Source organism: Rhizobium terricola (assembly GCF_012927355.1).
Lineage (GTDB): Bacteria > Pseudomonadota > Alphaproteobacteria > Rhizobiales > Rhizobiaceae > Allorhizobium > Allorhizobium terricola.
Genome location: NZ_JABBGK010000001.1, coordinates 1033491 through 1258394, shown reverse-complemented (window position 1 = coordinate 1258394; position 224904 = coordinate 1033491). Strand labels below are relative to the sequence as shown.

The 224904-nt window shown below is 62.9% G+C and carries 225 protein-coding genes and 3 tRNA genes (2 of these 228 running past the window's edge); 99 read left to right on the top strand and 129 right to left on the bottom strand.

Going from position 1 to position 224904, the window contains the following annotated elements:
- From HHL25_RS05965 to HHL25_RS05945, 5 genes are all read left to right on the top strand, one after another.
- Positions 1 to 69, top strand: partial view of a beta-mannosidase gene (locus HHL25_RS05965; protein ID WP_169588179.1) — the final stretch only. The gene continues 2394 nt to the left of window position 1, outside the view; only the last 69 of its 2463 coding nucleotides appear in the window; the start codon falls outside the window, past its left edge; it ends in the stop codon at positions 67 to 69.
- Positions 70 to 146: 77 nt separating this feature from the next.
- Positions 147 to 908: a sugar phosphate isomerase/epimerase family protein gene (locus tag HHL25_RS05960; RefSeq protein WP_169588177.1), complete on the top strand. Its 762-nt coding sequence runs from the start codon at positions 147 to 149 to the stop codon at positions 906 to 908.
- Between the two features lie 32 nt (positions 909 to 940).
- Positions 941 to 2074 carry a Gfo/Idh/MocA family protein gene (locus HHL25_RS05955; protein WP_169588175.1) on the top strand — a complete coding sequence of 378 codons (1134 nt, stop codon included), beginning with the start codon at positions 941 to 943 and terminating at the stop codon, positions 2072 to 2074.
- Between the two features lie 174 nt (positions 2075 to 2248).
- Entirely contained in the window at positions 2249 to 3301 is a 1053-nt protein-coding gene (mgrA, locus tag HHL25_RS05950; RefSeq protein ID WP_169588173.1) for an L-glyceraldehyde 3-phosphate reductase, read from the top strand.
- Positions 3302 to 3445: 144 nt separating this feature from the next.
- Positions 3446 to 5080, top strand: a complete 1635-nt coding sequence (locus HHL25_RS05945; RefSeq protein WP_169588171.1) for a glycoside hydrolase family 43 protein — start codon at positions 3446 to 3448, stop codon at positions 5078 to 5080.
- Positions 5081 to 5209: 129 nt separating this feature from the next.
- Here HHL25_RS05945 and fghA read toward each other — a convergent pair whose 3' ends face one another.
- From fghA to HHL25_RS05895, 10 genes are all read right to left on the bottom strand, one after another.
- A complete protein-coding gene (gene fghA / locus HHL25_RS05940) occupies positions 5210 to 6043 on the bottom strand; it encodes an S-formylglutathione hydrolase (protein WP_169588169.1) in 834 nt (277 codons plus the stop codon).
- A gap of 20 nt (positions 6044 to 6063) precedes the next feature.
- Positions 6064 to 6723 carry a DUF1345 domain-containing protein gene (locus tag HHL25_RS05935; RefSeq protein WP_169588167.1) on the bottom strand — a complete coding sequence of 220 codons (660 nt, stop codon included), beginning with the start codon at positions 6721 to 6723 and terminating at the stop codon, positions 6064 to 6066.
- Positions 6724 to 6763: 40 nt separating this feature from the next.
- Positions 6764 to 7213 carry a YaiI/YqxD family protein gene (locus HHL25_RS05930; RefSeq protein WP_169588165.1) on the bottom strand — a complete coding sequence of 150 codons (450 nt, stop codon included), beginning with the start codon at positions 7211 to 7213 and terminating at the stop codon, positions 6764 to 6766.
- A gap of 15 nt (positions 7214 to 7228) precedes the next feature.
- Complete coding sequence (locus HHL25_RS05925; protein WP_169588163.1) at positions 7229 to 7486, bottom strand: BrnA antitoxin family protein; 258 nt, start codon at positions 7484 to 7486, stop codon at positions 7229 to 7231.
- Positions 7452 to 7856, bottom strand: coding sequence for a BrnT family toxin (locus HHL25_RS05920; protein WP_315853031.1), 405 nt, complete (start codon positions 7854 to 7856; stop codon positions 7452 to 7454). The genes HHL25_RS05925 and HHL25_RS05920 overlap by 35 nt, the downstream gene beginning before the upstream one ends.
- On the bottom strand, positions 7825 to 8952 hold the full coding sequence (locus HHL25_RS05915) for an S-(hydroxymethyl)glutathione dehydrogenase/class III alcohol dehydrogenase (RefSeq protein WP_169588161.1): 1128 nt from the start codon (positions 8950 to 8952) through the stop codon (positions 7825 to 7827). The genes HHL25_RS05920 and HHL25_RS05915 overlap by 32 nt, the downstream gene beginning before the upstream one ends.
- Positions 8953 to 9077: 125 nt before the next feature.
- Positions 9078 to 9698, bottom strand: a complete 621-nt coding sequence (locus HHL25_RS05910; protein ID WP_169588159.1) for a GNAT family N-acetyltransferase — start codon at positions 9696 to 9698, stop codon at positions 9078 to 9080.
- A 50-nt stretch (positions 9699 to 9748) separates the two neighbouring features.
- Positions 9749 to 11026 (bottom strand): hypothetical protein, encoded by a 1278-nt coding sequence (locus tag HHL25_RS05905; protein ID WP_169588157.1) that lies wholly within the window; start codon positions 11024 to 11026, stop codon positions 9749 to 9751.
- A gap of 44 nt (positions 11027 to 11070) precedes the next feature.
- Positions 11071 to 11706 carry a hypothetical protein gene (locus HHL25_RS05900; RefSeq protein ID WP_169588155.1) on the bottom strand — a complete coding sequence of 212 codons (636 nt, stop codon included), beginning with the start codon at positions 11704 to 11706 and terminating at the stop codon, positions 11071 to 11073.
- Between the two features lie 185 nt (positions 11707 to 11891).
- Positions 11892 to 12815 carry a DMT family transporter gene (locus HHL25_RS05895; RefSeq protein ID WP_169588154.1) on the bottom strand — a complete coding sequence of 308 codons (924 nt, stop codon included), beginning with the start codon at positions 12813 to 12815 and terminating at the stop codon, positions 11892 to 11894.
- Between the two features lie 300 nt (positions 12816 to 13115).
- Between HHL25_RS05895 and HHL25_RS05890 the strand changes: the two genes are divergently transcribed.
- A complete protein-coding gene (locus HHL25_RS05890; protein ID WP_390624496.1) occupies positions 13116 to 13538 on the top strand; it encodes a helix-turn-helix domain-containing protein in 423 nt (140 codons plus the stop codon).
- Positions 13539 to 13554: 16 nt separating this feature from the next.
- Here HHL25_RS05890 and lipB read toward each other — a convergent pair whose 3' ends face one another.
- Positions 13555 to 14298, bottom strand: a complete 744-nt coding sequence (lipB, locus tag HHL25_RS05885; RefSeq protein WP_169588152.1) for a lipoyl(octanoyl) transferase LipB — start codon at positions 14296 to 14298, stop codon at positions 13555 to 13557.
- Between the two features lie 190 nt (positions 14299 to 14488).
- Between lipB and HHL25_RS05880 the strand changes: the two genes are divergently transcribed.
- Positions 14489 to 14573 (top strand) — tRNA-Leu (locus HHL25_RS05880).
- An 84-nt stretch (positions 14574 to 14657) separates the two neighbouring features.
- Here the strand turns inward: HHL25_RS05880 and HHL25_RS05875 are convergent.
- On the bottom strand, positions 14658 to 15164 hold the full coding sequence (locus HHL25_RS05875) for a BON domain-containing protein (protein ID WP_246701696.1): 507 nt from the start codon (positions 15162 to 15164) through the stop codon (positions 14658 to 14660).
- A gap of 76 nt (positions 15165 to 15240) precedes the next feature.
- Complete coding sequence (locus tag HHL25_RS05870; protein WP_169588150.1) at positions 15241 to 15735, bottom strand: peptide deformylase; 495 nt, start codon at positions 15733 to 15735, stop codon at positions 15241 to 15243.
- 212 nt (positions 15736 to 15947) lie between these two features.
- On the opposite strand from HHL25_RS05870, the gene mgtE reads away from it, so the two are divergent.
- Together mgtE and HHL25_RS05860 are read left to right on the top strand one after the other, a co-directional pair.
- Complete coding sequence (mgtE, locus tag HHL25_RS05865; protein WP_169588148.1) at positions 15948 to 17366, top strand: magnesium transporter; 1419 nt, start codon at positions 15948 to 15950, stop codon at positions 17364 to 17366.
- A gap of 67 nt (positions 17367 to 17433) precedes the next feature.
- The gene (locus tag HHL25_RS05860) at positions 17434 to 17820 is read left to right on the top strand and encodes a MerR family transcriptional regulator (protein WP_169588146.1); all 387 of its coding nucleotides are present in this window, start codon (positions 17434 to 17436) and stop codon (positions 17818 to 17820) included.
- 12 nt (positions 17821 to 17832) lie between these two features.
- On the opposite strand, the gene HHL25_RS05855 is transcribed toward HHL25_RS05860, so the two are convergent.
- From HHL25_RS05855 to HHL25_RS05845, 3 genes are all read right to left on the bottom strand, one after another.
- Positions 17833 to 18309 (bottom strand): methyltransferase family protein, encoded by a 477-nt coding sequence (locus HHL25_RS05855; protein WP_169588145.1) that lies wholly within the window; start codon positions 18307 to 18309, stop codon positions 17833 to 17835.
- Positions 18310 to 18321: 12 nt separating this feature from the next.
- Positions 18322 to 19290: a heparan-alpha-glucosaminide N-acetyltransferase gene (locus HHL25_RS05850; RefSeq protein ID WP_169588143.1), complete on the bottom strand. Its 969-nt coding sequence runs from the start codon at positions 19288 to 19290 to the stop codon at positions 18322 to 18324.
- A gap of 76 nt (positions 19291 to 19366) precedes the next feature.
- Positions 19367 to 20065 (bottom strand): DUF599 domain-containing protein, encoded by a 699-nt coding sequence (locus tag HHL25_RS05845; protein ID WP_169588141.1) that lies wholly within the window; start codon positions 20063 to 20065, stop codon positions 19367 to 19369.
- Between the two features lie 579 nt (positions 20066 to 20644).
- On the opposite strand from HHL25_RS05845, the gene HHL25_RS05840 reads away from it, so the two are divergent.
- From HHL25_RS05840 to dusA, 6 genes are all read left to right on the top strand, one after another.
- Positions 20645 to 22045: an L-serine ammonia-lyase gene (locus tag HHL25_RS05840; RefSeq protein WP_169588139.1), complete on the top strand. Its 1401-nt coding sequence runs from the start codon at positions 20645 to 20647 to the stop codon at positions 22043 to 22045.
- A gap of 63 nt (positions 22046 to 22108) precedes the next feature.
- Positions 22109 to 22546 carry a DUF1489 family protein gene (locus HHL25_RS05835; protein WP_169588137.1) on the top strand — a complete coding sequence of 146 codons (438 nt, stop codon included), beginning with the start codon at positions 22109 to 22111 and terminating at the stop codon, positions 22544 to 22546.
- Positions 22547 to 22838: 292 nt separating this feature from the next.
- Positions 22839 to 23498 carry a hypothetical protein gene (locus HHL25_RS05830; protein WP_169588135.1) on the top strand — a complete coding sequence of 220 codons (660 nt, stop codon included), beginning with the start codon at positions 22839 to 22841 and terminating at the stop codon, positions 23496 to 23498.
- 130 nt (positions 23499 to 23628) lie between these two features.
- Positions 23629 to 24321: a hypothetical protein gene (locus tag HHL25_RS05825; protein WP_169588133.1), complete on the top strand. Its 693-nt coding sequence runs from the start codon at positions 23629 to 23631 to the stop codon at positions 24319 to 24321.
- 105 nt (positions 24322 to 24426) lie between these two features.
- Entirely contained in the window at positions 24427 to 24837 is a 411-nt protein-coding gene (locus HHL25_RS05820; protein WP_169588131.1) for a hypothetical protein, read from the top strand.
- 169 nt (positions 24838 to 25006) lie between these two features.
- Positions 25007 to 26038: a tRNA dihydrouridine(20/20a) synthase DusA gene (dusA, locus tag HHL25_RS05815; protein ID WP_169589612.1), complete on the top strand. Its 1032-nt coding sequence runs from the start codon at positions 25007 to 25009 to the stop codon at positions 26036 to 26038.
- 217 nt (positions 26039 to 26255) lie between these two features.
- On the opposite strand, the gene HHL25_RS05810 is transcribed toward dusA, so the two are convergent.
- A complete protein-coding gene (locus HHL25_RS05810; RefSeq protein ID WP_028735154.1) occupies positions 26256 to 26468 on the bottom strand; it encodes a cold-shock protein in 213 nt (70 codons plus the stop codon).
- A gap of 468 nt (positions 26469 to 26936) precedes the next feature.
- On the opposite strand from HHL25_RS05810, the gene HHL25_RS05805 reads away from it, so the two are divergent.
- A complete protein-coding gene (locus HHL25_RS05805) occupies positions 26937 to 27554 on the top strand; it encodes a DnaJ domain-containing protein (protein WP_205927724.1) in 618 nt (205 codons plus the stop codon).
- Between the two features lie 666 nt (positions 27555 to 28220).
- On the opposite strand, the gene HHL25_RS05800 is transcribed toward HHL25_RS05805, so the two are convergent.
- The 6 genes from HHL25_RS05800 to HHL25_RS05775 form a co-directional block, all read right to left on the bottom strand.
- The gene (locus tag HHL25_RS05800) at positions 28221 to 28778 is read right to left on the bottom strand and encodes a hypothetical protein (RefSeq protein ID WP_169588129.1); all 558 of its coding nucleotides are present in this window, start codon (positions 28776 to 28778) and stop codon (positions 28221 to 28223) included.
- Entirely contained in the window at positions 28768 to 29664 is an 897-nt protein-coding gene (locus HHL25_RS05795) for a hypothetical protein (RefSeq protein ID WP_169588127.1), read from the bottom strand. Before HHL25_RS05795 ends, HHL25_RS05800 begins: the two co-directional genes overlap by 11 nt.
- 795 nt (positions 29665 to 30459) lie before the next feature.
- Complete coding sequence (locus tag HHL25_RS05790; protein WP_169588125.1) at positions 30460 to 30951, bottom strand: histidine kinase; 492 nt, start codon at positions 30949 to 30951, stop codon at positions 30460 to 30462.
- A gap of 440 nt (positions 30952 to 31391) precedes the next feature.
- The gene (locus tag HHL25_RS05785) at positions 31392 to 31592 is read right to left on the bottom strand and encodes a hypothetical protein (RefSeq protein WP_169588123.1); all 201 of its coding nucleotides are present in this window, start codon (positions 31590 to 31592) and stop codon (positions 31392 to 31394) included.
- On the bottom strand, positions 31592 to 34678 hold the full coding sequence (gene uvrB, locus HHL25_RS05780) for an excinuclease ABC subunit UvrB (RefSeq protein ID WP_169588121.1): 3087 nt from the start codon (positions 34676 to 34678) through the stop codon (positions 31592 to 31594). The genes HHL25_RS05785 and uvrB overlap by 1 nt, the downstream gene beginning before the upstream one ends.
- A 134-nt stretch (positions 34679 to 34812) precedes the next feature.
- Entirely contained in the window at positions 34813 to 36807 is a 1995-nt protein-coding gene (locus HHL25_RS05775) for a putative bifunctional diguanylate cyclase/phosphodiesterase (protein ID WP_246701695.1), read from the bottom strand.
- 302 nt (positions 36808 to 37109) lie between these two features.
- On the opposite strand from HHL25_RS05775, the gene HHL25_RS05770 reads away from it, so the two are divergent.
- A complete protein-coding gene (locus tag HHL25_RS05770) occupies positions 37110 to 37460 on the top strand; it encodes a DMT family protein (RefSeq protein WP_169588119.1) in 351 nt (116 codons plus the stop codon).
- A gap of 31 nt (positions 37461 to 37491) precedes the next feature.
- On the opposite strand, the gene HHL25_RS23680 is transcribed toward HHL25_RS05770, so the two are convergent.
- Positions 37492 to 38787, bottom strand: coding sequence for a putative bifunctional diguanylate cyclase/phosphodiesterase (locus HHL25_RS23680; protein WP_169588117.1), 1296 nt, complete (start codon positions 38785 to 38787; stop codon positions 37492 to 37494).
- A 210-nt stretch (positions 38788 to 38997) separates the two neighbouring features.
- Entirely contained in the window at positions 38998 to 39384 is a 387-nt protein-coding gene (locus HHL25_RS05760; RefSeq protein WP_169588115.1) for an acyl-CoA thioesterase, read from the bottom strand.
- A gap of 193 nt (positions 39385 to 39577) precedes the next feature.
- On the opposite strand from HHL25_RS05760, the gene HHL25_RS05755 reads away from it, so the two are divergent.
- On the top strand, positions 39578 to 41392 hold the full coding sequence (locus HHL25_RS05755) for a methyl-accepting chemotaxis protein (protein ID WP_169588113.1): 1815 nt from the start codon (positions 39578 to 39580) through the stop codon (positions 41390 to 41392).
- 92 nt (positions 41393 to 41484) lie between these two features.
- Here the strand turns inward: HHL25_RS05755 and HHL25_RS05750 are convergent, their stop codons facing one another.
- On the bottom strand, positions 41485 to 41979 hold the full coding sequence (locus HHL25_RS05750) for a hypothetical protein (protein ID WP_169588111.1): 495 nt from the start codon (positions 41977 to 41979) through the stop codon (positions 41485 to 41487).
- A 121-nt stretch (positions 41980 to 42100) separates the two neighbouring features.
- On the opposite strand from HHL25_RS05750, the gene HHL25_RS05745 reads away from it, so the two are divergent.
- The 4 genes from HHL25_RS05745 to HHL25_RS05730 all read left to right on the top strand — a co-directional run bounded on the left by HHL25_RS05745 (position 42101) and on the right by HHL25_RS05730 (position 45226).
- Positions 42101 to 42682 (top strand): NAD(P)H-dependent oxidoreductase, encoded by a 582-nt coding sequence (locus tag HHL25_RS05745; RefSeq protein WP_205927722.1) that lies wholly within the window; start codon positions 42101 to 42103, stop codon positions 42680 to 42682.
- 102 nt (positions 42683 to 42784) lie between these two features.
- Positions 42785 to 43423, top strand: coding sequence for a hypothetical protein (locus HHL25_RS05740; protein WP_169588107.1), 639 nt, complete (start codon positions 42785 to 42787; stop codon positions 43421 to 43423).
- Between the two features lie 304 nt (positions 43424 to 43727).
- Positions 43728 to 44549: a sulfite exporter TauE/SafE family protein gene (locus HHL25_RS05735; RefSeq protein ID WP_169588105.1), complete on the top strand. Its 822-nt coding sequence runs from the start codon at positions 43728 to 43730 to the stop codon at positions 44547 to 44549.
- A 248-nt stretch (positions 44550 to 44797) separates the two neighbouring features.
- Positions 44798 to 45226 (top strand): VOC family protein, encoded by a 429-nt coding sequence (locus tag HHL25_RS05730; protein WP_169588103.1) that lies wholly within the window; start codon positions 44798 to 44800, stop codon positions 45224 to 45226.
- A 211-nt stretch (positions 45227 to 45437) separates the two neighbouring features.
- On the opposite strand, the gene HHL25_RS05725 is transcribed toward HHL25_RS05730, so the two are convergent.
- The 3 genes from HHL25_RS05725 to HHL25_RS05715 form a co-directional block, all read right to left on the bottom strand.
- Positions 45438 to 46457 carry a GlxA family transcriptional regulator gene (locus tag HHL25_RS05725; RefSeq protein WP_169588101.1) on the bottom strand — a complete coding sequence of 340 codons (1020 nt, stop codon included), beginning with the start codon at positions 46455 to 46457 and terminating at the stop codon, positions 45438 to 45440.
- Positions 46458 to 46752: 295 nt separating this feature from the next.
- Positions 46753 to 46965, bottom strand: a complete 213-nt coding sequence (locus HHL25_RS05720; RefSeq protein ID WP_169588099.1) for a hypothetical protein — start codon at positions 46963 to 46965, stop codon at positions 46753 to 46755.
- An 82-nt stretch (positions 46966 to 47047) separates the two neighbouring features.
- A complete protein-coding gene (locus HHL25_RS05715; RefSeq protein WP_169588097.1) occupies positions 47048 to 47248 on the bottom strand; it encodes a hypothetical protein in 201 nt (66 codons plus the stop codon).
- 112 nt (positions 47249 to 47360) lie between these two features.
- Between HHL25_RS05715 and HHL25_RS05710 the strand changes: the two genes are divergently transcribed.
- Positions 47361 to 48257, top strand: a complete 897-nt coding sequence (locus HHL25_RS05710) for a LysR family transcriptional regulator (RefSeq protein ID WP_169588095.1) — start codon at positions 47361 to 47363, stop codon at positions 48255 to 48257.
- A 114-nt stretch (positions 48258 to 48371) separates the two neighbouring features.
- Entirely contained in the window at positions 48372 to 48803 is a 432-nt protein-coding gene (locus HHL25_RS05705; protein ID WP_205927721.1) for a DsrE family protein, read from the top strand.
- Positions 48804 to 48873: 70 nt separating this feature from the next.
- Here HHL25_RS05705 and HHL25_RS05700 read toward each other — a convergent pair whose 3' ends face one another.
- Complete coding sequence (locus tag HHL25_RS05700) at positions 48874 to 49617, bottom strand: pyridoxamine 5'-phosphate oxidase family protein (protein ID WP_169588093.1); 744 nt, start codon at positions 49615 to 49617, stop codon at positions 48874 to 48876.
- A gap of 67 nt (positions 49618 to 49684) precedes the next feature.
- Between HHL25_RS05700 and pdxR the strand changes: the two genes are divergently transcribed.
- Positions 49685 to 51091, top strand: a complete 1407-nt coding sequence (pdxR, locus tag HHL25_RS05695) for a MocR-like pyridoxine biosynthesis transcription factor PdxR (protein WP_315853030.1) — start codon at positions 49685 to 49687, stop codon at positions 51089 to 51091.
- Between the two features lie 15 nt (positions 51092 to 51106).
- Here pdxR and HHL25_RS05690 read toward each other — a convergent pair whose 3' ends face one another.
- The 7 genes from HHL25_RS05690 to HHL25_RS05660 form a co-directional block, all read right to left on the bottom strand.
- Positions 51107 to 53149 (bottom strand): ASKHA domain-containing protein, encoded by a 2043-nt coding sequence (locus HHL25_RS05690; RefSeq protein WP_169588090.1) that lies wholly within the window; start codon positions 53147 to 53149, stop codon positions 51107 to 51109.
- A 180-nt stretch (positions 53150 to 53329) separates the two neighbouring features.
- Positions 53330 to 54298, bottom strand: coding sequence for a methyltetrahydrofolate cobalamin methyltransferase (locus tag HHL25_RS05685; RefSeq protein WP_169588088.1), 969 nt, complete (start codon positions 54296 to 54298; stop codon positions 53330 to 53332).
- Between the two features lie 118 nt (positions 54299 to 54416).
- Positions 54417 to 55508 carry a methylenetetrahydrofolate reductase gene (locus tag HHL25_RS05680; protein WP_169588086.1) on the bottom strand — a complete coding sequence of 364 codons (1092 nt, stop codon included), beginning with the start codon at positions 55506 to 55508 and terminating at the stop codon, positions 54417 to 54419.
- A complete protein-coding gene (locus tag HHL25_RS05675; RefSeq protein WP_169588084.1) occupies positions 55505 to 56089 on the bottom strand; it encodes a methylenetetrahydrofolate reductase C-terminal domain-containing protein in 585 nt (194 codons plus the stop codon). The genes HHL25_RS05680 and HHL25_RS05675 overlap by 4 nt, the downstream gene beginning before the upstream one ends.
- Complete coding sequence (locus HHL25_RS05670; RefSeq protein ID WP_169588082.1) at positions 56082 to 56384, bottom strand: virulence factor; 303 nt, start codon at positions 56382 to 56384, stop codon at positions 56082 to 56084. The genes HHL25_RS05675 and HHL25_RS05670 overlap by 8 nt, the downstream gene beginning before the upstream one ends.
- A gap of 98 nt (positions 56385 to 56482) precedes the next feature.
- Entirely contained in the window at positions 56483 to 57265 is a 783-nt protein-coding gene (locus HHL25_RS05665) for a formyl transferase (protein ID WP_246701694.1), read from the bottom strand.
- Between the two features lie 30 nt (positions 57266 to 57295).
- A complete protein-coding gene (locus HHL25_RS05660; RefSeq protein ID WP_169588078.1) occupies positions 57296 to 57943 on the bottom strand; it encodes an exopolysaccharide biosynthesis protein in 648 nt (215 codons plus the stop codon).
- A 294-nt stretch (positions 57944 to 58237) separates the two neighbouring features.
- Between HHL25_RS05660 and HHL25_RS05655 the strand changes: the two genes are divergently transcribed.
- Positions 58238 to 58363, top strand: a complete 126-nt coding sequence (locus tag HHL25_RS05655) for an entericidin domain-containing protein (RefSeq protein ID WP_169589604.1) — start codon at positions 58238 to 58240, stop codon at positions 58361 to 58363.
- 35 nt (positions 58364 to 58398) lie between these two features.
- On the opposite strand, the gene HHL25_RS05650 is transcribed toward HHL25_RS05655, so the two are convergent.
- Entirely contained in the window at positions 58399 to 59001 is a 603-nt protein-coding gene (locus HHL25_RS05650) for a DUF1638 domain-containing protein (protein WP_169588076.1), read from the bottom strand.
- 54 nt (positions 59002 to 59055) lie between these two features.
- On the opposite strand from HHL25_RS05650, the gene HHL25_RS05645 reads away from it, so the two are divergent.
- Entirely contained in the window at positions 59056 to 59214 is a 159-nt protein-coding gene (locus HHL25_RS05645; RefSeq protein ID WP_169588074.1) for an entericidin domain-containing protein, read from the top strand.
- A 135-nt stretch (positions 59215 to 59349) separates the two neighbouring features.
- Here the strand turns inward: HHL25_RS05645 and HHL25_RS05640 are convergent, their stop codons facing one another.
- On the bottom strand, positions 59350 to 60051 hold the full coding sequence (locus HHL25_RS05640) for a corrinoid protein (RefSeq protein ID WP_169588072.1): 702 nt from the start codon (positions 60049 to 60051) through the stop codon (positions 59350 to 59352).
- A 266-nt stretch (positions 60052 to 60317) separates the two neighbouring features.
- Between HHL25_RS05640 and HHL25_RS05635 the strand changes: the two genes are divergently transcribed.
- Positions 60318 to 61889, top strand: coding sequence for a trimethylamine methyltransferase family protein (locus HHL25_RS05635; RefSeq protein ID WP_169588070.1), 1572 nt, complete (start codon positions 60318 to 60320; stop codon positions 61887 to 61889).
- A 101-nt stretch (positions 61890 to 61990) separates the two neighbouring features.
- Positions 61991 to 62695 (top strand): 4Fe-4S dicluster domain-containing protein, encoded by a 705-nt coding sequence (locus HHL25_RS05630; protein WP_169588068.1) that lies wholly within the window; start codon positions 61991 to 61993, stop codon positions 62693 to 62695.
- Between the two features lie 6 nt (positions 62696 to 62701).
- On the opposite strand, the gene HHL25_RS05625 is transcribed toward HHL25_RS05630, so the two are convergent.
- Positions 62702 to 63412: a ParA family protein gene (locus tag HHL25_RS05625; protein ID WP_169588066.1), complete on the bottom strand. Its 711-nt coding sequence runs from the start codon at positions 63410 to 63412 to the stop codon at positions 62702 to 62704.
- Positions 63413 to 63627: 215 nt separating this feature from the next.
- Here HHL25_RS05625 and HHL25_RS05620 point away from each other — a divergent pair, with 215 nt between their 5' ends.
- Positions 63628 to 64371, top strand: a complete 744-nt coding sequence (locus HHL25_RS05620) for a phosphodiester glycosidase family protein (protein WP_169588064.1) — start codon at positions 63628 to 63630, stop codon at positions 64369 to 64371.
- Positions 64372 to 64378: 7 nt separating this feature from the next.
- Here HHL25_RS05620 and HHL25_RS05615 read toward each other — a convergent pair whose 3' ends face one another.
- The 6 genes from HHL25_RS05615 to HHL25_RS05590 all read right to left on the bottom strand — a co-directional run bounded on the left by HHL25_RS05615 (position 64379) and on the right by HHL25_RS05590 (position 69929).
- Entirely contained in the window at positions 64379 to 64732 is a 354-nt protein-coding gene (locus HHL25_RS05615) for a hypothetical protein (protein WP_169588062.1), read from the bottom strand.
- 141 nt (positions 64733 to 64873) lie between these two features.
- Positions 64874 to 65890 carry a betaine--homocysteine S-methyltransferase gene (bmt, locus tag HHL25_RS05610; RefSeq protein WP_169588060.1) on the bottom strand — a complete coding sequence of 339 codons (1017 nt, stop codon included), beginning with the start codon at positions 65888 to 65890 and terminating at the stop codon, positions 64874 to 64876.
- 129 nt (positions 65891 to 66019) lie between these two features.
- A complete protein-coding gene (locus HHL25_RS05605) occupies positions 66020 to 67069 on the bottom strand; it encodes a quaternary amine ABC transporter ATP-binding protein (protein ID WP_169588058.1) in 1050 nt (349 codons plus the stop codon).
- A complete protein-coding gene (locus HHL25_RS05600; protein ID WP_169588056.1) occupies positions 67062 to 67976 on the bottom strand; it encodes an ABC transporter permease in 915 nt (304 codons plus the stop codon). Before HHL25_RS05600 ends, HHL25_RS05605 begins: the two co-directional genes overlap by 8 nt.
- A gap of 132 nt (positions 67977 to 68108) precedes the next feature.
- Positions 68109 to 69107 carry an ABC transporter substrate-binding protein gene (locus HHL25_RS05595; RefSeq protein ID WP_169588054.1) on the bottom strand — a complete coding sequence of 333 codons (999 nt, stop codon included), beginning with the start codon at positions 69105 to 69107 and terminating at the stop codon, positions 68109 to 68111.
- Positions 69108 to 69782: 675 nt separating this feature from the next.
- Complete coding sequence (locus HHL25_RS05590; RefSeq protein ID WP_169588052.1) at positions 69783 to 69929, bottom strand: hypothetical protein; 147 nt, start codon at positions 69927 to 69929, stop codon at positions 69783 to 69785.
- A 232-nt stretch (positions 69930 to 70161) separates the two neighbouring features.
- Between HHL25_RS05590 and HHL25_RS05585 the strand changes: the two genes are divergently transcribed.
- The gene (locus HHL25_RS05585; protein ID WP_169588050.1) at positions 70162 to 71616 is read left to right on the top strand and encodes a cobyric acid synthase; all 1455 of its coding nucleotides are present in this window, start codon (positions 70162 to 70164) and stop codon (positions 71614 to 71616) included.
- Between the two features lie 52 nt (positions 71617 to 71668).
- Here the strand turns inward: HHL25_RS05585 and HHL25_RS23615 are convergent, their stop codons facing one another.
- From HHL25_RS23615 to HHL25_RS05560, 6 genes are all read right to left on the bottom strand, one after another.
- Positions 71669 to 71794, bottom strand: coding sequence for a hypothetical protein (locus tag HHL25_RS23615; protein ID WP_261345108.1), 126 nt, complete (start codon positions 71792 to 71794; stop codon positions 71669 to 71671).
- Positions 71795 to 72120: 326 nt separating this feature from the next.
- Positions 72121 to 73104, bottom strand: coding sequence for an FAD:protein FMN transferase (locus HHL25_RS05580; RefSeq protein ID WP_169588048.1), 984 nt, complete (start codon positions 73102 to 73104; stop codon positions 72121 to 72123).
- Entirely contained in the window at positions 73085 to 75283 is a 2199-nt protein-coding gene (locus tag HHL25_RS05575; protein ID WP_169588046.1) for a PepSY domain-containing protein, read from the bottom strand. Before HHL25_RS05575 ends, HHL25_RS05580 begins: the two co-directional genes overlap by 20 nt.
- A gap of 19 nt (positions 75284 to 75302) precedes the next feature.
- On the bottom strand, positions 75303 to 75773 hold the full coding sequence (locus tag HHL25_RS05570) for a DUF2271 domain-containing protein (protein ID WP_169588044.1): 471 nt from the start codon (positions 75771 to 75773) through the stop codon (positions 75303 to 75305).
- Positions 75774 to 75803: 30 nt separating this feature from the next.
- Positions 75804 to 76157: a hypothetical protein gene (locus HHL25_RS05565; RefSeq protein WP_169588042.1), complete on the bottom strand. Its 354-nt coding sequence runs from the start codon at positions 76155 to 76157 to the stop codon at positions 75804 to 75806.
- Between the two features lie 112 nt (positions 76158 to 76269).
- A complete protein-coding gene (locus HHL25_RS05560) occupies positions 76270 to 76554 on the bottom strand; it encodes a PepSY domain-containing protein (RefSeq protein ID WP_246701693.1) in 285 nt (94 codons plus the stop codon).
- A gap of 138 nt (positions 76555 to 76692) precedes the next feature.
- On the opposite strand from HHL25_RS05560, the gene HHL25_RS05555 reads away from it, so the two are divergent.
- Both HHL25_RS05555 and HHL25_RS05550 read left to right on the top strand, forming a co-directional pair.
- Positions 76693 to 77352, top strand: a complete 660-nt coding sequence (locus tag HHL25_RS05555) for a response regulator transcription factor (protein ID WP_169589600.1) — start codon at positions 76693 to 76695, stop codon at positions 77350 to 77352.
- Entirely contained in the window at positions 77349 to 78746 is a 1398-nt protein-coding gene (locus tag HHL25_RS05550; RefSeq protein WP_169588040.1) for a sensor histidine kinase, read from the top strand. The genes HHL25_RS05555 and HHL25_RS05550 overlap by 4 nt, the downstream gene beginning before the upstream one ends.
- 13 nt (positions 78747 to 78759) lie before the next feature.
- On the opposite strand, the gene HHL25_RS05545 is transcribed toward HHL25_RS05550, so the two are convergent.
- On the bottom strand, positions 78760 to 79782 hold the full coding sequence (locus HHL25_RS05545) for a LacI family DNA-binding transcriptional regulator (protein ID WP_169588038.1): 1023 nt from the start codon (positions 79780 to 79782) through the stop codon (positions 78760 to 78762).
- A gap of 286 nt (positions 79783 to 80068) precedes the next feature.
- On the opposite strand from HHL25_RS05545, the gene HHL25_RS05540 reads away from it, so the two are divergent.
- The 5 genes from HHL25_RS05540 to HHL25_RS05520 all read left to right on the top strand — a co-directional run bounded on the left by HHL25_RS05540 (position 80069) and on the right by HHL25_RS05520 (position 85701).
- Positions 80069 to 81115 carry an ABC transporter substrate-binding protein gene (locus tag HHL25_RS05540; RefSeq protein WP_169588036.1) on the top strand — a complete coding sequence of 349 codons (1047 nt, stop codon included), beginning with the start codon at positions 80069 to 80071 and terminating at the stop codon, positions 81113 to 81115.
- A gap of 72 nt (positions 81116 to 81187) precedes the next feature.
- Positions 81188 to 82009 (top strand): ATP-binding cassette domain-containing protein, encoded by an 822-nt coding sequence (locus tag HHL25_RS05535; protein WP_169588034.1) that lies wholly within the window; start codon positions 81188 to 81190, stop codon positions 82007 to 82009.
- Positions 82006 to 83265 carry a sugar ABC transporter permease gene (locus HHL25_RS05530; RefSeq protein WP_205927719.1) on the top strand — a complete coding sequence of 420 codons (1260 nt, stop codon included), beginning with the start codon at positions 82006 to 82008 and terminating at the stop codon, positions 83263 to 83265. Before HHL25_RS05535 ends, HHL25_RS05530 begins: the two co-directional genes overlap by 4 nt.
- A 21-nt stretch (positions 83266 to 83286) precedes the next feature.
- Positions 83287 to 84015: an SDR family oxidoreductase gene (locus tag HHL25_RS05525; RefSeq protein ID WP_169588032.1), complete on the top strand. Its 729-nt coding sequence runs from the start codon at positions 83287 to 83289 to the stop codon at positions 84013 to 84015.
- 57 nt (positions 84016 to 84072) lie between these two features.
- On the top strand, positions 84073 to 85701 hold the full coding sequence (locus HHL25_RS05520) for an FGGY-family carbohydrate kinase (protein ID WP_246701692.1): 1629 nt from the start codon (positions 84073 to 84075) through the stop codon (positions 85699 to 85701).
- 182 nt (positions 85702 to 85883) lie between these two features.
- Here the strand turns inward: HHL25_RS05520 and HHL25_RS05515 are convergent.
- The 3 genes from HHL25_RS05515 to HHL25_RS05505 form a co-directional block, all read right to left on the bottom strand.
- A tRNA-Ser gene (locus tag HHL25_RS05515) sits at positions 85884 to 85973 on the bottom strand.
- A gap of 77 nt (positions 85974 to 86050) precedes the next feature.
- The gene (locus HHL25_RS05510) at positions 86051 to 87205 is read right to left on the bottom strand and encodes a tyrosine-type recombinase/integrase (protein ID WP_169588031.1); all 1155 of its coding nucleotides are present in this window, start codon (positions 87203 to 87205) and stop codon (positions 86051 to 86053) included.
- A complete protein-coding gene (locus HHL25_RS05505; protein ID WP_169586023.1) occupies positions 87202 to 87762 on the bottom strand; it encodes a hypothetical protein in 561 nt (186 codons plus the stop codon). Before HHL25_RS05505 ends, HHL25_RS05510 begins: the two co-directional genes overlap by 4 nt.
- A gap of 108 nt (positions 87763 to 87870) precedes the next feature.
- Between HHL25_RS05505 and HHL25_RS05500 the strand changes: the two genes are divergently transcribed.
- From HHL25_RS05500 to HHL25_RS05470, 7 genes are all read left to right on the top strand, one after another.
- A complete protein-coding gene (locus tag HHL25_RS05500; protein WP_169588028.1) occupies positions 87871 to 88077 on the top strand; it encodes a DNA-binding protein in 207 nt (68 codons plus the stop codon).
- Positions 88078 to 88395: 318 nt separating this feature from the next.
- On the top strand, positions 88396 to 89085 hold the full coding sequence (locus HHL25_RS05495) for a hypothetical protein (protein ID WP_169588026.1): 690 nt from the start codon (positions 88396 to 88398) through the stop codon (positions 89083 to 89085).
- Positions 89082 to 89351 carry a hypothetical protein gene (locus tag HHL25_RS05490; RefSeq protein WP_169588024.1) on the top strand — a complete coding sequence of 90 codons (270 nt, stop codon included), beginning with the start codon at positions 89082 to 89084 and terminating at the stop codon, positions 89349 to 89351. Before HHL25_RS05495 ends, HHL25_RS05490 begins: the two co-directional genes overlap by 4 nt.
- Positions 89348 to 89566 (top strand): hypothetical protein, encoded by a 219-nt coding sequence (locus tag HHL25_RS05485; RefSeq protein ID WP_205927718.1) that lies wholly within the window; start codon positions 89348 to 89350, stop codon positions 89564 to 89566. Before HHL25_RS05490 ends, HHL25_RS05485 begins: the two co-directional genes overlap by 4 nt.
- Positions 89563 to 90312 carry a hypothetical protein gene (locus HHL25_RS05480; RefSeq protein WP_169588022.1) on the top strand — a complete coding sequence of 250 codons (750 nt, stop codon included), beginning with the start codon at positions 89563 to 89565 and terminating at the stop codon, positions 90310 to 90312. The genes HHL25_RS05485 and HHL25_RS05480 overlap by 4 nt, the downstream gene beginning before the upstream one ends.
- The gene (locus tag HHL25_RS05475) at positions 90309 to 90476 is read left to right on the top strand and encodes a hypothetical protein (protein WP_169588020.1); all 168 of its coding nucleotides are present in this window, start codon (positions 90309 to 90311) and stop codon (positions 90474 to 90476) included. Before HHL25_RS05480 ends, HHL25_RS05475 begins: the two co-directional genes overlap by 4 nt.
- Complete coding sequence (locus HHL25_RS05470; protein WP_169588018.1) at positions 90473 to 90721, top strand: hypothetical protein; 249 nt, start codon at positions 90473 to 90475, stop codon at positions 90719 to 90721. Before HHL25_RS05475 ends, HHL25_RS05470 begins: the two co-directional genes overlap by 4 nt.
- A 207-nt stretch (positions 90722 to 90928) precedes the next feature.
- Here the strand turns inward: HHL25_RS05470 and HHL25_RS05465 are convergent, their stop codons facing one another.
- Complete coding sequence (locus tag HHL25_RS05465; protein ID WP_169586022.1) at positions 90929 to 91612, bottom strand: hypothetical protein; 684 nt, start codon at positions 91610 to 91612, stop codon at positions 90929 to 90931.
- Between the two features lie 175 nt (positions 91613 to 91787).
- On the opposite strand from HHL25_RS05465, the gene HHL25_RS05460 reads away from it, so the two are divergent.
- The 13 genes from HHL25_RS05460 (at position 91788) to HHL25_RS05400 (ending at position 100304) form a co-directional block, all read left to right on the top strand.
- Complete coding sequence (locus HHL25_RS05460) at positions 91788 to 92060, top strand: DUF4236 domain-containing protein (RefSeq protein WP_169588016.1); 273 nt, start codon at positions 91788 to 91790, stop codon at positions 92058 to 92060.
- Positions 92061 to 92067: 7 nt separating this feature from the next.
- A complete protein-coding gene (locus tag HHL25_RS05455) occupies positions 92068 to 92535 on the top strand; it encodes a thermonuclease family protein (protein WP_449314259.1) in 468 nt (155 codons plus the stop codon).
- A 289-nt stretch (positions 92536 to 92824) separates the two neighbouring features.
- The gene (locus tag HHL25_RS05450) at positions 92825 to 93328 is read left to right on the top strand and encodes a hypothetical protein (RefSeq protein WP_169588012.1); all 504 of its coding nucleotides are present in this window, start codon (positions 92825 to 92827) and stop codon (positions 93326 to 93328) included.
- Between the two features lie 153 nt (positions 93329 to 93481).
- Positions 93482 to 94141 (top strand): recombinase family protein, encoded by a 660-nt coding sequence (locus HHL25_RS05445; protein ID WP_169588010.1) that lies wholly within the window; start codon positions 93482 to 93484, stop codon positions 94139 to 94141.
- A 116-nt stretch (positions 94142 to 94257) separates the two neighbouring features.
- Positions 94258 to 94638, top strand: coding sequence for a hypothetical protein (locus HHL25_RS05440; RefSeq protein WP_169588008.1), 381 nt, complete (start codon positions 94258 to 94260; stop codon positions 94636 to 94638).
- A 110-nt stretch (positions 94639 to 94748) separates the two neighbouring features.
- Positions 94749 to 96044 (top strand): hypothetical protein, encoded by a 1296-nt coding sequence (locus HHL25_RS05435; protein WP_315853028.1) that lies wholly within the window; start codon positions 94749 to 94751, stop codon positions 96042 to 96044.
- 14 nt (positions 96045 to 96058) lie between these two features.
- Positions 96059 to 96361, top strand: coding sequence for a hypothetical protein (locus tag HHL25_RS05430; protein ID WP_169588006.1), 303 nt, complete (start codon positions 96059 to 96061; stop codon positions 96359 to 96361).
- 11 nt (positions 96362 to 96372) lie between these two features.
- Positions 96373 to 97032 (top strand): hypothetical protein, encoded by a 660-nt coding sequence (locus HHL25_RS05425; protein ID WP_169588004.1) that lies wholly within the window; start codon positions 96373 to 96375, stop codon positions 97030 to 97032.
- Positions 97032 to 97358, top strand: a complete 327-nt coding sequence (locus HHL25_RS05420; protein ID WP_169588002.1) for a hypothetical protein — start codon at positions 97032 to 97034, stop codon at positions 97356 to 97358. The genes HHL25_RS05425 and HHL25_RS05420 overlap by 1 nt, the downstream gene beginning before the upstream one ends.
- Positions 97355 to 99034 (top strand): tape measure protein, encoded by a 1680-nt coding sequence (locus HHL25_RS05415; protein WP_169588001.1) that lies wholly within the window; start codon positions 97355 to 97357, stop codon positions 99032 to 99034. Before HHL25_RS05420 ends, HHL25_RS05415 begins: the two co-directional genes overlap by 4 nt.
- Positions 99034 to 99396: a phage baseplate plug family protein gene (locus HHL25_RS05410; RefSeq protein WP_205927717.1), complete on the top strand. Its 363-nt coding sequence runs from the start codon at positions 99034 to 99036 to the stop codon at positions 99394 to 99396. The genes HHL25_RS05415 and HHL25_RS05410 overlap by 1 nt, the downstream gene beginning before the upstream one ends.
- A gap of 12 nt (positions 99397 to 99408) precedes the next feature.
- Positions 99409 to 99873 carry a hypothetical protein gene (locus HHL25_RS05405; RefSeq protein WP_169587999.1) on the top strand — a complete coding sequence of 155 codons (465 nt, stop codon included), beginning with the start codon at positions 99409 to 99411 and terminating at the stop codon, positions 99871 to 99873.
- Between the two features lie 2 nt (positions 99874 to 99875).
- On the top strand, positions 99876 to 100304 hold the full coding sequence (locus HHL25_RS05400; protein ID WP_246701690.1) for a DUF3102 domain-containing protein: 429 nt from the start codon (positions 99876 to 99878) through the stop codon (positions 100302 to 100304).
- 42 nt (positions 100305 to 100346) lie between these two features.
- Here the strand turns inward: HHL25_RS05400 and HHL25_RS05395 are convergent, their stop codons facing one another.
- Positions 100347 to 100943, bottom strand: a complete 597-nt coding sequence (locus tag HHL25_RS05395) for a hypothetical protein (protein WP_169587997.1) — start codon at positions 100941 to 100943, stop codon at positions 100347 to 100349.
- A gap of 641 nt (positions 100944 to 101584) precedes the next feature.
- Here HHL25_RS05395 and HHL25_RS05390 point away from each other — a divergent pair.
- The 8 genes from HHL25_RS05390 (at position 101585) to HHL25_RS05355 (ending at position 109278) form a co-directional block, all read left to right on the top strand.
- Positions 101585 to 102634, top strand: coding sequence for a septal ring lytic transglycosylase RlpA family protein (locus HHL25_RS05390; RefSeq protein WP_169587995.1), 1050 nt, complete (start codon positions 101585 to 101587; stop codon positions 102632 to 102634).
- Positions 102635 to 102698: 64 nt separating this feature from the next.
- Positions 102699 to 103862, top strand: a complete 1164-nt coding sequence (locus tag HHL25_RS05385) for a D-alanyl-D-alanine carboxypeptidase family protein (protein ID WP_169587993.1) — start codon at positions 102699 to 102701, stop codon at positions 103860 to 103862.
- Between the two features lie 87 nt (positions 103863 to 103949).
- On the top strand, positions 103950 to 104645 hold the full coding sequence (tmk, locus tag HHL25_RS05380) for a dTMP kinase (protein WP_169587991.1): 696 nt from the start codon (positions 103950 to 103952) through the stop codon (positions 104643 to 104645).
- On the top strand, positions 104642 to 105667 hold the full coding sequence (locus tag HHL25_RS05375; RefSeq protein ID WP_169587989.1) for a DNA polymerase III subunit delta': 1026 nt from the start codon (positions 104642 to 104644) through the stop codon (positions 105665 to 105667). The genes tmk and HHL25_RS05375 overlap by 4 nt, the downstream gene beginning before the upstream one ends.
- Positions 105668 to 105810: 143 nt before the next feature.
- The gene (gene metG, locus HHL25_RS05370) at positions 105811 to 107364 is read left to right on the top strand and encodes a methionine--tRNA ligase (RefSeq protein ID WP_169587987.1); all 1554 of its coding nucleotides are present in this window, start codon (positions 105811 to 105813) and stop codon (positions 107362 to 107364) included.
- A gap of 5 nt (positions 107365 to 107369) precedes the next feature.
- The gene (locus HHL25_RS05365) at positions 107370 to 108158 is read left to right on the top strand and encodes a TatD family hydrolase (protein ID WP_169587985.1); all 789 of its coding nucleotides are present in this window, start codon (positions 107370 to 107372) and stop codon (positions 108156 to 108158) included.
- Positions 108155 to 108976, top strand: coding sequence for an MBL fold metallo-hydrolase (locus HHL25_RS05360; RefSeq protein ID WP_169587983.1), 822 nt, complete (start codon positions 108155 to 108157; stop codon positions 108974 to 108976). The genes HHL25_RS05365 and HHL25_RS05360 overlap by 4 nt, the downstream gene beginning before the upstream one ends.
- Before the next feature lie 65 nt (positions 108977 to 109041).
- A complete protein-coding gene (locus HHL25_RS05355) occupies positions 109042 to 109278 on the top strand; it encodes an Lrp/AsnC ligand binding domain-containing protein (protein ID WP_169587981.1) in 237 nt (78 codons plus the stop codon).
- Positions 109279 to 109520: 242 nt separating this feature from the next.
- Here the strand turns inward: HHL25_RS05355 and recX are convergent, their stop codons facing one another.
- Positions 109521 to 110126, bottom strand: coding sequence for a recombination regulator RecX (gene recX / locus HHL25_RS05350; protein WP_169587979.1), 606 nt, complete (start codon positions 110124 to 110126; stop codon positions 109521 to 109523).
- Positions 110127 to 110317: 191 nt separating this feature from the next.
- Between recX and HHL25_RS05345 the strand changes: the two genes are divergently transcribed.
- Positions 110318 to 110557 carry a hypothetical protein gene (locus tag HHL25_RS05345; protein WP_169587977.1) on the top strand — a complete coding sequence of 80 codons (240 nt, stop codon included), beginning with the start codon at positions 110318 to 110320 and terminating at the stop codon, positions 110555 to 110557.
- Between the two features lie 15 nt (positions 110558 to 110572).
- Here the strand turns inward: HHL25_RS05345 and HHL25_RS05340 are convergent, their stop codons facing one another.
- The gene (locus tag HHL25_RS05340; RefSeq protein ID WP_169587975.1) at positions 110573 to 111730 is read right to left on the bottom strand and encodes an MFS transporter; all 1158 of its coding nucleotides are present in this window, start codon (positions 111728 to 111730) and stop codon (positions 110573 to 110575) included.
- Between the two features lie 248 nt (positions 111731 to 111978).
- On the opposite strand from HHL25_RS05340, the gene HHL25_RS05335 reads away from it, so the two are divergent.
- Positions 111979 to 112956, top strand: coding sequence for a glutathione S-transferase family protein (locus tag HHL25_RS05335; RefSeq protein ID WP_169587973.1), 978 nt, complete (start codon positions 111979 to 111981; stop codon positions 112954 to 112956).
- A 2-nt stretch (positions 112957 to 112958) separates the two neighbouring features.
- Positions 112959 to 113567, top strand: a complete 609-nt coding sequence (locus tag HHL25_RS05330) for an alpha/beta hydrolase (protein WP_169587971.1) — start codon at positions 112959 to 112961, stop codon at positions 113565 to 113567.
- Between the two features lie 28 nt (positions 113568 to 113595).
- Here HHL25_RS05330 and tgt read toward each other — a convergent pair whose 3' ends face one another.
- The 6 genes from tgt to coaD all read right to left on the bottom strand — a co-directional run bounded on the left by tgt (position 113596) and on the right by coaD (position 117993).
- Positions 113596 to 114726, bottom strand: a complete 1131-nt coding sequence (gene tgt / locus HHL25_RS05325; protein WP_169587969.1) for a tRNA guanosine(34) transglycosylase Tgt — start codon at positions 114724 to 114726, stop codon at positions 113596 to 113598.
- A gap of 4 nt (positions 114727 to 114730) precedes the next feature.
- Positions 114731 to 115816, bottom strand: coding sequence for a tRNA preQ1(34) S-adenosylmethionine ribosyltransferase-isomerase QueA (queA, locus tag HHL25_RS05320; protein WP_169587967.1), 1086 nt, complete (start codon positions 115814 to 115816; stop codon positions 114731 to 114733).
- Positions 115817 to 115820: 4 nt separating this feature from the next.
- The gene (locus HHL25_RS05315) at positions 115821 to 116270 is read right to left on the bottom strand and encodes a DMT family transporter (RefSeq protein ID WP_169587965.1); all 450 of its coding nucleotides are present in this window, start codon (positions 116268 to 116270) and stop codon (positions 115821 to 115823) included.
- Positions 116271 to 116357: 87 nt separating this feature from the next.
- Positions 116358 to 116867 (bottom strand): peptidylprolyl isomerase, encoded by a 510-nt coding sequence (locus HHL25_RS05310; RefSeq protein ID WP_169587963.1) that lies wholly within the window; start codon positions 116865 to 116867, stop codon positions 116358 to 116360.
- Between the two features lie 35 nt (positions 116868 to 116902).
- A complete protein-coding gene (locus tag HHL25_RS05305; RefSeq protein ID WP_169587962.1) occupies positions 116903 to 117472 on the bottom strand; it encodes a peptidylprolyl isomerase in 570 nt (189 codons plus the stop codon).
- A gap of 26 nt (positions 117473 to 117498) precedes the next feature.
- Positions 117499 to 117993: a pantetheine-phosphate adenylyltransferase gene (gene coaD / locus HHL25_RS05300; protein ID WP_169587961.1), complete on the bottom strand. Its 495-nt coding sequence runs from the start codon at positions 117991 to 117993 to the stop codon at positions 117499 to 117501.
- Positions 117994 to 118189: 196 nt separating this feature from the next.
- Here coaD and HHL25_RS05295 point away from each other — a divergent pair, with 196 nt between their 5' ends.
- The 3 genes from HHL25_RS05295 (at position 118190) to HHL25_RS23610 (ending at position 118782) form a co-directional block, all read left to right on the top strand.
- Entirely contained in the window at positions 118190 to 118351 is a 162-nt protein-coding gene (locus tag HHL25_RS05295) for a hypothetical protein (protein ID WP_169587960.1), read from the top strand.
- 83 nt (positions 118352 to 118434) lie between these two features.
- The gene (locus HHL25_RS05290) at positions 118435 to 118587 is read left to right on the top strand and encodes a hypothetical protein (RefSeq protein ID WP_169587958.1); all 153 of its coding nucleotides are present in this window, start codon (positions 118435 to 118437) and stop codon (positions 118585 to 118587) included.
- A 60-nt stretch (positions 118588 to 118647) separates the two neighbouring features.
- Entirely contained in the window at positions 118648 to 118782 is a 135-nt protein-coding gene (locus tag HHL25_RS23610; RefSeq protein ID WP_261345107.1) for a hypothetical protein, read from the top strand.
- Between the two features lie 164 nt (positions 118783 to 118946).
- On the opposite strand, the gene gyrA is transcribed toward HHL25_RS23610, so the two are convergent.
- Positions 118947 to 121730, bottom strand: a complete 2784-nt coding sequence (gyrA, locus tag HHL25_RS05285; protein WP_169587956.1) for a DNA gyrase subunit A — start codon at positions 121728 to 121730, stop codon at positions 118947 to 118949.
- 190 nt (positions 121731 to 121920) lie between these two features.
- Between gyrA and HHL25_RS05280 the strand changes: the two genes are divergently transcribed.
- On the top strand, positions 121921 to 122550 hold the full coding sequence (locus tag HHL25_RS05280) for a MarC family protein (RefSeq protein ID WP_169587954.1): 630 nt from the start codon (positions 121921 to 121923) through the stop codon (positions 122548 to 122550).
- 33 nt (positions 122551 to 122583) lie between these two features.
- Here the strand turns inward: HHL25_RS05280 and HHL25_RS05275 are convergent, their stop codons facing one another.
- From HHL25_RS05275 to HHL25_RS05265, 3 genes are all read right to left on the bottom strand, one after another.
- Positions 122584 to 124089 carry a multicopper oxidase family protein gene (locus HHL25_RS05275; protein ID WP_169587952.1) on the bottom strand — a complete coding sequence of 502 codons (1506 nt, stop codon included), beginning with the start codon at positions 124087 to 124089 and terminating at the stop codon, positions 122584 to 122586.
- 77 nt (positions 124090 to 124166) lie between these two features.
- Complete coding sequence (locus tag HHL25_RS05270) at positions 124167 to 124505, bottom strand: hypothetical protein (protein ID WP_169587950.1); 339 nt, start codon at positions 124503 to 124505, stop codon at positions 124167 to 124169.
- 159 nt (positions 124506 to 124664) lie between these two features.
- Positions 124665 to 125183: a single-stranded DNA-binding protein gene (locus HHL25_RS05265; protein WP_169587948.1), complete on the bottom strand. Its 519-nt coding sequence runs from the start codon at positions 125181 to 125183 to the stop codon at positions 124665 to 124667.
- A gap of 277 nt (positions 125184 to 125460) precedes the next feature.
- Between HHL25_RS05265 and uvrA the strand changes: the two genes are divergently transcribed.
- The 3 genes from uvrA (at position 125461) to HHL25_RS05250 (ending at position 131014) form a co-directional block, all read left to right on the top strand.
- Entirely contained in the window at positions 125461 to 128382 is a 2922-nt protein-coding gene (gene uvrA, locus HHL25_RS05260) for an excinuclease ABC subunit UvrA (RefSeq protein WP_169587946.1), read from the top strand.
- Between the two features lie 20 nt (positions 128383 to 128402).
- Positions 128403 to 129206 (top strand): DUF72 domain-containing protein, encoded by an 804-nt coding sequence (locus HHL25_RS05255; protein WP_169587944.1) that lies wholly within the window; start codon positions 128403 to 128405, stop codon positions 129204 to 129206.
- 161 nt (positions 129207 to 129367) lie between these two features.
- A complete protein-coding gene (locus HHL25_RS05250; protein ID WP_169587942.1) occupies positions 129368 to 131014 on the top strand; it encodes a Na/Pi cotransporter family protein in 1647 nt (548 codons plus the stop codon).
- 7 nt (positions 131015 to 131021) lie between these two features.
- Here HHL25_RS05250 and HHL25_RS05245 read toward each other — a convergent pair whose 3' ends face one another.
- Positions 131022 to 131903: an EamA family transporter gene (locus HHL25_RS05245; RefSeq protein WP_315853027.1), complete on the bottom strand. Its 882-nt coding sequence runs from the start codon at positions 131901 to 131903 to the stop codon at positions 131022 to 131024.
- A 73-nt stretch (positions 131904 to 131976) separates the two neighbouring features.
- Positions 131977 to 133446 carry an NAD(P)H-hydrate dehydratase gene (locus HHL25_RS05240; RefSeq protein WP_169587940.1) on the bottom strand — a complete coding sequence of 490 codons (1470 nt, stop codon included), beginning with the start codon at positions 133444 to 133446 and terminating at the stop codon, positions 131977 to 131979.
- A 343-nt stretch (positions 133447 to 133789) separates the two neighbouring features.
- Here HHL25_RS05240 and HHL25_RS05235 point away from each other — a divergent pair, with 343 nt between their 5' ends.
- On the top strand, positions 133790 to 134128 hold the full coding sequence (locus HHL25_RS05235) for a P-II family nitrogen regulator (protein WP_015916113.1): 339 nt from the start codon (positions 133790 to 133792) through the stop codon (positions 134126 to 134128).
- 61 nt (positions 134129 to 134189) lie between these two features.
- Entirely contained in the window at positions 134190 to 135599 is a 1410-nt protein-coding gene (glnA, locus tag HHL25_RS05230; protein ID WP_169587938.1) for a type I glutamate--ammonia ligase, read from the top strand.
- A 133-nt stretch (positions 135600 to 135732) separates the two neighbouring features.
- Here the strand turns inward: glnA and HHL25_RS05225 are convergent, their stop codons facing one another.
- Both HHL25_RS05225 and HHL25_RS05220 read right to left on the bottom strand, forming a co-directional pair.
- Complete coding sequence (locus tag HHL25_RS05225; protein ID WP_169587936.1) at positions 135733 to 136770, bottom strand: TAXI family TRAP transporter solute-binding subunit; 1038 nt, start codon at positions 136768 to 136770, stop codon at positions 135733 to 135735.
- 17 nt (positions 136771 to 136787) lie between these two features.
- Complete coding sequence (locus HHL25_RS05220; RefSeq protein ID WP_169587934.1) at positions 136788 to 137810, bottom strand: hypothetical protein; 1023 nt, start codon at positions 137808 to 137810, stop codon at positions 136788 to 136790.
- Positions 137811 to 138003: 193 nt separating this feature from the next.
- On the opposite strand from HHL25_RS05220, the gene HHL25_RS05215 reads away from it, so the two are divergent.
- Together HHL25_RS05215 and hspQ are read left to right on the top strand one after the other, a co-directional pair.
- The gene (locus HHL25_RS05215; protein ID WP_169587932.1) at positions 138004 to 138939 is read left to right on the top strand and encodes a DMT family transporter; all 936 of its coding nucleotides are present in this window, start codon (positions 138004 to 138006) and stop codon (positions 138937 to 138939) included.
- A 63-nt stretch (positions 138940 to 139002) separates the two neighbouring features.
- Positions 139003 to 139332, top strand: a complete 330-nt coding sequence (hspQ, locus tag HHL25_RS05210; protein WP_169587930.1) for a heat shock protein HspQ — start codon at positions 139003 to 139005, stop codon at positions 139330 to 139332.
- A gap of 86 nt (positions 139333 to 139418) precedes the next feature.
- Here the strand turns inward: hspQ and HHL25_RS05205 are convergent, their stop codons facing one another.
- Complete coding sequence (locus HHL25_RS05205; RefSeq protein WP_169587928.1) at positions 139419 to 140063, bottom strand: invasion associated locus B family protein; 645 nt, start codon at positions 140061 to 140063, stop codon at positions 139419 to 139421.
- Positions 140064 to 140332: 269 nt separating this feature from the next.
- Between HHL25_RS05205 and HHL25_RS05200 the strand changes: the two genes are divergently transcribed.
- The 3 genes from HHL25_RS05200 to HHL25_RS05190 all read left to right on the top strand — a co-directional run bounded on the left by HHL25_RS05200 (position 140333) and on the right by HHL25_RS05190 (position 143918).
- Positions 140333 to 142135: an extracellular solute-binding protein gene (locus HHL25_RS05200; RefSeq protein WP_315853026.1), complete on the top strand. Its 1803-nt coding sequence runs from the start codon at positions 140333 to 140335 to the stop codon at positions 142133 to 142135.
- A 124-nt stretch (positions 142136 to 142259) separates the two neighbouring features.
- A complete protein-coding gene (locus HHL25_RS05195) occupies positions 142260 to 142931 on the top strand; it encodes a DsbA family oxidoreductase (RefSeq protein ID WP_169587926.1) in 672 nt (223 codons plus the stop codon).
- A 57-nt stretch (positions 142932 to 142988) separates the two neighbouring features.
- Positions 142989 to 143918: a DMT family transporter gene (locus HHL25_RS05190; protein ID WP_169587924.1), complete on the top strand. Its 930-nt coding sequence runs from the start codon at positions 142989 to 142991 to the stop codon at positions 143916 to 143918.
- 10 nt (positions 143919 to 143928) lie between these two features.
- On the opposite strand, the gene mfd is transcribed toward HHL25_RS05190, so the two are convergent.
- A complete protein-coding gene (gene mfd / locus HHL25_RS05185; RefSeq protein WP_169587922.1) occupies positions 143929 to 147432 on the bottom strand; it encodes a transcription-repair coupling factor in 3504 nt (1167 codons plus the stop codon).
- Positions 147429 to 147746, bottom strand: coding sequence for a succinate dehydrogenase assembly factor 2 (locus HHL25_RS05180; protein ID WP_169587921.1), 318 nt, complete (start codon positions 147744 to 147746; stop codon positions 147429 to 147431). The genes mfd and HHL25_RS05180 overlap by 4 nt, the downstream gene beginning before the upstream one ends.
- A 98-nt stretch (positions 147747 to 147844) precedes the next feature.
- On the opposite strand from HHL25_RS05180, the gene recG reads away from it, so the two are divergent.
- Positions 147845 to 149950, top strand: coding sequence for an ATP-dependent DNA helicase RecG (recG, locus tag HHL25_RS05175; RefSeq protein WP_169587919.1), 2106 nt, complete (start codon positions 147845 to 147847; stop codon positions 149948 to 149950).
- Here the strand turns inward: recG and HHL25_RS05170 are convergent.
- From HHL25_RS05170 to pcsA, 14 genes are all read right to left on the bottom strand, one after another.
- On the bottom strand, positions 149928 to 150626 hold the full coding sequence (locus HHL25_RS05170; RefSeq protein ID WP_169587917.1) for a DUF502 domain-containing protein: 699 nt from the start codon (positions 150624 to 150626) through the stop codon (positions 149928 to 149930). The genes recG and HHL25_RS05170 overlap by 23 nt on opposite strands.
- Positions 150627 to 150636: 10 nt before the next feature.
- On the bottom strand, positions 150637 to 151140 hold the full coding sequence (locus HHL25_RS05165) for a GNAT family N-acetyltransferase (protein WP_169587915.1): 504 nt from the start codon (positions 151138 to 151140) through the stop codon (positions 150637 to 150639).
- A complete protein-coding gene (glmS, locus tag HHL25_RS05160; protein ID WP_169587913.1) occupies positions 151137 to 152963 on the bottom strand; it encodes a glutamine--fructose-6-phosphate transaminase (isomerizing) in 1827 nt (608 codons plus the stop codon). Before glmS ends, HHL25_RS05165 begins: the two co-directional genes overlap by 4 nt.
- Positions 152964 to 153077: 114 nt before the next feature.
- On the bottom strand, positions 153078 to 154436 hold the full coding sequence (glmU, locus tag HHL25_RS05155; protein ID WP_169587911.1) for a bifunctional UDP-N-acetylglucosamine diphosphorylase/glucosamine-1-phosphate N-acetyltransferase GlmU: 1359 nt from the start codon (positions 154434 to 154436) through the stop codon (positions 153078 to 153080).
- 187 nt (positions 154437 to 154623) lie between these two features.
- Positions 154624 to 155367, bottom strand: coding sequence for a FadR/GntR family transcriptional regulator (locus tag HHL25_RS05150; RefSeq protein WP_246701689.1), 744 nt, complete (start codon positions 155365 to 155367; stop codon positions 154624 to 154626).
- Positions 155368 to 155388: 21 nt separating this feature from the next.
- Entirely contained in the window at positions 155389 to 156357 is a 969-nt protein-coding gene (gene yjfF, locus HHL25_RS05145; RefSeq protein WP_169587909.1) for a galactofuranose ABC transporter, permease protein YjfF, read from the bottom strand.
- A gap of 3 nt (positions 156358 to 156360) precedes the next feature.
- Positions 156361 to 157368, bottom strand: coding sequence for an ABC transporter permease (locus HHL25_RS05140; protein ID WP_169587907.1), 1008 nt, complete (start codon positions 157366 to 157368; stop codon positions 156361 to 156363).
- Complete coding sequence (gene ytfR, locus HHL25_RS05135) at positions 157365 to 158888, bottom strand: galactofuranose ABC transporter, ATP-binding protein YtfR (protein ID WP_169587905.1); 1524 nt, start codon at positions 158886 to 158888, stop codon at positions 157365 to 157367. Before ytfR ends, HHL25_RS05140 begins: the two co-directional genes overlap by 4 nt.
- A 122-nt stretch (positions 158889 to 159010) precedes the next feature.
- Complete coding sequence (ytfQ, locus tag HHL25_RS05130; protein WP_169587903.1) at positions 159011 to 159973, bottom strand: galactofuranose ABC transporter, galactofuranose-binding protein YtfQ; 963 nt, start codon at positions 159971 to 159973, stop codon at positions 159011 to 159013.
- A gap of 159 nt (positions 159974 to 160132) precedes the next feature.
- Positions 160133 to 161206: a BMP family ABC transporter substrate-binding protein gene (locus HHL25_RS05125; RefSeq protein WP_169587901.1), complete on the bottom strand. Its 1074-nt coding sequence runs from the start codon at positions 161204 to 161206 to the stop codon at positions 160133 to 160135.
- A 38-nt stretch (positions 161207 to 161244) separates the two neighbouring features.
- Complete coding sequence (locus HHL25_RS05120; protein WP_169587899.1) at positions 161245 to 162162, bottom strand: ABC transporter permease; 918 nt, start codon at positions 162160 to 162162, stop codon at positions 161245 to 161247.
- Positions 162159 to 163253: an ABC transporter permease gene (locus HHL25_RS05115; protein WP_169587897.1), complete on the bottom strand. Its 1095-nt coding sequence runs from the start codon at positions 163251 to 163253 to the stop codon at positions 162159 to 162161. Before HHL25_RS05115 ends, HHL25_RS05120 begins: the two co-directional genes overlap by 4 nt.
- A complete protein-coding gene (locus HHL25_RS05110) occupies positions 163243 to 164805 on the bottom strand; it encodes an ABC transporter ATP-binding protein (RefSeq protein WP_169587895.1) in 1563 nt (520 codons plus the stop codon). The genes HHL25_RS05115 and HHL25_RS05110 overlap by 11 nt, the downstream gene beginning before the upstream one ends.
- Before the next feature lie 135 nt (positions 164806 to 164940).
- Positions 164941 to 165669, bottom strand: coding sequence for a phosphatidylcholine synthase (gene pcsA, locus HHL25_RS05105; protein ID WP_169587893.1), 729 nt, complete (start codon positions 165667 to 165669; stop codon positions 164941 to 164943).
- A 197-nt stretch (positions 165670 to 165866) separates the two neighbouring features.
- Between pcsA and HHL25_RS05100 the strand changes: the two genes are divergently transcribed.
- On the top strand, positions 165867 to 167069 hold the full coding sequence (locus tag HHL25_RS05100; RefSeq protein ID WP_169587891.1) for a UbiH/UbiF family hydroxylase: 1203 nt from the start codon (positions 165867 to 165869) through the stop codon (positions 167067 to 167069).
- On the opposite strand, the gene HHL25_RS05095 is transcribed toward HHL25_RS05100, so the two are convergent.
- Both HHL25_RS05095 and HHL25_RS05090 read right to left on the bottom strand, forming a co-directional pair.
- Entirely contained in the window at positions 167046 to 168008 is a 963-nt protein-coding gene (locus tag HHL25_RS05095) for an AEC family transporter (RefSeq protein ID WP_169587889.1), read from the bottom strand. The genes HHL25_RS05100 and HHL25_RS05095 overlap by 24 nt on opposite strands.
- Positions 168009 to 168062: 54 nt before the next feature.
- Positions 168063 to 168815 carry a cytochrome c biogenesis CcdA family protein gene (locus HHL25_RS05090; protein ID WP_169587887.1) on the bottom strand — a complete coding sequence of 251 codons (753 nt, stop codon included), beginning with the start codon at positions 168813 to 168815 and terminating at the stop codon, positions 168063 to 168065.
- 188 nt (positions 168816 to 169003) lie between these two features.
- On the opposite strand from HHL25_RS05090, the gene HHL25_RS05085 reads away from it, so the two are divergent.
- Positions 169004 to 169079, top strand: a tRNA-Lys gene (locus HHL25_RS05085).
- 10 nt (positions 169080 to 169089) lie between these two features.
- Here the strand turns inward: HHL25_RS05085 and HHL25_RS05080 are convergent.
- The 4 genes from HHL25_RS05080 to HHL25_RS05065 form a co-directional block, all read right to left on the bottom strand.
- Entirely contained in the window at positions 169090 to 170673 is a 1584-nt protein-coding gene (locus HHL25_RS05080; protein WP_169589587.1) for a phospholipase D family protein, read from the bottom strand.
- Positions 170674 to 170736: 63 nt separating this feature from the next.
- Complete coding sequence (locus tag HHL25_RS05075) at positions 170737 to 171855, bottom strand: ABC transporter permease (protein WP_169587885.1); 1119 nt, start codon at positions 171853 to 171855, stop codon at positions 170737 to 170739.
- Positions 171852 to 172550, bottom strand: a complete 699-nt coding sequence (locus HHL25_RS05070; RefSeq protein WP_169587884.1) for an ABC transporter ATP-binding protein — start codon at positions 172548 to 172550, stop codon at positions 171852 to 171854. Before HHL25_RS05070 ends, HHL25_RS05075 begins: the two co-directional genes overlap by 4 nt.
- Positions 172551 to 172560: 10 nt before the next feature.
- Positions 172561 to 173187, bottom strand: a complete 627-nt coding sequence (locus HHL25_RS05065) for a Tgt2/MlaC family protein (protein WP_169587882.1) — start codon at positions 173185 to 173187, stop codon at positions 172561 to 172563.
- A 225-nt stretch (positions 173188 to 173412) separates the two neighbouring features.
- On the opposite strand from HHL25_RS05065, the gene HHL25_RS05060 reads away from it, so the two are divergent.
- From HHL25_RS05060 to HHL25_RS05040, 5 genes are all read left to right on the top strand, one after another.
- Positions 173413 to 174132, top strand: coding sequence for a ceramidase domain-containing protein (locus tag HHL25_RS05060; RefSeq protein ID WP_169587880.1), 720 nt, complete (start codon positions 173413 to 173415; stop codon positions 174130 to 174132).
- 173 nt (positions 174133 to 174305) lie between these two features.
- Positions 174306 to 175607, top strand: a complete 1302-nt coding sequence (locus HHL25_RS05055; protein WP_246701687.1) for an efflux RND transporter periplasmic adaptor subunit — start codon at positions 174306 to 174308, stop codon at positions 175605 to 175607.
- A 5-nt stretch (positions 175608 to 175612) separates the two neighbouring features.
- A complete protein-coding gene (locus tag HHL25_RS05050) occupies positions 175613 to 176329 on the top strand; it encodes an ABC transporter ATP-binding protein (RefSeq protein ID WP_169587878.1) in 717 nt (238 codons plus the stop codon).
- Positions 176319 to 177524, top strand: a complete 1206-nt coding sequence (locus tag HHL25_RS05045) for an ABC transporter permease (RefSeq protein ID WP_169587876.1) — start codon at positions 176319 to 176321, stop codon at positions 177522 to 177524. The genes HHL25_RS05050 and HHL25_RS05045 overlap by 11 nt, the downstream gene beginning before the upstream one ends.
- 153 nt (positions 177525 to 177677) lie before the next feature.
- Positions 177678 to 178292: a GntR family transcriptional regulator gene (locus tag HHL25_RS05040; RefSeq protein WP_169589583.1), complete on the top strand. Its 615-nt coding sequence runs from the start codon at positions 177678 to 177680 to the stop codon at positions 178290 to 178292.
- Between the two features lie 82 nt (positions 178293 to 178374).
- Here the strand turns inward: HHL25_RS05040 and HHL25_RS05035 are convergent, their stop codons facing one another.
- From HHL25_RS05035 to cysG, 5 genes are all read right to left on the bottom strand, one after another.
- Complete coding sequence (locus tag HHL25_RS05035) at positions 178375 to 179187, bottom strand: ferredoxin--NADP reductase (RefSeq protein WP_169587874.1); 813 nt, start codon at positions 179185 to 179187, stop codon at positions 178375 to 178377.
- Positions 179188 to 179375: 188 nt separating this feature from the next.
- The gene (locus HHL25_RS05030; RefSeq protein ID WP_169587872.1) at positions 179376 to 179888 is read right to left on the bottom strand and encodes a DUF934 domain-containing protein; all 513 of its coding nucleotides are present in this window, start codon (positions 179886 to 179888) and stop codon (positions 179376 to 179378) included.
- Positions 179889 to 179900: 12 nt separating this feature from the next.
- Positions 179901 to 181571: a nitrite/sulfite reductase gene (locus tag HHL25_RS05025; RefSeq protein ID WP_169587870.1), complete on the bottom strand. Its 1671-nt coding sequence runs from the start codon at positions 181569 to 181571 to the stop codon at positions 179901 to 179903.
- Positions 181572 to 181579: 8 nt separating this feature from the next.
- Positions 181580 to 181894 carry a DUF2849 domain-containing protein gene (locus HHL25_RS05020; RefSeq protein ID WP_169587868.1) on the bottom strand — a complete coding sequence of 105 codons (315 nt, stop codon included), beginning with the start codon at positions 181892 to 181894 and terminating at the stop codon, positions 181580 to 181582.
- A 1-nt stretch (position 181895) separates the two neighbouring features.
- The gene (gene cysG / locus HHL25_RS05015) at positions 181896 to 183338 is read right to left on the bottom strand and encodes a siroheme synthase CysG (RefSeq protein WP_169587866.1); all 1443 of its coding nucleotides are present in this window, start codon (positions 183336 to 183338) and stop codon (positions 181896 to 181898) included.
- A gap of 261 nt (positions 183339 to 183599) precedes the next feature.
- On the opposite strand from cysG, the gene HHL25_RS05010 reads away from it, so the two are divergent.
- Positions 183600 to 184181: a deaminase gene (locus HHL25_RS05010; RefSeq protein ID WP_169587864.1), complete on the top strand. Its 582-nt coding sequence runs from the start codon at positions 183600 to 183602 to the stop codon at positions 184179 to 184181.
- Positions 184182 to 184203: 22 nt separating this feature from the next.
- A complete protein-coding gene (mazG, locus tag HHL25_RS05005) occupies positions 184204 to 185046 on the top strand; it encodes a nucleoside triphosphate pyrophosphohydrolase (RefSeq protein WP_169587862.1) in 843 nt (280 codons plus the stop codon).
- Positions 185047 to 185050: 4 nt separating this feature from the next.
- Here the strand turns inward: mazG and HHL25_RS05000 are convergent, their stop codons facing one another.
- The 10 genes from HHL25_RS05000 to dusB form a co-directional block, all read right to left on the bottom strand.
- A complete protein-coding gene (locus tag HHL25_RS05000) occupies positions 185051 to 186292 on the bottom strand; it encodes a sensor domain-containing phosphodiesterase (protein ID WP_169587860.1) in 1242 nt (413 codons plus the stop codon).
- A gap of 335 nt (positions 186293 to 186627) precedes the next feature.
- Positions 186628 to 188040 (bottom strand): GTPase HflX, encoded by a 1413-nt coding sequence (gene hflX / locus HHL25_RS04995; protein ID WP_315853049.1) that lies wholly within the window; start codon positions 188038 to 188040, stop codon positions 186628 to 186630.
- A complete protein-coding gene (hfq, locus tag HHL25_RS04990; protein ID WP_169587849.1) occupies positions 188036 to 188287 on the bottom strand; it encodes an RNA chaperone Hfq in 252 nt (83 codons plus the stop codon). The genes hflX and hfq overlap by 5 nt, the downstream gene beginning before the upstream one ends.
- A gap of 110 nt (positions 188288 to 188397) precedes the next feature.
- Positions 188398 to 189261, bottom strand: a complete 864-nt coding sequence (locus HHL25_RS04985) for a D-amino-acid transaminase (protein ID WP_169587847.1) — start codon at positions 189259 to 189261, stop codon at positions 188398 to 188400.
- Between the two features lie 22 nt (positions 189262 to 189283).
- The gene (trkA, locus tag HHL25_RS04980) at positions 189284 to 190660 is read right to left on the bottom strand and encodes a Trk system potassium transporter TrkA (RefSeq protein ID WP_169587845.1); all 1377 of its coding nucleotides are present in this window, start codon (positions 190658 to 190660) and stop codon (positions 189284 to 189286) included.
- 59 nt (positions 190661 to 190719) lie between these two features.
- On the bottom strand, positions 190720 to 192084 hold the full coding sequence (gene ntrX / locus HHL25_RS04975) for a nitrogen assimilation response regulator NtrX (RefSeq protein WP_169587843.1): 1365 nt from the start codon (positions 192082 to 192084) through the stop codon (positions 190720 to 190722).
- Positions 192074 to 194344, bottom strand: coding sequence for a sensor histidine kinase NtrY-like (locus HHL25_RS04970; RefSeq protein ID WP_169587841.1), 2271 nt, complete (start codon positions 194342 to 194344; stop codon positions 192074 to 192076). Before HHL25_RS04970 ends, ntrX begins: the two co-directional genes overlap by 11 nt.
- Positions 194345 to 194475: 131 nt before the next feature.
- On the bottom strand, positions 194476 to 195927 hold the full coding sequence (gene ntrC, locus HHL25_RS04965; protein WP_169587839.1) for a nitrogen regulation protein NR(I): 1452 nt from the start codon (positions 195925 to 195927) through the stop codon (positions 194476 to 194478).
- On the bottom strand, positions 195924 to 197060 hold the full coding sequence (locus HHL25_RS04960; protein ID WP_205927714.1) for a two-component system sensor histidine kinase NtrB: 1137 nt from the start codon (positions 197058 to 197060) through the stop codon (positions 195924 to 195926). Before HHL25_RS04960 ends, ntrC begins: the two co-directional genes overlap by 4 nt.
- Complete coding sequence (gene dusB, locus HHL25_RS04955) at positions 197057 to 198061, bottom strand: tRNA dihydrouridine synthase DusB (protein WP_169587837.1); 1005 nt, start codon at positions 198059 to 198061, stop codon at positions 197057 to 197059. The genes HHL25_RS04960 and dusB overlap by 4 nt, the downstream gene beginning before the upstream one ends.
- A gap of 173 nt (positions 198062 to 198234) precedes the next feature.
- Here dusB and HHL25_RS04950 point away from each other — a divergent pair, with 173 nt between their 5' ends.
- Positions 198235 to 199443: a bifunctional 2-C-methyl-D-erythritol 4-phosphate cytidylyltransferase/2-C-methyl-D-erythritol 2,4-cyclodiphosphate synthase gene (locus HHL25_RS04950; RefSeq protein ID WP_169587835.1), complete on the top strand. Its 1209-nt coding sequence runs from the start codon at positions 198235 to 198237 to the stop codon at positions 199441 to 199443.
- A complete protein-coding gene (locus HHL25_RS04945) occupies positions 199440 to 199937 on the top strand; it encodes a CinA family protein (protein ID WP_169587833.1) in 498 nt (165 codons plus the stop codon). The genes HHL25_RS04950 and HHL25_RS04945 overlap by 4 nt, the downstream gene beginning before the upstream one ends.
- Positions 199938 to 199941: 4 nt before the next feature.
- Here HHL25_RS04945 and HHL25_RS04940 read toward each other — a convergent pair whose 3' ends face one another.
- The 12 genes from HHL25_RS04940 to eno form a co-directional block, all read right to left on the bottom strand.
- Positions 199942 to 200394, bottom strand: a complete 453-nt coding sequence (locus HHL25_RS04940) for a type II toxin-antitoxin system RatA family toxin (protein WP_169587831.1) — start codon at positions 200392 to 200394, stop codon at positions 199942 to 199944.
- 9 nt (positions 200395 to 200403) lie between these two features.
- Positions 200404 to 200973 (bottom strand): AAA family ATPase, encoded by a 570-nt coding sequence (locus HHL25_RS04935; protein ID WP_169587829.1) that lies wholly within the window; start codon positions 200971 to 200973, stop codon positions 200404 to 200406.
- Positions 200974 to 201026: 53 nt separating this feature from the next.
- Positions 201027 to 201995, bottom strand: a complete 969-nt coding sequence (lipA, locus tag HHL25_RS04930) for a lipoyl synthase (RefSeq protein ID WP_169587827.1) — start codon at positions 201993 to 201995, stop codon at positions 201027 to 201029.
- Positions 201996 to 202038: 43 nt separating this feature from the next.
- Positions 202039 to 202290, bottom strand: coding sequence for a GlsB/YeaQ/YmgE family stress response membrane protein (locus HHL25_RS04925; protein WP_169587825.1), 252 nt, complete (start codon positions 202288 to 202290; stop codon positions 202039 to 202041).
- A 69-nt stretch (positions 202291 to 202359) separates the two neighbouring features.
- A complete protein-coding gene (lpdA, locus tag HHL25_RS04920; protein WP_169587823.1) occupies positions 202360 to 203805 on the bottom strand; it encodes a dihydrolipoyl dehydrogenase in 1446 nt (481 codons plus the stop codon).
- A gap of 79 nt (positions 203806 to 203884) precedes the next feature.
- The gene (locus HHL25_RS04915) at positions 203885 to 204124 is read right to left on the bottom strand and encodes a YdcH family protein (RefSeq protein ID WP_169587821.1); all 240 of its coding nucleotides are present in this window, start codon (positions 204122 to 204124) and stop codon (positions 203885 to 203887) included.
- A gap of 93 nt (positions 204125 to 204217) precedes the next feature.
- On the bottom strand, positions 204218 to 204856 hold the full coding sequence (locus tag HHL25_RS04910; protein WP_169587819.1) for an SGNH/GDSL hydrolase family protein: 639 nt from the start codon (positions 204854 to 204856) through the stop codon (positions 204218 to 204220).
- Between the two features lie 16 nt (positions 204857 to 204872).
- Positions 204873 to 206207: a pyruvate dehydrogenase complex dihydrolipoamide acetyltransferase gene (locus HHL25_RS04905; RefSeq protein WP_169587817.1), complete on the bottom strand. Its 1335-nt coding sequence runs from the start codon at positions 206205 to 206207 to the stop codon at positions 204873 to 204875.
- A gap of 15 nt (positions 206208 to 206222) precedes the next feature.
- Positions 206223 to 207599 (bottom strand): pyruvate dehydrogenase complex E1 component subunit beta, encoded by a 1377-nt coding sequence (locus HHL25_RS04900; protein ID WP_169587815.1) that lies wholly within the window; start codon positions 207597 to 207599, stop codon positions 206223 to 206225.
- Between the two features lie 15 nt (positions 207600 to 207614).
- Positions 207615 to 208661 (bottom strand): pyruvate dehydrogenase (acetyl-transferring) E1 component subunit alpha, encoded by a 1047-nt coding sequence (gene pdhA / locus HHL25_RS04895; protein WP_169587813.1) that lies wholly within the window; start codon positions 208659 to 208661, stop codon positions 207615 to 207617.
- A gap of 149 nt (positions 208662 to 208810) precedes the next feature.
- Positions 208811 to 209128 (bottom strand): FtsB family cell division protein, encoded by a 318-nt coding sequence (locus HHL25_RS04890; RefSeq protein WP_169587811.1) that lies wholly within the window; start codon positions 209126 to 209128, stop codon positions 208811 to 208813.
- A 142-nt stretch (positions 209129 to 209270) separates the two neighbouring features.
- Entirely contained in the window at positions 209271 to 210545 is a 1275-nt protein-coding gene (gene eno, locus HHL25_RS04885; RefSeq protein ID WP_169587809.1) for a phosphopyruvate hydratase, read from the bottom strand.
- 346 nt (positions 210546 to 210891) lie between these two features.
- Between eno and HHL25_RS04880 the strand changes: the two genes are divergently transcribed.
- Positions 210892 to 212865, top strand: coding sequence for a methyl-accepting chemotaxis protein (locus HHL25_RS04880; RefSeq protein WP_169587807.1), 1974 nt, complete (start codon positions 210892 to 210894; stop codon positions 212863 to 212865).
- A 97-nt stretch (positions 212866 to 212962) separates the two neighbouring features.
- On the opposite strand, the gene kdsA is transcribed toward HHL25_RS04880, so the two are convergent.
- From kdsA to HHL25_RS04865, 3 genes are read right to left on the bottom strand one after another with little or no spacing between them, the layout of a single operon-like run.
- On the bottom strand, positions 212963 to 213811 hold the full coding sequence (gene kdsA / locus HHL25_RS04875) for a 3-deoxy-8-phosphooctulonate synthase (protein WP_169587805.1): 849 nt from the start codon (positions 213809 to 213811) through the stop codon (positions 212963 to 212965).
- On the bottom strand, positions 213808 to 214704 hold the full coding sequence (locus tag HHL25_RS04870; RefSeq protein WP_169587803.1) for a VOC family protein: 897 nt from the start codon (positions 214702 to 214704) through the stop codon (positions 213808 to 213810). The genes kdsA and HHL25_RS04870 overlap by 4 nt, the downstream gene beginning before the upstream one ends.
- Positions 214705 to 214748: 44 nt before the next feature.
- Entirely contained in the window at positions 214749 to 215291 is a 543-nt protein-coding gene (locus HHL25_RS04865) for a DUF1003 domain-containing protein (RefSeq protein ID WP_169587801.1), read from the bottom strand.
- A 235-nt stretch (positions 215292 to 215526) separates the two neighbouring features.
- Here HHL25_RS04865 and lexA point away from each other — a divergent pair, with 235 nt between their 5' ends.
- A complete protein-coding gene (lexA, locus tag HHL25_RS04860; RefSeq protein ID WP_169587799.1) occupies positions 215527 to 216240 on the top strand; it encodes a transcriptional repressor LexA in 714 nt (237 codons plus the stop codon).
- Here the strand turns inward: lexA and HHL25_RS04855 are convergent.
- Positions 216231 to 218768, bottom strand: a complete 2538-nt coding sequence (locus HHL25_RS04855) for a ComEC/Rec2 family competence protein (protein WP_315853048.1) — start codon at positions 218766 to 218768, stop codon at positions 216231 to 216233. The two genes, lexA and HHL25_RS04855, sit on opposite strands and share 10 nt — an antisense overlap.
- Positions 218769 to 219053: 285 nt before the next feature.
- On the opposite strand from HHL25_RS04855, the gene gltA reads away from it, so the two are divergent.
- Positions 219054 to 220343, top strand: a complete 1290-nt coding sequence (gltA, locus tag HHL25_RS04850) for a citrate synthase (protein ID WP_169587798.1) — start codon at positions 219054 to 219056, stop codon at positions 220341 to 220343.
- An 87-nt stretch (positions 220344 to 220430) separates the two neighbouring features.
- Here the strand turns inward: gltA and HHL25_RS04845 are convergent, their stop codons facing one another.
- Positions 220431 to 223070 carry a cation-translocating P-type ATPase gene (locus HHL25_RS04845; protein WP_169587796.1) on the bottom strand — a complete coding sequence of 880 codons (2640 nt, stop codon included), beginning with the start codon at positions 223068 to 223070 and terminating at the stop codon, positions 220431 to 220433.
- A gap of 254 nt (positions 223071 to 223324) precedes the next feature.
- Between HHL25_RS04845 and HHL25_RS04840 the strand changes: the two genes are divergently transcribed.
- Positions 223325 to 224904 carry the 5' portion of a peptidylprolyl isomerase gene (locus HHL25_RS04840; protein WP_169587794.1) on the top strand. Its footprint extends 310 nt past the window's final position, so only the first 1580 of its 1890 coding nucleotides appear in the window; the start codon lies at positions 223325 to 223327; its stop codon lies beyond the right edge, outside the window.

Genomic DNA, 224904 nt, shown 5'->3' with positions numbered 1-224904 from the left:
GGCGCCGGCTCCGGCGCCGTTCCGCAATTTCGCACCTACGACCTCTTCAGCTGCCAGCAGGTCGGCTGAGGATCGTCTTCACCGCATGAGAACAAGCGCCGCGGCGGTCCCGTGCCGGGCGCCCACAGGAAGAGGAGGAAAACACCATGACGAAATTCGGTTTCCAGCTTTACAGCGCCCGCAATTTCCAGCCCTTCACCAACGTCTATCCGCTGCTTGCTGAAGCCGGATACACCCATGTCGAGGGCTACGGCGCCATGTATGCGTCCCTCGATGACGCGGGTCTCGATGGGCTGCGCGGCGACCTCGACCGCAATGGTCTGACCATGCCGACAGCCCATTTTGGCCTCGACCTCCTCGAAAGCGACCCGGCAAGGGCCTTGAAGATCGCCCGGGCGCTCGGCATCGAGGCGATCTATTGCCCCTATCTCCTGCCGGAACTGCGCCCCCAGGATCCGATGAGCTGGTTCTCCTTCGGCCAGCGCCTGCAGGAGATCGGTAAGCCGATCCGTGATGCCGGGCTTACCTTCGGCTGGCACAATCACGACTTCGAATTTGCCACGCTGGAGGACGGATCGACCCCGCAGGAACAGATCTTCGCCGGCGGCCCCGAGCTTGCCTGGGAGGCCGACATCGCCTGGATCATCCGGGGTTCCGCCGATCCCTTCGCCTGGATCGAAAGCTATGGCAAGCGCATCACCGCGGTCCATGTGAAGGACATTGCGCCTGCAGGCACCAATATCGACGAGGACGGCTGGGCGGATCTCGGCCACGGCACCGTGCCGTGGAAGGACCTGATGGCCCGCCTTCGCCTGTCCGGCGTCCGTCACTACATTCTCGAACATGACAATCCGAAGGATCTTGCGCGCCTGATTGAGCGCTCGATCGCCTCCTTCAGCACCTATTGAACTCTACCGGCCTCAGAAAGCAGGACTTATCCATGGCACGCGAACTCGGCGTCGGCATCATCGGATGCGGCAATATCTCGACCACCTATTTCTCGCTCGCACCGCTCTTCAAGGGCCTGAAGGTGCTGGCCTGCACCGACCTCAACATGAACGCCGCCGAGCTGCGCGCCGAGGAATACGGCGTGAAGGCCCAGACGATCGAAGACCTGCTCGCCAATGACGAGTTGGACATCATCGTCAACCTGACCATCCCGGACGCCCACTACGCTGTCTCGAGGCGCATTCTCGAGGCCGGCAAGCATGTCTATTCGGAAAAGCCGCTGGTCTTGAGCCTCGAGGCCGGCGAGGATCTGCGCCGGATCGCAAGTGGCCGGGGACTATCCGTCGGATGCGCGCCGGATACCTTTCTCGGCGGTGCGCATCAGCTTGCCCGCGCCTTCATCGACCAGGGCGGCATCGGCCGTATCACCTCCGGCACCTGCCATGTCATGAGCCCGGGCATGGAGATGTGGCATCCGAACCCGGACTTCTTCTTCCTGCCCGGCGGCGGCCCGATCCTCGATCTCGGACCCTATTATATCGCCAACCTCGTCAACCTGATCGGCCCGGTGAAGCGGGTCGCCGCGCTGACCTCGATGGCGAGCGAAACCCGCACCATCACCAGCCAGCCGCGGGCCGGCGAGGTGATACCGGTGAAAACCCCGACCAACATCCACGCCCTTCTGGAATTCGCAAACGGCGCCACGATCACGTTGTCGGCGAGCTGGGATGTGTGGTCGCATCGCCACGCCAACATGGAACTCTACGGCACCGAGGGCTCGCTCTACGTGCCCGATCCCAATTTCTTCGGCGGTCTGGTCGAGGCCTCGGGGCGTGACAAGGACATCCGGCCGCTCGACGCCTGGGACCACCCCTTCGGCCGCAACAACCAGGAGAGCCCGCAAGGTCCGCGCGCCAACTACCGCACCGCCGGCCTTGCCGACATGGCCGTGGCTATCCTTGAGAACCGCGACGCGCGCTGCTCGCTCGACCGCGCGCTGCATGGCGTCGAAGTCATGACGGCGATCCTGAGATCCGGCGAGACGGGTGAGTTCGTGACGTTGTCGACGACCTGTACCCAGCCGGCGGCACTCGAAGTAGACGAGGCGCTTGCCTTGCTTAGATAAGGTCAGAGACTTCGCTTGCCCCTCATCCGGCTGCCGCCACCTTCTCCCCGCTCGCGGGGAGAAGGCCGATGGGGCCGCCGTTCTACCCCTTCTCCCCGCCTGCGGGGAGAAGGTCCCGGCAAGGGGTATGAGGGGCAAATGACGACCTGAGTTGACTGAATTTGGGAGACTTCCATGACCTACACCCCGGCCCAAGACCGCTACGAGCGGATGACCTACAACCGCTGCGGCAGGAGCGGCCTGAAGCTGCCGGCGATCTCTCTCGGCCTGTGGCACAATTTCGGCAATGACACCCCGCATGCCGTGAAGCAATCGATCGTCCGCCGGGCCTTCGACCTCGGCATCACCCATTTCGACCTCGCCAACAATTACGGGCCCCCGGGCGGCGCTTCGGAAGCGGCCTTCGGCGAGATCCTGAGGACCGATCTCGCCGGCTATCGCGACGAGTTGATCATCTCGTCCAAGGCCGGTTACGGCATGTGGCCCGGCCCCTATGGCGAATGGGGCAGCCGAAAGTACCTGATCGCCTCCTGCGACCAGAGCCTGAAGCGCCTCGGCCTCGATTATGTCGACATCTTCTATTCGCACCGCTTCGACCCCGATACGCCGCTGGAAGAAACCTGCGGCGCGCTCGACCATATCGTCCGGTCGGGCAGGGCGCTCTATGTCGGACTGTCTTCCTACAATTCGAAGCGCACCCGCGAGGCGGTCGCCATCCTGAAAAGCCTCGGCACACCCTGCCTCATCCACCAGCCGAGCTATTCGATGATCAACCGCTGGATCGAGGAGGACGGGTTGATCGATACGCTCGAAGAGCTTGGCATCGGTTCCATCGTCTTTTCACCGCTCGCCCAGGGCATGCTGACCGCCAAATATCTCGGCGGAATCCCTCAGGAGAGCCGGGCCGCGCAGGACAAGTCGCTCAACCGCGATTTCCTTACCGAACGCAACATCGAGAACATTCGCAAGCTGAACACGATCGCCGAGCGTCGTGGCCAGACGTTGGCCCAGATGGCGCTCGCCTGGGTGCTCCGCGGCGACCGCATCACCACCGCCCTCATCGGCGCCTCGAAGGCAGCCCAGGTCGAGGACTGCGTCAAGGCGCTCGAACGGCGCGATTTCACCCCCGACGAACTGGCCGAGATCGGCGTTTACGCACGGGAAGCCGACATCAACCTTTGGGCCGCCTCCGCCGAGCGCAAGGGACCGGCACGCAAGAAGAAATGACCGAATTTGCCCCTCGCTCTGACCCTCTCCCCGCAGGCGGGGAGAGGGGATGGCCGAAGCGGTGCCGAATTTTCCTTCTCCCCGCCTGCGGGGAGAAGGTGGCGGCAGCCGGACGAGGGGCAGTCGAAAAGCGAGGAGAGAGACTTGATCATCAATCCCATTCTGCCGGGCTTCAACCCGGACCCATCGATCTGCCGGGTCGGCGAGGACTACTACATCGCCACCTCGACCTTCGAGTGGTATCCCGGTGTGCAGATCCATCACTCGCGCGACCTGGTGAACTGGACGCTGGTGCGCCGGCCGCTGGAGCGGGCAAGCCAGCTCGACATGCGCGGCAATCCCGACAGCTGCGGGATTTGGGCGCCGTGCCTTTCCCACGCGGACGGCCGGTTCTGGCTGGTCTATACCGACGTCAAGCGCTTCGACGGCAACTTCAAGGACGCGCACAACTACATCGTCACCGCACCGTCGATCGAAGCCGAATGGTCCGACCCGGTCTATATGAATTCCTCCGGCTTCGATCCTTCGCTGTTCCATGACGACGACGGTCGCAAATGGTTCCTCAACATGCAGTGGAACCACCGAACGGAGAGCTATGGCGGCTCGCCGAAACACCCGGCCTTCGATGGTATCCTTCTGCAGGAATGGGACCCGGCCGCGGGTGCGCTGAAAGGGCCGGTCAGGAACATCTTTGCCGGAAGTCCGCTCGGCCTGGTCGAGGGGCCTCATCTCTTCAAGAAGAACGGCTGGTATTACCTCACCACCGCCGAGGGTGGCACCGGCTACGACCATGCCGTCACCATGGCGCGCTCGCGCGCGATCGACGGCCCTTACGAGATGCATCCCGACACCCATCTGATCACCTCGAAGGACGGGCCCGACGCAGCACTTCAACGCGCCGGCCACGGCCAGTATGTCGAAACGCCCGACGGCAAGGCCTATCACACCCATCTTTGCGGCCGGCCGCTGGCGCCGAAGCGCCGCTGCACGCTGGGCCGCGAAACGGCCTTGCAGAAATGTGTCTGGAGAGACGACGGCTGGCTCTATCTCGAGAACGGCACTCCCGTTCCGGCCTTGGAAGTTGCGCCGCCGAAGCCGGTCGACCGCGTGGCGCGGCCTGCGGTCATCAGCCGGCACTTCGACGATGTCGTCCTCCCGCCCGAGTTCCAGTGGCTTCGCACGCCGGAGCCGGACCGGCTCTTCTCGCTCGCCGCCCGTCCGGGACATCTGCGCCTCTATGGTCGGGAAAGCCTCGGTTCCTGGTTCGAGCAGTCGCTCGTAGCCCGCCGGCAGGAAGACCATCGCTTTCGGGCCGAAACCCGGATCGACTTTGCTCCCGACACCTACCAGCAGGTGGCCGGCCTCACTCACTACTACAATCGGCACAAGCTTCACGCCCTCGGCGTGACCCTGCACGAAAAGCTCGGCCGTGTGATCACCATCCTGTCCTGCGCCGGAGACTACCCGGATAGCCGGCTAAGCTTTCCGCTCGGTCCCGGCATAGCCGTTCCCGATGGCCCCGTCGATCTCGCCATGGAGGTCATCGACAACGATCTCCGGTTCTTCTGGCGGCCGGCCGCGACCGATGCGGTGTCGGGGGCAGGGGATGTCGATTGGCAGCCTGTCGGCCCGGTCCTCGACGCCGGCGTGATCTCCGACGAGGGAGGCCGCGGCGAGCACGGCTCCTTCACCGGCGCCTTCTGCGGCATGTTCGCCTTCGACACCAGCGGCCGGGCGAAAGGCGCCGATTTCGATTTCTTCGTTTATCGGCGCGTGTGACGGACCGCGGCTCCGGCCTCTCCGGTCGTCATCCTCGGGCTTGTCCCGAGGATCTGCCGCGGTGTCGGTCAATTCGATGGTGGTGGATGCTCGGGACAAGCCCGAGCATGAGGGCGTAAGTCTCGAATCTCATCCCAGCCGTTCGGCATGCCACTTCAGGTGGTCGTCCATGAAGGTCGAAATGAAGTAGTAGGAGTGGTCGTAGCGCTCGTGTATGCGCAGCGTCAGCCCGATGTCGGTGCCCTTGATCGCCTCTTCGAACAGCCAGGGCTTCAGGCCGGTTTCAAGGAAACTGTCGGCCTTGCCCTGGTCGATGAGGAATTCCGGGAAGCGTGCCCCGTCCTCCACCAGCGCACAGGCATCGTATTCACGCCACTTGGCCCGGTCGGGCCCAAGATATTTCTCGAAGGTGTCCTGGGTCCAGTCGGCGGTCAGCGGATTGACGATCGGGGCGAAGGCCGAGCAGCTCTTGAAGCGGTCGGGGTTCTTCAGCGCGATCGTCATGGCGCCGTGGCCACCCATGGAATGGCCGAAGATGCCCTGCCGGTCCATGTCCACGCGAAAATGCTCGGCGACCAGCGCCGGCAGTTCCTCGGTGACATAGGAGTACATCTGGTAGTTATCCGACCAGGGCGTCTCGGTGGCATTGAGATACATGCCGGCGCCCTTGCCCATCTTCCAGTTGGTGAGTTCGTCCGGCACGTCGTTGCCGCGCGGGCTGGTGTCGGGGCAGACGATGATCAGGCCGAGTTCGGCGGCCATGCGGCGGTACTCGCCCTTTTCCATGACATTGGCGTGGGTGCAGGTGAGCCCGGAGAGATACCAGAGCACCGGCCGCCTTTCGGTGATCGCCTGCGGCGGAACGAAGACGGCAAAGGTCATCCCGCCCTTGGTCGCTTCGGATTCGTGCGAGAAAACGCCCTGCATGCCGCCGAAGGCGGTGTTCTGGGAAAGGATCTTCATCTTTGGGGTCCCCGGGATTGTTAGCCGGCCAGCGAAACGGCGCCGTTGACGGCGGCCGCGATGAGCACGGTATTGAAGAAATACGATACGACGGCGTGCAAGAGATTGATCCGTCGCATGCGGGTGGAGGTGATGTCGGTATCGGAGGTCTGTGCCGTCATGCCGACGACGAAGGAGAAATAGAGGAAGTCCCAGCCGCACGGCGCCTCGGTCTCCGGAAAGGCGAGGCCGCCCTTGTTGTCGGCGCCGTCGGCCGTCGTTTCCGGACGCCAGTAGAGATGCGCGTAGTGGATGGCACTCATCGTGTGGATGGTCGCCCAGCCGCCGACGACGGAGAGAAAGGAGAGCACGAGTCCGAGAGTGCTGCCGCCGGAGGTGCGGTTGAGTGCGAGGAAGAGCGTGACGACGGCAATCACCACGGCGCCGAGGGTCACGACCAGGATGACTGGCGCCGGTTCGTCGGCCTGCTCGGCATTGTCCCTCAGGTAGTCGGCCGTCAGTTGCGGCATCCGAAGACCGATCAGCGCGAGATAGCTGAAGAAGAAGACGACAGCGCCGGCGTCCAGGGTGAGCCGAGGCTTGATCAGGAATGCCGCGAGCGCGGCAACCAGTCCGGCCCAGAGACCTGCATAGAACGGCCCGTGCCGGTGGGCGATCGTGCGGTCGAAGAGACTGGCCATGTCCGGACTTTCGCTGCGCGGGTTACGGGGAGGCAACCGACTAACACGCCTTGGAGCGGCGGCAAAGCCGCTCCAGCGTCTCGAGAAAGGCGGAACGGTCGCGCGGCGAGAAGGCGGCGTTGTAACCCTTGCTCTCCCCCGTCTCGCGCAAATGCGCCCCGAGGTCGCGCATGGCGGTCGCCATGCCGATATTGGTCGTGTCGAAGACACGCCCCGTCGGCCCGGTCACGAAAGCGCCGGCGGCCACGCAGCGCCCGGCGAGCGGAACGTCTGCCGTCACCACGATGTCGCCCGGACCGGCGCGCTCGGCGATCCAGTCGTCGGCGGCGTCGAAGGCACCGGACACGATGACGTTCTTGACCATTGGATCGCGGGACGGCCTCAGGCCCGAATTGGCGACGAAGGTCACCTCGAGCCCGTGGCGCTCGGCGACTTTGAGGATTTCCGGCTTCACCGGACAGGCATCGGCATCGACATAGATCTGGGGCATGGGATCGCTGTTAGGCTACTTCTTCAGACTGCGGACGTAGGTTTCAAGAACGGCATTCATGCGCGTCTGATATCCTTTGCCGGTGTTGCGGAATGCCTGGAGGACGGATTTCTTGACCCGCAGCGTGATCTGCTCTGTTCCCTCGGGTTGGCTGATCTTCGCCTGTTGCCAGAACGTCACGTCCAGTTCGGGAACATCGCTTGTGTCGATATCCTCATCCTGCAAGACGGCCAGTTGTTCAAGGGTGAGTTCTTTGTCGTAGCGTTTCGGCATATCGCTCCCTTTCCCGACGTTTGGCTGGGCGGGCGGAGATGATCCGCGTCACCCCGTTCCGATCCGTGTGCGTAACGACGATGCAGACCAAACTCTCGATCATGCCGACACTGTTGTGGCGCATTTCGCCATAATCGAAACGATCGTCGATGGCTGTCACAACAGGACCGTCGAAGATGCGGATGGCAGTGGCAAAGCCAATACCATGCTTGGCTATGTTCGAGGCGTCTTTCGCATCGTCCCATTCAAATATGGGAATAATTGTAGCTACATTTGTAGATGCGCACAACGGATTTATCTCGAGGCGGCCGCTGGTCGGCCGCCTCGGGGGATCGCGCTCAATAGACGACGACGCCGCGGATGGATTCACCCTTGTGCATCATGTTGAAACCCTTGTTGATGTCTTCGAGCGGCATGGTGTGGGTGATCATCGGATCGATCTGGATCTTGCCGTCCATGTACCAGTCGACGATCTTCGGCACGTCGGTGCGGCCGCGCGCGCCGCCGAACGCAGTGCCCATCCACTGGCGGCCGGTGACGAGCTGGAAGGGACGCGTCGAGATTTCCTGGCCGGCACCCGCCACCCCGATGATCACCGACTTGCCCCAGCCGCGATGGGCGCTTTCGAGCGCCTGCCGCATGACCTTGGTGTTGCCGGTGCAGTCGAAGGTGTAGTCGGCGCCGCCGATCAGGTCGCCGTTGCGCTTCGTCAGGTTGACGAGATAGGGCACGATGTCGCCCTCGACCTCCTTCGGATTGACGAAGTGGGTCATGCCGAACTTCTCGCCCCATGCCTTGCGGTCCGGGTTGATGTCGACGCCGATGATCATGTCGGCGCCGGCAAGGCGAAGCCCCTGCAAAACGTTGAGGCCGATGCCGCCGAGACCGAAGACGACCGCGGTCGCGCCGATCTCCACCTTCGCGGTGTTGATCACCGCACCGATGCCGGTCGTCACACCGCAGCCGATATAGCAGATCTTGTCGAAGGGGGCGTCGGGATTGACCTTGGCAACCGCGATCTCCGGCAGCACGGTGAAGTTCGAAAACGTCGAGCAACCCATGTAGTGGTGGATCTTGTCCTTGCCGATCGAGAACCGCGAGGTGCCGTCCGGCATCAGGCCCTGGCCCTGCGTCGAGCGGATCGCGGTGCAGAGATTGGTCTTGCGGGACAGGCAGGAATAGCATTCGCGGCATTCGGGCGTGTAGAGCGGAATGACGTGGTCGCCCTTCTTGACCGAGGTGACGCCCGGGCCGACGTCGACGACGATGCCGGCGCCCTCATGGCCGAGGATCGCCGGGAACAGGCCTTCCGGATCGGCCCCCGACAGCGTGAAGTCGTCGGTATGGCAGATCCCCGTCGCCTTCACCTCGATCAGAACCTCGCCAGCACGCGGGCCTTCGAGCTGTACGGTCATGATTTCAAGCGGTTTTCCAGCCTGCACGGCTACGGCGGCGCGAACGTCCATGGTGTCTTCTCCGGGGTTTGTAATTTGAGCGTTTGGAATGTGGCACGAGGGGCAAGGCGGCCTCAAGAGACGGCCATCACCCGAGACAGGTCGATTGGATCACGAAAAGATGAGCGCCGCGGGTCTCACCGCGGCAGGATCAGCGGCACATGCGGCGAAGCGTCGGCGCGCATCTCGCCGGTGAGCCTGGGATCGTCGATCACCTCGACGAGGAAGGCATAGGGCTTGAAGCCCGACCGCTGGTAGAATCCGACCGCGCCGGGATGGTCGAAATGGCAGGTGTGAACCCAGAACCGCCGGATCGGCTTCGCCCAGGCGTTGTCGATCGCCGCGTTCATCATGATCCGGCCGGCGCCCTGGCCGATGGCGTCCGGAACGAGGCCGAAGAATACGAGTTCGCACTCGCCGTCCTTGCGGAGATCGAGCTCCATCAGGCCGACACGCCGGTCGCCGTCCCGCACGGTGTAGACCTCGACGGCCGGGTCATGAAGGATTGCGCGCAGTTCCTCGTCCGGCATGACGAGCCGCGACAGCCACATCCAGTCCTCGCCGATCGCGCGGAAAAGTGCGCGATATTCGCCAAGATCCGCATCCGTCCACCGTTCGAGGCGAAGGGCGGCGTCCTCCGCACGCACCGGCTTGGGCGCCGGTTTTGTCAGCATTTCAAGGCAGGTGACGACATTGGCAAGCTTGCCGGCGGGCACGGCCGAATAGCCGAGGGGGAGGGGCGGGTTCATGGTATCCATGGCGGTCTTTGGAGCCGTTCCGCCTGCCTTAGTCAAGGGCCAAAGGCGCCTCAGGCGGTCCCGAAAAGCCTGTCGCAGGCATAGATCACGCCGCAGATGTGGATCGAAAGCGCGGCATAGAGCCCGAAACCGGTCATCATCCGTTCGGGACCGCTCATCGCATCTAGTTTTTCGCGTGGCTTGATGCTGGTGGTGCGGATGAGGCTCAGCAGCGTGAAGACCGCAAGCGCCCCCAGCATGGCGGGAGCGGGCAGCCCGATTCGCCATCCCGTCGCCGCGACGACGAGTGCGATCCCGAAGCTCGCAAGGGTCAGCAGGGCACGGCTTGGAAAGAGCTGCCTGAGCACCTGGCCGCCGTCGAAGCGATGCATCGGCAGGAGGTTGAGCAGGTTGAAGGCGGAAAGAATCAGCAGGAAGACGAGCAGCGGTCCGCTGCTCGTCGGCGCCATGATGCCGTCGTCGGCGGCCTGGTGCCCGGCAATCAGGATCGGCACGGCGAAGGCCGAGACGCCGGCGCCCATCAGCGCGCAGGTCGCGACTTCGAATAGGCTCGCATAAGGGCGGCCGCCGATCGCGATCCCGCCGAGCAGCGGCACGAAGATCATCCTCGCCCGGGCGTGTCCGAACGCTCGGTAGGCAACCATGTGGCCGAGTTCGTGAAAGACGATGACCAGGGTAAGGAAGACCGAGATCATCAGTCCGTTCCGGTCGAAGCCGAAGAAGGGCCAGAGCAGCAGGGTTGAGAGCGTGGCGAGCGCCACCTGGCTCAGCGGATGTTCGAGACGTCCGGCAGCGGAGGGACTGCGGCCCTCGAGATGGTCCTCAAGCGCCTTCACCTCGCGCTTCAGCATGATGTAGCGGAAAAGCAGGAAGCCGAGGCCGTGATAACGGTCGGTTTGTTCGATTGCGACGGTCGATCCGTCTTCGGCAGGGCCGATCGTGCGAACTTCGCGATAGTTCGACCAGAAGCTCGCGTCGAGCGCGCTGTCCGCAACGATCCGAAGCTCGCAACTGAACTCGCCGTCGGCCTTCACGCCGGTCCGGTCGATGGCCATCGTGCGGGTGATCGGTCGGCCCGTCCGGTCGGGCTGCCGGTAGCGCAGTTCCAGCCTGTCGGGCGTGCCCTGGAGCGTGCTCACCGACAGTACCGACGGATGCCAGTCGGCAAGCCCGCCGCCCGGGCGGGTCATGTCCCAGATCTCTTCCGGCCGCATGTCGAGGTGGCGCCTCACCGTGATGGTGCGACGACCGAGCGGTGCGGCGAGCATCAGCCAGATCAGGCCGAGATTGATGCCGAGGAGAATGAAGGCTGCCTGGAATGTCGTCACGGGTGCACTCCTTTCTGCCGCAGCTCTCCGGGCCGCTCGCGTCGCTACGCCACCTTGTTCTCGTCGAGGAAGAGCGCGTCCGGAACCTGCAGCCAGCGCCGCGGCGGCTCGACCGGCGTACCCTTGTCCGTCTCGCTCCGGCGGATGCCGCTCATCAGCGCGGTCCATTCCGGGTGACTGGAGCGCGAGGACGCGATCCGGTCTATTTCCTCAAGCGCCGCGATCTCGATCGGATAGAGGTCTATCCTCCCCCGGTCGAACGCACTGCGCAGGATGCGATGGACATATGCGAGTTCCGTCTCGCCGATCCCACCCTGCGGCGGGCGGCCGACTGCAAGCGCGCCCCGTCCTTCGCTCAGCGCCACGCGCAATTGGTCGAGCGCCAGCACCTTGAGCGTCGGCGGCACATGGCGTGACACGTCCATGACATGCAGCACCACCGCCAGCTCGAGTTCGTCATGCACCACGCCATCGACCGAGAAGACCCGCTTCATCCAGTCGACGTTGAGGTCGTCCATCGAGCCGATCGGATAACAGCGGTCGACGATGAAACGCGTCAGCGACTCGACGAAGAAATCACGCCACTCCGGGCACTTTTCCGGACAGGAATTGTTGAGGGCAAGGAGGGTGACGACGTCGTCGGGTGTCTGGATACCTTCGGGGAAGGTAAACTTGCGCAATAAGAATATGTCCTCGGCGGACAGCCTGTTCTTCCCGGCGACAACACATGCCGGAAAAGAGAGACGAAACTCGCTCATCTTTTTATCCCTGTTTCATCATGAAACTGGGACGAGTGTTATCCGACAAAGATTGCGTTTGTGCCAATTTTCCCGGTTAGCGTCGTGTAACGGGAAAGCATTGCATTTTAGCGTTCCTGGGCGCGACGATGCTCGCGCCAGAGAATGAAGAGGCCAGAGCCGACGATGATGCAGATTCCGACCCATTTCGACACGGTCGGGAAATCGTCGAACAGCGCATATCCGAGGATGGTTGCAGCGATAATCTCGAAATACTGGAACGGTGCCAGAACCGACAGCGGCGCCAGGCGGAAGGCGCGCACGACCAGCAGGTGGGCATAGCCGGAGATCGAGCCCAGGATCATCAGCAGCATCAGCGCGAACCAGGACGAGGGGAGCGAGATCGCGAAATCCGTCTGTCCGACGGCATTGCCGCCAAGGAGGACGATGCCCATGAACAACGTGCCGCCGATACCCGACATGGTCTGCATGGTAACCGGCGAATCGGCCTCGCCGATCGCCCGATTCAGGAACATGTAGAGCGCGTAGAGGAAAGCGCAGGCGACGGGGAGGAGGGACGTGAGTCCGAACACCTCATAGCTCGGCTGGATGACGATCATCGCGCCTCCGAAGCCGACGACGATGGCCGTCCAGCGCCGCCAGCCGACCTTCTCGCCGAGAAAGATCGCGGAAAGCGCGGTCAGGATGAAGGGCTCGACGAAGTAGATCGCGAAGACGTCGGCGAGCGGCATGTATTTGACGGCGGTGAAGAACATCAGGCTCGCCGCGCCGTGCAGCACCCCGCGCAACAGGTTGAGGCCCGGACGTTTCGCCGACAGTGCCGAGCGCCCCTGGATGGCGAGCAGGAACGGCACGATGCATGCGACCTGGAAAAAGAATCGGTAGAAGTTGACCTGGCCCGGCGACATGCCTTCGACGTTCGCCATGTATTTGGCGATCGCGTCCATCAACGGCAGGACCAGCATGCAGCCCGCCATCAGGGCCATGCCCTGCATCGGATTTTCGGCGGTCGGTGCGCGGTGCTGGGTCATGCTGGGAGCCTTCAAACGGGAGGCTCCATGAAGCATAGGCGATCACAGCTATCAAGGGCCCCGGCGTCCCGGACGGTACGCCGGATCGGGGGCGCGGAAGGCCGCGCCGGGCGTTGTCATAAATCGGAAAAAGGCGATATGTTTCTACCGCTTCGCTGGCGTCATGCCATGGCGCGCGAAGGAGAGCCACTGCCTCGCCTTCGCCATATGATCCGCATAATCGCAAGGGTCTCGGCCACGCCGGACCTGCTGTCAGGTTTGGTTTTCGCGCGGTCGATGCGGAAGAATGGAGCAACCGGCATGGATACAGGCGATAGGAGCGGTCACACCTTGCGGCCCGATCTGGCGCGTCGAATGATCGACGCCAGCGATGACACGCTCGGTGGACGATTGTCGGCCGCACGTGACGCGAGCGGCATCAGTCAGGCGGATCTGGCGAATCGTCTCGGCGTAAGGCGCGAGACGCTGACCGCCTGGGAGGCCGATCGCGCCGAACCACGCTCCTCCCGGCTCATCGACATAGCCGGTATCCTCGGTGTGTCTCCGATGTGGCTGATGACCGGCAACGGCCTCGGTCCGGCCGTCGATGACGAGTCGCTACTGCTCGAGGCCATGCGGGTCGAACTTGCCCGCCTCAATGAACTGCACCGAGAGACCGGTCGCCTGATCGACGGCCTGGCACGCCAGATCGAACGCTTCGAATCGGTGCGGCTGCGGCGCTAGCGATCTCGCGTCGCGCTCACGCGCCGGCTTCCGGGCTCGCCGCGCCCTCGTCGCCCACCGTCGGGCCGAACACATCCTCGAAGGCTTCCCTCAACCGGATGTCCACATCCGCCATCATCACCAGCAGGCCCAGATCCACCAGGCTGGTGACGCCATAGGCACTGATTCCGCACGGCACGATCCCGGAGAAATGCGAAAGGTCCGGATCGACATTGATCGACAGACCGTGAAAGCTCACCCACCGCCGGAGCCGGATGCCGAGGGCGGCGATCTTGTCCTCTGCCATGGAGCCGTCGGCGAGCAGCGGCTTTTCCGGTCGCCGCACCCAGACGCCGACGCGGTCTTCGCGCCGCTCGCCCTTGACGTTCATCTTCTCGAGCGTGCGGATCACCACCTCTTCGAGCGCGGCCACATAGGCGCGCACGTCCTGCCGCCGTCGCTTCAGGTCGAGCATCACATAGGCAACCCGTTGGCCCGGGCCGTGATAGGTGTATTCGCCGCCCCGGCCTGTGGAAAACACCGGGAATCGATCGGGCTCGATCAGGTCCTTGGCTTCCGCGCTGGTGCCGGCGGTATAGAGCGGCGGATGCTCGAGCAGCCAAACCAGTTCGTCCGCCGTGCCGTCGGCAATCGCCGCCACCTCGCGTTCCATTTCGGCGACCGCTTCCTCATAGGGAACAAGGCCTTCGGATATCCGCCAGCGCACAGGGGCAGAGCCGGCGGAGGCGAACATTTCAGTCGTAAGATCACTGCGCTGCATTGGGAAAAGCCTTCCTTTCCCTCTACTTGGCAAGAAAGTGGGGCCACTTCAAGGGGCGGGAATCCTTGGGCGTCAGGGCCTTCCGTAAGCCCGGTGCGGGAAATCTCAAAAAACTGTCATCTTGGCCTTGTGCACCCGGAATGCTTTTGCTACATGCAGCCCCGCCGGAGCAATTCGGCGCTACCAAGATGCGGTCGTGGCGGAATTGGTAGACGCGCAGCGTTGAGGTCGCTGTGTCGCAAGACGTGGAAGTTCGAGTCTTCTCGACCGCACCATTCTTCCCTAGAGGAAGAATACGAAAGCCGGCTCGCCGAAAGGCAGCCGGCTTTGTCGTTTCAGGGATTCCCCGTTGCTGGACTTCACTCCGTATCCGTTGGAATATGTGCGTCGGTGCCGATGGTGTTGATCAGATTGCGCACGGTCGTGACCCCGGCTACGCCCAGCACCTTCAGTTCGATCAGCCTTCGCTCTCCGGGCGTATCCACATCGCCTCTCAAGGTCACGACATGACCGTCGACATGGAGGTCCACCGCCGAAAGCGTGGTCTCGGAAAAATTCTCGAGCGCGGCGTGAATGTCCGCCTCGAGCTGATCGCTAAGCTCGCGATGGTCGGTCTCTGGCAGGACCGGGGAGACGAGGGGAGCCTCGCTCCCATCAGGTTCGGCCTTGGTCACGCGAAAGCCGCGATTGCGTTCGCGATCGAAATTGGCGTCAGTCTCGCCATAGGCCGCGTTGGCAACAGGCTTTGCGCCAGCGCCGGCGCCGTCGTCATAGGGCCAGCCGCCGTCGATGTCCCGCTGTTCAAAATCTCGGTAGTCCTCCTCTCGGGAAAACTCGTCTCTGTCGCGTGCGCCGTTGGTCATCATTGCTCCCTTCTGACACTGTTGCGTCGAAGGAAACGCGCAGGATCGGGTTTGGATCCGAAAACCTGCCGAGGCGACCCTATTTGCGGCTCTTTTCCCATCTACGGATCAGCCGGTCGCGTTTCAGCTTCGAAAGGCGTTGCAGCCAGAACATGCCGTCCAACTGGTCGATCTCGTGCTGCATGCAGATCGCGGCAAAGCCTTCGAGCCTTTCCTCATGGATCGCGCCGTCGAGATCGCGGAAACGAATGTCGACAGCGCGCGGCCGGGTGACTGTCTCCGTGGCGCCGGGCATCGAGACGGAGCCTTCCGTGTGCTCCATCGTCTCCTGCGAAAAACCGAGGATTTCCGGATTGGCGTAGTCGCGCCGCCCTCCGAGTTCGGGCAGGTCGAGCACCACGAGACGGAGCGGCACCCCGATGTGCGGCGCGGTGATGCCGACGCCGGGTGCCGCCCTGATCGTGTCGTGGAGGTCGTCGGCAAGGGCGCGCAGGGCGCCGTCGAACTGTTCCACCGGCTCTGCCGGAACCTTGAGGGCGGTGTCGGGGAAGATGACGATCGGACGGACGCTCAAGGAGACCTCTTTCATATTGTGGAGCGGGCAGGCGAAGCGATGGCGCAATCGAGGCTGGACCCGGCTTCGCCGATACGTTAGCAGGAAGCGTTCGCAATTGCATATCGATCGCTGCGTTGCGCTAGGCGGTTGTTGACAATGCGTTTTCCGGCGCCATTCTCGCTTGGGCGAAAGAGGCCGGCCAGAGATTTGATTTGGGCGAGGGCGCACGTATGACCGAGACCGGCGAAGACATCCGCGTTCGCGCTCCCCAGGAAGACGCCCCGGCGGACATCTATGCCGAGGACGGCTCGATTCGGTCAGACTTCCTTGCCCTTGTCGGTGCCGCGATCGCCGACCGCGATCTGCTTTTCCTCCGCCAGAACGTGGCGCGCCTGCACGAATCGGAAATCGGCGACCTGATCGAGGCGATCCTGCCCGACCAGCGTATCGCGATGGTCCGCCTGCTCGGTGACGACTTCGACCTGACCGCGCTGACCGAGGTCGACGAGGGGATCCGTCTGCAGATCGTCGAGCATCTGCCGAATGACCGGATCGCCGCCGCCATCGGTGATCTCGATTCGGACGATGCCGTCTACATTCTCGAGGACCTCGACCAGGAGGACCGGGACGAGATTCTCGCCCAGCTGCCGTTCACCGAACGGGTCCGCCTGCGCCGCGCCCTCGACTATCCGGAAAGCTCGGCCGGCCGCCGCATGCAGACCGAATTCGTCGCCGTTCCGCCCTTCTGGACGGTCGGCCAGACAATCGACTACATGCGCGACGAGGAAGACCTGCCGGAGACCTTTACCCAGATCTTCGTCATCGACCCGACCTTCAAGCTGCTCGGCACTGTCGATCTCGACCGCATCCTGCGCACCAAGCGCCAGGTCAAGGTCGAGACCATCATGCGCGAGATGAATCATCCGATCCCGGCCGAGATGGACCAGGAAGAGGCCGCCCAACTCTTCGAGCAGTACGACCTTCTCTCCGCTGCCGTCGTCGACGAGAACGAGCGTCTGGTCGGCGTGCTGACCATCGACGACGTGGTCGACGTCATCCAGGAAGAGGCTGAGGAAGATCTGATGCGCCTCGGCGGCGTCGGCGACGAAGAACTGTCGGACAGCGTGGTGGAAACGTCGCGCTCGCGTGTGCCGTGGCTCGCGGTCAACCTGTTCACGGCCTTCGTGTCCGCCTCCGTCATCTCGCTGTTCGAGGCGACCATCGAGCAGGTCGTGGCGCTTGCCATCCTGATGCCGATCGTCGCCGGAATGGGCGGCAATGCCGGCTCGCAGACCATGACCGTGACCGTTCGGGCGCTCGCGACCCGCAATCTCGACATTCACAATGCCTGGCGCGTTGCCCGGCGCGAGGCCGGCGTCGGCCTGATCAACGGCGTGCTGTTCGGCTGCATGGTCGGCATGGTCGCCGGGTTCTGGTTTCACGACGTCTCGATCGGCGGCCTGATCACCACCGCCATGCTGATCAACATGTTCGCCGCCGCCATGGCCGGCATCATGATCCCGTTGCTGCTCCACCGAGCGGGCGCTGACCCGGCCGTATCTTCGGCCGTTTTCGTTACTGCGATCACCGACACGACGGGGTTTTTCAGCTTCCTCGGCCTGGCCACCTGGTGGTTCATGTCGGGCTGATGCGCGAAAAATTGACTTATACGTAAAAGTCAATATTATACCGTTTCCTAAATGAATCGGAACGGTTGTGAAGAAATATTACAGCATCACGGAACTGACGCGTGAATTTGGGGTGTCGACCCGGACGCTTCGTTTCTATGAAGACGAGGGTCTGCTCCATCCTGAACGCCGGGGCCGCACTCGACTTTACCGCGCCGCCGACCGGCGACTGCTGCAGGAAATCCTGCGCGGCCGCAGGATTGGTTTCACGGTAGCGGAAATCCGTGAGATCGTCCATGTCTACAAGGAACCGCCCGGCGAGATCGGTCAGCTGAAGCTGATGATGAAGCGCATCGACGAGAAGCGCGAGGAGCTTCGCCAGAAGCGTCGCGACATCGACGAGACCTTGACCGAGCTCGACCAGGCCGAAGAGGCCTGCCTGACCCGCCTGGTGGAAATCGGCGTCGGAACCTGATCCGACCCTGCCTCAGAGCCAGCGCCGGGTGCGCTGGCAGTACTGCTCGAAATCGATCCCGAAACGCGCCAGCAGGTGCATTTCCTCGTTGCGGATGGCAATGTAGGTGGTGACCACTGCAGCCGCCAGCGCGGCGACGAAGAACCAGGCATTGCCGGTCAGGAAGCCGAAGGCTGCGGTCGCCAGTGTATAGCCCAGATAGATCGGGTTGCGGCTGTAGCGGAATGGCCCGCAGGTGACCAGTCGCTGCGCGCCGCGATGCGGCATGACCGTCGTCCGGCACTCGATCAGCGTTTTCACTGCCCAGAGATCAAGCAGCACCGCGGCCGCGATCATCGCGCCGCCGATGCCGAGGAACACGTAGCTGCCCGGCATCATCGAGGGAAAAAGGCCGACGAAGCGGCCGGCGATGAGGGCGAAGAGGATGGCCAGTCCGTAGAGAACGGGCGGCCAGGGGAAACTCAGGGGTTTCAACCGATAGGCATTCATGATCAGGTCCTGTCATTGACTGGTGGCCGAACACGCACGCGCAAGCTCTAGTACGCGCTCATCCTTGTCCGGCAAGATTGCGCCAGACTGGAGAGGCGTCAGTAGCGACTGTTCCTGCAGGCGTTCGAGCGTGCAGGAACAGAACCGGTTGCAGAGTGTCGTGTCCGACCCCTCGGCCAGACAAGCCGCTTCGCAGCTCGCCAGGTAGGACTGTATAGGATCAGGTTTTTGTGGCGGTGCGATGATCGAGATCAACGCGACGATGCCGATCAGCACCGGTTGGTGGACAAGATAGACGAGAAGACTGTTGCGTCCGCCCCAGCGCAGCCAGCCGGGACCGGCGGGAAGCCGGGCCAGCGCATGCAGCCAGCCGCGCGAAAAGGCGAAGCGAGCGACGGCGATCCCGGCCAGCAGCGCTCCTGTCCAGGGCAGCAGCGGCACGTAGTCGTTGGAGCGCGGCAGGTTTTCCGACAACCCGACGAAGAGCAGCGGAGGCAGGTCGAACAGCGGCGCATGGTAGACACTCGGCAGCGCCGCGGCGGCGGCCGCGACGATCAGTGTCAATACTGGTGGCAGGCGAAGAAAGGCAAGGCCGATCAGGCTTGCGGCCGCGATGCAGTGCAGGATCCCGAAGAAGATCCACCCGTCGCGGACGAAGAAGAAGGTTGCCGCGCTGATCGCCAGCGCCGCCGCGACGATCACCCCGAAACGCTTGAAGAAGGACTCGAAGCGGATCGTTGGAAAATGGGCGAGCACCAGGCTGAATCCGGCGAGGAAAAGGAAGCTCGAGGCGATCGACCGTGCATAGAGCTTCAGCCAGCCATGGGTTGCGGTGCCCGGGTCGAGGTAGCCGAAAAACTCGAAGTCCCAGGTCAGATGGTAGGTCGCCATGGCGATGAGCGCGATGCCGCGCGCCGCGTCGAGCGCCCCGATCCGGGGCATCTTTGCTGTGCTCTCGCTGCTGTCGGGATGCGCCGCCACGCTTCTTCCTTCCGCTGTCCGTCTCGTCGTCGGTCCTGAATTCCGCCCCGTGCCAGACCGCGCAAAGGTGACCATTTCAAGGCGCGGGCGGGGGCGATTCGATCAGCGCCAGCCGGGCCTCGGAAAAGAACTGCCGGCGCAGCAGCACAATGAACACGGTCAGTGACGTTGCCATGAAAAGGTAAGGGCTGGCGAACCAGCCGAGATAGCCGATCGACATGAAGAGGGCGCGTAGCCCGGAGTTGAAATGGCTTGCCGCGATGATGTTCATGCGGATGGCGAGTTCCGCGGCCCGGGCAGCCCCTTCCGGATCGCGCCGCGCCTCGTCCGCCATCGGCAGCGCACCGAAGAGGATGGTGCAGTAGTTGAACAGGCGATAGGACCAGCCGAACTTGAAGAAGGAATAGCCGAAGATCGCGGTCAGAACGAAGACCTTGAGCTCGAAGGTCGTGCGCCCGCCCTGCACGATGAAAGGCAGGTCCTTGAACACCGCGTCCACCTGGTCGGTGGCGCCCAGAAGCGCAAAACAGCCGCCGATCGCGAGAATGGAGGTGGAGGCGAAGAAGGCCGTTCCATTCTGCAGGCCGGACATGATCTGCGTGTCGATCATCTTCAGGTCGCGGCCGAGCGAATTCATGATCCACTGGCGCCGCCGCTCGGCCATGGCCTGGGTCAGGCTGGTACGTGCGAAGATGCGGCTTCGGCCGGTGATCCAGGCGAAGGCGAACCAGAGAACACCGAAGAGGCAGAGTGCGATGTAGTCGAGAATGGTCATGAATCGTCCCGGCGTTGCATCTGCATTTTTATGATGCGTCCTCGGTTTGCCCACAAGCGAATTAACCAAGACACAACAGATTGGCCCAAAATGAGGCAGTACTCTTCCGGCGCCCCAGAAGCCTCCTCGTCTTAAGTCATTGAAATCTCGAATATGTATGCGTGATTTGCATGGCTGGTCGCCGGATTTGGTCACTCTTTTGCCATTTTTGCAGTTGCGAACCGCCGGCGATTTTAATAGATCGATGACACGAAGGCGGTCGGGGGACGGCTTTCTGCCAACAACGCTCAAACGGAGTCTTCATGGAAGACAGCATCCAGAAATCCTGCTGGAACGTGACTTTTCGTGCATTGATCGGTTTCGCCGGCATCCTCTGCCTGGCATACCTCTTTGGCAGCATGTGATACGGGACGAACAGTCCTGACTTCCGACAGCGCGGGTCTTTAGGGATCCGCGCTGTCGCCGTTTTGGGAGCGACGACGAATGTCGCGGCGATGAAAGCGGATGTCGGTTCGCCGCCGCATTCATGATACATGATAATTTAGCCTCGCGGCGAACAGGCGACACAAGGCGGATTTCATGTTCCTTTCGGTTTTCGACGTATTCAAGATCGGCGTAGGCCCTTCGAGCTCCCACACGATGGGACCGATGACGGCAGCGAACCGCTTTCTCGACCTCATTGCCTCCGACAGCTGGCCGCGTCCCCAGGGCGCCCATGTCGCGGCGCTGAAGGCCAGCCTTCATGGCTCGCTCGCCTATACCGGAATCGGTCACGGGACGGGCAGGGCGGTCATCATCGGCCTGACCGGCGAGGCGCCGGACCGCATCGACCCGGACAAGATGGACGCCATCATCGAGGAGGTGGAGCGCACCCACCGCGTCGCACCCCCCGGTCATCCCGCCTATCATTTCAATCCGAAGGAAGACCTCGTCTTCGACAAGAAGGAGCCGTTGAAGGGCCATGCCAACGGCATGCGTCTGTCTGCCCTCGACAAGGACGGCCGTGTCCTCCTGACGACGATCTACTATTCGATCGGCGGCGGCTTCGTCGTCACCGACACCGAACTCCTCGCCATGCAGAAGAGCAAGAAGGCCGCGAGCGCCACCAAGGTGCCCTATCCCTTCTCGTCGGCGAAGGAGATGCTCGAGATGGCCCGCCGCTCCGGCCTGACGATCGCCCAGATGAAGCGGGCGAACGAGGAGGTCGTGATGGATCGCGACGCGCTCGACGCCGGCCTCGACCGGATCTGGGAAGCAATGAGCGGCTGCATCGATCGCGGCCTTAAGCAGGATGGCCGACTGCCCGGCGGCCTCAATGTCCGCCGCCGCGCCCGCTCCATCCATGACCAGTTGCAGGAGGAATGGCGCTCCAATCGCCAGAACCCGCTTCTCGCCAATGACTGGCTGTCGGTCTATGCCATGGCGGTCAACGAGGAGAATGCGGCCGGCGGGCGCGTCGTCACCGCGCCGACCAACGGCGCCGCGGGTGTCGTGCCGGCAACCATCCGCTACTACCTGCATTTCCATCCCGACGCCGATCAGGACGGCATTCGCGACTACCTGCTGACGGCTGCGGCCGTCGGCGGCATCATCAAGCACAATGCCTCGATTTCCGGCGCCGAAGTCGGCTGTCAGGGCGAGGTCGGTTCCGCCTCCGCCATGGCGGCGGCCGGCCTTGCGGCCGTGATGGGCGGCAGCCCCGAGCAGATCGAGAACGCCGCCGAGATTGCGCTGGAGCATCACCTCGGCATGACCTGCGACCCGGTCGCCGGCCTCGTCCAGGTGCCCTGCATCGAGCGCAATGCGCTCGGCGCGGTCAAGGCGGTCACGGCCGCGTCGCTGGCGCTGAAGGGCGACGGCGAGCACTTCGTGCCGCTCGACGCCTGCATCGAGACCATGCGCCAGACTGGCAACGACATGAGCGAGAAATACAAGGAAACCTCGCTCGGCGGTCTCGCCGTCAACGTCGTCGAATGTTGATGGCTGGGGCGTCATCGGCGCTTTGCCCTTGACGCCGGCCCCGCGCGGGCTATCACCAGAGCCATGACACTCAATCTGATCAAGCTCTGCGTCGGCGCCGACAGTCTCGACGATCTTCGCGAATGGGTGGCCGAACGCGCGTTGGTCGCGGTCGCGGCCGGCCTGCCGCCGCAGTCGAGCCATGTCACCCGCATGGTGCCGAAGCGGGCCGACGAACTGCTCGACGGCGGTTCGCTCTACTGGATCATCAAGGGCCAGGTCGCCGCCCGGCAGAAGCTTCTCGACATCAAGACCTTTACCGGCGGCGACGGGATCTCCCGCTGCGAGCTGATCCTCGGCCCGGAAGTGATCGAGGTGGCACCGGCGCCGCGCCGCCCGTTCCAGGGCTGGCGCTACCTCGAACCCGATGCCGCCCCCCGCGACCTCGGCGCCTCCGGCGCCAATCTCGAGGAAATGCCCGAAGACCTCAAACGCGAACTCGCCGAACTGGGGCTATTGTAGGGGCTGCGGCGGAGGCCGGCGGTGGCCCCGCTCTGTGCAGGGCGGCTCTTTTTGTGCCTATAGAACGTAGTCAACGGTCAGTACGTACCGAAAGTCGCACCGTTACGTCGGCGTCTTCCGCAGCCATTCCTCTTTCTACAACACGTCTGTAACAGGACAAGGTCTTCGAGGGTGGCCTTGTTGACTCATACCTGTTTGATTGTGACAACTTCTGCATATTTGCTTGGTTTGTGGCATAAGACTTAAGGTTGTGTTGCGTGCTGAAATTAGAGCCAAGTCATGGAGAGGAAGAATGGAGAGCTGCTCAAGCTTTTGGAGCCTTTTGATCAAGCTACAGGAGGTCTCCTGGCTGGATTGGGCGAAGACGCTGGTGGATTTGCTGAAAGGGATTGCTTGGCCGCTAGCGGTTTTTTGCTTGATATGGATCTTTAGAAAGCAAATTCGAGAAAAAATACCGCATTTGCGTAACATCAGCCCAACCAGTGCTGATTTTGAGATGCAGCCGACTTCTCAAGCAACTCCCGGACCTTTTGTGGCCGGCCCGCACCGCCTCAGTACCGTCAATGACTTGGTGGAGAAGATTCAGCAGGAACTCACACCCATTATAGCAGAAAGCAGGGAGCCCCTCTTGGTCAGAGCTCTTGCTGAAGCCAGGGTTCTCGCCGACTTCGAATTCATATTTGCGAATATATTCAAAACTCAGGTTGATGCGTTGAGGCGCCTCTCAGAGGGTTCCGTTTCATTGGAAGAGGCGGAAAAGTATTTTGAAGACAATGTCATACCAATAAGACCTGAGCTGTTTGCGGAATGGGGTTTCGAACGGTGGAGCGCATACCTGCGAAGCCAGGGTCTTGTACTGCTGATCGACGAGAGAGTTGAGATCACCGCCAAAGGTAATGATTTCCTTCAATTTGTGGACAGCCGAAAGGCAGGCGCGACGCTTGTCAACTAGCTGCAAATCTTTGGCGAGCCGACACCGACCTGCCCGGCGGCTAGAGCGGCAGAGGATAAAGAATGTGGCAAAGCTTCAGACCTAAGAAGGCTCAGGATGCGGTTGTACATAGCCGCGAGGGAAGTTGCCCATGAAACTCTGGTTCGATCGGTTCTTGAAGGTGATTGCGGTAATCGCCGCGGTCATGGTCTGCTGGCGGGCGATCTATCCGGTCTATTCGTGGCATCAGAAGCTCACGGTCACCGTCGAGACGCCCGACGGGCCTGTAACGGGTTCCTCCGTCGTCGCCGTCGAATGGAGCAGCAGCCCGAAGTTGCTGCCGGACATGCCGGGTGCCGGTCACCAGTTTCGGGGCGAGGCGACGGTCGTTTGGCTTCCCGGCGGCCGCTACCTTTTCGCTCTCCTGCCAGGGTCGGACTTCCGCGCACTGTCCGTCTTCGCGCCCGACAAGATGCCCAAGCACAGTTGGGCTGCCATTCGGGCCTTTCTGCCGGCCGCGGCACGGGGTTCATGGAGCGGCGGGGAGATACGCACGCTGACACCGGACCAGTATCCTTTGCTGGTCACCTTCGGCGACATCGATGATCCTGCCAGTGTGAAATTGGTCGATCCCGCCGATCTCGAGGCCTCGTTCGGGCCGGGCTACCGGTTGGCTTCCATCACGATGGCCATCACCAATGAGGCGGTGACCAAAGGTAAAGTAGAGAACGTGATGGAGTGGTTGGGACCGTATCCAGAGCCAAGGCTGAGCCCCGCAACGGGCAAGGCGTCAGATATCCCCTTTTCTCGCAAAGTAGCCCAAGGCGACTTCATCAGGAGGTGAGAAATGTCAATCTCCGTAGACCTTTTCATGGCCATTCTTCAATGGACACTTACAATCGCGGCTACAATGCAAGCTTAGGCGATGGAGTTAACGTTGCTAACGGCATTGACCAAGATGGACTTGGGGAAGTCCGGATCGAAAGTTGGCACTGCTGTTGTCAAGGACGTAGATCTCCTACCAGGGTCTGAAAACGCTGGCTTCTACGCCGTTGCCTACAGGTGGAATGGCCAGACAATCATCTCCTATTGCGGCACCGATGAAGGCTTGGGGGAACTCGTGCTGACGGACTTGCCGATCGTCTCGGGAGACGACAACGAGGCAGTGATCTGTTTTGCCTCGCAGTTCTATCAGAGCGTGCTGGCATCTCCCGGATCCGCGGACATCGTTCTCACAGGCCAGTCGCTCGGTGGCGCGCTGGCGGGGGCATCGGCTCACTTTGGTGAAAAGAGGTCATTGCCGCCGAATGGAGCAGCAATGCGAAACGGTTGCCGGGCATTCCGTCGCCGTTCACTCTGAATTCTGCCGCGTCGGGCACGGGTCGGATCCCGGCCCGATTGAGCGCGCAATATTATGCCTCAGCCGCCCGCACGAGGACCTTGCTTCCATCTTCACGGATTTCAAAGAACCAGCCGGAAAACCCGAACCCTTGCGGATTGCCGCCCGTGCGGCTATCTGACCGCCCATGATGCTAGCACCGCTCTACACCCCGGGGACGAAGATCTTCGCCGTCGCCCCTATGATCGACTGGACCGATCGTCACTGCCGTTTCTTTCACCGGCAGCTGACGGGCCGCGCGCTGCTCTATACCGAGATGGTTGTTGCCAATGCGGTGATCCACGGCCAGCGCGACAAGCTCCTGGGTTTTGATGCGGCCGAGCATCCGGTCGCGCTGCAGCTCGGCGGATCGGATCCGGCAAAGCTCGCCGAAGCGGTGAAGATTGCCGCCGACTATGGCTATGACGAGATTAACCTCAATGTCGGCTGCCCCTCCGACCGCGTGCAGTCCGGCACGTTTGGCGCCTGCCTGATGCGCGAGCCGGAGACGGTGGCGGCTTGCGTGGCTGCGATGAAGGCGGTCGCGACTGTGCCGGTCACCGTCAAGTGCCGGATAGGCGTCGACGACCAGCAGCCGGACACCGTGCTGCCGGACTTCCTCGCCCGGATGGTCGCCGCCGGTGCCGACGCGATCTGGATCCACGCCCGCAAGGCCTGGCTCCAGGGCCTGAGCCCAAAGGAAAACCGCGACATTCCGCCCCTTGATTACGGGCTTGTCCACCAGATGAAGCGGGAGAACCCGGACGTCTTTCTCGGCATCAACGGCGGCATCGACACGATCGAGGCGGCCCTTGCCCATCTCGAGGTGATGGACGGTGTCATGCTCGGCCGCGCCGCCTATCACAATGCCACGCTGCTGACCGAGGTGGACGAAAAAATCTACGGCGCCGCAGTGGCCGAGCCCGACTGGGATGCGGTGCGCGACGCGATGATGGCCCATGCCGAGGCCCATATCGCCGCCGGCGGACGGCTGATCCATGTCACCCGCCACATGGTCGGCCTGTTCCAGGGCTTTGCCGGGGCGCGGCGCTACCGGCAGATCCTCTCCTCCGACGCGACCCGCCGCGACGCCGGGCCTGAGGTGATCGCCGAAGCCTTCGCCGCCGTCGACATCGCGGGCGGCCCGAAGCTCGTGGCCGAAACGCGCCAGGAGGCGGTCTGACGGCCGGGCAGGAAGCCGGACCCGGAACCACGCCCGCCCGGACATGGCGCGGGTTTCTCGCTCGCGGTCATGTGCCGCAGAATTCAGGGCCGGGGACAAGAAAATCAATCTCCCCAACGTCAGCCCCATTCCGTTACGTCATGCCAAAAAGGCTGGAATGCAAAACGGCGCCCCGAGGGACGCCGTTCGAAAAATCATCGCCTTGGGGCGAACAGGCTCAGAAGGCCTGGATGTTGACGGCCTTCGGGCCCTTGCCCATGCGGTCCGGCTCAGTGTCGAAGGAAACCTGCTGGCCGTCCTTCAGGGTCTGGATGCCCGAAGCCTGGAGAGCGGAGATGTGGACGAATACGTCCTTTGCGCCGCCTTCCGGGGTGATGAAGCCGAAGCCCTTGTCCTGGTTGAAGAATTTTACGGTGCCTTTGGTGGCCATGGGAGAGTTCCTTTTTCCCTTTTGTCGTTTGGTCCCCACGCCCGGCAGGCCGGAAGAGGGGGCGGCATGCCCTTCACAGGAAGGGCCAGTCGGAAGTCGCGATATCGGGGAAAGAACGTCTACAAGCGGGAGTAAGCCCCCAGAACCACAGCGCGTGGTCGATACAGTCGGTCCAGTCTCCGGGATCATTAGTGCCCGAACGGAAGAATCGGTAGAGCCTTTTTCCGAAAAAGGCAAGAGCCAAAGCCGGGTGAGTCGCGCTGGACGTGCAAGCAACCGGTTGAATCCCTTAAGATTTAGGGGCTGGGGTTTGGTTGCGGCGCAGCATCGGCTGGCGGGTCGTATACTCCGTGCGTCTCCTGTGGACGACGGCGAAAGCAAGGCGGCCGTCATGTTTTGGACAAGTCCGCTTGTCACTTGAAGCGCGCCGCGCGACACTCTAGGACCGTTGCGGGGGACCGTTTTGACATGCCGAGGATGACTGCCGCCGTGATCGATCCCTATCAACTGCTCGGGCTGGACCGCGATGCGGACGCCGCCGCGATCAAGGCCGCCTATCGCCGGATGGCCAAGACCGCCCACCCCGACACCGGCGGCGATCTCGACGGCTTTGCCCGGGTGACGGCCTCCTACGAGCTGCTCAAGGATCCGGTGCGCCGCAAGGTCTATGACGACACCGGCTATGATCCGGCACTCGCCGACGCCGCCGACCTGAAGGGCCTGATGATGCTCGAGACGCTGGTCAACGATATGATCCTCGACGAGCGCGAGCCCGGCAGCTTCGACCCCGTCGCGGGGCTGCGCCGGAAACTCACCGACGACGTGCTGAAGGCCCGCTTCCACATCCTCGAGCTGGAGCGCCACCGCACCCGGGTCCGCCAACATGCCGACCGGATCGGCCGGCGACCGGACAACGACGTGCTCGGCTCGATGCTGCGGGCCCGCGCCCAATCGATCACCGATGCGATCCGCACCGCCGAGATCCAGATCGAGGCGATCGAGCGCGCCTATGCCATGCTGGAAGGCTATTCCTACGAGCTCGAACCGCTCGCCGCGCCGAAGCCGGAAGCCGAGGCCGCCGAATAGGGCCGCGCCGGATGTCCGGGAGCGCCGCAGCTGCCTCGTAAGTTTAAGTTTATCTGGCACCTTGCGGCGCCCCGTTCGGCTGTTTTTGTCCGCGACGATCGGTCTCTCTGCGGCGCCCGATCCTGCCGGGGATTTCTTGAGGCGGAGCCGGTCTCACCGACCGGCGGACGCCCGCGCACCCTCGACACTCCGGTCTTCGCCCCTGTGACGCCTTCAAGAAGCAATAGGCGCGCTGTCAGGGCCGGCAGGGGTTTTGGCCGACCGAGGCCCCGACCCATGCCCCCACGTCGCCAGGGGAAGACCATGTCTCGCGGCCCCCGAAGGACCGGGTCTGCGATCGCTCGAACCCCTCGGCACCGATCCCGCCTCGCCGGGCACGCTCACCCGGTGTATCCGATGGCGGGACAGCGATCAGTCTAAGAGGGTGGCCGAGGGCGGGGAATGCGGGCGGGGTGGTGTTGATTTTGTTGGGAGAATTGGGCGGGATGTGGGTGGGATTCCCCGTGGGAGGTGGCGGGGGCGTCGGGTGCTGATGCGGAGACGCAGGTAGGTTCGTTCGGTCGGCATAGAATCAGCGTAGAGTGAAGCAAGAACGAAGAGCGAGAGCTTGCTCTGGTCTCTGCAGCCGCCAAGAAGGTCGGAGATCGCCGATTCTAGGGTCTTCTATTACAATGTTTTCGACTCCTCGTGCAATATCTTTTGGTATTCGGAAAAGTGGTGCGATAAGCCCCTGATGACGTTCAGGAGATCTATTGTAACAAGACAACAATAAACGGTAGTGCCGCTCGAAATTAAAACGACATATATATTGATGCGGTCACCACAAAATGATGTTGCTATTATGAGTCCACAGCACAATATTATTGAAAAAATTTCAACTATGAAAACATACTGTGGCAAGGCAGTGTATATTGAAAATACGTTTTGTTGTTTTAGAAAGTCTGAAAACGGAAATCGAGTCGCGATTTCGTTAATTTGGGTAAGTGCGGCGACAGTCGCGGCTCCAAAGAAGCCATATACGACGAGCATTGCGGAGAGAACTGAGATCGTGCCCCCGTCTGGCAACATAAACTCATCGGGCTCGGTAGCATACAAAACGAAGCTTGATGGAATAAGTATTAGCAAAATAATTCTAATCGGAAATATCGAAATAAATCCACGCTGCTTATAGCCGAGCTTGCGAGCTGCGATCATAGCTTCTAGCAGTGTTGGTTCAGCCGCCATCAGCTTTTCCCGGTGACAGGTGTTTTGCGATCGTTCTCAGTTCTGTAACGTGTTCCTGTGGCATCGGGAACTCTTGTTTCATTCCCACGAAGTCGACTTGAAGATCCTGGTCTGTGGTGTCAGATACTTCGTCCTCAAGCTTACCGACTGATTCTCGGCGCGGTTTTGGTACGCTAATCTGAACTCCACTAGACGTCTCGGCTTTGTATCCCGCCGTCGCATGACCGCTTTTTTGAAGTTGCTGCACAGCCGTGAGGAACCCGCCGTTTAATTCAAGTTTATCTCCCTTGTTCGCTTTCGCCTTGCCGAGTATATTTCTTATGTGGTCTCGTTTTCTGTCTTCATCTAGCTCCAACCCAAGCTCTTCGCTGTGGGGGTTGACTGGTCGAATTTCGAAATCGACCTCAAATACTCTAAAATTTGTTATGGCTCTTCTTAAGTCGTATGCTGCTTTTGTAGATTCGTAGCTGAATAAGAGGTCCTGGCGAGATAGGAGGATTGCATGGAGTCGAGCCATCGCGCTATCCGCCCTGAGTTTGGCGCCATCCACACACGCTATCATCTTTAAGCGTGGCATGCAGACGAATGGGCTGTTTGGATAATCGTCGTCTGATACAATTATATTGTCGGCTTCATCTCTTGCTTGATCGTACTTTGTAATCTCCCGTTCGGTAGAATGACGACCTATTAGCCCGATAAAATCAGAACTAGAACTATTTGTTTTTCTTACGTTCATGAGCACGGCATCGTCGCGTCCACGATAGCGGGCGAAGCGGCCGGCATCATCAATTCCAATCGATTTTCGAAATATTTCGTAGTGCCGATCGGGTGCAACCAATCTATTCCTGCGATCGGCTAGCTCATATTCGTATAATTTGTACTTCATTGCCACTCCCCCACGCCCGCATTGATAAACCTTAGGGGGAGGTCTGAGAAGCTGCGTTTTATAAGTTGTGTGTCTTTTTGGATGTTGTCGTGGAAACGTGGCCTGCGTTGTCCAGGGGTCGCCATGTCGGTTCTTGCCTACGCCTATGGCATTCGGCGCTATAGTAGCTTCACTGGAATGATTGGTTCGCATCGCCACCCGCGCCTCCTCCCGGGCGCCCGGATTCTATTGGGGCCGGCGGGGCGTCACCCCTTCCTTTGTCAGAGGATACAAAATCAACTTATTAGCCGAAGGGCACGCGCCAGATTTTTGTTGGTAATGGGTTGGTTCTTGGGTGAGTTCGCAGACCCCCTCACCAAGTTCGCCACGCCAATCGGCTACGCCTCTTGGGGCGAACTATCCTCTCCCACAAGGGGAGAGGAGGGCGTCGCGGTTGTGGCTTTCCTCTCCCCAACCTTCTCCCCTTGTTGGAGAGGATACAAAATCAACAGCTTGGCCGAGGACTAAGTGTTAGATTTTGTTGGTGAGGGGGTGGGTTTTGGGTGCGGCGGCAGGCCTCCTCGCCAAGTTCGCCTCGCCAATTGGCTTCGCCTCTTGGGGCTCCATCGCCCTCGGGCGGCGTCGCGCTCGGGCCTCCGGGCGCTGAAATCGACTTTGTCGATTTCTGGCCTTCGGCCACCGCTTCGGAGCCCACCAAGGGAGAGGAGGGTGTCGGGTTTGAGGCCTTGCCCCTCATCCGCCCTGCCGGGCACCTTCTCCCCGTATTGACGGGGAGAAGGAGACGCTTGGCGGCCCTTACTTCACCGGCTTCAGCGAGCTGATGATCGCGCCGAGGTCGGCGGCGTGTTTTTCCTGTTCGCCCTTGGTGCCCCAATAGGTGATGACGAGCAGCTTGTCGGGCTTTGCCTGGACGATCGACAGGCCGATCGAGACCGGGCCGTCGGCGTCGGTGCCGTCCCAGTCGAGATTGGCCATTTCCATGCCGTTCAGCGTGTCGTGGCTTTCCTTGAGCGACTTCTGGTCGACGGTCACCCCGTTTTCGCCGAGGAAGGTGGCGGCGTCCTCGATGACGGCCTCGGTGGTCTTGGCGTCGGCGACGTCGATGAAGAAGTAGACGGCGTCGTCCGGCGAGGTGACCTCGATGCCGGTGTCGGTCTCGCCGAGTTCCCAGCCGTCCGGAACGGCGATCTCGGCGACGGGCGCGTCGGACGGGAACTTGAGTTCGCCGGCTTCGGCTGCGGTGGCAAGCATCAGCGCGGCAAAGGCGGCGGTCAGCATGGACTTCATGATATTCTCCTGGATGGGGCCGAAACGGCCGTGAAACTGCGGCGGCAAGACTAGCCGCGAAGTTTTAAGGCGCGATTGCCGTAGCGCCGGCGCGGACAGAAAATCCAGTGCGATTTCTGGGGGAATCGCGACTCGCGAAAGGAGCGGCGGCGGTCCGGCGCGGATCGGGCAGGGTCGGTTCCCGGCGGCGATCACACGGTGAAGGCGACACCGGGAGCGTCCGCCGGCCCGGCGAGGGGGCGCGGTCGCGCGGAATGCGCGGGCGGGGTGACCACCGGCGATCGGCTGCCGTCCGGCCGGGGCGTGCCTTTTGCCTCTTTTTCCACGTTCGGCCTTGTTCCACGAGAGCAGGCGGACGCTGTGACAGGACAGCTCCCGGAACACCGCGATCCGGAGATCCGGCACCGGCGCGCCGTCGGGTATGCGCTTTCGCGCCGTCCTCAGGTCGCCGTCAGGAACAGCGACCAGGCGAGGAGTGTCAGGCTGAGGCCGGCAAGCCCGCCATAGAGCGCGCCAGGAACTCGACGGCTGCGATGCAGCAGCGCACCGCCGAAGGCGCCCAGCACGAGGCCGGGAAGCGAAGCGACCAGCACCATCACGGCGATGTCGGCGGCGGTAAACAGCGATCCGATATCCGACATCAGCGGCCCGGCCGTCCGGTCTTGCCCTTGGTGCGGCCCTTGCGTTTCTCGTCGCCCGGATCCTCGTGGGAACCGGCGCCGACCCGAGCGCGGATGATGGGGCGGGGTTCGTCGGACGACCCTGAGCGCACTGCCGCCCCCTCCGTCCTGCCGGCATCGCTGGCGGGGACCCCGGGCGGCTTCTCCGGGATCCGGCCGATCACCGGCTTTTCGGTCCGGCCGACGGTCATCTCGTCCAGGCTATTCTTCCGGAATAGCGAGGCGCGGGCCTCGGCTGCCTCTGCATCGACAGGGGCGGGAGGACGGCCCTCGAAGCGCGACCGGCCGGTCTTGGAACGGCTCGACAGCGACACCCTCGGCTCGCCCTCGCGCAAGGGGCGCACCATGTCGGTGCCCGGTCCCATGTCGTCGAGGGAGGGCTTGGCGAAGTAGGAGGCCTGGTCCGCCTCTCTTCCCCCTTGAGGGGGAGATGTCGGCGCAGCCGACAGAGGGGGGTGATCTTCGGCCGTGTCGCTCTCATGCGGGGAACCCGACCCGCGGCGTCCGGTCGGTTTGCCGTTGCCGCCTTCGACGGCCTTGGCCTCCTGACGCGCCATCGGGTCGTCCATGGCGGCGAGCTCGACGGCCTTCAGGCGCTTGATCTCGTCGCGCAGGCGTGCGGCGGCCTCGAAGTCGAGGTCGGCGGCGGCGTCGCGCATCTGCTTTTCCAGCGCATTGAGATGGGCCTGGAGATTGCCGCCGACCAGATGGCCGCCATCGGCAAAGCCCTTGCCGGCCACGCCCGAAATGTCGGCGCGCACGTGGTCGCGCTCGTAAACCGAATCGAGGATGTCGGAGATCTTGGCCTTGACCGATTCCGGCGTGATGCCGTGTTCGGTGTTGTAGGTCATCTGCTTTTCGCGGCGGCGCGAGGTCTCGTCCATCGCCCGCTGCATCGAGCCGGTGATCTGGTCGGCATAGAGGATGACCTTGCCGTCGACGTTTCGCGCCGCACGCCCGATGGTCTGGATGAGCGACGTCTCCGAGCGCAAGAAGCCTTCCTTGTCGGCGTCGAGGATGGCGACGAAGCCGCATTCGGGAATGTCGAGGCCTTCGCGCAGAAGGTTGATGCCTACCAGTACGTCGAAGGCGCCGAGGCGAAGATCGCGGATGATCTCGATGCGCTCCAGCGTGTCGATGTCGGAATGCATGTAGCGGACCCGGACACCCTGCTCGTGCAGGTATTCGGTGAGGTCCTCGGCCATGCGCTTGGTGAGCACCGTGACGAGCGTACGGTAACCTTTGAGCGCGGTTTCGCGGATCTCGCCGAGCACGTCGTCGACCTGGGTCTTGGCTGAGCGCACCTCGACCGGCGGATCGATCAGGCCCGTCGGGCGGATGACCTGCTCGGCGAAGACGCCCCCGGCCTGCTCCATCTCCCAGTTGCCGGGGGTGGCGGAGACGGCGACGGTCTGCGGCCGCATGGCGTCCCATTCCTCGAAGCGTAAGGGGCGGTTGTCCATGCAGGACGGCAGGCGAAAACCGTATTCGGCGAGCGTCGCCTTGCGGCGGAAGTCGCCGCGATACATGCCGCCGATCTGCGGGATGGTGACATGGCTTTCGTCGATGAAAATCAGCGCGTTGTCCGGGATGTATTCGAACAGCGTCGGCGGCGGCTCGCCCGGTTTGCGGCCGGTGAGGTAGCGGGAATAATTCTCGATGCCGGCGCAGGAGCCGGTCGCCTCCAGCATCTCGACGTCGTAGCGGGTGCGCTGTTCGAGGCGCTGGGCCTCGAGCAGGCGTCCGGCCTTCTCGAGCTCGGCGAGGCGGGCCTTCAGCTCGTCCTTGATCGATTTGATCGCGCCGTTCAGCGTCGGGCGCGGCGTGACATAGTGAGAGTTGGCGTAGATCTTCACCGACTTCATGTCGCCGGTCTTCTTGCCGGTCAGAGGATCGAATTCGGTGATCGCGTCGATCTCGTCGCCGAACATCGAGATGCGCCAGGCGGCATCTTCAAGGTGGGCAGGGAAGATTTCAATGGTATCGCCGCGCACCCGGAAGGAGCCGCGGACGAAATTGATCTCCTGCCGCTTGTACTGCTGGGCGACCAGGTCGGCGAGCAGCTGGCGCTGGTCGAGCCGGTCGCCGACATTCATCTGGAAGGTCATGGCGGTATAGGTCTCGACCGAGCCGATACCGTAGATGCACGAGACGGAGGCGACGATGATGCAGTCGTCGCGCTCGAGGATGGCGCGGGTGGCGGCGTGGCGCATCCGGTCGATCTGTTCGTTGATCGAACTCTCCTTCTCGATGAAGGTGTCGGAGCGCGGCACATAGGCTTCCGGCTGGTAGTAGTCGTAGTAGGAAACGAAATACTCGACCGCGTTGTCGGGGAAGAAGTTCTTGAACTCGGAATAGAGCTGGGCGGCGAGCGTCTTGTTCGGCGCGAGGATGACGGCGGGGCGCTGCGTCTCCTCGATGACCTTGGCCATGGTGAAGGTCTTGCCGGACCCGGTGACGCCGAGCAGCACCTGGCTCCGGTCGCCGGCATTCAGCCCCTCGACGAGATCCTTGATGGCAGTCGGCTGGTCGCCGGCCGGCTGGTAGTCGGACTGCATGCGGATGGCGATGCCGCCTTCCGACTTTTCCGGCCGGGCCGGGCGGTGGGGCGTCCAGATCTTGCCGTCCTTGAACAGCGGATTGCCGCTCTCGATCAGCTTCGACAGCGCGTCGACGGTCGCGGTAACCGCGCCGGGCGCCAGACTGGCGGCCTCCTCCAGCGAGACGTCCATGCCGGCGACCGGGTTGAGGCCGGCGGCTGCACGGGTCTTCGGGTCACTCGAGGCGCCCATCGAGGTGCCGCGCGCCGACCGCGTCACAGCGACCTTCTCCGCGTGCTTGCGGGCCTCGATCTCGATCTTCTTGCGGTGCTTGCCGGCCTTGGAGGCGATCTCGCGCTGGGTCTCGACGCTCGATGCCTCGGCCTCCGCCTCGAGCTGCTTCACCCAGTCGGCCACCGATCCCGACAGCGGCGCGCCGTCGAACGATGCCTGGGGAGCCTCCTCGAAACCGGTGGCGGCGGATGAATTTTTCGGTGCTTTGGCCATGCGGCGAATATGGAGAATCCGCTCTGCAAAGGAAAGGGGGCGCGGCCGGAAAACCGGAACGAAAAAGCAACGGACCGGGGATCAACTGACAGGATGGTGGCAGGAGACGGACGGCCGGACGAGGTGGCGCGGGCTCAGGCGACCGCCTTGCGTTCGCCGGCTTCCTGGCGGTGACGGCCGATCCAGGCGATGAGGGCTTCGACGGGCATGGGGCGGGCAAAGAAATAGCCCTGGGCGACGCGGCAGCCGAGCATCTTGAGGATGGCCGCGTCCTCTGCGGTTTCCACCCCTTCCACGACGATGTCGAGCGACAGGGCGTAGCCGAGGCCGACCAGTGCGGCGATGAGGTCCTGGTTGGGGCGGGAGGCCGCGACATTGCGGGCAAAGCTGCGGTCGATCTTCAGGCGGTCGATCTTCAGGCTGATCAGGTAGGCGAGCGAGGAATGCCCCATGCCGAAATCGTCGACGGCGAGCTTGTAGCCCGCGGTTTCAAGCCGTTTGAGCTGTTCGCCTGCGCCATCGGAGTCGAGAATGGCCTCCTCGGTAATCTCGATTTCCAGACGAGCGGGGTTGACGCCGTGCTGGCAGGTGACCAGTTCGAGCATGTCGGCGACCGAATAGAGGGCGAATTCGCGCGGCGAGATGTTGAGCGCGACGGTGACGTCCGGCAGTTCCAGCGACGGCAGGCGGGTCAGCAGTTTGCAGACGGAGGCAGCGATGTGCGCCGTCAGCGTTTCGGCGAGATGAAGGGACTGTGCGGCGGTGACGATTTCCGGCGGCGACACGAAGCCGAGCCGTGGGTGATGCCAGCGAACAAGGGCTTCGAACCCAGCGATTCCGTTGCTTTCGAGGTCGATCTGCGGCTGGAACCATGTCTCGATCGCGCCGCTACGGATCGCGGCTTCGAGATCCTGCTCGATCAGCCGCTGGCGTTCGGCCACTGCCTTGAGGTCCGGATCGAATTCCTGGATCTGGCGACGCCCCTTGCCCTTGGCTTCGTAGAGCGCCATGTCGGCGCTGGCGAGCAGGTCCTCGGCGCTGCCGGCGTGATCCGGGAAGGTGGCCAGCCCGATGCTGACGCCGACGACAGACTGTGCACCACCGTAGGCGATCGGCTGGCGGCTGGCTTCGAGCATGGCGGCGGAATGGACTAGGGCACGTTCGCGGGCGTCGGTGCCGGACAGGATGACGGCGAACTCGTCCCCGCCGAGGCGGGCGGTCACGCCGTCGTCGCCGATGATGCGGATGAGCCTCCGGCCGACTTCTGCGAGTACTGCATCGCCTGCGCTGTGACCGAGCGCGTCGTTGATCTGCTTGAAGCGGTCGAGGTCGAGGAGGAGGAGCGCAACGTTACCGCCATTTACCTGCGCTCCGGCGATCTCTCCGAGTAGGCGCCCGTTGAAGTGCATGCGGTTGGCGAGCCCGGTGATCGGATCGCGATTGGCGAGCACTTCGAGGCGGCTATTCTTCTGCAGGATGTCTTCATTGGCGGTTGCGAGCGAATCGGCCAGGGCCGTCGCTTCCAGCTTGGCAAGTTCGTTGCTGACGAAGACTCGCTCAGCGGACAGGTTGCTGCGGACCATCACCATCATGAGACCGATGACGTTCAGCACCATCACCGCCGCCGAGGGCCCACCCATGTCCGTGAGTGTGAAGATGACTGAAATCAGCACGGGCAGCGCGAACGCCATGGAAATTTGGGCAAAGCCCATGCCGCGGACCATCGACCCGGCCGAAATGCCGATCATCACCAGCGAGATCGTCGCGTCGCGGCCTGTCGCCTCGAAATCCGGAATGCAGAAGGGCAGGGCTGCCCAAGTAATGCCAGTCAGAAACGCCCCGAAGGAAACCAGGCGCAACGCGTAGTCAGGATGGCTATCGACATAGTTGAAGCGTCGAAGGCGGGCCGCACTGAACACGCGGTAGGCCAAGACGAGCGCGATCGTTGCGCTCCACGCGAGAAGACCAGTCTGGAGGCCCCTGCTGATGGCGACGATGATCGAGGCGGAAAGCGAGATGGCGGCGTTGAAGACCAGGGTCGAGCTGAGGCCTTGCAAGATGTGGCTCGCCTGCGCACGCCGGATCGCGGGCAGGAATTTCGAGTTGATCGGCAGGTCGTGTTGGTCCAACTGCAATACCCGATTGAAAATTGATTTGTCTGAAAGTGCAGGCTACTCCCATGCATGAGGCTGCCATGATTATGATAAAATTCATTTAACGGCGCGGAAGACGGCAAGAAATTGCCTCGTTGCCATGCAGCTGCCTGCACCGGTGGTTGTGCAGAACGGTATCGAGCCGGTGCCGGACCACCGGGCGGGATTGGACGAGCGGGGCCGAATCCGGCATGGTCCGACCATTGTCAGCGGATTCGCCGCGGCTTCGGGCATGAGGTCCCGGTGTCGTCGGACCGCTTCGAGCCCAGGATATTCCCATGCCGACCTTCAGTCCCGCCGCGATCTGGCCGATCGTGCTTCTGTCCCTGTCCAACGTTTTCATGACCTTTGCCTGGTACGGGCATCTGAAGTTCAAGGGCTCGGCGATCTTCCTCGCGATCCTCGTGAGCTGGGGCATCGCCTTCTTCGAATACTGCCTGGCAGTGCCTGCCAACCGCATCGGCGCGCAGGTCTATTCGGCCGCGCAGCTGAAGACGATCCAGGAGGTCATCACCCTGCTGGTGTTTTCCGGATTTTCGATCTTCTGGCTGAAGGAGTCGCTGACCATCAACCACTTCCTCGGCTTCGCCCTGATCGCCGGTGGTGCCGCACTCATCTTCAGGGCATGACCGGAAGTCGCGCGCACGCAGCCAGAGCGTATCAGCCGGCTTCTGCCGCAACAGCGGATGCCCGGGCCTGCCGTTCGAAGACGGCGAGCGGCACCGGTCTGCCGAAAAGGTAGCCCTGGAACTCGGCACATCCCGCCTCGCGCAGAAAGGCGAACTGATCATCGTTTTCCACGCCCTCGGCCAGGACCCGAAGGTCGAGGTCCAGGCCGATCTGGATGATGCTCCTGATGAGGGATGCGCCGCGGCCCTCGTCCAGGCATTCCTGAACGAAGCTGCGGTCGACCTTCAACTGGTCCAGAGGCAGGCGCCGGAGATAGCTGAGAGACGAGTAGCCGGTCCCGAAATCGTCAAGCGCAAAGCCGACACCGGCGGCGCGGATCGCCGTCATCTTGCCGATGACCGGCTCCAGTCCTGAAATCACGACGCTTTCCGTGAGCTCGAGCTTAAGCTTACGTGCGTCGATGCCGTTCTGATTGATGGCGTCGAGCACGGTACGTTCGAAGCCGTCGAGCATGAACTGGCTGGCGCTGACGTTGATGGCAAGAGTAAGCGAGGCGAGGGACGGCTCGTCGCGCCAGCTCGCCAGCGTGCGGCAGGCGCTCTTCAGTACCCATGATCCGAGTTCCGGCATCAGCCCGGCTTCTTCCGCCACGGGAATGAAGGCTGCCGGCGAGATCGTGCCGTGTTCCGGATGTTTCCAGCGCAGAAGCGCCTCCGCGCCGAGAAGCTTGCCGTCGGCCCCAACCTGCGGCTGGTAGAACAGTTCGAGCTGCTGATTTCGCAAGGCGGTCCGCAGATCCTGCACCATTCCCTGCTGACGCGCGAACTCTCGCTGCATCACGTAGATGCTGCCGCAGCAGAGAAGGGTTGCGACGGTCGCATTGATCCAGGTGCCGATGCCGCGCATTTCTTCGGGGATCGGCGAGGCGAACGGCAGGGCGAGGTGTGCGCTGGAAAAGGCGACGAAGGTCGCGAGGCATGCCACGACGAAGACGAGGTGCACCCGGGAGCGCTGTCGCATGTAGTTGATGTAGCCCAGGATGGCCAGCGAGGGCAGATAGAGGTGCGAGACGCGCGGCGAAACCTCGGTCGGGATGTCGAAGGTCGCGCAAAAGCCGACGGCGAAGGCAAGGAAACCGAATTCGCAGACGAGAATGGCGCCGGTCAGTCGGCCCGCCCGGGTAAGCATCCAGCCTGTCAGTCCGAGCAGGGCGAAAAGCACTTCTGCGAAGGCAAGTGGCCAAAGATGAAGCCAGGCAAAAAGGCCGGTCCAGAATACTCCGATGGTAAATCCGGCAACCGACACGACCTTGTAGGCATAGATCACCCGTTGATCATCGGCGTCCGTGCCAATATCACCTGTTTTCTGTGGTCCGCCTTCCGTCAAGCTTTGTCTCGCGCGCTCGGTCTTCGACTATTCTTGAAGGCTATATTAGAGTTGTGAGCTTAAGAAAATCCAACCACCCGAAAGAGGTAGACCTTGGGGCGCGCGACGGGCCGTTCAGGAGGAAAAGATTTCGCCGGTTGCGCGACGACGTCACTCGGCCGGGACCGGTGTCGGCTTGCCGTCGTGATCGAGGGCCACCATCACGAAGGTCGCTGCCGTTACCTTCTCCATGGTGTGCGTCAGGTAACGCTGCGCCCAGACCTCGACGGACAGCGTCATGGAGGTGCGGCCGACCTTTGGAATGTCGGTATAGACGCACAAGGTGTCGCCGATCTTGACCGGCATGGCGAAGGCCATCTCCTGGACCGCGGCCGTGACGACGCGGCCGCGCGCCCGTTCGGCGGCGCGGATGCCGCAGGCCAGATCCATCTGCGCCATGACCCAGCCGCCGAAAATGTCTCCGGCGGCGTTGGCGTCGCCCGGCATTGCCAGGGTTCGCAGCGTCAGTTCGCCCTTGGGTGTCGGCTTGTCGTTCATCTGAAATTTCGCTCGCTGTGGCTATCGGGATTCGTCTGCCGGCGAGGCTAGGCAATTCGAGGCGGCGAGGCAACGGCGCCGGCAGGCGGTGGTCTCATACTTCTGACTGCCCAAAATTAGTGTATCGGTCTTTATCGATTTCGTAATGTCTCAAATAGACAATTCCCCTCACAATTATCGGGGATCTTACGCCGTGAAAAATCTTGGCATCTCAATTCGTCTCTATCTGCTGGTGGCGCTCGCGCTCTGCGTCCTGGTGGCGACACTCACTTTCAGCCTGTTCTATTCCTACAATTCCCTCGCTCAGGAGCGGAGGGCCGGGTTGGCGGCGATCGACCAGACGGCGCTCGCAGTCTTCGCCAAGTACCACAAGATGGAGCAGGACGGGGCGCTGACCCGCGATGAGGCGCAGGCGAAGGCCCTCGAAGTGGTCGGCGCCATGCGCTACGGCAAGGACGGCTATCTTTGGGTCAACGACATGACTCCGGTGATGGTCATGCATCCGATCAAGCCGGAACTGATCGGCAAGGACCTGAGCGGCAACAAGGATCCGAACGGCAAGCACATCTTCATGGAATTCGTGAAGACCGTGAAGGAAAGCAAGGAGGGCTTCGTCGACTATTACTGGCCGAAGCCTGGTTTCGAGGCGCCGGTCCTGAAATTCTCCCACGTCGTCGGTTTCGAACCCTGGGGCTGGATCGTCGGCACCGGCGTCTATGCGGATGACCTGGCCGCCATGTTCTACAGCAATGCCCTCTGGTTCGGTGCGATCATCGCCGCGAGCGTCGTGGTCATCCTCTTCTGCGCCTATGCGGTCGTCCGCAGCGTCGTGCAGCCGGTCAACCGTCTGAAATCGGCCATGGGCCGTATCGCCGAGGAAAAGGTGGACACGGAGATCGTCGACGCCGGCCGCCGCGACGAGATTGGCGGCATGGCCAACGCCCTCATCGTGCTGCGCGATTCCGTGCGTGACCGCATCACGATGCGGGGCCGCGAAGCCGAGCAGCAGCAGCGCCTCGACGCCGAGCGCGAAAACAACGAGACCGTTCTGCGCAGCGCTTCCGAGCGGCAGAACTACGCCATCCACGAAATCGGCGATGCGCTGGAGCGGCTTGCCCAGGGCGACCTGACGGTCCATGTCGGCGAGATCGGCGCGGAATACGAAAAGCTCCGTCGCGACTTCAACTCTGCAGTCGCTGCCCTCAGCAGCGTCATCGGCTCGATCCGCCAGACCAGCGATGTCGTCAGCGACAGCGCTGGCAATATCAGCGAGGCGACCAACAACCTGTCGCGGCGCACCGAGCAGCAGGCCGCTGCCCTCGAGGAAACGGCTGCCGCCCTCGACGAGATCACCGCGACCGTGCGCACCGCTTCCGAGCGTGCCAACGAGGCCCGCGACATGGTCGCCGCGACGAAGAAGAGCGCAAACCGTTCCGGCGACATCGTCCGCAACGCGGTGGACGCCATGGGGCGGATCGAGAATTCGTCGAACCGCATCAACCAGATCATCTCGGTGATCGATGAAATCGCCTTCCAGACCAACCTTCTGGCCCTCAATGCCGGCGTCGAGGCGGCTCGTGCGGGTGAGGCCGGTCGCGGTTTCGCGGTCGTCGCCCAGGAAGTCCGCGAACTCGCCCAGCGTTCCGCCAATGCGGCCAAGGAGATCAAGACGCTGATCAGCGACTCCGCGGCCGAGGTCGGCAACGGCGTGGCGCTGGTGCGTTCGACCGGCGAGGCACTCGTCGAGATCGAGAAGCTGGTCAACCAGGTCAACGATCACGTCGACACGATCGCCACCGCCGCGCGCGAACAGGCGACCGGCCTGCACGAGATCAACACCTCGGTCAATCACATGGATCAGATGACCCAGCAGAACGCCGCCATGGTCGAGGAGACCTCGGCCGCCGGCCAGACGCTGGCAGAGGAGAGCCGGCACCTGCGCGAACTGCTGTCGCGGCTGCGTGTCGAGCCGGCGGCAGACGGGCAAGCGGGCCGTCGCGCCGCCTGAGGCATAGGGCCGCCTATCGAGCAATGAAAAGGGCGCCGGCGGAGATCTCCACCGGCGCCCTTTTTCTGTCGGTCAGTCGTCGGGGACCGCCGTCAGCGGCAGGTCTTTGCCAGCGTCGCGATCGCTGCGCTCGACCCTTTCAAGGGAAATGTGCGGGGTTTGTAGATGTCGATCGGCGGTGTGATGGTGATCTGCTCGCCGCCCTTCAGCAGCGTTGCGAGCGGACCGGAGAGCGGCACCGGTGCGTAGAGGACGCCGTCCATAGCCTCATATTGAAAACGGGTGACGATCTTCGTCTCGCCGCCGCTGATGGTGAAATCGGCGCTCCATTCCGGATTGTCGTCGGGCGGATTGCCTTCCCCGCCGTCGTCGAAGCGCATCGCCAGCACGTCCTTGTCCTGGCATTGCAGGTAGAGCATCGGCTGGCGATCGTCGCCGGTTGCCGGATTGCAGATATGTGCGGTCATCGCTTTACCGCCCTCGACGTCCCAGATCTCCGCCTTCCAGGCGTCGCATTCGGCAGCAAGGGCCGGCGCCAAGGCGAGGAGGGAAAACAGGCTTGTCGCTAGGCATGTCCCGAAGCGCATGAGCATCTCCTTTTTCGGGGCGTTTGACTTCGATCCAATCTAGGCGCGTCCGAACATGCTAGACAAGGGTGCACGCAGTCCCATGCAACCGTGAAGTGACGGACAACACAGGAGCGAGATGATGCGCCGCATTCTGATCATTCAGGGGCATCCCGATGCCACGGAGCCGCATTTCTGTCATGCGCTGGCAGACGCCTATGCCGCCGGTGCGCAGGAGGTCGGACATTCCGTCGAGCGGCTGGATCTGGCAAAGATCGACATCGACTTCCTGGGCTCCCAACGGGAACAGGAACACGGTGCCCTAGGCCCCGATATCGCAAGGGCGCAGGAGAGCATCTTGAGGGCCGAACACGTGGTGCTCGTTTTCCCGCTGTGGCTCGGCGGCGCGCCGGCGCTCGTCAAGGCCTTCCTTGAGCAGGTGCTGCGGCCGGGCTTTGCCTATGCCAGTGACGGCGGCCCCTTCAAGGGCAAGCTCCTGAAGGGCCGGTCGCTGAGGATCGTCATCACCATGGGCATGCCGGCCTGGTACTACCGTCTGGTTTACGGTGCCCACAGCCTCAAGGCGATGAAGGTCGGGATCTTCGGCTTCGTGGGTTTCCGGCCGATCGCGGCGAGCCTCATCGGTAACGTCGAAGGCAACAACCCGGCGCCGCGCAAGGACTGGCTCGCCCGCATGCGGGCGCTCGGCGCTGCGGCCGTTTAGAGCGGTGCGCCTGTCAGTAAAATCCAAACGAAGACTTAACGGCTTCGCTCTAGTCTGCGCGGAACGGGCTATGCGCAGTGTGCCCGCGGCGGAGTTTTTCGTATGGCGTCCTCAAGCTTCCTGCAGCGTTCCGCACTGGTCATCGTGCCGGCGGCAAGTCTCGTCTCCTGCATTGGCGATGGGCTCGCCCCGCCTGCCGATGTCGGGGCTGCGCGTCCGGCGGTCACCTCGAGCCGCCAGCTGGAGGCTAGGGGGGACGAGATCGAGATCCTCGGCAGGGTCGGCGAGCCGGTTGCCTATGCCCCCGAGCCGGTCCGCAGAAGCGGAGCGGCAGCGGCGATCGATTATCTCGACACGCCCAATCTCGCAGGGCTGAACAGCCATCCAGACGCGGCGCAACCCTCTACGGTCGAGACGGACGTAGCCTATGGCGACGCGGCACCGTCCACCGAGGCGGCCATGGCCGCTGCTCCGTTGGCCGCGACCGGTGTCTCCGAAATCCCGCCCGAAGGCGTGAACATGGATGCGGAGCTCGGGGTCTCCACGGAAGACGAGCTTGGCGTCGGATCGACCGCGCCGCAGCCGACGGGCAAGCATGTGGCGCCGCAGATTCTCGTGCCGCAGGGCGCCATGGCGATTGCCGAAGGCGCCACCAGCCAGCCTGTGGTGGATGGGATCGGCACTGACAATCCCGTGCCGATCCTGCCGATGCCGGGCCAGGCGACCGATTCCGCCTACTGAGCATCCTCGGAAAAGAAGCCGCCGAAATGAACAAAGCCGGCGCGAGCGCCGGCTTTGTCGACCGTATTGCGGTTGGACGGGGGTCGCCGCTGGCCGGAAAAGTGATGATAAAAAAGGGCTGCCTGAAAATCCTTGGATCCTGCAGCAGACGGGGGAAAGCACCCGCCAGATCACGAACGGGAGCGTACCGTAACGGCGCCCGCCATCCTTGTCTGGTCGGCACCATAGTCTAGAAACGTCATGGTTTGATGACAGCCGGCCGGGACAAGCGTCCGCGACCGCGAAAAGGCAAGGACGAGCGAGCATGCCGCCGATTTCCGAACTCATGATGTTTGCCGGCCTGCTGGTGGTTGCCGGCGCTGTTGCCGGGTTGCTGGCCGGCGTCTTCGGCATCGGTGGCGGAGCGGTGCTCGTGCCGGTCTTCTACCAGGTCTTCGGCGTGGCGGGCGTCGATCCGGCGGTCATCATGCATCTGGCGGTCGGTACCTCCACCGCGATCATCGTGCCCACCTCGATCCGCTCGTTCACCGCGCACCGAAAACGAGGGGCGGTCGACACGGATCTCCTCAAGGGCTGGATCGTCGCCGTGCCGCTCGGCGCCGTGCTGGCGGCGGTGGTCGCCTCTCACGCGTCGAGCGAGATGCTGCGGCTGATCTTTGCGGTGATCGCACTCGTTCTCGCCGCGCGCATGGCGTTTCTCAGCAACCGCTTTCACCTCGGCAGCGAACTGCCAGGCGAGCCGGCGCGCTTCGTCGTCGGCACCGTGTTCGGTCTGATTTCGGGTCTGATGGGGATCGGCGGCGGGGTGCTGAACAACACCTTCATGACGCTCTACGGGCGCCCCATCCACCAGGCGGTCGCGACGTCGGCCGGCGTTGGCGTCCTGATCTCGATCCCCGGGCTGCTCGGCTATATCTGGGCGGGCTGGGGCGACGAGGGCCTGCCGGTCGCATCGACCGGTTTCGTCAACTGGATCGCTTTCGCACTGATCATTCCGATCGCCATGGTGGTGACCCCCTACGGCGCCAGGCTGGCCCACGCGATGAGCAAGCGCCAGCTGGAGACCGGTTTCTCGCTCTTCCTGCTGTTTGTCTCGCTGCGGTTCTTCTACAGCCTGTATGGGTGAGGGTGCGGCGAACGGGTGCCGGCCGCGGACCGGCAAACGAGCTGTCGAAGCCTCGCAGGGGTTGATGCCGGGTTGCATGGGGATGGGTTTCGGGAGTTGCCAGTTGCCGGAACTGTCTTCGTGAAGCATTCTGTGCGTTCACCATCCAAAGGTCCTCGGCTTCTGCAGGGGCGAGAGGATCTATCGCAAACCGTTGACGCAATTGCGATTTTTCAACGGGGTAACAAACGAGCATCGGATCGTCGATCATGGAAACATCTCAACTGCATCGTGGTCGTCTCATCGACCACATCCAGCTCGTGGTGCGCGACCTCAAGGCCAGTCACGACTTCTATGCGGCTGTCCTGGGTGTGCTGGAGATTCCTGTCGTCGGCACGGCGGATGACTTCTTCTGGGCTGACGAACTTGTCGTCTCCTCGGCAGAAAGTCCTGCGGCACTTGGTGTCTTGACCGGGCGACACCATCTGGCCTTTCAGGCCAAGGATCGCTCGACGGTGGATGCCTTCTATCGCGTGGCGATGGAGCATGGTGGTCGAGACAACGGCGCCCCCGGCGAGCGGGCTTATCATCCCGGTTACTACGCGGCCTTCGTGCTCGACCCGGACGGCAACAACATCGAGGCGGTCTATCATGGCGAGGCGCGGCGCAGCGCGCCTTCGGTGGTGATCGACTTCTAGCTCTTCCCCTGACGCGCGGCCCGCAAGCCGTGGATGTGCCATCGGGCTGGCCCGATCGGGTTGCTCCTCTGCAGGGACTTTGGCATGGCGACCTGCCTCCGTCTCGCTTCGCGCCCTCGGGTTGTGCAGCCCGAAATCAATATTCCAGGCTGGAAAGCCACTCGTGTCCTCAGCGAGACCACGAGCGCATTTTCTCGGCCACGAATCGACGTCAGACGACGACGCCGGTCCGGTTGGTGGACATCGTCAGCTTGCGCTCGGCGCGTTCCTGTTGGGGCGAGCGGTTGTAGAGCTCGCGATAGCACTTGGAGAAGTGCGAGGCGGAGACGAAGCCGCAGGCAACGGCCACCTCCACCACCGGCATCGACGACTGGACCAGCAGGTGGCGGGCGCGGTCGAGACGGATCTCAAGATAGTAGCGGGCAGGCGAGCGACCCATTTCCTGCCGGAACAGACGCTCGATCTGGCGTCGCGACAGGCCGGCGTCGTCGGCGATCTCGAGCAGCGACAGCGGCTCGGCGAGATTGCTTTCCATGAGTTCGATGATCGACAGCACCTTGGAGTTCTGTACGCCGAGACGGGCGCGCAGCGGCAGGCGCTGGCGATCATGCGGGCTGCGCACGCGGTCGGTCAGGTGCTGTTCGCAGACCCGGTTGACGAGGCCTTCGCCAAAATCCTGGCCGATGAGATTGAGCATCATGTCGAGCGAGGCCGTGCCGCCTGCGCAGGTGTAGAGATTGCCGTCCACCTCATAGAGGTCGGCATAGACCTCCGCCTGCGGGAAGGCTTCGGAGAAGCCGGGCAGGTTCTCCCAGTGGATGGCGCAACGCTTGCCGTTCAGCAGGCCGGCCTGGGCGAGCACGTGGGCGCCTGTACAGAGGCTGCCGACGGCGGCGCCGCGATTATGCGCCTCGCGCAGCCAGGCATTCACCGACTTGTTGTGGAACTCTTCCACATAGATGCCGGAACAGACGATCACCATGTTGGGGCGGTTTTCGCCCGACAGGTAACGGCGCTCGTCGGCCAGCGAGGAGTTGACCTCCATGCCGATGCCGCTCGACGAATAGACCTTCTGGCCGTCAGCCGAGGCGAGGCGCCATTCATAGGCCTGGTAGCCGAGCATACGGTTGGCGATGCGAAGCGTTTCGATGGCACCTGCGAAGGGCAGGAGCGTGAAATGCGGTACAAGGAAGAATACCAGCGATCGTTTCTTGGTCGGCGCCTTGTTCATGTGCGATGCCTCGTGTTCCCGTGTTTGTGCTATTCCTTGCGTGGCAGGCGTCACTTGGATGTTCCCAATGCGACGCGATACTCCACATACACGGCAAGAAAAACACTTCGACGGCAAAAACGCGACGTTTTGAGGGCGCTTTCCTTATTGCGACCCGAACGAGAACGTCGGGGTCGCAATTGTTCCTTCATGGGATTGAAACCCATAAGGATTCTGTAACGATCGATACATACCGCTAAAATGCGGTAGCTCGTCGGTTTGCGACGCAGCCGGCGGGGCCGTGTCGCAAACGTGGTCAAAGGACATGTGAATTGCTGTCGGCGGAGGGCCAGCCGAGGTCCTTGCGCAGGTCGAAGGGAAGGGCTTCGAGGGCGCGGGCATCGGCGCGGCGGGTCCGCCACCGGTTAACCGCGTGGGCCGCGGTCATCAGGATGCCGAGCGGGTTGGCGACCCGCGGCATCCGGGGGGCATGCGAACTGATCCGGGTGTCAAATCCAACGAGTGTCATGGTTTCATCCTCTTGTCTTGCCCTTCGGGGCGCTTTCTATATGCGCCTCCCGAAAACATCATTCAAACGAATGTTTATGATGCTATTCATCAAGGATTGTGAATTGATGGGTGGCGCGCGGATGTTCGCCGCTGTCGAGCTGCGGCCAGCCGAGGTCGCGCTGGAGCGCAAGCGGCAGCGCGGACATTTCACGCTGCGTCCGGATGCGGGCACGGATGAGGCGTGCCCGCCTGAGCGGCTCGCGCATGGAGTGGAATGGTCTCAGTATCGCTGTGAACGGCATTGGTACCTCCCTGGCTGATCTGCTTCAAGGTCCTCAGGGTGCGCTCGCATTGACATTCAATCAAACGAAATGATATCGTGCTTAGGTTCAATTTATCTGAATAGGTACGCCAATGACTCTGACGATCCGCCAGCCTTTGCCGCTGCTCGACAACGACATTCTGCGGACCTTCGTGGCGATTGCCGAGTCGGGCAGTTTCACGACTGCGGCCGACCGCGTCTTCCGCACGCCCTCGGCGGTTTCCATGCAGATCAAGAAGCTCGAGGAGCAATTGAACGCCACGCTCTTCCTGCGCGATGCGCGTTCTGTCTCGCTGACCGAGAGTGGTGAAACGCTGCTGCCCTATGCGCGTCGGATGCTGGCGCTGTCCAACGAGGCGGTCGGCCGTTTCCGCATGCCGGAAATGAAGGGCGTGGTGCGTCTCGGTGCACCCGACGACATCGGCGAGCGGTTCATGCCGACGATCCTGCGGCGTTTCGCCGAGGTTTATCCCGCGATCATGGTGGATCTGACGGTCGACACCTCGGGCCAGCTCCGCCGCCGGCTGCAGGAACAGCGGCTCGACCTGACGCTTGTCAACTGTGCACCCGGTATGGTGAGCCACGAGGGTGAGGTGATCCACACCGAGCAACTCGTGTGGGCCGGCGCCAAGTGCGGGACGGCCCATCTGCGCGATCCGCTTCCGGTGTCGATCTGGGAGGACGGCTGCTGCTGGCGGGCGGATGCACTGGCGCGGCTCGACAAGGAGAAGCGTCCCTATCGGATCGCCTATCTCTCCGCCCACACCATGGCGCAGCGCGCGGCGGTGATCGCCGATCTCGCGGTGGCGCCGCTGCCGCGCAGCTACCTCACCGACGACATGACCGCACTCGGCTCCAGGCAGGGCCTGCCGGATCTCGGTTCCTTCGAGGTGCGCCTTTTGACGGGGGCCGAAACGAGCGACACCATCCAGGCTGTCGCCGACAGCGTGCGCTTTGCCTTTTCGGAGATGATCGGGATCGCGGCCTGATGGCGATGTAGGGAGGCTCGCGAGGCGGCCAGAACACCCCTGATCCAGATCATGGCACCCCTTTGCGGCCCTGTTATCCTGACCCTCCCAGTAAGAAACGGAGAGGGTGGGAAAATGGGTATAGCACGTCGCAGTCTGCTGATAGGTGCCCTGGCGCTGATGGTCGCGGTTCCGGTATTTTCGGGCGTCGCCAGTGCGGGCGCCAATGATCCGCTGTTTATCAACCTTACGACCGACGAAAGCCACCGGGCCACGATGGCGATCGGCTTTGGCGGCAATCAGCTGAAGCTCGGCCATCCGCTATCGATCTTCCTCAACGACCGCGCGGTGGTGATTGCGTCTACGGCCAATGCCGGGACGTTTGCCGAACAGCAGGCGGCACTCAAGGCTCTGGTGGAAAAGGGTGCCAATGTCATCGTTTGCCCGATGTGCATGAAGCATTACGGTGTGGCAGAAGCGGACCTTCTACCGGGTCTGAAGGTCGGCAATCCAGAATTGACCGGCGGCCTTCTGTTCCAGGATAACGGCAAGACGCTGAGCTGGTAGGCTTCAGTCGGGCCGGCATGTCGCCGGCCTGAACGTGGGGCGGCTGTCTGGCATGGCCGCCCCCGGTCTCTCATGAGCGAGCTGCCGTCTCGCCGAGTGTCTCGTAGAGCGCCTGGGTTTCGCCAAGCACCTCGTCGAGGGCCCGGCCTTCACCATAAGCGGCGAGGTGATCGGGCAGGACGACGCCTTCGGGTACATGCGGGCTGATCTCCGGCCGGCCGAGCACCGTCTTCACCGGGATCACACCCGCCCAGACCGGAAGCCCATAGTCCTCCTCGTCGTCGCCGACGCCCTTGGCGCGCGCCTTGGCCGAGGCATCCTCGATCTGCATACCGATCACCATGGTCGCCTTGATTTCCTGTGCGCTGTCGGGCCGAAGTTCCGCGCTGCGTCCGGGATAGAAGCGGTCGACGATGGCTTTCAGCGCCCGGGCCTTTTCTTCCGGCTGGTCGATGATGCGCGCGGTGCCGAAGCACATCGCCGAGCGGTAGTTGGCCGAGTGGTTGAAGCCGCAGCGTGCCAGAACGAGGCCGTCCAGGTGCGAAACGGTCAGGCAGACCGGTGCGCCCTTTTCCAGCTGCCGGAGCATGCGGCTCGCGGAGGAGCCGTGCCAGTAGAGCCAGTCGCCCTCGCGCCAGTGGATCGTCGGCGTGCAGAAAGGCTGGCCGTCGATCACGTAGGAGACGTGACAGAGAAACGCGCTGTCGAGGATGTCGAACACGGCATCCCGGTCATAGGTGGCGCGCTCATGCATGCGCTTCACCCGGTTGCGGGGCGTGGTGGGGAAGGATTTTTCGGTGGTCTGAATTGTCATGCTTGCCTCCTTGAACGGGTTGAGGCAGAGCTACGCCGTTCGATTGGTTTTCATAAGGTCCAATTCCGTGAAGAAAGTACGGACCAATTTTCCCGATTGGTCGGCCTCCGTCCCGGTGCTGCCGAAGGCCGGGCCGCGCAGGCTGGCGCTCTACCGCGAGCTCAGGCGGTTGATCGAGGCTGGGTCCATGCCGCCGGGCTCGAAGCTGCCGACGACACGGGACCTCGCCGCCCGCTTCGGCCTGTCGCGCGGGGCGGCTGTCGCGGCTTACGAAATGCTGATTGCGGACGGATTCGCCGAGGCGCGCGTCGGTGCCGGCACCTATGTGGCGAACGAGGTGCCGGTTCTTGCCGAACCGGTCACACCCGTGCTGCGCAACACGGCGGAGGAGGCGGGACCGCTTCCCGGGGCGCTCGGCTGTTCGGCCGCCGACGAGCGAACCATCCAGGTCTTCCGGTCGCTGCTCAACCGGCATCTGATGCAGCCATCCTCCCGGCATTTCCACTATAACGAGCCGGCCGGGGATCGCGAGCTTCGCGAGGAGGTAGCCGCCTATCTGCGCGCGGCGCGCGGAGTCAACTGCTCGGCCGACCAGGTGGTCATGACATCGGGTACCCAGCAGGCCCTCGATCTGGTGATCCGCTCGGTGCTGAAGCCCGGCGACCCGGTCTGGATCGAGGATCCCTGCTATCCGATGGCGCGGTTCGCCTTCTCCGCCGCCGGCATGCGGCTGGTCGGCGTGACGGTCGACGAGGAAGGGATCGATCCGGAAAAGGGCATTGCCCGGGAGCCACGTGCCCGCGCCGTCTACGTTTCGCCGTCACATCAGTTCCCGCTCGGCGTGACGCTCTCCATGCGCAGGCGTCTCGCGCTCATCGAATGGGCCAAGCGCAATGACGCCTTCATCATCGAGGACGACTACGACAGCGAATATCGCTTTGCCGGGCCGCCGCTCTCGTCGATGCAGGGCATCGATGCCGAGGGTCGGGTGATCTATGTCGGCACCTTCTCCAAGGTGCTGATGCCGGGCCTGCGGATCGGCTATTTGGTGCTCCCCTGGTCGCTGCGCGACACTGTCCTCGACGTGCGCCGGCGCACCGACCGTTTTCCCTCGACTCTTGCCGAGGGTGCGCTTGCCGAATTCCTGCGCGAGGGGCACTTCGCTGCCCATGTGAAGCGGGCCCGGCGACGGGTGAAACGCGCCCGTGACTTGTTGGTCGAGGCGCTGGACGGCTCCGGGCTGGAGGTCACGACGCCGGAGCAGGGCCTGCATCTGGTCGCCGGCTTGCCGGCGGACATGGTCGATACGGACGTTGCCACCGAGGCGGCGCGCGCAGGTTTCGGGGTGAGGGCGCTGTCGCCGATGTATGTGGACGTCCCGCCCCGCCGCGGACTGGTCATCGGCTTTTCCGGATTTCCCGCCGAGGAACTGGCCCGAGCGGCCGGCCGTTGGGTGAAGACGCTGCGGCTCTAAGACAAGCCGCGGCCCTTAATCCCGGCTTCTGCGGCGCCTGCGGCCGCCGCCTTCGCCGCCGTCACCATCCGCAAGGATCTTGCGTTCCGGCAGCGTGACCACGGCTGACAGCTTCGGGAAGGGATCGACCTTGTTCGGCATCGCCATCGCGTCGATGAACAGCTGCTGGAAATGGGGCTCCAACGCGGTCTCAATCTTCTCGATGCGTGTGACCGTTTCCTCGATTTCCCGCCGGTGGCCGCGGTTCAAGAGCGCCATCAGCGCACCCGTGCCGGCCGCGTTGCCGACCGCCTTGACCTCGGCGAGATCGCAATCCGGGATGAGGCCGAGCACCATGGCGTATTTCGGATCGATGAACGAACCGAAGGCGCCGGCGAAACGGATCGTGTCGACGCTGTCGACGCCGAGCTTTTCCATGAGCAGCTTGATGCCGGCATAGAGCGCCGCCTTGGCGAGCTGGATGGCCCGCACGTCGTTCTGCGTCACGGTGATCTTCTGGGCACCGTCATGAAGGAGGTACGAGAAGGTGCGGCCATTCGGCAGGATGCGCGGGCTGCGCTCGGCCATGTTGCCGTCGACCACGCCGTCGGCCGAGATGACACCGGAAAGATACATTTCTGCAACGACCTCGATGATCGCCGAACCGCAGATGCCAGTGATGCCGGTCTTCTCGGCCGCCTCGGCAAAGCCCGGCTCGTCCGACCAGGGCTCGACCCCGATCACCTTGAAGCGCGGCTCGAGGGTGGCTGCATCGATCCGGACGCGCTCGATCGCACCGGGTGCGGCGCGCTGGCCGCAGGAAATCTCCGCCCCTTCGAAGGCCGGGCCTGTCGGGGAGGACGCGGCGACGGTGCGGGCCGAATTGCCGAGCACGATCTCGGCATTGGTGCCGACATCGACGAGCAGCATCATGCGGTCCTGCCGGTGCGGGCCTTCGGCCAGCGTGGCGCCGGCAGCATCCGCGCCGACATGGCCGGCGATGCAGGGCAGGAGATAGGTGCGCGCGCCGGGATTGAGGGCAAGGTCGATATCCTTCGCCTCGCACGACACCGCGCCCGACACGGCGAGCGCAAACGGCGCCTGGCCAAGCTCGGTCGGGTCGATGCCGAGAAACAGGTGGTGCATGATCGGATTGGCGACGAAGACAGAATCGAGAATGTCCGTGCGCGCAACGCCGCCCTCGGCGCAGACCTTGTCGGTCAGCTCCGAAACAGCCTGCCGAACCGCCTTCGTCATGGCTTCCCGGCCATCGGGGTTCATCATCACATAGGAGACGCGACTCATCAGGTCTTCGCCGAAGCGGATCTGCGGATTGGACGTGCCGGAGGATGCAACGACCCGGCCGGACAGAAGAGAGACGAGATGCATGGCGATTGTGGTCGAGCCGATATCGCAGGCAAGGCCATAGGCCTCGTTGTGCAGGCCGGGCCAGAGCGCGACAATCGTCGGACGCGAGGTCGGGCTATCGCGGTGGATAGCGGCCGTGACCGTCCAGTTGCCCTTGCGAAGGATCTTCTGGACCTCGGGATAGAGATAGGGCGCAACCTGCAAGTCGCTGTAGCCCCAGTCCTTTTCCAGCATGACCTTCATGCGATCGAGATCGCCCAGCGGCTTGTGCATGTCGGGTTCGTCGACCTCGACATAGCAGAGATGGACGGCGGGATTGCGCTCGATCACCCGATCGCTGGCGGCCTTTCGAACCACCTGGGCGTTGACGACCGTATCCTGCGGCACGTCGACGACGAGATCACCCTGGATCGAAGCGGAACAGGAGAGCCGCCGTCCCTCGGGCAGCGTGCGCACCTCGGCATAACGCTTCTCCTTCGGGCCGACCGGGGAGATATGATCATTGGACGAGATGATGCCGTGCTTGGCGAAATTGCCTTCCTGCACCTCGATCTGGCAGCGGCCGCAGGTGGCGCGGCCACCGCAGACGCTCTCGACATAGACGCCGAGCTGGCGCGCGGCCTCGAGTACCGGCGTGCCGACCGGGAACCGGCCGCGTTTGCCGGACGGCATGAAGAGGACGAGGGGATCTTTTTCTAAGGCGTCTGTCATGATCGATCTTTCCGGCGTCTTCAAGGAACGCAATCCAGATGTTGAAGGAGGTCGGCGGAACCCTTTTGGGGCGCCATGCAACGGCGGGATCCGGGACGAATGACTGTTCCCGACGTGAAACGATCACCCGGTGAAAAATCAGCGGGTGATCCGTTGTCTAGCAAGGGGCGGCGGTCGCCATCACTCCGTCGCAGCGCCGGTGCCGACGCGAGCCGCACGGCCGCCACGACGGCCACCACCGGCTGCGGCCGAGGCCGGAGCGGGGGCGGCGGAGGCGCCGCCTTCAGCCGGCTTGTAGTCGCGATAGGTCTTGATCCAGTTGTAGCAATTTTCGTCGGTGCCGTTCAGCACGTTGGCTGCGCGGACGGCCTCCATTTCCTGCGGACGGCAGGGGTTCATGATCGCGGACGTCATGCCGGCGCCGATGACCATCGGGATGAAGCCGGCATTGATGCCGTGGCGATGCGGCAGGCCGAAGGAAATGTTGGAGAGGCCGCAGGTGGTGTTGACCTTGAGCTCTTCGCGCAGGCGACGCAGAAGGGCAAAAACCTGAAGGCCGGCGGAACCGACGGCGCCGATCGGCATGACCAGCGGATCGACGATGATGTCGTAGGGCTTGATGCCGTAGTCGGCAGCGCGCTCGACGATCTTCTTGGCAACCGCGAAGCGCACGTCCGGGTCCTGGCTGATGCCGGTCTCGTCGTTGGAGATGGCAACGACCGGGACATTGTACTTGGCGCAGAGCGGCAGGATGGCTTCGAGCTTTTCTTCCTCGCCGGTGACCGAGTTGATCAGCGGGCGGCCCTTGGCGACCTTGAGGCCGGCCTCGATGGCGGCCGTCACTGAGCTGTCGATGGCGAGCGGGACGTCGACGAGGCCCTGGACGATTTCGAGCGTCTGCACCAGCAGGCCCGGCTCGGTCTCGTTCGGGTTGACGGAGGTGACGCCGGCATTGATGTCGAGCATGGTGGCGCCTGCAGCGACCTGTTCGAGCGCATCCTTGATGACGGTGTCGAAATTGCCGGCCTGCATTTCGGCGGCGAGCTTCTTGCGCCCCGTCGGGTTGATGCGTTCGCCGATGACGCAGAACGGCTGGTCGAAGCCGATGATGATTTCCTTGGTGGCGGATGCGACGATGGTGCGGGTCATGGATGGTCTCCGGTCGGGCGCGAGGACAGAAGGTCTAACGCGCGGCAATATGGGTTACAAGTCTCGCTGGGCCGGCCGGGCAGAAGCCCGCCAGCTCAGCGTCGGCAAGTCTCATGTCTCAATGCGGGTGCTGGGCGGCGATCCCGGCGAGCTGCTGCTGGTCTTCGACCTTTTCCTCGCGGATCTGCTCGAGACGCTCCGCAACCAGCTGGTCGACGGGGTTCGCCTCCCGCTTCCACGGCTTTCGGCCCTTGAGCACGCCGGATTCGTGGACGATCTCGGCGACATACTCCTCCTGGCGGTAGGCCATGACGTGCATGCCGGAAACGCCCTCGATCTCCTTCACCTCGTTGATGATGTCGATGCAGAGCTGCTTGCCTTCCTTCTTCTGGTCCTCCGCACCTTCGAGGCGCTTGATGACCGCGTCGGGAATATGGATACCGGGCACGTTGGAGCGGATCCACTTGGCCGTCTTCGCAGACGCAAGCGGTCCGACGCCGACGAGGATGAAGCACTTTTCGTGCAGGCCGAGATCGCGCACCTTCTTCATGTATTCGCGGAACATCGGCACGTCGAAGCAGTACTGGCTCTGGACGAATTGCGCGCCGGCCTGGATCTTCTTGGCAAGTCGATAGGGACGGAAATCGTAAGGGGGTGCGAACGGATTGATCGCTGCACCGAGGAAGACCTGCGGCGGCGAGGTCAGCTTGCGGCCCGACAGGAATTTCGATTCGTCGCGCATGCTGCGCACGGTTTCGAGAAGCGACATGCAGTCGAGATCGAAGACCGGCTTGGCGCCCGGCTGGTCGCCGGCCTGAACGCCGTCGCCGGTGAGGCACATGATGTTCTGCACGCCCATCGCCGAGGCACCGAGCACGTCGCCCTGGATGGCGATGCGGTTCTTGTCGCGGCAGGCGATCTGCATGATCGGCGCATAGCCCATGCGCGTCAGCAGCGCGCAGATGCCGACCGACGACATGTGGCAGTTGGCACCCGAGGCATCGACAGCATTGATCCCGTCGACCCAGCCGTCGAAGATCGCTGCACGCTCGTAGACGTCATGCGGATTGGCGCTGTCCGGCGGGTTGAGCTCGGCGGTGACGGCGAACTCGCCGCGGCGAAGCACGCGCTCAAGCCGGCCGCGGGAGGAATGACCCGGAAGCGGATCGAGGGGCGCGCCGGGATCGTGGGGATTGATATCGGGGCTCATGCCTTCGCATCCTTCGAGAGAGTATCACGGGCAGCAGCGGCTTCGGCCGTCACGCGCAGCCAGGAAGAGGTTTCGCGCAGCGACTGGTTGACCGGCTTCTGCACCTTGAGGATTGCATCGCCGTTGGTCATGTTCCGCGAGCCAGCCCAGGCCTGCACCCAGACACAGGGCATGTCGGGCTCGACCTCGCAATGGCCGTTGGCGCGAACCCCGCCGCAGGGACCGTTTCTAAGCTGCTTCGGGCAGTTCATCGGGCAGGACATGCCGGTCGAAGACAGCACGCACTGGCCGCACATGCGACAGTCGAAGAGAAGGCCCTTGACGTTTCGCTCGACGAAGGTGACCGGCTTTTCCACGCGGTTGTAACCGAGCTTCTTCCACAGCGGATGCAGAACCAAGAAGGCACTGGCGAAGCGATTGTAGAACCATTCGAGAAAGCGCGAATGGCGCACCGACCAGAGCCGGATCGTGTAGGAACGGCGGGCGCGGCGGTTTGGCGAGACGCCGGCGGGCGTGAAGGCGCCGGTCGCGGCCTTCTTTGCCGGAGCCGCATTGCCCGGACCGGGCTTTCCATCAACCATTTTCGCGACCTCCAGCGTGTACCAGCGCGACCAGTCGCGCCTTGTCGTAAGCGGATTCGAGTTCAGACGCCGCCTTGTCGGCTTCCGCCTCCAGGTCGTCGCCGACCGGTTCCGGATCGCCCTTGCGCCACTCGGCCAGATAGTCGTCCGTCTCAGCCGCACCAGAACGCATCGCGCACATGTCGATTGCTTCGGTGAAGCGCAGCGATAGTGCGCGCTTTGCGGATTTCCGGCCCTGCTTGATGATGACCTGGGCGGGTATGTCCCGCCAGTAGACGATGATCCTGTCGGCCATCTGCTCGCTCTCCCTTTTTAGTCACAATGCACATGGCGCAAGCGGCGGACTGCGCTTGTCACGACGTCGCACAGAGCAAAAAGCGACGTCGCCTAGTTTTACCAGATGCGGCGGCGGATGCCGTTGCCGAGCCATGTCCAGACGGCAGGCGGAAAGCGCAGCGCAGACGGGCCTTCCGGCTGATATGGGGCAAGCCGGTCATGGACGGCGTCATCGACCGCCTGCAAGGTGATGTCGATCGCCGACACGGTCAGAAGCAGCGGATATGTCGCAATGAAGTCGCCGCGGTCGGGGAGTGTCCGCACCTCGTAGAGCGTGCCGCCCGTGTCGGTGCCAGCGTCCACCAGATGAACGGTTGCGCCGAAATTGGCGGCATCGTCCTCGATCAGCGACCAGTATCCGCCCATCTGTCCGCGATAGGCCGGGTTGATGCCTGCATGCAGGTTGAGAACGGGGCAGGGCATGGCCGCCAGCGTGGCACGATTCATGAGGCGGGTGCTGACAAGGAGAATGGCAGCCGGCTTGAGCCGGGCGACGAGAGCAGCGCAGTCGGGATCGTTGAGGGAAGGGACCGGATGAACGGGCACGCGTGGGTCAACGACCGCCGACAGACCGGCGGTTCGAAGGATCGCTGCTGTTCGCCGGCGGGCGAGCGGCCTCAGAAGCTTCGCCGCCATCATCGTCGCGAGTTGGCCACAGGCGTTCACCCATCCGAGACGGCGGGCCCGGCGACGGAGGATCTCCGATTTCGATTCGGGTTCCTCCTGGATGACCTGGAGACCTGGATAGCAACGGGAAAGCGCGTTGATGATGACTGCAGGATTTGGGCCGCCCGCGGTCATGACGACGACGATTGCGGAGCTGGACGTCGCATCGGCCATCGGGGAAGTGCCTCCGGTCGTCATGGGGTGTCAGAAAACCATCAGCAGCACGGCGCTCGCGGTGTAGACTACGAAACCGGCCACGACGAGGGAGAGCAGCCCGATTGCGCAGCCGAGCACCACGCCGAGACCGTCGCGCTGGGAATGGGCAAAGCCAATGACGGCCAGCGCCACGGCAGGGGGCCAGTTGCCGAGCGGGATCGGCAGGAAGATGACGAAGGCGAGGACGAGCGCGAGGAACCCGATGACCCGTTCGGAGAAGCGGCTGTCGAGGAACCAGAAGCGTGGCAGGAGTACGCGCTCCGCACGGCGAAGCCACGGGACGAGACGCTTGACGATCAGGTCGAAGGTCTGGTTCTCGACCCCATAGTCGCCGATACGGCGGGGAAAGGAGACCCGGCCCTCGGCCGAGGCGAACATCTGCCAGGCGATGAAGATCAGCGGCAGGCCGAGGAAGAAAGTCGCGCCTGGCGGCAGGGGCACGAGGTTGGGAAGTGCGAAGACCAGCAGGAAGGCCCCGAAGGAGCGGTCCTGCAGCGCGATCGCGATGTCGCGGATGGTGACCTTTCCGTCACCGGCACGCGAGAGCTGAACGAGCAGATCGGAAAGCCGCTCGGGCCGCGCCCTCTCTTCGGCAATTGCGAAATTGTTGAGAATTGTCCCCATCCCATCGGTCATTGTCTTGAACCTTGTTCTTATGCCTCGACCTCATGCCCATCCTGTAGGCTGGGCATTGCGGAGGCATTAAAGAGGATGGCCAAGCGAACCGAATTGAGAAGGCATGCTGAATGGCGGGTTAAGGCGGCGTAGCGCCGCCACGCCTGGCGTTTTCCGCCGTTCGGCAGAGAGGGCGGCTGGAACGAAACGTCTGCCTTGTTTTCACCCCAAGCCGGTGCAATGGACGAAGACGTCTGATTTGTTCCATCGGGGAGATTCCACGTGCCTGTAAGACCTGTCCTGACGATCGCCGCCATGGGCCTCGCCCTGATCGCGCTTACCGCCTGCGGCAACACGATCCGCGGCATCGGTCGCGACATGGGCAATGCCGTCGACGCGACGCAGGATGCTGGCCGCAGCGTCGCCAATTCCGTGAATTAAGGGAGAGGGCGGGAAAGAGTCCGCTCGGGTTCGGCCTAGCCGAGTGCCTTCAACGCGGGATCGAGATCGCCGTAGCCGGTAAAGCGGTATTCATAGTCGAGGCCGAGATAGTCGGCCGCCCATTTCGCCTTGTCCTGCAGTGCCTTGTCTTCGGTTTGGGCGAGGTAGACGATCTTCGTGTAATTGCCGAACACCATGTCACGCAGTTCGGGATGCTTGTCGAGCTTCAGCGGCTCGATGACGAAGGCTTCGAACTGGCGGGTGATGAGGTCGGTCAGGTAGAAGGCGGTGAACTCGGTCTCGCATTCGGCGAGAAACTTTTCCGTTCCGGTGAAGAAGGCATAACAATGCGGGCCGGCGATCCGCTCGATACCCTCTTCCTCGCAGATCTTGTCAATCTGCCCCTGGGTGCCGCATTCGGCATAACCGATGAAGATGCGGCCATAGCCGGCGGCGCGGGCAGCGGCAATCTTCTCGCGTAGCGCCGGCGCGATCTTTTCCGGATAGACATGCCAGATCGCCGGAAGACATTCGAGATCGATATGGTCGAGCCCGTTCGCGTCCCGGACGGCCAGGATCTCGCGGGCGATGGCCCCGCAGGCGATGATCTGAACCTTTTCGCTGTTCACGCGTTTCATCGTCGCATTCCCGACACGTTCATTGATCCCAGCGCTAACACGGAGTTCTCAAGCATGACCACCCGGAAACTCTCCTTCGCCGTCGCGGTTCTCGGTTGCGCCTTCGCGCTTGCCTCTTGCGGCAACACGATCCGCGGCATGGGCAAGGATACCGCAAATGCGGTTGATGCGACGCAACAGGCCGGCCAGGATGTCGAGAACGCCGCCAACTGACGGTCGGCATTGTCCCCACCGTCGTGCCCGGTCGTCGGTCAGGGCATATGTTCCGCAGAAATCTTTGCGGCGGACGTCTTTTCAGAATTTCGCCGCCGGTCGCTCGAAGCGACCGGCGGTTTCGTGTCTAAGGTCTCAGGCGCGGGCCGCGAGGCTGTTGTGCTTGCGGGAGATGTATTCCTTCGCCGTTTCGACGGCGACGGCGGCATCGCGGCAATAGGCGTCGGCGCCGACGGCCTTGCCGAACTCTTCGTTGAGCGGCGCGCCGCCGACGAGAACGATATACTCGTCACGAATGCCCTTTTCCTTCATCGTATCGATCACGACCTTCATATAGGGCATGGTCGTCGTCAGCAGGGCGGACATGCCGAGGATATCCGGCTTTTCGCGCTCGATAGCTTCGAGATAGTTTTCGACCGGATTGTTGATGCCGAGGTCGATGACGTCGAAGCCGGCACCTTCCATCATCATGCCGACGAGGTTCTTGCCGATATCGTGGATGTCGCCCTTCACAGTGCCGATCACCATCTTGCCCTGCTTCGGTGCGCCGGTAGCGGCGAGCAGCGGACGCAGGATCGTCATGCCGGCCTTCATGGCATTGGCCGAGAGGAGAACTTCCGGAACGAACAGGATGCCGTCGCGGAAGTCGACGCCGACGATGCGCATGCCTTCGACGAGAGCTTGCGTCAGGACGTCGTAAGGGGCCCAGCCGCGGTCGAGCAGGATGCGGGTCGCTTCCTCGATTTCTTCCTTGAGGCCGTCATAGAGGTCGTCGTGCATCTGCTGCACGAGTTCGTCGTCAGAGAGTTCCGAGAGAATGATTTCGTCGTCTGACATTGGATGCTTCCCGCTAGCTGTTTGTGCGATTCATGTCGCAGCCGACAAAGACTGCCTGATACGCAGTTAAACCTCAATATCGCTAAAATCTCTTTTCGAAAGCGACGTTGCCGTCATGAAAAGCGACGGTGTTGCGACAGTCGCAGATTGGCTCAATGTCTGTGTGGCGCAAGTGGTTGGCGCATTAAGGAATGTTTCACATCGGAATTCGAATAGCATATTGAGAATGAAGCAGCGCTCGACGCGCCGAAATTGAGGAAACGCACATGGACGACATCACAGCAGAATCGGGCGCAGGCGCAGGCCGTCGGGCACGCGGAGAGGGTAGGGGCGCGGCAGCCCGCAGGGCATCGCGCACAGGCGGCGGCGCCGGCCCGTCGATGCCTTACATCCAGCGCAAGATCAAGGTCTACGAAGTCCTCGACGAGGAAGGCCTCGAGATCATCGAGCGCAATGCCGACACCGTGCTCGAGGAAATCGGCATCGAGTTCCGTGACGACGCCGAAGCGCTCGACATGTGGAGAAAGGCCGGCGCCGACGTCAAGGGCGAGCGCGTGCACTTCCCGAAGGGCCTTTGCCGCGAACTCCTGAAGACGGCGCCTTCGGAATTCACCTGGCATGCCCGCAACCCGGAACGCAGCGTGCGGATCGGCGGCAACGCCACCGTCTTCGCGCCGGTCTACGGTTCGCCCTTCGTCCGCGACCTCGACGGCAACCGTCGATATGCGACGCTCGAGGACTTCCGCAATTTCGTCAAGCTCGCCTACATGGCGCCTTCGGTCCATTCTTCGGGCGGCACGGTCTGCGAACCGGTCGACATCCCGGTGAACAAGCGTCACCTGGACATGGTCTACAGTCACATCAAATATTCCGACAAGCCGTTCATGGGCTCCGTCACCGCGCCGGAACGCGCCGAGGATTCGGTCGCGCTCGCCAAGATCGTCTTCGGTGACGATTTCGTCGAGAACAACACGGTGATGCTGAACCTGATCAACGCGAACTCGCCGATGGTCTTCGACGAGACCATGCTCGGTGCCGCGAAGGTCTATGCCCGCCACAACCAGGCCTGCGTTCTCTCGCCCTTCATCCTGTCGGGCGCGATGAGCCCGGTGACGGTCGCCGGCACGCTGACGCAGATCCTGGCCGAAGTTCTGGCCGGTGCGTCCTTCACCCAGCTCGTGCGCCCCGGCGCTCCGGTGCTCTTCGGCACCTTCGCCGCCTCGATCTCGATGCAGTCGGGCGCCCCGACCTTCGGCACGCCGGAGCCCGCACTCGTGTCCTACGGCGCCGCCCAGCTCGCCCGCCGTCTCGGCCTGCCGTTCCGTACCGGTGGCTCGCTCTGCGCCTCCAAGGTTCCGGATGCCCAGGCAGCCCATGAAAGCGCCAACACGCTCAACATGACCCTGCTCGCCGGCACCAACTTCGTGCTGCACGCCGCAGGCTGGCTCGAAGGCGGCCTCGCAGCTTGCTACGAGAAGTTCATGATCGACCAGGACCAGCTCGGCATGATGCAGAAGATGGCGATGGGCGTGGACCTGACCGAAGACGGCCAGGCGATGAGTGCGATCCGCGAAGTCGGCCCGGGCGCCCACTATCTCGGTTGCGCCCACACCCAGGCGAACTTCCAGACGGCCTTCTATCGTTCGGCACTGGCCGACAACAACTCCTTCGAACAGTGGGAGATCGAAGGCAAGAAGCGCATCGAGGACCGCGCCAACACGCTCTGCCGTTCTTGGCTCGACAACTACGAAGCGCCCGCCCTCGACCCGGCGATCGACGAAGCGCTGCTCGCCTACATTGCCCAGCGCAAGGACGCCATGCCGGACGCCTTCTCCTGAAGGCATCCCGGTCCCGCCAGGGAGCAAGGCGGAGCGGACCAGGTGGCGGACATGATCCAGGAGTCGGTCTGGCGACCGCATTACAAATACGAGGGGCCGCGATGAGCGGCCCTTTGCAAGTCGCGCACTGGCTTGAAGCCGAACTGGAACGGCACGGACTGCATCTGCGCGGTGTCGTCGATTTCGTCGACGGCGATGGCGGGCCGAGGCTTGCCGACGGAGGCATGGCCCGACAGGTCCTGCTGATCGGCAATATCGGCGGCTCGCTCTGGGAGCCTTTCCGCGCATGGCGGTCGAAGCAGGCAGACGGGGGCGGCGAACATCCGCTGGACGCCTGGTCGAAAGAGGTGATCGGCGCCGTTGCCGGCACGTGCGGGGCGACGGCCTATTTTCCGTCCGATCCGCCCTACCAGCCCTTCCAGACCTGGGCGATGAAGGCGGAGGGCTTGCGCGCCTCACCGCTCGGAATTCTGATCCATCCGCAATATGGCCTCTGGCACGGCTACCGCGGCGCGCTCGGGTTGCCAGAGCCGCTGCCGTTCAATCGAACAGCGCGAGCGGCGTCTCACCCATGTGAAACCTGTACCGAAAAACCCTGTCTGAAAACCTGTCCCGCCGGAGCCGTGACGGCGGAGACATTCGAAGTGGTGACCTGTCGCCGCCATCTGGCGACGACCGAGGGGCGGGACGGCTGCAGGGCGAAGGGATGCCTTGCCCGTGCCGCCTGTCCCGTCGGCTCGTTCTTTCGCTATCCGGAAGACCAGTTGCGCTTCCACATGGAAGCCCTCGGCCTTCCGCCCGGATAGCGACGTTCAGGCCGCCTTGGCGACGGGCGCCTTGCGTGTGGCAGTCGTACGGACCGTCTTCTGCGGCATCAGCGCGACGATCTCGTCGGCGAGGCGCGCGGCATTTTCCAGAGCCTTCGACAGATTGGAAACTTCGGCCGGGTTCATCGACTGCAGGAGGCCGCCCTTGTCGAAAACGTCGCGATAGGCGGCGCGCTCGGCAATGGCCGTCGACAGGGTCGAAATGCCGCGAGCGGCGAGGAAGTCCTTCGCGGCCTGCAGGGCACGCGTGGTGACGGCGGCGTTGACGCGGGTGAGCACGATCGAGTGCGGGATGCGCACGTCGCACTTGTCGGCCAGTTCCTTCAGCAGTTCGAGCACTTCGGCGCCGCCATGGGCGTCCATGGCGCAGCCCTGGACTGGGATCATCACATGATCGGCAAGGCCGACGGCCTTGGCGAGCAGCGCATCATGGCTCGACGGGAGATCGACCAGGATGTAGCCGCCGCGCTTCTTGGCCTTGGCGGTCGCGGTTTCGATCGTCTCCTCGTTGACCGCGACGACGGAAATCAGGCTGCCCGCGCCGGCAATCGCGTGCCAGCGGCTGATCCAGCCGCGCGGGTCGGCATCGAGGATGGTGACGCGGTTGCCGCGACGGGAAAGCTCGCCGGCGAGGATAAGGGCTGCCGTCGTCTTGCCGGCACCGCCCTTGGTATTTGCAAACGTAATTACTGGCATAGCATGTCCTTCATGAAAAAAAGGTCTTGAGCCAAGTCATCGCTCTGCAGATGAAAGCGGCGAAGCATGCCGCGTGAGATGCATCCTTTGCAGTCGTGGTTAACGAGCGGTAAACAAGATGTGCGAGCGTTAATAAATCGGCGTCCAAATCCGGTAGTTTAGCAAAGGTCGGTGATGCCGGCCGTCTTCGTGACACCCATCACAGCGATGCCTCCATGCCCCTGCTTCCCTTGCTAATTTCTTTGATTTTCAGTGTCCTGCCACTGTCCTGGGCCGTTGCGGCCGAGGCTTGCAGGGACGAGGTCGTGGACGGTGCTCGTTACGCGATCTGCAGTTTCGAGCCCGGTCCGGCGTTAAGAATCTATCATTCCGATTCGGACGGAAAGCCTTTCGGCGGCTTCGATTCGCTCGCCCGGCAGCTCTGGAAAGAGCACCACACGCTGACCTTCGCGATGAACGGCGGCATGTATCATGACGACCTGTCGCCCGTTGGGCTTCACATCGAATACGGGCGCGAGCAGGCACCGGTGAGCACGAAAGCCGGCTGGGGAAACTTCCACCTGCTGCCGAATGGGGTGTTCTACGTGAAGGACGGCCGCGCAGCGGTCGCCGAGACCACTCGCTACCTGAAACGCAATCCCGCGCCGGACTTCGCGACGCAATCAGGGCCGATGCTCGTCATCGACGGCAAACTGCACCCGAAATTCCTACCCGACAGCGACAGCCTGAAGATCCGCAACGGGGTCGGCGTCGATGCAGAGGGCAGGGTGCATCTGGTCATCAGCCGGGATTGGGTGAACTTTCACCAGTTCGCCCGGCTATTCCGCGACCGGCTGGGATGCGCCAACGCGCTTTATCTGGATGGCACCATTTCCGGCATGTTTGCCCCGGAACTCGGCCGCAACGACCGCTGGATGCCGCTCGGACCGATCATTGCGGTGATCGGCACTCGACCGTGACCCACCCTCAGACGGCCGCCTTCGGATAGGCGCGGTCGAGACCACCGGAACGGGCGAGGCCGGCGCGGAAGGCCACATAGGCGGGATGCTGGCTTGAGCGGGCGGATTCCATCAGCCGGATCTGCAGACGCGACGGCGCCGTACCGCCGAGCCACTCGCCGCAGCGTTCGAGCTTCAACGAGTTGAGGAACCGCGCCTCCGATGCCCGGTCGAGGTAAAGGTGCAGGCCTTCGAGCAGCGCGTCGTCCTGCATCGGATTTTCGAACATCAGCGAGAAGAAGCTCTGCTCGGCGGGACCGAGAGCGGAGAGATTGTCGGCGACGGTATTCCGATCGGGAAATTGGGTCTGTGGCGCGGCCATGCTTTGATGCTCCCGTAGGCTTGAGCCACGGCAACGGGCCGCAGCGTTACTCAAAGCCGAAAAAGCAGGACAAGATTGCCTGAGCCTTGCCGTCTGGCAGAAGACCGGCGCTGCGGACAGCGCCGGCCAGTTTTGTGTATGTCAGCCGCGACGGCGCGTGCGGCGACCGCCTTCCTGGCTGCCGGATTCCGAAGCCGTCTTGTTGCGCAGCGGGCCGATGCGCTCGACGATCGTCTCGATGGTCGGGCGCGGGCCGGGCGTATAGCCGTCGATCGCCGAGCGCATCGCGGCGAGGTGGCCGCAGGACGTGCCGCAGCAGCCGCCGATGATCTTGGCGCCCGCATCGCGCGCTAGCCGGGCATAGTCGGCCATCAGCGGCGGTGTGCCCGAATAGTAGATTTCCGAGCCGCGGAATTCCGGGATGCCGCAATTGCCCTTGACGATGACCGTGGCGGCCGGATCGGCAGCGGTCATGTCGAGCAGGCTCGCCAGAATGTCGGAAGCCCCGACGCCACAATTGGCGCCGACGGCGAGTGGGCCGTCGCCGATGTCCTTCGCGACACCGTGAATGTCCTTGGGGTCGAGACCCATCATCGTCTTGCCGGCGGTGTCGAAGGAGCCGGTATAGGTATAGGGCATGCCGACCTTGACAGCGGCTTCAGCCGCAGCGCGGATCTCCTCCGGCGACGACATGGTCTCGATCCAGGCAACGTCGGCGCCGCCAGCCTTGAGGCCTTCCATCTGCTCGACGAAGGCTGCAACCGCATCCTCGTAGCTCATCGCGCCGAGCGGCAGGAGAAGCTCGCCGGTCGGGCCGACCGAGCCGCCGACGATCACCTTGCGCGGCGCCTTGTCGGCGACGGCACGGGCGATCTCGGCCGCCTTCTTGTTGAGCGCGAAGACCCGGTCCTGCGCCTGGTGCAGCTTCAGGCGGTGGCGGGTGCCGCCGAACGAGTTGGTGAGGATGATGTCGGCGCCGGCATCGACGAAGTCCTGGTGGAGCTTGGTGATCTTTTCCGGCTGGCTCTCGTTCCAGAGCTCCGGCGCCTCGCCGGCCTCCAGCCCGACGGCAAAGAGATTGGTGCCGGTTGCGCCGTCGGCGAGCAGCACGCCCTTTTCGGCCAGGAGTTGGGAAAGCGGATTGGATGCAGTCGCCATGGTTCTTTCCTCGAATGATCTTCGAAGAGGGATATAAAGAATTCTTTATATGACTGCAACGGTTAAACACGACCATCGGCGCCGCTCACACGCGTCGCCGATGGATAGATATGGGGGAAGGGCGGGGCGTCAGGCCGCCGCCACCGCCTCCTCATGGCTGGCGGGCGTCACCATGGCCGCGATGATCGTGGCGATGTCGACCCGTCCAACCGGCCGTCCTGCATCGTCCACGGCATGCGCCACCGTCTGGCGGGCTTCGGTCATCAGGCGTGCGGCCTGTTCCAGCACACAGTCGGCCGGCAGCGCCATGCCTTCAGGGGCTCCGCCAATCGGCTTCATGATCGTGGCCACGCGGATCACGCGGCCGCGATTGACCTCCTTGACGAAGGCGGAGATGTAGTCGTCGGCGGGCGACAGCACGATCTCCTGGCCCGTGCCCTGCTGGATGACTTCGCCGTCCCGCAGGATCGCGATCTTGTCGCCGAGCCTCAACGCCTCGTCGAGGTCGTGGGTGATGAACACGACGGTCTTCTTCAGTTCCTGCTGCAGTTCCAGCAACACCGACTGCATGTCGACGCGGATCAGCGGATCGAGCGCCGAATAGGCCTCGTCCATCAGCAGGATGTCGGCGTCGTTGGTGAGTGCACGGGCAAGCCCGACGCGCTGCTGCATGCCGCCCGACAACTGGTTCGGATAGTGCCGTTCGAACCCGGAAAGGCCGACGCGGTCGATCCAGTAGCGGCCCTTCTTGTCGCTCTCGGCACGGTCCACTCCCTGGATGTCGAGGCCGTAGACCGTGTTCTCCAGCACCGTGCGATGCGGCAGCAGCGCGAACTTCTGGAACACCATCGCCGTCTTGTGGCGGCGGAATTCCCGCAGTTCATCAGAAGACATGCGGCAGACATCGACGCCGTCGTAGAGCACCTGGCCGGCGGTCGGCTCGATCAGCCGGTTGATGTGGCGGATCAGTGTCGACTTGCCGGAACCCGACAGGCCCATGACCACGGTGATGCCGCCGGCCGGCATCGAGATATTGATGTTCTTGAGGCCGAGGACATGGCCATACTTGCCGTTGAGTTCCGACTTCGAAATGCCGCCCTTGACGGCGTCGATGAAGTCTTCGCCCCGCGGGCCGAATATCTTGTAGAGTTCCTTGATCTCGATCCCGTGACTAGCCATGGATCACCTCCGTATGCTTCTGAAGTCGCTTGCCGTAGGCCTGGCTGGTCCGGTCGAAGATGATCGCGATCGCCACGAGTGCGAAGCCGTTCAGGAACCCGATGGTGAAGAACTGATTGGTAATCGCCTGCAGCACGTTCTTGCCAAGACCGCCGACGCCGATCATCGAGGCGACGACCACCATGGCGAGCGACATCATGATCGTCTGGTTGATGCCCGCCATGATGGTGGGCAACGCGAGCGGGATCTGCACGTTGACGAGTTTCTGCCGCGGTGAGGACCCGAAGGCATCGGCCGCTTCGAGCACTTCGCGGTCGACCAGCCGGATGCCGAGATTGGTGAGGCGGATCATCGGCGGTACGGCATAGATGACGACGGCGATCAGGCCCGGCACCTTGCCGATGCCGAAGATCATCACGACAGGGATCAGATAGACGAAGCTGGGCATGGTCTGCATGACGTCGAGCGCCGGATTAACTGTCGCCTGGACCCGGTCCGACCGGGCCATCAGGATGCCGATCGGAATGCCGATGACGATGGAGATGAGCGTGCAGACGGTGACCATGGCAAGCGTCACCATGGTGTCTTCCCAGAGCCCGACCGCACCGATCAACGCCATCGAGACGGCCGTGCCGATCGTGATGCGCATGTTGCGGCTGGCGAAATAGACGATCGCCGTCAGGACGATCAGGAAGAGGATCCAGGGCGTGTCGACGAAAAGGTCCTGCAGCCAGTTGAGGAACCATTGCAGCGGCTGGAGCGCGGTGTCCAGAATGTCGCCATAACTGCGCACGAAGGCCTTGAAGCCAGCGTCCACCGTCTTCTTGAAATCGCGCATGAGATTCTCGTCTATCGACGGAAACTCGCACAGCAATTGCGGCAGGTAACCGCAAATGACAGAAGCCATCTCTATCCCCTTTGTTGAGCCTTCTTCCGGCGCCGGCTTCACTTGAACGGGAGCCTTGCTCGCCGGAGGCATGTCTTGCCTGTCCGTCGGAAAAAAGAAGGCGGCGGGCACCAGCCCGCCGCCGTCCGGGGATCAGAGGCCTGCCTTGACCTTTTCGGCCACTTCCGGCGAGACCCAGGTGGTCCACATGTCGGCATAGTCCTTCAGGAAGTGCTCGGCGGCATCTTCGTTGGTGCCCTGGTTCTCGTCCATCCAGGCGAGAACCTTGCCGACCGTCTGGTTGTCCCACTTGCGGGTCTTCAGATAGTCCATGGCGACCGCGTTGTTTTCCGAGAACTTCTTGGTGACGACGGTGAAGACGTCGGAGACCGGATAGGAGTTGACCTTCGGATCTGCGCAGTCCGGAACGGCCGTGCACTTGTCCCACTCGGCCTTGTCATGCTCCACGCCGAAGGACAGCTTGACCATCTCGTACTTGCCGAGGATGGCGGTCGGTGCCCAGTAGTAGCCGAGCCAGCCGGTCTTCTTTTCGAAGGCGTTGGCGATCGAGCCGTCGAGGCCTGCGGCCGAACCGGTGTCGATCAGTTCGAAGCCCTTTTCCTTGGCGCCGAGCGCCTTGTAGAGGTTGGCGGTCGAGATCTGGCAGTTCCAGCCCGACGGGCAGTTGGTGACGGCCGCCTTGGACGGATCTTCCGGAGCCGGGAACAGTTCCGGATGGGAAAGGGCGTCCTGCACCGTCTTGATGTCCGGATGCGCGTCGGAGAGGAACTTGGGAATCCACCAGCCTTCGACGCCGCCGTCGCTGAGCAGCGGCGCGAGCTGGATCAGGCGGCCTTCGCCGATGGCGGCGTCGAGCGGCGTGCGCACGGCGTTGACCCACAGTTCGGGCGCGATGTCCGGCTCGCCCTTCTCGTTCATCGAGGTGAAGGTCGGCATGGTGTCGCCGGTGACCAGTGTCACCTTGCAGCCGTAGCCGCTTTCGAGAATGATCTTGTCGACATAGGCGGCGACGCCGGCCGATGCCCAGTTCATTTCGGCAATCGAAACGTCACCGCAATCGGCGGCCTGGGCGGAGCCGGCGACGGCGTAAAGGCCGGCGGCGAGGATGGTGGATGCGAGAAGCTTCTTCATGTCTTTAAGACCTCCCAGTCTTAATTTGGCAGCGTTCTGAAATGGGCACGGCCGGGTTACTGCTGATCCCTGCCGCACCTATGGCGAAATTCGCTGGTTGCTCGTCGCATGCCCTTGCTCCGACTGAGCTTCCAAATGTCGATCGACGCTTGTCATTGAAGCAGCAAATCCCTGTGCGCCGCTCGCCCCTTATCGTGCCGATCGAAAATCAGCCTAAGGGTTCCGGCGGAGAAATCAACCTCCGGAACAGGGTCGGGCGTCGCGGGGAAGCGGTCGCAACCCTTTGTAACGCCTCATTTTGCTGCATTCGGACCGTGAATGGACCGGGCCGGCGCCCAAAGCGTGGGCGTTTGCTCTGGTGAGAACGAGCCGGTCGGAAATTACCACTCCCGTACGAGACAAGTGCTGTCCCGTCCGCGCCATTCGGAGCGGTTCGCAACAGCGAAGTCACAATCTCGGATTTCGATGAATTTTTTTTGACGGGGAGAGCCGGAATAACACTCCGGTAAGAACTGGCGGGCTAGAAAAGCCCCAACGGCGCGTAACTGCCGTCAGCGTTCCCGGGTTTGGTATTGCGTACCGGGGCGCTGTGTTTTTCGCCCGAATGGGCAATCCATCCAGAACGGTCGACGGCGGTCGGCGAGCCGCATCGGGCTCGCCACGAAAGGTCCGGCCTTATTCGCCGATGCGGCGCAGGCGCTCCAGCACGGTGCTGCCGCGGCGAGGCATGAGCACTTCCCAGCGAGCAGTGGTTTCGGTTTTCGGCGCATTGCCGTTCCAGGCGATGTCGAGCCTATTGTGATTGCGAAGAATATACAGCATGGATTTGGCCTTCTGATCCCGGACACCCGTTTGCGCCGGTCGTTCGGCGGTTGAAATAGACCCGGCCGCGGTCCGCTGCAATGGGGCAAGTCGTCACGTTGTGTCGCAAATGGACAAATAGTGCGAGGCGTTGCCGGGCAGGCTTGCGCAGGCGCCGGTTTGTGGCGAAAAAGGGGCGAAATTCGCGCGCTTGCAACGGTTTGACGCAGGTGAATTTGGAGCGGGAACGACAATGACGAAAGCCGTGATGCTGCAGGGGACGGGCTCCGATGTCGGAAAGACGATACTCGTTGCGGGCCTTTGTCGGCTGGCGGCCAATCGTGGCCTGAGCGTCCGGCCCTTCAAGCCGCAAAACATGTCGAACAATGCCGCGGTGGCGGATGACGGTGGCGAGATCGGCCGGGCGCAATGGCTCCAGTCGCTGGCCTGTCGGGTTCCGTCGTCCGTTCACATGAACCCGGTGCTCCTGAAGCCCCAATCCGAGACGGGCAGCCAGATCATTCTGCAGGGCAAGGTCTTCGGACAGGCGAAGGGGCGGGACTACCAGAAGCTCAAGCCCGAATTGCTGTCCGCGGTCCTGGAAAGTTTTGAGACGGTCGGGAAGGGGGCTGATCTCGTCATCGTCGAAGGGGCCGGATCGCCGGCGGAAATCAACCTGAGGCCAGGTGACATCGCCAACATGGGTTTCGCCACGCATGCCGGCGTACCGGTCGTGCTGGTCGGCGACATCGACCGGGGCGGCGTGATCGCTTCGCTGGTCGGCACCCATACGATCCTTCCCGAGGAGGACCGCCGGCAGATCGTGGGTTACATCATCAACAAGTTCCGCGGCGATGTCAGTTTGTTCAATGACGGGATTGACGCAATCGGCGCCTTTACCGGCTGGCCGTGCTTCGGCGTCGTGCCGTGGTTGAAGGCGGCCGGACGACTGCCGGCGGAAGATTCCGTCGTACTCGAACGGCTGGCGAGCGGCGGAACGGGGGCCTTGAAGGTCGCGGTGCCCGTCCTGTCGCGGATCGCCAACTTCGACGATTTCGATCCGCTCGCCGCCGAGCCGCAGGTGGAGCTCGTCTATGTGCGTGCCGGAGAGCGTTTGCCCCCAGACGCGGGCCTGGTGATCCTGCCCGGATCCAAGTCGACGATCGGCGATCTGCAGGATTTGCGCGCCAATGGCTGGGATTCGGACATTTCCACCCATGTGCGCCGCGGCGGACGGGTGATCGGCATCTGCGGCGGCTACCAGATGCTCGGCCGGACCGTTTCCGATCCGCTCGGGCTGGAGGGTGAGAGCCGCAGCGTGCCCGGCCTGGGCCTGCTCGAGGTGGATACCGTGATGGCTCCGGAAAAGACGGTGCGCAACAGCGTGGCGCGTTCCCTCGAATATGACGCCGGGCTTTCCGGCTACGAGATCCATCTTGGCCTGACGAGCGGACCTGACTGCGACAGGGCACCGGTGACGATCGACGGTAGGCCGGACGGCGCCCGATCGCTGGACGGCAAGGTGATGGGCACCTATCTGCACGGGCTTTTCACCAGCGACGCCTATCGCGGGCGACTGCTCGAAAGCTTCGGGATCGAGGGAGGGGGAGGCGACTATCGCCGGAGTGTCGAGGATGCCCTCGACGAGGTGGCGGCGGAGCTGGAGAAACGCCTGTCGGCGGATTGGCTGAAGGAGCTGTTGGGCTAGGGCGACATGAAGGGACGCGCCAACTGCACGGCAGGCGCGATCTGGCGAAATCCTACTTCTGCGTCGCGACGTCGACCGGAGACGCCATCAGTTCGTTCTGGCCAAGCGAATTGTCGTTATACTTGAAGGCCAGGATGCTGAGCACCGAAGCGATGATGAGAATAAATATGGCGCGCATTGCTTTCTTGCTCCCGAAGCTCGCTGCTAGAACGAGATTACGGCAAAACTGGTTCCGCTTCGCCTAAATCATTCGGTAAAATCTGAACGGATCCCGTTTTATTTCACCGGGAACTGTCATCTTCAAGACGTATCGAGGTCTCTCGAAGAACAAAATCCGCCGTTTGTTGCATGATCGCTATAGCAGATGGTATTTCGATGCGCTGGCCGCAATAGGCGGCGGCAAAAGAAAGCTCCGTGCCGCCGGGGGAGTGGAGGGCGCGACGTCGGTCCCGCCCCTGACGCGGAAGCCGCACGCTGCCCGACACGGTGCGCGACCCTCGCGTATCAGCCGGAAATGGGACGGGCACCTGTCATCGGCAGAGGCGTTATCGGAGCGAACGAACCGGTTCCGACGCTTTCCGTTCCGCGACCGCTGAGGAAGAGGACCGAGAGCCCGATAGTGCGGGCGAAGGTGAGACCGCGTTCCTGGCCAAGAACCATCATCGCCGTCGCCCATGCATCGGCCGTCATGCAGTCGCCGGCAAGGACTGTCACCGAGGCCGGCGACGCGGCAAGCGGCATGCCGCGGCGCGGGTCCATCGTATGGCCGAGGCGACGGGTGCCGACCTGGACCCCGTGGCGGTAGTCTCCCGAGGTTGCGACCGCGGTGTCGCTGAGTTCGAGGATGGAGTGTGGCGCCCGGCGGTCCGGTTCCGGCGCTTCCACCGCGACCGTCCAGGCGGTGCCGTCCGGCTGGCTGCCGAGCGCGCGCAATTCCCCGTCGATCGCCAGGAGGGCATCGTTGACGCCGAAGGACCTGGCGACGTGGGCAAGACGATCGACGCCATATCCCTTGGCAATGCCGCTCAGGTCGAAAACCATCGGTTGGTTCTTGCGGGCGCGGCCGCCGGCGCGGTCGAGTTCGAGGCACTCGTGGGCCGGCCGCCGCGGCTTTGCACGTGCGGCACGGATGCGATCTTCGTCGGCCTGATCCGCGCCGAAGCCCCAGGCGGTGACGGCATCGCCCATGCCGATGTCGAAGGCGCCGCCGGTTGCCCGCCCGACGTCCAGTCCGGCGGACAGCACCTCCATCAGCGGTGCCGGCAGTAAAACCCATTCGCCGGGGCCGGCTGCGCTCAGGCGGTTGAGGTCACTGTCCGGCTTCCACGTCGACATCTGGGCGTCGACTTCGGCGACGGCTGCCGCCATGGCGGCCCTTACCGGTTCGGGATCGAACGCGGGCGATGCATGGAAGAGGGCGGACCAGCGGGTGCCCATGGTCGGGCCGCTCAGCGTGTGGCGGACGAGGTCAGTAAACGTCTTCGGCATAGCGTCCCTCCGCCTTCAGGGTGGCAAGGTTGGGGCCTTGTCCAGCCAGGATGTCGGTTAGTGCCGCGGCGACACCTGCGGCCATGTCGCGCCCGCCGCACACCATGATCTGTGCGCCTTCCGAGACAAGGCGCGCGACGCGGGCGGCATCCCGGCGCAACACATCCTGCACATAGATCGGCGTTGGGCCACGGGAATAGGCCATGGTGACGGAGGCCAGCCGACCTTCGCTCTGCCAATTGGCCAGTTCTTCGGCATAGAGCGCGTCGCTCGACGGGTGGCGGACGCCGAAGAAGAGGTGCATCGGCCGGGCGGCCCGGTTGTTTCGCGCAAAGCCGGCCAGCGGCCCGATCCCCGTCCCGGCACCGATCAACAGAACTGGGCTCTTGCCCCGCACCGGCCGGAAACCCGGATTCGGACGCAGGAAGGCGTGAACGCTGTCACCTGGCTCCAGCATGGCGAGCCGTGTCGAGCACAATCCGCCCGGCTGCTTGCGCACGCAGATCTCGATGAAGCCGTCGCTTCTGCCGGAGGCGAGCGAGTAGAAGCGCGGCACGGTGGAGCCTTCGGGCACGATGCCGAGGAGGTCGCCCGCCCCGAAAGCCGGGAAAGCCCGACGCGTCAGTCGCTGCCAGAGCGAGGCCGCGGGCAGGGCGAAGCGCAGGATGGCCGTCGGTGCCTGGACTTCCGCGCCGTAGTCGCGGCGGGAGATGAGACTCAGTTCGCAGGTCGAGGGTGGCTTGGGCTGATGGTTGAGCTCGAAGCTTGCCCCGAGCGCTTGGGAAAGCGTCCGGCCCCAGCGGGCGAAATCCTGCGGCGACTGGCGGTCGATGGTGTCCATCGCCAGGAACTGCTTCCAGCCCTTGGCCTCCGCTGCCCGTGCGACCTCGGCGGCAAAGCCGCAAAAAGCGGGGAAGCTGCGATCGCCGAAGCCGAGGATCGCCAATGGGGCGGCGGGCGCCTCGGGAAGAGCGGTGAGACGATCGACAAAGCCGCTTGCGGAAGCCGGTGCCTCACCCTCTCCATAGGTCGCGGCCAGCGCGAGGATGCGGCGGGCATTCGGCCACTGGTCGGGGGCAAAGGCGGACATGGGGGCGCTGTGGACCCTGGCGCCGTTCGCGGTCAGGGTTGCCTGAAGCGTATCGGCGAAACCCCATGTGCTGCCGCCCTCGCTGCCGACGAGGATGATCGTGTCGGCCTGATCGGCGGGAACGCGGCTGCTCGCCTGCTTGCGCCGGCCGGTGAGCCACAGGCGGATCCCGGTCCAGCCCATGATCGGAACGCCGAGGGCCGACAGTCCGAGAACAAGTCCGAGGATCGAGGCCCCCTGACCGGTATGAAGGAGAGTGATCACGTCGCCCGCCCGCTGCCATGCGTCCGCATCGTTCCAGGCAATCAGCGCGCCGGTTCCCTGATCGATATAGCCCTCGCCCCCGGTTGTCTTCAGCGTGAAGGCGTCGGTCTTGTCGCCGGCTACGGGGAAGGTCAGCGAGCGCAACGCGTTGACTGGGGTCTCCTGCAGGACTGCGATGGTCGCTGGCGGCTGACCGGTCCGGCCGCTCACATTGGTCGGGAAGGCGGGGGCGCCGGCACCCTCCGGAAGGAGACCGAAGGTGCCGGCCGTCATCCAGAGCGCTGTTATCGAGGAAAGGGCAAGGCCCCACACGGAAAACCGCGCGATGGCGGCGTGACGGCGCCCTTCGCCCTGACCGCGAAGTGGAGAGAACAGCCGCTTCCAGCCTCCGGCGCGGCGCGCCAGAAGCGAAAGGCCGGAAAGACAGAGCACCAGCATCGCGGCGGCGCCCGCGGCAGTCACCATGCGCCCGCTGTCGCCGAGGAAGAGCGAACGGTGCAGGTTGGTCAGCCAGCGTTGCAGGGCCGGCGTGTCGGCGCTGCCGATCATGACGCCGGTCGCGGGGTCGATGGCGGCCGCGGTGGGCTGGTCACCCTCGTAGAAATAGGCCATGATCTTGCCGGATGGCGCCCGCCGGATCTGCTCCACCGTTGGCTGCTGCGCCTGCACGCGTGTGGCAAGCTCTGCCACGTTCATGCCGGCCGAGCTCGGCGCGTTGATGGCCTCGTAGGCGGGATAGACCGAAAGGACCGTTCCGCTCAGGGCGACGGCGCAAAGAAGGATTGCGCCGATCAGCCCCGGCCAACGATGAAGCGACCGGATCATGGTTGGTACCCTTCTCTGCTTAGAGGCCGTAGGTGAAGTCGGCGATGTAGCGACTGCCCGAAACGGGCTTGCCCGCGCCGTCGGACGTCAAGGGAACGACGATTTCCGAGGGACTGTCGCGCATGTCCTCGACGGCGGCGTCGATGTGAAGTTCATAGCCGGCATCGAACAGCGCGTCGGCCAGGTCAAGCGTGATGGCGAGGCTGCGCCCGGCACCGACGCTTGCACCGGTGATCCCGCTGATGTCCGACGTATTGCCGCCAGAAGCCCGATACCAGCCGCTCAGGTGCTCGTAGTATTTGGCCTTGCCGCCTGCCATCCAGAGGCTGCCGGCATAGGCGCCGTTGGCATCCGTGACATAGTAGGCGAGATAGGCGCCGTCGCCCCCGTAGTTCTTGAGATTGGTCGTAAGCGTGACTTGCCGGGCAAACGCCATGCCCGGGAGGGTGAGCGCGGTCGTGACGGCGAGGGCTGCGAGAAGGGATTTCATTGTCTGGTTCCTTTTGTCGGATGAGTAGGATCAGTTGACCACGACCTTGGGCGTCGACCCTTTCAGGATCAGGCCGTTGTCCGGCGGCGTCACGGTGCCGGCGGGCGCCGGCGAATGCTGCTTGCCACCACGCATCCCGAAATCGTCCTCGTCGTCGTCTTCATCTTCATGATCGTCGCCGTCATCGTGGTGATGTTTCCGGTAGTTCGCACCTTCGAACTCGTCATCCTCGTCGGCGTCCACCGGGTGGACGAGCGTTCCGTTCGCCTGGATATCCCGTGCCGGAGAAACCAGCGCTGAAAGGGGAGCGGCCCACGTTCCGAAGGCCGTGAGCATGGTGCCGGCGGTGAGGGTCGCCAGCAGAAGTCTGCGATGCTTTGTCATGATCTGGTTCCTTGTGTTGGTGGTGGTCAAATGCCGGTCCTGGCTGAACGCTTGCTGCCGGTCGGCACCGATCTGCTTCAGCTTCCCGTCAGCCCTGACGAGGACGACAGGTTCAGCGATGGCCGTGTTCCCGTTCGTGCTCGATCTCGATGATCTGAAGCGTGGCGGGATCGATCTTTGCCTCGAAGCGCTGGCCATTCGCGTCGAGGGCGTGAATCTCGTAACAGCCGTCGTCGATCTTGATGCGCTGCAGCCGCCAGCCGCGGGCTTCCGCCATGGCGCGGACGGCCTCGCGCGGCTGCCAGGTCGCCATCGGAAGGTTGCAGTCGTCCTCGGCCAGTGCCGTGCCTGTCAGAAGCGCGATCATCGTCGCCGTGAGAACCGTTCGCATCGCCATTGTCATTCCTCCATTCCGGATGATTTGAAGATAAAAACCCAAGGCTGACCGTTTCCTGACAATCGGTGCGACGTGGCTTCAGCTTCCCGTAAGGTGGCGGATCGACTAATGCTGACCAAGGAACACCGGGAGAAGCCGATGAGGGTATTGCTGGTCGAAGACGACACCGTGCTGGGCGCCGCCGTCCGCGACCAGATCGCCGGTGACGGACATTCGGTCGATTGGGTGACGCGGCTCGACCGCGCCGGCGATGCGCTGGCGGCTGCGGTCTATGACCTTGTGCTTCTTGACCTGATGCTGCCCGACGGGCGCGGCATTCCTTTTCTCAAGGCGTTGCGTGGCCGGGGTGACGTCACCCCCGTCATCATTCTGACGGCGCTCGACCAGGTGTCGGATCGGATCGATGGGCTGAACGCAGGCGCCGACGACTATCTGGTGAAGCCGTTCGACCTTGACGAACTCTCGGCCCGCATCGGCTCGGTCGCCCGGCGTTATGTCGGCAATCCCAACCCCTTGGTCACGCTCGGACCGCTGGAGGTCGATCTCGCGGCGCGCAGCATCCTCAGCAATGGCCGGCCCGTGGTCCTGACCGCGAGGGAATGGGTGTTGTTCGAGGCATTCCTTCAGCGCCCCGGCCAGTTGCTGTCCAAGGCGCAACTCGAGGAGAGGCTCTATTCCTTCGGCACGGAAATCGACAGCAATGCGATCGAGGTGCATGTCAGCCGCCTGCGCAAGAAACTCGGCGCGCATGTGATCGAAACGGAGCGGGGTCTCGGCTACCGCCTGGGGCGGCTATGAGCTGGCCGCGCTCGCTCCAGGCGCGACTGGCGCTGGTGGTCGGCCTTTCCGTCACCGTCCTCTGGCTCGCCGCCGCCAGCATCACGGCCAACCGTCTCGGGCGGGAGATGGAGGAGGTCTTCGACAAGGAATTGGCAGCGACCGCGCAGCGCATCCTGCCGCTGGCGCTGCGCGACCTTCGTTTCCGCCGCGGTGATCACGGCGATGACGACGACGAGCGGGAGGAGCATGTCGGCCGACTTCGCCCGTATGATGAGGCGGTGACCTATGTCGTGCGAGACGGAAGCGGCCATGTTCTTCTACAGTCGCAGGGCGCGGAAGACGTGAGCTTCCCGGCCTATGAAGCGCCGGGCTTTCGGCAGACGGCGACTCATCGTCTCTATTTCGATGCCGCGCATGACGGGGACGTCACGATTGCCGTGGCGGAACCGCTTGACCATCGCGCCGAGGTGTCGCGCAACATGATGCTCGGCCTTTCCCTGCCGCTGGCTCTGGTCATTCCGATCAGCCTTGCCGCCATAGGATTCGCGACAAGGAGCGGGTTTCGGCCGGTGCGTCGGCTGAAGCAGGCGCTGGAAGCCCGGGGGCGGCAGGACCTTTCGCCCTTGCCTGATACCGGGTTGCCACGCGAGCTCGAACCCGTCACCGGTGCGATCAACCAACTGCTCGATCGGCTGAGGGCGGCCTTCGAGGCGGAGCGTAGCTTCGCGGCCAACGCAGCTCATGAACTGCGCACGCCGGTGGCCGGCGCGATCGCCCAGGCACAGCGCCTGCGGGCGGAAACGCAGGATGCCGCCGCCGCTCGACGCGCTACCGAGATCGAGACGACGCTGAAGCGCCTGATGCGGATGTCGGAAAAGCTGATGCAGCTTGCCCGGGCCGAGGGCAGCCGCTTGCGGCTCGAGGCACCCTCCGACTTGCGGCCCGTCCTCGAACTGATCGTCGCGGATTTCTGCCGTTATGAGGCCGGAGCAGGGCGCATCGATCTCTCGATGCCTCAAGAACCGGTCCTTTCGGATCTGGATCCGGATGCCTTCGGTATCCTGTGCCGGAACCTGATCGAAAACGCCTTGCGTCACGGCAGTTCAGGCTGCCCGGTCCAGGTGAGCCTCGATCGCGATGCCACCCTGGCCGTGAGCAATGACGGCGCCGCCCTGCCGCCGGAGACCATCGAGAAGCTGACGCAGCGTTTCGAGCGGGGAACGCAAAACACGGAAGGCAGCGGGCTTGGCCTTGCCATCGTCAAGGCAATTACCGAGCGGGCCGGAGGCCATCTCGCGATCACGTCGCCGGTGCCTGGAAACGAGGGCGGCGTTCGGGTGACTGTGCTCCTGCCCCGGGTTTCCTCGGGCCAGGCCTGGCGTCTACCGATATCGGCTTCGCCAAAGCGGTGAAAAGGCGGGTGCGTTATTGCGCGTGGGAATCGAAGATGGGCGGGACCTCGATCAAGGGCAGCGCCGTGCCGCCATCGTCGATGATCCTGAAGACGGACTGGAGCATTCCGCTGACGTCCTGGCGCACCATCTCGATGTTGTCGGCGAGCAGCGCGACGAATGGGTCCCAGTCGAAGCAGCCGATGACCGGGGCATCGTCGCTGAAGTGATGCGAGCCCTTGATCCAGCGCATCACGCCTTCCAGCGAGATCGTCGAGTTGACGAACATGCCGCGGGGCAGGGCGCCTTCCCTGTCAGCAAGGGCCTGAAGCGCATTGACCGCCTTTTCCGGCGCATAACCGCAGGCGAGGATATGGCTTTCATCGACGATGACGCCGAGCTCCTCGTGAGCAGCCTTGAAGCCGCGGAGGCGCTCCGACGTGTTGTGATCGGACGCACGGCCGCCGATGAAGAGCAGGGGTGACAGGTCTCCGAAGCGGTCACCGCAATTCAGCAACGTCCTGCGTGTCAATTCCCTGGCGCCGCCGAAGTTGTCGGAGATGATCGATGGCGCTCTCGAACCCGGAAGGTCTAGATTGAGGCTTTTCGCGCCCGCGGCAACGCAGATGTCGGTGATGCGGTCGGGGTTGGTGGCGCCCGTGGAGATCAGCCAATCCACCTGATAGGACAGCATCGTCCGTGCCGCCTCGACCTCGAGTTCCGGGTCGCGGAGCGTGCAGGTGATGATCGGAAACAGGCCGCGTTCGCGGGCCATGATCTCGAAGGTTTCGACGATCGATCCGAAATAGCGGTTGTCGTATTTCGGAACGATCATGCCGATGATCTTGGACTTGTCGCGCCGCAGGAGGCTCGCCTGCATGTTGATCGCATAGCCCTGTTCCTCGGCGATCCGGGTGATCTTTTCCGCGAGCTGGCTGCTGATCCGGCGTTTCTTCCAGTTTCCGTTCAGCACGGCGCTGACGGCGCTCGCTGAGGTGCCCGCCAGTTCGGCGAGGTCATAGATCGTTGTCTTCTTCGTCGGTCGTTGCTGATTCACGTAAATCTCCTCGTGAACCCAACTTGACATCAATGAGCGGAAGTGGCAATTCTTGCTTCATCGATTGAGCAAGCGTGCTCAATCGATGAATTTGGTTGATCGTGGAGGGTCGGCCGGGGAGGCGTTCACGCAGGTTCCATCAACAGTGACGGCGTCGGGCATCCGGCGACGGAGGTGTGCGTGCGCGTCTCGATCGGGATCGAGCGGCTGATGGTCTTCATGCGGACGGGAACTCGGGACGGTGTCTCGACACGGGTTTCATCCACAAACGGAGGAGAAGAATAAAATGAAAGTTCGTTCCACGCTCATGGCAACCGTCGGCCTTGCCGCAATGTTTGCCGGTTCCGCCATGGCTCAGGAAGCGGCCACGGTCGCCTTCCTGATGCCCGACCAGGCTTCGACGCGTTACGAGGAGCATGACTATCCGGGTTTCAAGGCCGAGATGGCGAAGCTCTGCGCTAGCTGCACCGTGATCTACCAGAATGCCAACGCCGACGTGGCCCTGCAGCAGCAGCAGTTCAACTCGGTGATCGCTCAGGGCGCCAAGGTCATCGTCCTCGATCCGGTCGATTCCGCCGCCGCCGCCGCACTTGTCGAAATCGCCCAGTCTCAGGACGTCAAGGTCATCGCCTATGACCGGCCGATCCCGGACAAGGCTGCGGACTATTACGTCTCCTTCGACAACGAAGGGATCGGCCACGCCATTGCCAAGTCGCTTGTCGAACACATGAAGGCGAGCGGCGTTCCGGAGGGATCGGGCGTTCTCCAGATCAACGGCTCCCCGACCGACGCGGCGGCCGGCCTCATCCGCGACGGCATTCATCGTGGCTTGAAGGATTCCGGCTACAAGACGCTTGCTGAGTTCGACACGCCGGAATGGGCGCCGCCGAAGGCGCAGGAATGGGCGGCCGGCCAGATCACCCGCTTCGGTGCGGACATCAAGGGTGTCGTCGCCGCGAACGACGGAACCGGCGGCGGTGCGATCGCTGCCTTCAAGGCGGCCGGCGTCAATCCGGTTCCGCCGGTGACCGGCAACGACGCGACGATCGCGGCCCTGCAGCTGATCATCTCGGGCGACCAGTACAACACGATCTCCAAGCCGTCGGAAATCGTTGCCGCCGCTGCCGCGAACGTGGCCGTGACCTTCCTCAAGGGCGAGACGCCCGAGGCGAAGACGAGCCTCTACAACACCCCCTCGGAACTCTTCGTCCCGGCGGTCGTGACGGCCGAGAACATCAAGGCCGAGATTTTCGACAAGGGCATCCAGAAGCCCGAGGAAATCTGCACCGGCGAATATGCCGAGGGTTGCAAGAAGCTCGGCATTACCCAGTAATCAACCTCCCGAGGTGTCCGGCCGGGGCAATCCCGGCCGGACGAAGTCTTTCCCACTGAAGAGCGTCTCGCCATGGTGACAATCGACAAAGGTCTGCCCCAGAAGGGGACGGCAATCCTGAAGCTATCCAATGTCTCGAAGAATTTCGGCGCGGTGTCGGCCCTGACCGATATCGAGCTCGAGGTGAAGGCCGGAGAGGTCGTCGCCCTCGTCGGTGACAATGGCGCGGGCAAGTCCACCTTGATCAAGATCCTGGCGGGCGTTCACCAGCCGACGTCCGGTCGCATCGAATTTTGCGGCCAGGACGTATCGCTCGACAGCCCGAGCCGGGCGCTCGAGCTCGGCATCGCCACCGTCTTCCAGGACCTAGCGCTGTGCGAAAACCTCGACGTCGTCGCGAACCTGTTTCTCGGGCACGAAATCTCGCCCTGGGGACTCGACGAGGTCGCGATGGAGGTGCGTGCCTGGACACTGCTGCGGGAACTCGCCGCCCGCATCCCGTCGGTGCGCGAACCCATCGCGTCGCTCTCCGGCGGACAGCGCCAGACCGTCGCGATTGCCCGCTCCCTGCTTCTGGACCCGAAGATCATCATGCTCGACGAGCCGACTGCGGCCCTCGGTGTTGCCCAGACGGCGGAAGTCCTGAACCTCATCGAACGGGTGCGCGAGCGCGGTCTCGGCGTCATCATCATCAGTCACAACATGGAGGACGTGCGGGCGGTCGCCGACCGCATCGTCGTCCTGCGCCTCGGCCGGAACAACGGTGTCTTCAGCCCGGACGCTTCGAACCATGAACTCGTCGCCGCCATCACCGGCGCCACGGAAAACGCGGTCTCGCGCCGCATCGGCCGCAAGACCGGCGAACAGGCCACCACCGGCGGGAGCCCCGCATGAGCAACCAGATGTCCAGCAACAACCAAACCCAGCCGGCCCTTGACCGCAGCGATGAACGTGTCCGCCACTCCGACGGACTGGCGGGCATGTTCCGTGCCTTCTTCAACCGGGTCCGGTCCGGTGACCTCGGCATGCTGCCCGTCGCCGTCGGCCTCATCGTCATCTCGACGGTCTTCAGCATCCTGAACCCGATCTTTCTGGCGCCGAACAACCTGGTCAACCTGCTGTTCGACTGTGCGACCGTCGGCATTATTTCACTCGGCATCGTCTGCGTGCTGCTGCTCGGGGAGATCGACCTGTCGGTCGGCTCGATGAGCGGCCTCGCCTCGGCGGTGATCGGGGTGCTCTGGGTCAATTCGGGGATCGCGCTGCCTCTCGCCATCGCTGCCGCACTGGTGACAGGGGCTGCCGTCGGCGCGGTTTATGCCTTGCTCTACAACCGCCTCGGAATGCCGAGCTTCGTCGCCACGCTTGCCGGCCTCCTGGCGCTTCTCGGCATGCAGCTCTACATGCTCGGCTCCACCGGCAGCATCAATCTTCCCTATGCGTCGCCGCTTGTCCGCTTCGGCCAGATCATGGTCATGCCCGACTGGTTCTCCCATCTCGTCGCCTTCATTCCCGGTGCCGTCTTGGTGGTTGTGGGCCTCGTCGTTCGCGCTCGCCGGCGGGCCGTGAACCTGTCGTCCCAACCCTTGAGCAGCCTCGTCGTCAAGGCGGCCGTGCTGACCGTCGCGCTCGAAACGGCCGTCTACTATCTCAACATCGGTCGTGGCGTGCCGTGGATGTTCGGTCTCTTCGTCCTGCTCGTCGTCGTGCTGAACTATGCCTTGACCAAGACCAAATGGGGCCGTTCGATGTTCGCCGTCGGCGGCAATCGCGAAGCCGCCCGCCGCTCGGGCATCAATGTGCGCCGGATCTATGCGAGCGCCTTCGTGCTTTGCTCGACGCTCGCGGCCCTTGGCGGCACGCTGTCGGCCGCCCGCCTTGCCTCGTCGAGCCAGCAGGCCGGAACCGGCGACGTCAATCTCAACGCCATCGCTGCGGCTGTCATCGGCGGTACCAGCCTCTTCGGCGGCCGGGGCAGCGCCTATTCCGCGCTGCTCGGGATCATCGTCATCCAGGCTATTTCGAATGGCCTGACGCTGCTGAACCTCAGCTCATCCCTTCGCTACATGATCACCGGTGCCGTCCTTGCGATTGCCGTAATCGTCGACTCGCTTGCACGCCGGTCACGCGTCAGCCATGGCCGCGCGTGATAGAATAATTGGAGAACAACAATGACGGATCTCATGAAGGGCAAAGTCGCCGCGATCACGGGCGCTGCCTCCGGCATCGGACTGGAATGCGCGCGCACCCTGATTGCCGAGGGCGCGACCGTGGTGCTGATCGACCGCGCCAGGGAGAGGCTCGAGGCGCTGTGCCAGGACCTTGGTGACCGGGCGCGTCCGCTGGTCGTCGATCTTCTCGACGGTGCGGAAGTCTCCGGCATGCTGCCGCGCATCCTCGAAGCCGGCGGTGGCCTCGACATCTTCCACGCCAACGCCGGTGCCTATATCGGCGGTCCGGTGGAGGAGGGCGATCCCGACGCCTGGGACCGGATGCTGAACCTCAACATCAACGCGGCCTTCCGCTCGGTACATGCCGTCCTGCCGCACATGATCGCCCAAAAGTCGGGCGACATCCTGTTCACCAGCTCGATCGCAGGCGTCGTTCCGGTCGTCTGGGAGCCGATCTACACGGCTTCCAAGTTCGCTGTTCAGGCTTTCGTCCATTCGACCCGCCGGCAGATGGCAAAGCATGGCGTTCGGGTCGGTGCAGTGCTTCCCGGTCCCGTGGTCACGGCGCTGCTCGATGACTGGCCGAAGGCCAAGATGGACGAAGCGCTCGCCAATGGCAGCCTGATGCAGCCGAAGGAAGTGGCCGACGCCGTCCTGTTCATGCTGTCGAGGCCGCGCAATGTCACGATCCGCGACCTGGTCATCCTTCCGAACAGCGTCGACCTCTGACGCCCGACTTTCGTTCCGCAATCGCAGTTGCGCCTATCCGATGACAGAGACCAGACCATGAGCCAAGCACACACCATGTCAGCCACAGGAGCGCCGCGCTATGTGATCGGCGTCGATGTCGGGACCGGGAGCGCGCGGGCCGGCCTGTTCGACCTCGCCGGCAGGATGCTCGCGGTCGCCAAGCGCGACATCTCGCTCCATCGCGAGGCAGGCTCGATCGTCGAGCAGTCCAGCACGGAGATCTGGGATGCCGTGTGCGCGATCGTCCGCGAGGTGGTGGGATCGGCTGCCGGCGACCCGGCCGCCGTGATCGGCCTTGGCTTCGACGCGACGTGTTCGCTGGTCGTGCTCGGGGAGGGCGGCGCGCCGCTCGCCGTCGGTCCTTCCGAGGATCCGTCCCGCGACATCATAGTCTGGATGGACCATCGCGCCGTCGGCCAGGCCGAACGGATCAATGCGATCGGCCATGACGTCCTTCGTTATGTGGGCGGCCGTATTTCGCCGGAGATGGAGACGCCGAAACTCCTCTGGCTCAAGGAGAACCGGCCTCAGACCTTTGCCCAGGCCTGGCAGTTCTTCGATCTCGCAGATTTTCTGACCTGGAAGTCGACCGGAGATCTCTCGCGCTCCACCTGCACGGTGACCTGCAAATGGACCTACCTGGCCCATGAAGGCCGGTGGGACCCGAGTTACTTCGGACAGATTGGGCTCAATGAACTCGCTGCAGAAGGGTTCGCCCGTATCGGCACGTCCATCGTCGAACCCGGCACGCGACTGGGGCAGGGGCTGACGGCCGCTGCGGCGGAGGCCATGGGCTTGCGAGCCGGAACCGCGGTGGGTGCGGGCATGATCGACGCCCATGCCGGCGGCATCGGTACCGTCGGTATCGAGGGCCGACCTTCGGAAAACCTTGCCTATGTCTTCGGAACTTCCTCCTGCACCATGACCTCGACCGCCGGGCCGGTCTTCGTGCCGGGCGTATGGGGTCCCTACTACTCCGCCATGGTGCCGGGCATGTGGCTGAACGAGGGCGGACAGAGTGCTGCAGGCGCGGCGATCGACCAACTCCTCGCCTTCCATCCGGCGGCCCAGGAAGCTGCGCGCGTGGCACGGGATCGTGGCCTCTCCCTCCCGGCAATGATGGCGCAGACCGCCGCGGCACGCGTCGAGCGTCTCTCGGACGTCGTCGGATTGGCGGCGGGCCTGCATGTCGTGCCGGAATTCCTCGGCAACCGGGCCCCCTTCGCCGATCCCCATGCCAGGGCTGTGATCGCCGGACTTGGAATGGAGCGGGATTTCGACAGCCTGATTGCCCTCTACATTGCCGGCCTGTGTGGGATCGGCTACGGGCTGCGCCAGATCGTCGAAACCCAGGCGCAGTTCGGCGCCGGCATCGAGCGCGTCGTCATCAGCGGTGGAGCGGGCGCCAGCGATCTCGTGCGCCAGGTGCTTGCGGACACCTGCGGCAAGCCGGTGGTCGCGACCGAGGCCGACGAGCCGGTTCTGCTCGGCTCGGCCATTCTCGGAGCGGTCGCGGGCGGTGCCTTCGCCGACATGCCGTCCGCCATGGCGGCACTCACTTGCGTCGCGAAGACCTTTGAACCTGCGGGTGGGGCAATAGCAGAGGCCCACGCCACGCGTTTCCGACAGTTCCGCGCGCTCCAGGACTGCATGCGATCGGCTTGACCGCCCGGCGGCTTGAGTGCCCGATCGCGCGCCGAAGGTTCACCGCTTGTTATGGATGCCGGCCGATTCGCCTAGCGCCACACGCACGCCCGGGAAGGATTCTAGGATTCCCATCGGGACCGGGTTGGGCTGACAATTGGCGATGAAATGATCCAACAACAACAATGGTTCATTGGATGCACTGGCGGAAGAGGTGGGATTCGAACCCACGGTACGGTTTCCCGCACGCCGGTTTTCAAGACCGGTTCCTTAAACCGCTCGGACACTCTTCCAACCGATTGATTTGATTTCGCTTTCGACTTTTTGTCAATCGCCCAAAGAGGCCGTTTGCAACCGCTTTGCTACCAATTCACTCAGTGAGCGGCTTTGTAGCAGCTTTGATCGCCGCGTCAACTTGTTCAGCCGCACTCGCTTGCATGTCTGGCATCACGTGCGAATAGAGATCCATCGTTATGCCGATCGTCGAGTGACCGAGCCGCTCGCTTGCGATCTTTGGATGCACGCCGGCCGCCAGAAGTTGGGTCGCGTGACTGTGGCGAAGGTCATGGAACCGGATCTGCGGAAGATCGGTCTTCGCGATGAGCCTCGTCCATTCATGTGTGAGGGAAGTCGGCTTTAACGGCTTGCCGTCGATCTGCGCGACCACGAACGATCGACCATCGGGACGGATGCCGAGCTTCAACTGTTCCTCGGCCTGGGCCGTGCGGTGCCGCTTCATCTCGTCGACCACGGTCGAGGACAGGGCGACTGTCCGAGCCTTGCCGGATTTGGGCTCCTTGTAGCGGACTTCCGTTCCTACCTGTTCGGCACTTTGCCGGATCGCCACGCTGCCGGCCTTCAGGTTAACGTTCTCCCAACGCAGCGCAAGGATTTCGCCTCTCCTGAGGCCGCAAAGTGCGGCAAGCAGGGCAGGGATGAACATCCGGCTATCCCGGAGTGCCACCAGCATTTTGGCTGTCTCAGGAGCACCATAAGCGGCTATCTGAGCCCGCTCGATCTTCGGAGGCCGGGTGAGGGCGACGGGATTGCTTGGGATCATCTTCCAGCGGACAGCCTGATCCATCGCCGTCAGCATCACGCGCCTGCAGTGGTGCACCGTCCTAGGCGACAATCCTCCCTTGCCATCGCGCCGGCCGCTCGCCAGCAGCTTCGCCCATGCGTGGTCCAACTTGCTCGCGTCGATCTTGGTCAGCGCGATCGATCCGATAACCGGCGCCACGTTCTTCAACAGCAGTTCCTCGTAACGCTCGTGCGTCTTCGGTGAAACATGCGCCTTCTCATGCTCCAGCCAGCGGACGAAATAGTCCTTCAGGGTGGTCTTTGACGGCTCCACGTATTGGCCGCCGTTGAGCTGCGTGATCAGCCTGGCGCACTCGGTCTGCGCTTCGCGTTTGGTGCCGTGGAATGTGTGCCACTTCCGCCGGCGCCTGCCCGTCTCGGGGTCGGGAACGTCAAGGATGATCGCCCATTTGCCTGGGGAGCGTTCGCGGATATGGCCTTTCATTCCGTTTCCCCGTCCGATTTCCTGTAAGCATACTTCGTCATCTCGCGGTGGTTTTTCGCGCTTTCCGCCCTCAGGTCGCGGATCTTCTGGAGGGACTGTTGCATTTCTTCTAAGACTTGTTCGGCGCGCTTTTTTCCTTCCCCAAGTTCCAAGCGAGAGGTCGCTGTCGAGGCCGCGAATAGGCCGACAAGGATCGAAGACAATTGGTCGACTGCCCCGTTCACTTTTTCGACGCCCGAAGAAAGGTCTGAAATTTCTTCGATTATGGCCTCTCGATTGAGAGTGTCCGACTTGTAGACGGGGCTCGCGATCGTAGTCCAAAAACCGAAGATCTCGTTATCGAGCTCTGACATAGCGTCGGAGGCTTCCGTCGCTGCGTCTGCTAGACCCTCCAATTCCCTTCCCACTATCAATCCGATTTGGCAGAGCCTTCGGACTGCCTCCGCGCGCGTTCCTATGCGGTTTGCAAACCTCCACTCGTCGATAGCCTCAAGCTCCGCCGGAGAGATGAGCATGTGCAATCGCTCGGTCTTCTTTTGTTCGTTGTCTTCCGCCATGTCCGTCCCTTCCGGTTTCGATATGCACCATATGTGCATGTTGAGTTGCAATCAATCCTGAGATGTGAGATGTTGCTTATGCGCTATATGTGCATATGGAGAAACCCGATGACAGTCGACGAAGCACTGAGACGACCGACGATCACTGTTCCCGATGCGGGAGCGCTGTTCTTCGGTCTCAGCAGAAACGCAGCATACGAGGCCGCCAAGCGTGGCGACTTTGAAACCATCAGGGTAGGGGGCCGGATTGTTGTTCCGGTTGCGCCTCTCGCCCAGCGGCTCGGTCTAAAGACCAGCATCGGAAGCGCAGCATGAAGCCGGATCGCACCGAACTCGCAGCGGTCTGGCCACCGACAGCAGCAATTGCAGAGCGGGCCGGTCACAAGCGGAAAAGCCCGATGCGGGCGATCAGGGAGAAATGCCTTGATTGCTGCTGCGGCCAGCAATCCGAGATAAGGGCCTGTGAGAGCGTGAAATGCGTCCTCTGGCCATTCCGTGCAGGGCAACACCCCTACACCTCAGCAAAGCTCGAAAACCCGCTCCACGAAGCGGATTTCCAAGAAAACGGCCCGGCAACCGCGCCAACGGTTCCGAGCCCGGTCCAATCCTCTATCCCCGCAAAAGGATGAAAACATGAACATGCAAACGCATATCACGAATGGGCAGACCCTGCCAATCTCCGAACCGGCCCAAGGTCAGCCGGATCACGAATGGGCGCTCCTGACCGCGATTTACCGTTACAGGGCGGAATGGAACGACTATCTCGCCCGATCGCTCGTCGACGATGCCGCGCCTGATCTTTCCAAGGCCAGCTATAGCGTGTTGCGCACATGGATGACGCCGGCCACCAACTGGCACGAAGCCGAACAGGCGCTGAAGCTGGCATTCGAGGAACAGGAGGCAGGCGACAGCCCCCTGATCGAGCCGATGCTCAAGGCCGTCATCGACTGGATGCAGAACGAACGGTCGCGTGAACGCTTCGCCGTCGTCACGAATGACGAGCCCTCGGACGAACTGGTTCGGATCGGCAAGCTCATTGCCGAGCACCGCCAGACTTTGCTGCTGTGGAGTGACGTCGGACCGTTCGCGGACGAGAGCGACAAGCGATTTGATCCGGCCATGGTCCCCGTCGTCGAACTGCTGGACAAGCGTGAAGCCGAACTTCTGCAGGCGCTGATCAACGAACCTGTGTCGTCGATCGAGGCCATTCAGGCCAAAGGCGCGCACCTCGCCGCCATGCACGAGCGCTCCAGCCTCTCCTATGAGGCTGCTTTCGCCTTTGTCGCCTCCTTCCGCAATCCGAACGTGAGGATCGCCCGATGAACGAGCAGATCCAACTCACCCGCAAGCGGCTTGAAGCCAAGATTGAGGAGTTGATTGCGCTCCTCGACCTCCTCGATGGCGATCCCGACCTCGAAGACAACGGCGACATGGGGCCGTCTCTCGGATCGACGCCCTACCGATGCGAATACGATTTGGAACTGGACCTCTCCGACACCGAAACGGAAAGCTGGGAGAACCCATGCGCCCTCCGTGTCGACGATCCCGAAGAACTTCGGCAGCTCCAGCAACAGGGGTATGTCCATTGACCTCGATCACCATCCCCACCGGCGGCACTACGGGCCACAGTCACGAGCACAGCGCCGCGGTCGAAGAGGCCGCCATCTGGTTCGCCGATCAGAAGGAGCCGCCACGGCCGGCGGTTCCTGTCCTCCGTGACCGGTTCGGTCTTTCAACACTTGAGGCGACGGAAGCACTGGCTATGGCGCAACGCTTTCGGATCGTCAGAAAGGCGTTCGCATGAGGAAATTTGCGACAATTCCCCCTTCGATCTGGCAGACGGATCTGAAGAAGCTTCGCGGTGACATCGAGGCTATCACGATCCACTACTACCTCACGACATGTTCCCTCTCGACCATGATCGGCATTTATCACCTGCCGGTCGTCTTCCTGGCCTATGAGACTGGCCTCGACCCTGAAGGGGCTTCGAAGGGGCTTCGAAGGGTCTGTGAAGCGGGTATAGCGTCCTATGATGAAGGCACCGAGATCGTCTGGGTTCATCAAATGGCCGCAACGCAAGTCGCACCCCGACTGAGTCCCAAGGATAACCGTGTCCCGTCTGTCGCAAAGCAACTTGCGGCCCTGCCTATCTGCCCGATAACATTGGATTTTTACCGAACCTACCGGGATGCATATCACTTCGCCGACCAGCCGAGCCTTGATGAATTCGAAAGGGGCTTCCAAGGGGCTTCCTATACCCTTCGAAGCAAGGAGAAGGAAAAGGACAAGGGGCAGGAGCAGGACCTAGGACAAGGGGAAGGACAAATGGGCTCTGGAGGTAAAAGGGATACGTATACGCACGCGCGAGAAAACGAAGATCAGGAATTTCCGTACGATCCTGCGAAAAGCGTCGAGGAGGGCAAGGCATTTCTCCGACGTCTCGGCTTGCCTGCGAAGTTCACCGATCAGGCTCTGCAGCGCTTGATGAGGGGAAGTCTGTTTCCCTGCGATATCGAAAACTGGAAGAACGAAGCGAGGGAATTGGCATGAAGGAACAGCTCGATCTTTTCGCCTGGGCAGACAGCCGGCCCAAAGCTCAAGTGATCGATCTCCTCCCGGCCCTGTGCCGGAAGGCTGCCTTTGAAGTCATCTACCAGATCCCGGCACCGAAGGACGGGGGCAAAATCCTGCGCCTGGAAAGGACGGCCGCATGACCAACGTCGTCAACTTCCCCGATCGTCGCCGCGTCGAGGTATCCATGTGCACCGAGAAGGAAGCCGGCAAGCCCGTTTTCCTCTTCGAACTCGTCGAAGGGGGAAGCCGGAACGTCATCGCCACCCGGGACAGCTCCCCGGCATGCGCTGAACTGGCCGGCGAGTTGATTGCCGAAGGAACCGACGTCATCTGGGACGCGCCGACCCGCCGTCAGCTTTTCATCGACAGCGGGAGTATTTCATGAGTGAAGACACTGAACTCCTCGTCGGTCACAAGGCGATAGCCCGGTTCCTTGGCGTCACCCCGCGGTTTGTCTCGTGGCACGATGAAACCGGTAACCTACCCACATTCAAGATGGGCAGGTCGGTATGCGCGAGAAAGGCGACAATCCGGCAGTGGTTTGAGGAACGAGAGCAGGAAGCCATCGGTCGGCGAAATGCGGGCTAGACAGTCATTCTGCCAGTCGCAGCAACGCGACCGGCCCCTTGTCGTCTTCGCCCACTCGCTCGTAGATGTATGTTTTAGAGCCCAGCCATCTGAACTTACAACGATTGCCCAAGCTGCAATTGTCGGAAGGCTCACCGGGGCGTTTCACAGCGAAACCACCCTTTGAGAAAAATTGGCTCACAGTCCCAACTAGCCTACCATCCGCTTCACAGAACTCCTGCCCAGCCCTAAGCTTGAGGGTCGTGAGGCTCTTGATGCCAGACACTGGGATGCACCCTGAAGAGTCGAACACGTCCTCCCCGTCCAGGCTGACGGAGATCCCACCCGATGTCGACGGCGCCGGAAGGCCTTGAATAGCCTGTTGGATCAACTGTCGAACCTGGCTTTCAGAAAGGCCGCCAGCACCTGAACCGGCAGGGCCCATAGGACCGACATCACCCTGATATCCGCGCGGCCCTTGAGGACCCGGAGGTCCTTCCGGGCCTGGATCTCCCTTCGGCCCCGGCGGCCCTACGATCCCTGACGGCTTAGACACCGTCTCCAGCTTGGTCCGCAGCTCAGTGATTTCGCGCTGCGCCGCATCGAGTTGATTTTGAAGTCCTGTCGCGTACCAGATGCCACCGGCCAACAACCCGGCCAGCGAAACAATGCCCACAACAGTATCGAGAAGATTTCGTCCCTCAGCCATCAGCGCCCCCGCTATTGCAACGAATACTTGCTAGCATCGGGAAATTGGGGTTGTCGAGATCCTTCAGCGGCAACGGCCTCTCGACAAGCGGCGCAAGGGAACCCAGAACAACGAAAACTGACGGTTGCAAATCTATCCAGCCCGCTCCAATCTGAAGCTGTCGGAGGGAGACGCCATGGGGATCAGGTTCAGGAAGTCATTCAAGGTCGCGCCGGGCATCCGGTTCACCTTGTCGAACAGCGGCGCAAGTGTTCGCGCCGGAACAAGAAACGTCGGGATCTCGAAAGGCTCACGTGGCACTCACGTAGGCGCGAGCATTCCCGGAACAGGGCTTTCGGCACGTGAAAAGATCGGCAAACGGAAGACTTCGAGATCGGGCAGCAGGGGCGGCCTCTTGGCCATTCTCGCAATCACGGGGATCATCATCGTGGTCGCGCTGCTTGCCTAGTCTCCACCTGGCGATAGCCGTCGTTCTCGGTCTGGCCACCCCGGCAGTATCGGCAGAAATTGCAGGGAGGGCGTCCGTGGTCGATGGCGACACGATCGAGATCAGAGGCCAGCGGATCCGCTTTGACGGGATCGATGCGCCGGAAGCCCGCCAGCGCTGCGAAGACGCTTCAGGGAGGCCCTACCGCTGCGGAAAGGTGTCCGCGGATGCCCTCGACGCCTTCCTCGCCAAATCCCGCCCCACGACTTGTCTGATCACCGGAAAAAGCTGGGATAGGCTCGTGGGGGCCTGCCGTCGCGCCGATGGGGTCGACGTAAACCGATGGATGGTCCTGCAGGGCATGGCGATCGATTGGCCGAAGTACAGCCGAGGCAAGTACGCGAGCGACCAGGCGCAAGCCCAGGCGGCCATGAGGGGCTTATGGTCCGGCCGGTTCGAATGGCCCTGCGCCGTCCGCGGCGCGTCCTGCGAGTAACCACAATCGAAGATTGTTCCAAAACCCATAGATTTCTCAGGATCGACTACCGCCGGCCGCCTGCTACGGTTTCCCGGTAGGGGGAACAATCATGATCATCACGAGAATTGCTCTTGCCGCTGTCCTGGCGGTCTGTGTATCCGCATCGGCATATGCTCACGGCGGTGGTTGCCGCAAGAGTTCGCCGCCCGGCCAATGCTGCCATATGGACAACAGCGCCGGGCGTGTTCACTGCCATTAAGGTGGGGGCTTGGTGAGGCTTCCAAGCGGCTCATTTCGGGAGGGTGTTATGAGGGCATACGCGTGTGCACTTGCAATTCTCGCATTCAATCCGAACGTTTCTCTTGCTGAAGGTCGAGGACCGGCCATTACCATCGAAAGCCAAGAGCGGCTGAAGGCAGGTCAGGCGGATCGACCTGGGCCTCCAGATAAGCCGACAAAGGAAGTTCACACGCCGGAGGAACGTCGTCCCACTCCCTCAACTGCCGACATGAGGAAGCTCGATAACGATGCGATACAAGCCGCGAATGAACAGCTCGCCAGCGAAGAACGAATAAATCGCCAAATTGACGCAATAGTGGACGCGGTGAAAGCTCATCCCAGCGAGACTGGACAAATGAAGGCGGAAGAAGCGGCAAGAGCGGTCCTAGACATGAAGGGATGGTGTTCAGCCTGTGAAATGGAGCGGCGCGCGGACGCTGAATATTACACGAAGCTAGTGACTGAGGCCGCGAAGAAGATCCAGGAACAGCGAGATGCAGCGAGTAAAGCTGTAGACGCTCAAAAACAGTAGCCACGACAAAGCCCGAAACCGCCTCAAATTCCGGCCGGCGAATTGGCCTGAGATTTCCGCCTGCTTCTTAAGCCCTGGAATATCCTTGTTTTCAGCGCGTAACGTTGCTATTTTCGTATCTCTGCTAAAGCAAAGTTACAAATGGGGCTGGCTATGCGGGTATTCGGCTATGTGCGCGTGTCCACTCTTGACCAGGCTGCGAACGGCGACAGCCTTGAAACCCAGAAGGCGAAGATCGCCGGCTATGCCATGATGCAGGGCTGGGAGGAGCCTCAAATCTTCGTCGAGGCTGGGGTGAGTGGTTCGGTACCCCTCGCCGATCGGCCACAGGGAAAAGCCCTCCTGGAGGCCTCTGGCAAGGGAGACGTGATCATCACTCCCAAGCTAGACCGAATGTTCCGCAACGCTGCCGACGCCCTCACCACCCTTGAGGAGCTGAAAGAGCAAGGAACCGGGCTTGTGATGATCGATCTCGGGGGTGACGTGACCAGCAACGGGATCTCCAAACTGGTCTTCACCATCCTGTCGGCCGTGGCAGAAAATGAGCGCGATCGGATACGGGAACGCATCCGGGAGGTGAAACGTCATCTGGCCTCCCAGGGCATCTACGGCGGCGGCAAGGTCCCATTCGGCTATGACGTCCTCGACAAGCAGCTCGTCGAGAACCCTGAACAGCAGAAGACCCTCAAGGCAATGATCGCAGCGAGGGCCAACGGTGACAGCTTCCGGGCCATCGGCGAAGCCCATGGGATGCAGGCCATGACTGTCAAGCGTATCCTTGACCGTCACATTGAGAAGCCCGTAAAAAGCTGAATGAAAGCAGCCATCCCTCCTCTCGTGTAACGTTGCGTAACGTTGTTCAACGTGGTTCCCCGTTGACGCTGTAACCTGCATTGAACGACCAACGAAACCCGGTCATCTGTCGGGTTATGGATACGTTCAAGACCCCCATTGCAGGCAATTCGACCCGTAATCGCTCGGCTATCTCCAATGGTTCGTGGCTGCTGGAAGGCGTCGACCATCGGAGCGCGCTCGGCCGTCGATACCGTGACCTCTGCATGAACATGGCCGATGACATGGGCGGGGCTTCGATCCTGTCCGAACCTCAGAAGGCCATGATCCGGCAACTGGCGGCCGTCATGGTCGAATGCGAGAAGCTGCAAAGCGCGATCGTCAAGGGCGAGGACGTTGATCATGAGGTCTTGGTCCGGCTGACGAACCTTCACGCTCGCCTTGCCCGGGACCTCAAGGTCAAGACCAAGGCCAAGCCGAAGCGCACCCTTCAGGACCATCTGAGGGAGCGCGCCTGATGAACATCCTGCAGGCTTGCGAGGATCCCGAACTGTTCGGCCCCTGGTTCAAGGACCCGGAGACGTATCAGGCATGGTTCGCATTCCTTGCGGCCCTCTTCGGCCTGCCGATGACCGAAGAGCAGGTAGAGATCTATCGTCGTCACACCGGACGTGAGGAGCTTCCTGGAGAGCCTTCTGAAGAGGCGTGGCTGATCATTGGCCGTCGAGGCGGCAAGTCGTTCGTGATGGCGCTTGTCGCCGTGTTCCTCGCCTGCTTCCGCGATTATCGACCGTTCCTTGCACCTGGCGAAGTGGGCACCGTCATGGTCATCGCGGCCGACCGGAGGCAGGCGAGGACTATCATCAAGTATGCCAAGGCTTTGCTGACCGGCATCCCGATGCTTTCCGACATGGTGCTTGCCGAGCGGGCCGAAGGTGTCGACCTGGATAACAACGTTGCTATCGAGGTTGGAACGGCATCGTTCCGAACGACCCGAGGATACACCTACGTCGCCGTTCTCTGCGACGAAATCGCCTTCTGGCCTTCCGAAGACAGCGCCGAACCTGATTTCGAGATCCTGGACGCCATCCGACCGGGCATGGCCACCATTCCGAACGCGATGCTGTTGTGTGCTTCCTCGCCGCATGCACGCCGCGGCGCCCTCTGGGAGGCTTACCGGCAGTATTGGGGGCAGAACGGGCCGATCATGGTCTGGAAGGCGGCAACGCGGGAAATGAACCCCACGGTGCGCCAATCGGTCATTGATCGCGCGACCGAGAGGGATGAGGCCAAGGCATCGGCCGAATATGGGGCAGAGTTCCGCCGCGATATCGAAGCTTTCGTCAGCAGAGAGGTCGTGGAAGGCGTTGTAATGCGAGGCGTCACGCTCCTGCCCTGGGACCATCGGCAGAAGTACTTCGCATTCGTGGACCCCTCAGGCGGCTCCAATGACAGCTTCACGCTCGCCATCGCACACCAGGAAGGACCGACGGTCATTCTGGACCTTCTGCTCGAAAAGAAACCGCCCTTCAGTCCTGAGCAGACGATCGACGAGTTCTGCAAGGTGATCCGGGCCTACGGCATTCGCGAAGTCATGGGCGACCGATACGGCGGCGAGTTCCCGCGCGAGCATTTCCGCAATCGCGGGGTGGCCTACAAGATCGCCGACAAGGTGCGATCGGATCTCTATCGGGATCTGCTGCCCCTCATGAACAGCGGGCAGATCAGGCTGCTCGATCACCTGCAACTCCAGAACCAACTGATCAGCCTCGAGCGCCGTGTCTATCGCGGCGGCAAGGAAACTATCGACCATGCGCCCGGCGGCCATGATGACCTGGCGAATGCCGTGGCCGGCGTGGCGACCTGCATCGCATTTGTGAGACGCGCGCCGGTTGCCGCATCCGGCGCAACCCGTAGGAACTGAGAAAGGACCACGCAATGACACAGCCCACCACCATCCACGAACTGAAAGAAGCCCGACAGGCTGCCGGCGAACGCTATGCCGCGGCGGTTGCCGAGCTTGAGGCGGCTTATCTCGATCTCGCCGCCTATGACCGCGTCCTGCAGAACGGCAACGTGAACCGGCTCGCGGGCGCTGCTTATGATCATCACTCCTTCCGCGGTGGTCTCGATTTCCTCCCGGTCGACATGCGGCATCCCGATTTCGGTTCCTACACGACCGAGTTCAATCGCCGGATCGCGACGATGGCCAATCCGATCATCGACGCGCTTTCGAACTGAGGAGCACGCCCATGGTCGATCTTCTGACAACCCTTCGCCAGCGTTTCCCGGCCTCTGATCCTCGTGTTGCCGATCTGGAAGGCGCATTTAACAACGTCAACTCCTTCGTTCCGATCGTCACGAAGTGGAAGGTGGAGGCTGGCAGCAACAGGCACCTGTCGCCGGCCGGCGTGGCCTCTGCCTATCGGAAACGGATGGGTGAGAACGTCATGCAGGAAGTCCGCCGCATGCATACGCTCATCAAGGACAGCCGACAGAAGCTCGACGAGGCTCGGGTGAACGTCGGCAAGCCGAAGTATGATCCGAGCGACATGATGGCTGCGGCTCACCGTCGAGAGATCCGCGAATTTCTCCGAACTGTCGACACCTCTCAGCGCCTCTCCCTCGTGCTCGGGGAAAAGGCAGATCCGATCTTTGCCGCCGCGGCCCTTGAACTCCCGACCGTCGTCTCTGGCTTGCCGGAAGAACAGGCGGCAATGGTTCGCGAGGTCTATGCAGAGCGCAATCACCCCGACGTTCTGGAGCACATCCAGGTTCGGGAGGAAGCCCTTGAAGTGATGGCGGCGTTCGCCAGCGTCTTCAAGGAAGACGTGAGGAAGCAAGCCGGGATCGACAACAAGAAGGCGTTCGAAGCCTGGTATGACACGGGCACCGAGCCGGAGGCCGCGTGATGCAGTGCAACGACCGCATCACGCGCGACAGCCTCACTCTTCGGGATCGGGCGTTCTTCGCCATGCGCCCAGGCCGGGAGTACCGGGCTCGCAAACCGTTCCGAGCCGAGCTGAAACGCATGATGCGGCATGGTCATCTGCCCCCGCTGAAGCCGGGGCAAGAGTTCATCGTGATCGTGACGAAGGTAGGTCAGTCGACCTTCCTGACAGCTCTCTACGCCGTCCGGCTCGATCGGCCCGGCAGCATTCCCGACACCGACACGGAGATCAGGGCAGCCTTCGTCAAGTCGGCAGCCGCAACCAAGCTTGAAAAGGAAGCGTTATGAGCATCGTCGTCGAGGAACTGATCGCGCAACTCGGCTGGGACCTTACCGGCGAGGAAGACCTTCGCAAGTTCAAGAAGGGCATGAGCGATGCCGAAAAGGGACTGAGTGCACTCGCCACGCGGATGGCCACCTTTGCCGCTGCGGCCGCGACTGCCTTTGGCGGCGGCATGGCGATGCTCGGCAAGTCGGTGATAGGCGTTTCCGCGGACTTCGAAGGCTTCCAGGCGAGCCTTGAGACGATTGAAGGATCTGCGACCAAGGCCAAGGCGTCGATGGATTGGATCACCCAATTCGCGGCCAAGACGCCCTACGAACTTGCCGGCGTGACGGATGCGTTCATCAAGCTCAAGAGCTACGGCATCGACCCGATGGACGATACGCTTCGCATCCTCGGGGACACGGCATCGGCGATGAACAAGCCGCTGAACATGGCCGTTGAGGCGTTCGCCGATGCGACGTCGTTCCAGTTCGAACGCCTTCGCGAATTCGGCCTTGTGGCTTCACAGAAAGGCGATCAGGTCACGTTCCAGTGGACCAAGAACGGGCAGACACTCACCAAGACCGTCAAGAAGAGCGGCGCCGAAATTCAGAAGTTCCTCAAGGACCATTTCGGCTCGACGTTCAACGGCGCCATGCTTCGCCAGTCGAAGACATGGAACGGCATGATGTCGAACCTGTCGGACGGTTGGAACATCTTCCAGAAGAAGATCGGCGACAAGGGCTTCTTCGATCGCGTCAAGGGGTACCTCGGCGGGTTGCTCGACTACCTCGGTGAGTTGGATGCGAACGGAACGCTCGATCGCTGGGCCACCAGCCTAAGCAACGGACTGACGTGGGCAGTCGATACCGCGGTCTATTCGCTGTCGCGCCTTCGCCGGCACTTCGAGTTCCTGACAGGGTGGATGACGGCGAACCCGACGCTGTTCAATGCCATCAAGGCTGGGCTTGCTGCCATCGCCGCAGTCAAATTCCCATGGATCGCCGGCCTACTGATCTTCGAGGACATCCTGTCGTGGTTCGAAGGCGGTGACAGCACGATCAGACAGTTCGCCGAAGCGCTAAGCAAACTGACGGGGATCGACGCCGACAAGCTCGACGAGATCATTGCCACGCTGGCAGCGGCGACAGCGCTGGGGGCTGCTGCAACTGCCATCGGCGCGTTCTCTGCGTCGATCTGGCCTTTGACGGTCGCATTGGCCGCGCTGGGAGGCGCATACTATCTGGCCAAGGGCGCGCTCGACTTCTTCGCCGCTCAGGAGGCCAAGATCAGCGGCATCAAGGCCGTCGACAACCCGAAGGCCAAGCCTGGCTATGTCGAGGGCGCCGGCTACGACGAGAACGGCAAGTTCATCTACATGGACGGGAACCGGCGTGTTGATGGCCCGAAGGTCAACCCGCAGGCCGGGTTCACTCAGGATGCGCTCGACTACAAGACCATGATGGAAAACCTCGAAGGCAACCGCATCAAGATGGAAGGGAGGAATGCCGCTGCCAAGGTCGAAAGCAACCTGACCGACAACCGGAACCAGTCTGTCAAGGTCGAGGTCGGCGGCGTGGTGGTCAATGGCGTGGCTGCGGCTACGTCAGCTGTTGGCGCGGCTGTCGGCTCGGCAGTGGGCAACGCGGCAGCCGGTTCTGGTCGGGCATCCCGGTTTGAAAAGGACGATGCATTCTGATGAACCGTATCGAGATCCGCGATCATGCCGACCAGCAGTTCGGGACGATCATCAACGGCCGGCGCGTGACGTTTCGATTTCGCTACAACGTCACGTCTGATCGTTGGAGCTTCGACATGTCGATCGACGATCAGCCGATCTTGCACGGGCGAAGGATTGTCGGGGGAGTAGATCTGCTGCGAACGTTCCGCCGTCACATTCGCGAACGGTTCAACTTCGAAATAGGCTACCTCGTCGCCGCAGCGGTCACGAAGGGCGCCGAGCCTGATCGGGATGCCCTCCCACTTGGCGAGTTCCGGATCTACCACCTGAACGAGGAGGAGGCGAAGGAATATGGGCTGTATGACTTCCATTACAAATGATCGGGGATCTCAATGATCGTACGCATCAAGCGCACCAAAGTAGTCGGCAAGGGTGTCGCTGGCATTCGGTCCATTCCGAAGCGCCCGGCTCGTGTGAAGGTCGGGTTTCCTGCAGGCGAGGCAGACAGCGACGTGATCAATCGCGCGACGTTCAACAACTTCGGGACGTCTACGATCCCTGAGCGCCCTTTCATGCAAAACGCCATGCGCGATAACCGGGCGAGCTATCGCGCCGGCATGATCCAGGGCGCGAAAGAGATCATCCGCGCCGCGGCAGCCGGCAAAGATCCGGGTCAAGTCATGCGCCGGGTCCTCTCAAAGCTCGGCATCAAAGCACAAGGCGATATCCAGGCTGAAATCGCGTCCCTGCAGAGCCCTCCGAACGCGCCGTCGACAATCCGGCAGAAAGGTAGCTCGAAACCGTTGATCCATTCCGGCGAGCTTCTGGGGGCCGTCTCGTTCAAAATCGAGGAGTGACCATGTTGAAGGAGATCGAGGTCGAAGGCGTCGGCATCATGCGCCACCTCAATGACTGGCAGTCGGCGCGCTTGGCCAGTCTCCGCGGACCGAACCGCTCGATCGCTCCCATGGCTTTCGGTCTGGGCATGACCCTTCGCCAGTTCCGGCAGCTCACGCCCGATCAGCAAAAGGCCGCATGGGACGCTCACAATCGATTGACCGCGCCGCCGGCACCTGAGAGGCGGGAAGAACCGGCAAGCTGGCTACCGCGTCCCAGGGAGCGGGTTTCCGAGGAAAGACAGATCATGATCGGGCGAAAGCTGCTGCAAGTCAAAGCGCAGCTTCCTCATGGCCACTTCGGCCCTTGGATTGACAAGGAAAGCGGCATTACACGCAAGCAAGCGGCTCGCTTCATGAAGGCCGCAAAGCAGCCGCGTCAATCCGGCTGAAACCCCGGCGTTAACGCGCCACATCTGCTTAGGCCAGCTACTCTATCTTTCTTTTATCGAGATCAGCGTTGGTTCTTTGTCGGTGATTGAGCAATGAGCCACATATGGGAGCATTGCGCCAAGAGCGCTCTTCGCTTCGAATGGAAGTGCGACGCTGATTCCCATCTGCCCTCTGGTGACGTTCGCACCAAAGTATGACGGGACGACAGTTGATGGAAGCTTGGCGGATTTTCTCGCGAGAGCTTCGCACGCGCTGACTGCGTCGGAATTAGTAATCTTTTCCAGCGCCCCCTGGAGCGATTCAGGCGCGGCGGAAACGCTCTTCGTCTCTTCTTCAGTGTAGAAGAAACGCTTTCCATTGTTGCAATCGGCGAACACGACAATGGTGTCTTTCGGAACGCTCTGGTCGAAAGAATATCCGCTCAGGAAAACGTTGTCGCACTCACCTGAGGTTGCTGTGATCTCCACAGCCCTCTTGAGCGCCTGATTTATCCTTGCGAAGCCGTCTTTTCCCCATTGCTTGTAAAGTTTGGGGGCACCTTCGCGAGTGATCTCCATGAACGCATTTTCGGAGACACTTGCCGCATCTGCTGAATTAGCAAGCAGGAGAAGCGACACCATAGCAACTGACCTGATCATTTTTCAGTTCTCCTCACTCGTTGTTCGGTTCCCAGTGAGCCGTGCTGAAAAGGCAACCCATGGTCGTCAGGCACCGTATCACAATTCTGGCCTGTTGAAAATCAAGGTCACGGATGGGTGAGAACGGCAGGGGAACGGCTTGCTACCATTCTGCAACCCTACTCGGTAGCACGTTCCGAAACGAAGAGTGACGCGACCGAATACGGTTATCGAAAGCGCCTGAAAAATAGGGGAAACAGGGGAGGGGATAGCACCAACCGAGACGGTTGCAACCGAATTTCAAGACCGGTTCCTTAAACCGCTCGGACACTCTTCCGCTGTCCGCCTTATGCGCAATGCGCCGGCGCTTTGCAAGACGCATTTCGTTTGGTCGAGCAATGGGCAGGTGGCTGGATCCGCCTCGCGAGTTGGTGGTGCTTGCCTTGTTTCGCGCCTCAAGTTGAAGGCCCGGACGTTCTTTGGGCTTTAGTTGTTCGTTAACCATGTTTCGAGCTAACACAGATAGTTTGAGGCAAATGTTCGCAATTCTGCCATGTTGTGACCGCGTTGTTGCTTCGTAACAGGACGGTTGGTTGGTCGGGCCATGGGCTAGACCGGCGACGGCAGGGGAGCCGTGACCGACAGCATCGGCAGTGGGACTTATGATTTTCAAGGCAGGCGGCAGCACTCTGATCAACGGAGCCAAGTGGCTCGCATTGACGATTTTGTGCGCGAGCCTGGGATCCTGCGCGACGACCGGCGGCAAACCGGAAAAGAAGAAGCGTTCCAAGGAATATTTTGCCGAATCCGAATACGGTGTGAAGGCGAGCCCGCGGCTGGTGGCGAGCGGTCCCGTGCCGAAGGGCGGCGGCCGCTACATGGTCGGCAAGCCCTATACCGTGAAGGGCAAGGTCTACGTCCCGAAGGACAATCCGGACTATGACAAGGTCGGCGTCGCCTCCTGGTACGGTTCGGCCTTCCATGGTCGGCAGACCGCCAATGGCGAACTCTACGACCAGCACTACCTCTCCGCCGCCCACCCGACCTTGCCGCTGCCGAGCTATGCGCGTGTGACAAACCTGACCAATGGCAGCTCGGTCATCGTTCGCGTCAACGACCGCGGCCCGTTCCATTCCGATCGCATCATCGACCTTTCCAACAAGACCGCCGACATGCTTGACATGGCCCACAGCGGCACCGGCAAGGTCCGCGTGCAATATGTCGGTCCCGCCCGGATGGACGGCCACGACATGCCGTATCTGATGGCGTCTTACATCCGCAAGGGCGACCGTTCGCCGATCGTCGATCCGGGCGGCCAGATCGCATCCGGCGTGATGGTGGCTTCCGCCGACAACAAGAGCCTGCCGGCTTCGCCAGATTATGCGCCGGCGACGATGACGAGCCTTGCCGGTCCGACGCCTTCCGCTGCCTATCCCTCGGCCGACAACGGTGTTGCTGCGACTGCCGTCGCCGCTTTCGACGGCATGGTGATCCTGCCGGAATTCGGCCCCTGGCCGACCGAGCGCCCGCTCGACGGTCACTATCTGCGCGTTCCGGCCGGCAGCGCGGTCTCTGCTTTTTCGGCAGAGCCGGTCGAGGCTCCCGCCACGCTTGCCTTTGATGCGATTATGGTGCGCAATGACGGCCTGACGGAGGCGTCGATTCTGTCCTCGGTCGCGCGCGGTGCCACCAAGCTGTCCGCGCGCCGATAGTATTCCGGACGATCGATCCGCCCGCGGCGGCAGCCGGTCACGCGGCGAGGAACCGAAATAGACCATGCGACATAGCCTTGCCCTTGCCGTCCTGTTCCTCTCCGTCTTCTTTTCCCTTCCTGCCTTCGCCCAGAAGGCGCCTTCCGGCCTTTTCGAGACGAAGGCGCCGCAGGTCCTGCTGATCGAAGCCTCGACCGGCACGGTCCTGCTCGCCAAGGGCGAGGACAAGCCCTTTCCACCGGCCTCGCTTGCCAAGCTGATGACGCTGGAAATCGTCTTCGACGCCTTGAAACGGCAGGAAGTCAGCCTGGACACCGTCTATCGCGTCAGCGAGCACGCCTGGCGGACCGGTGGCGCCCCGTCGCGCACCGCGACCATGTTCGCTGCCCTGAATTCCGAGATCCGCGTTGAGGACCTGGTCAAGGGGATCGCGGTGCAGATGGCCAATGACAGCTGCATCATCCTCGCCGAGGGCATGGATGGCAGCGAGGCAAAGTTTGCCGCCCGCATGAACGACCGTGCCAGGGCGCTCGGACTTCGCGGAAGTGCCTTTGCCAATCCGACGGGGCTCCCCGATCCCGGCAACAGGACGACACTCGCCGACATGATTGCACTCGCCCGGCATATTCAGTCGACCTATCCGGACTTCTACCGGCTTTTCGCCATTCCCGAGTTCGAATGGAACAAGATTGCCCAGCGCAACCGCAATCCGATGCTCGGCCGCAGCGCCGGTGTCGATGGCCTTGGGTCCGGCTTTGCAGAGGAGAGCGGCTTTTCGCTCGTCACCTCGGCGGAGCGCGACGGCCGTCGGCTGTTTCTCGCGGTCAGCGGTCTGCCGTCGGACAAGGAGCGGGCCGAGGAGGCGGTGCGGCTTCTCGACTGGGGTTTCAGCGCCTTCGAGATGCGGCACCTTTATGATGCCGGCCAGGCGATCGGCGCAGCCAGCGTCTACGGCGGTGATGCCGCTAAGGTCGATCTCGTCGCGGCTGGGCCCGTCGACATCTTCGTTCCGATCGATAATCCCGACAGGATCCAGGCGCGCATCGTCTATCGCTGGCCGCTGCGGGCACCGGTCGCTGCCGACTCAGACATTGGCGTCCTGCAGGTCTCGTCGGGGGACCGGCTGCTGCGCGAGGTCAGGCTGAAGAGTGCCGCGCCGGTCGGCGCGGGCACGCTGAGCCAGAAAGCGGGCGACGCCCTGTTCGAACTGCTGTTCTTCTGGCTGTGAACACCCCGATAGCGGTTTCGCAGGCGCGGTGAATAGGTTAAACAGGTCGAAAGACGTGGGTACAGTCGAGAAGGCGGGAAGACCAGGGTGTCGACGGGTGCGGGAATGTTCGTGACTTTCGAGGGAGGCGAGGGGGCAGGCAAGTCCACCCAGATTCGCCGTCTCGCCGACAGCCTGCGCCGCCAGGGCCTCGACGTGATCACCACCCGCGAGCCGGGCGGTTCGGCGGGTGCCGAGGCGCTGCGCCATGTCCTGCTTTCCGGTGCGGCCGAGGACTATGGTATCCGCATGGAGGCCATCCTGTTTGCCGCCGCCCGCAACGATCATGTTGAGAACGTGATTCGCCCGGCGCTCACCAAGGGCTTCGTCGTGCTCTGCGACCGCTTCATGGATTCCTCGCGCGTCTACCAGGGCGCAACTGGCAATCTCGAACCGGAATTCATCGATGCGCTGGAGCGCGTGGCGGTCAACGGCGTCGTGCCGGACCTGACCCTGATCCTCGACCTTCCCGCGACGCTCGGGTTAGAGCGCGCCCGTGGTCGGTTGAGCGCGGAAGCGAACGGGCAGGGCGCTCCGGACCGCTTCGAGAAGGAAGAGCTCGATACCCACGAGAAGCGTCGGCAGGCCTTTCTCGATATCGCCTCTGCCGACCCGAAGCGCTGCCACGTAATCGACGCGCGCCGATCGGTCGGCGAGATCGCCGACGACATCCTCGACGCGGTCCTGCCGGTGATCGCCGGCCGGAAGACGGTGGGCATCCCCAAAGCGGTCGGCGTGGAATGAGCGACGAGCGACACGGAGTGCTGGACGGCGCGATCGCGCCTGCCTTGAACACACGCCTTTTCGGACACGGGGCGGCCGAGGATTTTCTCGCCCGCACCTATCGGTCCGGCAAGGGGCATCACGCGGTCCTGATCGAAGGACCCGAAGGGATCGGCAAGGCGACGCTTGCCTTCCGCTTCGCCAATCACGTGCTTTCGCACCCGGATCCGGCGACGGCCCCGGATTTCATCGCCGATCCCGACCCGGCGTCGGCCGTCAGCCGTCAGATCGCCTCCGGGGCCAGTCACAACCTGCTCTACCTGTCCCGGCCGGTCGACGAAAAGACCGGAAAGGTGCGCACCGCGATCACCATCGACGAGGTCCGCCGCGCCGGCCACTTCTTCTCGCAGACCTCGGGCACTGGAAACTGGCGCATCGTCATCATCGACCCGGCCGACGACCTCAACCGCAACGCGGCGAATGCCATCCTCAAGATCCTCGAGGAACCGCCGAAGCGCGCTATGTTCCTGGTGCTCTCGCATGCACCCGGCAAGCTGCTGCCGACCATTCGCTCGCGTTGCCTGCCGCTGAAGCTTTCGGCGCTGTCCGACGACGCAATGCGCCAAGCGCTGGCGCAGCTTGGCCTCTCGATTGCCGAGGCCCAGGCCGAAACGATCCTGTCTCTCTCGAAGGGCAGCGTCGCGCAGGCGCTGAAACTCGCGAACTACGGCGGCGCCGACATCATCGAGGCCTTCGGCAAGCTGCTCGGCGAGAGCGGGCCTGCCGCGCGCAAGACGATGTACAAGCTCGCCGACGCGTTGAGCGCCAAGGATAGCGACGTCGCCTTCGGCTTCTTCACCGAGCATCTGGCCGAGTTCCTGATGGAGCAGGCCCGGACGGCCGCACTTTCGGGTAATCTCCGCGCCGCCGATCACTATGCTCGGCTTTCCTCGTCGATCACCGAGCAGCTCGCGGTGGCTGCCGCCTACAATCTCGACCGCAAGCAGACGATCCTCGACATCCTGACCGCTGTCACGGCATAGCATGTCGGATCTCGAGGCGGTCTTCGCCATCCGCGGGGTGCAAGGCAGGCTTCGAGAAAACGGCTGTTTCTAAAGACGCAAGAATGCTCTAAGAGCGGCAGAACTTCATAAATGCGCAATCGACGCGGATCATAAGACCGACCATGAACGACACCTACTACATCACCACAGCCATCGCCTATCCGAACGGCAAGCCGCATATCGGCCACGCCTACGAACTGCTCGCGACCGACGCCATGGCGCGTTTCCAGCGGCTCGACGGCAAGGACGTCTTCTTCCTCACCGGAACGGACGAGCATGGCCAGAAGATGCAGCAGACCGCGCGCGCCGAAGGCATTGCCGTCGAGGATCTTGCCAAGCGCAATTCCGACGAGTTCCGCGAGATGGGCCGGCTGCTCAATTCGTCGAACGACGATTTCATCCGCACGACCGAGCCGCGCCACCACCAGACGGTGCAGGAAGTCTGGCGCCGTATGGCGGCCAACGGCGACATCTACAAGGACAGCTATGCCGGCTGGTATTCGGTCCGCGACGAGGCCTATTACCAGGAAGAGGAAACCGAGCTGCGCGCCGACGGCGTTCGCTACGGGCCGCAGGGCACGCCGGTCGAATGGGTCGAAGAGGAAAGCTACTTCTTCAGGCTTTCGGCCTATGAGGACAAGCTCCTGAAGCTCTACGAGGACCAGGCCGATTTCATCGGTCCGAACGAGCGCCGCAACGAGGTCATCTCCTTCGTCAAGTCGGGGCTCAAGGACCTGTCGATCTCGCGTACCACCTTCGACTGGGGCATCAAGGTGCCGGATGATCCGAAGCACGTGATGTATGTCTGGGTCGACGCGCTGACCAACTACATCACGGCGACCGGCTATGTCGAAGACCAGAACGGCCCGCGTGCGAAATACTGGCCGGCCGACGTCCACATCATCGGCAAGGACATCATCCGCTTCCACGCCGTCTACTGGCCGGCCTTCCTGATGTCGGCTGGGCTGCCGCTGCCCAAGCGCGTCTTCGCCCACGGCTTCCTGCTCAACAAGGGCGAGAAGATGTCGAAGTCGCTCGGCAACGTCGTCGACCCGGTCAATCTGGTCAACCATTTCGGCCTCGACCAGGTGCGCTACTTCTTCCTCCGCGAAGTCTCCTTCGGCCATGACGGCAGCTATTCGGAAGAGGGTATCGCGACCCGCATCAATGCCGATCTTGCCAACGGTATCGGTAACCTGGCGAGCCGTTCGCTGTCGATGATCAACAAGAACTGCGAGGGCAGGGTGCCGACACCCGGTCCGCTGACCGCGGAAGACGAAGCCATCCTGAAGATCGCCGACGAAGCTATCGACATCTGCCGCGAGGAGATGAGCAAGCAGCAGATCCACAAGGCAGTTGCCGCGATCATCAACATCGTCAACGAGGCGGACCGCTATTTCGCCGCGCAGGCGCCGTGGGTGCTGAAGAAGACCGATGAGGCGCGCATGGGCACGGTGCTCTACGTGACCGCGGAAGTCGTGCGCCAGATCGCCACCCTCTTCCTGCCGATCATGCCCGCATCGTCGGCCAAGATCCTCGATCTCGTCGCCGTGGCCGAGGAGGACCGCGTGTTCGCCAAGCTCGGTGCCGCCGGGCGTCTCAAGGCCGGAACGGAGCTCCCGGCGCCGTCGCCGGTCTATCCGCGCTACGTCGCTCCGGACGCGGCCAAGGCGTGACCGGCATGCTGATCGACACCCATTGCCATCTCGACTTCGCCGACTTCGACGCGGAGCGCGACGAACTGGTCGCGCGAGCCCATGAGGCGGGCGTTTCTCAGATGGTGACGATCTCGACGCGGGTGCGAAAGCTCGACACGCTGCTCGGGCTGACGGAGCGTTATCCCTCGGTCTTCTGCTCGGTCGGTACCCATCCGAACAATGCCAACGAGGAACTGGACGTCACCGCAGACGACCTTGTTCGGCTGGCCGAGACCCATGACAAGGTGGTGGCGATCGGCGAGGCCGGTCTCGACTATTTCTACGACACGCAGACGCCCGAGGACCAGAAGACGGGCTTCCTCCGCCACATCGAGGCGGCGCGGCGCACCCAGTTGCCGCTCGTCATCCACAGCCGCAGCGCCGACGAGGACATGGCGGCAATCCTGACGGAAGAAACAGGGAAGGGGCCCTTCCCCTTCATCCTGCATTGTTTTTCTTCCGGCGAGGCGCTGGCAAAGACCGGCGTCGAACTCGGCGGTTATGTCTCCTTCTCGGGCATCCTGACCTTCCCGAAGTCCACCGAACTGCGCGACATCGCCAAGGGCCTGCCGCTCGACCGGCTTCTCGTCGAGACCGACGCGCCTTACCTGGCGCCGAAGCGCTGGCGCGGGAAGCGCAACGAGCCGTCCTATGTGGTGAACACGGCCGAGGTCCTGGCCGAGACCATGGGGGTCAGCTTCGACGAGATGGCGCGCATCACGACCGAAAATGCATTCAGGCTCTTTTCCAAGATGCCGAGGCTTGCTGCATGAGCTACCGGCAGCGCTTCACCATCCTCGGCTGCGCATCGTCCCCGGGCGTGCCGCGCATCAACGGTGACTGGGGCGACTGCGATCCGAACAATCCCCGCAACCGCCGCACCAGGGCATCCTTCCTCGTGCAGCAGATCGCGCCTGGCGGCGGTGTGACCACCGTCGTGGTTGATACCGGACCGGATTTTCGCGAGCAGATGATTGCGGCGCGTGTCGATCATGTCGATGCCGTCGTCTATACCCATGCCCATGCCGACCACCTGCACGGGATCGATGACCTGCGCGGCTATTTCGTCATGCAGAAGCACCGGATCCCGATCCATGCGGAACCGGCCACCATGGCGCGCATCCGGCAGGGTTTTGCCTATTGCCTCGAAACGCCGCAAGGCAGCAACTATCCGCCGATCGTCCAGCCCATCGTGATCGAGGATCTGACGCGTCCGGTCGAGGTGACGGGGAAGGGCGGTACGATCCGCCTGCAGCCCCTGCTCCAGCAGCACGGCGACATCATCTCTTTGGGGCTCCGGATCGGCGATGTCGCCTATTGCTGCGACGTCAGCAATTTTCCCGAGGAAACCGTTGCGCGGCTCGGCGGCCTCGACACACTGGTGATCGACGCCTTGCAATACCGGCATCATCCGAGCCATCTTTCGCTCGAGCAGGCGCTCGGCTGGATCGATCGGCTGAAGCCACGCCACGCGATCCTGACGCACATGCATATTCCGCTCGACTACGAGACCGTGATGGCCGAGACGCCGCCGTATGTCGAGCCGGCTTACGACCAGTTGTCGTTCGAAGTTGTTGTTGGCGGAAATTAGTTAGAAGAAAACATCAGGAAACAATGGCAAGCCATTGTTTTATATAAAATTCAAGGAGAAGTGCCATGAACTGCATTTTCATCCAGGTACGCTGCCGGCCTGGCCGGACCTATGAGGTCGCGGACCGCATCTATGAAAAGGAAGTGGTTTCGGAGCTCTATTCCACGAGCGGCGAATACGATCTGCTCGCCAAGATCTACGTTCCGGAAGACCAGGACGTCGGCAAGTACGTCAACGCAATCTTCTCCGACATCCCGGACGTCGACCGGACGCTGACAACGCTGACGTTCCACGCATTCTGATCCGGACACTTGGGACGCCCAAGCAGGCTTCCTTCGAATGCCACTGAATATCGAGCCTGAAACGCCATCCGTCCGCGCTTGATCGGAAGCTTGAAATACAAAGCGTCAGGGAGCACCGGCGAATCCGCAGGTCCTCCCGTATATGTTTTAGTTCCATAATCTATCTTATGCGATAAATGGATGGCCGCATGGGCGTGGGGTCGCGGCTGCGTTCGGCCTCCGCACAGCGCTCCCCCACGACATCAGACGAGCCTCTGATCGTTGAGCAGATCCTCGGCCGTCTCCCGGTCCATCTCCATCACCTTGCGGCCGATCTCGAAGCTGAATCCGTTGCGCGCGAAAGCGGAAAACTCCTTGGCGTGGCGTTTCTCGTCGAATGCGACGTCAAGGCGTCGGAACGGTCCGAAAGCCCGCTTGCGGGCAAAGATCAGCGCCGCGACGAAATCGTCCGTCTCGGCCAGCGCACCGTCGATGATCTCGCGATCGATGCCCTTGTCCTTCAGCTTCCGGGCGATCACCCGCTTCGACTTTCCGCTGCGCGCCGACGACCGTGTGCGGATCTCCGCATAGGCCACGTCGTCGAGCGCTCGCATCTGCTTGCCGAACTCGACGGCTGCAGCGGAAAGCGCGGCAATCTGTGCCTCGCTGATGTCCTCGAACTTCTCGCGCGCCTTCTTCGCGATGGCCTCGCCGAGCTCCCGCTCGCTCATCATCTTGCGAGCCAGACGGTATGCGGCGGAGTTCCTGACCCAGCTCAGCATGCGCGGCGTCGGCTGGTCGGTGGCCGGCAGCAGGTCCTGTTCGTCTTCGGTCAAAGCGTCGTGGCCCTCGGTTCGACGGCGAGTCATCGGTCTTCACCTACCATGAATGAAGGCAGGCTTTCCAATGGCGTGTACGGGCGCCCGGGCCGGAAAGTCTTTCCGCGGGAAAATATGATCGCGTTTGTAACCTGTGCTGCTTAGCGACAGTTATACATTCTGATATTCTGTTTAAGCGAATCGACGACGCGGATGAGCCGCGTAAAGGCGGAACTGATTTCATGTACGAGCGAGAACAACTTGAAGTATGGGCCTTGCGTCGAGCTGAAGAGATAGTATTGCGCGAGGGCGTCGGTCTGATGCAGGCGGCCCAGTGGCTCGACAAGAAAATGACGGTCAGAACGTCGAAGCAACTCCGCAATGCGATCTGCAATTCACTACTCGAGGCCATGGCTCTGCCCAAGTTGCCCTCGCCTCCCGAGCAGAATCTCTCGCAACCACGGATCGATATCGGCGCATAGGACCAGGTATTCCTGCTAGTCTTGCTTGGTGCCGACCAGGCCGCTGCCCTCTGACACCGGCGCCATGGCGAAAGCCAGTGCGGTGAACGGCAGGATGACGACAAAGCTTGCGGCAATCCCGTGGAACTCCGCGATGGTGCCAAGCAGCGGCGGGATGCCGATCGTCGCGACAAGCATCACCAGGGACAGTGCGGCGAGGTTCTCGGCCGGCGTGTTGGTGCTGCGCATGGACACGACCGTCGACACGGCCAGCGGATAGTTGAAGGCAACCCCGCTGCCGATCAGCGCGAGCGCGATCGCTGCGACCCATTGCTGCTCGAAATTGAGGATCAGCGCGAGGCCGGCTGCCACGGCAAGGGCCGAGGCCCGCAACAGCAATGACGGTCGAAAGAGCTCGCGCAGCCAGTCGCCGATCAGCCGGGTGATGCCCATTCCGATGGTGAAAAAGGCAAACAGCAGCCCTGCCCGCGCCGGATCGGTTGTGATCCGCTCACGGATCAGGAAAATGCCCCAGTCATAGATCGCACCCTCTATGATGGCGAGGCCGAAGAGCATCAGCGCGACGAGCAGAATGGCGCGTGTCGGCCGGACGAAGATCTGCGCGCGGGCCGCCGACAAGTCTAGGCTGTCGTTCGCGACGTCGGGCGTGATCCGCAGTACGACCAGAGCAGACACGATGACGAAGAATCCGACTCCGCACAGGTGCTGGAAGGGCGTCGCCCCCTGCCCGGCAACCCATCCGGACGTCACTGTGCCGAACAACAGGCCGACCGACCAGAAGCCATGGCTGCGCGACAGCACCTTGACGCCGGTCGATTGCTCGATCCCCGTCGAGATCATGTTCTGCGCGACCTCGAGCATGGTGCGGATGAACGCGAAGAAGATGAAGCCGCCGACGAACCCGATATAGGGCACCACGGAGAGCAGCGGCGTGACGAGCGCAAGGATGATCAGGCTGAAGGCCGCCGTTCGCCGCGGCGACAGCCAGTTGTTGACCTTGCCGGCGACGGGAAGCGCCAGCACCGTTCCGAGCGCACCGCCGAGCAAGGCGAGACCAAGCGTCGCCTTGTTGACCTGCATCGCGGTCTGGATGGCAGGAAGCCGCGTGAAAAGCGAAATGAACAGGATCGAATTGCAGAAGAAAATCAGCGCCGGAGGCGCGAGGATGGGCATATCGGGGAACCGTTGAAAACTGGGAGACGGCAATCGGTGAACGTTTCTTGCGTCGCACAAAGCTGGTTGTCGGACAAGTCGGATTGGGTGCCGGCGTGTCAGAATCGAAAACGTTTCGACCCGTCGCCCCGTTGACGATCTAGTCGCGATTGTTCGCAAATTGATGACGATTTGTAAGCGTCCTGCGGGATTTCGCAAACCGGCGCGTTGATCTATGGGTTGGCCATCAGATTTGGAAAGGCCAGGACATGCTCGTCAATGGAAAATGGACTGCCGACTGGCAGCCGGTGCAGGCGACCGACGCCAAGGGCGGTTTCGTCCGCCAGACCTCCGGTTTCCGCAACTGGGTGACCGTCGACGGAGAGGCCGGCCCGACCGGAGCGGCGGGCTACAAGGCCGAACCGGGACGCTATCACCTCTACGTGGCGCTGATCTGCCCCTGGGCGTCGCGCACCCTGATCGGCCGAAAGCTGAAGGGGTTGGAGGACGTGATCTCGGTCTCCGTGGTCGAACCTGCGCTGACCGATTTCGGCTGGAGCTTCGGCGATTTCCCCGGCGCCGATCGCGATTCCGTCAACGGCGCGTCCTACCTGCACGAGATCTATACCAAGGCCGACCCGACCTATACCGGCCGGGCGACGGTTCCCGTGCTGTGGGACAAGAAGACCGGTACCATGGTCAACAACGAGTCTGCCGACATTCTACGCATGATGAACTCGGGCTTCGGCAACCTCGCCAGGAACGACATCGACCTCTATCCCGAGGCGCTGCGCGACGAGATCGAGGCGCTGAATGCCGAGATCTATCCGGCGCTCAACAACGGTGTCTACCGCGCCGGTTTCGCCACGACACAGGTCGCCTACGAGGAAGCGTTCGGTGACGTGTTCCGGATGCTCGACACGCTCGAGGCGCGGCTTTCCGACGGCCGGAACTACCTGAGTGGCGACCACCTGACCGAGGCGGACATCCGGCTCTTCGTCACGCTGGTCCGGTTCGATGCGGCCTATCACGGGCTGTTCAAGTGCAACCTGCGCCGCCTCGCCGATTATGCCGCGCTCTCGCGCTACATGCTGCGCATCCTTGACCTGCCGGGCGTTCGCGAGACGGTCAGCATTCCGCACATCAAGCACGGCTATTATTCGATCAAGGCGTTGAACCCGACCCGCATCGTGCCCGTCGGGCCGGATCTGCCGGGCCTCTTCCCCGTCGAACTGAAGAGGGCATGACAATGGCCGAAGCCACACGTCTCGTCATCTTTATGCATGGCGTGGGCAGCAGCGGGGCCGACCTGCTGCCGCTCTCCGACCTCTGGCGCGAAGCCCTGCCCGGCACGGTCTTTGCCGCCCCCGATGCGCCCTTCCCCTTCCCTTATGGCATGGACCATCAATGGTTCAGCATTGCCGGCGTAACCGAGGAAAACCGACCTGAACGGATCGTGGCGGCGCGTCCTGAATTCGACCGCGTCATCAGCGAACTCGTCGCCGGGCATGGCTTTGCCGACCGGCTCGACCGGGTCGTTTTCGTCGGGTTCTCTCAAGGGACGATCATGGCGCTCGACGCGCTGGTCTCCGGCCGCTGGCCGGTCGGCGCGATCGTCGGCTTTTCGGGCCGCCTCGCCTCGCCCCTGCCCTATGCACCCCATGCCTCGACCGCGCTGCTCCTGGTGCATGGCGAGGCCGATACGGTCGTTGACGCTGCAGAGACGGCAAAGGCATCAATCGCGCTGGAGGATGCCGGTTTGGTCGTGGAACAGCACATGCTGCCTGGCCTCGGCCATACCATTTCCGCCGAGGGCGCCCAGATCGCCGCAGAGTTTCTGGCGCGCCAAGTCGGCTGACGCGCCACCCGGGCGCGTGGCCGGATCCTCACACGGGATCGATGTCGCCGCGCGCCCACATTTCCATGGTTTCCGCCTTGAAGTCCTCGAAGCGGCCTTCCTCGATCGACTTGCGGATGCCCTGCATGAGTTCCTGATAGTAGGAGAGGTTGTTCCACGACAGGAGCATGCCGCCGAGTGCCTCGTTCGACCGGACGAGGTGGTGCAGGTAGGCGCGGGAATATTCGCGGCTCGCGGGGCAGTTCGACTGCTCGTCGAGCGGCCGCATGTCTTCGGCGTGGCGGGCGTTACGGATGTTGACCTTGCCGCGGCGGGTGAAGGCCAGGCCATGTCGGCCGGAGCGGGTCGGCATCACGCAGTCGAACATGTCGATGCCCTCGGCGACGGACTTCAAAATGTCGTCCGGCGTGCCGACGCCCATCAGATAGCGCGGCTTTTCGGTCGGAAGCACCGGCAGCGTGACGCCCAGCATCTTCAGCATGACCTCCTGCGGTTCGCCGACGGCGAGCCCGCCCACCGCATAACCCTTGAGGTCCAGCTGCTTCAGCCCTTCTGCGGAACGGATGCGCAGGTCGGGTATGTCGCCCCCCTGGACGATGCCGAACATTGCCTTGCCGGGCTGCTCGCCGAAGGCGACGCGGCAGCGCTCGGCCCAGCGCAGTGACATTTCCATCGCCCGCTCGATTTCCTTGGCTTCTGCCGGAAGCGCCACGCATTCGTCGAGCTGCATTTGGATGTCCGAGTCGAGCAGCCCCTGGATCTCGATCGAGCGTTCCGGCGACATGTGGTGCAGCGAGCCGTCCACATGGCTCTTGAACGTGACTCCCTGCTCGTCGAGCTTGCGAAGGCCGGAAAGTGACATGACCTGGAAACCGCCGCTGTCGGTCAGGATCGGATGCGGCCAGCGGATGAGTTCGTGCAGGCCGCCGAGGCGGGCAACGCGCTCGGGACCCGGACGGAGCATCAGATGGTAGGTGTTGCCGAGGATGATGTCGGCGCCCCCTTCCCTGACCTGGTCGAGATACATCGCCTTGACCGTGCCGACCGTGCCGACCGGCATGAAGGCCGGGGTTCGGATCACGCCGCGCGGCATCGAAATCTCGCCGAGGCGGGCCTTGCCGGACGTGGCTTTTAGGGTGAACTGGAACGTGTCGTGCATCGGTTCAGATGTCTTTCCGGAACAACAGGCTGGAATCGCCATAGGAATAGAAACGATAGCCGTCGGCGATCGCATGCTGATAGGCCGCGCGCATGGTGTCGAGGCCGGCAAAGGCCGACACCAGCATGAAGAGCGTCGATTTCGGCAGGTGGAAATTGGTCATCAACACGTCGACCGCCTTGAAGCGGTACCCGGGGGTGATGAAGATGTCGGTGGCGCCCGACCAGGCGAGGATTTCCCCCGTCTCCGAGGCGGCACTTTCGAGCAGGCGCAGCGATGTCGTGCCGACCGAGACAATGCGCCCGCCCCGCGCCCTGACCGCGCTGAGCGCGGCGGCCGTTGCGGCCGAGACATGACCGATCTCGTGGTGCATCTTGTGGTCGGCAGTGTCTTCCGCCTTGACCGGCAGGAAGGTGCCGGCGCCCACATGCAGGGTGACGAAATGACGTTCGATACCGGCTGCGTCGAGCCGGGCGAAGAGCTCGGGGGTGAAATGCAGCCCGGCGGTCGGGGCGGCGACCGCTCCCTCTTCTCGTGCATACATGGTCTGGTAGTCGGACCGGTCCTTCTCGTCCTCGTCGCGCTTGGAGGCGATATAGGGCGGCAGCGGGATATGGCCGACCGTGGCGATCGCCTCGTCGAGGGCCGCACCGGAAAAGTCGAAGCGCAGCGTGACTTCGCCGGCATCGCCCTTGTTCTCGACCAGTGCCCCGAGCGTCCCGAGCAGGCAGGCATTACCCGAATGCCCGAACTCGATCCGGTCGCCGACCTTGATGCGCTTGCCAGGTCGGGCAAACGCTTTCCAGCGGCTCGCGTCGGCTCGCATGTGCAACGTCGCCGAGACCGGCGTCCGCTCGGCACCGTCGCGCAGGCGCACGCCCTCGAGCTGGGCGGGAATGACCTTGGTGTCGTTGAACACCAGGGCGTCACCCGGCCGCAGGAAAGAAGCAAGATCGTAGACGTGACGGTGCTCGAACTGCGGGTCCCCGACCGGTCGGACGACGAGCAGACGCGAATGATCGCGCGGGCTCACCGGCCGCAGCGCGATGTTCTCGTCGGGAAGGTCGAAATCGAACTGGTCGACACGCATGGCTTCAGAGCACCCGGATCATGACAGCGCCGCTGATGAGGAGAATCGCGCCGGCGATCCGCCCGAGGCTCAGTTCGCGCACGGCGACGCCGAGAAAGCCGACGCGGTCGATCAGGAGCCCGGCCATCAGCTGGCCGGTCACGGCAAACGCCATGACGGCCGCCGCGCCGATGCGCGGGGTCAGCAGGATGGCGGTCGTGACATAGAGCGTGCCGAGCGCGCCGCCGGCGACGTAGAGCCAGGGCGCCGGTGTCGCGAAACTCGGCATCCGGCCTTCGGCGCGTGCCATGACGACAGAGACGAGCGCCAGGATGACTGCGCCGGCGAGGAAGGAAATGCAGGCGGCGGCGACCGGCAGGCCGAGGCCGCGGGCGAGCAGCGTGTTGATCGGTGCCTGGATGGCGATCGCCGCGCCTGCTGCAATTCCGAGCAGTGCCCACAAGAAGGATGCCATGGTCATGTCCCTGTGCCAGATGGCCAAAAACGGAAAAAGCCGCCAGCCCCTTTGCCGGGGCCGGCGGCATGGTGACGTAACCGTCGATCAGGCGTCGGCTGCGACCTTCATCGAAACGATCGAATCGGGATCGCGAACCGGCTCGCCCTTCTTGATCTGGTCGATGACGTCCATGCCTTCGATGACCTGGCCCCATACCGAGTACTGCTTGTTGAGCCACGGCGCATCGGTGAAGCAGATGAAGAACTGCGAATTGGCCGAGTTCGGGTTCTGCGAACGGGCCATGGAGCAGGTGCCGCGCACGTGCGGAGTGGCGGAGAATTCAGCCTTCAGGTCCGGCTTCTGCGAACCGCCCATGCCGGCGCGGCCCGGGTTGAAGCTGTCCGAACCCTGCTTGCCGAACTGCACGTCGCCGGTCTGCGCCATGAAGTCCTCAATGACGCGGTGGAACACGACGCCGTCATAGGCGCCTTCGCGCGACAGTTCCTTGATGCGGGCGACATGGCCGGGGGCCAGATCCGGGAAGAGCGCGATGACGACCTTGCCCTTGGTGGTTTCCATGATGACGGTGTTTTCGGGATCCTTGATCTCGGCCATGTTCTTGTCTCCTCTTTGGGGCAAAAGCCCGTTTCTTACTTCTTGCCGACGCTGACCTTGATCATGCGGTCCGGGTCGGAAACCTCGCCGTTGCCGCCTTCGCCACGCTTGATCTTGTCGACATATTCCATGCCTGCGACGACCTTGCCGACGACCGTGTACTGGCCGTTCAGGAAGCCGCCATCGGCAAACATGATGAAGAACTGCGAATTGGCCGAGTTCGGGTCCTGCGAACGCGCCATGCCGATCGTGCCGCGTTCGAACGGCACGTTGGAAAACTCGGCCGGAAGATCCGGCAGGCTGGAACCGCCGGTTCCGGCCGCTCTCGCATCAAAGCCGTTTTCCATGTCGCCATACTGAACGTCGCCGGTCTGGGCCATGAAGCCCTCGATGACGCGATGGAAGGCGACGTTGTCGTACTCGCCCTTTGTGGCCAGTTCCTTGATCTGGGCGACGTGCTTGGGCGCAACATCCGGCAAGAGCTCGATGACGACCGGACCGTCCTTCAGCTGGATGGTCAGATAGTTGTCGTCGGAAGCGGCGTTGGCCGCACCTGCGGTGGCGACGGCAAGGAAAAAGGCAGCGGCAATTTGAAAGAGTTTCATGATCGCTCCAAAGGCATCGGTGATGATCAGCGTGAAAGCTTGGATTTCAGCGCTTGAAAGACGATGGGCGGCACGAAGGCACTGACATCGCCGCCCATGGAGGCGATCTGGCGCACCAATGTGGCGGTAATGGGCCGCGAGGCCGTACCGGCCGGCAGGAAGATGGTCTGCAGGTCCGGTGCCATCTGGTAGTTCATGCCCGCCATCTGCATTTCGTAGTCGAGGTCGGTGCCGTCGCGCAGCCCCCGCACAAGGAGCGTTGCGCCGTTCCGCCGGGCCGCGTCGACTGCGAGGCCATCAAAGGAGACAACCGAAACGTCGCCGGCACGATCAGGCAGGGTTTCGGCGATCGCCTTCTGGATGAGCTCAGACCGTTCATCATAGCTGAACATCGGCGTCTTGCCCGGATGAATGCCGATCGCGACGATCACCTTGGAGACGACGTTCAGCGACTGAACGAGCACGTCGAGATGACCATTGGTCATCGGATCGAATGAGCCGGGATAGAATGCGATCGTCATGGCAGCCCGATGGTTGTTTCGACGCCTTTTGTCATGGAAGAGCTGCTACCGCAAGTGATTTGGGCAGTTCTCCGCCCCCTCCCCGAAGATGAACGATGAATGAATGTGCCATTCAAGGCGGCTTCAGCGGCGTTGTTCCATAAGGGTGTCATCGGGGCAGACAAAGATGCCGCCCCGCGGATGCAAGGGGATGATAATGCTCGCACTTCTCGCCATTTTCGCCGTCGCCGCCGCGCTCTTCACCGAGTTCGCGCTGCTTCTCGTTCGCGCCTATATCGAAACCGGCGAGCCGAACCGGCGCGAAGATGAACGCCAGATGAACGGAACGTTAAGGCGCGTTTCAGCTCGCCCCTATTAAAAACGATTTAATGACGCTGGAACGAATTCTCGCTCCGCGCATTCTGACGGCAGTGCCTGCCGTATTCCGAAAGGACCACTTCCATGCACGACAAGGTTACGATGATCAATCTGGTTTGGGTGGCGATGATGACGGCAATGCTTGCCACATCTGCGACCTTCTACATGAACGACAAGGCTGCAGCGAATTCCTACGGTCCTCCGCTGACTGCCCACTATCACACCTTCGGGCATTAATCGGACTTAAAAACTCTCACGCTACAAGACGTTCAACCGCTGGAGAAAGGAAGGAAGACCATGTTCATCACTTTGACGGTTCTCGCCGCCCTGATCAGCGGCATGTTCGTCGCTTCGGTTGCCTCGACGATCAGCGCGCTGCGGCGCGAGAGCGAGGATTTCAAGGCCCTGATGGAGCGCCACAAGGTCTTCTGATGTGCGGCGGGTCGAATGACCCGCTGAGGTGGCATGTCTTCCGGCTCCTGACCGGACCACCTGCTGCTCGTCTCGCCGATCAACGCCTGCATGCTCCCGAAGATCGACAGGATCGTCCATTAAAAAACCCGCCGTTTCCGGCGGGCTTTTTTTTGTTCCAATCCTCAGTCTTGCGAGGGGGCAGCGCTTTCGCCGCCATTGGTCGGGATGTCCTCGTCGGCCGGAGCCTCGGCATCGTCCTCGCCTTCCGGCTCGCTGATGCGTTCGACCGACACGACCTTCTCGTCCTTGGCGGTCGAAAAGATCGTGACACCCTTGGTGGCGCGGCTGGCGAAGCGGATCCCGTCGACCGGTACACGGATCAACTGGCCGCCGTCGGAGACAAGCATAAGCTGGTCCTTGTCCTCGACCGGGAAGGCGGCGACCAGTTCGCCGATCTCCGCGGTCTTCGACGTATCGGTGGCACGGATGCCCTTCCCGCCGCGCCCCGAGATGCGGAAGTCGTAGGAGGACGACCGCTTGCCGTAGCCCTTCTGCGACACGGTGAGGACGAACTGCTCGCGAGCCTTCATCATCTGGTAGTCGCTTTCCTGGAGATCGCCTTCCTCGACGACTTCCTCGCCGACCAGCGCAATATCCTCCTCCTCAACGCCCATCGCGCGACGTTCAGCCGCCGAACGTTTGAGATAGGCGGCGCGCTGCCAGGGCTCGACATCGACATGGCCGAGAATGGTCATGGAGATGATCCGGTCGCCATCGGCGAGCGAGATGCCACGCACACCGATCGAATTGCGGCCGGCAAAGACGCGCACGTCATCGACGGGGAAGCGGATCGCCTGGCCGAGCGCGGTCGTCATCAGCACGTCATCGCGATCGGTACAGGTCTCGACCGAGAGGATCTCGTCACCCTCGTCCTCGAGCTTCATCGCGATCTTGCCGTTGCGGTTCACCTGGACGAAATCGGAGAGCTTGTTGCGTCGAACCGTGCCGCGGGTCGTCGCGAACATCACGTCGAGATTGTCCCAGCTCTTTTCGTCCTCCGGCAGCGGCATGATCGTCGTGATGCGTTCGCCGGGCTCCAGCGGCAGCATGTTGATCAGCGCCTTGCCGCGCGAGGTCGGTGTGCCGATCGGCAGGCGCCAGACCTTTTCCTTGTAGACAATGCCGCGCGAGGAGAAGAACAGCACCGGCGTGTGCGTATTGGCGACGAACAGGCGGGTGGCGAAATCCTCGTCCTTCATCGCCATGCCGGACCGGCCCTTGCCGCCGCGGCGCTGGGCCCGGTAGGTGGCGAGCGGTACGCGCTTGATGTAGCCGGCATGCGAGACGGTGACGACCATGTCCTCGCGGGCGATCAGATCCTCGTCGTCCATGTCTGGACCGCCTTCGATGATCACCGTGCGGCGCGGCGTGCCGAATTCGTCGCGAACGGCCGTCAGCTCGTCCTTGACGATGGTCTGGATGCGCAGGCGCGACGACAGGATTTCCAGATAGTCGGTGATCTCGGCGCCGATCTTGTTCAGTTCGTCGTCGATTTCGTCGCGACCAAGGGCGGTCAGGCGTGCCAGACGCAGTTCGAGGATGGCGCGGGCCTGTTCCTCGGAGAGGTTGTAGGTCAGGTCCTCGTTGATGCGGTGGCGCGGGTCGTCGATCAGGCGGATCAGCGACTCGACGTCATGCGCCGGCCAGCGGCGGGTCATCAACTGCTCGCGCGCGGTCGCCGGATCGGGCGCGCGGCGGATCAGATTGATGACTTCGTCGATATTGGCGACGGCGATGGCGAGGCCGACCAAGACATGGGCCCGTTCGCGCGACTTGCGCAGCAGGTACTTGGTACGCCGGCTGACGACTTCCTCGCGGAAGGAAACGAAGGCGCGCAGCATGTCGAGCAGGCTGAGCTGTTCCGGCTTTCCGCCGTTGAGTGCCACCATATTGCAGCCGAACGAGGTCTGCAGTGGGGTGTAGCGGTAGAGCTGGTTCAGAATGACGTCGGCATTGGCGTCGCGCTTCAGTTCGATGACGACGCGATAGCCCTCGCGGTCGGATTCGTCGCGCAGGTCGGAAATGCCCTCGATGCGCTTCTCGCGCACCAGTTCGGCCATCTTCTCGATCATCGTCGCCTTGTTCACCTGATAGGGAATCTCGGTGATGATGATCTGCTCGCGGTCGCCACGCATTGGCTCGATGCGGGCCACGCCGCGCATGATGACCGAGCCGCGGCCGGTCTCGTAGGCTGACCGGATGCCGGAACGGCCGAGGATCATCGCGCCGGTCGGGAAGTCGGGCCCCGGGATGATCTGCATCAGGTCCGACAGCTCGATCGCCGGATCGTCGATCAGAGCGATGCAGCCGTCGATGACTTCGGTGAGATTGTGCGGCGGGATGTTGGTCGCCATGCCGACGGCGATACCGCCGGCGCCGTTGACCAGCAGGTTGGGGAAGCGGGCCGGAACGACCGACGGTTCCTGCATGGTGCCATCGTAGTTTTCGCGGAAGTCGACGGTTTCCTTGTCGAGGTCGTCGAGCAGCGAATGCGCGACCTTCTGCAGGCGGCATTCCGTGTAACGCTGGGCGGCCGGCGGGTCACCGTCGACCGAACCGAAATTGCCCTGGCCGTCGATCAGCGGCAGGCGCAGCGACCAGTCCTGGGCCATGCGGGCGAGCGCGTCGTAGATCGCGGCGTCGCCGTGCGGGTGATATTTACCCATCACGTCGCCGGTCACGCGGGCCGACTTCACATATTTCTTGTTCCAGTCGATCCCCATCTCGCTCATCGAGAAGAGAATGCGTCGGTGAACAGGCTTCAGACCGTCGCGGACGTCTGGAAGCGCGCGGCTCACGATGACGCTCATCGCGTAATCGAGATACGACCGCTGCATTTCCTCCATGATGGAAATCGGCTCGATGCCTTGGGGGAACTTGCCGCCGGGAGTGTTTTGCTCAGTCAAATCAGGTCACGATCTTGGTTCGGAATCACTCGTCAGTTTATAGCCGAAAGGGGCGTCATGCGCCAATTTCGCGCCCCTTCGCGCAGCGGTTATAAACAGCTCTTTTGCGGCGCTGGAAAGGCAGGCAGATCAAGAACTTGCAAAGGCGGAGCCGCTGGCATTTAAATATCGGCCGAATTGGGGGAAAGCCATGGCCGGCACCGATGTAATGATCAATGCCTTCACGACTCTGCTCGTGACCGTCGACCCGCCGGGTCTCGCCCCGCTCTTCCTCGGGCTGACCCAGGGAATGACCCGTGGCGAGCGCAAGCAGGTCGCCGTCCGTGGCTCTCTGATCGCCTTCGCCATCCTCGCCGTCTTCGCCCTGTTCGGCGCCGCGATCCTCGGCGCGCTCGGCATATCGATGGGCGCCTTCCGCATTGCCGGCGGCCTTATGCTGTTTGCCATCTCCTTCGAGATGATTTTCGAGAAGCGCAACGAGCGTAAGGAAAAGACCACCGACGCGGCGATCACCAAGGACCATATCCACAATCTCGCGGTCTTCCCGCTGGCTATCCCGCTGATCGCCGGACCCGGTGCGATCTCGGCGACCGTGCTCATCGCCGGCACGATGGGCGATGTGGTCGGCAAGGTGCAGTTGATCCTCGTCATCGGCGCCTGCGTCGCACTGGTTTTCCTGGCGCTGTCGCTCGCCGAACGGCTCAACCGTTTCCTCGGCGTGACCGGCCGGGCACTGCTGACCCGCCTGCTCGGTGTGCTTCTCTCCGCGCTGTCGGTGCAATTCGTGGTGGACGGGGTCAGATCCGCCTTCGGGATCTGACCCTTCCAAGCGAAGGCGCCGTTCCTCCGGCGCTTATGCCCCGTAGTCGACGAAGGTCATCATCCCGGTTGCCATATGGTAGAGGTGGTGGCAGTGGAGCGGCCAGCGACCCGCATTGCCAGCCTCGAAGGCGATCTCGACGCTCGACATGCTCGGCACCAGTACCGTGTCGCGCCATGCACCCTCGAACCGCCGTCCGTTGATGCCGACCACCTGGAAGTGATGACCATGCAGGTGCATCGGGTGGGACATCATCGAATGGTTCATGAACGAGACCTCCACCCATTCACCCTTTCTGACCCACGGCGCGGCGCCCTGGATCGACCAGGTGTAACCGCGCATGTTGCCGGTCAGCATCAGTTGATGGCGGCGGGCGACGGTACCACGGGAGATCGGAGCGAGGGGACGCAACACTCCTTCGATACCAAGGTCGACCAGGGGCGCGGCCGCCTCGCCCGATGGCGCGATCTTGCTGATCGTGGCACCCGCGGTCGCCAGGATCATCCCAGTTCGTTCGACCGCCCCCTCGCGCAACGCCAGGATCGGGTAGGCGCCATCCCCCTGCGGCAGCGTCATCCTGAGGTCGATGCGCTGACCCATGCTCATCGGAAAGCGGTGGCCAGGGACCGGGGCCACCGGCTGTCCATCGACGGCGATGAGTTCGGCGGACACGCTGCCGGTGTGGATCGTGAACGCGGTCGCCGTAGCCCCGTTGATGATGCGCAGCCGCACGGCACCGCCCTTCTCCACGCGATGGATCTCAGGATCGTCGAGGCTCCGGTCATTGGCGAGATAGGCATCATAGTCGATGTCGTTGAGGTCCATGCCCATCATGCCCATGGCTCCGCCCATCATCGGCGCCGTCCGCGGGTCTCCCATCATCATTCCCGGCATCGTCATGCCGCCCATATCGTGTGTCATGCCGGACATGCCGCCCATATTCATCCCCATGCCGGCGTGCCCGCCCCCGCCCTGGAGATCGGCAAGCAGTTCCTCTGCAGAGCGGAAGGAGAAGTCATGCAGCAGCATGATCACCTCCTGTTCGTCGCGCTGCCGGTCATCGGCGGTGCGCACGATCAGCGGTGCGGCGAGAAGCGCCTGTTCCTGGAGCGTGTGGGCATGCATCCAATGGGTGCCACCGGCACCCACCGGAAAACCGTAGCGTCGGGTCTGACCTGGCCCGAGCAAGGCCGCCGGATTGTCGGGCACGCCGTCCTGTTCCCAGGGTGGGGTCAGGCCGTGCCAGTGGATCAGCGTCGCCTCGCCGGTCTGGTTGGCAAGTTCCACGTCGAAAAGCGCGCCGGCGTCGAGCGTCAAACCGGGGCGGCCGTCGGGCCGCGTCAGTCCGAAGACTTTGGCGGCCTTGCCCCTCACCTCGATCGTGCGGCTGGTCACCGCAAGACGATGGGCGGCGGATGCCGGGGGAGTAGAGCTACCGGCGGCCGGGTTGGAGGTCTGGCCGGCAGTCGAGGGTGCGGGCTTGACGGCGCAAGCGGCCGCCCCGGCCAGAAGGCCGGTCATGAATTGGCGTCTGTACATGGTTTCAGTCCTCATGTCGGCAATCCTGCCGTGAGAAATCGGGAGATGCGGAGAAGCGCGGCGCAGTGCCGCGGCCGTCACGCCTGATTTCGAGGAGGACCGAGAAGCGGGACCGGGCAATGGCCGGCAAGCCGCGGCATGCGGCAGTCGAAACTGCCCGCCATGACCTGCGGAACGAAGCGGGGGATTTCGGTCGGGGCGGTCGCCTGGAAAACCGCACAGGTGAGCATGGCACAAGATTTCATGGTGGGGGCGACCGGTGCGTCCTTGCCATGATGAGTGCCGACCTTGCGGAGATGCATGTCATGCTGTGCCGATGCGCCCGGAACGGCGATCGCACATGCCATGGATGCCGAGGCGAACGGTGTCGCCATCAACAGCATCGCCAGCAACATGACCGTAAAGCGTCGCAGCATGGAACCTTCTACCGTTATCCCGTACGACCCGTACAGTAGCGGCGGATCGCGGCATTTCCTTGACCGCGATCAAGTGATGGTGATCAGCGTCCGAAAACAGGCTCGTACAACAAGAAACGGGGGCCGTGGCCCCCGCATAGTCTCATTGGCGAAACAGGCTCAGAACGGGATGTCGTCATCCAGATCGCGCGAAAATCCGCCCGACGGAGGGGCGCTTGCGCCACCGCGCTGCGAACCGCCGCGCGAAGGGGCCGGCGCGCCATAGTCGTCACCGCCGCCATAACCGCCGCCGAAGTCGTTGCCGCGCGATGCACCACCGCCCTCGCCGCGACCGCCCAGCATGGTCAGGTTGCCATTGAAGCCCTGCAGAACCACTTCGGTCGAATACCGGTCCTGGCCGCTCTGGTCCTGCCACTTGCGGGTCTGCAGCTGGCCCTCGACATAGACCGTCGAGCCCTTCTTCAGATACTGCTCGGCCACCTTGCACAGACCTTCGTTGAAGATCACCACGGTGTGCCACTCGGTCTTTTCCTTGCGCTCGCCGGTGTTGCGGTCGCGCCAGCTCTCCGAGGTGGCAATGCGCAGGTTGGCGATCGGTCGACCATCCTGGGTTCGGCGAATTTCCGGGTCGGCGCCCAGATTGCCGATCAAAATTACCTTGTTGACGCTGCCAGCCATAACTCTCACCCTGCCGTCGCCGGTGCGGCGACTTCCAAAATCACAATCGCGACACCTTAAACCAAGACTTGACCATGGTGCGCGGTTTATCCACGCCATCCACAGCGAAAATGTTCTTTATTTGTTCTAGTGTTTCGCTAGGATGCTGTCAATAGAATCGGAATCATCCCCGAGAAACGGCTGAGGCGGCTCGACAGGGCGGTCGCCGTGACTAAATAAGGAGAGCTCTCCTCCCGAGCGCCCTTCCCTGAGAGCTTTGTCCAGTCGAGACCTGTCCATGAGTGAACTGAAAACCATTTCCATCCGCGGCGCGCGCGAGCACAATCTGAAGGGCATCGACCTCGATCTGCCGCGCAACGCGCTCATCGTCATGACCGGGCTTTCGGGTTCGGGGAAGTCGTCGCTCGCCTTCGATACGATCTATGCGGAAGGTCAGCGGCGTTACGTCGAGAGCCTTTCGGCCTATGCCCGTCAGTTCCTCGAGATGATGCAGAAGCCGGATGTCGACCAGATCGAAGGCCTTTCGCCGGCGATCTCGATCGAGCAGAAGACGACCTCGCGCAACCCGCGCTCGACGGTCGGCACGGTCACCGAGATCTACGACTACATGCGCCTGCTCTTTGCCCGCGTCGGCGTGCCCTATTCGCCGGCGACCGGCCTGCCGATCGAGAGCCAGACGGTCTCCCAGATGGTCGACCGCATCATTGCTTACGAAGAGGGGACGCGCCTCTACATCCTGGCGCCGATGATCCGCGGACGAAAGGGCGAGTACAAGAAGGAACTTGCCGAGCTGATGAAGAAGGGCTTCCAGCGCGTCAAGATCGACGGGCAGTTCTACGAGATTGCCGAGGCGCCCACGCTCGACAAGAAGTACAAGCATGACATCGACGTAGTGGTCGACCGCGTGGTCGTGCGCCCGGACATCGCCTCGCGCCTCGCCGACAGCCTCGAGACCTGCCTGCGGCTCGCCGACGGTCTGGCCGTCGCGGAATTCGCCGACAAGCCGCTGCCGCTCGAGGAGACCGCCGCCGGTGGCTCGGCCAACAAGTCGTTGAACGAAACCCACGAGCGCGTGCTGTTTTCCGAAAAATTCGCCTGCCCGGTTTCCGGTTTCACCATTCCGGAGATCGAGCCGCGTCTCTTCTCCTTCAACAACCCTTTCGGCGCCTGCCCGACCTGTGACGGCCTCGGCTCGCAGCAGAAGATCGACGAGGCACTGATCGTGCCTGAGATGCATCGGCGCCTGAATGACGGCGCGATCGCGCCCTGGGCGAAGTCGGCTTCGCCCTATTACAACCAGACGCTCGAGGCGCTCGGCAAGGCCTATGGCTTCAAGCTCTCGAACAAGTGGTCGGAGCTCAACGAAGCGGCCCAGAAGGCGATCCTCCACGGGACCGACGAGAAGATCGACTTCCATTACGCCGACGGTGCGCGATCCTACACCACGACCAAGACCTTCGAGGGCATCGTGCCGAACCTCGAACGTCGCTGGAAGGAAACCGACAGCGCTTGGGCCCGCGAGGAAATCGAGCGCTACATGTCGGCGGCCCCCTGCCCGTCCTGCGCCGGTTTCCGCCTCAAGCCGGAGGCGCTTGCGGTCAAGGTGAACGGCCTGCATATCGGCGAAGTGACGGAGATGTCGATCCGCGTCGCCGGCGCCTGGTTCAAGGACCTGCCTGGAAAGCTCACCTCCAAGCAGAACGAGATCGCGGTCCGCATCCTCAAGGAGATCCGTGAGCGCCTGCAGTTCCTCAACGACGTCGGTCTCGACTATCTGTCGATGTCGCGCAATTCCGGCACGCTTTCGGGCGGCGAGAGCCAGCGCATCCGGCTTGCGTCCCAGATCGGCTCGGGCCTCACCGGCGTGCTGTACGTTCTCGACGAGCCGTCGATCGGCCTGCATCAGCGCGATAATGCCCGCCTCCTCGACACGCTGAAACACCTGCGTGACATCGGCAACACGGTGATCGTCGTCGAACACGACGAGGACGCGATCCTGACTGCCGATCATGTGGTCGATATCGGGCCGGCGGCCGGCATTCATGGCGGCCAGGTCATCGCGCAAGGCACGCCGCAGGACATCATGGCGAACCCGAATTCGCTGACCGGCAAATATCTGACCGGCGAACTCGGTGTCGGCGTGCCCGACAAACGCCGCAAGCCCAAGAAGGGCCAGCAGATCAAGGTGGTTGGCGCCAGGGGCAACAACCTGAAAAACGTGACGGCGGCGATCCCGCTCGGCGTGTTCACCGCCGTGACCGGCGTGTCGGGCGGCGGCAAGTCGACCTTCCTGATCGAGACGCTCTACAAGGCGGCCGCCCGCCGCGTCATGGGCGCGCGCGAAAACCCGGCCGAGCACGAGCGGATCGACGGCTTCGAATTCATCGACAAGGTGATCGACATCGACCAGTCCCCCATCGGCCGCACGCCGCGCTCTAACCCGGCGACCTATACCGGTGCCTTCACACCGATCCGCGACTGGTATGCCGGCCTGCCGGAGGCGAAGGCACGCGGCTATCAGCCGGGGCGCTTCTCCTTCAATGTCAAGGGTGGGCGCTGCGAGGCCTGCCAGGGCGACGGCGTCATCAAGATCGAGATGCACTTCCTGCCGGACGTCTACGTCACCTGTGACGTCTGTCACGGCAAGCGCTACAACCGCGAAACCCTCGACGTGACCTTCAAGGGCAAGTCGATCGCCGATGTCCTCGACATGACCGTCGAGGAAGGCGTCGACTTCTTCTCGGCGGTGCCGGCCGTGCGCGACAAGCTGCAGTCGCTCTTCGATGTCGGTCTCGGCTATATCAAGGTCGGCCAGCAGGCCAACACGCTCTCCGGCGGCGAGGCGCAGCGCGTCAAGCTCGCCAAGGAACTGTCGAAGAAATCGACCGGCCGCACCCTCTACATCCTCGACGAACCGACCACCGGCCTGCATTTCCACGATGTGGCGAAACTTCTGGAAATGCTCCAGGAACTCGTCAATCAGGGCAATTCGGTGGTGGTCATCGAGCACAATCTCGAGGTCATCAAGACCGCCGACTGGATCCTCGACTTTGGCCCCGAAGGCGGCGACGGCGGCGGCGAGATCGTCGCCTCCGGCACGCCCGAGGACATCGTCAAGGAAGAACGCTCCTATACCGGCCAGTTCCTGAAAGAGCTGCTGGAACGCCGGCCGGTGAAGAAGACCCAGGCCGCGGAGTAAGCGGCAACTATTTGGAGGAGATGATGGCTGCAGGCACAATCCGCACCGGCATCGGCGGCTGGACCTTCGATCCCTGGGAGGGGACATTTTATCCGGAGAAGCTGGCGAAGAAGCGACAGCTGGAATTCGCCAGCCGCGAGCTGACGGCGATCGAGGTCAACGGCACCTATTATTCGAGCCAGAAGCCGGAGACCTTTGCCAAATGGGCAGCGGACGTGCCGGAGGGCTTCGTCTTCTCGCTCAAGGCCAGCCGTTTTTGCACCAACCGCAAGGTGCTCGCGGAAGCGGGACCGTCGATCGACAAGTTCCTCGGTCAGGGCATCGTCGAGCTCAAAGACCATCTCGGGCCGATCCTCTGGCAGTTCATGGCGACCAAGAAGTTCGACCCTGCGGATTTCGAGGCCTTTTTGGCCCTGCTGCCCCGGGAACTTGACGGCCGCCCGCTGCGCCACGTCGTCGAGCCGCGGCACGAGTCGTTCCTGGTCCCCGAATTTATCGACATGCTTTCCAGATACGGCGTGGCTGCGGTCTGCGCCGATCATCACGACTACCCCATGTTCGCCGACCCGACAGCCGATTTCGTCTATGCGCGGCTACAGAAGGGGTCGGATGAGGTGGCGACCTGTTATCCCGAACCAGCGGTCGCGGAATGGGCGGGACGGCTGAAGACCTATGCCGAAGGCGGCCTGCCGCCGGACCTGCCCCGGATCGCCGCGGAGCGGCCCATCGAGGCCAAGCCGCGCGACGTGTTCGCCTTCTTCATCACCGGCGGCAAGGTCAATGCGCCGAACGGCGCACGGCTGCTGCAATCGAAGGTCGCCTGACGGGCTGGTCACAGCCAATCGGCGGTAAATTGTGACAATGGCGAATCTGGACTAGGTTCAGTCGCAGAGTCGACCACGTCCGCCGCCAAAGGATTGAAACTCGACCTCTTTAACCGGACCGGCGCAGCTGCGCCGGCCGCATCGTCCGTCGTCGAGGTGTCATGTCAGGGATCGCTGTCTTCATCAATCTGGCCGGGGCGGTCGCGCTGCTCCTGTGGGCGACGCGCATGGTGCGGACGGGAATCGAGCGCGCTTATGGCAATGTCCTGAAAGAGCGGCTCCGCTCGGCGGTCAGCAATCGCTTCACGGCGGCGATCGCCGGGTTCTTCTTCGCCATCGCTTTGCAGAGCGCGACGGCCGTCGCGCTGATTGTCGCGTCCTTCGTCGCCGGCGGCTATGTGTCGGCGGCAATCGGCGTCGCGACACTACTCGGGGCGGATGTCGGCTCGGCCTTCGTGGTCCGCATTCTGCGCTACGATCTGTCGATCCTCATTCCGGTCTTCATGCTGATGGGCACGATCGCCTTTCGTGCCTCGGAATCCCGCAACTGGCGTCAGGCCGGCCGCATTTTCTTCGGCCTCGGGCTGCTGCTCTTGTCGCTGAGGATGATTGGCCAGGCGTCCGACCCGCTCCGATCGAGCGAGATCCTGCCGCTCGTGTTCAACTACCTGTCGCGCGACTGGATTTCCGCCTTTCTTCTGTCGGCCCTGCTCGCCTGGGCCTTCCATTCGAGCGTCGCGACGATCCTGCTTTTTGCCTCGCTGGCCGACCGTCACCTCCTGCCACCGAGCCTCATCATTCCGCTCGTGCTTGGCGCCAATTTCGGGGCGGCCGTGATCGGCGCGATCCTCACCAAGAATGCCGAGGCCGGAGCCCGAATCGTGCCGCTCGGCAATGTCGTGATCCGTGGACTGGGCACGCTGATTGCGCTCGCCCTGCAGTTCGTGTTTGCCGTCGATCCTCATTTCTTCGCCGCGGGACCCGGCGATTCCGTGGTGATGATCCACTTGGCGATCAATGCCGCGGTCTTGGTCTTCGGCCTCCCTTTCAGCGGTATCGTCTCCTCGATCCTAGAGAAAATCCTCGCCGGCCCGCCCGTGGAACAGGAGAGCCGGAACCGTCTCTCCGCGCTCAACCCCGCCGACCTCGCCAATCCGCGCCAGGCAATCAGCAATGCGACGCGTGAGGTTCTGACCGTCTGCGAGAAGACGGAGGTCATGCTGAGCTGGATCTTCGAACTCTACGAGAAATGGGATCCGAAGAAGATGCAGCGGATCGCCGCGCTCGACGACGAGATCGACGAGATCCACCGCGACATCAAGTTCTACCTGGCGCGCATTTCCGGCAGCGAACTTGATCCCGCCTCCGCGGCCCAGTGCCAGAACCTCCTTGGAACGACGATCAAGATCGAGCAGGCGGCCGACATCATCTCGCAGAACATGCTGACGCGCGCCCGCAAGAAGCACGACCGCAACACCGCATTCTCGCCCGAGGGCTGGGCGGAACTGACCGCCATGCACCACGAGGTGGTCAAGAATGCGAGGCTTGCCTTCAACCTCCTGGTCAACCGCGATGTTGAGCATGCGCGCCAACTGGTGGCCTGCAAGGAGGAGGTACGCAATCTCGTGCGGGTGAGCGAGGAACAGCATTTGCAGCGGCTGCGCAACGGCAATGCGGCGAGCTTCGAGTCGAGTTCGCTGCACATCGACACGATGCGGGATCTGAAGGAGATCAACTCGCTCTTCGCCTCGATCGGCTATCCGCTGCTAGAGAACGAGGGCATGCTGCGCGGCAGCCGTCTCCTCTGACGGTCCGTCAGGCGGTCGCCGCCTTTCGGCTCAGCCATTGCGGATTGAACACGTTCATCACCAGACCGGCGACGATCAGGGCGGCGGCCACCATGCGCAGCGGCCCGAACGCCTCACCGAGGAAGAGCGCCGAGGACGACATTCCGAAGACCGGAACCAGAAGCGAGAACGGCGCGACGGTCGAGACCCCGTAGCGGCTGATCATCGCGCCCCAGACGGCGAATCCGAAGATCGTCGCGACATAGGCGACGAACAGCACGGTGGCTGCCCCCGTCAGACTGATATGGGCGATCGCCGCAAGGTCGCGATCCAGGCCTTCGAACAGGACCGAGATGACGAGAAGCGGGATCGGTGGCACGAGGCTGACCCAGACCATCAGGTTGAGCATCGGCACGTTGCCGGCCTTCTTCATCAGCATGTTGGAGAATGCCCAGGCGATTGCCGCGGCAATGGCGAGCGCAAGCCCCGTGAGCGTGAAGTTGCCGTCGATCGACGAGCCGATCAGTGCGATCCCGGAAAAGGCGATGGCCATCCCCCCGATCTGAAGCGGGCGCGGACGGGCGCCGAAGATCAGAAAGGCGAGTAGCACGGTGAAGAAGGCCTGTGACTGCAGAAGCAGCGAAGCGAGGCCTGGCGGTACGCCGACCTTGATGCCGATAAACAGGAACGAGAATTTCACCACGCCAAGCACCAGCCCGATGCCGATGATGATGCGCCAGGGAACATCGGGTTTCGGGATGAAGAAGACCAGCGGCACGGCTGCGCACAGAAACCGCAGGGCCGAAAAGAGCAGAGGCGGGAAATTGTCGAGGCCGAGCTTGATAACCACGAAGTTGAAGCCCCAGAGGGCCGCCACCAGAACAAGAAGCAGAATATGGACAGGCTTCACGACTCTCTCTCCAGCGTTGTGCTGCCTTGCGATACACCACCCTGGCCCGTTACGGGAAACGCATAGTTATGCGCTAACGTTCAATACTTGTGATGAGATGCTCGGACGTCAGTCCCCTGCCCGCGGCGGTCCCTGCCTTACCGTGCAGGAAGACCCCTGCCGCGGCGGCCTCGAAGGCCGGCATGCCCTGGGCGAGCAGTCCGCCGATCATGCCCGCCAGCACGTCGCCTGATCCTGCAGTGGCCAGCCAGGCGGGCGCGTTGTCATTGACGAGCACCCGACCGTCCGGCGCGGCGATGACTGTGTCAGCCCCCTTGTAGACGATGACGGCATGGGCGCGCACCGCAGCGGCAAGGGCCCGCTCGATCTTGCTTTGACGCTCGTCCGTTGCGAGATCGGGGAAGAGCCGGGCGAACTCGCCCTCGTGGGGCGTCAGCACCAGCCGGAAATCGCCGCCCGAGAAGGCGTTGAACAAGGCGTTCGGTTCATCGCGAAAGGAGGTGATCGCATCGGCGTCCAGCACGACCAGCCGGTCCTTCAATGCAAGCGCGAAGGCGCGCGTTCTCTCGCCGATGCCGAAACCCGGACCGATCACGAAGGCGTTGTGTCGGGGGTCGTCGAGATAGACTGCCAGGTCGGAGGGATTGTCGATCGCCTTCAGCATCACGGCGGTCAATTGGGCCGCGTTTGTCTCGAGCGCTGCGGTCGGCGACGCGAGCGTGACGAGGCCGGCACCGATGCGCAGTCCGGCGGCGGCAGAGAGTCGCGCCGCGCCGGTCGCGGCCGCCGGGCCGGAAAACACGGTCAGATGACCCCGGCTGAACTTGTGGCTCTCCAGCCCTTCGGACGGAAACTCATACTGCCATTCGGACGGCGAGTTGACCCGGACACATCCAGCCTCGCCGGCGACGATGCGCATGGGGACGCCGATGTCGTATACCTCGACCGAACCGCAGAGTCTCCGGCCCGGCAACAGCACATGGGCCGGCTTGCGGGTCATGAAGGTCACAGTGTGGACCGCCGTGAAGGCGGCCCCGAGCACCCTGCCCGTTCGCCCGTCGAGGCCGGAAGGCAGGTCGACGGCGATCACCGGGATTGAGGCCACGTTCACCCGCTCGATCACGTGACGGACGGTATCCGGCACCGGGCGGTCGAGGCCCGCGCCGAAGATGGCATCGACAACCACGTCGCCCGCCCATGGCTGATAGGCGTCGAGATCGTCGCCATCGAGGAGGCAGTGTGCAAAGGCGGTTGCCGCGTCGCCCTTCAGTCGCGACGGATCGCCGAGGCGGAAGATCGAAACGGCGGCGCCCGCCTCGCTGAGCGCCCGGGCCGTCACGTAACCGTCGCCGCCATTGTTGCCCGGCCCGCTGAGGACGACGAAGCGGCGGGCACCGGGAAAGAGCCGCAATGCGGCGGCGCTGACGGCCTGGCCGGCCTTCTCCATCAGGCCATAGGAATTCATGCCCGACCGGGCCGCCGCATCATCGACCCGCCCCATCGCGGCGGGTGTGAGCAACCAGTTTTCGCAATCCTTGTTCATGGCCGCATCAAAGCAGATTCCGCCCTGTTGGGAAACGGAGGAGCCCGCCTAAACGGCATGCGCACAAATAGAATGCAATTGCACAAATTACGTCCATCTACCGCCGATTAAATAATCGGCACACACAAATCCGGCCGATTGCCTGCGACGAAAGAACCGAGCAAAAAAATCACAAAATCGATGAAATGGGCTGGAGTTTTGCCCGGTATTGCGCAAGATTTGCCTCGGAGGCTCGATTTTTTCCGATTTTCTTCCAAGTTCGGCGAGAAATTGGCACGTTACGTGCATCGGGGGAGCGAGCGGAATAACCGCCACAATGAGGGAAGCGGAGAGAAATTTTCTCATGAAAAAGATCGAAGCGATCATAAAGCCTTTCAAGCTCGACGAAGTGAAGGAGGCCCTTCAGGAAGTCGGCCTGCAGGGTATCACGGTCACGGAAGCCAAGGGTTTTGGTCGGCAGAAGGGGCACACGGAACTGTATCGCGGCGCAGAATACGTCGTGGACTTCCTCCCCAAGGTCAAGGTCGAGGTCGTCCTGGCGGACGAAAACGTCGAGGCCGTCATCGACGCCATCCGCAATGCCGCCCAGACGGGCCGCATCGGCGACGGCAAGATTTTCGTGTCGAACGTGGAAGAAGTCGTCCGCATCCGTACCGGCGAAACCGGCGTCGACGCCATCTAATCGGCCCGCCCCCGTCGAGGGCCGGGACCTATAATCATCATCTCACTCAAGGAATTCGACAATGCCGACCGCAAACGACATTCTCAAGCAAATCAAGGACAACGACGTCAAGTTCGTCGACCTGCGCTTCACCGACCCGAAGGGCAAGCTGCAGCACGTCACCATGGACATCGCCTGCGTCGACGAAGACATGTTCGCCGACGGCGTGATGTTCGACGGCTCCTCGATTGGTGGCTGGAAGGCGATCAACGAGTCCGACATGGTTCTGATGCCGGATACCGACACGGTCCACATGGACCCGTTCTTCGCCCAGTCGACGATGGTCATCATCTGCGACATTCTCGACCCGGTCTCGGGGGAAGCCTACAATCGCGACCCGCGCGGCACCGCCAAGAAGGCCGAAGCCTACCTCAAGGCCTCCGGTATCGGCGACACCGTCTTTGTCGGTCCCGAAGCCGAATTCTTCGTCTTCGACGACGTGAAGTACAAGGCTGACCCGTACAACACCGGCTTCAAGCTCGACTCTTCCGAACTGCCGTCCAACGACGACACCGACTACGAGACCGGCAACCTCGGCCACCGTCCGCGCGTCAAGGGCGGCTACTTCCCGGTCCCGCCGATCGACAGCCTGCAGGACATGCGCTCCGAAATGCTGACCGTACTCTCCGAGATGGGCGTCGTGGTCGAAAAGCATCACCACGAAGTGGCGGCAGCCCAGCACGAACTCGGTATCAAGTTCGACGCGCTCGTCCGCAACGCCGACAAGATGCAGATCTACAAGTACGTCGTGCACCAGGTCGCCAATGCCTACGGCAAGACCGCAACCTTCATGCCGAAGCCGATCTTCGGCGACAACGGCTCGGGCATGCACGTTCACATGTCGATCTGGAAGGACGGCAAGCCGACCTTCGCCGGTGACGAATATGCCGGCCTTTCGGAAAACTGCCTCTACTTCATCGGCGGCATCATCAAGCATGCCAAGGCCCTGAACGCCTTCACCAACCCGTCGACCAACTCCTATAAGCGTCTGGTCCCGGGCTATGAAGCTCCGGTTCTGCTGGCCTATTCGGCCCGCAACCGCTCGGCATCGTGCCGCATTCCGTTCGGCTCCAACCCGAAGGCCAAGCGTGTCGAAGTCCGCTTCCCCGACCCGACCGCCAACCCCTACCTCGCCTTTGCTGCCATGCTGATGGCCGGCCTCGACGGCATCAAGAACAAGATCCATCCGGGCAAGGCCATGGACAAGGATCTCTATGACCTGCCGCCGAAGGAACTGAAGAAGATCCCGACCGTCTGCGGTTCGCTGCGCGAAGCGCTCGAAAGCGTCGACAAGGATCGCAAGTTCCTCACCGCCGGCGGCGTCTTCGACGACGACCAGATCGACTCGTTCATCGAACTCAAGATGGCCGAAGTGATGCGTTTCGAAATGACCCCGCATCCGGTCGAGTTCGACATGTACTACTCCGTCTAAGGGATTGGTTCGGTTCGCATATCGCGGATCGACGATCTGAACGGAAGCCGGCGGCGTCCTTTCGGGTGCCGCCGGCTTTCTCTTTCTGCCTACAATGGATTAGAAATAGCTATTTTTGAGTAATCAAAATTAGTTATGGCTGCTTTTTGAGGCGTTGCTTAAGCAGATTGAGATATTCCTCGTTCGCATCCGCTTCTGCGGGCGGCTTGGCGGCGGTGCAGGACGGCTTGTAGTCGAGCGCCATGCCCGCCTTGACGCAGGTGCCGACCTGCCAGCCGGGCGGCAGGGCCGTCAGGTCGACCGACTTCCACTTCGGATGGCCCTTCTCCTCAAGCGTCGGCATGCCGTTGAGGATAAGACTGGAAAAGTCGGAGACCGAGCGGCAACTGTCGCGATGATAGGCATTCTTCTTCGGATCGTAGTCGTAGGTCATCAGCACGGCCTTAACGGCGACCAGGTCGACCGGTTCCTGCTGAAAGCTGTAGGTCGTGCCGGCGACCGTTGCGGGCGTATAGGTCGCGAGCAGCGGTGCATCCTTGATCGCCAGCAGATGGAACTTCGAACCGTCGATCTTCGCATTGGCAAAGAGCGCCGCGGGTGCGCCGGCGACATAGAAGAACGCGTCGATCTCGCCTGCCATGAGCTTCGGCAGCGCCTCGTCCGGATTGATCGTCAACCGCTCGGCAGCTTTGATCTGCAGGATGTCGAGCATCAGGGTGGCGGTGAGATAGGTCCCGCTGTCGGCCTTGCCGATAGCGATCTTCTTGCCCGCCAGATCCTTGAGTTCCCCGATGTCCTTGTCGGCAAGAACGTGGACTTCCTCGTTGTAGAGCGGGAACATGATCCGGACCCCGCGCACCGCCTGCTGCACCTCGGGATCGTTCGCCTCGAAGGTCTTCAGATATTCGAGCACGTCGCTCTGCACGATGCCGAACTGGGTGTTGCGGCGGTTGCGCACGCCAACGAAATTCTCGAGCGAGCCCGCGCTTTCGACGACATTGAGGCCGAGGCCGCATTCCGCGCCAATTGCTGCGATGTCCCGCCCGATGCGGATATAGGTGCCGCTCGGCCCGCCGGTCATGATGTTCCGCTCGAAGCTGTCGGCGGCAGCGGTGCCGGCCACGAGCAGCGTACCAAGGACACCTGCGAGGAGTTTCAGTCTGGTGGACATGGCGAGTTTCCTTTCGCTCAACAGCCGCTCTTCAAGTCGCGCATCAGGTTCCGCAGCGTCACGACCGGGACCGAACGGAACACTGCCTTGAGGCTCGTCGTCACGCATTGGCCGGAGACCAGCATCTCCTGCAGGCGGTCGCGGTCGGCCGCCGACAATCGGTCGATGCCGGGTGTCCGGTCAAGCGCATCGGCAACCAGATCGACTTCGCGGCCGGCGGTGTTCACGGTCGATGAGGTTTCGGCACTGGCCGGTGTCTCCTCGACGACGCCCTGCGGGCTCTTGCTCTCTCCGCCAGCCGTTTGTTGCTGCATCCGTGCCAGTTGCGCCTGGAGATCGGCGGCCCGGGCGCGCTCGAGCGTCAACGCGTTTTCGGAGTCACTTCGAGCGTCCCTTGCCGCCGCCATTTGCCTGCGCAGCTCCTTGGCTTCGCTCGCCGCTTTTTCTATCCGAGCAGCAGAGGTGGCAAGGTCCTTCTGCAATGATATAATCTGTGCTTCGAGCCCAGGGATCCGGGTCTGCTTCAGGTCCCTCAGTTCGCTGAGACTGGAAGACACGGCTTCGTCTGCTGTGCGCTTCGTTTGGTCGGCTGAACGCGCTTGATCATCCGCGTTGCGGCGCGCTGCCGCGATCTCGGTTTCCAGTTCGACTGTGCGCTGCTTTTCTCTCTCAAGCGCTGTGCTTGCCTGCGCAAGTTTCTCCGTCATCGCATCGAGTTCGGCGCGTTGCGCGGCTATCGTCTGTCGGAGTTCGACTTTGTCCGAACTTGAGACGCCTTCGGTGTCAGCCTGCGCTTGCTGGACCGCTTCAGCGGCCTGCGTCAGTTGCCGGTCCCTTTCGGCAACCTCAGCGGTGAGTGCCGCAATGCGTTCCTCGGCCCGGGCGAGCTTTTGCGCGTCCGGTGTCGTCAGAACCTGCAAGGCGCCGTAACCCGCCGCCGCCCCGATGCCGAGGCTGAGAAGCACCGCAATAAGGGTGCCGATCGGCGCTCCCCGGCTCCGTGTTATGCTCTGCGTATCCCTGCCCCACTGATTGCTCACGGCATCTCCCGTCCGGCGTGTGACCTCATGGGTTGGGTAGCGTGAATTCCGGGGGCGTGCAAGTTTACTCCCGGCCGTACCGGGGAGAGGTTTTGCGGCTTTTCACGACGTGCTCGGCTTTGTAGTGTCGCGGTTACGGAATTCCCGCGATAGGCTCGCTCCACCCCTTGATCCGGCAGGTCGATATCCCTCCATGACAGACAGCAATGCCACCGGTGCAGCCCCACGCACACTCGACTGGGTTCTCTTCCTGCTGGCGCCGGTGTTCTTCTCGTCGAACCTGATCTTCGGCCGCGGCATCACCGGCGATATCGCGCCCTTCACGACCGCCTTCATCCGCTGGGCGGGATCGGCGCTGGTGATCTTCCCCTTCGTCTATGCAGAGCGCGCGCGCTGCCTCGCCTTCGTGCGGGCGAACACGGTGATCTGGCTGGTGCTCGGTATTCTCGGCATGGGCATCTGCGGCGGTTTCGTCTACTGGGCACTGACCATGACGACCGCCTCGAACGCCACGCTGATCTACACGACGTCCTCGCTGTTCATCATCCTGCTGCAATGGATGTTTCAGGGACGCCGTATCGGCGCCGGCGAACTGGTCGGCATGCTGATCGCGTTCGCGGGGGTGACGGTGATCGTGCTGAAGGGCGAGCCGCAGGCGCTCCTCCACCTGCGCTTCAATCTCGGCGACTTCGGCATTCTCGCGGCGGCGATTGCCTTTGCGCTCTATTCGCTGCTGCTCAGACATCCGGCGGTCAAGGCGATGCCGCCCATGCCGCTCTTCGGCCTCCTCTCCCTCTCCGGCGCGCTGGTCCTGCTGCCTCCGGCGCTGTACGAAGTGCTGACCGGCGGGCTCCTGCCGGATACACAGGGCGACTGGGTGAAGCTCGCGGGCATCATCGCCTTCGCCTCGCTCGCAGCCTTCTACTGCTTCCAGCACGCGGTCCGTGTCTTCGGTCCGGCGATGGCCGGCGTGACGCTCTATCTGATGCCGCCGATGTCGATTGTCATGGCTGTCCTCTTCCTCGGAGAACGGTTCGAGACCTATCACGCGGTCGGGATCGTACTCGTCATGGGCGGGCTGGTGCTTGCCACCGCACCGGGCCGAAAGGCCGCCGCTTCCACGGGGTGAGGTGTCTACCTCTTGATGTTTCACGCCATCCTCCCCAGATTTATAGGGAAAGGAAGTGAAGCCATGAAACAACGCAACGCAAAATTTGGTATCGGGGAAGTCGTCAGACATAAGGTCTTTCCGTTCCGCGGCGTCGTGTTCGACGTGGATCCGGAATTCGCTAACAGCGAGGAATGGTGGAACGCCATTCCGGCCGAAGTGAGACCGACCAAGGACCAGCCCTTCTATCATCTGCTCGCCGAAAATGCGGAAACCGAATACGTGGCTTACGTATCGGAGCAGAACTTGGAGAAGGACGAAAGTGACGAGCCGCTGCGCAATCCCCAGGTGCAGCAGATCTTCGTGCTTGAGCAGGCCGGCCACTACAAGCCGAAGGTCAACTTCGCGCACTGACGTGCCGGCGTCCCGCCCCTGATCAAACTAAACGAAAAAGGCCCGCGTCAGACGCGGGCCTTCTTTCATTCCGGAACCTGCAGGGATCAGTTGCCCTGCTTGGCGGCGTTCTGGGCGTCGTTGATCGCCTTGTTGCGCTCTTCCTGCTTCTTCTGCATGGCTTCCTGCAGCAGGCGCTGGCGCTCTTCGGCCTGCGACTGGGACATCGCCTCGCCGTCATAAGCGCCGGTGAAGCCTTCCAGCGGGATCTTGATCGGGTTCGGAGCGCGGCGGAAGTTGATCGAGGTGAAAACGACCTCGTTGCCCTTCTTCAGGCTGGCGATCATGGCGTCGGTCAGCGGGATTTCAGCCGTGCAACGGTCGGGCAGGCAGACTGCGTAGTCGAGCTTGGTGCCCTTGGCGCCGTCGATCTGCATCATGATGCCCGGGGGAATGAGGCGAGCCGACGGAACGGTAACCTGCAGGATCTTGCGGTTGATCTTGCCTTCGACCGAGATCAGGCCGACGGCGGTGATCAGCTGGCCGTTCTGGGCGAGCTGCTGGTTCTGAACCACGCAGACATCGGCCTCTTCCTGCTTGCTGCAGGTCTTGAACCACTTTGCCGGACCGGGAGCGCCCGCTGCCGGGGCGGCTTCCTGCGCGCTTGCGACCACCGGGGCCGAAGCCGCACCAAGGGTCAGAACGAGAGCAGACAGTGCAGTCCGCGTAGCTTTGGTTGCTTTGAACATCATAACCTAATCCGTCTCCTGAAAACCGATATCGAGGCAATTCCTGGCCGCGACATTTGCCGGTCGTGCTGGCCGTCAACTGTCGTTCAATTGAGGCAAATACATGACCTTGGTCACCCGGATCCCCTGTTACATCGCGAAGTCTGGAATATCCAGTCTTTCTTTGGGCGCAGCCGGAAGACGGTTACGTTTTTCCGCTCGCGATGTGTTGGTTTTATGGTGTTCATGATAGTTTCCGCCAGATTCTTCGGTAACCCCGGAAAGGAAACACCGTGCGACGTATCGCCCTCAGCCTCTTCTTCCTTGCCCAGTGCGGCCTGGCCTTCGCAGAACCGCTGCATGGCATCGCAATGCATGGAGAACCGGCGCTTGGCGCGGATTTCAAGCATTTCCCCTACGTGAACCCGGCGGTGAAGAAGGGCGGCAAGATCAACTACGGCGTCGTCGGAACGTTCGACAGCCTGAATTCCTTCGTATTGAAGGGCATGCGCACCACGGCCCGCGGCGTCTGGGATCCGGAATACGGCAACCTGCTCTACGAATCGCTGATGACGCGCTCGAGCGACGAGCCTTTTTCCCTCTACGGTCTTCTGGCTGAGACGGTCGAATGGGACGAGGACCGCACCTTCATCCAGTTCAACCTCAATCCGAAGGCCCGTTGGCAGGACGGCAAGCCGGTCACGCCGGAAGACGTGATCTTTTCCTTCAACCTGCTTCAGGAAAAGGGCCGGCCGCCCTACAACCGCCGCCTGACGGTGGTCGACAAGATGGAGAAGGTCGGGGAGCACAGCGTACGCTTCACCTTCAACGACAAGGCGAACCGCGAAACGCCGCTGATCATCGCCATGTCGCCGATCCTGCCCCGGCATGCGACCGACGCGTCGACCTTCGAGCAGACCTCGCTCAAGATCCCGGTCGGTTCCGGCCCCTACAAGATCAAGTCGATCAAGGCGGGCGAGAAGATCACCTGGGAGCGCGACCCCAACTATTGGGGCAAGGATATTCCCGCCAAGGTTGGTTTCGACAACTACGACGAGATCTCGGTCACCTATTTTCTTCAGGATTCGACCCTGTTCGAGGCCTTCAAGAAGGGTGACGTCGACGTCTATCCGGAGGGAGATTCCGGACACTGGACACGCGCCTATGATTTCCCGGCCGCCCAGAACGGCGATGTCGTCAAGGAGGTCTTCCAGCCCGGTCTGCCCTCCGGCATGCTTGGCTTCGTCTTCAATACCCGCCGTCCGCTGTTCGCCGACGAGAAGGTCCGTGAGGCGATCTCGCTCGCCTTCGATTTCGAATGGGCCAATAAGAACCTCTACGGCGGCGCTTTCAAGCGCAGCCAGAGCTACTGGCAGAATTCCGCGCTCGGTGCCTTCGGCAATGCCGCGGACGAACGCGAACTCGCCCTGCTCGGTGCGGCCAGAGACCGGATCGACCCGGCGATCCTTGCCGGCACTTATGCGATGCCGGTTTCGGATGGATCGGGCGCCGACCGCAAGATTCTGCGCGAGGCCGTCACACTGTTGAAGACTGCCGGTTATACGATCAACGGCCGCAAGATGGTCGACGCGTCGGGCAAGCCGCTTGCCTTCGAGGTCATGACGCAGAACGAGAGCCAGGAGAAGATGGCGATCGCCTATCAGCGCGCGCTTGCCCTGATCGGCATCGACATGTCGATCCGCACCGTAGACGACGCCCAATACCAGGCCCGCTCCAACAGCTTCGACTACGACATGATCATCAAGGCCTACACCTCCTCGCTTTCACCGGGCGCCGAACAGGTCAACCGCTGGGGCTCGTCGTCGCGCGACGCTCAAGGCAGCTTCAACTATGCGGGCGTGGCCGATCCGGACATCGACCGGATGATCGATGCGCTTTCCAATGCCCGCAGCATCGAGGATTTCCGCGCCGCGGTGCGCGCCTATGATCGCCTGCTCGTCGACGGCCACTATGTCGTGCCGCTCTACCATATCGGTGAGCAATGGGTGGCCCGCTGGAAGCACATCGGACGACCGGAGACGTCGCCGCTCTATGGCTACCAGCTCCCGGTCTGGTGGGATGCCCGCGCGCAGTAAAGGCGGTCGCGTGGCTGTTCGGCAGGTGGTTACCTTCGCGTAACCGGTTGAAATCCGCCGCGATTGGCCCTACCTCGCAGCGCAACGCATCTCGACGACCGGCCGACCGGAAAGGACAAGTACCATGGAACGCATCACCATCGACATCGTCTCGGACGTCGTCTGTCCCTGGTGCTATCTCGGCAAGGCGCGGCTCGATCTCGCCATCGCCGAAGTGCAGGACGAGGTGGGTGTCGACGTCAACTGGCGCCCCTACCAGCTCAATCCCGACTACCCGGCCGCAGGCGTCGACCACCAGAAGGCGTTGGCCGAAAAGCTCGGCGGCAAGGACAACATGGACAGCGCCCATGCGCAGTTGCGCGAGATGGGCGCCGCGGTCGGCATTGCCTTCGACTTCGACGCGATCAAGGTCGGCCCCAACACGCTCGACGCCCACCGGCTGATCCACTGGGCCGGCGTCGAGGATCGCGAAATGCAGAACCGTGTGGTCTCTGCGTTGTTCAAGGCCAATTTCGAGGAAGGGCGCAATGTCGGCGACCGCACCGTCATTCTCGACATCGCCGAGGCAGCCGGCCTGGACCGGGCCCTGACGGATGCGCTTTTGACCGGCGATGCCGACAAGGCCCATGTCACCGCCGAAATCGAGGCGGCGAAGCAGATGGGCGTGAACGGCGTGCCGTTCTTCATCTTCGACCAGCAATATGCGGTAAGCGGCGCCCAGACGCCGGACGTGCTGGCCGGCGCGCTGCGCGACATCGCCCGCATGAAGGCGGAAGCGCGCTCGAAACTCAATTGACGTCGTGGCGCAACGCACCTAAGCACGAAAGATCCTTCCTCCCGGGATTCTCTTCTCATGCGCTCCGACCTCGTTCTTCGAGGCATCCTGATCGCCTTTACGGCCTTCGCCGCCTATGCCATCTCCGATGCCTGCGTCAAACTCATCGAGGGGCGCGTCAGCCCCTATGAATCCGGCTTCTTCGGCGCCGTCTTCGGTATCGCCGCCCTGCCCTTCCTGATGAAGCGTGGCGATCGCTGGCAGGACATGTTCGCCACGACCAATCGCCCGCTCTGGCTGCTCCGTTTCTTCTCCGCTGGCGCCGGCATCATTGGCAGCGTGACGGCCTTCACCCATCTGTCGATGGCGGAAGCCTTCTGCCTGATCTTCCTGCTGCCCTCCTTCGTCACCATCATGTCGGTGGTTTTCCTCGAGGAACAGGTCGGCATCCGCCGCTGGAGCGCCGTGATCGTCGGCTTTCTCGGCGTCCTCGTCGTGCTCAGGCCCGGTTTCCGCGAACTCTCCATCGGTCATGTCGGCGCGATCTTCGCCGGGGTCAGTGGTGCGGTCTCGATCGTCATCTATCGAGCCATCGGGCCGAAGGAGAAGAACATTTCTCTCTATGGCGCCGGCCTGCTCGGAGGCCTCGTCATCTGTGGCCTCTTCATGCTCGGCGATTTCCGCCTGCCAAGCGGCGAGGAATGGCTGCTGCTCGCCGGTTATGGCCTGCTCGGCGCGTTGGGCAACGTATTGCTGATGTATGCCGCCTTCTATGCACCGGCCGCCGTGGTCGGGCCGATCCAGTACAGCCAGATGCTCTGGGGCATCCTCTTCGGCTACCTGATCTTCGGCGACCGCGTCGATCTGCCGATGGTCGCCGGCATCGTGCTGATCATCGGTTCGGGCCTGCTGACCATTGCCCGCGAGCGGACAAAGGGTGTCCCGCTCCCGCCGCCTGTCGCCGGGAAGGACGAGGCGGCACTGGCGATCAAGCCTGAAGACGATTAGCGGGACGACGCTACTTCGCCAGTTCCGCCAGCTGCGTCATGACCACCGCAGCGCCCTGCAGGCGCTTTTCCGCGGTCGGCAGGTCGCGGGTCAGGAACACGCTCTGGTCCGGGCGGATCTTGGCCATCGTGCCCTGCTTGGCGATGTAACCGACGAGTGCTGCGGGATTGGGGAATTCCTTGTTGCGGAACTGCACGACGACACCCTTCGGTCCCGCCTCCAGCTTGTCGACATTGGCCTTGCGGCAGAGCGCCTTGATGTAGACCACCTTGAGGAGATGCTGCACCTCGATCGGCAGCGGGCCGAAGCGGTCGATCATCTCCGCGCCAAAGCCGTCGATGTCCTCGACCTCGGTGATTTCGCCGAGGCGACGATAAAGGCCGAGCCTGAGGTGCAGGTCCGGCACGTATTGATCCGGGATCATCACCGAGGTGCCGACCGAAATCTGCGGCGACCAGCCGGTATCGACGATCTCGTCGACACCCTTCACTTCGGCGACCGCTTCTTCCAGCATGTGCTGGTAGAGCTCGAAGCCGACTTCCTTGATGTGGCCGGACTGCTCCTCGCCGAGCAGGTTGCCGGCGCCGCGGATGTCGAGGTCGTGGCTCGCCAGCTGGAAACCGGCGCCCAGCGTATCCAGCGACTGCAGCACCTTGAGGCGCCGTTCGGCGGTGGTGGTGAGAACCTTGTTGACCGGAAGAGTGAGCAGCGCAAAGGCGCGCACCTTGGATCGGCCGACGCGGCCGCGCAGCTGATAGAGCTGTGCGAGACCGAACATGTCGGCGCGGTGCACGATCAGCGTATTGGCGGTCGGAACATCGAGGCCCGATTCGACGATCGTGGTGGAAAGCAGAACGTCGTAGCGCCCATCATAGAAGGCATTCATGATGTCCTCGAGCTCGCCCGCCGGCATCTGGCCGTGGGCGACCGCCACCTTCAGTTCGGGCACGTCCGACTGGAGGAAGGCCTGGATGTCGGCAAGGTCGGCAAGCCGGGGGCAGACATAGAAGCTCTGCCCACCGCGATAGTGTTCGCGCATCAGCGTTTCGCGGATGACCAGCGGATCAAACGGCGAGATGAAGGTGCGGACCGCCATGCGGTCGACCGGCGGCGTGGTGATCAGCGACAGCTCGCGCACGCCCGTCATGGCGAGCTGCAGCGTGCGCGGGATCGGCGTCGCCGAGAGCGTCAGCACATGCACGTCGCTTTTCAGCTCTTTCAGGCGCTCCTTGTGCTTCACCCCGAAATGCTGCTCCTCGTCGATGATGAGCAGGCCGAGATTGGCGAAGGTGATACCGGCGCCGAGAAGCGCATGGGTTCCGACCACGACGTCGGTCTTGCCTTCCGCGACTTCCTTCTTGACGAGGTTCAGCTCCTTGGTGCCGACCAGGCGTGAGGCTTGCTGGACCCGGATCGGCAGCCCACGGAAGCGCTCGGAGAAGGTCTTGAAATGCTGGCGCGCCAGAAGCGTGGTCGGTACGACCACGGCAACCTGGATGCCGTTCATCGCCGCGACGAAGGCGGCGCGCAGCGCAACTTCCGTCTTGCCGAAACCGACGTCACCGCAGACGAGCCGGTCCATCGGCCGGCCGGCGCCGAGATCGCCGCGCACCGCCTCGATGGCATTCATCTGGTCTTCGGTCTCGTCATAGGGGAACCGGGCGGCGAATTCGTCGTAGAGCCCTTCCTGGGTGGTCAGCACCGGCGCCGTGCGGGTCATGCGCTCGGCGGCGACCCGGATCAGCGCGCCCGCCATGTCGAGAAGGCGCTTCTTGAGCTTGGCCTTGCGCATCTGCCAGGCGCCACCGCCCAGCTTGTCGAGCTGCGCGTCGGACGCTTCCGAGCCGTATCGCGACAGCAGGTCGATGTTTTCGACCGGCAGAAAAAGTTTGGCATCGTCCGCGTAGAGCAGTTCGAGGCAGGCATGCGGCGCGCCGGCGGCCTCGATGGTGCGCAGGCCCACGAAGCGGCCGATGCCGTGTTCGGCATGAACGACGATCGATCCCTCGTCGAGGCCGGCGACCTCGGAGATGAAGTCGGCCGCCCGCTTGCGGCGTTTCGAACGGCGGACCATGCGATCGCCGAGAATGTCCTGTTCGCCGACGACGACAAGATCGCCGGCCTCGAACCCGCCCTCGAGGCTGAGTACGGCGGTCGCCGCCTCGCCCTTCTCCAGGCTGTCGAGTTCCTTGAGCGCGGAAACCGCCTTGAGGTTGGCAAGCCCGTGTTCCTCGAGAACCTGCAGCAACCGGTCGAGTGAGCCTTCGGACCAGCCGGTGACGAGCACCTTCGACCCCGAAGCCCGTTTGTCGGCGATGTACTTGACGGCCTGGTCGAAGACGTTGACGCGGGTATTGCCCTCGCCCGTCTCTACCGCGGCCTTTGCCCAGCGCGGGCTCGGTCGCGCAGAGACTTCGATCACCTTCCTGCTCTCGCCCTCGTGCTCGGCGAACGGGGTGAGCCGGATCGGCGCGCGTTCATCCAGCGCCCGGCCGAATTCGGCGGAGCCGAGATAGAGGCGTTCTGGCGGGACCGGCTTGTAAGGCGTGCCCTGGGCGAGATGGCCCTTGCCGGGCGTTCCGCTGTTGAGGCGGGCCTCGTAGTAGTCGCGGATGAGCTTGGCCCGCTCTTCGGCGGCCTCGCGCACCGTGTGGTCGGTGACGATCCGAAAGCCTGCGAGATAGTCGAAGGCCGTCGAAAGGTGATCGTGGAACAGCGGCAGCCAGTGCTCCATGCCGGCATAGCGCCGGCCCTCCGACACGGCCGAATAGAGCGCGTCGTCGCGGGTTGCCGCGCCGAACAGCGACAGGTAGTTCTTGCGGAAGCGGCTGATCGTCTCGGGCGTCAGAGTCACCTCGCTCATCGGATTGAGGTCGAGCGAGCGCGCCTGGCCGGTCGTGCGCTGCGAGGCCGGATCGAAGCTGCGGATGCTCTCCAGCGTATCGCCGAAAAAGTCGAGGCGGACCGGCTCCTCCGAGCCCGGCACGAAGACGTCGAGGATGCCGCCGCGCACCGCAAACTCGCCGACTTCGCGCACGGTCGCCACCCGTTCGAATCCGTTGCGCTCCAGCCGCGCGGCAATGTCGTCCATGCGGACCTGATTGCCGGGTCTCGCGGAAAAGGCGAGACTTTCGATGACCTCCGCCGGGGCAAGGCGCTGCAGCATGGCGTTGACGGTGACGAGCACGATCGCCGCATGCGGCTTGCGGGCATGGGCGATCAGCCCGGAAAGGGCGGCGAGCCGGCGGGCCGAAACGTCGGCCGACGGAGACACGCGGTCATAGGGAAGGCAGTCCCAGGCCGGCAGGGTGAGAACCGGGATTTCCGGTGCGGCGAAGGACAGGATCTGCTCGATGTCGGCCATGCGCTGGCCGTCCGACATCACATAGGCAACCGGCTGCCCCTCACGGGCGAGTTCGGCCAGCAGGAAGGCATCCATGCCGTCCGGCACCTGGCTGAGCGTCAGCGCGGTCGCCGATTGGCCGATCTTCCTGGCATCGAATAGCGAGATCATTCCGGACGTCCGAGGCTTTCCACGGTGACGGGCGAAAAGTCGGGACGACAGGCGGCGATGCGCTCGAAAAGCGGCGTCTTCAGGTGATCCGGAACAGGTGCCGCGCCGGTGATCCACTTGATCAGGTCCTGGTCCTCTTCGCTCATGATCCGCTCGAGTTCGTCGAGGGTTTCCGCGTCCATGGTCCCGATTTCGGCCTCGGCGAACTGGCCGAGGATCAGGTCCATCTCGCGAATGCCGCGATGCCAGCAGCGGAACAGGATGCGCCGGCGGCGCGGGTCGAGTTCTGCACTGCTGAGGGTCAAACCGGTCATGACGAAACACCTTCCTGTTGATGCGCCTCTATAGCCCCTCGATCGGGAAATGTCAGCCTTGCCAAGGCGGTAATTCTCGGCGCATTTTGCCAGCCATCATGCGGCCGACCGTTCTTGATCCCCTGTTCGCCTCCGTCGCTTCGCTTTCCGGCGTCGGGCCGAAGCTTGCCCAGTTGCTGGCGAGCCTGCTCGGCCGGGAGGACGTGGAGGATGCCCGCGTCGTCGATCTCCTGTTCCTCGCGCCTTTCCGGCTGATCGATCGCCGCAACCAGCCGGGGATCGCGCTTGCCCAGCAAGGGGCGACGGTCACGATCACCGGCCGCGTCGACCGACACCAGCCGCCGCCGCGCGGCAAGTCCAACCTGCCTTATCGCGTCTTCATCCACGACGAGACCGGCGAACTGGCGCTGACCTTCTTCCGCGTCAAGGGCAACTGGTTGGAGAAGGCGCTTCCCATCGACGAGGAGGTCATCGTCTCCGGCAAGGTCGACTGGTTCAACGGCCGCGCGTCGATGGTTCATCCGGATCTGATGGTGAGGGCGAGCGAGGCTGAGAACCTGCCGCTGGTCGAGCCGGTCTATCCCCTGACGGCGGGGCTGTCCTCCAAGGTGCTGCGCAAGGCGGTCGAACATGCCGTCGAGCGTGTGCCGGAGCTGCCCGAATGGGCCGATCCCGCGCTTGCCACGCGCCAGGGATTCCCGAGCATCCGTCAGAGTTTCCTCGACCTCCACCATCCCCGCGACGAAAAGGACATCGATCCGCAGGCGCCGGCCCGTCGGCGCCTCGCCTATGACGAATTTCTGGCCGGACAGGTGTCGCTGGCGCTCGTCCGGCAGAAGCTGCGCAAGGTACCAGGGACCCCGGTCCGGGCCACGGGAGAGGTTTCGGAAAAAATCCTTGCCGCCCTTCCCTTCTCGCCGACCGCGAGCCAGTCGCAGGCGATTGCCGACATCCTCAACGACATGGGCTCCGATACCCGCATGCTGCGCCTGCTCCAGGGCGACGTCGGCGCCGGCAAGACGCTCGTCGCTTTGCTCGCTATGGCCGCCGTGGTGGAAAGCGGCGGCCAGGCCGTGCTGATGGCGCCGACCGAGATCCTGGCCCGCCAGCATCATGCGACGATTTCGAAATTCGCCGCGTCCGCCGGCCTTCGCGTCGAAGTGCTGACCGGCCGCACCAAGGGCAAGGAGCGCGACGCGATCACCGAGCGGATCGCTTCGGGCGAAGCGCAGATCGTGATCGGCACCCATGCCCTGTTTCAGGATACGGTCAACTACCGCAACCTGATGCTGGCCGTCGTCGACGAACAGCATCGCTTCGGCGTACACCAGCGCCTGAGGCTGACCGCCAAGGGGATTTCGCCGCACATGCTGGTGATGACGGCTACCCCGATTCCGCGAACGCTGGTGCTCGCCGCCTTCGGCGACATGGACGTCTCGAAGCTCACCGAGAAACCGGCCGGACGAAAACCGATCCAGACGGTGACGGTTCCGAGCGAACGGACCGGCGAAATCGTCGACCGTCTGCGCTCGGCTGTCGCCGAGGGCAAGAAGGCCTACTGGATCTGCCCGCTGGTCGAGGAATCCGACGTGTCGGACCTGATGTCGGCCGAAGAACGCTTTGCGGTCCTGGAAAAGGCGATCGGCGCGCCGATCGGGCTGGTGCATGGTCGCATGAGCGGCCCGGAGAAGGATGCCGCTATGCTCGCCTTCAAGAGTGGCGAAACGCGCCTGCTGGTGGCCACCACCGTGGTCGAGGTCGGTGTCGACGTTCCCGACGCGACGATCATGGTGATCGAGCATGCCGAGCGCTTCGGCCTGGCCCAGTTGCACCAGTTGCGCGGCCGTGTCGGCCGTGGTGACGAGGCGTCGAGCTGCATCCTGCTCTACAAGGGGCCGCTCGGCGAAACCGGAAAGGCACGTCTCTCGATCCTTCGTGACAGCGAGGACGGCTTCCTGATCGCCGAAGAGGATCTGAAATTGCGCGGTGAAGGCGAGCTGCTGGGAACCCGCCAGTCGGGCACACCGGGTTTCAGGATCGCCAGCCTCGAGGCCCATGCAGATCTCCTGGAGATCGCCCGGAAGGATGCCGGCTACCTTCTCGAACGTGATCCGGATCTGACGAGCGAACGCGGCGAGGCCGTGCGCACCCTGCTCTATTTGCACCGTCGCGACGAGGCGATCAGGTTTCTGCGGGCGGGTTGACGGCCTTTTCGGCCTCTTCGGTCGCCGCCGTCTTATACTCCGGCGTCACGAGACCCGCGGAAATCAGAAGCTTCACGCCCTCTTCCGGCGACATGTCGAGCAGCTTCAACTTGCTGCGCGGCACGAACATCAGGAAGCCCGCGGTCGGGACCGGCGTCGGCGCGAGGAAAACGGCGACCATTTCCTCGCCGTCTTCGCCGAGCCTCGCGGCGATCTCGCCCTTGGCATCGGTCGACACGAAGACCAGCGCCCAGGTGCCGGGGGACGGAAACTCGATCAGACCCACCTTCTTGAAGGAACTGGACTGTTCCTTGAGCACGGTTTCGAAGATCTGCTTGGTGCTCTTGTAGACCGTGCGCACCAGCGGCATGCGGTGCAGGATGGATTCGCTGTAGGAGACGATCGAGCGGCCAATGAGGTTCTTGCCGAGAAAACCGATCAGCGTGATGACCACGAGCGCGATCAGCAGCCCGAAACCCGGAATGGCGAACTGGAGATAGCTTTCCGGGTTGTAGCGGTTCGGGATATAGGGTTTCACCCAGCTATCGGCCCAGTGGATGAAGGTCCAGGTCAGCCAGATCGTGATGGCAATCGGCGCGCAGATGATCAGTCCGGTCAGGAAGTTGTTTCGAAGCCGCGTCGCAAGGGAAAGCCGGTCGGGGTTATCGTCGTTCATCGCTCGCCGTCTATGTTGCGTCGCCGTAAAAACCCGGATGGAAGGCGACAATGCCGGACGGGGCCTTGCCGTGCAAGGGCAGAACCAGGAAAAACTCCGGCGGCACATCAGCGACCGAAAGCGAAGGACCGGCCACAAAGCCGAAGCGATTGTAGTAGGCCGGATCGCCGACCAGGGCGAACCCGGCCGCGCCACCGGCAGTCAAGACGGAAAGGCCTTCTCGGATCAGCGACGAACCGATCCCGCCCCGCTGGCGCCCAGGCTTCACCGAGACAGGCCCGAGCCCGTACCAGCCCGTTTCGCCCCCCGAGAGCGTCAGCGGCGAAAAGGCGACGTGCCCGACGATCTCGTTTTCGTCCTCCGCGACCAGCGAAAGCGTCAGAACACCGGCCTGCCGGAGCCGCTCGATGATGCGCGGTTCCGACCCGTCGCTATAGGGATGGCCGGCAAAGGCGGCCGCGGTGATCGCGCCGATTGCGGCTTCGTCTCCGGGCGCTTCCGGCCGGATCCTCATTCCACGGTGACCGATTTCGCCAGATTGCGCGGCTGGTCGACGTCGGTGCCCATGAAGACTGCGGTGTGGTAGGCCAAGAGCTGGATCGGCAGCGAGAAGACCATCGGCGAAATGATCTCCGCGACGTTCGGAAGCACGATGGTCGCCATGGTCTCGAGCTTGGAGGCGGCAGCCCCCTTCTCGTCCGTGATAAAGATGATCCTGCCGCCGCGGGCCGCCACTTCCTGCATGTTCGACACGGTCTTGTCGAAGAAGCGGTCGTGGGGAGCTATCACGATGACCGGCATGTTCTCGTCGATCAGCGCGATTGGCCCGTGCTTCAGTTCTCCGGCGGCGTAACCTTCGGCATGGATATAGGAGATTTCCTTGAGCTTCAGTGCGCCTTCCATGGCGAGCGGATAGCTGGTGCCGCGGCCGAGGTAGAGCACGTCCTTGAACTTCGAGAGATCGCGCGCCAGCGCTTCCATCTGCGGCTGGATCGCATTGAGCACCTGGCTCATGATGCGCGGCATCTCGGCGAGGTTCTTCACCAGCTGCTTTTCTTCTTCCGCCGAGATCGTGCCGCGCGCCTTGCCGGCAGCGATCGACAGCGATGCGAGGACGGCGAGCTGGCAGGTGAACGCCTTGGTCGATGCGACGCCGATCTCCGGACCGGCAAGGATCGGGAAGACGGCATCCGCCTCGCGGGCGATGGTCGATTCCTTGACGTTGACGATCGCGCCGATTTTCAGGCCCGCCTCATGGCAGTAGCGCAGCGAGGCGAGCGTGTCCGCGGTCTCCCCGGACTGCGAGATGAAAAGAGCGGCCTGATCCTTGGAGAGCGGCATTTCCCGGTAGCGGAACTCTGACGCCACGTCGATCTCGACCGGCAGCCGCGCATAGCGCTCGAACCAGTACTTGCCGACGAGGCCGGACAGATAGGCCGTACCGCAGGCGGAAACGGCCAGTCCGCGCAGGGATTTGAAATCGATGGCCGCGTCGACCGGCTTCACCTCATGGCTATGAAAATCGACGTAGTGCGACAGCGCATGGGAGATGACCTCCGGCTGCTCGTAGATTTCCTTTTCCATGAAATGGCGGTGGTTGCCCTTGTCGACGATGAAGGCCGTCGCCTGCGAGATCTGGTGGGGACGCTCCACGGGGTTGCCCGCATAGTCCATGATCTCGGCACCACCCTTGTGGATGATCGCGCAATCGCCGTCTACGAGATAGGCGATTTCGTTGGTGAAGGGAGCCAGCGCGATCGCATCCGAGCCGAGGAACATTTCGCCCTTGCCGAAGCCGACGGCGAGCGGCGGCCCGAAGCGGGCGGCCATGATCGTGTCCGGATCGTCGGCGAACATGACGACAAGCGCATAGGCTCCGGTCACGTCGTTGAGCATGGCAAGCATCGCTGCGCGGTTGTCGAGGCCTTGGCGGCGATACTTGGCGAGCAGCTGTGCGACGATCTCGGTGTCGGTCTGGGTGGTGAAGACCGCGCCTTCCGCCGTCAGTTCGTCGCGCAGTTCGGAAAAGTTCTCGATGATGCCGTTGTGAACGACTGCGACACCTTCCACGAAATGCGGATGGGCATTTGTTTCGTTCGGCACGCCGTGGGTCGCCCAGCGGGTGTGGGCGATGCCGATGGTGCCGGACAGCGGTTCGGAATCGAGCTTCTTCTCGAGATTGAACAGCTTGCCCTCGGCACGCCGGCGATCCATCACGCCGTCGTGGATCGTCGCGACGCCGGCGGAATCATAGCCCCGATACTCGAGCCGCTTCAGGGCGTCGACCAGACGGCCAGACACCGGTTGATTACCGACAATACCGACAATACCGCACATAGAATTCTCCGTCTGGCTTTGGTCTTCGGCGCCAGTCCTAATGGTTTTCGTGAGTTACGCAATCCGGACCGCGGTCACATTCGGTTTCTGAACGTTACGCAGTTGCAGCAAGTTTCACTTTGCGCTGCGGGACGCCTTGATTGCCTGGTTGCGGGCGCGAACATCCCTCGCCCGTCCGGCCTTGACCTCCTGGCGTGCCCGGCCGAAGGCGAGCGCGTCGTCCGGCACGTCGGCGGTGATCACGCTGCCGGAGGCGACGATTGCACCGTCGCCGACTGCAACCGGCGCGACGAGGGAGGTGTTGGAGCCGATGAAGGCCCCCTCGCCGATCCGCGTCTCGTGCTTGTTCACCCCGTCGTAATTGCAGGTGATCGTGCCCGCGCCGATATTGGCATGGGCGCCGATGAAGGCGTCGCCGATATAGGTCAGGTGGTTGACCTTGGCGCCCTCGCCGATCTCCGCTTTCTTCACTTCACAGAAGTTGCCGACCTTAGCACCTGCCGCCAGGTTGGCGCCGGGGCGTAGCCGCGCGAACGGCCCGACGGTGGCACCCGCCGCGACATGGGCTCCTTCGAGGTGGGAGAAGGCATGAATGACCGCACCGCCCTCGACGGTGACGCCCGGACCGAACACGACATTGGGTTCGATCAGGGCATCCTGGCCGATCACCGTGTCATGGCTGAGAAAGACGGTTTCCGGTGCAATCATCGACACGCCGGACACCATAAGTTCGTGGCGCCGCCGTTCCTGCCAGAGCCGCTCGATGAAGGCGAGTTCGGCGCGGTTGTTGCAGCCGGTCAGTTCTTCTTCCGGTGCGTCGACCGCCACCGTCCGCCCGCCGAGCGAACGGGCGATCTCGACGAGGTCGGTCAGATAGTGTTCGCCCTTGGCATTGGCATTACCGATGCGCGACAAGAGATCGAGCGCCTTGCGGCCGTCGATCGCCATCAGACCGCTGTTGCACCATGTCACCGCGCGTTCGGCGTCGGTCGCATCCTTTTCCTCGCGGATCGCGATAAGCTCACCGTCCTTGACCAGCAGGCGCCCATAGCCGGTCGGCTTGTCGGTGTGAAAGCCGATGACGACGATGTCGTTGCCCTCAGCGAGCGCTGCGCGGGCGGCGAGCAACGGACCGGACGTGATCAGCGGAACGTCACCATAGGCAACGAGGATGTCGTCGTAGCCACGGGCGATCGCCTCACGGGCCGCAAGCACGGCATGGCCGGTCCCGAGCCGCTCCGTCTGGACGAAGGGCGAAACGTTGAGGCCCTCGATACTGCCGGCCTCGGTCACGCGCTCCGCATCACGCCCGACGACCAGTGCGACGTCGGTGATGTCGGATGCCGCGAGCGACGACATGACATGCGCGATCATCGGGCGCCCGGCGACCGGGTGCAGGACCTTCGACATCGAGGACTTCATACGGGTGCTTTCGCCAGCGGCGAGGATGACGGCGAGACAGCTGCGGCTCATGGAGTCTCCGGAGATGAAATGGTGGTTCTTGAAATGTCGCTGTCTCTTATCAGCAAGATGATTGACGCCCAACAGCAAAAGACCGCACGGAACGGTGCTCCATTTCAAAAAACATTGCAGGCGGAATTATTGTGATAACAGGCATTTGCCCGTTCGCGCTCGTAAAGGCCGACGAGACGCCGCGTTCCTACTTGTGCTGGGTGGCAAAGTTGGAGCGCGCCCTTTCACGGCCGACCAGAATGACCTTTTCCATGGCGGCGCGTGCAGCCGGCTGATCGCGTTTCTCGATCGCCTCGACGATTGCCAGATGAGTGGTCTTGACGTCCCGCGCGCGGCCCATGTCGACGGGGGCCGAGGAGAGCTTGAACGCCCCGACCAGCGCCGCCTTGATCAGGCTGCCCAGGGTGCTCATGAAGGGGTTCCCAGACGCATCGGCGAGCGCCATGTGAAAGCGCAGGTCGGCCATGGCCAGGCTCTCGACCGTATGATCCGGATTGCCGAGGTCCTCCGCCAGATGGCGCAGCCGCGCGATTGCCTGGGGGGTGGCCTTTTCCGCCGCGAGTGCCGCAGCGGCCGGTTCAAAAGCCAGACGAACCTCGTAGAGGCTGAGCAGGAAGTCTTCGCTCACACCGCATTCGAAGTGCCAGCTGAGCACATCGCCGTCGAACATGTTCCAGAATTGCCGGCTGGTGACGCGGGTGCCAATCCGCGCCTTTGCCACCACCAGACCCTTGGCCGCCAGGGTCTTCATCGCCTCGCGCAACACCGTCCGCGACACCTGGAACCGCTGGGCAAGCTCGACGTCCCCCGGAAGAACGCTGCCGACCGGGAATTCGCCGCAGACGATCGCCATGCCGATCTCGTCGACGACCTGCCCGTGGCTCGTCCTGGAGCCGGTAATCGTCACTGGTCGGAGCAGTTCGTTGGGCAAGATCGGTTCCTCTTCAATGCGTTATCCTGCGCCCCGGCGAGACAGGGCGAGAATGCCCTTTTGCAACAGGATGAAGGCAAACAACAGTAGCCCGATGAGGATTTTCGTCCACCAACTGGAAAGGGTTCCGTCGAAGGTGATGTAGGTCTGGATCAATCCCTGGATGAGGATGCCGATGAAGGTGCCGGCGATGAACCCGGAACCACCGGTCAGGAGCGTGCCGCCGATCACCACCGCGGCGATGGCGTCGAGTTCGACGCCGACCGCCGAAAGCGGATAGCCGGCGGAGGTGTAGAGCGAGAACACGATGCCGGCGAGGCCTGCGAGAAGGCCGGACAAGGCATAGGTCTGAATGGTTGTGCGCCCGACCGGCACCCCCATCAGCCGCGCTGTCTGTGCGCCCCCGCCGAGCGCGTAGACATTCGCGCCGAAGCGGGTCCGATGGGCAATCAGGATGCCGATCAGGAAGACCGCGATCATGATCCCGCCGATCAGTGTAAGCCTACCGCCTCCTGGCAGCTTGTAGAAGGTCTTGCGCATCGCCGCGTAGAACGGGTGGTCGATCGGAATGCTGTCGATCGACAGGACAAAAGCCATGCCGCGGGCAAGGAACATTCCGGCCAAGGTCACGATAAAGGACGGCATTTCGAGATAGTGGATCACCGCGCCCATCAATGCGCCGAAGGCGGTCGTGATGACGAGCAGCAGAACGAAGGCCACCATCGGGTGGATGCCGGTGTTCTGGAGAAGCACGGCAAGAAAGACGCCGGCAAAGGCGATCACCGCCCCGATCGAGAGGTCGATGCCACCGGAAAGGATGACGAAGGTCATACCGACGGCGGCTATCCCGAGGAAGGCATTGTCGGTCAGGAGATTGCTGACAACCCGGGCCGACAGCATGGCCGGGAACTGCAGCGTGCAGATGGCATAGGCGACGACGAAGATCGCAACCGTCGCCAGAACCGGCAGGTAACGTGCGTTGAACCTCATGCCCTACTCTCCCGCACCGGCCGGCGCCCGACGCAGGAAACCGGCGATCTGCTGCACGGCGGGCGACTGGATGACGAGGATAATCACGATGATGGCTGCCTTGATGATCAGGTTGAATTCCGGCGGGAAACCAGAGAGCAGGATGCCGGTGTTGATCGACTGGATAATCAGCGCACCGAGCAGAGAGCCGGCGATGCTGAAGCGCCCTCCGAGCAGCGAATTGCCGCCGACGACCACCGCGAGGATGGCGTCGAGCTCGAGCCACAGGCCGGCATTGTTGGCGTCCGCCCCCTTGATGTCGGCTGCGACGATGAGCCCGGCGATGGTCGCCGAAAGGCTGCAGAGCAGGTAGACGACGAGCAGCAGGACCGACGTCCCGACACCCGAAAGCGTCGCCGCCCGGCGATTGACCCCGACCGCCTCGACGAGCAGTCCGAGCGCCGTGCCACGGACCAGGATCGCAACGAGAGCGGCGAAGGCGATGAAGATCAGTGCCGGCATCGGCAGAAGGAACAGCGATCCGCTGCCGATGAAGATGAAGCCGGGATCGGTGAAGGTGAGAATCGTCCCCTCGGTGATCAACTGCGCGATGCCGCGCCCTGCGACCATCAGGACCAGCGTGGCGATGATCGGCTGGATGCCCAGGATGGCGACGAGAACACCGTTCCACAGCCCGCAGGCAAGGCCGACGCCGAGAACGAGCGCGATCGTGAGGGGAAGCGAAAAACCGGCCGTGATGGCCGCCGCTCCCGCCGCTCCGGTGATCGCGATGACCGCTCCGACAGAGAGGTCGATGCCCTTTGTCGCAATCACCAGCGTCATGCCGACCGCCAGCAGCGCCACTGGGGCGCCGCGGTTCAACACGTCGATCAGGCTGCCATAGAGTCGGCCGTTCTGGATCTCGATGTCGAAGAAGCCGGGAAAGGCGAGCACATTAAGCAGGAGAATGACCGCGAGCGCGATCAGTTGCGGCGTAAGCCGGAGGAAAAGGGATCTGATCTTCTGCATCATGCCGGCTGTCCTTCGCCGCCCTGGCTGGCGATTGCCTCGACGATATGCGCGGTGGTCATGTCCGCGCCGCTCAGTTCGGCCACGTGCCGCCGGTCGCGCAGGACCACGACCCTGGAGCTATAGGCCAGCAGTTCTTCCAATTCGGACGATATGATGAGGAGCGAGAGCCCCTGGGCGCAAAGCTGTTCGATCAGGCGGATGATCTCGGCATGGGCACCGACATCGATTCCGCGCGTCGGTTCGTCGAGGATCAGGAATTGCGGATTGGTGGCGAGCCAGCGGGCGAGGATCACCTTCTGCTGGTTCCCGCCGGAAAGCAGGCGTATCGGCTTTTCACGATCTGTCGTTCGGATGTCGAGCGCGGCGATGTAGCGGTCCGCGAGCTCTGCCTGTTCCCGCGCCGATATCGGCCGGAGCCAGCCGCGCCGCGCCTGCAGCGCCAACGCGATGTTCTCCCGGATCGACAGATCGCCCACGATGCCATCGGTCTTCCGATCCTCGGGGCAAAATCCGAAACCCAGCCGGATCGCGTCGCGCGGACTGCCGATCTTGACGGCCTTCCCGTCGACTTCAGCCGAACCGCTGTCGGACGGGTGCACCCCGAACAGCGTCTCGGCGGTCTCCGTGCGGCCGGAACCGAGCAGCCCCGCCATGCCGACCACCTCACCGGCCCGTACGGTCAGATCGAAGGGCTGTACGCGGCCTCGCCTGCCGAATGCGTCGAAACGGTAGCGAACCGCACCTTCGGACCGGTCTTTGCCGCTGTGGTTCTTCTCAACGGCCTCAAGCTCACGCCCAAGCATCATCGAAATCAGGGTCTTGCGATCGAGCGACGCGGTATCGCGAGTACCGACGAGGCAACCGTTGCGCAGAACGGTGACGCGGTCGGCCACTTCGTAGACCTGGCCGAGAAAATGCGTGATGAAGACGATCCCGAGCCCTTTGGCCTTCAGGTCTCGCATGATGCCGAAGAGCATGGCCACTTCCTGCGCGTCGAGGCTCGCGGTCGGTTCGTCGAGGATCAGAACCTTGCCGGACAAATCGACCGCGCGGGCGATCGCCACCACCTGCTGGATCGCAACGGAAAAGCCGGCGAGTTCCTGGCGGACATCGATGTCGATGCCATAACCGAGCAGCAGATCCCGGGCGTCCGCATTCATGCGCCGCGTGTCGATCATGCCGAGCCGGCGCGGCTGGCGGCCGAGATAGAGGTTTTCGGCCACGGTCAGGTTCCCGAGCAGGTTCACCTCCTGGTAGACCGTGCCAATCCCGAGCGTTTGTGCGGCACCCGTGTCCTTAGGATCGATCTCCCGTCCGTCCAGAAGGATCCTGCCGCCGTCCCGGCGATAGGCGCCCGTCAGACACTTCACGAGGGTCGATTTTCCGGCACCGTTTTCGCCGAGCAAGGCCAGGATCTCACCGCGCCTCAGATCGAAATCCACGTGGTCGAGTGCCGTCGCGCCTGGGAAATACTTGCAGATCCCCGAGGCGGCCAGAATGGAATTGGATTGCTCCGTCATGCGCGCTCCCGCCTTCATCGCAATGCTTCTGCCGGGACCGCAGGCGCGGCTCCGGCAGGTCTCTGCAGCCCGGCCGCCCGACCGCCGAGGCGGTCAGTACAGCCGGGTCGAGGTGGCGCAAATCAGTAGCCGAGGCCCTTCTTCTCCTCGTAGACCTTCTGAGGATCGTCGGCCTGGGTATAGAGCTTCGATTCAGTCTGGATCCACTTCGGCGGCATGGTGCCGTCCTTCTTGAAGGCCTCCAGCGCATCGAACGCCGGGCCTGCCATGTTCGGGGTCAGTTCGACCGTTGCGTTCGCCTCGCCCGCCGCCATGGCGAGGAAGATGTCCGGAACCGCGTCGATCGAGACGACCAGGATGTCGGTGCCCGGCTTCAGGCCGGCTTCCTTGATTGCCTGGATGGCGCCGACGGCCATGTCGTCATTGTGGGCGTAGAGCGCGCAGATGTTCTTGCCGCCGTCCTCGGCCTTGAGGAAGCTTTCCATGACTTCCTTGCCCTTCGTACGGGTGAAGTCGCCGGTCTGGCTGCGGACGATCTTGAGGTTCGCCTTGCCGGCAATGCCTTCCTCAAACCCCTTCTTGCGGTCGATGGCCGGCGAGGAGCCGGTCGTGCCCTGGAGTTCGACGATGTTGCAGGGCTTGTCGCCCACGGTCTTGGCGAGCCATTCGCCGGCGACCTTGCCTTCATGCACGAGATCCGAGGTGACCGCCGTCATGTAGAGTTCCTTGTCGGAATCGACAGTCCGGTCGAGCAGGATCACGGGGATCTCTGCGTCCTTGGCTTCTTCGAGAACTTCATCCCAGCCGGTAGCGACCACCGGGGCAACCAGGATCGCATCGACGCCCTGCGCGATGAACGAACGCAGTGCCTTGATCTGGTTTTCCTGCTTCTGCTGGGCATCGGCGAACTTGAGATCGATGCCGCGCTTTTCGGCCTGCTGCTTGGTCAGCGTGGTTTCAGCGGCGCGCCACCCGGATTCTGAACCGATCTGCGAAAAACCGACGACGAGGCCCTCTGCATGGGCCGTAGCAAACATGCAGCCAGCAAGAATCGTGGCGCTGGCAAGCGCTTTAAAAGACTTCATGATTTCCTCCCTTGGCGTCACCTCCCGTGACAAAGATCATTAATCATACTATATGACTTTTGTAAACGCGGCTGCCGCGAGTTTCCGCGAAACAAACGGCAAAAAGAAAGGGCGCCCGAGGCGCCCTTTGCAGAATTTGAAGCTCCAGCTCTGATGGAGTTATTGCGGCAGCTTGTCGTCGACGCCGGCGACGTAGAAGTTCATGCCGAGCAGCGTGCCGTCGTCGGCCTTTTCGCCGTCCTTCAGCCAGTCCGAACCGTCCTGCTTCTTGATCGGGCCGGTGAACGGATGCAGTTCGCCCGACTTGATCTTGGCTTCGGTGTCCTGCGCAAGCGCCTTCACGTCATCCGGCATGTTGGTATAGGGCGCCATGGTCAGGATGCCGTCCTTCAGGCCGTCCCAGATCTGCTCGGACTTCCAGGTGCCGTCGAGAAGCGCCTGGGTGCGCTTGATGTAATATGCGCCCCAGGTGTCGGTGATGGCGGTCAGCTGGGTTTCGGGGCCGGCCTTGATCATGTCGGAAGCCTGGCCGAAGGCCTTGATACCGCGCTCCTGTGCAACCTGCATCGGTGCCGTGGTGTCGGTGTGCTGGGTCAGGATATCGACGCCCTGGTCGATCAGCGCCTTGGCGGCGTCGGCTTCCTTGCCCGGGTCGAACCAGGTGTTGGCCCAGACGACCTTGACCTTAAAGTCCGGGTTGACGGACTGCGCGCCGTGCATGAAGGCGTTGATGCCCATGACGACTTCCGGGATCGGGAACGAGGCGATGTAGCCCGCGACGCCCTTCTGGGACATCTTGGCGGCGATCACGCCCTGGATGTAACGGCCTTCATAGAAACGCGAATTGTAGGTCGCGACGTTGTCGGCAGCCTTGAAGCCGGTTGCGTGTTCGAACTTCACGTCCGGGAACTTGGCGGCGACCTTCACGGTGGCGTCCATGAAGCCGAACGAAGTGGTGAAGATCAGCTTGCAGTCGGAACGGGCCAGACGCTCGATGGCGCGTTCGGCATCCGGACCTTCCGGAACGCTTTCGAGATACGGGGTTTCGATCTTGTCGCCGAAATGCGCCTGCAACTGCTGGCGGCCGATGTCGTGAGCCTGGGTCCAGCCGCCGTCGGTCGTGGTGCCGACGTAGACGAAGCAGACCTTCGTCTTGTCTTCGGCCTGCGCCGAGGCCGCGAAGCTGCCGAGGGCAGCGGCGCTTGCAGCAAGTGCAATGAGCATTTTCTTCATGGGAAACCCCTGTCTGGTTGTTGAACTGATTTTTGACTTCACCGGTCAGGCACGAACGGCTTGCCGAGCGAGGCCGGAGTATTGATGAGCGTCGTGCGGCGATTATGGGAAATAATCACGAGAACGACAATGGTTGCCGCATATGGCAAAGCCGAAAGGAATTGCGACGGCAGTCCGATACCGAAGGCCTGCGCATGCAGCTGGCCGATCGTCACCGCGCCGAACAGGTAGCCGCCCGCCAGCACCCGCCACGGCCGCCAGGAGGCGAAGACGACGAGCGCAAGCGCGATCCAGCCGCGGCCGGCCGACATGTTCTCCACCCATTGCGGCGTATAGACGAGCGAAAGCTGCGCACCCGCAAGCCCTGCGCAGGCGCCGCCGAACAGCACTGCGAGGTAACGCGTCCGCACCACATGGATGCCGAGCGTGTGGGCCGAGCCGTGATTGTCGCCGATCGCCCGCAGCTTCAGGCCGGACCGGGTGCGAAACAGGTACCAGTTCACGCCGACGACCAGCAGGATCGACAGGTAGAAGACGAGGTCCTGGTGGAACAAGAGCTTGCCGATGACCGGGATGTCGGAGAGCAGCGGAACCGCGATCGGCTGGAGCTTGACGCCGGGAACGCCCACGAAGCTTTCGCCCATCATGCCGGAGACGCCGAGCCCGAGGAGCGTCAGCGCAAGACCGGTTGCCACCTGGTTGGCGACCAGGGTCAGCGTCAGGAAGGCAAAGAGCAGGGAGAAGGCCGCACCTGCCAGGATGCCGGCCAGAACGCCGATGAACGGCGATCCGGTGATCTGCGACGTGGCGAAGGCACAGACGGCCCCGATGATCATCATGCCCTCGACGCCGAGGTTCAGCACGCCGGAACGCTCGGTGACGAGCTCCCCCATCGCAGCGATGACCAGCGGCGTAGACGCCGTGATGATGGTGAGAAGGATCGCCTCGATGATCATCGCCCGGCTCCCCCGAAAAGAACGCGCCCCTTCCCGACCAGCACCCTCACCTTGTAGTGGATGAGCGTGTCGCAGGAGAGAACGAAAAACAGCAGCAGACCCTGGAAGACCCGCGTCACCTTGTCGGAGACCCCGATCGACAACTGTGCGCCTTCACCACCGAGATAGGTCAGCGCCAGCACCAGGCCGGAACCGATGATCCCGAGCGGGTTGAGGCGGCCGAGGAAGGCGACGATGATCGCGGTGAAACCGTAGCCGGGCGAGATCGACGGCTGCAGGTGGCCGATGGAGCCGGAGACTTCGGAAATGCCGGCGAGACCGGCAAGCGCTCCCGAAAACAGCATCGAGAACCACACCATTCCGCGCGACGAAAAGCCGGCGAAGCGCCCTGCCCGTTCCGACTGGCCGAGCACGACAACCTGGAATCCCTTGAGCGTGTAGCGCATCATGAACCAGACGCCAACGGCGGCGAGGATGGCGAAGGCAAAACCCCAGTGCGCCCGGCCCGATGACAGCATTTCCGGCAGAACGCCTTCGGTCACGAAGGATCGGCTCTGCGGAAAGTTGTAGCCCGCCGGGTCGCGCCACGCCCCACGCACCAGCCAGTCGAGGAAAAGCTGGGCGATATAGACGAGCATGAGGCTCGTCAGGATCTCATTGGTGTTGAAGCGCGTCTTCAAGAGCGCCGGGATCGCCGCATAGAGCGCGCCGCCCAGCATGCCCATGACGAGCATCAGCGGCAGGAGCAGCGGCGAATGCCATTCGTAGAACACGACCGGCAGGATCGAGCCGGTGATTGCTCCGACGGTGAACTGCCCTTCGGCGCCGATGTTCCAGTTGTTCGACCGATAGGCGACCGAAAGACCGACGCCGATCAGGATGAGCGGAGCCGCCTTGATTGCCAGTTCGTGCAGCGACCAGACCTCGAGCAGCGGCTCGATGAAGAAGCTGAAGAGGGCCTCGACCGGATCCTTGCCCAGCAACGCGAACATGATGCCGCCGAAGATCACCGTCAGCGCCAGGGCGAGCAGTGGAGATACGACCGCGAAAAGGCCCGACATACGCGGGCGGCGTTCGAGTTCAATGCGCATCGGCAGTCTCCAGGCCATGCATGCCGCCCATCAGCAGCCCGATCTTTTCCCGTGTCATCGTGGCCGCCGGATAGCTCGGCGACAGGCGCCCTTCCGAGATCGCCGCGATGCTGGTCGCAACCTCGAAGATCTCGTCGAGATCCTGGCTGATGACCACCACCGCCGATCCCGCCCGTGCGAGGTTCACCAGCGCCTGCCGGATGCGGCTTGCGGCGCCTGCGTCCACGCCCCAGGTCGGCTGGTTGACGACGAGCACCGTCGGCTGCCGGTCGAGCTCGCGACCGACGATGAATTTCTGAAGATTGCCGCCGGACAGCGAGCCCGCGGCAGGATCGAGACCGCTCTTGCGCACGTCCATCGCCTCGCAGATCCGCTGGGTCGCGGACCGCACGGTGTCGTGCCGGATGAGCTTCAGCCAGCCACCCGCCAGGAAGGCCCGCTTGTCGGACTGGTTCCGCGCGAGCAGCAGGTTTTCCGAGAGCGGCAATGTGGCGACCGCGCCATGTCCGTTGCGCTCCTCGGGTACGAAACCGGCACCGAGCAGCCGACGGGCGTTGATCCCGAGCGAGCCGACCGCCTTGCCACGGATCTGCACCGCTTCATTGTCGTCGGCCGGATACTCACCCGAGAGCGCATCGAAGAGCTCTCCCTGCCCGTTGCCGGCGACACCGGCGATTGCCAGCACCTCCCCGGCTCGCACGGTAAGTGAAAGGTCCTTGAGCGCTATGGCGAAGGGCGTGCGTGCCTTGAGGTCAAGCTTGCTAACCCGGAGCTGGATGTCGCCGAGGCCGGTATCATCGTCACGCATGACGGATGCGACGTCCGAGCCGACCATCATGCGGGCGAGCGATGCCGGCGTCTCGCTACGCGGATCGCAAGCGCCGGTGACCTTGCCGTGACGGAGCACTGTGGCACGGTCGCAGATCCGCTGCACTTCCTCCAGCCTGTGGCTGATATAGAGAACCGAGCGCCCCTCGGCCTTCAATTTGAACAGCGTCTCGAACAGGCGGTCGGCCTCCTGCGGTGTGAGCACCGAGGTCGGCTCGTCGAGGATGATCAGTTTCGGGTTCTGCAACAGTGCCCGCACGATCTCGATGCGCTGGCGCTCGCCGACCGAGAGGTCCGCCACGTGCGCCGCCGGATCGAGCGGCAGGCCATAGGCTTTCGAAAGCTCCGCCGCCTTGGTGGCGATCTCGTCAATGGAGATGTCCTCATCGAGCGCGAGCGCGATGTTCTCCGCGACCGTCAGCGCCTCGAACAGGGAAAAGTGCTGGAACACCATGCCGATTCCGAGGCGGCGGGCGGCGGCCGGCGATACGATGTCGCGGACACTGCCTTCCCAGCCGATCTCGCCGGAGGACGGTGCAAGAATCCCGAACAGCATCTTGACCAGGGTAGACTTGCCAGCACCATTCTCGCCGAGTAGCGCGTGGATCTCGCCGTGGCCGATCTCCAGATCGATCCCGTCGCAGGCGGCAAAGCTGCCGAACAGCTTGGTCAGGCCACGCACGGACAGGAGTGGCTTGTCACTCTCTGGTGTCACGTTCGGCACGGGTCCCCCTTTGCATCGCCGTCAAGGCGGCCGGGTCTTGGGCCCGGTCCAAAGCACAATTCATAACCCGTTTGCGGCATCGCACAATATATAGGCAGAGGTTTTTTTTGGTTTTGCGCAGCAAAGCGCAGGCCGTCAGTCCTGTCGGCCGAGCGCCGGGAGGAACTGCAGAACAGCGCCGATCGCATAGAGGTAGATGCCGGTGACGACAAAGCCGATCATCACCCAGAAAGGGGTCTGGAAATGCAGCAGCAGCGCATAGCCGCCGAAGCCGCACCAGAGGAAGAAGACCGCGAGATTGAGCAGGCGCAACCGTTTCACGCGCACCGGATGCAGGAAATGGATCGGCAGGAAGGTGAGCACGACCGACACCGTCACCACGGTCAACGCGGTCACGGCATCCGCATCGATGACGAACAGCGTGAACACGACCATGTTCCACACAACCGGGAAACCGGAGAAGAAATACTCGTCCGTCTTCATGCCCATGTCGGCATAATAGATCGCGCTCGACACAACGATCATGCCCGCCGCGACGAAGGACCAGGGCTCGCCGATCATGCCGCTCTGGTAGAGTGCGAAGGCCGGCAGAAGAACGTAGGTGACGTAGTCGATGATGTTGTCCAGCGTGTCGCCGGACCAGTTCGGCAGCACTTCCTTGACGCGCACCTTGCGGGCGATCGGACCGTCGATCCCGTCGACGAGGAGTGCGAGCCCCAACCACCAGAACATGTCGACGAATCGACGCTCTGCGGCGGCGACGACGCCGAGAAAGGCCAGGAAGGAACCCGAGGCCGTCAGGATATGAACGGAAAAGGCGCGCATTTCCGCGTAAGGCACACGCCGATAATTGAAGATCTTCATGTCCCGATCGCGCCCCATTCGCAGCCTCGGCATTCGTATCGACCGAAACGGCGGTTTTTGCAACCGCCTCTTCGGTCGCCGAGCAATTTCGCCGCAACCATCGTGGCGATGGCTCAAGCCACCCCGCGCCAAATCGCCTTATGGATTTCGCCCGCCAACGGAACTAAATAGAGCCCAAACAGCATTGGGTGGTTGGCATGAAACATTTCGACATCGCGGTCATCGGCGGCGGCCTTGCAGGATCCATCGCGGCGATTGCCCTTGCGCGCGGCGGACGGCGCGTCGCCTTCGTCGCGCCACCGCTTCCCGGAACGGACCGTCGCACCACGGCCCTCATGGACCAGTCGATCCGAATGATGGAGCGGTTCGGTCTCTGGCAGGCGATCCAGCCTTCGGCGGCCGCTCTGTCGACCATGCAGATCATCGACGGCACGAACCGTCTGGTCCGCGCGCCTGTGGTACCGTTCCGCAGCGCGGAAATCGGGCTTGAGGCCTTCGGATACAATTTCCTCAACAGCGCCTTGAACGAAGCCCTGTCCATGGCCGTCAAAGCCGAGCCGAACATTACGGCCTTTCCCGCGCTTGCCAGCGAGATCACGATATCGGCAGAGCAGGTCTCGGTCGCGCTTGCCGACGGGCAAGAGATAGAGGCCGGCTTCGTTGTCGGCGCAGACGGGCGCAAGTCGTCGGTCCGGGAAAGCGCCGGCGTGGGCGTCAAGACCTGGTCCTATCCGCAGACTGCCGTCGTCCTCAATTTTTCCCACACCATACCGCATCGGAACACCTCCACCGAATTCCACGGGGAAAGCGGTCCCTTCACTCAAGTGCCCCTGCCCGGCCTGCGCTCAAGCCTCGTCTGGGTGGTAGAGCCGAAAGAGGCCGAGCGCCTTCTGGCGCTCACCACCGAGGAACTCTCCGCCGCGGTCGAAACCCGCATGCAGTCGATGCTTGGGAAGGTGACGGTCGAGGACGGCGTTCAGGCCTGGCCGCTCTCCGGCATGACCGCCGACCGATACGGCAAGGGCCGCGCCGCCTTCATCGGCGAAGCAGGCCATGCCTTTCCGCCCATCGGTGCCCAGGGCCTCAATCTCAGCCTACGGGACATTTCCACACTTGAGGAGATCCTGTGTGATCGCGAAGGCCGGCCGATCCCGGCCGACGCCGGCGACCGCTTCGACCGGATGAGGCGTGCCGACATCATCAGCCGCACCGCGAGCGTCGATCTCCTCAATCGCTCGCTGCTCTCCGATCTTCTGCCGGTCCAGATGCTGCGGGCCGCAGGCCTGCAACTGCTGTCCGCGGTTGCGCCGCTTCGCCATCTCGTCATGCAGGAGGGTGTTGCACCCGGCCGGGCGCTGAAATCCTTCCCCGGTTTCTTAAGGGAAAAGATCCGGCGGTAGGATACCGTTGGTGATCGCGTAGAGCAGGCCGGAAACCGACAGCACCGAAAGGACCGTGGTGATCAGGATCGTCGCCGAGGCGCGTTCCTGCCAGACGCCGTATTGCTGGCCGATGACGAACACATTGGTGGCCGTCGGCAGTGAGGCAAGCAACACCGCGGTATAGATCCACAGCGGATCGAAATTGCCGACGAACCCCAGCACGACATAGACCAGCACCGGATGGGCCACGAGCTTGATCGGCACGATATAGCCGATCTCCGCCGGGATCCGCTTCAACGGCCGGAGCGCCAGCGTGACACCCATGGCGAACAGCGCACAGGGCGCCGCGGCCTGGGCGAGATAGTCGATGAGACGCTGGAGGGCGACAGGCGGCTCGAAATGCAGTCCGGCAGCGAGGAACCCGACCGCAGTCGCGATGATGAACGGGTGATAGGCGATCTTCTTCAGCACATCGAGCGCGACGCGGCCGCGCGGCCGCTCGTCGCCGCCGGCAAAGGCCATCAGCGCCGGCGCGGCGATGAAGTGCGCGGCGTTTTCGAAGCAGAAAATCAGCGCCACCGGGACGGCGGCAGCCTCGCCGAAAGCGAGAAGCGCAAGCCCCGGCCCCATGTAGCCGATATTGCCGTAGGCACCGGCCAGCGCCTGGATCGTGCAGTCGGCGATCGAGTTCTTGCGAATGAGCCGGCCGATCAGGAAAACCACCAGGAAGATCGCATAAGTCGCCGCGAGCGCCGCCGCGATGAAATCGATGCGCGTCAGTTCCTCGATCGGTGTGCGGGAGACCAGCTTGAAGAACAGCGATGGCAGTGTGACGTAGATCACGAAGAAGTTGAGCCAGCCGAGCGCGCCCGCCGGCTGATGCGTGATACGCCCGGAAATATAGCCGATCAGGATCAGGCCGAAGAACGGCAGGACCAGAGCGATGATGTCTCCCAAACCGCCTCTCCTCGATCCGCGGGGCGGGTCGTATGCGACCCTTCGCCTTCGGGCTTAGCCGATTTGGGAGAGGATTGGAAAGGTCTGCTGGAACCAAATCGCCATGTCGGCGACGAAACCGAACATGAAGGCAAGGCCCGTGAGCACAAGGAGGCCGCCCATCACCTTCTCGACCAGTCCGAGATGGCGCCGGAAGCGTGCGAGGAAGCGCATGAAGGCCCCGGAAAAGGCGGCGGCGATCCAGAAGGGCACGGCAAGACCAAGCGAATAGACGGCAAGCAGCATGGCGCCGTCGCCCACCGTGTCACGCGAAGCCGCGACGCCTAGGATGGCGCCGAGCACCGGGCCGATGCAGGGCGTCCAGCCGAAGGCGAAGGCAAGACCCATGACATAGGCGCCCGACAGCGTCGCCGGCTTTCCGCCGCCGGAGATACGCACCTCGCGCGAGAGAAGACCGATACGGAAGACGCCGAGGAAATTCAGCCCCATCACGATGATGATCAGACCGCCGATCTTCGACAACAGGTCGAGATGCTGGCGCAGCAACGTGCCGATCGTGGAGGCGCCGGCGCCGAGCGCGACAAAAACGGTGGCAAATCCGAGCGTGAAGGCCAGCGCCGAGAGCATCACCGCCCGGCGGGCCCGATCGTCCTGCGTGGCGCCTGCCCCACCACCCCGGAACTGCTCGACCGAAATTCCCGCCATGTAGCAGAGGTAGGGCGGAACCAGCGGCAGAACGCAAGGCGACAGGAAGGACAGCGCCCCGGCGAGAAGCGCACTGATCAGGGAAATCTCGGCGATCGACACCAGTCTGCTCCTGTAACGGCGAATTGCCGCTTCTCTATCGCCTGCAAGCCATGCTTGCCAATCACCTTTCCGTAGCCTGCGACAAATGCGCAGACGCCGACATGCGGCACTGAATTTTTCGGTTGACCGGCCGAAGGCTCCTGCCTATGTAACGCTCACTTCCGCGGGGACCTCAACGTCCCGCCTGGGAGAGCGTAGCTCAGCCGGTAGAGCAACTGACTTTTAATCAGTAGGTCCAGGGTTCGAATCCCTGCGCTCTCACCATTTTCTCCCCTCACAACTGCGATTCGAGCGGCAGCAAACCGGTGACGACGGCGACGAACCGACGCCACAGACTGGCATCGGGATCATGATTGCCAACTTGGCTGCCATGCTCTTCCGTCCAGACGATCCGGCCCGATTCGAGGCCGAGCCGATAGCTGTGCTTCGGGTCCGTATGGGTGGCGAACTCCTGCTCGAGCGCCGACGCAAGTGGACGGTCGCGAAAGACCAGTCCCATCTCGGTATTGAGCGAAATCGATCGGGGATCGAAATTGAACGACCCGACAAACCCGGCGATGCCGTCGACCGTAAACGCCTTTGTATGAAGACTGGCACTGCTGGATCCGAATAACGAAAACCGGCGTGGCCCGCCATCGGGCCTGAGCTCGAAAAGGTGAACACCGGCCGCGAGAAGATCCGGTCGATAAGGGGCGTAAGCGCCATGCACTGCCGCAACGTCGGTGGCCGCGAGAGAATTGGTGAGGACCGAGACCGAAACGTGTCGCTCCGTCATGCCCTTCAACATCGCTATCCCTTCGTCTCCGGGGATGAAATACGGCGAAATCAGCTCCAACGTCTGCCTCGCCGACGCAATCGTCGGCAGTATGGCCGTGTCGAGCCACCCCTGCTGGCCGACGCCCAGGACCTTTTCCGGGGGATCCGAGATGATCTCAGCCTCGGCCGTCCAGTGAAAAGTAAATCGCTCCGCCGAGGCCCGGGCCGCAGCCTCGTCATCTTCGAGTTGGGAAAGATAGGCATCCGCTTGCCGGCTGTGCGCAAGACGATCAAGCCGGGTGCGCAGGCGCAACAGCCCCTCGCCACGGCCGTCCGCAAGGCTTGCCACCGGAAGGACTGCCGGGCTGTTCCAGAACCTGTCGAAGATCGACGCAGTCGACGTAACAACCGTGCCCAACATCAGGACGTCGAGGTCACGAAAATTGGCGTCACGCGCGGCGCCGAAATAGGCATCGCCGATATTGCGTCCTCCGACGATGGCCAACCGGCCGTCTGCAATCCACGCCTTGTTGTGCATCCGGCGCGTGACGGTGACGAAACGCAACAGCATCTCCGCGCCTCGTCCAAGCGCTCCCTCCCGGTTGATGGCCGGATTGAACAACCGAACCTCGATGCGGGGATGACTGTCGAGTGCGGCAAGCAGCGAATCGTCGCCACGAGTATTGATATCGTCGAGCAGTATCCGGACCCGCACACCACGATCGGCGGCCGCCAACACCTCCCGCGTCAGGAGGCCACCGGTCAGATCGTCGCGCCAGTAATAATACTGGAGGTCAAGGCTACGCCCCGCTGCGCGGGCAGCATGCGCCCTGGCCGCGAAGGCTCCAACATCTTCGGCGATCAGCGCAAGTCCGCTCTGATCGGGGCGATCGTCTGCCATCCGGCCGAAGACACGGTCGAGCGCCGTAACATCCGCGGCCGGTGGAATGGACTCTGAGGGACGTCCCCGGGCGTGCGCTGCAAATCGACCATAGGCATAGACGGATAGCCACGACACGACTGTAAGCAGGACGATGACGACAAGAAGGTATTTCGCGATCCGCAAGCGTGCATCTCCCCGTGATGTGGAACAACATCCCATGAACGCTGCTGGATGCCGACGGGTCCAGTGCACACTTGAAAGAGGCCGGACAATCGCCCCGGATCAGCGAATTCCCCTGAGCGCGGCCGACGGTGTCGCACGCGTGACCCGCCATGCCGGATAGAGCGCGGCAAGCGGCCCGATCAACAGAACCCAGAACAAAGCCTCACCCACGATCCCGACGCTGAGGAAGGGCTCGAGCAGGCCGGCCGAAATGCGCAACCACGAAACGAGATGCATGCCGGCGATCCCGAGGCCCACGCCGATCAGGCTGCCGATGATGCACATCATCAGTCCCTCGACCACGACCAGCATACGGATGCGCGCCGGTGTCCAGCCGATCGCAGCCAGAATGCCGAACTCCTGCCCACGCTCCGAAACCGACATCAGAAGCGTGTTGGCGACCAGGATCGACGAGGCGAGGATCATGATCAGCGAGACGGCGGAGGTGATCGCGTCCACGGTCTTCACGAAGTCCATGTTCTCCGCGAACTCGGCGCTGTCGCTCACTTCGATCGTCGGCGAGATGGCCGACAGCGCTGCCTTGATCGCCGCCGCCTTCTGCGGGTCAACGGGGCGTTCGAGCCGGATCTGCACCAACGACACGCTGGCGGGACGGCCCAGCAACGTTTGCAATCCTTTGAGTTTCGTGACCGCCACGTTCTGGTTGAACACGGAATCCGGTACGGAAATCCCGGTGATACGGTAAGGTTCGTACTGGATCTCGATCTCGTCGCCGACGGTCTTCCCCAGCGCCTCGGCGACTGTCTTGCCGAGCACGACGTCCCGATCGCCGAGCGGCGGCGTTCCCTGGTCGAGCCTGAGCGACCTCCATAGGAAGCTTCCTTCCGGCCAGCCCGTCACGAAGATGTTCGCCTCGTCGCCGACCTCGGTGATCGACAGCACGATGCCGGCGGCCTCCTCGACGCCCGCAACCGTGTCCAGCCTGGCGACCAGATCCTCTGAGATCGAGCTGCTGACAAGGCTGTAGGTGCCACGCTGGCTGGCGACATAGTCGCCGCCGACGTCACCCACGCCTTGGGCGTAGCTGTCCTGCAGCCCGCGGGTCAGCCCGGTGAGCGCGATGAAGCTGCCGACGGCAACCGCAATGCCGATGATCGTAAGTGTCGAGCGCAGTTTCTGCGAGACGAGGTTGCGGGCAGGAAGGGTAAGGATGTTCATGCGCTGATCTCCACGGCCAGCGGGCGGCGTGTATCCGAGACGATCTTGCCATCGACGAGTTCGACGCGCCGATCGCACCGCTCTGCTATGTCGCGGTCATGGGTGACGATCACCACCGTGATGCCGCCATCGCGATGGAGCTCTTCCAGCAGCTTGACGATCTCGCCGCTCGAACGACTGTCGAGGCTGCCGGTCGGCTCGTCGGCGACGATGAGTTCGGGCCGGTTGGCAAGGGCTCTGGCGATCGCCACCCTCTGCCGCTCGCCGCCGGAAAGCTGCAGCGGATGCTGGTTGCTTCGGCCGGAAAGCCCCAACCGCTCAAGCAGGTCTTCGACGCGATCGCGGCGTGCCTTCGCCGATACGCCCTGCCACAGCATTGCGAGCTCGATGTTCTCCGCGACCGTCAGGGACGGGATCAGGTAGAAGGACTGGAAGACGAAACCGACGCGTTCGGACCGCAGCCTGGCCCAGGCCGCCCTGCCCCTGACCGCCGAGCCGTCGAACAGCACGTCGCCGGTGCTCGGTTCTTCGAGCCCGCAGAGCACGTCGAGCAGCGTCGACTTGCCGCTGCCGCTCGGCCCTGTGATCCCGATATAGTCGCCTCGGTCGACCGAGAAGGATACATCATCGAGAGCTATGATGCGGCCATTGTCATAGGTGCGCCGGCAATTACGGATTTCGATCAGTCGGGACATTCGGGAAATCTCAGTTCTGGCGATCAAGCTCGGTGCGCAGGCTCGCGGTCAGCGCGGCCAGCGATCCTCCGAGCGCCTTGAGGCGGGGAGCATAGTCGTCACGGCGGGCGACGGTCAGCGACGCGCCGTTTCCGGCGATGTCGAAGAGACAGAAGGAACCGCCGCAGGGCCGCATCTTCCAGTCAAGCCGCCGGGCACTGCCGTCGCGCCGGATCTGCGAGGAAAGCACCACCACGTCCGTTGATCCGATCGCCTTGGCACCGGAAATGCGCAGACGGTCGTCCGGGCGGATGCGCCGGCCGAGCTCGACGGCCATCACGTCACGTAGCACGAGGCGAAACTCGCGCCGCTCCGCCTCGCCGGCAGTTTCCCATGCTTTTCCGGCGACCTTACGGGCAATGTCGCCAAGGTCGAGATAGCGCTCGAGCAAACCGGCGAGCCGTGACCGAGGGGCGCCCGCAGATGCGACCGTAGCCGCGTGGATCTTCTCCACAGCGGCAATCGCACCGTCCACGTTGGCGGCAATGGCGGGCTGGAAACCGAGAAAGAGCGAGCTGCAAAGGGCAGCAAGAACAAAGAAACGACCGCAGGAGGAAACGATGCCCTTTGGTCCGCAGAAAAATGGTCTGAAATACATGGATGCCCCAGAAGACCTTCCGCCGGATGGATACGGAAACGCCTTCTCACCGCAAGTCCCAAAAACGTCCGGCACCCCACCCGCCGATGCGCTTGACATAATATGTGCGGGGCCCCTAATTCGCAAAGGAAAAGGAAGGCCGTTGTTATTTTGCCTTAGGTCAAGACGTCTCGGCGCCATCTAATACTTTGGTTTGAAACCGGCCGAGGCCGACCCGGATCAGGCATGACTGACAACTGGACTGCGCCGATCACGGGTGCCTATTGCGAGCGGACGGGGCCGGAGTTCTGGGGCGAGCCGCTGAATTCGGCATCCAGCCTGCTTGTAGTCATCGTCAGCATCACGGCCCTCGTCTATGTCCTGCGCAAGCGCCGCGTGGCGCCGGGTATCCTCGCCCTCATGGCCATGGCGGTCGCGATCGGCATCGGCTCCTTCCTCTGGCACACGTTCGCGACTCGTTGGGCAGAACTTGCCGACGTGCTGCCGATCTGGGGTTTCGTCGCGGTCTACGGCAGTGCAATGATCTTCAGTTCCGTCCGCGCGCCCGTCGGACCCATCGTCGCATTGGCTTTCGGCGCCGTCGTCTTCCTGACTGGCGTAGCCTTGTCGATGAGCGAGACGCACATGCTGGGAGACACGGTCAGCGGCTCGACGCAATATTTGCCCGCACTGTTTGTCGTGATCGCCACAGGCCGGCTGCTCTGGCGCGAACGCCATCCGTCGATCCGCCTGATCGGGCTCTCGGTCGCCCTCTTCTGTCTTTCCTTCGTTTTCCGCAGTCTCGACATGCCGCTTTGCGACGTCGTCCCCATGGGCACGCACTTCCTGTGGCACGTCACCAATTGCCTGGCCTTCGCGGCGCTCCTGACGGCACTCGTGCGGTACCCTGGGTCGACGGCCATCGACCACGACACAGGTCTAGAGGCGCCAAGCGAAGGCCGATGAGCCTTCGTCCCGGCATTACCAAGATTTAACTTCGCTCAAAGCGCTTGCTGTGGGAAACAGGTCCAAGCGCAATCCTGCTGGTGGAGAAGGGTCCGCGCCAAAGAGCCCGATGGTCAGGATTTGACACGGGTCAATAACAACGCCTCGGTTTCGGTCGATACAAGACGAAACCGATGATCGAAGATGGACACGACATGACCAGCGACGCCGACAAGTCAACGTCAACTGAAACGAATGAACTCTCGAAGCTTCTTGCGTCCTCCCGCAAGAGCGACGGACGTTCCCGCTGGATATGGCGCCTCGGTGCCGCGGGCCTGGTTCTCGTCGCCGGCTATGCCTATTGGCTCTATTCGAGCCAGACGACGGCCTACACCTATTCCACTTCGGCGGCCAAGAAGGGCGCCCTCACGGTCATCGTCACCGCAACCGGCTCGGTCGAACCGACCGTTCAGGTCGACGTGTCCAGCGAACAGTCAGGCACTATCCGCGAAGTGCTGGTCGACTACAACAGTTCCGTGAAGAAGGGCGAGGTCGTCGCCCGGCTCGACACCGCGAAACTGGAAGCCACGGTCAAGAGCGCTGAGGCGAGCCTGCTCTCCGCCAAGGCGAGTGTCGCAAAGGCGGAAGCCGACATGCAGTCGGCCAAGGCCAGTTACGACCGTCTGAAGTCGCTGGTCAGCAGCCGGGTTTCGACCCAGCAGGAGATGGAGGCGGCCGGCTACACCTACGAGGCCTCCGCCGCAACCAAGCAGAGCGCCGAGGCCAATGTGCTTTCCGCCGAGGCCGAGTTGGAACAGGCCCGGCTGAACCTCACCAAGGCGACGATCCAGTCGCCGATCGACGGCATTGTGCTCTCGCGCGACGTCGATCCGGGCGCGACGGTCGCGGCTTCGCTCGAAGCGCCGACTCTCTTCAAGATTGCCGGTGACCTTCGGCAAATGGAACTTCAGGTCGACATTGATGAAGCCGATGTCGGTCAGGTCGCCGTCGGCCAGAAGGCGACCTTCACCGTCGATGCCTTTGCCGACAAACGGTTTCCGGCGGAAATCACGACCGTTCGCTATGCCTCTGAGACCGTCAACGACGTCGTGACCTACATGGGCATCCTGACGGTGCAGAATGACCAGCTTCTGCTGCGCCCCGGCATGACCGCCACCGCCGACATCGTCGTCCAGTCGATCGATGGCGCCCTTCTCATCCCGAACACCGCATTGCGCTACACGCCGCCGGAAAGCCTGACCCAGAAGAGCTCCGGCAGTGGCATGTTCAGCCTCTTCCGTCCGCCCCGCATGGGCTCCATCAGCGCGCCCGAGCCGGTGGGCAGCGAGCGCACGGTCTGGCTGATGCGCAACAACGTGCCGACGGCGGTCAACATCGAGATCGGCGCCAGCGACGGCCAGAACACGGTCGTCACCAAGGGGGACATTGCCGAGGGCGATCTGCTGATCACCGACGCCGCCGAAAAGAAGGGCTGACCCTGATGTCCGGCCCTCCACTCATCGAGTTCCAGCAGGTCTCCAAGGTCTATGGCCGTGGCGAGGCCACGATCCGCGCCCTCGACCGCGTCGATCTCACCATCGAGAAGAATGAATTCGTAGCCATCATGGGACCGTCCGGCTCTGGCAAGTCGACGGCAATGAACATTCTCGGTTGCCTCGACGTGCCGAGCTCCGGCGAATACCTGTTCCAGGGTATCCGCACCTCCGAACTCGATCGCAGCCAGCACACCATGCTGAGGCGTCACATGCTCGGTTTCGTCTTCCAGGGGTTCAACCTGCTCGCGCGCACCTCGGCAATCGAAAACGTCGAACTGCCGCTCGTCTATCGAGGCATGGAAGCGCGGGAACGACGCCGGCTTGCGGCCATCGCGCTCGAACAGGTCGGCCTGAAAGGACGCGAACACCATACGACGCAGGAACTTTCCGGTGGCCAGCAGCAGCGCGTTGCGATCGCCCGCGCAATCGTTACCAGCCCAGCCGTCCTGCTCGCCGACGAACCCACCGGCAACCTCGACACCAAGACCAGCAAGGAGATCATGGAACTCATTACGGGCCTCAATCGGGATCACGGCATCACCGTGATTATGGTCACCCATGAAGACGATATCGCAGCCTATGCCAAGCGTAACCTGCGTTTCGTCGACGGCCATCTGAGTTCCGACAGCCTGAACGGAAAGGCTCCAGCCGATGTTCTTTGAAACCGTCAAACTCGCGCTGCGGGCCATCAGCCGCAACATGCTGCGCTCCTTCCTCACCGTGCTGGGGGTCGTCATCGGCGTTGCGGCCGTCATCGCCATGGTGACGATCGGCAATGGCACCACCGCCCAGGTGACCGCCGAGATCTCCAAGCTCGGCACCAACCTCCTCTTCGTCCGCCCCGGTCAGTTTGGCCCCGGTCGCGCCAGCACCGAGGCCAAGAAGTTCACGGAACGCGATGTTCAGGCGATCACCGAGCAGATTTCCGGCCTGAGGGCGGTGGCAGGCCTCAACCAGTCGAGCCAGGTGGTGATCTATGGTGGCGAAAACCACCAGACGACCGTCATGGGCACGACCGGTGATTATTTCATCGCCCAGGATTGGACGATCGCCAGCGGCCGGACTTTCCTGGTTTCCGAGGAGCGCGGCGGTCAGGCCGTCTGCGTCATCGGCGAAACGGTGCGCAAGGAGCTCTTCGGCTCGACCCCGGCACTGGAACAGAACATCCGCGTCGGCAGCGTCTCCTGCCAGGTGATCGGCACGCTCGGCAAGAAGGGCCAGAGCGGCATGGGCAATGACCAGGACGACATGGTGGTGATGCCGCTCAAGGTCTTCCAGCGCCGCATCGGTGGCTCCTCTGACGTGTCCAGCATGATCCTGTCAGCCGAGGACGGCGTATCGACGAGCAAGATCCAGGCGAACGTCGAACGACTGCTGCGAGAGCGCCGCAAGATCATCGCCGGACGCGAGGACGATTTCTCTGTCAACGACATGACGCAGATGGCCTCAACGCTGACCGGCACCACCACGCTGATGACCGGTCTTCTCGGCGCCGTCGCCGCCGTCAGCCTGCTCGTCGGCGGTATCGGCATCATGAACATCATGCTCGTGTCGGTCACCGAGCGCACCCGCGAGATCGGCATCCGTCTGGCGATCGGTGCGCTGGAAAAGCAGGTTCTCACCCAGTTTCTCGTCGAGGCGGTGACGCTCTCGCTGGCCGGCGGCATCATCGGCATTCTGCTGGGTCTCGGACTCGCCTATTCGGCAGTGAGCTATATGAGCGTACCCTTCGTCACCAGTCCCTCGGTGATCGTGCTGGCCTTTGCCTTCTCCGCAGCGATCGGCATGGTCTTCGGCTACTTCCCGGCCCGCCGGGCGGCCCAGCTCAACCCGATCGAGGCGCTGCGCCACGAATGAAGGAGAGGCGGCGGCCAATGGTCGCCCCTCCGTCCTCCCGCAATGGTCTTCCGCGTTTTCCACCACAAATTGCATTGATATATCACTCCGCCTTGCCATCGCGGATGCGACATGCCAAATTGAGATATATCAGCGGAGGGCAGAATGAGCACGATTACCGACTCGCAAAGTCACCTCGCCTACCTCGCGCTCGAAAGCCTTATCGTCACATTGAAACTGAAACCGGGCGCACTGGTGAACGAACGGCAGTTGATCGAGCTTTCGGGCTATGGCCGCACCCCGGTTCGCGAAGCAATCCAGAAGCTGGCCTGGCAGGGTCTCGTCGTCGTTCGCCCGCGCGTCGGCCTTCAGATTGCCGAGATCGAGGATGCCGACCACCGGTCGATCATGGCAGTTCGGCTGAAGCTCGAACCGCTTCTCGCACGTCTTGCGGCCGAAAACGCCGATAACGGCCAACGCGCCGCCCTGCTTGACTGTGCCACGGCAATGACGACGTCGGCGGCCGCCGGTGATTTCGCGGCCTTCCTGGCCGCCGACAAGCGGTTCGACGAAACCATCGAGGAGGCCTGCAGCAACCGCTTCCTCATCGCGGCGGTGGCACCGCTTCAGTCCCATTCCCGTCGCATGTGGTATGCGCGCGCAACGGCCGGAAAGATGGATCGCTCGGTCGCTCTGCATGTCGCGGTGATCCGCGCCATCCAGCAGGGCAAGGGCGATGAGGCGGAAACCGCCATGACGGCCTTGATCGGCTATCTCAGCGAGGCGTGAAGCCCCGACAGCAAACGCCCGCGAAAACAAAAAAACGCCCGATCAACGATCGGGCGTTCCTGTTTCCGCTGATCTCTGACCGTCAGCCGACGAAGGCGCGTTCGATGACGAATTCCGCCGGTTTGTTGTTGGCGCCTTCGTTGAGGCCCGCCTTTTCCAGCAGGGCCTTGGTGTCCTTGAGCATGGCCGACGAACCGCAGATCATGCCGCGATCGACCGCCGGATCGAGCGCCGGAACACCGAGATCGCTGTAGAGCTTGCCGTTCTCCATGAGGTCGGTGATCCGGCCCTTGAAAGGATAGTCTTCGCGGGTAACCGTCGCATAGTGCTTCAGCTTGTCACCGACGATTTCGGCGAGGAACTCATGGTTCTTGATCTCTTCGACGAGATCGAAACCGTATTGCAGTTCCGCAACCTCACGGCAGGTATGGGTGAGGATGACCTCTTCGAACTTTTCGTAAGTTTCCGGATCGCGGATGAGGCTGGCAAACGGCGCGATGCCGGTACCGGTCGAGAACATGTAGAGGCGCTTGCCGGGCGTCAGCGCATCGAGCACGAGCGTCCCGGTCGGCTTCTTGCGCATCAGAACCTTGTCACCGGGCTTGATCTTCTGCAGGTGCTGCGTCAGCGGACCGTCCGGCACCTTGATCGAGAAGAACTCGAGTTCCTCGTCCCAGGCCGGGCTCGCGATCGAATAGGCACGGTAGACCGGCTTGCCCTCGACCATGAGGCCGATCATCGCGAACTCGCCGGAGCGGAAACGGAAGCCGGCCGGGCGGGTCATGCGGAAGCGGAACAGGCGATCGGTGTAGTGAGTGACGTCGAGCACAGTTTCGGCATAGACGCCTTCCGGTACGATCAGTTCCGCATTATCGGTTTTGACAGGAGCATTCATGCGTCTTGTGTTCCTATGGTCGCCAGAGAGGTTTGGCTCGCAGGCCTATACCGCAACTTTGAGGCCGGAAAAAGCGGACAATTCGCCACCTTCGGCGTTTCGCCCCGCTCATCGGATGCCTGAAATGGCATCCGCCTTCCTTGACCTCCATCAAGTCGACGGAGATTACATATTATTCTGGCGATGTATTATGCGCCCTGACCGCCGATGCGCCGCCAACTGAAACCGCCGGCCGCGGCGGATGCCTTGGCGCTCGGCTGGTAGCGCTGGGCAATTCCCGGCAGACGTCCGTCGGCGAGCCGCGCAAGGGCGACCGGGTTCGTCACCGCAAAGCTCGTGAAGCCGGTCCGCAGCATCAGCGGCACCTGGTCGATCAGCACGTCGCCGACGGCACGGAGATCTCCCTGATAACCGAGACGATCGCGGACAAGCGACGCATGGCTGAAGCCGCGCCCGTCGTTGAAGGCAGGGAAGTTGACGGCGATCAGCGCGATGCGATCGATATGGGGCGCAAGCTTCGTCACGTCGTCGGCGGGCTGGACGAGAACGCCGAAACCGCTCTCGTTGCTCTGCTCGACCGCGGCGAGAAAACCGTCGAGAGCGACGACGGCCCGCTCGCCCTCGCCCGCCTTGCGGTCTTCGGTCTCGATGACCCAGGCGTCGTTGTCGACGAAGCCGGACTGGTTCCAGATTTTGGTCATTTCATCTCTTCCTTAGGCCGCTTCCGCCGCCTGGCCGTAAAGGGCATCCTTGAAGGGCTTCGGGCCGACCCGACGATAGGCATGGAGGAAGGTCTCCTTCGGGTCCAGGCGCAGGCCGAGATAGGTATCGACGATCGTTTCGATCGCATCGGTGACCCGATCCGGCTCGAAGCCGCGGCCGATGATCTCGCCGATCGAGGTGTTCTCGTCGCCGGAACCGCCGAGCGTGATCTGATAGAGCTCCGCCCCCTTCTTTTCCACCCCCAGAAGGCCGATATGGCCGACATGGTGGTGGCCGCAGGCATTGATGCAGCCGGAAATCTTGATCTTCAGCTCGCCGATCTCGGCCTGGCGTTCCGGCGAACCGAAACGGGTCGAAATCTCCTGAGCGACCGGGATGGAACGGGCATTGGCAAGCGCGCAATAGTCGAGGCCCGGGCATGCGATGATGTCGGTGATCAGGCCCGCATTGGCGGTGGCGAGGCCCGAAGCCTCGAGCGCCTGGTAGACGGCGTAGAGATCACCGAGCGCCACGTGCGGCAGGATCAGGTTTTGCTCGTGGCTGACGCGGATCTCGTCGAAGGCCAGCCGCTCGGCAATGTCGGCGACGACGTCCATCTGCGCGTCACTGGCATCGCCCGGCGTGCCGCCGATCGGCTTCAGCGAGATGGTCACCATGCCGTAGTCAGGATGGGTGTGCGGCTGGACGTTCTGCGAGGCCCAGGCGGCAAAGGTCGCATCCGCCTTCTTGGCGCGGGCGAGCGCTTCCCAGCCCTCCGGCCGTTCCGGCAGCACGGGCGGGGCGAAATAGGCCTCGATCGCACGGATGTCCGCTTCCGGCAGCTTCAGCTCGCCGTCGCGGATATGGTCGAATTCGGCTTCGACCTGACGCGTCAGTTCCTCGACGCCGGTCTCGTGCACGAGGATCTTGATGCGGGCCTTGTACTTGTTGTCGCGGCGGCCATGCAGGTTATAGACGCGAACGATCGCCGTCACATAGGTCAGGAGATCGGCTTCCGGCAGGAAGTCGCGGATCAGCTTGGCAACCAGCGGCGTGCGGCCCTGCCCTCCCCCGACATAGACCGCAAAGCCGAGTTCGCCGGCGTCGTTCTTCTTCAGGTGCAGACCGATGTCGTGGACCTGGATCGCGGCGCGATCCCGCGGGGCCCCGGTCACCGCGATCTTGAACTTGCGCGGCAGGAACGAGAATTCCGGATGGACCGACGACCACTGGCGCAGAATTTCCGCATAGGGCCGCGGGTCGGCGACCTCGTCGGCGGCGGCGCCGGCGAAATGATCGGCCGTGACATTGCGGATGCAGTTGCCCGACGTCTGGATCGCATGCATCTCGACGCTGGCCAGATCCGCCAGGATATCCGGCGTGTCGGAAAGCTTCGGCCAGTTGTACTGGATGTTCTGGCGTGTGGTGAAATGGCCATAGCCGCGGTCGTAGCGGCGCGCGACATGGGCGAGCATGCGCATCTGCTTGGCGTTCAGCGTGCCATAGGGGATCGCGACGCGCAGCATGTAGGCATGCAACTGCAGATAGACGCCGTTCATCAGGCGCAGCGGACGGAACGCGTCCTCGGCGATCTCTCCGGCAAGACGGCGGTTGACCTGGTCCCGAAACTGCTCGACGCGAGCGGAGACGAAGGCGTGGTCGAATTCATCGTAGCGGTACATGGAATTCCTCAGGCGGCAATGAAGTCAGGATCGGCGAAACCGTGGCCGTCCGCATAGGCGATGGTCGGTCCTTCGGCGCGGATGCGCTCGCGAAGGCGAAGCGGACGCAACTTGCCGTCCTTTTCCTCGACCTCGATAACGTTGACATCGAGAACGATGTTGCTGGCAAAGGCCTTGCGGCCTGCTTCTTCGAGCGCGGCGACCGCTTCGGCGTGGCGGGCGACAAATGCCTCCTGCAGCTTTTCGGTCCACTGGCCGTTGGCGTCGAGCCAAACGGCAATGCCGTCACCCAGACGATTTGCGGTCAATACATTTTCTGCCATGTCATGTCCTCTCGAAAGGGGCAAGGCTGGCGATCTTGCCGCGCAGCGGTTCGGAACGGGCGAAGTTGCCGCCTGCGACGGCATCACCGATGATCACCATCACCGGGCCCTTGAGTTCATTGCGGGTCTCAAGCGCCGGCAGCTCCTCGAGCGTGCCGTGCAGGAGCCGGCTGTCGCTGCGGCCGGCATTCTCGACGACGGCGACCGTGGTGTCCTCGGCCAGACCGGCATCCATCAGCCGTGTTGCGACAGAGGCCGCGACGCTGCGGCCCATGTAGACGGCAACCGTCGCGCCGGAAAGGGCAAGCCGCGCCCAGTCGGGCAGCGTTTCGCCGTGAAGGTCGTGGCCGGTGGTGAAAACCAGAGACGAGGCAACGCCGCGCAGCGTGAGCGGCAGCTCGAAATCGGCGGCAGCCGCCAGTGCGGAGGTGATGCCCGGCACAACCTCGTAAGCGATGCCCGCCTCGCGCAGCGCTGCCATTTCCTCGGCGGCGCGGCCGAACACCAGCGGGTCGCCGGATTTGAGGCGAACGACGCGCTTGCCCTCGCGTCCGAGTTCGACGAGCAGATGGTTGATCTCGTCCTGCGACTTTGAATGGCAGCCCTTGCGCTTGCCGACCGGGATACGGGTCGCATCACGGCGTCCCATGTCGATCACGGCCTGCGGTACGAGCGCGTCATGGACAATCACATCTGCTTCCATCAGCAGGCGATGGGCGCGGAGCGTAAGCAGATCCTCCGCCCCCGGTCCGGCGCCGACCAGGAAGACCCGACCGACGGAACCGCTGGTACGAGTGACCTTGAGGAGCCGGGTCGCGTGGCGACGCGCCGCGCTCTCGTCGCCAGCCTCGACGGCATCTGCCACGTCGCCCTTGAAGAAGGCCCGCCAGAACAGGCGGCGCACGACACCGCGTGGCAGCAGGCTGTCCACTGCGGAACGGTAGGCATTGGCGAGCCGTGCAAGACGGCCAAGCGACTTCGGAAGCAGTCGGTCAATGTCGCCACGGATCATCTGCGCGAGCACCGGACCGGCACCCTCCGTGCCGATCGCAACGGCGATCGGGGCACGATTGACCAGTGCCGGCGTGTAAAAATCGCAAAAATCCGGCTGGTCGACGGCATTGGCCGGGACGCGATGCGCCCGTGCTGCCGTCACGATCGTCCGATCCAGTTCCGCGTCACCGGTCGCCGCAAAGACGAGGACGGCGTCCTCGACCTGGTGCGCGGCAAAGCTGCGGGCAATCGTCTCGACACCGTGCACGGCCAGAAAGGCGGCATAGTCGGCATCCGGCGCATCCGTATAGGCGACGATCCGGGCTTCGGTGTTGCGCAGCAGGCGCACCTTGGCGAACGCTTCCGGTCCGTTGCCGAAAACGGCGGCAACGGCATTCGAGACCTTGAAGAAGGCCGGAAAGACCGAAAGTTGCTGTTCGCTCGCGCCCATGCGTGATTCCACTATTCCGAGGAGTGCCGCACTATCCTCTTTAGTCGCAAACGTTTGAAGAAACAGAAATCCGTAGCGGCCTCACCATGGATATTTCTTTGCTAGCCACAAGGCCAAACAGAGCAAATATCACCGTCCGGCACCAACCGCCCGTTTCGCGCTGCAAAAGCGTCGGGATAACCGCATCACCGGCATGTTTTGCCTTTCCGCTCGCAACGGCCAGACGCTAGGATTGCGGACCACCTCTGAAGGAGACCGACTTTGAACAGCCCTCTGCTGACGCGACGCCTGCTTGACGTCATCGAACACGACATCCTGCCGCTTACCGAGACGGGAGTGGCCGCAGGCAACAAGGTTTTCGGGGCGGCGATCCTGAGGAAGTCCGATCTGTCGCTGGTGCTTGCCGAGACCAACAACGAACTGGAAAACCCGTTGTGGCACGGCGAGGTCCACACGCTGAAGCGCTTCTACGAGCTTGGTGAACATCCTCCCACGAAGGACCTGATCTTCCTCTCGACCCACGAGCCCTGCACCATGTGCATGTCCGCGATCACCTGGGCCGGCTTCGACAATTTCTACTATTTCTTCAGCCACCAGGACAGCCGCGACGCCTTCGCCATCCCGCACGATCTGAAGATCCTGAAAGAGGTCTTCGGGCTGGAGCCAGGCGGCTACCGCAAGTCGAATGCCTTCTGGAATGCGTTTGCCATCGCGGATCTGGTCGCGGTCAGCGACGAGCAGGAAACGCTCGATGCGCAGTCGCGCCGCATCCGCGCCGTCTATGACAGGCTCTCGGGGCAGTACCAGTACGGCAAGTCCGACAACGACATTCCCCTCAACTGACGGGCCACGACAGGATCTCCGCATGCAGCCCTCAAAGGACATCTCGCGCCTTCTCGAAATCATGGCGTCCCTGCGTAATCCGGAAACCGGTTGCCCCTGGGACATCGTCCAGACCTTCGAGACCATCAAGCCCTATACCATCGAGGAGGCCTATGAGGTCGCCGACGCGATCGAACGCAACGATCCCGACGACCTCTGCGACGAACTCGGCGATCTTCTCCTCCAGGTGGTCTTCCATGCCCGCATCGCCGAGGAAGCAAGGCTTTTCGCTTTCGGCGACGTGGTCGAGGCGATCACCGCCAAGATGATCCGCCGCCATCCGCATGTCTTTGCGGTGTCGGACGCCTCGACGCCCGAGGCAGTCAAGCTCCAGTGGGACGAGATCAAGCGGCTTGAAAAGCAGGAGCGGACAGAGCGCCGTGCGGCACGCGCTGCCGCTGTGGGTCAATCCACACCCGACGATCCGAAGGTCGGCCTCCTGGGCAGCGTCCAGCGCTCGTTTCCGGCGCTGACCGAAGCGCTGAAGCTCCAGGAACAGGCGGCCAAGGTCGGCTTCGACTGGGCGGAAGCGGCTCCGATCCTCGACAAGATCGAGGAGGAGATCGCCGAACTGCGCGAGGCGCTCGCCGCCCGGCAACCGGATAAGGTCAAGGACGAACTTGGCGACCTGATCTTCGCCCTCGTCAATATCGGTCGCCATGTCGGCGCCGAACCGGAACAGGCATTGCGCGGCACGAACAGCAAATTCCGACGCCGTTTCAGATACATAGAGACATCTCTGGAGAGGAACGGCGAGGCGCTCCAGACGGCCGGGCTGGAACGAATGGAGGCTCTTTGGCAGGAAGCCAAGAAGGACGAAGGATAAGGGCTCAGACCCCGCCCGTCGTTCGCCCTAGATCGGCGGCCGGCAACGGTTTGGCGAGCAGGTAGCCCTGCCCGTATTCCACCCCGAGAGCCCGCAGCGCCGTGAGTTGCGCCTCCGTCTCGATGCCTTCGGCGACAATTCGGCAGGATACATGACACCCGAAGGCGACGATCGCCGCGGCGAGCGCCTGACGCACCGGATCGGTCTCGATGGCACGCGTCAGGCTGATATCGAGCTTGATGATATCCGGTCGGATGCTGAGAACATGCCGAAGGCTTGCATATCCGGAGCCGGCATCGTCCACGGCAATCCGCACGCCCCGCGCCCGGACCCTCGCAAGAGCCCGGAACAGGCCTTCATAGTCCTCGACATGTTCGTGCTCGGTGAGTTCCAGCACGATCCGATCGAGCGGATACCCCTCCAGAACGGCCGCCAGATCGCCGCCGACGATAATCTTCGGGGAAATGTTGAGCGCAAGGTACCGGTCCTCCTGCGAAACGGCGAAGAAGTCGCGGAGCGCATTTCGTATTGCCGCGAACTCCAGCTCGCTACGCATGCCGGCCGCATCCGCATCGGCAAACCAGCGGTCGGGAGACTGGTGCGGCGAGCCGGCGAAACGCGCCAGAGCCTCCGCGCCCACCACCACCATGTCATCCAACCTGATGATCGGTTGGTAGATCATGTGCGGCCCGCCTGCCGTCAGCACGGCGGCGAGCCGCGACCTGAGGCTCTCCTGGACCTTCTGCGAAGTGACCTTCGCCTCGACCTGAGCCGCCACCATGTCGGCCACGGCGCGCATCGTCTGCAGGTCCCTGACGCTCAGCGAGGTATCCGGCCACGAACTGAAGCAACAGAACGTGCCGTAGACGGTACCGTCGCTCAGGCGAATCGGGACGCTCATGTGCGAGCCGATCGGCAGTAGCGCGGTCTCCGGGATATCGAGTGCGGCAGGAACGAGTGAGGTGTCGGGAATGAGTTCGGGAAGTTCGCCGGCTACCACCTTGCGGCAATAGCCCTCTTCCATCGATAGCCTGTGCCCGGCGAGGAACGGCGGCTCGGCGAGACTGGTGTCGACGTGACGGAAGACGCGCTCTTCACCCAGGAACTCCGAGACGAAGCCTATCTCCATGCCCAGATGCTGTCGCACAGCCTTGAGCGCGCTTTCGACCTCCTCGTCGTAACGCAGCTTCTCAGGCTCCCCTCCGCGCCAGCCCAGCGCGCCCACCAGAACGGATTCCTGTTGCATCAACCTCTCCGTGCAGTTGGAGAAATATAGATGCACAAATCACTTTTTTTGGCAAAGGCGTTGCTTGGGGAATTCGCACCACAAACGAAAATTGCAAAAATATACCTGAGCAACTGCAATTGAACGCTGTACTGCGCCGTTGACAACCGGGTTTTGGTACGGAAATGCCGAACGTCAATCGCCGATCGCCACCAGATTGCGATGCACATACCGAATCACGTCAACGGGAGCCCCTGGCAAAGTCGCGGAAAGATTCTCGAAGCAAATGCATGGCCGGAGGGCCGTCGGTCACGAACCGGGCGACTTTTCACACAGATTACGCCAACCTGACTGGCTTATCGTTCCCAGTCTTCCTTGTCCCGCGGCTTGCCGCCGCCGAGCTTGCGTTCGAGCTCAATCGCCTGGCGATCGGTCAGGCGCAGGTCGAGGCTGACGGAACCGTCCTCGTGATCCTCGCGCCCGTCGACGACGGCATTCTGATAGGCCCAGGACACAATCGCCTGCTTGTCGGCCGGGATCGTGATCGTCGCTTCGGTCAGGACACCGGAAAGTCGCTCCGAAATCACGTCGAGCAGCCTGTCGACGCCTTCGCCCGTGATGGCCGAGACGGTCAGCACGTTTTCGCGCGTCGCTGCCTTCTGCAGGAGCGCATCATGCGTCTCGCTCTCCAACCGGTCGATCTTGTTCCATACCTCGATGATGCGCTCGGACTTTTCCTTGTCGTCGATGCCGAGGTCGGACAGGATGCGCAGCACATCGGCGGACTGGGCGGCGTTGTCCGGATCGGACATGTCGCGCACATGCAGGATCAGATCGGCTTCGAGAACCTCTTCGAGCGTGGCGCGGAACGCCGCGACCAGATGCGTCGGCAGATCGGAAATGAAACCGACCGTGTCGGACAGGATCACGGTCCGGCCGTGCGGAAGCTTCATCCGCCGCAGCGTCGGATCGAGGGTGGCGAACAGCATGTCTTCGGCCAGAACGCCGGCACCGGTGATCCGGTTGAACAGCGTCGACTTGCCGGCATTGGTATAGCCGACCAGTGCCACGATCGGATGCGGCACCTTGCGGCGCTTGGCGCGATGCAGCTGGCGGGTGCGCACCACCTGCTCCAGCTCACGCTCGAGCTTTACGATACGATCCTGCAGCAGCCGACGGTCAGCTTCGATCTGGGTTTCACCCGGACCGCCCATGAAGCCGCCACCGCCGCGCTGGCGCTCAAGGTGGGTCCAACTGCGAACGAGCCGACCCTTCTGATAGTTGAGATGGGCGAGATCGACCTGCAGCGTGCCTTCCTTGGTGGAGGCCCGGCGGCCGAAGATCTCCAGGATCAGGCCGGTGCGGTCGATGACCTTCGCATTCCATGCCTTCTCGAGATTGCGCTGCTGGACGGGCGTCAGCGGGTGGTCGACGATGACCAGACCGGCATCGTGCTCTTCCAGCTTCTCGGTAATCTCGGCGATCTTGCCGGTGCCGAGCAAGGTTGCCGGACGCGGCTGGTTCACCGGCACGATCAGCCCCTCGGCCACGGTCAAGTCGATTGCCCGGGCAAGGCCAATGGCCTCTTCGAGCCGGCTTTCGTTGGAACGGGTAACCGCGGCGACCACATTGTCGGTCGTGGCGGACGGCGCGTTGCGCAGCTGCTTCAGAACCGGAACGATGACCAATGCACGCATGTCATCCCGGGGCTTTTCGTCCTCCGGGATGATCGAATCGTTTTTCGTGTCTCGCGTGGTTATGGCTTCAATCCTGCGACGAAGAGGCTTCTTCGCTTTCGAACATCTGCATCGGCTGACCCGGCATTATGGTCGAGATGGCGTGTTTGTAGACGAGCTGCGAGTGCCCGTCGCGGCGCAACAGAACGCAGAAATTGTCGAAGGACGTAACAACGCCCGTCAGCTTGACACCGTTGATCAGGAAGATCGTCAGCGAAATCTTCTGCTTGCGAACGGTGTTGAGAAAAAGATCCTGCAGGTTCTGAGAACGTTCCGCCATGGCGCCGCTTCTTTCTTTTTTGCCGACAGATTGGTCGGTGTAATTATTGTTCAAGCTTATCAAACAGCTAAGGCTTTGTCCCTTGCAAGCCTTTCACCGTGAAGTTGGTATCAAATCGCCGTCTTTTCCGCAATCTCGAAAAAGGCGCTCCGAATTTTCTCGGAGAACGTGCCCGGATGGCCGTTTCCGATCGTCTTTCCATCAATTTCCACGATCGGGAAGCAGATGCTTGTCGCGGCGGTAATGAATACCTCGCGCGCCCCCAGCATTTCCTCCCGCGAAAACTCCCGCTCGACGACCGGTATCGAAAGCGCCCTCGCCACGTCCATCAGCCCGGTTCGCGTAATGCCGCGCAAGATACCGTGTTCTGCCGGTCGTGTCACCAACTGTCCGTCTGCATCCACCATCCAGACATTGGTCGCGGCCCCTTCGGTCACCATGCCCCGTGCGTCGACATAGATCGCCTCCTGGGCACCGGCTTCCTTGGCCGCCTGGCGTGCCATGACATTCGGCAGAAGACCCACGGTCTTGATGTCGACGCGATCCCAGCGGTTGTCGGGCAGCGTGATGGCCTTGAGGCCGTTGGCGTTCTTGGCCGCGATCACCTTGGGATCCGTGCTCTTGGCGGTGATCACCAGTGACGGCGCGGTCTCGGCGTTCGGAAAGACATGATCGCGCCGCGCCACGCCGCGTGTCACCTGCATGTAGAACAGGCCGTTGCGCACATGGTTACGCCGCGCCACCTCGCGGATCACCTGCACGAGAGCTGCCCTCGACATCGGGGGTGAGATGCGGATTTCCGAGAGCGAACGGTCCAGCCTGTCGAGATGCCGGGTCAGGTCGACGATCACGCCATGGCGGATCTCGCAGACTTCGTAGACGCCGTCGGCAAACTGGTAGCCGCGATCCTCGATATGGACGCCGGCCGCATCGTGCGGCAGGTAGCGACCGTTGACATAGGCAATTCTCGGCATCGGAAACCCTTGCTGGCGAATTCTAGAAATATTGGATCGACACCCGGAACATCTGCTCCACGTCGCGCACCGCTTCGGCGGTGGCGAAGAGGACAACACGGTCCTTCGCCTTGATCTTCAGATCCCCGTCGGGCCGCAGCACATGCTTGTCGCGATAGATCGCGCCGATGCGGATACCCGGCGGCAGCTTGAGCTCGCGGAACGGCACGCCGACCAGCGGCGAGGTCTCGAGCGCCTCGGCCTCGATCACTTCCGCGACCCCCTTCTGTACCGCATAGACCGAGCGGATACGGCCCTTGCGGACGTGCTGGAGCACCCGGGAAATGGTGACCGCGCGAGGATTGATGTGGTGGTCGATCCCGACCCCCTGGGTGAGATCCTGAAAGCTCGGATTGTTGATCAGCGCCATCCCCGACCTGCAACCCATGCGCTTCGCCATCGCCGCGCTCAGAATATTGGTCTGGTCGCTGTTGGTCAGCGTGATCATCAGATCGGCATCCTGCACGTCCGCCTGCTGCAGGATATTCTGGTCGAGCGCGGAACCATGAAGCACGATCGACTGCTTCAGCTTGTCGGAAACCACGATGGCACGATCCCGATCGCTCTCGATGATCTTCACCTTGGTCTTCGGCTGCATCTTTTCGATCTGGCGCGCCACGTAGTAGCCGATATTGCCGCCGCCCGCGATGATCAGCCGGCCCGCCTCCTGCTCCTCATGTCCGAAGAGGCCGAGGGTCCGACGGATATGCTCGCGCTGGCAGATGACATAGGCAAGGTCACCGACAAGCAGTTGGTCCGTCGAGCGGGCGACCATGAGGCGACCGTTGCGATAGATCGCGGTTACCGTCGCCATCAGGTCCGGAAAGAGCTGGCTGAGCTGGTGCAACGGCGTGTTGACGACCGGGCAATCCTCCATGCACTCGATGGCGACCATCGCGATATGGTCGTCGGCGAAGCGGACGATATCGGTCGCGCCGGGGAAGGAAATGCGCCGCAGCACCATCTTGCCGACCTCGATTTCCGGAGAAATCGTCACGTCGATCGACATGTTCTGCTGGCTGAAGAGGTCGGAATATTCCGGCCTGAGATAGTTCTGTGCACGGATGCGGGCGATCTTCGTCGGGACCGAGAACAAGGCATGGGCCACTTCGCAGGCCACGATGTTGACCTCGTCGTAAAGCGTCACCGCAATGATCATATCGGCCTGGTCCGCGCCCGCTCTCGCCAGCATGTCCGGATGGGCGCCATGCCCCACATAGCCGCGGACGTCGAGCGTTTCGGTGATGTGGTTGACCAGCGAAGCCGACGTGTCGATCACCGACACGTCGTTGTCCTCCTGGGACAGGCGCTCGGCGATGCCGTATCCGACCTGTCCCGCCCCGCAGATGATGACTTTCATGATGGCTCTTTCAGCGATTTGATGACGGGCGAGGAAGGTGTGCCCCCGCCCGCATGTCCTTATACGCCAAGCGACTTCAGTTTGCGATGGAGCGCGGAGCGTTCCATGCCGACAAACTCCGCAGTGCGCGAGATGTTGCCGCCGAACCGGTTGATCTGCGCGATCAGATAGTCCCGCTCGAACATTTCGCGCGCCTCCCGCAAGGGAAGTGTCATGATGTGGGTGTCGTTGCGGGCCGAAACCTTCGGCAGCATGTCGGAGAGATCCTGCGGCAGCATTTCCGCGGTGATCAGGGAATCGGCGCTGTCGCTCTGTGCGAGGATCATCAGCCGTTCCATGTTGTTGCGAAGCTGCCGGATGTTGCCCGGCCAGTCATTCGCCTGAAGCACCGCCATGGCGTCCTCGCCGATCCGGCGCGGACGGATGCCGGCCTGCTCCGAAATCTGCCGCATGAACATGTCGACCAGGAAGGGAATGTCCTCGCGCCGTTCGGCGAGCGCCGGCACCTTGACCGGCACGACCGCAAGGCGATGGAACAGATCCTCGCGGAAACGCCCTTCCGCAATCAGGCTTTCGAGATTGTAGGCCGACGACGAGATGATGCGAACATCGACCTTGACCCGCTTGGAGCCTCCGACCCGTTCGAACTGCTGTTCCACGAGAACGCGCAGGATCTTGTTCTGCGTCTCACGCGGCATCTCGCCGATCTCGTCGAGATAGAGGATGCCGCGATGGGCCTCCTCGAGCGCACCGATGCGCCGCGGCTGCCCCGGCGTTCCTTCGGTCCCGAAGAGGGCGACTTCCATCCGATCCGGCGTGATTGCGGCCGCATTCAGCGTGACGAACGGACCGGAGGAGCGCGCCGAGCGCTTGTGGATCATCCGGGCGACGAGCTCCTTGCCCGATCCGGACGGCCCGAAGATCATGATGCGGCTATTGGTCGGCGACACCTTGTCGATCGTCTGACGAAGCTGCGACACCGCGACAGAGGTACCGATCAGCTCCACGGCATCCCCGGTGCGTTTCTTGAGTTCCGTCACCTCGCGCTTGAGCTTGGAGTTCTCCAGGGCCCGTTCGGCAATGAGGATAAGACGGTCGGCCTTGAACGGCTTCTCGATGAAGTCGAAGGCGCCGCGTTTGATGGCGGAGACGGCAGTTTCGACATTGCCGTGTCCCGAAATCATCACGACCGGAAGATCGGGATGGCGGGTCTTGATCTCGTCCAGCAGCGACAGCCCGTCGAGGCGGCTGCCCTGCATCCAGATGTCGAGGAAGACCAGCCGCGGCACGCGGTCCGAGATCGCCGCGAGCGCGCTATCCGCGTCATGCGCGGTGCGTGTCTCGTGTCCTTCGTCACTGAGGATGCCGGAGACGATTTCGCGAATGTCTTCTTCGTCGTCAACGACCAGAATGTCAGAGGCCATGGACCTTTTCCTTGTTGCTTTCGTCCTCCATGGCGGCCGGCGTCTCGAGACGCGGAAGCACGATGCGGATCATCGCGCCCCTGCCCCGGTCGAACTCCGCCGGTGCATCGTGCAATTCCAGCTGCCCGCCATGTTCTTCGATAATCTTCTTTACGATCGCGAGACCGAGGCCCGTGCCCTTGTCCCGCATGGTCATGTAGGGTTCGAGGATGCGGTGGCGGTTCTCCACCGGCAGTCCCCGACCATTGTCGATCACGTCCACGACGAACCGGTCGTGGTCCCGGTCGTAGCTGGACCGTACCAGTACCTTCCCGCCGTCCCCGAGCTCTTCGCGCGGCACGCCCTCAATCGCCTCGACGGCGTTCTTGATGAGGTTGCCGACGGCCTGGCCGAGCATCCGGGCATCAAAGCTTCCCTCCAGCGGCTCGTCGCCGAACTCCCGCAGGAACGTCACGTCGTGATGCCCCATTTCGCGCAGGAAGACCGAATCGCGCAGGATGTCGCGCAGGTCGGACCGCTGCTTGGCGGGCTTCGGCATGCGCGCGAAGGCCGAGAACTCGTCCACCATGCGGCCGATGTCGCCCACCTGGCGGACGATCGTGTCGGTGCACTGGTCGAACACCGCCCGATCATCTTCAGCAATGTGCTTGCCGTAACGACGCTTCAGTCGCTCCGCCGAAAGCTGGATCGGTGTAAGCGGGTTCTTGATCTCATGCGCGATGCGCCGGGCAACGTCCGCCCAGGCGGTGGACCGTTGCGCGATAACGAGATCGGTGATGTCGTCGAGGGTGATCACATAGCTGTCGGCCGAACCGCGGGTTTCCTCTCGTGTGACCTGCACGTTGAGCGTCCGCTCCTTGCCGTTGCGAATGAGGTTGATCTGCTCGCGATACTCGCCGCGGTGACGCACGGCCGCCTCGGCGAGAACACGATCGACCTCCGGCGCTACGGAAGCGAGCTTCTGCCCCATTAGTTCTTCGGCCGGCACGGCCAGGAAGTATTCGGCAGACGGATTGACGATGGTGATGACACCGTCGTCCTCGACGCCGATGACGGCGGCAGTCACGCCGGACAGCACGGCCTCGATGAAACGGCGCCGGTCGTCGACTTCGTCCTTCGCTTCGAGAATCTCATCGCGCTGGGTTCGGATCTGCGAAATCATCTTGTTGAAGGTGCGCGACAGGCTGCCGACGTCACCATCGGCAGCGCGCACCGGCACGATCACGTTGAGGTTGCCGGACGCAATGCTGTCTGCCGCGCCGATGAGCAGACGGATCGGCCGGACGATCCGGTCGGCGACGGCGATTGCCGTCCAGATCGCCGCGAGCAGCACAATCAGGGCAAAACCGAGATAGAGAACGGCAAACGCGATCTGCAGCGTGGTCCGTCCCGCCTCCATCGCCTTGTACTCGGCGGTGTTCTCCTCCATCAGCCGCATCGCGGCCATGACCTTCGGATCAACCGCGCGGATGGTGTAGAGGAACGTTCCGGAAATTGAATCGAGCTTGATGATCGCACCGACCAGGTTGGTCACGCCCGGCGGGATCAGCGTCGGTTGGCCGGCCGCTGCGCTGTCGAGCGCATCCCGCGGAATGGCCGGCAGGGGCTTGTCCGTCGGGATGTCGGCCTGCGTGATCGCCGAACCGTCCTGACGGACCAGGAAGGCCCCGAGCAGCCCGCGCCCCTTGGCCTGACGGGTCATCAGCTGGACGAAGCCGGTCCGGTCGAGGAAATAGAGCGCCCGGTTGCGCTCGAGATCGTTCGCCATGGAGACCGTCTGCCCCTGCAGATAGCTCGCATTCTCCATCATGTAGGCCTGAGCGATATTGCTCGATGACGAAACGATCGACTGGGTGCGCAGCGAGAACCAGCGATCGAGACCGACGTTCAGCGTGATGCTCGCGAAGATGGCGACGAGGATCGCCGGCGTGATGGCGACGATCGAGAACAGCACGACGATGCGCACATGGAGCCGCGCCGCGGCCCGTCCGCGGGTCCGAGCCTTGACGAGACGCGTCACCTCGCGACCGATCAGGAACATCAGGCCGACGATGAACAGCGAATTGACGATCGCCGAGGCGATCAGGACGTTGGATGTCGGCTCGATTGGCGTCAGCCCGAGCAGAACCGGCAGCGTAAACACGGCGCAGGCCAATGCGCCTGTCGCGAGCGCCAGCCCCGGAAGCGCGAAGGATGCCCGCCGGTCGTGCGCCGGCGTAGGATCGCTATCCGTAACGGATGCCGCCGCTCGCCTGATCATCAAAAAGAACTCCCGCGCTCCGCGCATGCCATGCAATTCCCGAATCAAGACGACGACGACGTCCGCGGGTCACGGCTTCGTGTCTTTTGAGCAACGCAATGTGGCGAAATTGCAACGGCCCGGAGGTGGTGTCAAGCCGAGCGCGAACTGCGATAGACCGAAACACCGAGCTCCCGGATCTTCTTTCGAAGCGTATTGCGGTTCAGTCCGAGCAGGTCGGCCGCCTTGATCTGGTTGCCACGCGTTGCGGTGAGCGCTGCAAGGATCAACGGATATTCCATCTCGGTCAGCACGCGCTCATAGAGCCCCGACGGTGGCAGACTGTCGCCGAAACTGGCGAAATAGGTCCGCATATTCTCCTCGACCGCCTGCGAAATGGTCATCGATCCGGCAGGAACGCCGGCCTTGGCGATCGGGCTGTCGGCGATGTCGGAACGCAGTTCCTGCTCGACGATCTCTCGCGAGATCACATCCTGCGGATAGAGCGCCATGAGGCGGCGGACCACGTTCTCGAGTTCGCGCACGTTTCCGGGCCATGAATAGGCCTTCAGCACCTCGAGCGCCTCATTATCGAACCGCTTGAGGTCGAGCCCCTCCTTTTCACCCTGCTGGATGAAATGGCGAACCAGGTCCGGGATGTCCTCGGCGCGGTCGCGCAGCGGCGGCAGCCGCAGCGGCACGACGTTGAGGCGATAATAGAGATCCTCGCGGAAGAGGCCCTGATTGATCGAGTGCTTGAGGTCCTTGTTGGTCGCAGCGACGATGCGCACGTCGGTGCGGATCGGCGTGCGTCCGCCAACGGTGGTATACTCGCCCTGCTGCAACACGCGCAGAAGGCGTGTCTGGGCGTCCATCGGCATGTCACCGATCTCATCGAGGAAAAGCGTGCCGCCTTCCGCCTGCTCGAAACGGCCGGTTGAGCGTGTCTGGGCACCGGTGAACGCACCCTTTTCATGGCCGAAAAGTTCAGACTCGATCAGGTCGCGCGGGATCGCCGCCATGTTGATCGCCACAAAGGGGCCGTTGCGGCGCTTGCCGTAGTCGTGCAGCGCGCGCGCCACCAGTTCCTTGCCGGTGCCGGATTCCCCCGTAATCATCAACGTCAGGTCCGTCTGCATCAGGCGGGCCAGCACGCGGTAAATCTCCTGCATCGCTGCCGATCGGCCGACCAGCGGCATGCCATCCTGCATGTCGTCGTCGAGACGTGCCGGCTTCTTCTTCGGCTCGGCGAGAGCTCTGCCGATGATGGCGATGAGCTCCGTCAGGTCGAACGGCTTCGGCAGATAGTCGTAGGCGCCCTTCTCCGAAGCCTTGATGGCGGTCATGAAGGTGTTCTGTGCGCTCATGACCAGAACCGGCAGGTCGGGACGGGCCTTCTTGATGCGCGGCAGCAGGTCGAAGGCGTTCTCGTCCGGCATCACCACGTCGGTGACCACAAGGTCCCCCTCGCCCGCGGAAACCCAGCGCCAGAGGGTTGCCGCATTGGACGTGATGCGCACGTCATAGCCGGCGCGCGTCAGCGCCTGGTTGAGCACGGTGCGGATGGCGGCGTCGTCGTCAGCGACGAGGATGGTGGCAGTCATCGGATGCTTCCTGTGGAGTTCGCCGGAATGGAATCGTCGAGCGCGATGTCTTTCGACACCGGCATCAGGACGCGGAAGGTGGTTCGGTTCGCCTGGCTGTCGCATTCCACGATGCCGCCATGGCCGTCGATGATCTTGGCGACCAGCGCCAGGCCGAGGCCGGATCCGTTGGTCTTGGTGGTGATGAACGGATCGAAGAGGTGCGGCAACAGGTCTGCCGGCACGCCCGGACCATTGTCATGCACGCAGAATTCGAGCGGCAAGGAAATCTTCTCTCTGGAACCTGCCACCGAAAGACGGATACCCGGCCGATAGGCCGTCGTCAGCTGGATCTCGCCGTCCGGGCGATCGCCGATCGCTTCGGCGGCGTTCTTAACGAGGTTTAGGAAGACCTGCACCAGCTGATCACGATTGGCATAGACCGGCGGTAGCGACGGGTCGTAGTTCTCGACGATGCGCAGGTGGCGCGCAAACCCCGCCTTGGCGATCGCCTTCACATGGTCGAGTACCGAGTGGATGTTGATCGCGACACGATCGACCGGACGTTCGTCGGAAAAGACCTCCATCCGATCGACCAGCGACACGATGCGATCCGTCTCGTCGCAGATCAGGCGGGTGAGCGCCCGGTCCTCGTCAGGAACGGAGGTCTCGAGCAACTGGGCCGCGCCACGAATGCCCGAAAGCGGGTTCTTGATCTCGTGGGCAAGCATCGAGGCAAGTCCGGTGACCGAACGGGCCGCCGTGCGATGGGTGAGCTGTCGGTCGATCTTGTCCGCCATCGACCGCTCTTGCAGCACCACGACGACGTTGCCCGGCTGGCTCAGCACCGGCGCCACATAGAGGTCGACGAGCTTGTCCTGTCCCAGCCGTGGCGAGGAAAGATCGACCCGGTATTCGTTCACCGGTGCCCGCCGTTCGCGCACCTGCTCGATCAGTGCAAGCAGCGGGCTGCCGAACGGAATGAAGGTCGAGATCCGATGTCGCGCCAGATGGCTGGCACTCGCGCCGAAAAAGGCCTCGGCCTCCCAGTTTGCGAAGGCCACGTGTCCGTCCGAATCGATCATGATGACCGGATGCTGGATGGCGTTGAGCACCGCCATCGCCAGTCCGCCGCCGCCTGCCTGCACCATCATGCTGCCTCCCGCCGGCCTTCGCCGTCCCGTATCGCATCCGCGATACAGCGCGAAAACGTCCGCGACACGAAATCCGCGTCCTTCGATGTCATGATTTCCACTTTCCGAGCTGCCGGAACCGCCGGCGCAAAACGATCGAGATACCATCCGACATGCTTGCGCGCATGGCGCACGCCGACGTCACGACCGTAATGCGCCATCATCATGTCGTAGTGCTCCGCGGCCAGATCGGCGATCTCGTCCATTTTCGGTCCGGCATCGCCGGCGATCCAGCCCGCGTGCCAGGGGCGCCCTTGGCAGGCGCGCCCGACCATCACGGCATCGGCGCCCGAGCGCCGCCGGATTTCGCCGGCATCTTCCCGGCTTTCGACATCGCCGTTGGCCGCAAGCGGAACCGAAATCACAGAGCGGACAGCCGCGATCGCATCCCAGTCGGCACGCCCTTCGTAGAACTGCATCCGGGTGCGCCCGTGAATGGTGATCATCTTCACGCCGGCAGCCTCCGCCCGGGCCGCGATCTCCGGGGCGTTCAGCATGGTCTCGTCCCAGCCGAGCCGCATCTTCAGCGTCACCGGCACCTTGACCGCGTTGACCGTCGCCTCCACCAACGAAAGCGCATGATCGGGATCGCGCATCAATGCAGATCCGGAATACCCGCCCGTCACTTTTTTCGCAGGACATCCCATGTTGATGTCAATAATGTCGGCGCCGTTGGCCTCTGCGATACGCGCGGCTTCCGCCATCCAGTGCGCCTCACGACCGGCGAGTTGCACCATGTGCGGAGTGAGCCCTGCCCCTTGCAGGCGCGACCACGACTCGGCGGCGTTGTGGACGAGTTCGCGGCTCGCCACCATCTCGGTCACGACGAGACCGGCACCGAAGCGCCACGCCATTTGCCGGAACGGCAGATCGCTGACGCCCGACATCGGCGCGAGGATCACGCGATTGCGGATCGCGACCGTTCCGATCTCGAAGGGCGAATTCAGCGCGTTTGAATACAATTGACTATCTTTCGGGCACTCTGAGTAACTGCACGATTTTTAGACACTAATTCCAGTCTTGCCAAGGGGGTATCCTGAGCCTCCCGACAAATTTCAAGCAACTGCTGGAAAATCAACGTTCGAGCCGATAGACCTCGCTTGCGAAATTCATGTGTCACGGACCGGAAGGCAAAATGCAGCAGGATGGCAGGACCTCGATCGGCATCATTGTTGTCGCCGCTGGCCGCGGCGAACGGGCCGGTACATCGGTGGAAGGTCCCAAACAATACCGACGAATCGGCGGAAAGCCTGTGATCGCCCGCACACTCGAAGCCTTCCTCGCCTGGCCGAGAACGGCAACGATCGTCTCCGTCATTCACCCGGACGACGTGGCGTTCTTCGAGACGGCTCGCGGACAGGTGGAAGGCGCCGAAGGCGTGAAAACAGCGCTAGGCGGCAGCACCCGCCAGGCGTCGGTGCTCGCCGGACTGCGCGCAATGGCGGATGCGGGCGTCACGCATGTCATGATCCACGACGCGGTGCGGCCCTTCATCGATGAAAGCCTGTTGGACCGCATCGCCGACGCGCTCGATGACGGCGAGACCTGCGTCCTGCCGGCCATGCCGGTCACCGACACGCTGAAACGTGGAACAGAGAACGGCCACGTAGCGGAGACGGTTTCCCGCGCCGGCCTGTTCGCGGCCCAGACGCCGCAGGCCTTCTCCCTGCCCGTGATCCTTGCCGCCCACGAGAGCGCCGCCGACAGCGGCCGCTCCGACTTCACCGACGACGCGTCGATCGCCGAATGGGCCGGGCTCGAGGTCCGCCTCGTCGAGGGCCTGCCGGAAAACGTGAAACTGACCCTGCAGAAGGACATCGCCATGGCCGACGCCAAGCTCTCCGCCCCCACTTTGCCGGACGTGCGGACGGGCAACGGCTATGACGTTCACCAGTTGGAGCCCGGAGACGGCGTCACGCTCTGCGGGATCTTCATACCCCACGACCAGAAGCTCAAGGGCCATTCCGATGCCGACGTGGCACTCCACGCCCTGACCGACGCCTTGCTCGCCACCTGCGGCGCCGGGGATATCGGCGACCATTTCCCCCCGTCCGACATGCAGTGGAAGGGGGCACCGTCCCGCATCTTCCTCGAACATGCGGCAAAAATCGTCCGCGAAGCCGGCGGCACCATCATGAACGCCGACATCTCGCTGATCGCGGAAGCGCCGAAGATCGGCCCCCATCGCCAGGAAATGCGCGAGAAACTGTCGGAGATCCTCGGCATTTCTCTTGACCGCTGCTCGGTCAAGGCGACGACCAACGAGAAGATCGGGTTTGTCGGGCGGCGGGAGGGCATTGCCGCGATCGCCACGGCGACCGTCGTGTATGGTGGCTCGGCATGAGCCTCTTCCCGCCCGACATCGAAGCCCTGGCGGCACGGATCATCGCGAGCTTTGCCGAACGCGGCCTGACCGTCGCGACGGCCGAATCCTGCACCGGCGGGCTGATCGTCGGCGCCCTGACCGAGATTTCCGGATCGTCTGCCGTGGTCGACCGCAGTTTCGTCACCTATTCGAACCAGGCGAAAATGGACCTGCTGGGCGTGACGTCAGACACTCTCGCCGGCTTCGGCGCCGTCTCGCGCGAAACCGCGCTCCAGATGGTCGCCGGTGCGCTGGCCCGGTCCGGGGCCGACCTGGCCGTTGCCGTGACCGGCATTGCCGGCCCGGGCGGTGGTTCGGACGAGAAGCCGGTCGGTCTCGTGCATATCGCCGCGCGCTCGCGCGGCGGCGTCCTCCTGCACAAGGAGATGCGCTACGGCGATCTCGGCCGCGAGGGGATAAGACTGGCGACCGTCAGGACGGCACTGGAAATGCTGAGAGAGGCGGCCGGCTGAGGCCTCAGGCCGCGGCGTAGATCTTGTCCGCGCGGGCCTCGAAGGCCTCGGCGAACATCCGGAAGGCACGGTCGAACATAGAGCCCATCAAGGCGCCGAGGATGCGGCTCTTGAATTCGTAGTCGATGAAGAAATGCACGAGGCAACCGCCATCCGCGGTTTCCTCAAAGCGCCAGCGATTGTCGAGATAGCGGAACGGCCCCTCGATATACTTCACGTCGATCACCCGTTCGGCCGGAACCAGGAGGACCTGGGTCGTGAAAGTCTCGCGGATCGCCTTGTATCCCACCGTCATGTCGGCGACGAGCAGCTCCTTGCCGTCGCGCTCGCGGCGCGACCGGATGGTGAGCGCCTCGCAGAGCGGCAGGAATTCCGGATAACGGCCAATGTCGGCGACGAGCGCGAACATCTGTTCCGGAGAGTGTCTGACAGGGCGGCGGGTTTCGAACTGCGGCATAAGCCGGGATTAAGCCCGGACACCGGCGAGATCAAGCATGCAACGCATTTCCGCACGTGAATTCAGCACGACAACCGGGACATCGGGACCATGGAGATCGATGTTTCGCACGAAAACCGGCCCGTGAACGCTCTCGAAGTTCCAGATATAGCGCAGGAACGCCCGGTCTGGCAGTTGTTCCGGACAGCCCGAGGCCATATCCGGACGGGTACGACCATAGGTCTTTGCGACCCGCGTCAACACGCCCCAAAGCGACAGCAGTCTTCGCATGCGGGCCCATATGACGAGATCGCTGCGAGGCACGCGCAGATCAAAGCTTGTCGGATTGCTGCCATCCATGATCCAGCGCTCGCCGGCCACAGCCTCCGTGATCAACGCCCGCTGTTCGGCGCGCGGACGGGCGACCCAGCCCGGCAGCCAGAAGAACTCCTTGTCCATGGAGATGTAGCGCAAGCCGAAATGCGCAGAGAGTGCCTGCGACAAGGTGCTCTTGCCGCCACCCGGACAGCCGACGACCATGACCCGTTGCGCCGCGTTCAGCACCTCGACGGCAACCTCTATTCCCACGAAGTTCGGCATTCGGTGATCTCCTTGCAGGAGAAGAGGCCTAGCGCCGAAACATGACGGGAATGCTATGCGCGGTCGCCGCGCAGTTTTTCCCGGTTCGCCTTCAACCTGGCGAAGTCGTCGCCTGCATGATGCGAAGAGCGGGTCAGCGGGCTCGACGACACCATCAGGAAGCCCTTGGCATAGGCGACGGTCTCGTAGGACTTGAATTCATCCGGCGTGACGAAGCTCATCACCTGGTGGTGCTTGCGGGTCGGCTGCAGGTACTGGCCGATCGTCAGGAAGTCGACGTCGGCGGTCCTGAGATCGTCCATGAGCTGAAGCACTTCGTTGCGCTCCTCGCCGAGGCCGACCATGATGCCGGACTTGGTGAACATCGTCGGGTCGAGTTCCTTGACCCGCTGCAACAGCCGCACGGAATGGAAATAGCGCGCACCGGGACGAACGGTCAGATAGTTGCCGGGCACCGTTTCCATGTTGTGGTTGAACACGTCCGGCTTTGCCGCGACAACGCGTTCCAGCGCGCCCGGCTTCTTCAGGAAGTCCGGCGTCAGGATCTCGATGGTGGTTGCCGGCGAAGCCGCCCGGATCGCCCAGATAACCTTCTCGAAATGCTCGGCGCCGCCGTCATCGAGGTCGTCACGGTCGACTGACGTGATGACAACGTGCGAAAGGCCCATCTGCTTCACGGCCTTGGCGACATTTTCCGGTTCGTCCGGATCAAGCGCGTTCGGCTTGCCGGTCGCCACGTTGCAGAAGGCACAGGCGCGCGTACAGATTTCGCCCATGATCATGAAGGTAGCGTGCTTCTTGTCCCAGCACTCACCGATGTTCGGGCAGCCGGCTTCCTCGCAGACCGTGACGAGCTTGTTGTCCTTCACGATCGAGCGGGTCTCGGCATAGCCCTTGGAGGTCGGCGCCTTGACGCGGATCCATTCCGGCTTGCGCATCACCTCCGTGTCCGGCCGATGGGCCTTTTCCGGATGGCGGACGCGCTTGTCCTCGGGATTGGTCCTGTCGAGGATGGTGACCATGATCTTACCTGCCTTTGCCGCCGTCCGGCGGCCTCACGAAAACTTAGCGCCGGATGAGCTTGACGGCGTACAACAAGAGACACGAGCCGACGAAGCTGGTCAGCAGATAGCCGAGCCAGTCGCCTTCGACGACGATGCCGAAGCGGCGGAACACGGCTGCGGCAAGCACCGCGCCGACAATGCCGATCACGATGTTCATGAAGATGCCGAAGCGCATGTCGAGGAACTTGCCGGCGAGCCATCCCGCCAGGCCGCCAATGACGAGCGCCAGAAACCAACCAATCTCGAAAGCCATCTTTCGCGAACTCCCTCGCTGAAATCCGTCCCCTATATAGGCGGCGGATCCCGGTGTCACAACTCGACCTTAGGCGTTGAGCGCCCGGCCATAGGCATCCAGCACGCTTTCCTTCAGCGTCTCGGAAATGGTCGGATGCGGGAAGATCGTGTGCATCAGCTCTTCCTCTGTCGTCTCGAGGTTCATCGCCACGACGAAACCCTGGATCAGCTCGGTCACTTCCGCGCCGACCAGATGCGCGCCCAGGAGTTCGCCGGTCTTCTTGTCGAAGACGGTCTTGACCATGCCCTGGTCTTCGCCGAGCGCGATGGCCTTGCCGTTGGCGACGAAGGGGAAGCGACCGACGCGGATGTCGCGGCCTTCCGCCTTCGCCTTGGCCTCGGTCAGGCCGACGGAAGCCACCTGCGGGTTGCAGTAGGTGCAGCCGGGGATCTTGGCCTTGTCCATCGGGTGAACGTTCGGCAGGCCGGCGATCTTCTCGATGCAGATGACGGCTTCGTGCTCGGCCTTGTGAGCAAGCATCGGCGGGCCGGCGACGTCGCCAATCGCATAGATGCCCGGCACGTTCGTCTTGCCGTAGCCGTCGATGGCGATGAACCCGCGATCGGTCTTCACGCCGACCGATTCCAGCCCGATGTTCTCGATATTGGCCTGCACGCCGACGGCCGAGATCATCCGGTCGGCGGTGATTTTCTCGATCGAGCCGTCCTTCTTCTCGACATGGGCGGTGATGGAATTGGCGCCCTTCTCGACCTTGGCGACCTTGGCCTCCAGCAGGATCTTCATGCCCTGCTTGTCGAACTGCTTCTTGGCGAAGGCCGAGATCTCGGCGTCCTCGACCGGCATGACCTGGCTCATGACCTCGACGACGGTCACCTCGACGCCGAGTGTGCGATAGAAGGAGGCGAATTCGATACCGATGGCGCCAGAGCCCATGACCAGCAACGACTTCGGCATGGCATCCGGGTTCATCGCCTCGAAATAGGTCCAGATCAGCTTGCCGTCCGGCTCGATGCCGGGAAGCGCGCGCGGACGCGCACCAGTGGCGATGATGATGTGCTTGGCAGTATAAGTGCCCTCGCCCAGCGTGTTCTTCGGCAAGGGCGCCTGCGGCTGGACGATCTTCTTGGTGGTCTTCGAAACCAAGACCTCGCCCGGCTTCGTCAGCTTGGCCTCGCCCCAGATGATGTCGACCTTGTTCTTCTTCATCAGGAAGCCGACGCCGCCGTTCATGCGCTCGGCAATACCGCGCGAGCGGGCGATGATCGCCTTGAGGTCGGGGGTGATCTTGCCTTCGAGCGTCAGGCCGTAGTTCTTGGCATGTTCGGCGAGGTGCAGGACTTCCGCCGACCTGAGCAGCGCCTTGGTGGGAATGCAGCCCCAGTTGGAGCAGATGCCGGCGAGGTGTTCGCGCTCAACGATCGCGGTCTTGAAGCCCAATTGGGCCGCACGGATCGCGGCAATATAGCCGCCGGGGCCGGAGCCGATAATGATGACGTCATAGGCGTTCGACACTGGTCTTCATCTCCCTGTTTGAACGGTCCGGGCTCCGCCACGCGGCAGAGCCCCTCCCGAGAGATGAAGACGAAGGCGATTACGCCTTGGTCAGCATCCCGTAGATTTCGTCCTTCAGAACCATGCGCTGCTTGCGCATGGTCTCCATCTGGGTGTCGCCAACCGGTTCAACTTCGGTTTCAGCACGGTGAATGGCGCGGTTCACGTCGTGGTAGCTGTCCATCAGCTTGGCGAAATGCGCGTTGCTCACCTTGAGCTCGTGCATCTTGCCGACATGCTCCGGAAACTCCTGCGCCAGTTCGTGCGGGGTGTTCGACATTCGATATCTCCTCTGTTGTCGGTCGATACCTGCAGACTATTCACCCGAAAGCGACACTCCCTTGATCTTGATCAACTTTCTGCCGTCGCGACGTCAAATCCCGAGCATCATCCGGACAATCGGCTCAAGGCCGCGCCCGATCGCCCGCGTGCTTTCCGCATCGAGGTGGATCCCGTCGAGTGGGGAGGTTTCCGCAACCGACCCCGCATCGAAAAAACCACAGCCCGCTTCGTCCGCGAGGTCACCGTAGAAACTCGCCAACATCGCCGATTCGTCGAGGGCACCCCGGAACATGGCCGCAAAATGGGCATTTGCCGTCTCAGAGATCGCCGGCGGCGAAACAACCAGGATTTCCGGGGTCTCGAAACCGAAACCCCAGTCGTGATGGCGGATCAGCTTGATCAGCCGATCCATCCCCTTGGTTGCTGCGATCGCCGTGCCCGCGACACCGCGCTTCATGTCGTTGGTGCCGAGCATGATGATCACGAGATCCAGCGGCTTGTGGGTCTCGAGCACACTCGGCAACAGCTTCACGCCGTTGCGCTCGCAATCGGCGAGATGGTCGTCATAGGCGGTCGTGCGACCGTTCAACCCCTCGGCGATCACCCTGACCCCGTGGCCCAATGCCTCCTGCAGCACGCTGGTCCAGCGATCTTCATAGGCATGGCGGCCCAGTAGCTCAGGGTCGTAACCCCAGGTCAGACTGTCGCCGAAGGCAAGAACGGTCTTCATCACGCCCGCCTTCCGCTCAGACCAGCATGCCCATCGGGTTTTCGATGTAGCGCTTGAAGGCACCGAGCAGTTCGGCCCCGAGCGCGCCATCGACGCAGCGATGGTCGGTCGACAGCGTCACGGTCATGACATTGGCGATCTTCATCTCGCCGTTCTTGACCACGACACGCTCCTCGCCGGCACCAACCGCCAGGATGGTGGCATGCGGCGGATTGACGACCGCGGAGAAGCTCTTCACGCCCATCATGCCCATGTTGGACACGGCAGTCGTGCCGCCCTGATACTCTTCCGGCTTCAGCTTCCGGTCCTTGGCGCGCTTGCCGAGGTCCTTCATCTCGTTGGAAATCGCCGAAAGCGTCTTGGTCTCTGCCTGGCGGATGATCGGGGTGATCAGGCCGCCCGGGATCGACACCGCCACGCCGACATCGGCGTGCTTGTGCTTGACCATCGCGCTGTCGGTCCAGGAGACGTTGGCGTCCGGAACGTCGCGCAGTGCCAGTGCCAGAGCCTTGATCACCATGTCGTTGACCGAAAGCTTGTAGGCCGGCTTGCCGTCCCTTTCAGGCGCGGCGCTGTTGATCTGACCACGCAGGGCAAGCAGAGCGTCGAGCTCGCAATCCACCGAAACGTAGAAGTGCGGGATGGTCTGCTTGGATTCCTGCAGGCGCTTGGCGATCGTCTTGCGCATGCCGTCGTGCGGCACGAGCTCGTAGGAGCCTTCGGCGAAGTTCTTGAGAACGGCCTCGTCGGATGCGCCTTTTGCCAGAACCGGCGCGGGTGCAGCGGCCGGTGCGGCAGCAGCCGGAGCAGCCTTCGCGCCACCGGTTGCGACAGCCTTCTCGACGTCGCTCTTCACGACCCGGCCCCTCGGACCAGAGCCGGAAACGGCAGAGAGATCAAGGCCGCTTTCCTTCGCCAGACGGCGGGCCAGCGGCGATGCGAAGACGCGGTTGCCGTCCGACTTGGCAAGTGCCGGTGCGGCCGCGGCAGGAGCCGGAGCGGCAACAGGCGCGGGAGTGGCGGCGGGTGCCGGTGAAGCAACCGGTGCCGCTTCAGCCTTCGCCGCAGCGGCAGCGCCGCCACCGGCTGCGGCCGCAGCCAGATCTTCCCCGTCTGCGGCAAGGATCGCAATCACCGCGTTGACCTTGACCGCTTCGGTCCCGGCCGGAACGACGAGCTTCGCGACCGTGCCTTCATCGACGGCTTCGACTTCCATCGTCGCCTTGTCGGTTTCGATCTCGGCGATCACGTCGCCGGCCTTGACCTTGTCGCCTTCCTTGACGAGCCACTTCGAAAGATTGCCCTCTTCCATGGTCGGGGAGAGTGCCGGCATCGTAATGTTGATCGGCATGTGCTGACCCTCCCGTTACTTGTAGCAGACGGTTTTGACCGCCTCGACCACTTCGCCGACATTCGGCAGAGCAAGCTTCTCAAGGTTGGCCGCGTAAGGCATCGGAACGTCCTTGCCGGCGATCGTCAGGATCGGCGCATCGAGGTAGTCGAAGGCCTGCTGCATGACGCGCGTGGCGATTTCGGTGCCGACCGAAGACTGCGGATAACCTTCCTCGACGGTGACCAGACGGCCGGTCTTCTTGACCGACTCGATGACGGTCGGCAGGTCCATCGGGCGGATCGTGCGCAGGTCGATGATCTCGACGTCGATACCTTCCTTGGCAAGCTCGTCGGCCGCCTTGACCGCATAGGTCATGCCGATACCGAACGAAACGATCGTCGCGTCCTTGCCGACCTTGTGGATGCGCGCCTTGCCGATCGGCAGGACGAAATCATCGAGCTTCGGAACCTCGAAGGAGTGACCGTAGAGGATTTCGTTCTCGAGGAAGATGATCGGGTTCGGATCGCGGATGGCCGCCTTCAGCAGGCCCTTCGCGTCGGCAGCCGTATAGGGCTGGATCACCTTGAGGCCCGGGATATGGCTGTACCAGGCGGCGTAGTCCTGGCTGTGCTGGGCGGCGACGCGCGCTGCTGCACCGTTCGGGCCGCGGAACACGATCGGAGCACCCATCTGGCCGCCCGACATGTACAGCGTCTTGGCCGCCGAGTTGATGATCTGGTCGATCGCCTGCATGGCGAAGTTGAAGGTCATGAACTCGACGATCGGGCGAAGGCCAGCCATCGCCGCGCCGACGCCGACGCCGGCAAAGCCGTGTTCGGTGATCGGCGTATCAACGACGCGCCTTGCGCCGAATTCCTGCAGCAGGCCCTGCGTGATCTTGTAGGCGCCCTGGTACTCGGCGACTTCCTCACCCATGACGAAGACGTCCGGATTGGCGCGCATCTCTTCAGCCATCGCTTCGCGAAGCGCCTCGCGCACCGTCATCGTCACCATTTCGGTGCCGGCCGGCACGTCGGGATCGGCGGCGACGGCTGCAGCCGGAGCCGCAGGCACCGGAGCGGACGCAGCAGGGGCAACCGGAGCCTGCGCAGCTTCGGTTGCCGGAGCGGGCGCAGCCTTCGGAGCCACCGCGTCGGCGGCGCTTTCGCCGTCCTGAAGGAGCACGGCGATTGGCGTATTGACCTTGACGTTTTCGGTGCCGGCAGCAACCAGCAGCTTGCCGAGCACGCCTTCATCGACGGCTTCCACTTCCATGGTCGCCTTGTCGGTCTCGATTTCAGCAATCACGTCGCCGGACTTGACGGTGTCGCCTTCCTTCTTGATCCACTTGGAAAGCGTGCCTTCTTCCATCGTCGGAGAGAGGGCGGGCATCAAAATTTCGATCGGCATGGGTTCCCTCCCCGATTACAGCAGAATGTCGGTGTAGAGCTCGGATACATCCGGCTCCGGATCGGCCTGGGCAAAATCGGCACTGTCGGCGACGATGTCGCGGACATCCTTGTCGATCGCCTTCAGCTCCTCTTCGCTCGCCCAGCCCTTCTCCAGGAGGCGCGCGCGCACCTGCTCGATCGGGTCATGCTCGGAGCGCATCTTCTGCACTTCGTCCTTGGAACGGTATTTTGCCGGGTCGGACATGGAGTGACCGCGATAGCGATAGGTCATCATCTCGAGGATGACCGGACCCTTGCCGGAGCGGCAGTATTCGGCCGCCTGCTCGGCTGCGGCGCGAACCGCGCGCACATCCATCCCGTCGACCTGCAGGCCGGGAATGTTGAAGGCCACGCCGCGCTGGGCGAAATTGGTCTGAGCCGAAGCGCGCGAAACGGCGGTACCCATGGCGTAGCGGTTGTTTTCGATCACATAGATGACCGGCAACTTCCACAGCTCGGCCATGTTGAAGCTCTCGTAGACCTGCCCCTGGTTGGCAGCGCCATCGCCGAAATAGGCAACCGAGATCTGGCCGTTGTCACGGTAGCGGTTGGCGAAGGCGAGACCCGTGCCGAGCGAAACCTGGGCACCGACGATGCCGTGACCGCCGTAGAAGTTCTTCTCCTTGGAGAACATGTGCATCGAGCCGCCCTTGCCCTTGGACAGGCCGCCACGACGCCCGGTCAGCTCGGCCATGACGCCGCGCGCACTCATGCCGCAGGCCAGCATGTGCCCGTGGTCACGGTAACCGGTGATGACCTGGTCGCCGTCCTTGAGGGCCATCTGCATGCCGACGACGACGGCTTCCTGACCGATATAGAGGTGACAGAAGCCGCCGATGAAGCCCATGCCGTAAAGCTGGCCGGCCTTTTCCTCGAAGCGGCGGATCAGAAGCATCTCGCGATAGGACTTGAGCTCGGCGTCGCGATCGAACTCGACGATCGCTCCTTCGGTGAAATCCTTCTTGGCAGGCTTGGCCGTGGTCTTGCGGCCGGAAGCAGTCGCGGATTTTCGCGGCGCCATTCATCCCTCCCTAGGGTTATGTCGGATCTTGATTGCGCAACAGAATAGGCAAGAAAGGGCGCGCGGGCAATGCTATAAATGCATGGCTCGCATTCATGATAACCATATGATTTTACGTTATTTTTTTGAATTAACCTGATTTCGGTTAATCAGAAATAGCTATTAAAGATGACGATTTCGTCCGGACGCGACATATTGAGCTGATACCGCGCCTTCTCGTCGATCATGTCGCGCTCGAGCGAGCCGTCGCTCATCAACTCGACCTGTCTTTCAAGCTGCTTTCTATGCTTCACAAGCTCGGCAAGTTCTCCGCTTCGCGCAATGCGCTGCCGCTCGAACTCCTGCGCGGCCCTCAGGCCGTAGTCGCCATGGATGGAATGATAGCCGAAATAGGAAAGAAAGGCGATGGTGACGGACGGAAGAATGAGACGACCGAATTTTCTCTTCTTATGGTGCCTGGTCCACATACGCTGAACGCCTTGAAACGCAAAACTATGGTTTCAAATTATCGGCGATTGCTTAACCGATCGTTGACCCTGATTGTGTGCCAGACAAAAAAACCGCGCCCCGGAGGGCGCGGCTTCAAGATACGAAAAATTGCGTCGACGATCAGCCGCGCAGGATCGAGGTGCCGGCGTAGCGCGCCTGCGGACCAAGGCCTTCCTCGATGCGGATCAGCTGGTTGTACTTGGCGGTACGGTCCGAGCGGGCCAGCGAGCCGGTCTTGATCTGACCGCAATTGGTGGCAACCGCGAGATCGGCGATCGTCGAGTCCTCGGTTTCGCCCGAACGGTGCGACATGACCGCCGTGTAGGCAGCGCGGTTGGCGGTCGAGACTGCGTCGAGCGTTTCGGACAGCGAACCGATCTGGTTGACCTTGACCAGGATCGAGTTGGCGACACCCATCTTGATGCCGTCGCGCAGACGCGAGGAGTTAGTGACGAACAGGTCGTCACCGACGAGCTGGACCTTGGAGCCGATCTTGTCGGTCAGGATCTTCCAGCCGGCCCAGTCGTCTTCCGCCATGCCGTCCTCGATCGAGAAGATCGGGTACTTGGCGCTAAGCTCGGCGAGATATTCCGCCATCGCGCCCGGCTCGAGCGTGCGGCCTTCACCCTCGAGGACATACTTGCCGTCCTTGAAGAATTCGGTCGAGGCGCAGTCGAGTGCGATATGGACGTCTTCGCCCGGACGGTAGCCGGCCTTTTCGATCGACTTCATGATGAAGTCGAGGGCAGCCGGAGCCGATGCCAGACCCGGTGCGAAACCACCTTCGTCGCCGACATTGGTGTTATGACCGTCGGCAGCGAGCTGCTTCTTCAGCGTATGGAAGACTTCCGAGCCCATGCGAACCGCGTCGCGAATGGTTTCGGCGCCGACCGGGACGATCATGAATTCCTGGAAGTCGATCGGGTTGTCGGCATGGGCGCCGCCGTTGATGATGTTCATCATCGGAACCGGCAGAACATGGGCGTTCGGACCACCGACATAGCGGTAGAGCGGCAGGCCGGAAGCTTCCGCGGCAGCCTTGGCGACGGCGAGCGACACGCCAAGGATGGCATTGGCGCCGAGGCGCGACTTGTTGGCCGTGCCGTCCAGCTCGATCATGATGTTGTCGATCTGGATCTGGTTCTCGGCATCAAGGCCGCCGATCGCGTCGAAGATCTCGGTATTGACCGCTTCAACCGCCTTTTCGACGCCCTTGCCGAGATAGCGGCTCCCGCCGTCGCGCAGTTCGACCGCTTCGTGGGCGCCGGTCGAGGCGCCCGACGGCACGGCCGCGCGGCCCATGCTGCCGTCTTCCAGATAGACGTCGACTTCGACGGTCGGATTGCCGCGGCTGTCGAGAATTTCACGGCCGATGATGTCGGTGATTGCAGTCATGAGGGCCTCCCTGCTGCTGGGTGGGGATTGAGGATGGCCTGTCTTAATCGAAGACACGGAAAATACAATGGCAGCCATGTGAAAGCTCGGCCCGAGCGGAGCCCCAATTTCCAGCCGCGCTGTGGCCTGGCGCAGACCTGGCCCGTCCCGCACAGTTCCCGACAGAGCTTTGTCCACGGCTGCCTCGAAACACACGACGCTGCACACGGTGAATTAAGTAAATAGTAAATTACCATTGCTAAATTTCACACTGTCGATGCGCGGGCGGCGAAAACGGTTTGAGTCTCGCCACAAACGGTATCGTGAATTACCGGCATATCGCATGACCACACACCTCGGGGGGACGATGAAAATCAATATTGCCCGCAGCCTCGTAATATTCGGCTGCATCGTTTGCATCGGCATGCTGGCCTCGATTGGCATGCAGGCTTATGCATTCAACAAGCTAAGGGTGAACGGCCCCGCCTACCACCAGATCGTCAACGGCAAGGATCTGGTCGCCGACATTCTGCCTCCGCCGCTTTATCTCGTGGAGGCCTATATGCGGGCCCTGGAGTCGGCAGAACATCCAGACACCGCCGCAGCCAATATCCGTTCGATCGAGGAAGAGCTGAAGCCGCAATACCTGGATCGCCGGAGCGACTGGTCAGGCTCCGACCTCGACGAAGGACTGAAGGCCAAGTTGCTGAGCGATGTCGTCACGACTGGCGACAAATTCTGGAATATCCTCGAAACGCAAGTCATTCCGGTGTTGAACGCCGAAGGCCACATCGACAACATGCCGGCATATGACGCCCTCAAGGATGCCTTCAACACGCATGATGCCGCCGTCTCGCAGCTCGTGGAAATGGCAACCGCGTTTCAGGCCGAAGCCGAAAGGTCGGCGGCCGAAGAAACCGTCTTCTACGAGTTCGTGTCGGGTGCCGCCGCTGCGTTGTCCATTGCTCTGCTATTCGGCGGTCTTTACGCCCTGCGCCGCCGTGCGATCGTTCCGCTCAACGGAATGCGCGACTATATGGCGATCCTTGCCGGCGGCGACTATACGATGCCGGTGCCGTATGATGGTCGCGCCGACGAAATCGGCGAGATGGCGAACGCCGTTACCATCTTCCGCGAAGCGGCGCTTGAACGCATTTCGAACCGCAAGCGCCAGGAAGAGGCGCGCAACGACCAGATCGAGGCCGAGCGGCGGCAAATGGACGCCAAGGCTGCCGAAGATGCCGAGCGCGCCCGCGTCATCGGCGAACTCAGTCAGGCGTTGGAGCGGCTTTCCGGGGGCGACCTCACCTTCCAGATCGAGCGTCCTTTCGCCGCTGATTACGAAAGGCTACGGAGCGCATTCAACACCAGTGTCTCGATCCTCGCCGAAACGCTTTTTGAGATTACAGGCGCCACCAGCGCAGTCCGAACCGGCTCAAGCGAGATCGCTGCCAGCACCGACGATCTCGCCAAACGCACGGAGACCCAGGCCGCTTCGCTCGAACAAGCCGCTGCCGCGCTCGATGAGATTACCGCAACGGTAAAAACCGCGAGCGCCCGCGCCACCGAGGCGAGTACCATGATGGCCGGCACCAAGGTCAGCGCCGAGCGCTCCGCGGTGGTCGTTGGTGAAACTGTTGCAGCCATGGAGAAGATCGAGGATTCTGCAAACCGGATACGCCAGATCATCAATGTCATCGATGAGATCGCTTTCCAGACCAATCTTCTGGCACTCAATGCCGGGGTCGAGGCTGCCCGCGCCGGCGAAGCCGGCAAGGGCTTCGCCGTTGTCGCCCAGGAAGTTCGAGACCTTGCCGGCCGCTCCGCCAATGCCGCCAAAGAGATCAAGACCCTGATCGAAACCTCCTCTGGCCAGGTTGCCGCCGGGGTAACGCTTGTCAACCGCACCGGCGAGGCCCTTGGTGAAATCGACATGCAGGTTAACAAGGTCCACGGCCTGATTGGAGCGATCGTACAGTTCTCCTCGGAACAGTCCACCGCGCTCTCCGAGGTCAATGCCGCCGTCAACCGCATGGACCAGGTCACCCAGCAAAACGCCGCCATGGTCGAAGAGACGAATGCCTCCTGCCGCGAGCTGTCCGACGAGACGCTGCATCTCAACACGCTGCTGTCCCGCTTCACCCTGCGCGACAGAGCGGCTGTAACTCAGATCGCGCGCGCGCCTCTGCTGCCGGCATTGGCACCGACCGGCAAGCAGACCGCACCTGTCCGATCGCCGGCTCGCGCCCTCGGCCAGAAACTAGCCACGGCGTTCGGCATTGGTGGCACAAACACGGCAATCGCGGCGTCACCGACAGGCGAAAGCTGGGAAGAGTTTTGAACCTTGCCCGCTCACCCGACACGGTATCGCTGAACTGAAAACGCCGGCCAAAGGGCCGGCGTTTTCATGTGTCTGATCGTCGGCTTGACAGATAAGGTCAAGCAGCCTTGGCGACCGCGTCGAAGGCCAGAAGTTTTTCCAGGAGGCGCTTCATCTGGCTGATCGGCACCATGTTCGGGCCGTCGGACGGCGCGTTGTCGGGATCCTGATGCGTCTCGATGAACAGGCCGGCAACCCCCACGGCAACAGCCGCGCGTGCCAGCGTCTCGACGAATTCGCGCTGGCCGCCCGAGGAGCCGCCCTGGCCACCCGGCTGCTGGACCGAATGCGTCGCATCGAACACCACCGGCGCGCCCATCGCCGCCATGATCGGCAGCGCGCGCATGTCGGAGACGAGCGTGTTGTAGCCGAAGGACGCGCCGCGTTCGCACAGCAGCACATTCGGGTTGCCGCTGGCATTGAGCTTGTTGAGCACGTTCTTCATGTCCCAGGGGGCGAGGAACTGGCCCTTTTTCACATTGATCACGCGGCCGGTCTGGGCGGCGGCGACCAGAAGATCGGTCTGACGGCACAGGAAGGCCGGGATCTGCAGCACGTCGACCGTCGGGGCGACCAGCCGGCAGTGCTCTTCGGTGTGCACGTCGGTCAGCACCGGGAAGCCGTATTCCTTCTTGAGGTCGGCAAAGACCTCCATCGCCTTTTCCAGGCCGATGCCGCGTTCGGCCGAAAGCGAGGTGCGGTTCGCCTTGTCGTAGGACGACTTGTAGACGAGGCCGATGCCGAGTTCGCCACAGATCTCCGAGAGCTGCCCGGCGATCATGAAGGCATGGTCGCGGCTTTCCATCTGGCAGGGGCCGGCGATCAGCGCAAAACGCTTCGAATTGGAGAAGACCGCCTTGGCGGCACCATCGCCGACGACGACTTCGGAATTGGTCGGAATGCTCATGAAACCTCCTCGAATGCGAAGGCCACGCCCTGCCCCGCCTCGTGCGGAACGATCAGGCGCGCGCCGCGGCGGCTGAATGCGACGCCATTAGCAGCGAGCAGGCGCTCTGTCACGCCGATATCGCCGACCCGCACGATGACCAGCCGGCCATTGAGTCCACGCCCGGCCACTCGGGCGTCGATACCGAAATAGCCGTCGAGCCCCTCAGGGGTGAGCGCCTCGACCTTCACATTCCTTGTCTGAAGCGCGATCCCGAAGGAGTGCGCCTCCACCGCGCGCTGTTCGAACACCTCTTCGAGCAGATACTGGAAATCGCTCGGGTTTTCCTCGACGAGCACGACCGCCGAGAGGCCGAGCGCGCCATTGGCATGCCGGGCCAGCGCGCCGCGGTCCGCGGGCAGCGGGTTCACCCGTTCGCAGGCGAACAGGAAGAAATCGGGAGCCCTGAGATCCGCGGCAAAGGCGAGCTTGAAACCGCCGAGAACCTCGGAACCGTCGGCCATCTTGAACAGGCGCTCGAAATGCAGCATCGGTCCGCCGGAAAAGCCTGCGCCGGCAAACCGCGCGTGATCGGCATCCGCGTCGGCCGTCTTCACCACGATCGCGGAAAAGCCCTCCTGCCCGTTGCGGAAGCGGAACGCCTGGTCCCGCGCGACGAACATGTTGCCGGCCTTGGCTGCAGCCTCGCATTCTTCGCGGCTGCCGACGGCCAGCGGTTCGAGATAGGTGTCGTCCCCGAAGAAGACGCAGGCATTCTCCGTCCCGAACGGATGACGCGCATCCGGCGCGACCGTGAAGCCGAGCTGAGTAAACCGGGCGCGCGTCGCCTCGAGCGACGTAACCGGTAGGACGAGGTGGTCGACCGCTCCCACCGCATGCTGTTTGGATGTCATCGGGAATGCACTCCTTGCGCCTGACAGACCGTTCTTGCGACTACCTAATCACTCCCGCCCGTCGATGAAAGGGCAAGCACCGCCTCCTTCAATGCGGCAATCTCGCTCCGGGCAGCCTGGAGCTCGATCAGCACCTGCTCGTCGATCTTGTGGTGCAAGGCCAGCACCTCGATCTCCGCCTTCAGGTTTATCTCGTAGTCCTTGGCCGCCATGAAACGGTCCCGTGCCGCCTGCCGGTTCTGGCTCATCATGATGACCGGCGCCTGGATCGCCGCCAGCATCGAGAGCAACAGGTTGAGAAAGATGAACGGATAAGGGTCGAGCGCGTGCGTCGCCAGCACGACGGTATTGAGGATCACCCAGGCGACCAGGAAGGCACCGAACCCGATAATGAAGCCCCAGGACCCGCCGACCCGGGCGATCGAATCCGCAAGTCGTTGCCCCGGCGTTGCGGCGGCGAGAAAATCCTCGCCTGCGTTCGTCGAAAGCACCCGCCGCTCGCGGGCCTTCTTGAGGACCCGGCGTTCCGCTTCGCTGAGCTCATGCGCAGCCTTGCCGAACACCTTCTTCTCGATATCGCCCAACATGTCTCACCGTCTCCACTCTGCCGCGCATGCGGGCACCAGACCCCGGCCCAGTCATTCGACACGAGGACTGCCCCTGTCAACGGTCGCATGCCTTGAGGCGGCCCCTCCGCGGACCGGACCTCCCGATAAAACACAAGATCTGACGGCTTCTTCACGTTTTTTTATCCCCTTGCGGAACACAACTGGAACAGATAGTGTATGTTCTGTATTTGTTTCACGAATGGGGCACCGCAACATGCTGACGCGAAAGCAACAGGAACTGCTTCTGTTCATCCACGAGCGGATGAAGGAGTCGGGCGTTCCCCCGTCCTTCGACGAGATGAAGGATGCGCTCGACCTGGCCTCGAAGTCCGGCATTCACCGCCTGATCACGGCGCTCGAGGAGCGCGGTTTCATTCGCCGTCTCCCGAACCGGGCCCGGGCGTTGGAGGTCATCAAGCTGCCCGAAGCCTATACGCCGAGCCTGCAGCCGCGCCGCGGCTTCTCTCCGAGCGTGATCGAGGGCAGCCTGGGCAAACCCGCCCCGGTCGCACCGCCGAAGGTCGCCGTCGAGGACACATCGAATTCCGTCAGTGTTCCGGTCATGGGCCGTATTGCCGCCGGCGTGCCGATCTCGGCCATTCAGAACAACACCCACGACATCACCGTTCCGGCCGAGATGATCGGTTCCGGTGACCACTACGCCCTGGAGGTCAAGGGCGATTCGATGATCGAGGCCGGCATTCTCGACGGAGACACGGTCATCATCCGCAATGCCTCGAACGCCAATCCGGGCGACATCATCGTCGCGCTGGTCGATGACGAGGAGGCGACCCTGAAGCGCTTCCGCCGCCGGGGGGCGTCGATTGCGTTGGAAGCGGCCAACCCGGCCTATGAGACGCGGATCTTCCCGCCCGACCGGGTGAAGATCCAGGGCAAGCTCGTCGGCCTTATCCGACGTTACCACTGAAGCGAGGGCGGGTCATCGAACCCGCCTTTTTCGTCGGAACGGAGAGCCGGCTCGTCCTCCGTTGGCGGGAAGACAAAACGTTCCGTCCGCCAGTCATAGAGGCGATGCACGGTCCATGGCCGATTGGCTCCTCGCTCGATGGCGGAGGTGACCGACAATGCGCGGTCCCGCCGATTACCGAGCGTCATTTCGAGCGCGCCGGTCTGTCTGAGGGTTTCGGCCGTAAAAAGGTGGGCGCCGGACAGGCAGCGTTGAAATCCGGTCCGCCTCGCCGAGATCACGATATCCGCACTGTCACAGGCGGCCCCGACAAGGGCGGGTTCCTCGACCGCCGCGATGGTCCAGCCGTCCTTGAGAACGGCGACGCACCAAGACTTGCCGTTGCAGGTAAACCGCGAGCCAGAGGCTTTTGCGAGTGCGGCCTTCATTCGCCTTTCGCCGTCTTCCAGATCCGCCTCCGAAAATTGCGGTCGGGCCTTCGCCGGCGCTAAAACAGCCCGCGCCGCCTTCAACCCGTCCTGTTCTTGGGTGGCTTGTCCAGAGGGTTGTTTGTCGCCGGCTTTATCGAGGAACACTGGCGGCTCATGGCTCGAAAAGCCAAGTGCGGATTGCCACTGGTCGAAGATGAAGGACGCAGGGCGAACGCGGTTGGTGGCAAGCAGACCGGGCTCCGCCCACATCCCGACCAGGCGACCGTCTTCCGCCACATAGAGGTCGGCGACCGGTGGAAGCGGCGCGATGAGTACCGCCAGAAGGCTCGCCCCGAGCAAAAAGCTTGCGGCCTGCCGAAGGCGCGATCGGAGCAACGTCAACATCAGCAGACCGAGGGAGGTCAGAGGCAGGAACCAGTCTGGCAGTCGCGAAAAACGGATTGCGTCGTCCCAGCCGGCAATCCACTCGGCGATGGCGATCACCCATTCGAGCCCCTGCCCCATCACCCAGAGAAACGGCCCGTCGAGACCGAGAGGCATCAGTAGCATCGCCACGAGCCCTGCCGGCATGACGAGGATCGAGATGATCGGCATTGCCACGAGATTGGCTTCCAGGCTGTGCGGCGCCAGCCGATGAAAATGGGAAACGGCGAAGGCCGCGGTCGACAAGCCGCCGATCAGGGAGGTTGCGAAAGTCCCCCCAAGGATCTTCCCGCCTGCTGCAAGCAAGGAAAGACCCGGTATCGCGAATGGCAGAGAGAACTTGCGCGGCCGGTTGCGCCACGCAGCATAGCCGGCAATCAGTCCGGCAGTCGCTGCAAACGACATCTGGAAACTTGGCCCCATCACGGCCGATGGGCTGACCACCAGGATCACGATCGCAGCAAGGGCCAGGTTGCGCAGGCTGATCGCCGGGCGATCGAAGAGCACCGCGACCAGCATGATTGCCGTCATGAGGAACGCACGCACGGCCGAGACCTGGTAGCCCGATATCAGCAGGTAGGCGAAGGCGGCGGCAAGCGCGCCGAAGGCCGCGAACTTCTTGATCGGCATCGTCTGGGCAAGCCCTGGCAGGAGACTGAGGATCTTGCGCAGGCCGACGAAGAAGATCCCCGCGGCCAGCGCCATGTTCAGCCCCGAGATCGCCGTGATGTGCGCGAGGCCCGAGAGCCGCAAGGCCTCCGTCGCGCCGTTCGACATCGAGCGGCGCTCGCCGGTGATGATCGAGGCCGCAAAGGCGCCGGGATCACCGGCAAGTTGCGTGCGGATGCGTGTCGAGATCCGATCCCGCAAGGAAAAAAGCATGCGGTCGGCCGTTTCCCAGAACCCCTCGTTGCTCGCCACACCGGCCGCGCCGGCCTTAGGCGGCCCGAGAAAGAAGCCCACCGCTCCGACCTCATTGAAATAGCTGGCGAAGGCGAAATCGTTGAGGCCGGGAAGCGCCGGCCCGGAGGGCGGCGAAAGTCGCGCCCGCCCCCGGATCGCCTCGCCGAGAAGCGCCGGCCGATTCGCGCCGCGGGCAAGGATCGAGATCCGCTCCGGCGGCCGCTTCAACCGTGGCTCGGCCGTTGCCGTCAGGCGGATCTCGTAGCGCCATTCGCCATTGGCACCCGCCTCGCGCCTCTCGACGATACCCGTGACGATGGTCGTCACGCCGCTGTCGAGGATCGTCGTCCCCAGCCGGCCGGTTTCGATGGCGGCCAGCACCATGCCGGCAACGGACAGGACCACGCACGCCAGCATTCTGCGCAGTCCCGGCCGAGCGGTCGCCACGGCGAGAAGAAGGAACAAGAGTGCGGCCAGCAGTCCCGCCAGGACGCTGGTCGGCGGCGGCCGAGCGAGCGAAAACCAGGTAACCGCGCCGGCTCCGAGAAAGACCGGAACGAAATGAAAGAGATGGCCGTGCTCCGCCTCGCGCGCCGAGTCCGCCACGAGGCCATACCAAAGCTGCGTCAGGCGTTCGGAGAGGCGCGCACGGCGACCCGCGGTTCGCACGAGCGTGGTGGGCGAACCAATAATCGGCCCAAAAGATGCCGTCGGCTGCAGCGGCATCGCGCCCGCCCCGTCGAGGTCATCCCGTCGTTCGGCAATCTCCACCAATTGCCTGCCCCCTGCCCCGCGCCGGCTGGCCGATTGACGCCCCACGGTCCGCGCGTTCGCAACAGGAAATCTAGCAATTTTCACGAGCGCGACAAGAAGTTTTCCCGCATAAATTACTCAATCGATTAAATCTGAGACACCCTGCGTGACGGCCTTTTTCGCGACGCACAATTTGCCCTTTGGATAGCTTGGCATTAACTTCCGTATCATATAGCTACATGCCTACGCTTAAACCCAAGGGCGCCCTTTCGGACGCTCTCCCGCCAATTCCGGAGGATTAGCATGACGGACAAAAGCGCTTCTTTGAAACTCGGGGATAAGTCGGTCGATCTGGCCGTCAAGGCCGGCACCATCGGTCCTGACGTCGTCGACATCGGCGCCCTCTACAAGCACACCGGCGCCTTTACGTACGATCCGGGCTTCACGTCCACCGCGTCATGCGAATCCAAGATCACCTATATCGACGGCGACGAGGGCGTTTTGCTGCACCGCGGCTATCCGATCGAGCAGCTGGCCGAAAAGGGCGACTTCCTCGAAGTCTGCTACCTGCTGCTTTACGGTGAACTGCCGACGGCTGCCCAGAAGAAGGATTTCGACTATCGCGTCACGCACCACACCATGGTGCATGAGCAGATGAGCAAGTTCTTCACCGGCTTCCGCCGCGACGCCCATCCGATGGCCGTCATGGTCGGCACCGTCGGCGCGCTCTCGGCCTTCTACCACGACTCGACCGACATCACCGATCCGCACCAGCGCATGGTCGCTTCGCTGCGCATGATCGCCAAGATGCCGACGATCGCCGCCATGGCCTACAAGTATCACATCGGCCAGCCCTTCGTTTACCCGAAGAACAATCTCGACTACGCCGCCAACTTCCTGCACATGTGCTTCGCCGTGCCCTGCGACGAGTACAAGGTGAACCCGGTTTTGGCCCGCGCCATGGACCGCATCTTCATCCTGCACGCAGACCACGAACAGAACGCGTCGACCTCGACCGTCCGTCTCGCCGGCTCGTCGGGTGCCAACCCGTTCGCCTGCATCGCGGCCGGCATCGCCTGCCTCTGGGGCCCGGCCCACGGCGGCGCCAATGAAGCGGCCCTCAACATGCTGCAGGAAATCGGCACGGTTGACCGTATTCCGGAATACATCGCCCGCGCCAAGGACAAGAACGACCCGTTCCGCCTGATGGGCTTTGGCCACCGCGTCTACAAGAACTACGACCCGCGCGCCAAGATCATGCAGAAGACCATGTACGAAGTGCTGGAAGCGACCGGCCATTCGGACGATCCGCTGATGCAGGTCGCACTGGAACTGGAACGGATCGCGCTCAGCGACGAGTACTTCAAGGAAAAGAAGCTCTACCCGAACGTCGACTTCTATTCGGGCATCACGCTGCGTGCACTCGGCTTCCCCACCACCATGTTCACCGTTCTCTTCGCGCTCGCCCGCACCGTCGGCTGGATCGCCCAGTGGAACGAGATGATCGAGGATCCGCAGCAGCGCATCGGCCGTCCGCGCCAGCTCTACACCGGTGCACCGAAGCGCGACTACGTGCCGGTCGGTCAGCGCTGATCGCCTGAGAGTCAGGTCTTGATACTGAAAAAGGCCGGCGGAATTCCGCCGGCCTTTTTCGTGACTGCAGAGGGCGCTCGATTACGCTCAGGGCATGTTTGCCAATTGGCGTCGGTAGATGACCTTCTCGATCTCGCTGACGACGAGAAGACTGGAGCCCGCGAGCAGCAGCAACAGCCATTCGTTGAGCGTGATCGGGCTGATGCCAAGCAGGCTGTTGAGACCAGGCACATACATGGCCCCGAGATGCAGAGCCTGTGACCCGAGCACCCCGATGAGGAGGAACGGGTTCGACGCGAGCGACTGGCGGAACACGGAACGCCGCTCCGACCGGCTGTTGATGCACTGGAAGTTCTCGAACAGCACGAAGAGCACCAGCAGCAGGTTGCTCGCAGCCAGATGGCTCATCCCGTTTTCGATCAGCCAGTAGAACAGCGCGAAGCCACCGCCACCCATCAGCAGCGTCGCCACGAGAATGCGCCGGACCATCAGCCGGTCGAACAGCGATTCGTCGGGTTGGCGCACCGGGCGGCTGAGCTCGTCGCCCTCTGCTGCCTCGGTCACCAGCGCAATATCCTGCACGCCATTGGTCACCAGATTGAGCCACAAGAGCTGCACGGCCGAAAGCGGCATTGGGGTGCCCAGAACCATCGCCAGCAGGAAGAGGAACACCTCCGCCGCCCCCGTGGAAACCAGCATGAAGACAACCTTGCGGATATTGCTGTAGGCCACGCGCCCCTCGCGGATCCCCGCGACGATCGAGGCGAAATTGTCGTCGGCCAGGATGATGTCGGCACTCTCCTTGGCGACGTCCGTTCCGGCCCGGCCCATCGCCACCCCGACATGGGCGTGCTTGAGTGCCGGTGCGTCGTTCACTCCATCGCCCGTGACCGCCACATAGTGACCGTTGCGCGCCAGCGACCGCACGATCGCCAGCTTCTGGTCGGGCTTCACCCGGGCGAAGACCCGGACATGGCGGGTGAGTTCATCGAGCGCGGTTTCGCCCGCGTCGGCCGCTTCCGCCACAAGCTCTCCGGTCGCGACGTCCTCCGGTAGAAAATGCAGCCCCGCCTCGCGCGCGATCGCCGTTGCTGTCCGGGGGTCGTCACCAGTGATCACCGCCACATCGATGCCGGCGGTCCTGCAGGCCGCCAAGGCAGCCGGCACCTCGGGGCGGATCGGGTCCTGCATCCCTGCAAGACCGAGGAAGGTCAGGTCGAACAGCAGGTGGTCGCCATAGTCGCCATTGTCGGAACGGGCCAGCCGTCCCTCGGCGAAAGCAAGAACACGCAAACCGCAGCCGGTCATCGCATCCATCTGGCCACGCAGCAGATCGTGGTCGATCGGCACCGTATGCTCGCCCACGCGCATTGTTCCGCACATCGTCCCCAGCATCTCCGGGGCGCCCTTGACGAAGATGTGCAGATGCTCTTCGTCAAGATGGAACGAGGCCGCATATTTCAGTTCCGGCTCGTAGGGAATCCGCTTCTCAAGCCGATACTTCTCCAGCAGGTCCGCCTTTCTGACCCCGCCCTTGTGGGCGGCAGCCAGCAAGGCGACGTCGACCGTATCGCCCATCGGATCGAAGCCACCACCATTGCCCCTGGAAAGTTCCCCTTCGTTCGGCAGGCTCGCGGCCCGCAGCAGCAGTTGCACGGCCTCTGTCGGAAGATCGTCCACGCCGTCTCGGCTTCTGATTCCCCCGGCGACAGGGTCGATGCCGGTGTCGAAAAGCCAATGGGAATCGTCGGGCAACCGAATGTCGGTGACCGTCAGTTCATTTAGTGTCAGCGTTCCGGTCTTGTCGGTCGCAATCATCGTGCAGGATCCGAGCGCCTCGACCGCGGGAAGGTGACGCACGACCACATTGACCTTCGCCATCCGCCGCATGCTGATCGCCAATGCGACCGTGATGGCGATCGGCAACCCCTCCGGAATGGCGCTCACCGCCAAGCCGATCGACATCGTCAGCAATTCGCCAAGCGCCATCTGTCGCCAAAGGCCCAGCGCCACGAGGAAGACGATCGCCACGCCGACCGCCACCGCAATCAGCCGGGTAAAGTCCTCCATCCGGATCATCAGCGGTGGCTTGGCGGTCGAGCGCTCCTGGATCGCCCCGGCAATGCGGCCAAGTTCGGTCCGGCTGCCGGTTGCCACCACTTCTCCCCGAGCGCGGCCGCGCGTGATCACGGTCCCGGCAAAGACCGCGTCGCCCGCAAGTTTAGCCACTGCCCGCGACTCCCCGGTATGGGCCGCCTCGTCGCATTGCAGCCCCTCCGCCGTCGTCACCCGGATGTCGGCCGGGACCCGCTCACCGGATTCGAGCATCACCAGATCGCCGGGCACCAGCCCGGCCGCGTCGATGACCTGCCGCTCACCGTCCCGTATAACCGTCGCATGCGGCTGCTCCAGCGCCCTGAGCGCTTCCGCCGACTTGCCGGCCGAAAACTCCTGGATCGCCCCGACGATGCCGTTGACGATCAGCACGACCGCGATGAACAGCGCATCGGTGATTTCACTGATCACGGTCGAGAGGGCGGCAGACGCCATGAGGATGTAAATCAGCGGGCTGAGGAACTGCAGGGCAAGGACCTTGAGGAAAGAGGGCGTTCCGACCACGGGCAGTCGGTTCTCTCCGTATTTTTCCAGCGCCTGACGCGCCTGCGCCTGCGTCAGCCCCGTTTCTGCCGTTCGGGCCGTTCCCAAATCTTCGACTGCGTCCGCCATTCCGCCCCACTCGTTTCCGAACAACCGGTACACGTACCGCCATCGGGTTATAGGGCACGGCGCACGGACCGGACATTGCGAAATGTCAGGTCGGCGCCACGGACGCTGCGCCCGGCGATCACCTTTTGGAGAGGCGGGGACTGCCTGTTCCGGCTTTTCGCCGAACATCCCTTCATTTCCGCAGCGGTTTGTTTTATGGAACGTCAACCGCTTCGCTGGCCTGCGAAGAGCCGTAATGAGGTAATTGAGTTTCGATGTTGGAAGTTCTGAGAAAAGCCGCCCGCACCGTGGTCGCAAAAGTCCTGCTGCTCCTGCTGGTCGTATCCTTCGGCGTTTGGGGCATTTCCGCATCCCTGTTCCAGTCGAACTCGGATGCGGTGATCACCGTCGGTGACCAGAAGATTTCGGTCAGCGAATTCAGCCTCGCTTACCAGCGCCAGCTCGCCGATCTCGGTCGCCGCTTCGGCACGCAGTTGACGAGCGAGCAGGCCAAGGCGCTGGGCGTGCAAAGCCAGGTCTATGCACAACTTGCAGCCGGCGCAGCCCTCGACCAGCTGTCGCAGGACATGAACCTCGGCCTCTCCAAAGACCGCCTCGCCCAGCTGATCGCCGACGATCCGGCCTTCAAGTCGGACAACGGCCAGTTCGATCGCCAGCTCTTCACCGCCCGCCTGCGCAATGCCGGCCTGCGCGAAGACGACTATATCGAGGAACGTTCGAAGGTTGCGATCCGCAGCCAGATCGTCGAGGCAACCTCCGACGGCTTCATCGCTCCCAAGGTCCTGGTCGATGCGCTGAAGGCCTACCGCAACGAAAGCCGCGACATCAACTACCTCCTGCTGACCAACGCGAACATTGATCCGATCAAGGCACCCGACGAAGCCGCGCTGAAGGCTTGGTTCGAAACGGTGAAGGCGCGCTACCGCGCTCCCGAATTCCGCAGCTTCTCCTATGTGAAGCTCGAGCCCAAGGATATCGCCGACAAGGCCGCGGTCACCGACGAGGCGATCCGTGCGGACTACGAGAAGCACAAGAAGACCTACGAGATCGCTGGCACCCGCACGATCGAGCAGCTGACGTTTGAAACCCGCGAAATGGCCGACGCCGCCGCGGCGGAACTGAAGTCGGGAACCAGCTTCGACCAACTGGTCACCGACCAGGGCAAGACTGCCGGCGACGTGCTGCTCGGCGATTTCACTCAGGACAAGCTGCCGGATCCGGCCCTCGCCGCGGCCGCCTTTGCCGTCGCCAAGGACGGCGAGACGACAGGCGTCATCGACGGCGCCCTCGGACCGGTGATCCTGCGCGTCACCAACATCAAGCCGGGGCACACCCGCAGCCTCGACGAGGTCAAGGAAGAGATCCGCGAGGCGCTTGCCGAGAACGCCGCGATCGAGGATATCGCTGCCGTTCACGACCAGTTCGAGGACCTGCGGGCCGGTGGATCCACGCTGGAGGACGCTGCAACCCAGCTCAAGCTGAAGCCCGTGACCGTCAAGGCGGCCGATCGGGACGGAAACGACGAGAACGGCGTGGCCGTCAAGGACCTGCCGGAACGTGCCGCCCTCATCGCCGAAGTCTTCGAAACCGATATCGGTGTCGAAGCATTGCCCGTCAATATCGGCTCGGACGGCTATATCTGGCTCGAAGTGAAGGACATCGTTCCCGAACACGACCGCACCCTCGACGAGGTGCGTGAGAAGGCGACCGACGACTGGATCGCCGAGCAGCAAAAGACGGCGCTCGGTGTGAAGGCGGAAAGCCTGAAGAAGCGCCTGACGGATGGAGAGACTCTGGAGACCGTCGCTGGAGAACTCGGGATCGCCGTCGAGAG

What these genes read in the sequence shown, in the direction of transcription:
- HHL25_RS04985 (WP_169587847.1), bottom strand. Translation starts at nt 189,261, where the DNA reads ATGCCGAGAATTGCCTATGTCAACGGTCGCTACCTGCCGCACGATGCG.
- HHL25_RS05065 (WP_169587882.1), bottom strand. Translation starts at nt 173,187, where the DNA reads ATGTATTTCAGACCATTTTTCTGCGGACCAAAGGGCATCGTTTCCTCC.
- HHL25_RS05530 (WP_205927719.1), top strand. Translation starts at nt 82,006, where the DNA reads ATGAGCAACCAGATGTCCAGCAACAACCAAACCCAGCCGGCCCTTGAC.
- HHL25_RS05925 (WP_169588163.1), bottom strand. Translation starts at nt 7,486, where the DNA reads ATGCCGAAACGCTACGACAAAGAACTCACCCTTGAACAACTGGCCGTC.
- glnA (WP_169587938.1), top strand. Translation starts at nt 134,190, where the DNA reads ATGCCGACCGCAAACGACATTCTCAAGCAAATCAAGGACAACGACGTC.
- HHL25_RS05855 (WP_169588145.1), bottom strand. Translation starts at nt 18,309, where the DNA reads ATGAATGCCTATCGGTTGAAACCCCTGAGTTTCCCCTGGCCGCCCGTT.
- HHL25_RS05060 (WP_169587880.1), top strand. Translation starts at nt 173,413, where the DNA reads ATGACTGACAACTGGACTGCGCCGATCACGGGTGCCTATTGCGAGCGG.
- recG (WP_169587919.1), top strand. Translation starts at nt 147,845, where the DNA reads ATGCGGCCGACCGTTCTTGATCCCCTGTTCGCCTCCGTCGCTTCGCTT.
- HHL25_RS05425 (WP_169588004.1), top strand. Translation starts at nt 96,373, where the DNA reads ATGGTCGATCTTCTGACAACCCTTCGCCAGCGTTTCCCGGCCTCTGAT.
- HHL25_RS05450 (WP_169588012.1), top strand. Translation starts at nt 92,825, where the DNA reads ATGAGGGCATACGCGTGTGCACTTGCAATTCTCGCATTCAATCCGAAC.
- HHL25_RS05025 (WP_169587870.1), bottom strand. Translation starts at nt 181,571, where the DNA reads ATGTACCGCTACGATGAATTCGACCACGCCTTCGTCTCCGCTCGCGTC.
- HHL25_RS05390 (WP_169587995.1), top strand. Translation starts at nt 101,585, where the DNA reads ATGATTTTCAAGGCAGGCGGCAGCACTCTGATCAACGGAGCCAAGTGG.
- HHL25_RS05360 (WP_169587983.1), top strand. Translation starts at nt 108,155, where the DNA reads ATGAGCTACCGGCAGCGCTTCACCATCCTCGGCTGCGCATCGTCCCCG.
- HHL25_RS05385 (WP_169587993.1), top strand. Translation starts at nt 102,699, where the DNA reads ATGCGACATAGCCTTGCCCTTGCCGTCCTGTTCCTCTCCGTCTTCTTT.
- HHL25_RS04940 (WP_169587831.1), bottom strand. Translation starts at nt 200,394, where the DNA reads ATGCCGCAGTTCGAAACCCGCCGCCCTGTCAGACACTCTCCGGAACAG.
- hfq (WP_169587849.1), bottom strand. Translation starts at nt 188,287, where the DNA reads ATGGCGGAACGTTCTCAGAACCTGCAGGATCTTTTTCTCAACACCGTT.
- HHL25_RS04935 (WP_169587829.1), bottom strand. Translation starts at nt 200,973, where the DNA reads ATGCCGAACTTCGTGGGAATAGAGGTTGCCGTCGAGGTGCTGAACGCG.
- HHL25_RS05805 (WP_205927724.1), top strand. Translation starts at nt 26,937, where the DNA reads ATGCCGAGGATGACTGCCGCCGTGATCGATCCCTATCAACTGCTCGGG.
- HHL25_RS05930 (WP_169588165.1), bottom strand. Translation starts at nt 7,213, where the DNA reads ATGCCCCAGATCTATGTCGATGCCGATGCCTGTCCGGTGAAGCCGGAA.
- HHL25_RS04910 (WP_169587819.1), bottom strand. Translation starts at nt 204,856, where the DNA reads ATGAAGACCGTTCTTGCCTTCGGCGACAGTCTGACCTGGGGTTACGAC.
- ntrC (WP_169587839.1), bottom strand. Translation starts at nt 195,927, where the DNA reads ATGACTGCCACCATCCTCGTCGCTGACGACGACGCCGCCATCCGCACC.
- HHL25_RS05250 (WP_169587942.1), top strand. Translation starts at nt 129,368, where the DNA reads ATGTCAGGGATCGCTGTCTTCATCAATCTGGCCGGGGCGGTCGCGCTG.
- HHL25_RS05835 (WP_169588137.1), top strand. Translation starts at nt 22,109, where the DNA reads ATGACACTCAATCTGATCAAGCTCTGCGTCGGCGCCGACAGTCTCGAC.
- HHL25_RS05480 (WP_169588022.1), top strand. Translation starts at nt 89,563, where the DNA reads ATGAGGAAATTTGCGACAATTCCCCCTTCGATCTGGCAGACGGATCTG.
- HHL25_RS05170 (WP_169587917.1), bottom strand. Translation starts at nt 150,626, where the DNA reads ATGAACGACGATAACCCCGACCGGCTTTCCCTTGCGACGCGGCTTCGA.
- HHL25_RS05680 (WP_169588086.1), bottom strand. Translation starts at nt 55,508, where the DNA reads ATGAGCCCCGATATCAATCCCCACGATCCCGGCGCGCCCCTCGATCCG.
- cysG (WP_169587866.1), bottom strand. Translation starts at nt 183,338, where the DNA reads ATGGGCGCGAGCGAACAGCAACTTTCGGTCTTTCCGGCCTTCTTCAAG.
- bmt (WP_169588060.1), bottom strand. Translation starts at nt 65,890, where the DNA reads ATGGCGACTGCATCCAATCCGCTTTCCCAACTCCTGGCCGAAAAGGGC.
- HHL25_RS23615 (WP_261345108.1), bottom strand. Translation starts at nt 71,794, where the DNA reads ATGCGCGCCATATTTATTCTCATCATCGCTTCGGTGCTCAGCATCCTG.
- HHL25_RS05290 (WP_169587958.1), top strand. Translation starts at nt 118,435, where the DNA reads ATGCACGACAAGGTTACGATGATCAATCTGGTTTGGGTGGCGATGATG.
- HHL25_RS05000 (WP_169587860.1), bottom strand. Translation starts at nt 186,292, where the DNA reads ATGCAACAGGAATCCGTTCTGGTGGGCGCGCTGGGCTGGCGCGGAGGG.
- HHL25_RS05550 (WP_169588040.1), top strand. Translation starts at nt 77,349, where the DNA reads ATGAGCTGGCCGCGCTCGCTCCAGGCGCGACTGGCGCTGGTGGTCGGC.
- HHL25_RS05415 (WP_169588001.1), top strand. Translation starts at nt 97,355, where the DNA reads ATGAGCATCGTCGTCGAGGAACTGATCGCGCAACTCGGCTGGGACCTT.
- HHL25_RS05165 (WP_169587915.1), bottom strand. Translation starts at nt 151,140, where the DNA reads ATGAGGATCCGGCCGGAAGCGCCCGGAGACGAAGCCGCAATCGGCGCG.
- HHL25_RS05600 (WP_169588056.1), bottom strand. Translation starts at nt 67,976, where the DNA reads ATGGCTTCTGTCATTTGCGGTTACCTGCCGCAATTGCTGTGCGAGTTT.
- pdhA (WP_169587813.1), bottom strand. Translation starts at nt 208,661, where the DNA reads ATGGCGCCGCGAAAATCCGCGACTGCTTCCGGCCGCAAGACCACGGCC.
- HHL25_RS04890 (WP_169587811.1), bottom strand. Translation starts at nt 209,128, where the DNA reads ATGTGGACCAGGCACCATAAGAAGAGAAAATTCGGTCGTCTCATTCTT.
- HHL25_RS05630 (WP_169588068.1), top strand. Translation starts at nt 61,991, where the DNA reads ATGAGCGGCCCTTTGCAAGTCGCGCACTGGCTTGAAGCCGAACTGGAA.
- HHL25_RS04915 (WP_169587821.1), bottom strand. Translation starts at nt 204,124, where the DNA reads ATGTCGAACACCCCGCACGAACTGGCGCAGGAGTTTCCGGAGCATGTC.
- glmU (WP_169587911.1), bottom strand. Translation starts at nt 154,436, where the DNA reads ATGAGCCGCAGCTGTCTCGCCGTCATCCTCGCCGCTGGCGAAAGCACC.
- uvrB (WP_169588121.1), bottom strand. Translation starts at nt 34,678, where the DNA reads ATGGCCAAAGCACCGAAAAATTCATCCGCCGCCACCGGTTTCGAGGAG.
- HHL25_RS05715 (WP_169588097.1), bottom strand. Translation starts at nt 47,248, where the DNA reads ATGCCGTTCACAGCGATACTGAGACCATTCCACTCCATGCGCGAGCCG.
- HHL25_RS04925 (WP_169587825.1), bottom strand. Translation starts at nt 202,290, where the DNA reads ATGGCTTTCGAGATTGGTTGGTTTCTGGCGCTCGTCATTGGCGGCCTG.
- HHL25_RS05640 (WP_169588072.1), bottom strand. Translation starts at nt 60,051, where the DNA reads ATGTCAGACGACGAAATCATTCTCTCGGAACTCTCTGACGACGAACTC.
- HHL25_RS05935 (WP_169588167.1), bottom strand. Translation starts at nt 6,723, where the DNA reads ATGGCCAGTCTCTTCGACCGCACGATCGCCCACCGGCACGGGCCGTTC.
- HHL25_RS05420 (WP_169588002.1), top strand. Translation starts at nt 97,032, where the DNA reads ATGCAGTGCAACGACCGCATCACGCGCGACAGCCTCACTCTTCGGGAT.
- HHL25_RS05270 (WP_169587950.1), bottom strand. Translation starts at nt 124,505, where the DNA reads ATGCTGCGACGCTTTACGGTCATGTTGCTGGCGATGCTGTTGATGGCG.
- mgtE (WP_169588148.1), top strand. Translation starts at nt 15,948, where the DNA reads ATGACCGAGACCGGCGAAGACATCCGCGTTCGCGCTCCCCAGGAAGAC.
- HHL25_RS05505 (WP_169586023.1), bottom strand. Translation starts at nt 87,762, where the DNA reads ATGGCGGAAGACAACGAACAAAAGAAGACCGAGCGATTGCACATGCTC.
- HHL25_RS05295 (WP_169587960.1), top strand. Translation starts at nt 118,190, where the DNA reads ATGCTCGCACTTCTCGCCATTTTCGCCGTCGCCGCCGCGCTCTTCACC.
- HHL25_RS05275 (WP_169587952.1), bottom strand. Translation starts at nt 124,089, where the DNA reads ATGTACAGACGCCAATTCATGACCGGCCTTCTGGCCGGGGCGGCCGCT.
- mgrA (WP_169588173.1), top strand. Translation starts at nt 2,249, where the DNA reads ATGACCTACACCCCGGCCCAAGACCGCTACGAGCGGATGACCTACAAC.
- HHL25_RS05100 (WP_169587891.1), top strand. Translation starts at nt 165,867, where the DNA reads ATGAAACATTTCGACATCGCGGTCATCGGCGGCGGCCTTGCAGGATCC.
- HHL25_RS05520 (WP_246701692.1), top strand. Translation starts at nt 84,073, where the DNA reads ATGAGCCAAGCACACACCATGTCAGCCACAGGAGCGCCGCGCTATGTG.
- ytfQ (WP_169587903.1), bottom strand. Translation starts at nt 159,973, where the DNA reads ATGAAGTCTTTTAAAGCGCTTGCCAGCGCCACGATTCTTGCTGGCTGC.
- HHL25_RS05395 (WP_169587997.1), bottom strand. Translation starts at nt 100,943, where the DNA reads ATGATCAGGTCAGTTGCTATGGTGTCGCTTCTCCTGCTTGCTAATTCA.
- HHL25_RS05690 (WP_169588090.1), bottom strand. Translation starts at nt 53,149, where the DNA reads ATGACAGACGCCTTAGAAAAAGATCCCCTCGTCCTCTTCATGCCGTCC.
- HHL25_RS05240 (WP_169587940.1), bottom strand. Translation starts at nt 133,446, where the DNA reads ATGAACAAGGATTGCGAAAACTGGTTGCTCACACCCGCCGCGATGGGG.
- mfd (WP_169587922.1), bottom strand. Translation starts at nt 147,432, where the DNA reads ATGATCTCGCTATTCGATGCCAGGAAGATCGGCCAATCGGCGACCGCG.
- ntrX (WP_169587843.1), bottom strand. Translation starts at nt 192,084, where the DNA reads ATGGCCTCTGACATTCTGGTCGTTGACGACGAAGAAGACATTCGCGAA.
- HHL25_RS05490 (WP_169588024.1), top strand. Translation starts at nt 89,082, where the DNA reads ATGAACGAGCAGATCCAACTCACCCGCAAGCGGCTTGAAGCCAAGATT.
- HHL25_RS05620 (WP_169588064.1), top strand. Translation starts at nt 63,628, where the DNA reads ATGCCCCTGCTTCCCTTGCTAATTTCTTTGATTTTCAGTGTCCTGCCA.
- HHL25_RS05310 (WP_169587963.1), bottom strand. Translation starts at nt 116,867, where the DNA reads ATGGCCGAGATCAAGGATCCCGAAAACACCGTCATCATGGAAACCACC.
- HHL25_RS05810 (WP_028735154.1), bottom strand. Translation starts at nt 26,468, where the DNA reads ATGGCCACCAAAGGCACCGTAAAATTCTTCAACCAGGACAAGGGCTTC.
- HHL25_RS05580 (WP_169588048.1), bottom strand. Translation starts at nt 73,104, where the DNA reads ATGCCGAAGACGTTTACTGACCTCGTCCGCCACACGCTGAGCGGCCCG.
- HHL25_RS05495 (WP_169588026.1), top strand. Translation starts at nt 88,396, where the DNA reads ATGAACATGCAAACGCATATCACGAATGGGCAGACCCTGCCAATCTCC.
- dusA (WP_169589612.1), top strand. Translation starts at nt 25,007, where the DNA reads ATGCTAGCACCGCTCTACACCCCGGGGACGAAGATCTTCGCCGTCGCC.
- HHL25_RS05635 (WP_169588070.1), top strand. Translation starts at nt 60,318, where the DNA reads ATGGACGACATCACAGCAGAATCGGGCGCAGGCGCAGGCCGTCGGGCA.
- HHL25_RS05650 (WP_169588076.1), bottom strand. Translation starts at nt 59,001, where the DNA reads ATGAAACGCGTGAACAGCGAAAAGGTTCAGATCATCGCCTGCGGGGCC.
- HHL25_RS05825 (WP_169588133.1), top strand. Translation starts at nt 23,629, where the DNA reads ATGAAACTCTGGTTCGATCGGTTCTTGAAGGTGATTGCGGTAATCGCC.
- HHL25_RS05685 (WP_169588088.1), bottom strand. Translation starts at nt 54,298, where the DNA reads ATGACCCGCACCATCGTCGCATCCGCCACCAAGGAAATCATCATCGGC.
- HHL25_RS05660 (WP_169588078.1), bottom strand. Translation starts at nt 57,943, where the DNA reads ATGACCGATGGGATGGGGACAATTCTCAACAATTTCGCAATTGCCGAA.
- HHL25_RS05205 (WP_169587928.1), bottom strand. Translation starts at nt 140,063, where the DNA reads ATGATGTTCAAAGCAACCAAAGCTACGCGGACTGCACTGTCTGCTCTC.
- HHL25_RS04970 (WP_169587841.1), bottom strand. Translation starts at nt 194,344, where the DNA reads ATGATCAGGCGAGCGGCGGCATCCGTTACGGATAGCGATCCTACGCCG.
- HHL25_RS05590 (WP_169588052.1), bottom strand. Translation starts at nt 69,929, where the DNA reads ATGCTGTATATTCTTCGCAATCACAATAGGCTCGACATCGCCTGGAAC.
- HHL25_RS05655 (WP_169589604.1), top strand. Translation starts at nt 58,238, where the DNA reads ATGGGCCTCGCCCTGATCGCGCTTACCGCCTGCGGCAACACGATCCGC.
- HHL25_RS05785 (WP_169588123.1), bottom strand. Translation starts at nt 31,592, where the DNA reads ATGTCGGATATCGGATCGCTGTTTACCGCCGCCGACATCGCCGTGATG.
- HHL25_RS05745 (WP_205927722.1), top strand. Translation starts at nt 42,101, where the DNA reads ATGCGCCGCATTCTGATCATTCAGGGGCATCCCGATGCCACGGAGCCG.
- HHL25_RS05665 (WP_246701694.1), bottom strand. Translation starts at nt 57,265, where the DNA reads ATGGCCGATGCGACGTCCAGCTCCGCAATCGTCGTCGTCATGACCGCG.
- coaD (WP_169587961.1), bottom strand. Translation starts at nt 117,993, where the DNA reads ATGACGATCGCATTCTATCCCGGCTCATTCGATCCGATGACCAATGGT.
- HHL25_RS05700 (WP_169588093.1), bottom strand. Translation starts at nt 49,617, where the DNA reads ATGACAATTCAGACCACCGAAAAATCCTTCCCCACCACGCCCCGCAAC.
- HHL25_RS05265 (WP_169587948.1), bottom strand. Translation starts at nt 125,183, where the DNA reads ATGGCTGGCAGCGTCAACAAGGTAATTTTGATCGGCAATCTGGGCGCC.
- HHL25_RS05605 (WP_169588058.1), bottom strand. Translation starts at nt 67,069, where the DNA reads ATGGCTAGTCACGGGATCGAGATCAAGGAACTCTACAAGATATTCGGC.
- HHL25_RS05405 (WP_169587999.1), top strand. Translation starts at nt 99,409, where the DNA reads ATGATCGTACGCATCAAGCGCACCAAAGTAGTCGGCAAGGGTGTCGCT.
- HHL25_RS05335 (WP_169587973.1), top strand. Translation starts at nt 111,979, where the DNA reads ATGCTCGTCAATGGAAAATGGACTGCCGACTGGCAGCCGGTGCAGGCG.
- HHL25_RS05730 (WP_169588103.1), top strand. Translation starts at nt 44,798, where the DNA reads ATGGAAACATCTCAACTGCATCGTGGTCGTCTCATCGACCACATCCAG.
- HHL25_RS05225 (WP_169587936.1), bottom strand. Translation starts at nt 136,770, where the DNA reads ATGTCCACCAGACTGAAACTCCTCGCAGGTGTCCTTGGTACGCTGCTC.
- HHL25_RS05080 (WP_169589587.1), bottom strand. Translation starts at nt 170,673, where the DNA reads ATGGGATGTTGTTCCACATCACGGGGAGATGCACGCTTGCGGATCGCG.
- HHL25_RS05180 (WP_169587921.1), bottom strand. Translation starts at nt 147,746, where the DNA reads ATGACCGGTTTGACCCTCAGCAGTGCAGAACTCGACCCGCGCCGCCGG.
- HHL25_RS05430 (WP_169588006.1), top strand. Translation starts at nt 96,059, where the DNA reads ATGACACAGCCCACCACCATCCACGAACTGAAAGAAGCCCGACAGGCT.
- lipB (WP_169588152.1), bottom strand. Translation starts at nt 14,298, where the DNA reads ATGCAGCGCAGTGATCTTACGACTGAAATGTTCGCCTCCGCCGGCTCT.
- HHL25_RS05115 (WP_169587897.1), bottom strand. Translation starts at nt 163,253, where the DNA reads ATGCGCATTGAACTCGAACGCCGCCCGCGTATGTCGGGCCTTTTCGCG.
- HHL25_RS05500 (WP_169588028.1), top strand. Translation starts at nt 87,871, where the DNA reads ATGACAGTCGACGAAGCACTGAGACGACCGACGATCACTGTTCCCGAT.
- HHL25_RS05710 (WP_169588095.1), top strand. Translation starts at nt 47,361, where the DNA reads ATGACTCTGACGATCCGCCAGCCTTTGCCGCTGCTCGACAACGACATT.
- glmS (WP_169587913.1), bottom strand. Translation starts at nt 152,963, where the DNA reads ATGTGCGGTATTGTCGGTATTGTCGGTAATCAACCGGTGTCTGGCCGT.
- HHL25_RS05355 (WP_169587981.1), top strand. Translation starts at nt 109,042, where the DNA reads ATGAACTGCATTTTCATCCAGGTACGCTGCCGGCCTGGCCGGACCTAT.
- HHL25_RS05555 (WP_169589600.1), top strand. Translation starts at nt 76,693, where the DNA reads ATGAGGGTATTGCTGGTCGAAGACGACACCGTGCTGGGCGCCGCCGTC.
- HHL25_RS05035 (WP_169587874.1), bottom strand. Translation starts at nt 179,187, where the DNA reads ATGAATGCTCCTGTCAAAACCGATAATGCGGAACTGATCGTACCGGAA.
- HHL25_RS05560 (WP_246701693.1), bottom strand. Translation starts at nt 76,554, where the DNA reads ATGGCGATGCGAACGGTTCTCACGGCGACGATGATCGCGCTTCTGACA.
- HHL25_RS05235 (WP_015916113.1), top strand. Translation starts at nt 133,790, where the DNA reads ATGAAAAAGATCGAAGCGATCATAAAGCCTTTCAAGCTCGACGAAGTG.
- HHL25_RS05960 (WP_169588177.1), top strand. Translation starts at nt 147, where the DNA reads ATGACGAAATTCGGTTTCCAGCTTTACAGCGCCCGCAATTTCCAGCCC.
- HHL25_RS05585 (WP_169588050.1), top strand. Translation starts at nt 70,162, where the DNA reads ATGACGAAAGCCGTGATGCTGCAGGGGACGGGCTCCGATGTCGGAAAG.
- HHL25_RS05305 (WP_169587962.1), bottom strand. Translation starts at nt 117,472, where the DNA reads ATGAAACTCTTTCAAATTGCCGCTGCCTTTTTCCTTGCCGTCGCCACC.
- HHL25_RS05365 (WP_169587985.1), top strand. Translation starts at nt 107,370, where the DNA reads ATGCTGATCGACACCCATTGCCATCTCGACTTCGCCGACTTCGACGCG.
- HHL25_RS05070 (WP_169587884.1), bottom strand. Translation starts at nt 172,550, where the DNA reads ATGTCCCGACTGATCGAAATCCGTAATTGCCGGCGCACCTATGACAAT.
- HHL25_RS05465 (WP_169586022.1), bottom strand. Translation starts at nt 91,612, where the DNA reads ATGGCTGAGGGACGAAATCTTCTCGATACTGTTGTGGGCATTGTTTCG.
- HHL25_RS05675 (WP_169588084.1), bottom strand. Translation starts at nt 56,089, where the DNA reads ATGGTTGATGGAAAGCCCGGTCCGGGCAATGCGGCTCCGGCAAAGAAG.
- HHL25_RS05445 (WP_169588010.1), top strand. Translation starts at nt 93,482, where the DNA reads ATGCGGGTATTCGGCTATGTGCGCGTGTCCACTCTTGACCAGGCTGCG.
- HHL25_RS05840 (WP_169588139.1), top strand. Translation starts at nt 20,645, where the DNA reads ATGTTCCTTTCGGTTTTCGACGTATTCAAGATCGGCGTAGGCCCTTCG.
- HHL25_RS04880 (WP_169587807.1), top strand. Translation starts at nt 210,892, where the DNA reads ATGAAAATCAATATTGCCCGCAGCCTCGTAATATTCGGCTGCATCGTT.
- HHL25_RS05705 (WP_205927721.1), top strand. Translation starts at nt 48,372, where the DNA reads ATGGGTATAGCACGTCGCAGTCTGCTGATAGGTGCCCTGGCGCTGATG.
- HHL25_RS05725 (WP_169588101.1), bottom strand. Translation starts at nt 46,457, where the DNA reads ATGAACAAGGCGCCGACCAAGAAACGATCGCTGGTATTCTTCCTTGTA.
- HHL25_RS05340 (WP_169587975.1), bottom strand. Translation starts at nt 111,730, where the DNA reads ATGCCCATCCTCGCGCCTCCGGCGCTGATTTTCTTCTGCAATTCGATC.
- HHL25_RS05375 (WP_169587989.1), top strand. Translation starts at nt 104,642, where the DNA reads ATGAGCGACGAGCGACACGGAGTGCTGGACGGCGCGATCGCGCCTGCC.
- tgt (WP_169587969.1), bottom strand. Translation starts at nt 114,726, where the DNA reads ATGCACGACACGTTCCAGTTCACCCTAAAAGCCACGTCCGGCAAGGCC.
- HHL25_RS05595 (WP_169588054.1), bottom strand. Translation starts at nt 69,107, where the DNA reads ATGAAGAAGCTTCTCGCATCCACCATCCTCGCCGCCGGCCTTTACGCC.
- HHL25_RS05790 (WP_169588125.1), bottom strand. Translation starts at nt 30,951, where the DNA reads ATGAAGTCCATGCTGACCGCCGCCTTTGCCGCGCTGATGCTTGCCACC.
- HHL25_RS05045 (WP_169587876.1), top strand. Translation starts at nt 176,319, where the DNA reads ATGTTCTTTGAAACCGTCAAACTCGCGCTGCGGGCCATCAGCCGCAAC.
- HHL25_RS05570 (WP_169588044.1), bottom strand. Translation starts at nt 75,773, where the DNA reads ATGAAATCCCTTCTCGCAGCCCTCGCCGTCACGACCGCGCTCACCCTC.
- HHL25_RS05770 (WP_169588119.1), top strand. Translation starts at nt 37,110, where the DNA reads ATGCCGACCTTCAGTCCCGCCGCGATCTGGCCGATCGTGCTTCTGTCC.
- HHL25_RS05120 (WP_169587899.1), bottom strand. Translation starts at nt 162,162, where the DNA reads ATGATCATCGAGGCGATCCTTCTCACCATCATCACGGCGTCTACGCCG.
- HHL25_RS05030 (WP_169587872.1), bottom strand. Translation starts at nt 179,888, where the DNA reads ATGACCAAAATCTGGAACCAGTCCGGCTTCGTCGACAACGACGCCTGG.
- HHL25_RS05875 (WP_246701696.1), bottom strand. Translation starts at nt 15,164, where the DNA reads ATGATGACCAACGGCGCACGCGACAGAGACGAGTTTTCCCGAGAGGAG.
- yjfF (WP_169587909.1), bottom strand. Translation starts at nt 156,357, where the DNA reads ATGAGGTTCAACGCACGTTACCTGCCGGTTCTGGCGACGGTTGCGATC.
- HHL25_RS05845 (WP_169588141.1), bottom strand. Translation starts at nt 20,065, where the DNA reads ATGACCATTCTCGACTACATCGCACTCTGCCTCTTCGGTGTTCTCTGG.
- HHL25_RS05735 (WP_169588105.1), top strand. Translation starts at nt 43,728, where the DNA reads ATGCCGCCGATTTCCGAACTCATGATGTTTGCCGGCCTGCTGGTGGTT.
- HHL25_RS05670 (WP_169588082.1), bottom strand. Translation starts at nt 56,384, where the DNA reads ATGGCCGACAGGATCATCGTCTACTGGCGGGACATACCCGCCCAGGTC.
- lexA (WP_169587799.1), top strand. Translation starts at nt 215,527, where the DNA reads ATGCTGACGCGAAAGCAACAGGAACTGCTTCTGTTCATCCACGAGCGG.
- HHL25_RS04845 (WP_169587796.1), bottom strand. Translation starts at nt 223,070, where the DNA reads ATGGCGGACGCAGTCGAAGATTTGGGAACGGCCCGAACGGCAGAAACG.
- HHL25_RS05525 (WP_169588032.1), top strand. Translation starts at nt 83,287, where the DNA reads ATGACGGATCTCATGAAGGGCAAAGTCGCCGCGATCACGGGCGCTGCC.
- HHL25_RS05215 (WP_169587932.1), top strand. Translation starts at nt 138,004, where the DNA reads ATGACAGACAGCAATGCCACCGGTGCAGCCCCACGCACACTCGACTGG.
- HHL25_RS05910 (WP_169588159.1), bottom strand. Translation starts at nt 9,698, where the DNA reads ATGGATACCATGAACCCGCCCCTCCCCCTCGGCTATTCGGCCGTGCCC.
- HHL25_RS05055 (WP_246701687.1), top strand. Translation starts at nt 174,306, where the DNA reads ATGATCGAAGATGGACACGACATGACCAGCGACGCCGACAAGTCAACG.
- HHL25_RS04945 (WP_169587833.1), top strand. Translation starts at nt 199,440, where the DNA reads ATGAGCCTCTTCCCGCCCGACATCGAAGCCCTGGCGGCACGGATCATC.
- HHL25_RS05020 (WP_169587868.1), bottom strand. Translation starts at nt 181,894, where the DNA reads ATGGCAGAAAATGTATTGACCGCAAATCGTCTGGGTGACGGCATTGCC.
- recX (WP_169587979.1), bottom strand. Translation starts at nt 110,126, where the DNA reads ATGACTCGCCGTCGAACCGAGGGCCACGACGCTTTGACCGAAGACGAA.
- HHL25_RS05510 (WP_169588031.1), bottom strand. Translation starts at nt 87,205, where the DNA reads ATGAAAGGCCATATCCGCGAACGCTCCCCAGGCAAATGGGCGATCATC.
- HHL25_RS05140 (WP_169587907.1), bottom strand. Translation starts at nt 157,368, where the DNA reads ATGATGCAGAAGATCAGATCCCTTTTCCTCCGGCTTACGCCGCAACTG.
- HHL25_RS04905 (WP_169587817.1), bottom strand. Translation starts at nt 206,207, where the DNA reads ATGCCGATCAACATTACGATGCCGGCACTCTCCCCGACCATGGAAGAG.
- HHL25_RS05410 (WP_205927717.1), top strand. Translation starts at nt 99,034, where the DNA reads ATGAACCGTATCGAGATCCGCGATCATGCCGACCAGCAGTTCGGGACG.
- HHL25_RS05750 (WP_169588111.1), bottom strand. Translation starts at nt 41,979, where the DNA reads ATGCGCTTCGGGACATGCCTAGCGACAAGCCTGTTTTCCCTCCTCGCC.
- HHL25_RS05540 (WP_169588036.1), top strand. Translation starts at nt 80,069, where the DNA reads ATGAAAGTTCGTTCCACGCTCATGGCAACCGTCGGCCTTGCCGCAATG.
- HHL25_RS05470 (WP_169588018.1), top strand. Translation starts at nt 90,473, where the DNA reads ATGACCAACGTCGTCAACTTCCCCGATCGTCGCCGCGTCGAGGTATCC.
- HHL25_RS05475 (WP_169588020.1), top strand. Translation starts at nt 90,309, where the DNA reads ATGAAGGAACAGCTCGATCTTTTCGCCTGGGCAGACAGCCGGCCCAAA.
- HHL25_RS05625 (WP_169588066.1), bottom strand. Translation starts at nt 63,412, where the DNA reads ATGCCAGTAATTACGTTTGCAAATACCAAGGGCGGTGCCGGCAAGACG.
- HHL25_RS05800 (WP_169588129.1), bottom strand. Translation starts at nt 28,778, where the DNA reads ATGGCGGCTGAACCAACACTGCTAGAAGCTATGATCGCAGCTCGCAAG.
- fghA (WP_169588169.1), bottom strand. Translation starts at nt 6,043, where the DNA reads ATGAAGATCCTTTCCCAGAACACCGCCTTCGGCGGCATGCAGGGCGTT.
- HHL25_RS05435 (WP_315853028.1), top strand. Translation starts at nt 94,749, where the DNA reads ATGACCGAAGAGCAGGTAGAGATCTATCGTCGTCACACCGGACGTGAG.
- queA (WP_169587967.1), bottom strand. Translation starts at nt 115,816, where the DNA reads ATGCGTGTCGACCAGTTCGATTTCGACCTTCCCGACGAGAACATCGCG.
- HHL25_RS05955 (WP_169588175.1), top strand. Translation starts at nt 941, where the DNA reads ATGGCACGCGAACTCGGCGTCGGCATCATCGGATGCGGCAATATCTCG.
- HHL25_RS05280 (WP_169587954.1), top strand. Translation starts at nt 121,921, where the DNA reads ATGGCCGGCACCGATGTAATGATCAATGCCTTCACGACTCTGCTCGTG.
- HHL25_RS05760 (WP_169588115.1), bottom strand. Translation starts at nt 39,384, where the DNA reads ATGAACGACAAGCCGACACCCAAGGGCGAACTGACGCTGCGAACCCTG.
- HHL25_RS05615 (WP_169588062.1), bottom strand. Translation starts at nt 64,732, where the DNA reads ATGGCCGCGCCACAGACCCAATTTCCCGATCGGAATACCGTCGCCGAC.
- ytfR (WP_169587905.1), bottom strand. Translation starts at nt 158,888, where the DNA reads ATGACGGAGCAATCCAATTCCATTCTGGCCGCCTCGGGGATCTGCAAG.
- hspQ (WP_169587930.1), top strand. Translation starts at nt 139,003, where the DNA reads ATGAAACAACGCAACGCAAAATTTGGTATCGGGGAAGTCGTCAGACAT.
- HHL25_RS05575 (WP_169588046.1), bottom strand. Translation starts at nt 75,283, where the DNA reads ATGATCCGGTCGCTTCATCGTTGGCCGGGGCTGATCGGCGCAATCCTT.
- pcsA (WP_169587893.1), bottom strand. Translation starts at nt 165,669, where the DNA reads ATGAAGATCTTCAATTATCGGCGTGTGCCTTACGCGGAAATGCGCGCC.
- HHL25_RS05190 (WP_169587924.1), top strand. Translation starts at nt 142,989, where the DNA reads ATGCGCTCCGACCTCGTTCTTCGAGGCATCCTGATCGCCTTTACGGCC.
- gltA (WP_169587798.1), top strand. Translation starts at nt 219,054, where the DNA reads ATGACGGACAAAAGCGCTTCTTTGAAACTCGGGGATAAGTCGGTCGAT.
- uvrA (WP_169587946.1), top strand. Translation starts at nt 125,461, where the DNA reads ATGAGTGAACTGAAAACCATTTCCATCCGCGGCGCGCGCGAGCACAAT.
- HHL25_RS05440 (WP_169588008.1), top strand. Translation starts at nt 94,258, where the DNA reads ATGGATACGTTCAAGACCCCCATTGCAGGCAATTCGACCCGTAATCGC.
- HHL25_RS05460 (WP_169588016.1), top strand. Translation starts at nt 91,788, where the DNA reads ATGGGGATCAGGTTCAGGAAGTCATTCAAGGTCGCGCCGGGCATCCGG.
- HHL25_RS04950 (WP_169587835.1), top strand. Translation starts at nt 198,235, where the DNA reads ATGCAGCAGGATGGCAGGACCTCGATCGGCATCATTGTTGTCGCCGCT.
- HHL25_RS04865 (WP_169587801.1), bottom strand. Translation starts at nt 215,291, where the DNA reads ATGTTGGGCGATATCGAGAAGAAGGTGTTCGGCAAGGCTGCGCATGAG.
- HHL25_RS05895 (WP_169588154.1), bottom strand. Translation starts at nt 12,815, where the DNA reads ATGACCCAGCACCGCGCACCGACCGCCGAAAATCCGATGCAGGGCATG.
- HHL25_RS05315 (WP_169587965.1), bottom strand. Translation starts at nt 116,270, where the DNA reads ATGGCATCCTTCTTGTGGGCACTGCTCGGAATTGCAGCAGGCGCGGCG.
- HHL25_RS05400 (WP_246701690.1), top strand. Translation starts at nt 99,876, where the DNA reads ATGTTGAAGGAGATCGAGGTCGAAGGCGTCGGCATCATGCGCCACCTC.
- HHL25_RS05195 (WP_169587926.1), top strand. Translation starts at nt 142,260, where the DNA reads ATGGAACGCATCACCATCGACATCGTCTCGGACGTCGTCTGTCCCTGG.
- lipA (WP_169587827.1), bottom strand. Translation starts at nt 201,995, where the DNA reads ATGGTCACCATCCTCGACAGGACCAATCCCGAGGACAAGCGCGTCCGC.
- HHL25_RS05535 (WP_169588034.1), top strand. Translation starts at nt 81,188, where the DNA reads ATGGTGACAATCGACAAAGGTCTGCCCCAGAAGGGGACGGCAATCCTG.
- HHL25_RS23610 (WP_261345107.1), top strand. Translation starts at nt 118,648, where the DNA reads ATGTTCATCACTTTGACGGTTCTCGCCGCCCTGATCAGCGGCATGTTC.
- HHL25_RS05345 (WP_169587977.1), top strand. Translation starts at nt 110,318, where the DNA reads ATGTACGAGCGAGAACAACTTGAAGTATGGGCCTTGCGTCGAGCTGAA.
- HHL25_RS04900 (WP_169587815.1), bottom strand. Translation starts at nt 207,599, where the DNA reads ATGCCGATCGAAATTTTGATGCCCGCCCTCTCTCCGACGATGGAAGAA.
- mazG (WP_169587862.1), top strand. Translation starts at nt 184,204, where the DNA reads ATGCAGCCCTCAAAGGACATCTCGCGCCTTCTCGAAATCATGGCGTCC.
- trkA (WP_169587845.1), bottom strand. Translation starts at nt 190,660, where the DNA reads ATGAAAGTCATCATCTGCGGGGCGGGACAGGTCGGATACGGCATCGCC.
- HHL25_RS05720 (WP_169588099.1), bottom strand. Translation starts at nt 46,965, where the DNA reads ATGACACTCGTTGGATTTGACACCCGGATCAGTTCGCATGCCCCCCGG.
- HHL25_RS05255 (WP_169587944.1), top strand. Translation starts at nt 128,403, where the DNA reads ATGATGGCTGCAGGCACAATCCGCACCGGCATCGGCGGCTGGACCTTC.
- HHL25_RS04960 (WP_205927714.1), bottom strand. Translation starts at nt 197,060, where the DNA reads ATGATGGTGCAGGCAGGCGGCGGCGGACTGGCGATGGCGGTGCTCAAC.
- HHL25_RS05330 (WP_169587971.1), top strand. Translation starts at nt 112,959, where the DNA reads ATGGCCGAAGCCACACGTCTCGTCATCTTTATGCATGGCGTGGGCAGC.
- HHL25_RS05915 (WP_169588161.1), bottom strand. Translation starts at nt 8,952, where the DNA reads ATGGACGTTCGCGCCGCCGTAGCCGTGCAGGCTGGAAAACCGCTTGAA.
- kdsA (WP_169587805.1), bottom strand. Translation starts at nt 213,811, where the DNA reads ATGAGCATTCCGACCAATTCCGAAGTCGTCGTCGGCGATGGTGCCGCC.
- HHL25_RS05830 (WP_169588135.1), top strand. Translation starts at nt 22,839, where the DNA reads ATGGAGAGCTGCTCAAGCTTTTGGAGCCTTTTGATCAAGCTACAGGAG.
- HHL25_RS05795 (WP_169588127.1), bottom strand. Translation starts at nt 29,664, where the DNA reads ATGAAGTACAAATTATACGAATATGAGCTAGCCGATCGCAGGAATAGA.
- HHL25_RS05740 (WP_169588107.1), top strand. Translation starts at nt 42,785, where the DNA reads ATGGCGTCCTCAAGCTTCCTGCAGCGTTCCGCACTGGTCATCGTGCCG.
- eno (WP_169587809.1), bottom strand. Translation starts at nt 210,545, where the DNA reads ATGACTGCAATCACCGACATCATCGGCCGTGAAATTCTCGACAGCCGC.
- metG (WP_169587987.1), top strand. Translation starts at nt 105,811, where the DNA reads ATGAACGACACCTACTACATCACCACAGCCATCGCCTATCCGAACGGC.
- HHL25_RS05125 (WP_169587901.1), bottom strand. Translation starts at nt 161,206, where the DNA reads ATGAAGAAAATGCTCATTGCACTTGCTGCAAGCGCCGCTGCCCTCGGC.
- HHL25_RS04870 (WP_169587803.1), bottom strand. Translation starts at nt 214,704, where the DNA reads ATGACATCCAAACAGCATGCGGTGGGAGCGGTCGACCACCTCGTCCTA.
- HHL25_RS05890 (WP_390624496.1), top strand. Translation starts at nt 13,116, where the DNA reads ATGGATACAGGCGATAGGAGCGGTCACACCTTGCGGCCCGATCTGGCG.
- HHL25_RS05565 (WP_169588042.1), bottom strand. Translation starts at nt 76,157, where the DNA reads ATGACAAAGCATCGCAGACTTCTGCTGGCGACCCTCACCGCCGGCACC.
- HHL25_RS05050 (WP_169587878.1), top strand. Translation starts at nt 175,613, where the DNA reads ATGTCCGGCCCTCCACTCATCGAGTTCCAGCAGGTCTCCAAGGTCTAT.
- HHL25_RS05075 (WP_169587885.1), bottom strand. Translation starts at nt 171,855, where the DNA reads ATGAACATCCTTACCCTTCCTGCCCGCAACCTCGTCTCGCAGAAACTG.
- HHL25_RS05645 (WP_169588074.1), top strand. Translation starts at nt 59,056, where the DNA reads ATGACCACCCGGAAACTCTCCTTCGCCGTCGCGGTTCTCGGTTGCGCC.